The following is a 204,896-nucleotide window of genomic DNA, read 5'->3' as shown; positions in this document are numbered from 1 at the left end:
CCCCGTCGTTTACGGCGGGGATACAGCGTTCACAAGAGCTTCGCTCTTGTGTGCGAACGAGACGCGAAGCGTCTCGTCAACGCCGGCATCGTTGTGCTTACACGTGAGACTGCCGTCTCGCAGGCCCACGGAATCGATACATTGTAGTACCCACAATGTCTAGACAATGTATATGGGACGGTTCGAAATCAACGGCCACGAAGTCGTGGACGGCGATGTACGCCCAACCGGAAACGGTGCGCACGTCTACGTTCCACGGCGGTGGCTCGGCGCGGACGTGAAAATCGTTCGTGTTTCTGAACCAGCTTCTGATTCCGACGAGTAGACCATGCGCTACAACTACCGATACAGACTCAACCCGTCCGACGCTCACCGAGAGACGTTGGACTACCACCGCGACCTGTATCGGCAAGTATACAACCATTTCCTCCACCGCCTCAACCGTATCGACGGGACGACGAAATACGACGAAATCAATCAACTGCCGTCGATGAAACAGTGGTGGGACGACCTCACCGACTTGTATTCTCGCACCCTTCAGAACGTCGTTGAGCGATTGTACACCAACCTCTCACGGTTGAAGGACGCGAAGAACAACGGTCGGAAGGTCGGCCTCCTCAAGTGGAAAGCATCAACTGAATACCGGTCGTTCACGTATCGACAGTCTGGCTTCGAACTCAAGAACACGAGTGGTCAGCCTGTTCTCCGACTTTCGAAAATCGGAGAGATACCCGTTCGAATGCACCGAGACATTCCAGATGGTGCGAAACTCAAGCAAGTCACGGTGAAGAAAGAACCGACCGGTGAGTGGTTCGCCGTCTTCGGCATCGAAACACTCGACGACCCGCCCGAGAAGCCCGATACTCTCACGGACGTAGTGGGCATCGACGTTGGAATTCTCAAATACGCGCACGATACTGATGGTACGGCAGTCGAATCGCTTGACCTGTCCGATGAGCGTGACCGACTGGAACGCGCACAACGAGACCTTTCGAGGAAACAACACGGCTCGGCGAACTACCGTACACAACAGCGTGTTGTCGCGCGTCGTCACGCAGAATTGAAACAGAAACGCCGGGACTTCTTGCACAAGTTGTCGAACTACTACGCCTACGAGTACGACCTCGTAGCCGTTGAAGACTTGAACGTTGCTGGAATGATGCGGTTCGATTCAAATTCACGCAACCGAGCATCCGCAGCATGGGGAACTTTTCTGCGGATGCTCGAATACAAGTGTGAACGCGAAGGCACGCACTACGTTCCAGTGAATCCGCGAAACACGACGAAGGAATGTGCATTCTGCGGTGTGAAGACGGACAAACCGCTGTGGGTGCGCGAACATTCGTGTCCGTCGAGCGGGTTCGAAGCGGATCGAGACGCAAACGCGGCGTGGAACATCCTTGCTCGCGGTCTCGACCAGATAGGGATGGGCTGTCCCGAATCAGCGCCTGCGGAGACTGCGCTTCCTGTGGACACTGTTGTGTCTGCACAGCGCGTCGTCGAAACAGGAAGCCCCGCTCTTTAGGGCGGGGAAGAGTCACTCCATCAAGCAACTACTCACCAAGTTCCGTAAGTCGAGAGTTCCATGCATCGACTCGTTGTGGTAGTTTGTCGCCGTCGATATCAACGAAGCCAGAGTAATCGGTGGTTCGGAAAAGCGACCGCTGCATTCCGAAAGACGATTGCATTGAACTTCCTGATTCGTTTAAAACGGTCGTAAACGGACAGCGTAATTGCGAAAAATTCCTGTGTAATATCGCTAATTTTTACCAGCGGAGGCTTTAGGGAGGGCATAAGTAAGGGAGTCGGTCACGATGAGTATTGTATGTCTATTTGGAGGCGGTACTCTCTCCAGAACGCGCGTCGGGTTCTGGAAAACCCCGAGCTTCTTCGTGGAGAAACACGACGACTACGCAAGGACGCACTGAAAGCGAACGCCTACGTATCCCGGTTGCTGAACGACGACGAGCGGATGGATGTGATGGCGGAGGACTGGGACAACCTCGTTATTCTGGACGCCTGTCGGTACGATATGTTCGCCGCGCGGGCCAATCTCGGCGACCGAGTGACGAGCAAACTCTCGCCTGGAAGCGAGAGCTGGGAGTTCATGCAGGAGAGTTTCGTCGGCCGAGAGTTCCACGACACCGTGTACATCACCTCGAATCCGCATGCGTACAAACTGCCCGATGGAACCTTCCACGCCGTCATCAACCTGTTGGACGACTACTGGGACAACGAGTTCCGTACGGTCATGCCCGAAACGATGGTCGAGCAGACCATCGCGGCCTTCGAGAAATATCCCGACAAACGCATCATCACGCATTTCATGCAACCGCATTTCCCCTTCATCGGCGAGAAAGGCCGGAAATTCAACCACGCGGGTATCGAGATGCAACTCGATTCGGACGAGCACAGCGGCGAACCGCATCCGTGGAACGCCTTGCAGTTCGGGGAGACCGACAAGGAGTCGGAGATAATCGAAGCCTACGTCGAAAATCTCAACGTGACGCTTCCGGACGTCGAGCGACTGCTGGACGAACTGCCGGGCAAATCGGTCATCACCGCGGACCACGGCAACCTCATCGGCGAGCGAACGTATCCGATTCCGATGCGAACCTTCGGCCATCCCGGTGGGTTGCACAAACGCGAGCTCATCGAGGTTCCGTGGGCGGAAATCGATTCGGACGAGCGGCGCAAAATCACGGCGGAGTCGCCCGAGACGCGCGAAGAGATGACCGACGAGGTAATAGAGGATAGATTACGGAATCTGGGCTACGCGGAGTGAAAAGACGCGACGGGCGAGACGACGAGGCGGTTATGACGAGGCGAGACGGGCGATGTACACCAAACTCAACACGTGGTCGTTCGTGTCGAAGTCGTTCGGCCCGTCGGAACCGAATCGATCGATCTCCGAAAAGCCGTACAGGTACGACTGAAGCGTGTCAGATGCCGGTTCGCTCAACCAGCCGACGTCTTCGTAGTACGAGAGCGCGTTGGCGGTGTTCTCGAAGCCGGCCTTTTCGATGAGGAAGTCGAGCCATTCGAAGACGATGACCTCGGCCCCATATCTGCTCGGAAGTAGGATCAGATAGGGTTTTTCGGGAAGCACACCGGACGCGAGCAGTTGGGTCTGCAGTTTCATCAACTCCTCTCGCTGACCGAGTCGAAAGAGGTCTTCTGCCGTCCGCTCTTCGTCGCCCGCGGAGAGGTCGAGCGGTGACTCGTCCTCGTCTGCCATCCTGCGAGGTTCCCGCAGGTCGTAGTTGGCGGGTTTGATCGTCATTCTGATGTTTCGAATACACTTCACTAGACCCATTTAACTCTTGGTACGACGGGAATCGCAAAATAAATGTCAAAAATCGCCAAGTTAGCTACTCGTCCGCCGACCCGCTACGAACTTTTCGCACGAGCGCGACGACAGCGAAAATCGTTCCCAACACACCGACGACGCTGGCAGTGCTTTGACTACGATCCGACTGCGAGTCCAAATCGTCCGTTTCGAACGCTTCCGATTCGTCCGAACCGGTACCGAATTTACGAACCAGCATCGCGATACCGGCGACAATGAGGAGGCCAACCAACGGTTTGAGCAGTGTCACAACGGAGCGTCCCGACGAGTCGGATTGCATCCTCGCACTGGCGGGTGCGGTGTCTCTGTTAGGGTACACCCGTTCTTCGACGAGTGCGGGTTTTTCGATGTTGATTTCGAAGAGCGACATCACAGTCCTTTTCGTTACCAACCATCGTTATACCTTCTGGCTTGTCGTGTGTGCGCCGTATATGTGTCCGATTTCACAAGATTCCCACCATTCATAATACCGATGGGGGCAAATTTACGTCTCCCGGTGAGTATGGCTGGATATGACGCCGCCAATCCGTGTGTTACTGGTCAATGACGAACCAGATCCCGCGGATATGACATCGCTCTTCCTCCAGCGAGAACGGGAGTTGTTCGAGACACACGCGGAGACCAGACCCACAAGTGCGCTGTCCCGCCTCGACTCCGAGCGGTGCGACTGCGTCGTCAGCGACTACGATATGCCCGAAATGAACGGACTGGAACTTCGAAGGAGCGGAACGATTGCTTCTCGACGTTTCAATCCGTCCCGTTCGTGGCAAGTCGGGCGAGGTCGAGATGCTCATCGCGGAGGGCCGCAGCGTCGAGACCCTGAAAGAGCGAGTCGAATCGCTAGAGCGAGGCGAACGACCCACGAACCGCTTCTTCGAGGGTGTGTCTAACGCCCGGACTCACAACGAGGAGGATACTGACGTAGACGACGCCACCCAGTGAAACGAGAGCCGCGAGGTCTATCCACGACCGAACGGAGACGGAAGCGCGTGCCATCCACACGACGCCGAACATGGCGAAACTCGCACCGACCTGTTCGACCATCGGGCGCGAAATCGGGACGAGACCCGATACTGTTCGTCGAAGAAACAGGAGACCGCCGAGGTAGAGCATCGTTTCGGCGACGACGGTCGCAACGACGACGCCGATAGGTCCGAACTGAAGCGTGAGCACGACGCCGAAAACGAGGTTCACCGCGACTGCAACCGCGGAAAGCCGCATTGCAACGTCCGGTCTGTCGAGTCCGTGAACCGCTTGCATGAGTGGCCCACTCTGCGTGCGGATGACGCGGTAGCCCGCGAGGCCGATCAACAGAAGCGCGGCGTTCCGATAGTCGGGGCCGTATACTGTCACGACGAGCGATTCCGAAAGCGCAAGGGACCCGAAGAAGATGGGAAACGCGAGGATTGCGGCGTATGAGATGGTGTTCGACACGTCGCGCCCGACGCCATCGCCCTGCGCGCGGCGGGCGCTCACGGTTGCCATCAGCCCTCTTCCTGCCACGTCGGCGACGAACACCGCCGGGAGCGTGAGTTTCCACGCCACTTCGTAGTACCCTGCCGACGCGGAACCGAGCAAAAAACCGAGGAGAAGGACATCGAGGCGGTCATAGGTCGTTCCGAGCACCGTCGTTGGAATGCTGTACCAGGCGTAGTCGGCGAGGCTTCGGACGAACGTCCGCGATGGAATCGCTGGTCGTGTCGAGACGAACAGGGCCACTACCGGAAGCGTCACTGCCGACGCCACAGCGAGTCCGTACACCATTCCCGCCGCCGCGATTCCGGGAATTGCGACGAACCAGATTTGTAGCGGGAGAGTAAGCACCGACCGAAGCGTGTCGTTCCACGTTGCCGCGCTGATTCGACCCCTCCCTTGAACCAGGCTTTCGAGCGTTTCGTACACCGATTCGGTTGCCAGCAACAGCACGAGGAGGAACGGGGCGAGGGCGAGTCCGGTATAGTTCCGGAGCGCGTCCTCGGCGAAAAAGACGGCAACAGCGGCGAGTACGACCCAGACGACGTTGAACAACAGTTGTGCGCCGAACGCAGGCGGGCGGAGGGCGTCGGATTCGGAGAGTCGCTTTTTCGCGGCGAGCGACCACCCGTTCATCGGTCTGTCCACGATTTTCGCCAGCGCGAACAGGAGATAGACGCCGCCGAACGCGGAGGGGCCGAGCCAACGGGCGAAAATGACAGTTCCGGCGAAACCGACCGCCGCCATCGTGAACTGGGCGACCGTCCCGCCGAGCGTTTCCCGACTAAGGCTGATTCCCGCGGCCTCGCTCATGCGTAGCCCAAATCACGGAGTTGGGCCTCGACCGCCTCCGAGACGGCCACGTCGTTTTCGACGACTCTCATTTCGAGTTCGTTCACGAGGGATTCGATTCGCTCGCGTGGCTTGTCTATTTCGCCCAGTTCGTGAAAGCCGTCCAGTGCGTCCCAGCCGTAGTAGTCGGCCGCAATCAACGCGTGCATTTCCCTGTCAAGTCGGTCGGTGTCGAACCCATCCCGAGCGAGCGACAGCCGATGACGGTCGGTCAGGCCGTGATACTCCGCCAACCGCTCCCGAACCTCCGTTCGATGATGGCCGAGCAGACAACGACCCCGCGATTCGCCGTCGAGGTCGGCGATGTCGAGCGCTGTCGCATGAACGTCGAGCAGGCTGACCGTCTCCTCGCGAGCATCGTCTAACTCGTCCCCCGCACTCCAGATGGACAGCGGAACCCGCGTCACTTCGGGATACAAGCCACAGAGATGTTCCCACGCGTCGTATTCGCCGAGGGCTTCGCCGTGGTCGGAGAGCGTAATGACGTAGTCGAACTCCTCGCGGAGTTCCGCGAAGATGGCACGATACATATCCGAGAGATACCGAACGCTGTCATCGTACGCCCGTCGAATCGTCTCCGGGTCGTCCGTTGGCCCTTCGAGCGTCGCCCGCAGACCGTTCAGTTCGGGCGGTTCGACCGTTCGATACTCCTCTGGCGGTGCGTAGGGCGTGTGAGCCTCCATCAGATTGACGAACAGAAATTCGTCGTCGCCGAACTCGGTTTCACAGACGAACTGGAGCGCTTCGGTCGCGCCGTCGTCGCGGGTCGTCGTGCCCCATCCCAAATCCCTGAGTTTGAGCAGCGCGCCACGTTTGAGCGAGGAAACCGTATCACAGTCCCCGGTCAGCACCTCGTGGAGGGCGTAAAGGTAGCGTTCAGCGCCCTGTTCCCGCGTTTCGGCGATGAAGTTGTCCCAGTCGAAAACGCTCTCCGAGAGGGCCTGTAGCCGCCAACTGCCCTCGAACACATCGAATCCGCGATGGAAATCGAACGGTCGAGAGATGTTGACGTTCGCGCTGAAAGCCCGCGTGGAGTACCCCGCATCTCGGAAGGATTCCGCGAGAACCCGCTCCTCGCAGTCAAGCAGTTGCGCCCCGGCATAAACCCCCAGTTCGCTGGCGTACTTGCCAGCGAACAGCGAGGCGTGGGCCGGGACGGTCCAGTGCGAGGTGGAGTAGGCGTTCTCGAATCGCTGGCCGGGGAGCCAGTCGAAATGATCGTCGAAGGCGTCCTTGCGAAGCGTATCGAGGACGACGAGTGCGACTTTCATCGGTATCCCAACGCCGAGAGACGGTCGGCAACTGCTGTTTCCGTCCCGTGCATCCACGACTCCGGGTCGTGCGACCCGGAGTCGGTGGCGGTGGTGATGACCCACGGAACCTCCCGCAGGACGCGAATCGGCACCCTATCCGGATGGCCGTAGACGTACCACTCGCCGAACCCGTTGCCGTGGTCGGCGGTCACCACGACGCGGTGTGCATCGAGGTTGCCGAGCAGGAGGGAAACGTCCGAAAGGACGTATCGGAGGTTTTCGCGGTAGGACTCCCAGACGCGTTCTCGCGTAAGGTCTCCTCTGCGCAGGCGTTCCCAGACGCCGACCCGACTGCCGAATTCGTCTCGGCTCATCGCATCACCCGGAATCGGGTCAGGGATGGACGGAAAATGTGGTTGCATGTAGTGGACGACGAGTTTCTCCGGGTCGTGTTCACGGCCCGCGGAAATCGCACGGTCGGTGACCGCACGGGCGGGAACCGTACCGAGTTCGTCATCCCAGCCATCGCGCCATACTTCGTCAAGCAGGGCGAAGTTCGCCGAGTCGAGATGTTGCTCGGAGTTCGGATTCGCCGTGACGTGAACCGTGTCGGAACAGTCCCGTTCTGAAAAATTCGCCCGCATCCATTCGTCGGAGCGGGTACCTGCCGATTGGAACCGACCGACGCGGTCGATAAACGAAACCTCTCCGGCGACTTCCTGCATACAATCGACGCGACAGCCATCGAGGACGACGAGCGCATCCCACGGTTGGTCGTATATCGACTCGCCGTAGTCGCGTCTGCCGCCAAGTCTGCGCAGGATACCCTTGTAGAACTCGTAGGCGGATGTATCGACGCCGCGCCAGCCGTCGTTGCGGATTCGCTCGCCGGTTTCGGCGACCCAATCGCCGAGCGTCATCGTCTCCCTCCGGCGTATCGAACCCGATCGACTGCATTCCAGACCCCTCGCCGCCAGAGCCAGTCGTTGACCCGACCGACAGTCGTATCGGGAACGATTCGCTCCTGGTAGCGCGACGGATATTCGCGCCGCAGACGTGCTTCCTTCCTGTCGTCAATGATGGCTCGTGGTCGGTCGGGGTGAAACATTGCCACGTTCGGGTCGTAGCGACAGGTTCCGTAGGATTCCATGCGCCATCCGAACTCGGTGTCGTCGCGCCATCCTGCATACTCGCTTCGGAATCCACCCGCAGAAAGCGCCGTTTCGCGGTCGAACGCGAGATTACAGCCGACGTACAGACCTTCCCCGTGATAGGTTCGCCCTCCTTCGACGCTCCCCTCGACGCACACCACATCGTCCGAGAGTGCCTCGTTCACCTGTGCTATCCAATCGTGCGGTGGGCGACAGTCGTCGTCCGTGAGTGCGACCGTGTCCGCCACCGCGGCCTCGATACCTGCGTTTCGAGCCTCACAGATGTCGAGCGTCGCGTCGTCCACCACGATCACCTCGAAGTCCGTCATCGTCTGATTGCGGAGAGTGGCGACCACCTGCTCGTGGTCGTTCGTCGGCATCGTCGGAATCACGACCGAGACCCGAGGCTCAGTGGATGTGTATGGTTTTCGTATCATTGCTATCGACTGCGGAGCGCTTCGAGGCGGCTTCCGTGTGTGTTCGCTCGACCAGGTCGAGGAGGGATTCCGCAAACGTCGTTCGGTCGTACCGTTCGGCAAACCGTTGGATTTCGCTCGGTTCGAAGTCGTCCGGGTCGAACTGCTCTATCGCGGCACGCAGTGACGCCACCGTCGGTTCAAACAGGATACCGGTCGTTCCATCCACGACCTGCTGGCGAGTGTAGCCTTCGTTGACCCCGATGAGCGGTTTCCCTGCTGACAGCGCTTCCGCACCGACGAGTCCGAAGTCTTCGTCTTTCGGAGCGTACACCACCGCGGTCGCACGAGCGACCACGTCTTCGATGGTATCCACGTAACCCAACAGGTCGATGTTATCACAGCCGCGTGCTTTCCGTTCGAGTCGTTCGCGTTCCTGGCCGTCACCCACGACGACAAGGCGTTCGTCCAGTCCCGCGAACGCATCGACGACGAGGTCAACCCGTTTGTCGGGGGAGAGTCGCGACCACGTGACGAAATACCCGTCATCGCCATCGTCGTACCAATCGCCGGTAACTGGCGGATAGATGACGACGGCGTCCCTGCCGTAGTATCGCTGGATGCGGTCGCGCACCAGTTCGCTGTTGGCGACGAACCTGTCCACGTAGTCGTTTCCCTCCTTGTCAAGGGTTCGCCACCACTTCGCGTACGCTTTCAGCGCGAACCCGACGCCGGGATAGTCGAACGCGGCGAGTCGGTCACGATAGAGGTCGTAGAGCCACCGCGGTGGACTGTGCGGATAGTGAAGCACCGTCTGCTCGACGGTCGGAACGTACGACTTCGAGAGCGGTGCACTCTCCAAGAGTACGTCGTAGGTCGCTAATTCGTCGTGCGCGTCGGTCATGTCGAACGCGACCGACAGCGTCTCCAGCGGGTTCATCCCCTCGTTTTTCCACTCCAGGAACCGCCCGGAGATGCCTCGGGTGTATTTTTTCTGGTGGATCGGCACGAAGGTCACGTCGTCCGGCAACGTGAGGCCGTCCGCGACGTACATCGTGTAAATCGGTGCATCCAGCACTCGTGCCGCCTCGATGGCGAACCGCTCCCCGCCCCCCAGACCGGGAAACCGGTCGTGCAACACGGCCGTAGAAATGGTCTGTCGGTTCTTCTTCATTAGCCCACCCCGTGGGTCTGACGGTGGTACATCGTAGTCGAATATAAATTGTATGTCAAATTTGAAAATCGTGCGCCATCTTTCTCCGCCGACCTCTCTATCGGTTTACCGTCCTCTCTGCCGGTCTATCCACCTATCTGTCCGTCCATCGCGCCGAAATACCGCTCTCGAAGGATGCAGTAGCGGTGACAATCGGACGAGAGACCTCTTCCGGTGCTTCGGAACGAGGCGGGCTACGTTGACAATCACCGATTCGGTCGCCGCATCGCGACCATCTACGCCGGATCCAAAAGCGAGTGGGAGGCACGAACCGCCGAAACCAGTTCCTGTACGTCCTCGTCCGCCTCCTCGTCGGGAACTACCGGTTCCATCCCGTCGAACACTTCGTGGACGATGGCAACTCCGTCCGAAAGGGTGTCCAGTCCGTAGCCACCTTCGAGAACGAATCCGAGCGGTGCATCGACTTCGTCCCCGACCGCGCGAACACGCGCGGTCAGCATTCCGTACCCCTCCGTCGAAACGCGCATCCGGGAAATCGGATCGTGACGATGGGCGTCGAATCCCGCACTCACCAACAGCAGGTCGGGGTCGAATTCGACGATCGCGGGTGCGACCAGTTCGTCGAACGTTGTCCGGTACTCCGGGTCGCCCGACCCTGCCGGGAGTGGTACGTTGAGCGTCATCCCTTTTCCGTCCGCCTCGCCGATCTCTTCGATTTCACCAGTGCCGGGGTAGAGCCCCTCCTCATGAATCGAGGCGTAGAACACGTTTTCGTCATCGTAGAAGATGTCCTGTGTCCCGTTTCCGTGATGAACGTCCCAGTCGAAGATGGCGACGCGCTTCGCTTCGTCCCTGTAGATGACCGACTGGGCCGCGACTGCCGCATTGTTGAAGAAACAAAATCCCATGGCATCGTCGCCGACTGCGTGGTGTCCCGGCGGTCTTCCCAGTGCAAACGGTGTGTCTCGCCCATCATCACCTGCGAGTGCTCGCCGTGCAGACCAGCATGCCAGCCCGGAACTTTGGAGTGCGGCGTCCCACGTCTCGGAGACGGCAACGGTGTCGGGATCCCAGTTTCCGCCACCGTTCGCGCAGAACTCCCGAAACTCCTCGACATAGGCGGCGTCGTGGACGGCAGTTACCTCGGCTTCGGTTGCGGGGACGGGGTCGATATACTCGACACCGTGCTTGCGCGTGAGTGCCTGACGGATCGCGCGCAATCGATCCGGATTCTCTGGATGACGCTTGCCTGTGTCGTGGGCTAAACAAACCTCGCTGTAGCCGAATTTCATTCGAACAGCCTGAAGTAAGTCTCGATGTCCTCTGCCTTAACCGTTCGCCGGTCTGCGTGGTGCGCGAGAATCGACGCCGCAGACGCGACGTTGTCGGCGTAGTCTTCGAGGATGTCCGCGAGCGCCACGCGCGCATTCATCGCGACGCGATAATCGTCGGCGATTTCGAGCCGAGCGATTCGGTCGACGGGTGCGACCGGTAAGGTGAGGTCGTCCTTGTCGATGACCTGTTGGACGCCGAAATCCTCCGCCATCAGTGTCTTCCGTCCGTCCCTCGTCGCCTGTGTTGCGGCATCCACGGCCAAATCAGCCCCGTGGATTTGAATACGACGGGCGAGTTCTTCTGCCGCCCCCGCACTGACACGGAGGGAACCCGCGTTCCGTCGGATTATCGTATCGACCGGCGCAAACGGAAGCTCAACGCTCATAATCCAACAGCGGGAGTCGGTCGTCCTTAATCTTTCCCTACTGTCGTTCGCGGCAAACTGGACGGGAGGAGGATAAAAATCTGCCAGCACGAATAAGAGCGATGAGGCCAAATCTTCGGCCACGATGAGCGACGATAACCCACACGAGCGCGATCGAACGATGGCCCAGGAGAAAGAAGAGCAGGAAGAAGCGGAGGGAAAAGCCGAAGCGGAACAAGCCCGCGAGGAAGAACTCGAGAACGAAACTGAAGTCGAACACAAAGAAGCGCGCGAGGACGCCGCGGCAGACGAGCAGAACGTCGATAACCACCGCGACGAAAAACCGTTCGAGAGTTAAAACACGTCTTCCGCGTCGAGTTTCCCGTCGCGAAGTTCGCCTCGGGCCGTAACCTCTTGCCCGAGGTGAACGTCCGCGTTCGTCTCGACGCTCACCGTTTCTTCACCGTCGTCGAGCACGACGGGATTTCCGGCCTGAACGACCGTACCAGTGAATTCGACCTGCTCGCCGGCGGTACCGTCCGTTGCGTCTGTTTCAGCGTCTGCTCCCGTCTCTGCCGTCGCAGAATCGTTCGAACTGTCGGTTTGGGAATCGTCCTCGGAGTCACCACCGAACGCATCGAGTCCGGTTGCGTCGCCGTCGTCCGACTCGGTCGATTCCGTCGGCGAATCGCTGTCGAGGACAGTGATGGTAGATTGCCAACCGGCAGAGGCTTCGATGTCGTCGGCCCAGCCGTCTTTGATGTCCACATCGGCGAACTGGGCTTTGTCACCCGGCGCGAGTTCGAAGTCGGCTTTCTCGCCCCAGAGGGCGACGCGGATGTCCCCCGTTTCGTCCTGCACACGAACGTTTTTCACCTGGCCTTCCGACCCGTCGTCCCGGTCGAAGGTTCGCTTGGGGTCTGCCGAACGAATCACGCCCGCGATGTCGGCCGTATCTCCGATTTGGAGGTCGGCAATCGATGTGCTTTCGGGAACGTACTCGATGGCCGCGTCGATAGCCTCGACCGCACCACGGTTGCCAACGTGGAGTTCGAGACTGCCGTTTCGCTCGCGCACGTATCCATCGACCACTTCGACGGCGATACCGGGCGAGAGTTCCTCCGCAGTGTTCGCCTGTTCGTCCCAGAGCGTGACGCGCAAGCGACCCGTTTCGTCGCCGAGGGTCAGGTTTGCGACTCGCCCCTCCGACCCATCATCGCGGTCGAAGGTGCGGACGGCACTCGTGTCCAGAAGCTTTCCTTGCAGGTTCACGTCCGAGAGGCCGAGGGAGAGGTCGGAAATCGAGTAGGTGTCCTGCACCTGTACGTCGATTTCCGTGTCCTCGTCCTGTTCGGCCTGGTCGACGCTGACCTCCGTGCCGTTGTAACCGTCCTTCGGACGACCCTTGATTCGGAGGACTTGCCCAGGTTCGAGTTCCTCCTTTGCGGCCGCAGCCTGTTCGTCCCAGAGCGAGATACGAATCGAGCCGGTTTCGTCCGCGACATCGACGTTCAGGACGCGGCCGTCCTCGTCGTCACCGTCGCGGTCGAACGTGCGGATATCGCCGACGCTGGTGACCTTGGCGATGAACTTTACTTCGTCCATGCCGGGTTCGATGTCGGCGACCCCGTTGACTTCGTCCTCGTCCAGTTCGTGGGCAATGAGCATCGCGGCGGTTTCCTCGTCCGCGAGTCCGCCCATCTGTTCTACTTTTTCCTCGACGGCGTCCCGGAATTCGTCCAGAGAGATGTCGGCATCGAGGTCCCCATATACCTCGTCTATAACGCCCATAATCGTACTCTGGTGCAGGGTTGGCCGTCGCTTAAGCGTTGTCTTTGTGTCGGCAGTCCGACGCCGTCCGGTGGTTTTATTGCACTTTGGCACACGATGAAGGGTGGTCGCGTCTTCCAAAATAAACCTACGCCTCGTCACGGATTTCGACTGGATTCTCGGTTCACCGTTGCAATCGTTCGTTCATGCCCCTTCGTTTTCTTTCGCTCCGTCGTATTCGGCAGTCGTCACTTCCTTCGTCTCGCCTTGCGTCTCGTGGGAAATCGTCACCGACTTCGGGACGCCGGAAGCGAAGGTGAATTTCGATTCGTACTCGATCGCACCGAGGCACTGTTGACAGGCCGAGACTCCCTTTTGTTTCTTCGCGCGAATCGTGACGGACAGGGTTCCAGCCTTCCGGTCGTAGTTCACCGCCCCCAGTTTCGCGACGTAGCACGGATCGCTCGTTTGGATGGTGCCGGTCACGACGACGTTCTTTTTTGACTCGTTGAACTTCACCGACGCCTTCTGGGACGCCCCGTCCGCACAGCCAGCATCGACTATCTTCAGCGAGCGGTTCTGGAGGGCCGGTTTCGATTCCGTCGTGGTGTCGGTCGATGTGGTGGTTTCGGTAGCGGTCTCAGTCGTTCCTTCGGTCGTGGTGGTCGATGTCTCTCCCGACCCGTCGTCAGGTGCTTGCCCACCGGGTGAACCGCCTTGGCTGAGACAACCGGCGAGTGTCCCGACCGTCACTGCCGCGCCTGCCTGTTTGAGGATGTTTCGTCTTTGCATACTACCGAACACCATGTCTATAGTAAAAGAACTCCCGTAGGCGAAAACAGCGATTTGAGTTACCCTCATATCCTCGTTTGCCGACATTCGAGAGACTGCGTGGCACACCCACAGTGCCCCCAGACCGTAACCCCTATTAAGGGAACCGCGAAATGAATAAATGAGTCCTGGTAGGGTAGTGGACTATCCTCTTGGCTTGCGGAGCCAGGGACCGGAGTTCAAATCTCCGTCAGGACGTCATTCTTACGGAATCGACACGAGAGAGCCGTCGGCTCTCTCGTGTCATGGAGGAAGATAACGACTCGTGGAAATTTGAGCCAGCGAGGCGCATGCCCGCGCAACGTAGTGAGCAGGAACGTCTCGGCCAGTTCAAATATCCGTCAGGACGCTCACTTTCGTTCGCGACCTGACGTGCCTCACGCGAGCGTAGCGAGCGTGAGACTCCATCAGAACGTTTTCAGAAACGAATTCGGCGAGTGGAGCGAGTCATTTTCTCGCTCGAACCAACAGTTTCTCGTTACTGAATCCGTGAACAGCACCGTCTTTGACCGTCACGTCGTACACCTCCTTTGCTCCCGGTTGCCGAACGAGTTGCTCCAACTTTTCCCGCCGTTCCGCGCTGGTTTTCGTGCGCTCGACCCATGAGTCGTAGTCGAGTTCTTTGCGCACGGTGACCGACTCGTCGATGGTAAACCCGGCCTCGCGGAGCCAATCTTGCCATTGTGCAACGGACTGTGCTTCGCCGTGAGTCGGGTCACGAAGCCGTTCGAATCGGTTGTAAAATTCGGCTAATCCCTCGTCGTTCGGTGTGACGTTATCTTCGAACGCGAGGACGCCGCCGGGTGAGAGGATACGACTGACCTCGTCCACGAACGTCTGGGGGTTCGGGAAATGATGAGCCGCGATGCGGCAGGTGACGGCGTCGAAGGTGTGGTCGGCAAACGGGAGGCGTTCCGCGTCGGCGACGATACCGGGCAGGTCGAACGCCTCGGTTGCCGTCTCCATCATTTCAGGTGTTGCATCGGCGGCGACGACGGTGTCGATGATTTCTCCGAGTGCGCCGGCGGTATGCCCTGTACCGCACGCGACATCGAGAGCGCGACTCGCACCGTCACACCACGACGCGAGGAGTTCTAAATCCGCGCCGAACTGGTGAACGTCGCTGTCGAGGTAGGCGTCGGCGATATCGCCGAACGAGGCGGTCGTCGTCCGTTTCTGTTCGAGGTCGTCCATACCCGTCCTACAACTATCGCAGGTATGATGATTGGTGTTCGGTCAATTCTGGCCGGACGGGAAACGCGGTGGGTTTGCAAATCGTGCTATGTTCCAACAGGCCAAATATGCCTTCAACCGTGACACTTTTCAACGCGACACGAGTATTTACTCGTGTATGAGTAAAATCGAAAACTACCGACTGTTCGTACAGGACTTGAAGAGATGGGCCGTCAAGAAAGCAGCCGAGAAGTAAACGCTCAGTTTTTCTACGCGGTCGAGCCGTGTCCCTCTGTATCGATTGCTGTAATATTCGTTCGAAACTGCTATTCGTTGGTTAGCGGTCGCTCTATCCGCGCCGCGAGGAGAAGGAACAGGCCGAGGAGTTTGCCCGGTTCACGGAACCGAGCCATCTCAGTTCTCGAATCGTATTCCACGACGCCTGCATCCGCCAATTTCGGCACGTCGATATTACGTAACCGGGCGACAGTGCGTTCATACTCGTCGTCGGTTACGTCACTGACAGGTTTGTCGTGTCGCCACGCCGTGACTTGAGCCGCGATTTCATCGAGTCCAGCAGAGCCGTCCAGCTCGTGAAGGTAATAGAGCACGTACCGTCGTTGCTCGTCCGCCAACAGTCGGAATATTTTGTTCAGTGACCGCTCGTCAATAACAGTTCCCTGCAACATCGCCCCCTCACTGGTACGCTTCCCTAGCGAATAACCATTATGGCATGTTACCGTTTGACGATGCGGAAACGATTTTCCATTTCACCGACAACGACGCGGTATGGACGACTATCTCCGGGCAGGTCTCGCTATCTTCAACGTGGGCGAGTTTCACGCCGCTCACGACGCATGGGAAGACCACTGGTTGGAACTCGAGCGCGATTCCCCCGACGAGCGATTTCTTCACGGTCTCATCCAATTCACTGCCGTCGTGTACCACGCACAGGATGCGAACTGGGACGGCGTTCGCGGACTCGCGGAGAGCGCCGCGTCCTACCTCGACGGACTACCAGCGAACTACCAATCGGTCAATCTTGGCACGGTTCGAACCTACCTTCGTGCAGTTCGTGACGACCCCGAACACGTCGAACGGGTGGCACCGCCGCGGTTGACACATCGAAGCGTCGTCTTACTCCCCGATGGCCTCGATTTTGAAGCGTCCGCGGTCGCAGCCCTCGTTCTCGCCGAGGAGTTCGGCTACGACGAGTGGGTAATCGAGCGCGGTGTCGAGTTCGCGCGTGCGGATTTGGAATCCGGCGACGAGGGAAGCCAGTTCATCACCCTCGTCATGGATTTCGTTCGAGACGCCGAAAATCGAGGGCTGGTTTTCCAACGACTTCGGGGCCACGTCCAAAAGCGGGATTCGCGTGAGCGGGACGTTGACGGTCTGTTCGAATGATTTCGGAGCACCGAGTTTGAATGACTCAGCCGAAGTGCGCCAGCGCGTTTCGCGTGAGGAGTGCGAGATTTCGGAGAAGTCTCGACTGTGAGCGGCAGAGCCGCGAACTGGCGGTACGGTGGCGGTCATGTGGAGTCGGCATTACTCGCCGGTCGTTCACTTTGACTTCCCAGTCGGCGCTGTCGTAGTGAAGATACACCTGAACCAATCGGTACAATACAAACGAAAACGGAGCCACCAAACCGCTACTCGTCGAAGTGGGCGGAGTTATCCTGAGGGTCGTAGCCCAACACCTCTCGTGCCCGCTCGATGGAGTAGTATTTTCGGTCGTTGTCGGAGATGCCGTAGACGATTTCGTAGTCGTAGTCGGCCTGCAAACAGCAGTCGAAAAGATGGGCGCAGTCGCGGTAAGAGAGCCACATCGCCTGCCCGCGCTCGTAGTTTTTCGGCGGATGGCCTTTGGTGAGGTTGCCGATTCGAACGTTGGCCACGCTGAGGTCGAACTCGTCGTTGTAGTACCGCCCGAGGACTTCGCCCGTTGCCTTGCTCACGCCGTAGAGGTTACTCGGGCGGGGAAGTTCCGTGCCGTCGAGACGGAACTCGTCGTGCGGTCGGTAGAGGTCGGGCTTTCGCTGCTCGGTTTCGTAGTTTCCGACGGCGTGGTTCGATGAGGCAAAGATGAACTTCTCGACGCTTCCCGAATCGACCGCGGCTTGCAGAATGTTGTGTGTTCCGTCGATGTTGTTGCTGAGGACGCTGTTCCACGGTGCCTCCGGACGGGGGTCACCCGCGAGGTGGATGATGGCCCCTGCTCCATCGACGGCTTCGTAAACGGCGTCGTAGTCGGTGATGTCCGCAACGAAAAAGTCGTTCGACGATTCCTCTGCTGGTGGTTCTCGGTCGAGTAATCGCCAGTCGTACTTCGATTCGAGGTTGCCGAGAATCGCCGACCCGACGCGGCCTTCAGCACCCGTGAGAAGAACGGGGTCGTCCATTCAGTCGGCTAGAGGAACAACGGTGATAAGAACCATGCGGTTTCGATCACGTCAACAGTTTGCCAGAATTCACGCCAGCATGCGACGGAGAACCTTATCCCGGGCGAGCATGACACCGGCGATGAGCGCGACAGCACCCATGACGCCGAGCCAGATTGCCGTCACGCTGTCGCCCGAGGCCGCGGTCTGGAGACCGTCGTACTCCGCGAACAGGCCGAGCGCCGTCAGGAGTACCGACCCGAGGGCGTACAGCAAGAACGCGCCGATTTCGAGCAGTGGTTCGTACATGCACCTCTGTCCGAACGTCGTACTCAAGAACGTTTCGTTGCCCTCCGGCGGAACGTTTTTGACTGGCTATCACAGAACCGATACTATGGGACGATACGGAAAACTGGATTATCCGAAACTGACGAAGACGGGATTCCTCCTCGGCGTCGCACTGGTCGCAATCGGCGCGCTCGGCGAAATTGTCGGAAGCGCCCTCTTCGGGCCACTGCCGGGATGGGAAAACATGCTCTTTACCGACCTCGAAATCCTCGGTATCCTGCTCGGTCTTCTCTCTCCGTTCGTGTTCGGAATTTTCCTTCCGCTGACGGAGTAGGTACGCGAACCGGGAAAACTTCGAGACGAGAGAAGTTACGCGAAAGAAGAATTACGCGAGACGGGAGAACGCGAGATTTCCGCGCACGCTCTCGATGTAGATGGTGACGACATCTCCTTCCTGCGCGCCCGGAACGAAAATCGTGTATTTGCCGCGCTCGGCGACACCGTCGCCTTTGCGACCGGTGCCGGTGATTTTGACTTCGTAGGTTCGCCCTTCTTCGACGGCATCCTGTTGGTGGGTTCGACTCGACGTGCTACGTTTCGTGACCGGTCGGAACGCACCACAGGCGTCACAGCGAAGCATGAGGTTACGGTCTTCGCGGACGAGGCGGGTGTCCGGCAGACCACATTCGGAACAGGTGACGAACTCTTCTACGTACTCATCCAATGCAGCGTCGAAGTCGGACTCGGAGAACGACCCGCTGTAGCGGGCCTGGCCGTCCTCGAACTTACCGCTGGTACCGAGTTCGCGCTGGAGCGCGCTGTGGACGTGCTCTGAATCACGGGAGAGTGAGTCCGCAATGTCGCCGAGGTTTGTCAGTCGTGTAAACGACCCGTCTTTCTGTACTGCTGGGTTCGGGAAACTGAATCGCTCGTCACTCGTTTCGAGGTCCGGAACCGCATCCATGCCTCTGTCGAGAGCTGAATCGTAATCCATACTCGTGCCAGGTTGTGGACGCATAAAGGTTCTCCGTGTTGCATGTCATCACGAACTTTAACCCCCGAATTCCTCGCACCAATCATGGAACCATCCACACGAGATTCGGCATGTTTCGAGGCGGGTATCAAATTCGGCGCGTTGTATCACCAGTTCGCCGGAACGCCCGTCAACCCCGACAGTGCACCCAGCCTCGAAACTGCAATCGAGGAGAGCATCGAAAACCAGCCATTCTGTGAATCGGTCGAAGTCGGGATTTTGACCGATAAATTGGCCGAAGCAATCGACCACGGCTATACGGAACTGACTGGGAAGTTCATGGAAGTCGAAATCGTCATTGACCACGAGGGATGTGAAGTCGTTACCCGAATGGAAATGGAAGACGGCTATCCATTGATGAAAATCGAGTCGGTTCAGGAGGACTGACGTGATGAGTGAACCCCCGGAGCGACCACCGGGTATTGAACCGTCGAAATATTCGGATGTGTCGAAATAGATTTCCAATGAATACCGCGCCCGAGTGGGCTACCGTCACCGCGGGTGGTGCCAGTAGCCGTCAGAAGGGGCTGCGCCGGGACTGGTGGGTGGTGTGGACACCATCGCTTGGACCGTCAGCTGACAGATGATCGAATTCCTTCGTCGGAGTGGTGCCGTCAGTCCAGGCCAGGCGACCCTGCGTTTCGACATCGAGCCCATCGTACGAACCGAAACGTTTGGATGCTGATTCGATGTAGTCCGCCAGTTCTCCGCTCTCAGCCGTCTCGGCGTCGGGATAGGTGTTTGCAAGTGTGAGGTGAGTCGTTTCGGTTCCGAATCGCCACGATTTGAGCTCTCCCGTGATGATGTCCTTCCGGAACCCGCGCGATGTTGACCCGTCCATCGCCTCCGGGTAGCACCAGAGCGCGTGAGGGTCGTCAACGACCCCAAACATCGCTGCTACATGCTCGTTGCCGTCGGCGTACTGGCTCGTTTCCCCAGCCGATGAGTCGATGATCGCTTTCGTGTACTCGACCGCATCACCTTCGCGCATCGGAGACACCACCATCAAAGCGTCCTCCGAGACGGCGTAGACGTAGTCCGTGCCGTAGAGGTCGAACCCCTTGTAGCGTTCCGGTTCCGGTCGGGTGGTTCGCGCCGCTGTCGTGGAAATCTGTGTCGTTGTCGTGGAAGTCCGCGTCGTTGTTGTGGACGGCCGCATGTCACTGATGAGTTTCTCGCCGACTGCCTCCGGGTCGAACGACCCGATGGCCAACTTCATGAGATGGTCGATCTGTACTGCGGCATTGACGGCAGTTACATCGACGTACTCGCTGGGAACGGGGCGCAACATCTGGGTTTCGAGTCGGGAGTAGGCGTTCTCGTGGATGGAATCCTGGTGGGAACGGATACCTGCGATGTCGAAATACCGAACCCCATAGCCATCGCGCAGCGGAGTCGCCGTTGGATCCGGGAGCCACCGTGTGAAATCCGGCGCTGCGGGTTCCCCGGATGGGCCAGATGTGGATGATTCGTTTGGACTACTATCGGTTCCAATTGACGGGTCGCTGAGACACCCGGCAATCGACGCGAGCGTTCCAGTGCCGAGCGCGAGGCCAGTCGTCTTGAGGAGGGTTCGTCGTGAACGAGGCATGGAGTATACCTATTGGAGTAATGGAGTAAGATTTCTCATATATTTAAATTAATGAACTTTTGTAAGGTATGGCCCACCGCAAGTGAGGAGCGACAGCGACGAGCGAGCGGGCTCGGTGCAGATTGAAAGGAGCACCGAGATTCCGATTCGAGTTTTCTCAGGGAGCGCGACGTCGCCGCTCCCACAACAAAAGGTGGGTTTTCACTTTCAGTTTCGGGTTACGTTTTAAATGCAATCCCGCCGAATCGACTGTCATGAGCCAAGCTTCGTTCGATGACGAACTGTTCGGTGAAGCGGCGAATGAGATGCGCGAGGATGTCGAGGAACACCTCGCCGCCGCGCGCGAAGAACTGCCACCGGTCGAAGCGGTCTGGGAAACCGAGGCGGAAAACACGCTCGGAGCACTCAACGCGCTTCGCTCCGCGCTCGATGTCGGCGATGCGGAAGACCATCTCCGCGACGCCAAAAAATGGTACGCGATGGGCAAACGTGCAGACGCCTTCGAAGACGCGGACGATTTGGAGGCCGAAATCGAGACGCTCGACTCGGCAATCAACGACATCGACAGCGCCCGCGAACAGGTCGGCGAACTGGCGAGCACGATTCCGAGCCTGAAAGGCGCACTCGAAGACCTACACGCGAAAGACGACGAAACCGACGAAACCGACGAACCCGAAAAAGACGACGAGGCTGAAGCGGAAGCCGACGACGAAGAAGAGGAGACCGAAGAGTAGCTATCGGTGTTCGGGACGGGTCACGTCCCGCGATGCCACCGCCGAGAGCAGTTTCACAAGCGACTGCGTCGCCAGTTCGAGCAGTTCCTCGCCACGTTCTTCATCACCGTCCGCGGGGTCGCCGACGACACCGTTTTCAGTGAACTCCGCGCTGTCGTACGCGAGATTGGTGTACGACACCCACTCACCCCACCCGTCGCTGGCACCCTCGCGGGCCGATTCGACTTTGTCTTCGCGGACGAGGTCGCCGCGAGTGTGACGCAAGAACGCGGTTTCCAGTGGGCCAGCGTGACCCATATCGCTTCGATGGTCGCCGACCGCCTCGAACCACGTGAACGGAACGGCGTAGGCCTCATCGTGGCGCGTGATTTTCCCGGCGACTTCACGCAGTGCGGCGACGTTGCCACCATGTCCGTTGACGATGACGACTCGATTCCAACCGTGATGAGCGAGGCTGGCGACCGTCTCGCGAACGTACCGTCGGAACGTGTCTTCGGTAACCCAGAGCGTCCCGGTGAACTGGCGATGCTCTTCGCTCACGCCGACGGTAACCGGTGGGGCGACGACCACCTCGTCGCCGTATGCGGCCGCTGCCGCGTCCGCGACCGCTTCCGCGTTGAGCCAGTCAGTTCCGAGCGGCGCGTGCGGGCCGTGCTGTTCGGTGCTTCCTACCGGGAGAAGCGCGAAGTTCGTATCGACCTCGTCCGCCTCTGTCCACGTCGCATGAGAGAGTTGCATGTCTGATTCGTACGCGGGGACATCCTTGTACTCGCCGGAATCGTTTGTCTTCGGCGAAATCGTAGCCGAATACTACAGTCGTTCAATTCACTGACGCCCTAGCCAGAAGGATTTACTGACTCACTCGTGTGATTCCTCCATGGCCAACAGAGATCGCGAAATGGGAGTGGAGCTGGGTGAGTTGAGTGACGAACTCGACAACCACGACTATCCCGCCTCGGTGGACGACCTTGTGGCGGAGTACGGCGACTACGAAATCGAATATCCGAACGGTTCCGAGCGGTTCGAGGAAGTAATCGGGCCGCTCGACGAGACGTACGAGTCCGCAGACGACGTTCGACAGTCAATCCTCAACATGGTGGACAGCGACGCGGTCGGTCGCCAGCGATACTCGGACAGAGGCGGTACCGAACAGTCGTCGCCGGAAGACGACCCCGACCAAGAATCGTTCTGACGAGATCATCACGGAAACGAAACACACTGTTCCTCCGGTAGGCACCGATTACGCTACCAGTAGACCGCCGTTACTACCGTTCAGCAAATCGAACGAACATGAACGGACGACTGCCTTATTCCTCGCAGTCCCGCACGGATGGATACCTGATGAGAGGTGAGTACAGACATGCAGGTCACCACCGGGGCCTGCGAACGAAGCCATGACAGGTGAACGCCCGACAGCGGAAACCGTATCGTCCATCCTCGGCGACCGCGAACTGGTCGTCGCCTCGAATCGCCAACCCTACAGCCATGAGTACGAAGACGAAGAAATCGTCGTTAATCGACCCGCAGGCGGTCTCACATCGGCACTCGATCCCGTCGTGCAGTCTGCCGGGGGAACGTGGGTCGCGTGGGCAAGCGGTGACGCGGACGGCGAGGTAACCGACGACGACGGACGAGTCGGTGTACCACCGGAAAATCCCGCTTACGACCTCCGACGAGTCTCGCTCTCCGACGAACAGGTCGATGGGTACTACTACGGCTACAGCAACCAAGTGCTCTGGCCAATTTGCCACATCGACCCGTCGAAGATGAACGCGCGCGCTGATTTCTGGCAACACTACCGCGACGCGAATCGGAAATTCGCGGATGCCATCGCCGACGAAGCGAACGGAGAGTCGGTCGTCTGGTTGCAGGATTACCACCTCGCGTTGGTTCCGCGAATGGTGCGTGAAACCCGCCCGGACGTATTCTGCATGCAGTTCTGGCACATCACGTGGCCATCGCGGGACGCCTTCCAGACGTGTCCGCAGTACAGACAACTGCTCGATGGACTCCTCGCAAACGACCTCATCGGCTTCCACACCGACCAGTACTGCCAGAACTTCCTCGATTGCGCCGCCATGCTCCCCGATGCCAGAGTCGACCGGGCAACCCGAAGCGTCGTCTACGACGGACGGCGAACCTTCGTCCGATCCTTCCCGCTCGGTATCGACGCCACACAGAGACGCCAACTCGCAATATCGAGCGCCGACAACGAGTTCTGGCACGAGTTCAAGGACGAGCACGATCTCGGCGACACGCTCGCGCTGGGGATCGAACGGCTCGACTACACGAAAGGGATTCCCGAGCGATTGGCGGCGCTCGAACATCTCTGGGAGACACGTCCCGAATGGCAAGGAGAGCTCACCTACGTCCAGAAAGCGAGCGAGAGCAGGAGTCAAATTCCGGAGTATCAAGCGCTGCAAGACTTCGTCGAGTCCGAAATTCAGCGACTCAACGAACGATTCGGAACAGACAACTGGACTCCGGTCGTCTACCTAAACGAGTACCTTCCGAAAGACGGTCTCGCGACGCTATACCGCGAGGCAGACCTCGGTATCGTCAGTCCACGGCGCGACGGAATGAATCTCGTGGCGAAGGAGTTCGTCGCCTCGCAGGTGGACGACCCTGGAGTCCTCCTGCTCAGCGAACTGACCGGCGCGGCCGAAGAACTCGGCGACGAAGCGATACTCGTCCATCCCCACGATACGCCGGGATTCGCCGATGCCATCGAGTCCGCGCTCTCACTCCCCGAACCCGAGCGTTCGCGCCGGATGAACGACCTCGAACGGTTGGTTCATTCGAACGACGTGTACGCGTGGATGAACGCACAGTTCCGGACGGTGAAAGCGATTCAGCGTGGACGCGACGTTGCCGCGAAATCAGTTAAACGACAATGACGAACGAACCACCCGAACCGCTTCGAGAGAACCTCTATGCATTGGTGAACCGACTCCGTGATGCCGACGGACTGCTCGCAATGTTCGACTTCGACGGTTCACTCGCACCAATCGAAGACCATCCTGACGAAGTCGAACTCCCGCCAGCGACCCGAACTGTGCTCGAAGAGCTACAGCGAGAGATAAACGTCCAGGTCGGTGTCGTCAGCGGTCGCGGCCTTGCCGACCTTCGAGAACGAGTCGATATCGACGGCATCACCTACGCTGGCAATCACGGTCTGGAACTCCACACCGACGACGGACAGGAAACGCACCCGGTCGCCGAGGATTCGAGGGATGAAATCGCGGAGCTTTGTGACGAACTCGAATCCCGACTCGCATCCATAGACGGAGCGTTCGTGGAAAACAAGAGAGTCACTGCGTCGGTTCACTATCGCCTCGTCGATGATGAGCATGTTCCGGGGGTTCAGCGGGCAGTTCGGGACGCGGTTCGTGACGGGGACGACGTTCGTCTCACGTCCGGTAAAGCGGTTTTGGAACTGCGACCCGATGTGGAGTGGGATAAGGGACGAGCAATTCGATGGCTGTACGACCACCACGTTCCGGACGACGAGGCGTGGCTTCCGCTGTACGTCGGCGACGATCGAACTGACGAGGACGCGTTCGAAACGCTTCCGAAATCCGGTCTCGGCGTCAAAGTCGGCAATCACCCGCCGACCGTGGCGGGATATCGTGTCGCCGACCCGTCGGCAGTACGAGCCATCGTTGCGTGGTTGGCGGAGTACGGTGTCGAATTTCTCCGAATGGGGTCGCTTTCGAACGGCCCCCCGTCCACGTAACGAAATCCTCCGTTACTCGGGACGAAATCGACCGCGGAACCGACAAACGATCTGAACAGTCACGCCAGTTTATTCTCCGTTTGCGAGTAGCAGGACGGCAGAGAAACCATGGCAACTGAAGATAAAACGGAACGAACTGCGGACGACCCGAAGGACGAGCAAGAAGAACACCGAGGGGAAGAAAAAGGACGACCAGAGGAAGGAGAGCGACGAATCGAGACCGGTGAGCGGTCGCCGGAGCGACGAAAACGGTCGCCACGACAACCCATCACTCGACGACAACCTCCTACGTCCGAACGATATCAGCGAGAAAGTGCTCCCGGAACACAGCCATCGAGAGGCCCCCACGGACAACCATCCGGCACATCACGGCAGGGGGAACGGCAGGGAACGGAGCAAGCGTCCTACAGTGGTCGATACGGAAGCAGAGTACGCAAACAAGAAGCAGACGAACGAGCTCGCGAAGCCAAGCGAGAACGCGAGGAACAGCCGTCGGAACCACAACCACGTCGGAGCGAAAACCAGCGCGAGTCGGAGTCAGCCACGGTAGAAAAGTACGGCGGGCCACGCGACCCGAACTGGGAACGACGACGGCGTCGGAACGCCCAGCGTCGAGGGAACGAACAGACGATGGGTTTCGCGTTCGGCCAGCATCGCCCCGGGCGACCGAAGGGACGACGATACCAGCGTAGACAGCGATAACCGTCGCAGTCGTCGGCGAATCTCGCGGGGGGTCAGTCGTCGGCGTCCGTCCGGGCGGTTCTGCGGGCAGCGCGTTCGATGAACTCCTCCGGCAGTTCGTCGATTTCTCCGGCTTGGACACCCCAGAGGTGGGCGTAAAGGCCGTCGTTCTGGAGCAGTTCATCGTGCGGCCCACGCTCGACGATTTTCCCGCCTTCGAGGACGACGATTTTCTCCGCATCCTTGATCGTCGAAAGTCGGTGGGCGATTGCGAACGTCGTTCGGTCTTCGGTGAGTTTGTCGAGACTGCGCTGGATGAGCATCTCGGTCTCGGTGTCCACGTCGCTGGTCGCCTCGTCCAGGATGAGGATTTCCGGGTCTTTCAGGATGGCACGGGCAATCGAGATGCGTTGGCGCTGGCCACCGGAGAGTTTGACGCCGCGTTCGCCGACTTTGGTGTCGTAGCCGTCCGGTAGATTGGTGATGAACTCGTGGGCCTCGGCAGCTTTCGCGGCTTCCTCGATTTCCTCGTCGCTCGCGTCGAAGGTGCCGTACTCGATGTTTTCCTTCACTGTTCCGTAGAACAGGAAGGTGTTCTGGCTGACGTAGCCGATGTTCTGTCGAATGCTCGGGAGACTCACGTCGCGGATGTCGGTGCCGTCGATTCGAATCGCACCCTCGTTCACGTCGTACATCCGGAGGAGAAGTTTCAGAACGGTGGATTTCCCCGCGCCGGTCGGCCCAACTAGTGCGAGGGTGTCACCGCCCTCGACGGTGAACGAGATATCCTCGACGATGGTCTCGCTGTCGTCGTAGCCGAAGGTCACGTCGTCGTAGACGACCTCGCCCTCGCCGACGACGAGGTCGTTTGCATCGGGGTCCTCGCGGATTCGACTCGGTTCGTCCATCAGGCCGAAGATTCGGGCGCTGGACGCGTACGCGCGTTGATACATATTGATGATGGAGCCGAACTGGGCCATCGGCCAGATGAATCGCTGGGTGAGAAGCATGAACGTGACGAACTGTCCCGCCTCGAGCTCGCCCGAGAAGAACCACGGCCCTTCACCGTTGAACACCCAGAGCCCCCCGACGATGAACGTCAGAGCGAAGCCGAGACCCGAGAGTATCTGGAGCGACGGGAAGAACTTGATTCGGGTCACGATGGCGTCCCAGTTTGCACCGAAATAGTCGTTCGAGACATCTTCTACCCGGTTGGATTCGAACGATTCCGTGTTGCTCGTCTTAATGACCTGAATCCCGCCGAGGTTGTTTTCCAGCCGAGAGTTGACTTTGCCGACGGAAGAGCGTACGTCGGCGTATTTCGGCTGGATGATTTGAATGAACTTGTAGGTGAACAGGGCGATAAGCGGAACAGGTACCAGTGCGACGAGCGCGAGTTGCCAGTTGATGGTGAGTAGGACGGCAGCGATAGCGACCACCATTACGCCGAGACGGAACGCGGAATTCATCCCGTCGTTGAGAAAGCGTTCGAGGCGGTTCACGTCGTTCGAGAGGATGGACATCATCTCCCCGGTCTGCTTGTCCGAGAAAAACTCCATATCCAGTCGCTGCATCTTGTCGTACGTGTCGGTACGAATCGAGTGCTGGATGTTCTGGGCGAACGAGTTCCACCCCCAGTTTCGCGCCCAGTGAAAGGCCGCACCCAACCCGAACGCGACTGCGACGACCCCTACGGAGAACCAGAACTGTCCTTGAGATGACCCCGGTGTGATTCGCGTAGCGAAGCTCTGTGAGAGAAACGGGACCGATTTCGAGATTGCTTCCGTATACGGAATCTGCTCACCTTCCTGAAACAGCGCGTCGAGAGCGACTCCAAGGATAATGGGCGGCAGGAGGTTAAGCACTCGAGCGAAGAAACTCGAAATGACCCCGACGACAAAGGCGACCCGGTTTTCACCCCCGTATTCGAGGAACAGACGCCGCATCGGATTATCGGCGTTTTCCCGTTGCTCCTCGAACGGGTCGTCTTCGTCTGTGTGTATGCTCATGATACTCATAAATGGGACACTGGATTGATAAGAGTTTCCTACGAACCGAAACATCCCCTATTCGAAGGTTCAAAATTCGGTTTTCGATTGTGTGCCCGCCCGACGAATAAATGTTTGGATAGTTCAGGTGTTCTAAAACGATAGCAATCATCGATACCAGTCCGGATGACTCGAATCGCGACAAGTGGTTCGTTCGGCGGTCGCGGTCTTTTCCTCCGCTCAGAGATCGCGACCCTCGACCGTCGGGTCGATTCCCGCGGCATCCAAGTCCTGCCGAACTCGCTCGCGGAGTGGCCCCGGAACCGTCCCGCGGCCGACCGGAACCGCCACGTCACCGTCGCCTTTGACCTTCCAGTAGAGCACGCAGTGGCTAGGTTCGTAGTATTCGATGCTGTAATAGTCGTCGGCACCGCGGTAATGAACCCGAGCCGCGAACTCGTCTACCTTCCAGCCATCCTGCTCGCCGAGTGCGGAGAGCGAATCATCCATACCTGCGATTTGCTAGCGGGTCTGGTAGTCGTTGCGAAAACGAGAAAGTAACAGTTATTCCCCCGGAGCGATTTTTCCCGGGTACGGGTTCATGGTCTAGTTGGTTATGACGCGGCCTTTACAAGGCCGAGGTCGGTGGTTCGAATCCGCCTGAACCCATCGAATTTTACGAGGAACGGACGTGGCGAGTGACTTCAATCGTAGGGGGCGATTGGAATAGATGCGTTACAGGCTCGAGAAATGAACTGACGAGGGCACGGAAGCATTTCGCTATTCTAGAATGAACCAATAAAAACGTCTCGAGCTGATACGCATTCGTCCGAATTTCATCTCCGTTACGAGATGTTTATATCGACCGTTTCGAGGGAACCACAATCCGGGCACGTAAGCTTATACAGGATATGTCCGGACCGAGGGTCGGTTTCGATGCGCTTTTTTATCACACGCTTTTCATGGCGTTGACCGTCGGTATCGTCGCACTCGGCGTTCGGCGTGGTATCGAACTGAGCACGAAACTCATGGTTCCGAGTATCATCCTCATGATGATTGCACTCGTCGTTTGGGCCAGCACCCTCCCCGGTTCCGGGGCGGGATACCGGTTCTTCCTCGAACCCGATGTTTCGGTCATCGTGGCGAACGCGGAGACGATTATTCCCGCGGCCGTAGGGGAAGTGCTGTTTACGCTCTCACTCGGCATGGGTGCGATGATTACCTACGCATCGTACGTCGATTCGGACGAGAATCTGAGCACCGACGGCATCGCCATCGTCCTCGTCAACACGTTCGTCGGCTACTTGGCAGGCTTGCTCGTCTTCCCGCTGTTGTTCGCACAGGGCATCAATCCGGGTGAACCCGGTGCGGGAGTGATTTTCGTCGGCGTCGCGACGGCGTTCAGAACGCTCCCGTTCGGTGAGATTCTCGGCGTCATATTCTTCGCCGTCGTCTCGCTCGCGGCGCTGTCGAGTGCAATTAGCCTGCTCGAAGTGGTCGTTTCGTTTGCCGTCGATAACGTGCCGTACAGTCGTCCCGTCGTCGCGACCACCATCGGTGGCTTGATTTTCGTTGCCGGTATCCCCGTGGCATTCGATACGAACGTGCTCGCGCTGTATGATTCGGTGACGAGCAAGCTGTTACTGCCGTCGGGTGTGTTCCTCATCACGCTCTTCGTTGGATGGGTGTACGGCCGAGACGCAATAGACGAACTCCTGCATAGTGTAAACAGTCAGCGCGATCGGCTACTCGGTCTGCTCTGGCTCTGGCACGTCCGAATCGTGCTGCTTGCAGCGGTCGTTATGACGCTCGTGCTGAGCGTGAGCGAGTACCTCGGTATCTACCACTGGGGGTGATTTCACTGCAGGGGTCGGATAGTGGTGGAGGCTGCGAATGGAGCGGTTGAATATGATTGGTCGTCGTTTGGTGCGCGAATTTACGCTTCCCACGAGAGTTCGATGCCGGTGTCGGACCAAATCCACGCCTCTTCGTTTTCGGGGTTGTACAGTTCGACGCCGCCGTCGATTTCGCGTTCCAGACAATCTCCCCATTCTTCGGTGTTTTCTTGCACCATTGGGTATATTCGGAGTGCAGAACCGTGAAGGTATAAGCTTTCCCCCGGTCGCGGTATTCACCGCTTACCGGCAAGTTGATAGCAATCCGATGGAAGAAAGGGACGATGTTCCGCCGCCGGTTACTCAACCGGTTTTTCCCGCGCTGGCGCGGGCGGGTGAAGTTCGATTCCGACGTCCTCGGGTTTAAGCACGCTCGGGAGATCCCCGTCTCGGTCGCCCGTAATATCCCCAAGAATTTCTTTCAGGTAGGCATTGAACAGTTCGGGATGTTCGCTCATCGGGAAGTGGCCGATTTGGGCCATTTCGACGGCGACTGCACCGTCGCCGACACCTTTCGCCGTCTCCTTTCCGTCTTCCGGCGTGGTAAGGTAGTCGTACTCGCCGTTGACGATGTACAACGGACATTCGTCGGCTTTCACTTGATCAAGTTTGTCCCGGTAGTCGTGGTCGACGGAGTAGTAGTACAGGTCACCCTTGAACACGCCATTCGCTCCCTGTTCGTAGAGGTACATCGTCTCCCGACGGGTCTCTTCCGGACTCTGCGGTGCCATCAATCCCCAGCAGGAGTAGGCGTTCACCTCGGTCGTGTTGATATGTGGGTGGTCGAGCCAGTCGATGTAGAATCCCGGACTGTGTGCGCCGCACTCCAACCCGATGAGGGCCTGGAACCGGTCGGGATACCAGTCGGCCAGTTCGAGCGTGATGTTGCCGCCCATCGACGACCCCATGTAAATCGGGTCTTCGAGTTCGAGCGCATCGGCGAGCGCGACGAGCGTCTCGGTAAACTGCTTGCCCGTCATCTTGTAATCCTCCTCCCACCACGATTGGCTGGTCGGCGGAACCGACTTCCCGTGATACGGCAGGTCGTGCGCGATGACGCGATAGTCTTCGGTTATCTCCTCGTCGGTGAGGAGGTGCCGCCACTCCTGACAGTTGTTGCCCGCGGTGTGCTGACAGAGAATCGGCGTCCCGTCCTCCGGGCCGTTCTCCTCGAAGTAGATTCGGTGGTCTACGCCGCCGATTTCGACGTGGACGTATTTGCCTGTAATCGGTTCGACGGTGCCTGGTTCGGCCATGTTAGCTCCCTCCGTTGTTGTTCGCCACACGCATCAAATCGAGTGCGCGCTGGAACGGTCGCAGGTTCTGAAAGATTTTCTTGTTGTCCCCGCGCATCATGAGATGTCCGTCCTCGTTTCTGACCGCACTCCGATAGTGTGAGGCGATGATTTCGTGATTGAACGCCGGTGGCGTCTCTTGGACGAACTCCTCCCACGCTTCGCGGTCGCCTTCGACCCCGAACGACCAGCGGTTGTTCAGCGCCGGATTCGGCAGGATGTCGCGAACGGTTCCATCCTGCATCTCGATGAGAAATCTGTCGTCGCCGATTTGGACGTAGAAATTGTCGCTGAATTTGTCGTGCCCCCGGACTTGCATTTCCGGGTCGCTGTTCACCGTTTCTTTGTAGTGCTCCCACCACTCGTGGCTGGCAAACTCTGTGTCGGTCATTGTTCCCCCAGCACACGATATCAACATCGACCATGATAAAGAATAGCATAATCTATCCGTGGCGTTCACAGCGGAACAAGAACGCGTTAGGATTACCCTACCCGTCCTCGCCCAGGATCGTGCCACAGTCGGGGCACTCCTCATCGACCACCGTTACCTGTGCGTCGCACTCGGAACAGAACTCCAGATAGCAGACACGCTCACCCATGTTTGTGAATAGCACGAAGGGAGATAAATGGCTTTTGTCCGGGGGCTGTGGCGCTGTGAATGTGATTTCGGTAATCGGCTCCCCTCCGTCGCATTTCGAAATCCTTTTTTGTCCGATGCGCTTCCTTCCGAATGCGCCGCCTTAGCTCAGACTGGGAGAGCACTCGACTGAAGATCGAGCTGTCCCCGGTTCAAATCCGGGAGGCGGCACTTTTCGACCAACCAACGAAGGAGCGAAGCGACTGTGTCGGTGAGCGGAAGTATTTTCCCGACCACGGTTTGAAGTTGTTCACATTCTATACTGCACCAAATGAATCTCCATCAGTTTCGCTACTACACGAGATGACACGGTTTTGTCAACAAACGCGAATACGACGCACCGGCAGACCCGTGGAAACTACTGCCGGTAGCTCCTGACGACGTGACTTTCTACACGAGCGAAATCAGGCTCAGCTGGGGTCTTGGACGGGTAGCAGGTGGCGACTGGGATCACGACGAGAATTGCAATCGGTTGCGCGAAACGACGACCTACAGGGGACTCAAACAACGTTTCGAGGAGAGGTACGACTGGGAAGAGACAGCGCTCTACCGACGAGCGAAACGGCGATTCGAAATCGGTAGCACGGTTCGTCGGTACGACAGTATCGAAGCGTATCGGAACAGCAGGTGCGAGTATCTCGACGAGTTGTATCACAGCATCAAGCGGGACGGATATCGACCGAACAAGGTAGCAGGACACGATAATCCGCACGAAGACGCATATGCGCACAAGTTAGACCCGCTGGTGGTCATCGGGCGTTCCGGGGAAATATGCTGGACGGAAGGCTACCATCGGTTCGTCATCGCGTCTATTTTGGATATCGATGAAATTCCGGTGTACGTGCTTTGCAGACACGAAGAATGGTAACAAATCCGCGACCGAATCCAAACTACAGCAGTGTCCGAACTTCCGCCGAAGTTCGAAACGTTTCTCGGCCATCCGGATATCACCACCGTCGGCTCGTAACGCAGTCTCAGCGTTCAGCCACGCGACCTACACGGTGATGGTCTCCCCGTCGAATCGAGTGAGTTGCCACCCCTCGAAGAAGTCGGCGTGGTTCGAGAGTTCTTTGCGACTCCGCAGGACGGAGATGGCGAGTTCTTCGCCGAGTCGGAGCCCTTCGACCGCGTCGCTCCAGTAATGGAGCCCCGCCCAGATACGGCCGTTAGCGATGTTCGCGGCGAGTTTGTCAGTCTCCTTCCCGAGTGTCAGGTCGGCGTCAATCGAGTCGAGGTCGGTGCCGTCTGCCGTCGGAACGACCGGATCGGGAAACACGTACGATTCATCAAAGTACGCTTTCAGTGCGGTCGCACACGCGCCCGCCACGGTTGCGTGGCCCGACGGATAGGCAGGGTGGAGCGGTGCCCCCTCCGGGTACGCCACGGGAAGGAGGTAGGTTCCGTGCGTATCGTGAACCCGCTCCAACACGGTCGCTTCCAGAAGGTCGTCGTGAATGGGGAACTCCTTTTTGCCCGTCACATGATTGTGGACGAGTCCCCCAAACGTCTCGGGACGGAGCCGGTTGTACACGCCCCACTTGTTGTACCAGGCCGCATTAAGCGCGACATCGAGCATACTGGTGACGGCGTCTATCGCGTCGAAAAATCCGTAATTGACGAAGGGAACTTCGGGGCCGCCTGGTTCGAACGGGATGTTCGGGTCGAGCGGTGCTCCCTCGAACGGAAGCGTCGGGTTGACCGGTGCCTGTCGACCGAGCAACATCAACACGGCACTGTCGAACGACTGGTTCGGAACGTCTTCGTGGACGAACTCGGCGAGCGACCGGCCGTCGTGGACGAACCGCTCTGTATCATCGAAGGAATGTGACTGACTCGGTGGGGCACCCCGTCGGCTGGCCAGCCACTCGTCGTAGTCGGTGAGATATTCGCTGTCGGCCGACCCCGTCCGGATACGCTGTTCGACTTGAAGGGCGCCGCGGGCGTACGGCTGCAACATGAACTGTGAAATTGTCGGACCCGACAAATCAAACGGCCGAAACACCGTTTCGGTGGTTACCTCGTCGCCGTGAATCGGGTCGGGATAGTCCGACAGATTCGACAGTTCAGCGACCGCAGCAGCGACTCGGTCGCTTTCGGAGAACTCGCGGAACGGGACATCCCGACATTCGCTTCGCCAGTAGCAATCAACCATCTCCGCGGCGGCTTCCGCACTCTCAAGCGACGGGGGTTTCGGTGCGACGTTTGCGTGCGAATCCGGGCCGACGAGTTCGAAACTAAACGCCGCCTGCGGATTTTTCAGTTGTCGAGTCCCCTCCCCGAGCGGAATTCGAGTGAAATCTTTGGGGTCGCCGGACACCATCGCCGTCTTCAGTGCGTCGTACGCCTCCGGGTCGACGAGACCAAGGTCGTCGTGCGGGAGACCCTTCGTGTAACTCGCCGCGTGGTCTGAATAGCCTTCACGCTCCCACGCAGTCTTCGGGTCCGGAACCGGATCCGCCCCGTTCAGCGTTTTCCAGTTGATCAGGGCGCGGAGTTGGAGCGCATCGTACTTCCGGTCGTGTGGATCGCTACCCTGTTCCGCCGGTTCGTCACCAACACCCGCCACCCGTTCGGCTCCGCCGATAGAGAGACCGACAGCAGTCACCCCCAGTGTCTCGAGTACCGTCCGCCGCGAGGCCGAGACGAAACTCGATTGATGGTCGTTGTTTCCGGAACCCATAGCGCCCGCGTACACGGCCCACCGACTTCGTTATTAGCGAGATTCTTGACAGTAGACATCATTAGCGAAGTGTTAGTCAGTATAAACGTAGTTGATAGCTAATCTTTCTACTCTATATTACCGCTACCACGGGGAAATATCACGTTATGCTGACAATCGGGGTTCCGTTCCTGTGGACAGTAATTGGCGTGGTAGTCGAATCGAGTCGTGTTGTGGATGCCTGCCCGATACTGTTTCACCGTCACGGAAAGCCCACCGTCCTTTACCGCATCTGAAACAAACTTTACTTTCGATTCGAAATACCACAGAGTCGTGCCCCGTTTCCCGAACCCCGTCCGACTCACCATCCTCGCAATCGGTTTGGCGCTCGCGCGCGTCGGTCTCGTCGACCCGAAACGCGTCCGTCGAACGACGGATTTGGCGTGGCCGCGTATCGTCACCGGTCTGGCGCGCATGTCGAAAAATGCCGTGGACGTGGCCTTCGTCGGTCTCGCGGTCGGCCCAGCAGCGATTGCCGGGGTCGGATTCGCCACGCCGTATTGGGGGGTTGCGTTCTCACTCGGTGGAGGGTTCGCCGGCGGGACTATCGCGCTCGTTTCACAGCGCTACGGTGCGGAGGCGTTCGACGAACTCGGGCAAGCGATTCGGTCGAGTGTCGCGCTGGTGCTCGCGGTAACGCTGCCAGTTGCCTGCGTTTTCTGGCTATTCCCGACGGAGCTCATCTCGTTGATGACCGACAGCGAGAAAACGATCGAACTGGGCGCAACCTACTTGCGCATCCTTTCGATCGGCGTCCCGTTTGCGGGTCTGAACCTCATCGGTAGTCGCATCTACATCGGCATGGACGACGCGTGGACCCCGATGCTGGTTCGTTCGGGTGGTGCCATCTCGAACATCGTCCTCAGCGGTGTGTTCGTCTTTGCATTCGGGTGGAATGTCGCCGGTGCGGCACTGGGGACGGTGCTGGCGAACGTCTTCGTGACCGCGACGTTCGTCAGCGGGTTAGCCGCTGGTCGGCTTCCGATTGCGGGCGAACTTCCAGTGCAGGTGACGCCGTTCGCCCGGTACGTCGATATCGAGACGATTCGACAGTTGGTTCGAATCGGGCTTCCCGTCGTCGGACGAAATCTGGTGTGGACCGTCGCCAAATTCCCGATGCTCGCTATCGTCGCGCTGTTCGGGCCGAACGTGGTCGCCGCCTACGTCATCAGCCGTCGAATCTGGGGATTGATGAACACTCCGGGATGGGGCTTCGGGTTGGCGTCGAGCAGTCTCGTCGGGCAAGAACTCGGCGGGGGCGACGAAATCGCCGCCGAGGCGTACGCGCGAGACGTAATCGTGTTTTCCGTAGCCACGTACGCCATCGCAGCGGTCATCGTTTTCGCATTCGCCGAACCCATCGTGCTCTCGTTCGTCGGAGATTCAGCGGATCCATCGGTCCCGATCATTGCGGTATCACTCGTCCATGCCTCGTGTGTCGCCGTCATGGCACAAGGCGTCAAAGGGGCCGCCGCAGGCCCCCTCGACGCCAGTGGCGATACTCGCTGGCCGTTTTACAGTCAGATAGTCGGAATGTTCGTCTGTGTGATTCCGGTCGCGTATCTCGGTGCCACGACGACACTCGGAATTATGGGCCTCTACCTTTCGTTCCTGGCCGAAACGACGGTGCCAGCGGCGATCAACTACTACCGATTTTCGACCGGAAAATGGAAAGCGATCAGTCGGGAGTTCCGTCCAGGTGTACCGGCCGACGACTGAGGGGCGTAGAGCGTGTTTTTCGACCAACGAGGGTTGGTCAACGGTCGATAACTGTAGATGATGGAATTCCAAACTCGAAACGGTGACGAGTCCGGCGAGAGGCTATACTAGAATCAACTATTTCAAACATTTGTTTGCTATTCTGGCAAGATTATAGAACAATATCAACCGAATTCCAGATCGAGGACGACTGATTCCCAAGCCTTATCCGTTGCAAGCTTCTCCCTTCAGAAGCAATGGCAAAAGGAAACGTTGATTTCTTCAACGACACTGGCGGCTACGGTTTCATCTCGACTGAGGACGCGGACGACGACGTATTCTTCCACATGGAAGACGTTGGCGGCGAGGACCTCGAAGAAGGTCAGGAAATCGAATTCGACATCGAACAGGCACCAAAAGGACCACGCGCGACGAACGTCACGCGACTGTAAGTATTGGGACACGCGTCCGCTGACGCGGACGAGAGTGACCGATTTTACGGACATTTTACTACGACACTCGTTACGAAAGGGAACAGCGATGCATATCGGTCATCCGGAACGGTCGCCAGCCTCGGAGGCCGTCGTCCCGTCAGCAACCGCTCTCCGATTCATCGCCGCGGTGGTCGCCGCGCACGCCCTCGATTTCTATTCGAGGGGGATGGCCCGCCGCCGAGAAACTGACCGAATCCATGGTACCATCCCTCTCGGAAGTGTTATCAGTGGGGCACCAGTTTATCCAAGAGCAATGGCGAAAGGCAAAGTTGATTTCTTCAACGACACTGGCGGCTACGGTTTCATCTCGACTGAGGACGCGGACGACGACGTATTCTTCCACATGGAAGACGTTGGCGGCGAGGACCTCGAAGAAGGTCAGGAAATCGAATTCGACATCGAACAGGCACCAAAAGGACCACGCGCGACGAACGTCACGCGACTGTAAATCGGTTACTACCGCTTTACTGAATAGTTCTTTACTTTCTTGAGTAGACGACGAGTGAATAGCGACGCGTCTAATTCGGGTATCACGAATCGAATAGCATCGAGAAGGAATCGGAGCGAGCTCGCAACCACCCGCTAACAACGATACCGATTCACTGGAAGACACGACCAATCAGCTCGACGAACTACCGGTGGTACTCTATCGTCACGGTTTTTACCATACAGAACAATACTGTCAGTATGAACGTTGGGCACGAGTGCCCGAAATAGCCATGAGTGACCAGAGATCAATCGAATCCCAGGAGATGTGCGATTCCGAAATCGGTTCAGGATTGCTCGAAGAAAGCATGGGTCCGAGTTCGGCGCTAGCACATCTCTATCGTGGTGAAATTCATCGCATGAAGTTTTGGCGCGAACGGCTCGACAAAACGAGCAACTGGGCGATTACGCTGATGGCCGCCATCCTGACGTGGGCGTTTTCGAGTCGGAACAACCCTCATTACATCGTTCTCCTCGCTATCGTCACGGTCAGCATCTTTTTGCTCATCGAAGCACGTCGGTATCGCGCCTACGACATCTGGCGGTCACGAGTTCGCATGCTGCAACAGAACGTCTTCGCCTTGGGACTCGACGAATCAGCGGGTGTCGTAGATCAGGAGTGGCGACAAAAGTTGAGCGAGGATTATCGGATGCCGAAAGTGAAGGTATCACTGGAGGAGGCGCTCGCCCACCGTCTGCGCCGGGTGTACGCGCCGCTCTTTTTAGTTCTGCTCGCCGCCTGGATATTTCACTTGACTGCCTACGCGTCGACAACAGGATGGCCGAGGAGTGCGGCAGTCGCATGGGTTCCCGGTGGCGTCGTTCTGGCATCCGTCGTGGCTTTTTACGCGGGAATTCTCGTCGTCGCGTATCGTCCTCGGGAGTGGCACATCAACGGCGAAATACTGCCGAGTGACGTGACGGGTTGGGATTATTCGCAGGACTGAGCTCAACCGGTTTATTCCGCGCTTCCGGACAACCGCGTCACGAGCATTTCTATCGTCCCGGAGAGTGCATCGGTTCCGAAAAGGGCGACGAGAAGCCCCCCGGTAACGTCGAAAATGAGGTCAGTGATAGTATCGTCCAATCCGTACTGAATCAACACTGGCTCGACACCAATTACTCGGGCGAAATCGTGCACAGCGAACTCTAGCACTTCCCAGATGACGCCGAAGGCGAGCGTGAAGAGGAGAACGTAGACGAACATGAATCGCGGCGGAAACGACACCGCATCAGAGTGTTCATCGAGCGCTCGTGCAGTCGCGTAGCCGACACCTGCGACGATGGTCGCAGAGAGGAGATGTGTGAGGTGGTCCCACCACCAGACGACTTCGTAGAGACCGACCATGCCGATGGCATGGAGAAAAACGGCGGCCGTAATCCACAGCGTCAGTATGGGATTGAGGGAAATGCGAAAATCGCGTTCCAACAGAGCAGGAAGAACCGTCACGCCGAGGGCGAAAACGGCGTTCACCAACACGCCGACGTTATGGGTGACGAGACCGGCGATGACGACACTACCGATAGCGAACTGCATCACCCGAAAGAGATAACTCTCGCGCGCGTTGCTTCCGTTACCCATCCCAGATGGGCGTACGGTTCGCAGAAAGTAAACGATAGCTACTCGTGTTGTGCGTTATCATTGAACATTCCCCGATAGGTGTTTATGCGAACCTCGCCTACCGGGGGTCACAATGATGGCAACGACGCACGCTCTGGTTGGCGTGCTTCTTGGAAGTGCTTCGCTCCTCGTCGCGCCGGAGCTCGCCCCCGTCGCGGTTTTTGCGGGCCTTTTCGGTGGACTATTTCCGGATTTCGACCTCTACTCCGGCCACCGAAAGACGCTGCACTTTCCGGTGTACTACTCGATTGCTGGACTGGCGGCGCTTGCGATTGCTGCACTCGCACCAACCGTCTGGACCGTCGCAATCGCCGTTTTCCTCGTGTCTGCGGCCGTTCACTCCATCTCGGACGTCTTCGGTGGCGGTTTGGAGCTGAAACCGTGGCTCGGCGAGTCAGAACGCGCAGTGTACGACCATTTCCGCGGTCGATGGATTCGACCGCGTCGCTGGGTTCGCTACGACGGCGCACCCGAGGATTTCGCGTTGGCGGTGTTCGTCGCACTCCCGAACATCATCCTCCACGACGGAATGGTTCAGACACTCATCATCGTGGCAGTCCTTGTTTCAGGGGTTTACGCCCTGCTTCGCAAGCAACTCGTCGTTGCGGCGGAGTGGCTGGTCGGCCGGATTCCGGCGCCGATGCTGGCCTACGTCCCTGACCGGTTCGTCCGGGATTTCGTACAGTGAGCGGCGAACTCGCTTCGAAGGGTTTATTCACGGCCTGACCATCAGACTTCAGTAGTAACCATGTCCGACAAACCTGCCTCAATGTACCGGGAGATTCGAAAGCCCCCGTACACGCGACGCGAATACATCACGGGTATCCCCGGTTCGAAGATTGCACAGTACAAGATGGGCGACGTTGGAGAAGACGAGGACAACTACCCCGTCCAAATCTCCCTCGTCCTCGAAGAGGAGTGCCAGATTCGCCACGGCGCGCTGGAGGCCTCCCGCCTTTCGGCAAACCGTTTCCTGCTGAAGAACATCGGCGAGACCGGCTACAAGATGATTCTCCGCAAGTTCCCACACCACGTCCTGCGTGAAAACAAGCAGGCAACCGGTGCGGGTGCAGACCGTGTTTCCGACGGAATGCGACAGGCATTTGGGAAACCAGTCGGTACCGCGGCTCGAATCCAGAACGGTGAGCGCCTCTTCACCGCATGGTGTGAGGTTGAGGACGCCGCCGCCGTCAAAGACGCCTTCCGCCGTGCGTACAACAAGATTTCCCCGCCATGCCGCATCGTCGTCGAGCGTGGCGAGGAAAAGCTCATCAGCTAAACGCGGAAACTCGTCTTTTCACGTCGTAGTGTATATTTTCGGGTAGTGGTTTCTCTAGAGCGATTAGTAGGCGAGTGATTAGCAGGTCACTCACATTGGTTCAGAAGTATCGTTAGAGACTACCTAGCGACACATCTCCACCATTTCCTGTCTATAGCGACATCTCCACACCATCTCAGGTTGTTCACTATCGACTCCGTTCGCCACAAAATCAAACACCCAGAAATCACACCTCCAAAACAAAGCGAACGAGATACACGCAAACGAACACCTTTTGAGGCAGGGAACCCGAGTGCCACGCATGGCGACTGAACAGGCATCGGAGCGACGGGCGGCCCATCTACGAAGTATTACCGTCACGTCGCTCGCTTCACTGGCCGGAATCGCCGCCGGGTTCGCCTCTGCCATGATGGTAGGGACGGGCGGCGGAGCGGCCACAGATCAGTTAGGACTGGCTATCATGGTCGGGTTCATCGTGGTTCAGCTACCACTGCTCCGCCTCATCGGCTACGAACTCGACGGAGTCAAAGACCATCTTTACGTGGCGTTTATGACGTTCTCACTGTGGTTCATCACGTGGGGGATTCTACTCACGAATCACGTGAAGGTGTAAAATGGCGGACGACAGCATTGCCGTCGTCGATTTGGAGCGCTGTTCGCCCGACCGATGCAACTACGAGTGTAAAAACTACTGCCCGCCGAACCGAACCGGCAAAGAGTGCATCACGCTCCGCGGCGAGGACACGGAGGAGGGGCAACCCGACCAGATTCACATCAGCGAGGAAATCTGCCTCGGCGAAACGTGTGGTATCTGTGTCGAGAAATGTCCCTTCGACGCCATCGAAATCATCAACCTGCCCCAAGAGCTACAGGACGACCCGGCCCACCGCTACGGCGAGAACGCCTTCTCGCTCTACGGTCTGCCGGTTCCCCAAGAGGGCCAAGTAACGGGTATTCTGGGCCCGAACGGGAGCGGGAAAACGACCGCGGTGAAGATTTTGGCGGGCGAACTCGCGCCGAACCTCGGCCAGTTCGAAGACCCGCCGGGGTGGGACGCCGTCCTCGACCGATATCGCGGAACGGAACTCCAGAACTACCTCGAAGACGTACGGGCTGGCGACGTAACCGTCGCGCGCAAGCCACAGTACGTTGATAAGATTCCTGACCGGTTCGACGGAAGCACGGCCGACCTGCTCTCGCGAACCGACGAGCGCGGCGTTCTCGACGACCTGCTGGAACGCCTCGAAATCGAGCACGTGATGGAACAGGACATCGACAGCCTCTCCGGCGGAGAACTCCAGCGCGTGGCGCTGGTCGCCGCACTCGCCCGCGACGCCGACTTCTACTTCCTCGACGAAATCACGCCGTACCTCGACATCAGCCAGCGCGTCAAAGTGGCGCGCCTGATTCAGGAGATGGCGAACGAACAGGGTCGCTCGATGCTCGTGGTCGAACACGACCTCGCCATCCTCGATTTGGTCGCCGACAACCTGCACGTCGCGTACGGCGAACCGGGGGCGTACGGTGTCATCACGACGCCGAAATCGGTTCGCAACGGTATCAACGAGTATCTCGCGGGGTATCTCAACAACGAGAACATGCGGATTCGCCCGAACGCCATCGAGTTCGACGAACACGCGCCGCGCGAGACGAAGACTGCCGACGCACTCGTGGAGTATCCCGACCTCACGAAATCCTATGGCGAGGGCGAGTTCTCGCTTGATATCGAAGGCGGAACGATTCACGAGAACGAAGTGCTCGGCATCGTCGGCCCGAACGGTATCGGGAAATCGACGTTCGCAAAACTGCTCGCCGGACGGCTCGAACCCGACGAGGGCGATGTCGACCTCAACCTCGACATCTCCTACAAACCACAGTACATCGAAATCGACCAACCGATGCGCGTGGACGTGTTTCTCTCGTCGCTATCCGACGATTTCGGTTCCTCCTACTGGAACACCGAAATCGCTCAGCCGTTGCAACTCGACCGCATCATGGAGCAGAACCTGACCGACCTCTCCGGCGGCGAGCGCCAGCGAGTCGCCATCGCGGCCTGTCTGTCGAAGGATGCGGATCTCTACCTGCTGGACGAACCCTCGGCGTACCTCGACGTGGAACAGCGCGTCAGAGCGACGCGTGCGATTCGACGCTACGCCGAGATGCAGGACGCCACGGTGCTGGTCATCGACCACGACATCTACATGATCGACCTCCTCTCCGACCGACTGACGGTGTTCGACGGCGAACCCGCAGAGCACGGTCATGCCGGGCGTCCGAAAGGGATGCGAGACGGCATGAACGATTTCCTCGCCAACCTCGACATCACCTTCCGCCGGGACGAAAACGTTGGTCGGCCGCGTATCAACAAGCCCGGCAGTCAACTCGACCGCAAACAAAAGAGCGAAGGCGAGTACTACTACAGCTAATCCGACGACTGACTGTTTTTCGGTGTTTGGTGCGGCTTATCCCCGCTACTCGGTGTTTACTATCGTGCTGGAATCCGGACCCGTCAGCCATCTCGTGTGGGGTAGCTCAAACTATCGTCCGAAGATGGACGAGAGCGAACCGACGGCACTCTTGCACACTGTTTTCATGTGACAACAGTTCACGCAATCGAGTAGTGACTGGTAGTTTACGGGCTGGATTATTGGAGTATCGGATCACAGTTGTCGAAATTGCATCAGGATCCACATAACGAAATGAGAAACCAGCATGCATCAGAACCGGAGGCTATGACCCAAAAATTGCTGTGTGATGGCGTATCGGAACCGTTTGACGACCGCTCGTTACCGCCCGCACGGGGGATACCGACGCGAACGGCGAACGACTGTTGGGGTGGAAATTGATGAACCCCGATGGAAAAGGAACCAACGAAACCAGCACGGGAGCGACCGATTCGAGACGGCGGACGTTTCTCCGGGGAGTCGGCGGTGTGGTCGGTCTCGCCACGGTAGGAAGGCTGGCAGACCGCGCCAGCGCCTACCACCGATATGAAGACGACTACGAAACCGTCGTGGACATGGAAGCAGTCGGGGCGGACACGAACGGTGACGAACCGATAAACGACTTGTTGCGGGAGTACGCGGGCGACGATACGCTCCTCTACTTCCCATCCGGGCGATACCGGATGAACAGGCAGTTCCGCTTTACCGGATTCAGTAACTTCGGGCTCTTGGGGAGCGGTGCGACGCTCGTTCCGGATGACTACTACGATTTCGACGATGGCGATGATTTCAACTATCGGCTGTTCCGACTGGGAATCAGCTACAACCCCGGAACCGGCCTTCTGTTCGAGAACTTCACTATCGACCAGACGGCAGAAGACACCGGCATCCGGGTGATAGAGGCGAACGTCACGGATGGGTTGGTAGTGAAGGATATAGATGTTGAGGGCGTCCACGACAGCGGGACGTGGGGGCCGGGTCGATTCGTCGTCAGCGACCCAGCGGGAAGTGGACTTGTCGAGAACTTCAACGCACCCGACGGTGGTGCGTGGTCGGAAAGCACCCCAGCGGACAGACTGTGGCGTGGACCGACTGGAATCGTCTGTAACGATCACAACGAGGGCACCATGACCTTCCGGAACTGTACTCTCGGTGGGTTCCCCGACAACGGCCTCTATGCCGCAAACGGGTCAGGGCAAATCATCATCGATAGTGGCCAGTACAAGAACAGCAACACCGCGAGTCTTCGAATCGGTGGCCAGGATAGCGTCATCAAGAACGCCACAGTTATCGTGGACGACGATAGCGGACGTGGGAGCCAGCATGCACTCCGACTGGAAAGCAGCAACTACGTTCGTGTTCTGAACACCGACGTCGAAATCACTGACCCGAACGGAACGGCGGTTCAAACGCACGACGTAGACCATATCTACGTTGACGACCTCCGCGTCACGACCCGCGGTAACACGGTCGTTCACGGAATTGAAATCGGGGAGAACACGATTTCAGCGCGCATCAAAAATTCGCGATTCGACCACGGCGCGAACGGCGGGTTTTCGGTTTGGATTCACGAGGGGAACGAATCTGTGCACGTCGAAAATACTGCGTTCGTTGGCGATGGGGGTCACGAGAGTGCTCGGGCCGCGATTCGATGCGACCGGGACGACTGTACGTTCCGTGAACTCGACATCAACCAAACGGGGTCGTGGCGGCGACGAGGAATAGAGATCGGAGGAAGCGACTGTCTACTGTACAAAGGAGATTACGTTGTCCGTGAGTTCCCCATCATCAACTACGGCGACAGGACGTGGATAGAACGAATTTACGCGAACTCCACTGGCGATGACGAAGCCGTCAAACTCTACGAATCGGGCGACAACGTGTACATCAAAAAGAGTCGTATCATCGGCGGCATCCTGAACTACGGGAGTGATGGTCTGCGGACGTGGGACAACACTACGGAGTAAGCGAGTTCCCGGGCGGGGGTGCTGACGCTTGGGACGATGACGTTTGGCGAGACTGGAGTGCCGGGAGGCCAGTGAGGCAATGTTCGTCCGGACGTTGGTCTTCGGTGAGGCGGAAAACAAAATCCGACGCTGAACCGGGAACCGAACCACCTTTTTTCGGAGCCGACAAATCGTCGGATAGTGATTTCGACGTTCGCCGCGTGGCTCTCCCGCTCCAACAACCGAGCGAACCTGTTTGCCCTCCTCGCAGTCGTTCTGTTCGCCACCGCCGGTGTCGGCGCGTTCACCGCACCCGACCGGCCGCATCTCACGGCGGATGAAGAGCGTCCCGAGAACAACACGCTCATCGCGCTGCAGGGGTACGAATCCGAGGGGCGGGCCATCGAGGTGAGTCCCGAGGGAGAGGTCGTCTGGGAGTACGACCGAGCACACGACGTGTTCGACGTGGAAGCCCTCGGGCCGAATCGAGTGCAAATCGCGGTCGCTGACGAACTTCCCGACGAAGAATGCCCGGCCACGTTCCGCGATGACGGGCACGAAAACTGCGTTCGCAACGCGCTTCGTATCGTGGACACGGAGACGAACGAGACGACGTGGGAGTACGCGTGGTTCGACGCGGAACTCCACGCGCACGAACTGCACGACGCCGACCATTACACCGTCAACGGGAGCGACCGCTGGGTGCTCGTAGATATGGGCAACGACCGCGTGTTCGCGGTGAATCGGTCGAAAGACGTTCTCTGGCAGTGGAACGCGACCGACCGCTACGACCGTCCGTCCGACATGAAACCGGAAGGCGACTGGACGCACGCCAACGACGTTGACAGGGTCGAACCCGGCGTGTTCCGGGTGAGTCTCCGGAACTTCGATACGGTGGTGGATTTGCATGTGGAGAGCGACTCGAATCGAGTTGCTGGCTCGATTCGAGTCGAACCGGTCGTCGGCCCGGATTCGTTTTCGGAACGGGGCGACATCCTCCACGAACAGCACAATCCTGATACGCTCGGCGACACCCTGCTCGTGGCGGACAGCGAGAACGACCGCATGCTGGAAATCAGGAACGGAAAAATCGTCTGGGAGTACGGCGGAAGCGCGATATTCGACTGGCCACGGGACGCGGATCGCCTCTCGAACGGCCATACGCTCATCACGGATTCGTACAACGACCGCGTCGTCGAACTGGACGAAAACGGCGAAATCGTCTGGGCGATAGAAACCGGGTCGCTCCCCTACGAGGCAGACCGACTGCCAAGCGAGGGGAGCGGCGGGCCGACGGCGAGCGAGGCGGGGATTCCGTCCGAAATGCAGGATGCATCGGTCGTCCACGAACGCGGGTCGTGGGTGGTTTCGATGGCGAAGTATGTCGCCCCGGACAGTCTCGCAGAACAGTCCTTCGTCCTCGTTCTCGGCCTGCTCGCGCTCGTCGGAACGGGAATCGAACGCTGGCGCTAACGTTTCACGACAGTCATCTCGATTGGGTCGGTCGGTTCGAGCGTCGTCCCCATTCGCAAGTCGAGATCGCCGCCTGCGACGCGGTCGAACTCGATTCGGCGTGCAATCGTCGCCAGCACGATGCGAATTTCGGCGTTCGCAAACCGCATGCCGATACAATGGCGCGGGCCGCCGCCGAACGGGAAGTATGCGTAGTCGGGCAGGGAGTTCTCGAACTCGGGCGTCCACCGCTCGGGCCGGAACTCGTCGGGGTCGTCGTACCAACGGTCGTCGGTATGAATCAGGAATTGCGGGAACGTCAGCGAGGTACCGGCAGGTATCCTGTATCCACCGACGTTCACGTCCTCCTTCGTTTGCCGGAAGACGACGTAGGCGGGCGGATACAGCCGGAGGGCTTCGGTGACGACCTTGTCGGTGTACTTCAAGTCGCGAAGGTCGGCCATGGTCGGCGTGTCGCCATCCAGCACGGAATCGAGTTCGTCGTTCAGTTTTCCCCGAACCCCGGGATTGGTTGCAAGGAGATACCAGCAGTAGGTGAGGGCCAGAGCCGTCGTTTCGTGTCCCGCGAAGAGGAAGGTGGCCATCTCATCGCGGAGCGTCTTGTCCGACATTCCTTCACCCCGTTCATCCGTCGCGTGCAGGAGAATCGAGAGAAAATCGTCGCCCGGGGGGTCGCCGCGGCGTTTCTCGATGAGCGTTCCGATAACGTCGTCGAACTGGTCGGTCGCCCGTCGAAATTGGCGGTTGGTCGCCGTGGGTACCCAGTCCGGAAGAAACGCATCGACTGAACCCGCGTCGCCCTTTTCGTTGATGGCGTTTACTGCATCACGAATTGCCGACTGCTGGTTTCGAATATCGAGGTCGAACAGCGCTTTCGAGAGGATGCGAAGCGTGAGTCGTTTCATCACTTCGTCTATCCGCACCGTTTCGCCGTCGATCCACGAGTTCGCGGCGTCTGCTGCGAACTCGACCATCGGTTCCGTGTAGGACTCGATTCGTTCGCGGTAGAACGCTGGCTGAATGAGCGTTCGTTGGCGTCGCCAGAATTCGCCCTCGCTTGCGAACAGTCCGTTGCCGACGAATCGCTCGCCAGCGTCCTGAACGAAATCGCTCTTGCCGAACTTCGATTCCTCCGTGACGAGCACCTGTTCGACGTAGTCGGGGTGGAGGAGCGTACAGAACTCCTCGCCTGCGACGGAGTACGACACCACGTCCCCGTAGTCGTCAAGGGAGTCGTAAAAGGCGAAGGGGTCGCGGAGAAAGCCAAGCGTGTTGCCGACGACGGGATAGGAGTTCGGCCCCGGCGGGAGCGGGAGGTCGTCCGGTCTGTCGGTCGCCATGGATTCGGACGCGGTCATGTCTGAAGATGGGGACGGGAACCCGAAGCCAGTTCCGTCGAATCCACTAGAGCATTTATAAGCGAAGCCGTATGTTCGCATATGAAATACGTTCGGCTCACGCTTCGCCATCCGACCGAACTTCGCAATCCGATGCGGACGTTCATCATGGAACACGACGCGATGGAACGCGCTGAACTGCTGAACTGGAACCTCTCTCATGCAGACCGTGATTACGTCCTCTTTCGAATCGTCGGCGACAGGGAGGCGTACAGGGACGCAGTGGAGGAACAACCCATGATTCTCGCCTACGACCTGACGCCGCTTTCCGACACCTCGTTTTACGCCTACATCGCACACGAGAAACGCGACGTGGACGACGAGTTCAGAACCGCGTTCGCGGGGACGAGCATCCTCGTAATCCCACCGATCATCTACACCAGCGACGGCGCGATGCGGATGGAACTCGTCGGCAAGGGGGAGGACATGAACGCCGTGATGGACGGAATGGATGCCGACATCGATGTCGTCGTCGAACAAATCGGCGAGTACGACTCACCACGGATGCGACTCTGGTCGGAACTCACGGAGCGCCAGCGAGAAGCACTCGAAACTGCCGTCGAGGTGGGGTACTACGACGTGCCGCGTGAATCGGGCGTCGAAGACGTTGCGGAGAAGCTGGGCTGTGCGGCGAGTACGGCTTCGACACACCTCAGAAACGCAGAATCGAGAATCGTTCCGGAGCTCGTTTACAGCACCTGACGCTGGCAGGTGCCACAGAGGTTTTCCTCTTTTACGTCCACTTCGCGGACGGTCGGCGAGAAATTCATCACACAGCGACTGTTGTCGCAGTGTTCGAGACCCATCGTGTGTCCGATTTCGTGGACGACCTCCTTGCGGACACGGTCGGAGAACACTTCGCCTGCGGGTTTCGTCGTGATGCCGCCGTCAGAAGAGAGACCGTCGGCTGCAGGTTGCAGTCGGTACGTCGAGATGACGCTTCCTCTCCCGTCGAGGTAGGCAAGTCCGAACACGTAGTTTCGTCTGCGATAGAAGAGGTCTTGGGGCGTGATGGCGATATTTTTCTCCCCCGTTCCGACGCGACTCGCCAGTTCGATAAAATCCTCCGCGCGGTGTTGGTCGCGATTGGGGTCGTGTGACCCGGCGGGGATTTCCTGTCGCTCGTGAACCATCACGTCACAGTCGTAAATTCGCCGCAATGCCGAAGAGGCCTCCCGTTTGACCCGTCCCGTTACGTCCCCCACGGGGACGATGTCAATCAACATAGCAACCTCTATGATGGGACGCCCCATAAACATCCCGCCGTGAACCCGGATACACGCGACGAAATCGTTGCTCATCTCGCCGATTATCAGTCCGCCGTCGAAATCGGAATCGGCAATCATCCGGACGTGGCGGGCGCGCTCGCCGATGCAGGAACCGTTGTCACCGCCACTGACATTCGACCCCGCAAGGTGCCGACGAACGTTCGGTTCGTGCTGGACGACGTGACGAATCCGGATTCAACTGTGTACGAAAATTGTGATGTCGTGTACTCGCTGAATATTCCACCCGAACTGCATCGACCTGCGCTTTCCGTGGCGAAAGCGTGCGATTCCGTGTTCTGCTTTACCACGTTGGGTGGCGACCAACCTTCGGTTCCGGTACGCCGGGAGACGATTTCGGGAGAGACGCTGTTCTGGGCGCGGGAGTAATCAGCGATTCTCCTCGATCCACTCACAGAACTTCTCGAAGTCGTTTGTGCCTGCTTGTTTTGCGATAGAACGAAGCGTTCCTGTGGTTCTCGTTCCTTTCGAAATAGGCACAGTCACGTTACGAACTTCGTCAGTATTCTCGGTTGTGTGGCGAAGTTTGAGATGGCTTCCTGCTCTTCCGACTGGCGTGATTCCATAGTCAACGAGACCCTTCGCTACGTCTTCACTGGCAAAAGTCGTCCTCATCATTCGTAATTCTGCATGAACTCGGGAAGGTTCCGGTCACTTTCTTCTGCGCTAGGGTCGAGGGTGGTCGGGACACTCGCCGGACTCGTTCTCGGATAAAAATACCTGTCAGGAGTGAATGGTTGTCCTCGGTGTTTCGCTGAACGTCTGTTTCACGTTACGCTTCGTAGCCGAGTTCGTTGATAGCCTGTCGAACTCGGTCGTCGGTTCCCCCCGGATGACGACCTCGCCGGTTTGGGCGTCGGGGTTGACACTGCTGACGCCGCAAAGGGCAGTCACCGCGTCGCGAACCATACTTTCACAGCTCTTACAGCTCATGCCAGTCACGTGGAGAATGTATTCTTCCATCTGCACTCGAATGGAGGGTTACTATTCAGTTAATGCCAGAATATCGTTCAAAATTATTGACTGTATTTTTGATTCGGGACGAGACGAAGAATCGGGATGAAATCGTATTACCTACGCTTCCGGTTTCTGTGCGATTAGCGTCTCCGCCGCGTGCTGATGCGGTTCGCCGCCGGAGTCGTCGTCGAAGACGAACTCGTTTTCCTTTACGATTTCCCAGTCGTCGTAGTAGCTTCGGAGTTCACCCTGTTCGTAGAAATGCTCGTTGTCGCCCCAATCCGGTGCGGTCGGGATTTCCGGGTGGTCAACAAACGTGAACAGGACGTGAATCCCTCCGTCAGTGGTCGAGATTTTGAACTGTTCAAATTGTCCTTCGCGGTTCTCCGGGCGAAGATACTGGAGCGTACCACAGGAGTACACCACGTCCATCGCTGGGAAATCGAGGTCGTTTACATCCGCGTTGCGAGTCTGGATTTCGACGCCGCGCTCCGCCGCGAGTTGCTCGGCTTTTTCGAGTCCGTTCGGAACCGGATCCACCGCGAGAACGCCGTATCCCTCTTCGGCGAGGTACACTGCATCTCGGCCTTCGCCTGCACCGATATCGACTGCGGCAGGGGCCTCTCGCTCCGGTGCGAACTCCAGAACCGTCTCGGCCATGCCGTTTGGCTCCGTCCCCCAGTAGTATTCGTCGTGACCGTAGAGTTCCTGGAGTTCGTCGTATTTCATGAACCAACCATCACACGCGATGACCATAGTCGATTCGATAGACCCATGTCGCCGGGCACGAAGCCAAGCACATGAATGCGGACGCTGTCGTGCTGGACATCGACGGGGTGCTCGTGGACGTCGCGGACTCCTACCGGCGGGCAATCGTCGAATCTATTTCGCGAGTGTACGACGACACCATCCCGAAAGCGGACGTGCAGGCGTTCAAAGACGCGGGCGGGTTCAACAACGATTGGGAACTCACGTACGCCGCGGCGCTGTACGTCCTCGCCTCGCGTGACGGACTCGACCACTCAATCGAGGAGTTCACCGACCGAATCGCCGAGACGGACGGCGGGCTCGACGCCGCGGAGCAGGTCGTCGCCGCCGCCCTGCCCGAGGATGCCCATTCCTGCGTCCACAACGAATGGAATCCGGAAAAACTGCGCGCGGTGTTCCAGCAACTCTACCTCGGGTCGGAACTGTACGCCGACCTCGAAGATGCGGAGCCAACGCTCGACACGCGGGGCTACATCAACGACGAACCCGTGCTGATCGAACCGGAAACGATTGCCGAACTCACCGCGAACTATCCCGTCGGTATCGTCACCGGCAGACCGTCCGCGGAGGCCGACATCGCTCTCGCGCGTGCCGATTTGGACGTGGCCGACGAGCATCGATTTACCATGGACGACTGGGAAGAAGGCAAACCGCATCCACGCGCCCTGATGACGCTCGCGGAGCGATTCGACGCCGGCCGGGTCGTCTTCGTCGGCGACACGCTAGATGACATTCGAACCGCGACGAACGCGAGAGAAACCGATTCAGAGCGTGAGTATTTCGGCGTCGGCGTTCTGACTGGTGGGCTAACAGGGGAAGAAGGAACGCGAAAATATGAGGAATCCGGTGCTGAAGCGGTCATCGATTCGATTACCGATTTGCCCGTACTGCTCGCGGACAACTGATTGATTGCGGAGAGTTGGTTGATTGGTTGCGGAACGCTGATATCTTCAGTGTGAAAGTGTCGAATGTGGTCTCCGTAGAACGCGCAGTCGTCACGCTAAAATACGGGATACTTCTGGCATTCACGCTCGGTGCGATGGTCTCGCCGCCAGACCCGTTTACGCAGTTGATTTTCACTCCCGTTCTGCTCGTCGTCAGCGTTCCGCTCGTGTATCTCATTCTTGAACGTGACCCGGAACGAAACCGGAACATCGCGTTCGTCGTCGTGACGATGCTTCTGGCCATCGGTGGATTGCGAGTTGCGGAACTGCTGACCGGCGAGACGCTCGGAATCTACGTTCGTCTCGCGTGGGTCGCCACCACGCTTCCAGTAGTTGCATGGGCTGTGTACTTTCGTGAATCCGGTCGCGGACTTGAAGAAATCGGAGCCTGAACGGTCAACAGGCAGGACATAACAAAAGGATTAGACGGCCTTCTGAGAACGATGAGTAATCGTACTGCACTGACCGCCCTCCTCCTCGGCACACTCGTCGTTTCAACGTTCGGCACCGCAACCGCCCTTCCGCCACCCGGTTTGCCCGGTGACAACCTTCCGAACACGCCCGCGTCGGAACACGACACCTACGCCGTCCAACAAGGGGACACCTGTGTCGCGGTGAATCCGATTAAGGGAAGCGAGAACGTCGTATCATTCTACGATTACCGAAATCCTTACACCCAACCGAGCGACTGGTCGTACAGTTCGTTCGCACCGGGGTCGGTCACTCGGGAGAATGGAAGCACGATGTTCCTCTACGAGGCCCCGAACGGCGTGGTGAGCCTCGTCGTGCTTCACGACCACTTACGAAAGGAGCGAACCGGGGACAACCTCCCGATGAGCGCGGCGACGTTCGATTTCGACGGCCTCCCCCAATCGGGACAGTGGATTCTGATGGACGACACGTACGACGGACGCGACGACCGCTGGTCACGGAATCGTATCGACTGGACGTGGACCGGTTCGCGGGTCGATGGTGCCGTCTTCCGTGGCCTGTCCGGCGAGTACGAAATGACGGTTTCTCCCTCGTGGAACGAGGAAGCAACTCTCTACGACTCACGGTTCGAAACCGAGCCGGTCACCTCGTGGACGTTTCTCTCGGGTCGCACAGGCTCCCCGAAAGAAACGAAACTCGACATGAGCGACTCCGTGGTCATCCGCCCCGGCGGGTGCGGTTCGACGCCCGAAGCACACCTATCCACGAGCGATTCGCCTACGGCGGGCCAGTCGGTGACCTTCGACGCGAGTAAAACGAGCGACCCGGACGGTGACATCGCGGAATATCGGTGGGATTTCGACGGCGACGGAAGCGTCGATGAAACGACAACCAAGCCCAAGACGACCCATACCTACGAGAAACCCGGAAAGCGAACGCCGACGGTGACCGTGGCAGATAGCGAAAACAGCACCGACAGCGCGACTGCGACGGTACAGGTGGCGAAAGCCACGGCCGAACGTGACGAGGACACCACGTCGCTCGACGAGGGGCCGTCAAACGAGGAGACGGTAGACGGTGAAACGAAAAAACAAGAACCCATCACCGGCGATTCAAACGTCCTCCCGGGTGCTGACCTGCTATTCGACCGTCCGGAACTTGGTGCCGTCGTACTTGCACTTCTCCTTCTCATCGGTGGGGTAGTAGCGCGTCGGTGACGAGGTGCTTTTATTCGTGCCCTCCATATCGCCCGTCAATGACGGAAATCCTCGTCGTGGACAACCACGGCCAGTTCACGCACCTCGAACATCGCGCGCTGCGAGATATGGGCATCGAAACCGACCTCATCGACAACGACACACCGCCGGAGGACATCGACGCCGACGGTCTCGTCCTTTCCGGCGGCCCGTCGATGGACGACATCGGCAACTGTGCGGAGTACCTCGAACTCGACATTCCGGTGCTCGGCATCTGCCTCGGCATGCAGGTGATGGCACACGTCTTGGACGGCGAAATCGGCGGCGGTGAATACGGCGGCTACGCCGACGTAACGGTCGAAATCACGGACGACGACGACCCACTCATCGGTTCGCTCGCACCCGAAACGCGCGTGTGGGCCAGCCACGCCGACGAAGTGAAGCAGGTTCCGTCCGGGTTTGAGCGAACCGGGACGAGCGATGTCTGTGGAATCGAGGCAATGAGCGACACCGACCGCGACCTATACGGCGTCCAGTGGCATCCGGAAGTGGCGCACACCGCCGAAGGTGAGGAAGTGTTCGAAAATTTCCGTGCCATCTGTGAGTAGTATCTTTTAACTCTCCACGGCGTAGCTTTTCTGCCAATGACAGCGACCCAGAGCGACCTGGCGAGTCTGTCCCGCTACATCTTTCGCGCGCCCCGATGGTACGCAAGCGTCACGTTCGCGCTGCTCATCGCGGCTCTCGCGGGTATCGGGGCGTTCGACTCCCAGTACATCCTTCAGGACGCGTGGGAGGGTGTGTTTTTCATCGGGATTCCGACGGTCGCGGCGAGCGTGTTGACGACGCCGGTTGACCGCCGTCTCGGCGGCCAGTTGACCTACAATCGATCGTCACTGCTGGCGCTGACGTGTGAGATTATCGTCGTCGCCGTGATGACCATCGCCGGAATCATCGCCGCGTTCACGTGGATCGGCCAACAGTTCGTCTTCGATATGCTGCTCGTCAGCCTCGCGTCCGTTTTCGCGCTCCGTCTCCTCGTCGTGATGGCCGTCTCACGCACGTCGTTTCTCATCTCGTCTATTTCCGCAAGCATTCAGACCGGAACCGCCGCGCTCCTCTTTTTCATCTACAGCGAGACGATTCGCGTCCTCGAAGTCGGCGGGCCGCTCGTGCAGGACGTGCTCGCTCGCGGGAACAAGGCACCGCCGGAACTCACGGGCGTCATCGCACCGCGGGATTTCATCCTCCTCGCCCTCGTCAGCGGCGTGTACGCGCTCGGCGTGTATGCGTTTCTCGCCGTCATCGACCGTCCGTGGCGGCGCAGTCTCGGCGTCAGTGTGCTCGATTTCGTGCGAGGATTCATCGGCCACATCGCGGAAGGCACCCGTGAACTGGAGGACTTTTTCGAGCAGATGGGCGAAAAGGCAGTCGTTCCCATCACCGTCCTCTCGTTTCGCACCGACGACGGCGAGAAAGCCCGATTCGTCTTGCCGATGATTCATCCCGGCCCGATGGGTGAAATCGGCGGGGGCAACCTTCCCCGACGGGTGGCGAGTCAGGCGGAGGGACTCGCGTTTCCACCACACGCCACCGCCGGACACGACTTCAACCTCGTCACCGAGCGCGAAGTGGACACCATCCTCGAAACGGCGAATGCCGCCTACGAACGAATCGAATACAGCGACACGGCGACCCAGAGCGTCCGGACGCAGGACGGCGACGCGAAAATCATCGGGCAGGGATTCGGCGACGATGCGCTGCTCGCCGCCACCTACTCGCCGGAATATGCCGACGACGTTGAGTACGCTGTCGGTCTCGCCGCCGCAGCGGAAGCCCGGTCGAGCGGACTGGACGATGTGATGCTCGTGGACGCCCACAACTGTAATAACGGGCTCCAAGGCGACGACCTCGGCCACGTCTATCCCGGAAGCGAACGCTCGTTCCAGATGATTCAAGCCGCGAAGGCTGCCGCGACTGAACTCGGCGAGGCGAAGCGAGGAACGCCGAGACTCGGCGTCGCGTGGGACGAAACGGAGTGGACGCCCGCAGAGGGCATCGGCCCGCTTGGCGTACGGGTTTCCGTCTTCGAAGTCGCCGGACAGCGCACTGCCTACATCCTTGTGGACGGAAACAACATGGAACCCGGATTACGGGACAGAATCGTCTCCGCTGTCGAGGTCGACGAAGTCGAGGTAATGACGACCGACACGCACATCGTAAATATGGTCGAATCGTCGAATCAGGTCGGCGGAGCTATCGACCACGACGAACTCATCGCGCTCGTGCATCGACTGGTCGAGGAGGCAACCGCCGACATCGAACCAGTCGATGGCGGGATGGAAAGCAAGTACGCCGAGGTCACCGTCTTCGGCAACGACCGCACCGAAACGCTGGCGAGTCACGCCAACGCGCTCATCGCCATGGGTGGGGCGCTCGCGGGTGCGGTCATCCTCGCCGTTATGTCCATTAGCGTCCTCATCTTTTTCCTCGCCTGAACCTGTCCGCCGATTTCACTATCGCGTTTATCCACGTACCAGTGCTACATTCATCCGGTGGGGAACATGGCAACAGAGACAGTCGAATCACCAGTCGAGGCACTTGGATCCGAACTGAAAGGCGACCTCATTACGCCTGAAGACGAGGACGCCTACGACGAGGCGCGCCGGGTGTGGAACGGAATGATAAACCGCCGACCGGCGATAATCGCACGATGTGAGGGCGTCGCGGACGTGCAAACCGCGATGCAGTACGCCCGAGAACACGACCTACCCATCGCGGTTCGCGGCGGCGGCCACGGTGTCGCAGGGCGAGCGACGGTGGACGGCGGACTGGTTATCGACCTCGAACCGATGGACTGGGTACAGGTGAATCCCGATTCCCGGCGCGTCCGCGCCGGAGCGGGGGCGACGTGGGGCAATGTAGACCGCGAGACACAACTCTTTGGATTAGCCGTTCCCGGTGGGGTCGTCTCCGACACAGGCATCGCGGGATTAACGCTGGGCGGCGGGATGGGACACCTCCGCCGGAAGTACGGCCTCTCGTGTGACAACCTGGTCTCCGCGGACGTGGTGACCGCCGACGGAGAGTTCGTCACGGCGAGCGAGGACGACCACGCAGACTTGTTCTGGGCGCTTCGCGGCGGCGGTGGCAACTTCGGCATCGTCACCGCCTTCGAGTACGACTGCCACCCGGTCGGCCCGGAGGTGGCGATGTGTTTCGTCTGGTACGAGGGCGAACGGGCCGTAGAAGCCCTCGAATTCTTCAGGGAGTACACGGAAGACGCGCCGGACGAGGTGAGCCTGCTCCCGTTCTACGCGTGGGTGCCGGAACTGGAGGAGTTCCCGGAGTCGTCGTGGGGCAACCCCGCAATCGCCTTCCTCGGGTGTTACTCGGCCGACCCGGGAGAGGGAACGGACGCGCTTCGCCCGGTTCGGGAGTTCGCCGAACCAATAGTCGACTTCAGCGGAACGATGCCCTACGTCGAACTCCAGTCGATGTTGGACGAAGATTACCCGGAAGGCCGCTTTTACTACTGGAAATCGCTCTTCCTGGACGACCTGAACGACGAGATTATCGAGAACATCGTCGCCTGTTCGGAGCGCTGTCCGGTGCCCCTCTCGACCGTCGATATCTGGCAGGGCGGCGGCGAAATCGCGCGGATAGACGACGATGAAACCGCCTTCCCGTACCGGGACATTCCCTACGGACTCAACTTCGAGGCGAACTGGGACGACCCCAGAGAAACCGACGCCGCCATCTCGTGGGTGCGAGAGAGCGTCGCCGAGATGCGCGAACATCCGGAAGCACGCGGGCAGTACGTCAACTTCCCCGGCCTCGAAGAAGATCCGTCACGAGTTCCGTTCGGGGAAAACGCCGACCGACTCGCAGAAGTGAAAGCGAAATACGACCCGGACGGCGTGTTTCGTGCACACGGCAATCTGAAAGTAGGGGAATAGAGAAGGAACAATTCGAGAGAATCGCAAAAAGAGGGAACCAGAGATATACTGATTTTTACCACGTGTCGTTTCCGATGGTAGGAAACACCTCGAAAATCGTAGCCTGTTTTCCCGGAAACCGCCCCCGTCTCCCACTCCGAAAACGAAACATCCTGCAACGCCCCGGAAACCATTCTTCCCAGATGTGACGACCCGACCGCACGCAGACCTACTCCCGCTCGACTGCGACCGGTTCGCCCGAACGGAATAAACCCGGCCATCGGTTGCCCCGATGGGTTTCGGGTGGGCGGGTCAGCCCGGAGGAACGCTGTCTCACGACGCGAGAAAAGCGCGCCGATTCCGCCATTGGGGGCGGTCGTCCTCCCAGCAGGCCAGTGACTGATGACTAGTCACAGATAGAATGCAGTGACTAAAATAAATAATGCTTGCCCTTGCATAAGCAAGTGACGAACGTTACGCCGATTCTTCGGCGAACAGTTCGTCAACTGCCGCGCGGGCCGCCAGTGCCGCATCGTTCGCGACTTTTTCTTCGTCCCGATTCGCGTCCGGGGCGTTGACGTACACGTCCACGTCGAGGACACCCTCCTCGAACGTGACGGTCACGTCGAAATCTTTCACTTGTGACTGCTTGATACGTGAGAAAATTACGTCCTCGGCCGCTTCTGCGGCAGTTTGGACGACTACTTCGTCGCTGACCATCGCTTACGCGCCGCCAGCGCCGCCGGGGCCGGTCGGGCCGGACGGACCGCCTGCACCGCCACCGCCGAGCATGTTCTGGAGCTCCGTCTGGAGCGATTCGAACTGCTCTTGGACGCGACTCTCTTGCTTTTCGAGCGTCTCGACGCGGATTTCGAGGCTGTCAACTTGCTCGTCGAGGTTGGACTGCGCCTCGTCGAAATCGGTTTTGACGAACAGTTCGCCGACTTCACGGTACATCGTCGTGTCCTCGTCGATGCCTTCGAGTTCGTCGAGCGCGTTCTGTGCTTCGGTCAGCTGTGTCTCAGCCTGGTTTTTCTGCACTGCGACCTGCTGTGCCGTATCCTGAAGGTCTTGCAGTTGTTCGAGTTTCTCCTGTGCTTCCGGTGGAAGATTGCCCTGCATACAGACAACCTCGTGGTCAGGACTGAAAAAGCCACGCTTTGCGACTCGTGAGCAGGTCGTTCAGCAGGGACGATTGTCACGAGAACGAGGCAGTGAAAACCTTCGACTCCGCTTTTCGAAGGTGCTCCGCGGCAGTACTCGGCGCACATCCCAACACCGCCGCGATGTCCTCGTTGCTCGCTCGCCGTGGCACGTCGTAGTAGCCCAGTTCGACCGCGACGGTTGCGGCTTCTCGCTGGCGGTCGCTCAATTCGGCAATGACGGCGGGGTTGGGCGACCCGTCAGCGACTCGTTCGACGTGAAGTTTGACACCAGCGGGTGCGTCGGCCATCGCGTCTTGCAGGTCATCTGGTGACCCGACGACCGCAAACGTCGCTCGTCCGTCGTCGTGATATTCGACGGGCGAGATTTGCACGACGCTTTCGCGCGAGAACGCGGCGAACAGTCCGCCATCGATGGCGGTCGTTTCGTTGTAGATGTAGCAGTAAAACTCGTCGTCAGAAAGCGGGGTCACGTCGTATTCCAGCACCTGCTCGATGTCGTCGAGTAGTGTCGTGAATCGCTCCGCATCCCCCCGAAGGTGAAACAGAAGTGTGGCGATATCCTCGGAGACGTTTCCGTGGAGGCCGCGTGCTTCCTCGATACAGTCGCCCCCTGTAAGAACGTCGTAAACCGGGTGCACCGTCGTTTCGCCGGGGTCGAGCGAGAGACGAAGATACTTCATGCACGAGTGTCAGTTTCGAGAACGTATAAATCATCCAGAGGACTGCGGCAGAACATCTGTCGAGGAGACGAACAAATCACCAGTCATGAATCACCAGTCATGAACTTATTCGTCGCGGGAGCGACCGGCGTCCTCGGTCGCAGACTGGTCAGCGAACTCACGGAGCGAAACCACCACGTCGTCGGCCTCACGCGTGATGCGCGAGGCGGCGAACCGCGCCGGGGCGATATCCTCGATTACGAATCGCTCGTCGATGCGGCAGAAGGCTGTGAGGTGCTTATCCACGCCGCGACGGCCATTCCAACCGGTACGAAACCGACGGGCGAAGAGTGGGCGCTGAACGACCGAGTGCGCGTGGAGGGCGCGCGAGACCTCGTCTCCGTTGCCGACGAAATCGGTGCAGACCGGCTGTTGCAACAGAGCATCACGTGGCTCGCCCGCAGACCGGACGGGTCGCCGTTCAACGAGGACGCACCGCCGAATCCGAATCGGGTGACGCGGTCTGCGCTCGACGCGGAACGAATCGTCCGGCGCGGAGGGGGGAAATACGGCTTCGAGGTCGGCATCCTTCGCTGTGGGTGGTTTTACGCGCCAGAATCGGCACACATCCGGCAGATGGGCTCCGGACTGCTTGACGGGAGATACCCAATTCTCGGCGGTGGCCTCCTCGGGAGGCGGGACGCAACGCTCTCGATACTGCACGTCGAAGACGCGGCGAGAGCGTTCGCGACGGCGACCGAATCCGACGCGACCGGACTCTGGCACGTCACCGACGACGAACCGGTGACGCTCGCGACCATCCTTCGGACGCTTGCCGACCGACTCGACGCACCCGAACCGCGACGAATTCCGGGATGGCTCGTCCGTCCCATCGTCGGGAAAACGTCGGTTCGCCTTCTGACGAACTCGGCACCCACCTCGAACGCGCGATTCCGCAAGACGTTCGATTGGGAACCAGCGTATCCGACCTACCGGGAAGGACTCGACTCCCTGGTCGAAGCGTGGCGCGACGAAGGAACACTTGCCGTGGTCGGAGGCGAGTACGAATGGCGAGAAAACTGACGGTCGCTGGTGTCGTCCTCGGTGCGTATCTGCTGGTCAATCTGGCCCACGGCGTTCCGCACGCCATCATCCCGGTTCCGTTGACATCGTTTCAGTCGGCGTTCGTCGTGTTCGTGGTGACGCTTGGCCCAATCATCGGATTCGACCTTCTGCGGCGCGGAGCGGAGCGAACCGGAAGCGCGATTTTCGTCGGTTCGATGGTCGCATCGCTCGGATTCGGCATCTACTTTCACTTCCTCGTTCCGAACCCCGACAACGTACACGCAGTACATGGGCCATGGCGATTGCCGTTTTTCGTAACCGCCGCGTTGGTCGCGATAGCTGGCGCGGGCGGTGTCGCGGTGTCGCGGTTGGTACGTGGTTGCTGCGGGGCTCCGACGGAAAGCACACCGAAGTCACTGACCGATAGGCGATGATTCACCACGTTCCGAAACCCGCTCCGCGACCCCCACGAGCGTCTGCCATGTGTTCATCGCCGCACGAAGTGCGACGAGGTCGGCGGCGGAAACGTGAATGACGACGACGTTTCCGTCCCGCTCGACGGTCGTTTGCGAACGCTCGTCGTCGATTTCACCGATTTCTTGCTCGATGCTCCGGAAAATCAGCAGTGCACGCTCTGCGGATTGGTATTCGAAATCGAAACGCACGTCGTGAGACACGGGCGCTATCGGACGTGTACTTCCTTAACGTCCCTGCTCCGCTCTTTCAACAGGACGCGGTGGCCGCAGTACGGACAGCGAACGCCACCGTACTCGTCCAGTTCGACATCCCGCTTACAACGCGAGCATTTGTAGCTCATTCTTCGTCAGCGAGCGCGGCGCGGATGGAACGTTTGACGGTCTCTCCGGCGGGCGTCTGCGGGCGGTAGGTGCCGCCAGCGAACTTGTAGCCACAGCGACCGCAGGCCCAGATACCCGTTCCTTTCCGGTCGACGGTGTCGTTACCGCAGTCCGGGCAGGTGTGGTTCTCGTTCATGTCCGCTTCGATTTCCGAAATACGCTTGCGGGCGACGCGACCGTATCGCGCGCCGAACCGACCGGCACTGCCGGTTCGTGATTTAGAGTCTTCGGCCATAGTACCGGAGATTTACCCGAGAGGACAGATAAAGCCTTTGAGTTCAGACCGGCGGTTTGGCCAACGCATACCCGATGACCAGCACCGCTCCGAGCAGACCGATCACCGTCAGCGGAAACGCCGTAAACTGCCCTGCTACGTATCCACCGCCCGATAGCGTCGGAATCGCCGCGAGAACTGCGTCGTAGCGTGAGGCCATGTAATTACATCTAATTACGGAACCCCAAAAATGCTGGGGCGGGCATTAAGTGGGGAGTGTTGTACTCGATGCGTTCAGGTAATCGCACTTATCGAAAGCCAGTTTCCGCGAGTGCTTCGTTCAAATCGTCACGGATTCGTTCGCCGAGTTCCCTGTCCATTGCCGTGGTAACGACGCGATTTTCCTGCACACTGGAGCCGTCACGGAGCAGCAGTCGAACGTTTCCGTTTTCATCCGCGCGGGTGGCTTTGGCGCGAACGCCGGAATCCGAACTCGCCCCACCTGCGTTGATGGGGCCGGGGATGATTTTCTTGACGTGGGGGTAGCAGGCGATTTCCTGAACCACGCGCATCCCGTCCCGGTTTCCGATGAGCGTCGTGTGCGACCCGCCGAGTTTGTCGGCAGGGTCGGTGTCGACGATTTCCAGCGAGCGGTCGCCCCGGCGCGAAAGCACGTCCTCGACGGGGTTTTGCTTCCCTACCCGATAGAAATCGTAGTGAAGATTCGCGCGAACCGCCCGAATCGCGTCGCGGTCGCCCGCCGCAAACACCTCCTCGGGGCGCTTTCGCTGAATCTCGTCCGCGATTCGACCCGCGAAGTTTCGGAGTTCGACTACTTCCGCATCGCCGTCTTCGGGCGTCGTCCGAACGTCGGTTTTCCCGACGACCGTTTCCTCCAACAGCATCGTCAGTTCGGCGTGATCGCGCTCCAAGGAAAGCACCACGGCGTCGGCGTTGTGCGTCCGGCAGACGAGGCAGTAGTCGCCGGGACGTTCGAGCGAGGACGCACATTGCCGACACTCCATGAGCGTTCCTTGCGAATCGTCGCGTTTAATCTCGGCGTTTCGCGTTCGTTGCGGAAGTTTGGGGGAAGGAACATATACGATTAGAAATGGTTTGGAATATGGAACGTCCCCGCCTTCGAACGATTTCCCTTCTCGTCCTCATCTTCCTCGTGGCGAAACCTGCTATGGCCTCACCTCCCCCACAGGCCGTCTGCGAACCGTGTGGTTCCGGATTCAGCGAAGCCGCGATGTGGTACGGCGAACGGAACGGCCTCGCAAACGAGACGGAAACCGACGTCGAACACAGCACCGCGACGGTTCGCGTCTACGAAAACGAGACCGCAATCTGGACCGTCAGAAATCGATTGACGAGCGAGCAGCTCAGTTTTTCTGGGAAAACGAATACGCGCTCACCGAAATCGCTCGTGATGCGGAAGGATACAGCGAGATAACCTTCCTCTCGGCAGACGTCGTCGGGAACGATACAGTTGTTCTCCGGTATTGTGGTAACGAGCAGGTCACTCGAACCCGCGGTGGTGCCCTCCGATTCGACGGGTTCCGTGAGGAAGGAGTCAGGAGAACTTCCGAATTAGGTGCCGACGAGATGACCGTCGTGAGGCCGTCGGAAACCCACATCACGCGCGCACCGAGCGACGCGACGGTGCGCGGGAACGAGTTGGAACTCACCTCATATGAGGGTGGGAGGGGCAACGGTCCGTTTGTCACCTTCACGAAGTCCGGTGGCGTGGCCGGAGAAGCGTGGAGTTTCGTTTCGGTTTCCGAGTCGCTCGCCGACGATGTGGCTCGAAACCTGCTTGTCAACGTTCTCCTGCCCTCGGTTTCCCTGTTGATGTTCCTCGTCGGATTCATTTGGGTCAGCGGAAAAACCGTGAAGCGGGACGAGCGGACGGCAAAGTGGCTGGCGGCAATCGTCACCGCATTTGGCGTCCTCATGCTTCAATTCGGGGTTGTGCAAATGGCAAACTGGGCAAACCATGCCACCCAAATGGTCATCACTGGCGGTGCCTACACCGTATTAGCACTCCTGACCTTCGCCGACGTTCGTCCGACGCTCCCCCGCGTTGCGGGTGGGGTTCTCCTTGCGTGGGAAACAGGGATAGCGGTAATGTTCGTCAGTGCCATCGCCGTCGATAGTTACGTCGTGCCCCGACTGCTCGCAGTGAACTACTACGATGTCAACAAGTTGATATTTGCCACATTCTCCACCCTCTTTCTGCTCTCGATGGCAGTCGTGGGCTATGCGGTCAGTGACCCGCGATATCGGAGAATCGCCATCGCCCTCCCGCCGACGGTACTGGCGGTTTCGCTCGCGATGGCACGACCGGTCACGTACGTCGGAACGTCGCTCGATTTCGTCTATTCGCTCTTTTTCGTCGTCGTGATTCTGGTCGCCGTAACTCTGTTCGGCATCCCGGCGTTCCTTCTCGGCAGGATGATTCCGGCGAAAAAGTCGTAATCTATTCCGGCCGAAATCTACCCCATGTCAAGCGGGTCGGTTTTCATAAACTCCCGCAGGAAGACAGTGGCGTACGACCCCGAGGGAAGCGAAAAGTCGAACGAAAGTGGGTCGTGTACCACGGTGCAGTCGGTTCGAACCAAAATTGCCCGTCGGGTGCCGGTCGAGTGGAATTCCCCCGGCGAGTTGAAATCGGTGGGTTCGAGGTCGAGGTCGGCAAGGACTTCGCGCTCGATTTCTCCCTGTTCGCCTTCGGCGAGTTCAGTTTCCGTGCCGACGAGCGGCGCGGTGACGAACGCGCGACCGCGCTTACAGTGGCGCTCGATGGTTTTCACGCGCTTTTCGGTCACCTTCTGTTCCCGGTTCATATCCGGCATGAGCAGGCCATCGACTTCCTCTGCGAAACAGACCACGTCGCCAGCGACGGGCGTGTCGAACGGAAGGCCCCGCTCCAGTCGCTCGCTCAGAATTCGGTTGAAGATGTACGACTGGGCCGCATTCACGAGCAGTCGCTGGAGGTTCGTCGGCAGAGATTCCAACGCATCGCGGAAATTCTCCGGCTCGTTTCCGCCGTTTTCGACGAGTCGATGGGCCATCGAACGCTCGAAACCGAGTCGTCTCGGGAGGGCGTCGAGAACGGCATCCCAATCGGGAGCGACCTCCTCGACCCGCTCGCGGGCAGTCTGCGTGTCCTCAGGTTCCGTCTCGAACGGATTACCGACGTAAGCCATCACGGCGTCTTCCCATTCGCCGCGAACGATGTGAAGTCCGACTTCGTGCGTGATGGGACGCAAACTGCCGAACCGCTGCTGGCCGAAGAAGTTCGGCACGCCGACACCGTCCGCGAACCCCGCAAACTCCCGAAGTTCGTCGGCGATTTCGTCGGCGTTCTCGGGTCGTTCGGGGTCGGAGACGACGATTTCGAACTCGTTGCCCGCGAGGTCACCGAACAGGAGTGCTCGCCCTGATCGCCCCAGCGGTTCGATGTCGGCGTTTCGAATCTCCGGCAAGTCGTCGGGAATGACTTTTCGGAGGCTAAACAGTTGTGTCGTGACGGCGTACTTGTCCTTCGTCCCGGCCCACGAGACGCGCTCCCTGCTGATGGCCAGTTTGCTGGATAGTCGTTTGGCGAAATCGTTCGTGTCCCACCCTCGGAGGGTCGCCCGAACGACGAGATGTGGATACGAACCCGGGTCGGTATCGAGCGGTTCGAGGGCGAACTGCTCGATTTCCCGAACGCGAAAATCCTCGTCAGTTTCGCGGAGCTGGCCGCCCACACCCGCCGTGTCGCTGACGTAGTACTCCATACCGACCGCAGTTTCGATGGGATGTGCCTCGCGCATTCGTCCGAAGAATGAACCGGACGGGATTAAAATTCCGCGAGTTCGAGGCCGTTGGTTGCGGCCTCGATTTTCTCGCCGGGTACGATTATTCCTGTCTCAGAATCGTACGCTACGAGACCCAATTCCGCCATTTTCGGCAGGTGGACGTGATACAACAGTATTTCGACATCGTCAGCAGTTTCCGAAGTCACATCCGCATCCGTGGTACCGTCCTCCCACGCGGCAAGACGGTAGGCGAGTTCGTCGATCGGCACCGGTTTCGGTTCGCTGGAGAGATTCGACAGGACGAACCGACGATATGAACTCCCGAGGACATCGAAGAGCAGTTCGGCCGACAGGACGGACTGCTCACTCGGAGGTTGTTCTCGTGTATCTACGTTTGCCTGTCTTTCGCTCATCAGTAGTGTAGTGGAACGACGAGACGAAGAACTGTGTACCTACGTGCCTCGGTAACACGGTTGAGACGGGGAAAATTCCGGTTCAGTCCTGTGTGTCGCCAAAAAACGCCGATGCGAGTTTTCCCTCCGCTTTCCGCAGGTGTTGATGAAGCGTGGCGGGGGCGATTCCCATGGTATCGGCGACATCCTCGGCCGTACTTTCACGCGGCCAATCGTAGTATCCCGCGAGATACGCCGCGCGGAAGGCGGCCTGTTGCCGAGCTGTGAGGTTCGCGGAAAACGACTCCTGAAATCCGCTCTGACTCTTGTCGGCTCGTTCGACCTCCCGCTTTGCGACGAGTTTCACACCCGGATGCGACGAGTGAATCGAGTTCATCAGCGTGCGAATGTCGGTGTCTTGTGCGACTTCCACGACGAGGTGTTCCTCGCCGCTCTCGGCGTGGGCAGTCCGAACTTTCGCACCGATTTCGACGAACTGCTGGACGAGTGATTCGGAGATGGTCAAGACGAGGACGCCCGTATCGTCGTGCGAAGAGATGATTTGAACGTCATCTACCTTCCCAAAGGACTTTGCCACCGCTGCGACCTGCTCCGGTGGCGACCCTTTCGTTCGAAGATAGTAGAGAAACTGCCCATCGGACGCCGGAACCGACCCTTCGAGGACGAACGTACAGTCCGCTCGACGTGAAAGGGGAACCAACAGGGCATCCTCATCCGCCACGTCGAACTCCAGTTCGACTATCGACCCCGTGGTCAGGAGTTTCTTGCTTTCGGCGGCATTGATGGCAAATCCGACGAGTTCGCCGAGGGCTTCGAATCCATCCGCCTCGCGCTCGCTGAACGCGTCGGTACGACTGGCATAGACGACGAGGACGCCATAAATGGTCTGTCCGTACGAAAGTGGCACTGCGATGCCCGAGTGAATTCCGCGATCGATGCCTTCGGAACGGAGTTCGGCGGGGAGCGCAGCCTCCGTCGAGATGTCTCGCGCGATGAAATACTCCCTCGTTCGGAACGCCGTCTCGGCCGGACGCTCCCAGTCGGAGTCGGCTTCCCTGTCCACCAGTTCGTGGTACCCCCCGTCGTTGCCGGCATTCACCCGAGGAACGATTCTCTCTTCGACGATGTCGTAGTCACCAACCCACGCGAATCGATACAGTTCGGACGCTGCGAGATACTCACAGACAGTCCGTTCGATTTCCTCGCGCGTCGCCACCGAAACGAGCGCGTGGATGACCTCGCGAACGATTTCGCTGATGCGATTGAACGTCTTCAGTTCGTCACGTTGTCTGCGAAGTTCGCGCTGACGCTTTTCGCGCTCGGAAAGGTCTCGTCCCAAGCCCACGAATCCACGAACGTTACCGTCCTCGTCGGTAACCCGTCTCGCATTGAATTCGAACGGGATTTTCTCGCCATCCTTCGTCACGAGCGCTGACTGGCGCGTCTCGATGCGACCATCCGTCAGTACGGTATCGATGGCTTCGAGAATCGTGTCAACGTCCTCTTCGGGGACGAAGTCCAGTGGGGTCATCCCGTCGATTTCGTCGTCCCCGTAGCCCGTGATGTCCGTGAGACGCTTGTTCCACCCGACGAGAGATCCGTCGGTATCGTAGGCGTAGAACACGTCCGGAAGCATATCGAGAACTGCGTGAACAGTTAACTCGTCCATTACGGTTATCATGTGTCAGAAGTTAGCAAGAGACATTCCACAGCGTGAAGATGTGCAATCGGGTCGGTAAAACATTTCGGAATTGAGATTTTTATCGGACGTTAATATCAGTACAAAGAAAGGTCACCCGTAACCCGGTCGACGAGGTCGTCGTCGGCCGGACCGACCGCCAACGCCGTCACCGTTCCGGGGTCGAGTTGCGTGTGCCCAGCATCCCGAATAACGGCGTGGGGAAGCCCCTCCGCACGTGCTTTCTCCGCGAGTTGGAAGATTTCCTTCTCGCTACTGGCTTTCACGACGACTTTTTTCTGTCCTTCTCCCTTCCACCGTTTTCGTGCTTTGCGTCCCGTTTCCTCGTACGCGGAAAGGGAAGCGTGTGCGACCTGTGCCGCGAGTTTCCCTCGCCCCATACCGATGTCGGTGCGGGCGACGATGGCCTGTTTCATAATCGAGTGTCGTGGTGATGAGACAAAACGCTGGCTACTCGATTCGAGAAGACTTATGACAAGTCATGTGTATTCCAATACATGATATTCTACATACTATTTCGGCCGGATGATTTCTTTCGGGAGCGCCCGCCACGCCCAAGCCTTGCGGGTGCGTTCACTATCGTCCTCGTCCTCGTCCTCTCCCTCCTCACGACGGTCGCGATGGGCGTTGTCGGTTGGCAGATAAGCCAAGGAACGATGGGGACGGATGTCGAGAACCCCAATCGACCACCCGATTAGGTGTGTGAGGAGCACGCCGATTCGTCCATGGGATTTCCGGGTGTGACCGGTCGAAGACGGTTCCACTCGGAGAGGTGATATGGGATTCTGTCGGGGAGATGCTTCCGCTCATCTTTATCGGCCCGTTCGTTGTCTGGATAGTGTCAGCTATCGCCTTTCACGTCCTCTCCACGTTCGGAGATGGCGACGGTTCGTTTGGAAACACGCTCTCCGTCACGGGGTGGGGAATGCTTCCCTCGCTCTTACAACTGTTCGGGGGATTCGGCTTGCTCTATGTCACGCTCAGAGACGTTCAGTTTGCAAGCAATCCGGAAGCAGTCATGGGGCAAATGCAGTCACTCATGGCCAGGATATAGGGAGGAAGTCTCATTCTTTCGGTAATCGTCTCACACTGGCAGTGGTATATCTGGACGTACGGCTTGAAACACGCCCGAAACCTCTCGATCGAGGCCGCAGGAACGTCCGCCGGAACCGTCTCATTTGTCGGATTTCTGTTCAGTGCTATCTGACGACCGAACCTTCTTTACTCACTCCCACCCGTTCTACCGACATGATACTCTCCGATGCCGATATTCGCCGTCGTCTCGAATCGGGTTCGCTGGTCGTCGAACCGATAGATGAGCCGGAACTCCAGATACAACCGGCGAGCATCGACCTTCGACTCGGAAAAGAATTCCTCGAATTCCAGCGCACAAACATTCCCTGTATCCACCCCGATAGCGAGGGCGAAGTCGATAGCTACGTCGATGAAACCATCGTGGAGGATGGCGACGAGTTCATCCTCCACCCCGGTGACTTCGTGCTGGGCACGACGAAAGAGCGCGTCGAGATTCCGCCGGATTTGCTCGCCCACGTCGAAGGCAGGTCGTCGCTCGGGCGATTGGCAGTCGTCGTCCACGCGACTGCTGGCGTTGTTGACCCCGGCTATCGCGGCCAGATTACGCTCGAACTGTCGAACCTCGGCACGGCCCCCGTCGCGCTGAAGCCCGACACGCGAATCTCACAGCTCATCTTCACCGAACTCAAGAACGCGTCGGAACGACCTTACGGGTCGGAACGTGGGTCGAAATATCAAGACCAAAACGGTCCACAGGCGTCCCGAATCGGAAATGACCACGAGTTCGGCGGGGAGCAGGATTTCAGTGGAACGCGAGAATCGAGCGGCGAGTTCGGAGATGATGGAACGTGAAATTCGCCGAGGAAATCGTCGTCGAGGAGTTTCTCCCGACGTTTCGCTCGATGCTCGCCGAGGATTTACGGGAGCGAGGACTGACCCAAAGCGAGGTGGCCGACACGCTCGGCATCAGTCAGAGTGCGGTCTCGAAATACGCCCACGGCGATGTGGCGCAAAACGACAGAATACGGGAGGACGAACGCGTCGTCCGCCTCGTAGACGAAATCGGCGAGGGATTGGCAACGGGGAGTATGAGTCAGGTGCAGGCGCTCGTGGAAGTCGAAGTGCTCATCCGCCGGCTCGAAGACCACGACCTCATCGCCCAGCTCCACGAGGAATCGATGCCGGAGTTGGAGGGTCACGGCGGAGATTTCAACATTCACGACCCGGAGGACGAACTGCGAGCGACGGAGCGCGTTCTCACCTCGATGCGCCGAGCGATTCGCGTCGTGGAACAGACGAGCGGCTTTTCGTCGCTCATTCCCGCCGTCGGTTCGAACCTCTGTGAATGTCTCCCCGATGCGGACGGTATCGATGACGTGGCGGGGATTCCGGGTCGCATCTTCGACGTGAAAGGTCGTGCGACGATTCCGGCGAACCCCGAGTTCGGCGTCAGCGAACACGTCGCATCCATCCTGCTCTCGGCACGGGAAAACGGCGCCACTGCTCGTGCCGCACTCAATGTGCGGTACGACCCCGATATCGTTCGCCGTCTCGAAGAATCGGGATACGAAACCGCGGAGTTCGACGCGACGTACGACAACCTCGGCGAAACACTGGGAGCAGCACTCGACGCGAATCCCGAGGCGACGGTGCTCTATCACACCGGGAGTTATGGCATCGAACCCATCACGTACATCCTCGGTCAGACTGCCGAAAAAACGGCCGAAATTGCGCGGAAAATCGTCTGAATCGCCTACACCGGCACTCGCTGACCACGTTTCACTTCCCGGACGATATCGTCCGGAAGCATGTCGTCGCGTTCGTTACGAAGGTCATCGATTGCTTCCGCGAGCGCCACGAGCGCCGTTGCGGCCTGCTTTCGGGTATCGGCCCGACCTACCGGTCGAACCGTCGTGTATCGGTTGCTGATGCTGTCCTCCATTTCGAGTTCCCACTCGTCCGCACTCGTCGCACGAACCGCCTTCACTGCGATGTTTCCGTTTTGGTGTCGGAGTTCGATTTCATCGCCGCGGATGGGCGACTGTTCCCATACGGCGGGAATGTCACTTGCCTTCGGCAGTGGTTCCATACTGTATTGTTTCTGTATCGTTCTCATTTCGTTTAGTTCTTGCCTACTATTGCAGGCCATTTATTTGTTACGCCAAACTGGCACACACAAAGTATATACCAGTAAGGTCTCACTGTTCAGTTACCTCGGGTAGGGGTACACGAGGTTATTTTTTCGGGACAGACCGCTTAGCCGCGAGTCTGGAGTACGACTCTGTCGTCTTCTATTTTCTCGATAGGATTTTCGGAAAGAGGGTATGTATTTTCGTCGCTTCCACCCGAATCGAGTTCCGTCTTCATCTTCTCGACGACGCCCAGGTCGGTCTCGAGATGAATCGTTCCGTGGCGAACATCCGCTATGACACTGACCTCCGCCCCATCCGCCTCGATAACGCGCTTTCCTTCGTCGTTCGTGAACAAAATTGTCACCTGATGATAAAATTATATGGAGAGGTTTTGAGGGCTGTGGCCGGACAGAGCGAATCCAGTAAAAAAACCCGCCGTCTCGGCCGCCACCTCAATCACTAAACTCTTCGTGCTCGTTACTACCCGCATATGACGATTCACGTCGCGATACTCGGTGCGTACGGAAGCGCGGGCGTCGCGGTCGCCGGTGAACTCGCGGACGACCCAAACGTCCAGTTGACGCTCGTGGACGACGGTGAACCCGGCGGTGGACTGTGCATCCTCCGAGGATGCATGCCCTCGAAAGAGGTACTATCGGCGTCCGCCCACAGATTCCACGCACGACACGACCCCCGTCTCTCGGGGACGCCGGAGGTCGATTTGGAGTCGGTTGTGAACCTGAAAGACGAGCATATCTACAACTTCGCAGAACACCGCCGAGGTGCGGTTCACGACCTTGCAGAACGCGAAAACGTCGATTTCTACCACGATACCGCCCGATTCGTGGATGATCATACGATTCACGCCGGAAATCGTGAAATCGAGGCGGACTACGTCGTCGTCGCCACCGGGTCGGTCGTGAACGTCCCCGACCTCTCCGGCATCGAGGACGTGGATTTCATGACCAGTGCGGACGTGCTCGATACGACACAGTTCCCGGATTCGGGCATCGTCATGGGCTTTGGCTACGTCGGTCTCGAACTCGCTCCCTACCTCAGCGAGGCGGCGGGAATGGACATCACCGTCATCGAGCACGACGCACGACCGATGGACGAGGCCGACCCGGAGTTCGACGACGAACTGCTCGACATCTACCGTGAGGATTTCGACATCGAGATTCTGACCGAAACCCACGAACAGCGGGTCGAATCCACCGAGGACGGGGTTCGACTTCACGTCGAACGGGATGGCGACGAGCGCGCTATCGAAGCGGATCAACTCTTCTTGTTCACGGGACGGCGGCCCAACCTCGACCGACTCGGGTTGGAGAACACGAGCCTCAAACCCGATTCGGGGTGGGTCGCGGACACCATGCAGTCCCGCGACGACCCCCACACCTTCGTCGTCGGGGACGTAAACGGCAGGGAACCCATCCTCCACGTCGCCAAGGAACAGGGATTCAAAGCCGCCGAGAACATCCTCGCACACGCTCGCGGGGCCGACCTCGAACCGTACGAAAACGTCCACCATCACGTCATCTTCTCGGCGACTGGTGTGTATCCGTTTGCCCGTGTCGGCCTCTCGGAGGACGCGGCGAAAGATGAGGGCCGGAACTACATCGCAGTTTCTCGGGGGGCGAGCGACGACGGGGTGTTCAAGACGAAGCAGGCCGCAGAGGGGTTGGCAAAACTCGTGGTCGATGCCGAGGACGGCACGGTTCTCGGCTATCAGGGCCTCCACTATCACGCCGACGTGATGGCGAAGACGATGCAAGTCGTCATAGAGCGAGGAATGGACGTGCGCGACGTTCCGGATCGGGCGTATCACCCGACGACGCCCGAGATTTTGGACGGGCTGTTCCGCGATGCGAGTGCAGAAATCGAGAAACAGTAAGTCAGTTCCTCCATCTGAATTAGTTCACATACTTCGTCAGCATCTCTTTTGCCGTGTCGCCGAGTCGATGGATGTCCTCCTTCGTCAGGTGGAACTTTGGTTCCCAATCGGCGAGACCGAGATAGTCGCTGATGACGAACATCGACCCCGCTTCCACGCCGCGATGATTTGCGACGGCGAACACCGCCGACGCTTCCATCTCCACGGTGAGAACGCCCTCGTCGGCATATCGTTTGACCTCTTTTTTCGTCTCGCGATAGATGGCATCGGTCGTCCACGACGGGCCAACGTGAAACGATTCGTCGCGGTTTCGCAGTAGTTCCTTCAGGTCGGCGGTGAGCGAATCGCTGGCATGTGCGAATGTTTCGGATTCGACGTAGTGGTGCGACGTTCCTTCGTCGCGGATGGCCTTGTCGCAGACGATGAACTCGCCCATCTCGATGGAGTCGTCCAGACTGCCCGCGATTCCAATCGAGAGGAACGCCTCGACGCCGTCCGCGATGAGTTCGTCCATCAGCATCGCGGTCGTCGGTGCGCCGATTCCGAAATACCCCATGACGCCGACGGTGTATTGCGTATCGGCGAACAGAAAGAGGTCACCGTAGTAGTGGCTCACCTCTCGCCCCTCGTATTCTGCCGTGAAATAGCGCATCAACGCTTTGCTGTAGCAGAGGATGACCGCCTCGGGAGGTTTTTGCATGTCGCCCTCGGTGTTGGCTTGCCTGTACTCGGAGTGCTCTTTCGGTGTGATGAGCGGTTCGGCACCGTATTTTTCTCGGAGGTTCGGAATAGTCATATTTCTGGGATGATACAGGGAGCGGGGACAAGTGTTTTTTGTACGAACGGAAATCAGATCATAATTTTATAAACCGGAGCACCGTTTGAGAACGGAATGAGAATTTCGCCGTCCCCTCACTTTTCAACCGAAACGATTCCTCGAAATGAACGGGAGGTAAGGCTAAAACCCGGGGTGACATAGAGACGGATATGAAGGCCAAGCGGGAGTATCGACGCCGCCCGGATATCGAGGTTCGGGTGCTCGACGCCCTCGTAGACCGGAGCGAGGACGGGATGACGGTATTTGAACTCCGGACACAAGTCGATGTGGCTATCGACGATTTGGAGGACGCGTTGGGCAATCTCAAGGAAGATGGCCTTATCAATGCCGAGAAAGAGGACAGACGAACCCTGATCAAACCGGACGAGCGCGTCGTTCCCGACCCGGACGAGAGAGGTGAAGAGCCCTCCCTCGTCGACCGTATCATCGAGCGTCTTCCGCTCTAACACATCCGACGTTTTTACCCGCCCCCGACGACGAATACGACCATGCACTTAGAAGACCTGCACGCCGACCACGGGGCGACGTTCTGCTCGGTCGGCAACCGCCGGGTTCCGCGCGATTACGGGCGACCGGAACGTGCACACCGCGCAGTCAGAAACGGTGTCGGGCTCATAGAGATGCCATACGGCGTTGTGGTCGTCACTGGCGACGACCGAGTCGAGTACGTGGACAACGTCGTTTCGAACACGGTTCCGACGGAAGATGGACAGGGAACCTACGCACTTCTGCTCGACCCGCAGGGAAAAATCGAGCTGGACATGTACGTCTACAGCGCGGACGACAAACTGCTCCTTTTCACGCCACCGGGGAAGGCAACCCCGTTGGCTGAAGAGTGGCGCGAGAAGGTGTTCATTCAGGATGTCGAAATTTCGGTTGCCACCGAGCAGTTCGCCGTCTTCGGCGTTCACGGCCCCCACGCGACCGAGAAAGTCGCCAGCGTGCTGAACAACGTGAGCACGCCCGACGAACAGTTGTCGTTCGTCCGCGGAAAGATGGCCGACGTGGGTGTCACCGTCATTCGCACCGACGCCCCGACCGGTGAGGAAGGGTACGAAGTCATCTGTACGACCGGCGAGACGGAGGACGAAATCGGTCGCCCGCGTCCGAACGTCGAACTCGTCTTCGACGCGCTCATCACTCACGGGATGAACGCCGCGCCGTTCGGCAGAAAAACGTGGGAGTCGCTGACCTTGGAGGCCGGAACGCCCCTGTTCGAGTTCGAACTCGACGGGGAAATTCCGAACGTCCTCGGGGTTCGAAACGCGCTCGACTTCGATAAAGGCTGTTTCGTCGGGCAGGAAGTCGTCTCGCGAGTCGAGAATCGGGGACAACCGAGTCGCAGGCTCGCCGGACTGCGTCCGGACACGGTGCCGGAACAGAGCGCGGCGGTCTTCGACGGCGACGAAGTCGTCGGCGAAGTCACGCGCGCAATCGACAGTCCGTCCCGCGAGGAACCCGTCGCAATGGCGCTGGTGAACTACGGCGTGGAGATGGGCACCGAACTAATCGTCCGCGTCGATGGCGCGGACGTATCTGCGGAACTGGTGGCGCTCCCGTTCGTGGAAGGGAGTGATTCATCCGGGCGCGTGCCGCGATACGACTAAACGAACGCACCGACGATTCACCGCGAAGGCTGCCACCTGACGGCGGTTTGCGGATGAAGCGGGTTCGCACCGATAGCGTCGTACTCGGTGTGAGTTACCGAAACGTCCGGATGCGCTCGGAGCACGGGCAGCAGGTCAGTATCGAACCCGCGAACCTCGGCGTATCGCCGACGAAGCAGACCAAGGACGGTGTCCGAGGGATGTGGCACGGTTTGTTCGAGATGGACGCCGATGATGGGTTGTTTCTCCGCACGGGAAACCAATCGGTCGATCACCGACTGAACGCCCTCAAGCGTGGTAAGCGCACCACAAGTGAACACCACCACGTCGTCGTGGCCGTCGAAGATGCTCCAGCCGTCGTGGAAATCGAATGTTTCGACCGAGATACGGTCTTCGTCGGCGTGCAGTTCCCGCGAGATGGTGACACCTCGTTCCGCGATTTCACCGACGACGACGGTTACGTCGGGAAACGAATCGGTGATGATGCCGAGATTCCGACCCCAGCCGCAGCCGAGGGCGACGACGGTTTCACCGCCGTCGAGAACCGATCGAAGGGCTTCACGCACCGCATCTTTTTCCTTGGTGACCAGTTCTTTCGTGCTGGCGAGATACAGCGTTTCGTCGATGGAGATGACGTCCGGTTCCTCGCGACCTTTCGCACGGGTTTCGAGGGTGAACGCCTCACGGTCGAGGTCGCTTTCACGATAGTGTTCCAGTACATGACCGTAGATCGTGTCGTACACGTCGATATCGGTGTAGGCGTCTAAATCGCCCGGCGGGTCACGGTTGGGGTCGATGAGGTAGCCGGCCCATTCGGAATGCTGCGGTACTCGGTCGAGTGAAAGGAGTTCCATCGGACTTGTACCCTGAGAACGTGCGGATGATGAAATTTTAGATTGTCAGAACTGTTCGATTTCCGTTCACCGTCTTCGTCCCATCAACAGAGGGAAACGGTTTTCAATAACTCAGTAATATTACTAGGTGGTATGCACGACTTCGACGGATTTGCGGACGTTAGTGAGGCGGAAGTCACACGAGCAATCGGAACGGCGTGGAGCGATGAGTTCTCCGAGTTCTCCGAGAGCGAAGTCATTATCGTCGGCGGTGGGCCGTCCGGATTAGTCGCCGCGAAGGAACTCGCCGAACGCGGGGTTCAGACTATGGTCGTGGAGAAGAACAACTACCTCGGTGGCGGCTTCTGGCTCGGCGGCTTCCTGATGAACAAGGTCACGGTTCGTGACCCCTCCCAAGACGTACTTGACGAACTGGACGTCCCCTACGAGGAATCGGACGAAGCCGAGGGATTGTACGTCGCAAACGGACCACACGCCTGTTCTGCCCTCATCGAATCGACCTGCGCCGCTGGCGCGAAGATGCAGAACATGACCGAATTTACCGACGTGGTCGTCCGCGAAGGTCACCGCGTCGGCGGTATCGTGATGAACTGGACGCCGGTTCACGCCCTCCCGCGGGAACTCACCTGTGTCGACCCCATCGCGATCGAATCCGACCTCGTCATCGACGCGACGGGTCACGACGCGGTCGTCGTCTCCAAACTCCAAGAGCGCGGCGTGCTGGATGCTCCGGGGCTCAGCCACGCGAAAGAGTACAACACGGGCATGGACAAAACCGAGGATGGCCAATACGGCGCACCCGGTCACGATTCCCCCGGCCACGATTCGATGTGGGTTGCAAAGAGCGAGGACGAGGTGGTCGAACACGCCGGAACGGTTCACGACGGACTCATCGCGACCGGCCTCGCCACCGCGACGACCTATGGCCTCACCCGGATGGGGCCGACATTCGGTGCGATGCTCCTCTCGGGGAAGCGCGCCGCACAGGTCGCACTGGACGAACTGGGCGTCGACGGCACCGTCGAGATGTCCGTGAGTCCGTCCGCCGCAGACGACTGAGACAGCGGTCGGTTTGTATTCGAATTGCTTGCCCTGAGTGGGCGATCGACGGAAGCGTCGAGTTACATCGCTCGAAGCCCCGCCGAGGACTCCGACTCGTATGGCTACGACTGCACGCGCTGCTTCGCGGCGGATGGTTCAATTACAGGCAGATTCCGCCGCAGATTCGCCGCTCGATTTCGCACGCAATCGCGCCACTCGCCCACCGAACCAGCCGAAAGCGAGTGGATAGATGAGACAACCGAGGTACAGACCGGTATACATGTTCGGATCCGCTCGCGCGCTGTTTGCATCGACCATGAAAACGAAGCCACTCACGAAGTAGCACAGTCCGTAGCTGAGGGCGATACTCGCACCTGCGTAATCATCGCCGTGCGCACCGTAGGTTCGGCTGGTTCGGGCAACGAGGTAGCCCGCGACGAACAGCACTACTGGCGGGAGAAGATACAACGTTTGCGCCCATCCGCCGGCGAGAGCCACGAGGTTGATCTCCGTCGATTTGCCATAATTCGATAGCCGGACGATCAGATTCACACCGTGGCCAGAGTGGAGCATCCAACCAGCCATCTTCCACGGCAGAGGTGAACCTCCGATAAGTTCCAGAATCGACTTCGACCCGCTACCGTAGCCCAGTTCAATCGTTTTCGCTTGGAGGAGTGACGAGACCTGCGAACCGAACAGAACGAACACGACGGCGTACTGGATGAGAAATGCTGATATGCCCGCCGGAATCGCTCGGCGGAGAGGAACGTTCGTGAATGCCATTAGTCATGACAATTATACATGAAATAAATAATTTGCTCGGAAGGTTCCTTTCGTATGAGCGACGAAGGGATTGTACTGACTAACGGCGGGTTCTGCGGAAGAGTGATGGCAGAGAATCGAGGGCAGTCGGGTTTCGAGAAGCGAGACGTTGCCGGACGGAGAGTGACTCAGCGTGAGATGGTTTGCAGCATAATCGACTTGTCCGGTTGGATCGTGACTTCGTAGCCAGCGAATTCGAAGACGGTTTGCGGGGAGGCGCGACGATACATCATATCCAGCGCATCCGGATCGATGACATCGTACAGCGGTGGTGTCAGCCTTGTCGGTTCACAGCCTTTCTCCTCGGCCACTGCTTTGACGACGGCATCACTCGTGGATTTCATGGACGATGCCGGAACAATACTATCGTTTGTGCCATCTCTTTCGCGGTCGATGGGAGGCTGAGAACCCATTACAAACTTCCTTCTCTAGCCAATCATTAGCCACTATGGATTGATTATGTATGGGTTTTATATTCGCGTGCTGTCGCTCATCTCTCTCGCCGTCGATGAGTGAGCGTGTTTGCGATGAGATTGCGATGGCCCCGACGGAGGCGCTCCGAGAGGGCTTGTCGCGTGATTCCGAGGTTGCGTGCGATTTCGCCGAGGGTCGATTCGCGAGGTTTGTCGAAATAGCCCGCATCGAAGGCAGTGACGAGTGCCTCCTCCTGTGGTGGTGTGAGACGATACTGCGTGCCGACTTGCATTTCGGCAATCGTGTACACACGAGTGATTGTAATCGGAATTTCGTTGTCGGCACAGTAGTTCTGAAACTCCGTCATTCCCTCGTGGTCTTGCGTGCGAAATTCGAACTCCCACCGCTCCTCGGAACCGGTGGCGGAAAGCAACACCAACCGCGTTTGGGTGATTCCTTTCAAAACCCCTTCCACGTCGGTGTTCCATTCGCTTCGAAACAAGCCGCCGTCTTTGACCGTATCGACGAGTTCGATGGCTCGAATCGCGGGTTCACCCTCGAACGCATCCGCGATGGCATCCGTGTCCACCCCCCAAACCCAAAAATAGGGGACGAGCGCGTGATTCGTCGGAATGACTCGTTCGAGTTCGATATCGACCCCTGAAAACGACTCGAAGATACTTCCGAGCGGAAATTCGTCGGGTGGAACCGTGAGATTGATTATCGTCGTCATTTGTGACTATTCCTCAACGAGCACACACTAAACTGGTCGGTGTGACCGTCGCTACGGTACCTTCCCACCGGTAATCCGAACCACGCCCAGCGCGTGCTCGCTGTCGCTCGTCTCGACCGCTCGTTCCGACAGCGCCCGTCGTGCCTCGGCGACCCGGTCGTCCAGCACGTTCCACGGCGGTTCCTCGAAGTTCGTCCCTCTGCCGGGTGTCGAAGCGACGACCAACCCACGGAAGGCCTGATTCACGGGCCAAGAGTAGGGATGAGTACTCTGTCCCGCATCGAGCAGTGCGAGTCCACCACCCGGACTGATTCGGTCTAGCCAGCGACCGACGGTGGCGTACGGGTCGTCCAGCATCCCCACGACGAACGTGGCAAGCACGGCGTCTACATCCTCGCGGGGTTCGAACGCGGCGGCGTCGGCCTGCACGAGATGGACGTTTTCCCATCTCTCGCGCTCGACCCGGCCGCGGGCCTGGTGAAGCATTCCGCGAGTGAAATCCACGCCGATGATGGTTCCCGTTGGGCCGACACGCTCCTGAAGGTGTGGAAAGTTCGCTCCCGTGCCACAGCCCATCTCGATAACCGTATCGCCGGGTTCGAGGCCGAGTTCGTCGGCGACGCGGTCGCGCAACTGGGACAGTCCGGGCGTCGCCGACGCGAGCAGGTCGTAGAGCCGTGCCCACCGCCCGTAGAACTGCTGGGCGGCGGTGGTTCTGCTCTCTGACATGGATGCGGGTACGACAGCGTTCGATAAAAGAAACCGGGCTGGATATGGGGATTCGTATTATCGCTTGTGGGCGAAGCGCTATCGGGAAATTTCGCTCACGTCCGAGTCGAGCACTCGTTCGACCTCTTCCCGCGTCACCACGGCAACGTCGCCGGGAATCGTTCGCTTGAGAGCGGCAGTTGCAGACCCGTATTCGAGGGCAGTCGCCACGTCCTTTCCAGCGAGTTGGCACGCAAGGAACGCGCCAACGAATGCGTCGCCGGTGCCGATTGGGTCGACCGTCTCGGTGTCGAACGCCGACTGGTGGAACGTTTCACCGTCGTGAAATGCCAGTGAGCCCTCGGAACCACGGGTGACGACGACCGTTTCGAACGCCCACTCGCTGGCGAGTCCACGGGCGATTTCCTCGGCGTCGCCCGAACGTCCGAGCACCGCACGTGCGTCGCGCTCCGCCGTCACGAGCAGGTCGATCGCTGGAAACAGGTCGGTGAGAGTGTCGCGGGCCTCAGCAGGCGACCAGAGTTTGGAGCGATAATTCACGTCGAAGGCAGTCGTGGTTCCCGCGTCCTGTGCTTCAGCGAGCACCTCGCCGACCGTCGATTCGAGGGTCGGCGAAAGAGCAGGTGTAATGCCTGAACTGTAGAAAATACGCGCGTTCCGAATCGAATCGGTGGGGAGGTCTGCCGGTTCCGTCGTCGTAACTGCGGCGTCGGCCCGGTCGTAGATAACGTTCGTTCCGCGCGGCTCGGTTCCGTGTTCGAGGTAGTATGTTCCCTGCCTCCCCTCGTCGCTCCACGCGATGTCGGTTTCGATGCCGTACTGCCGGAGTCCGGCGACGACCCGCCGACCGAGTGGTGAGTCGGGAAGCTTCGACGCCCACATCGAGTTCGCGCCGAGTCGATTGGCGGCGATGGCGACGTTGCTCTCCGCGCCCGCCGCCCTGAGTTCGAGCGTGGACGTACTCTCGATTCGTTCACGGTCGGGTGGTGAGAGGCGCAACATCGTCTCGCCGAACGTCACGAGGTCGGTCATGTGCGCGAGATGGTCCGCGGAACCCATAGTTCACCCGGTATGTCGATACGATCAGTTGCGGTGTCATTCGATACGTCAGATTCACAGGACTCGACGGCGGTGACATGTGATAGCACCACAATACTCTTATCGAATTGCTATCTATCGTCGGTAACGAGAGATCGATGGGCAAACCGAAACACGAGGGGTCGTCAGCGCCAAGCAATGATTGGTTCGAGAGTGACCTCTGCGATACCCTCCCCTGCTTATTGTATGCCATCGACCACGATCGACGACTCCGGCGTTGGAACGAGCAGTTGGCGATGCGGACGGGGTACGGAGATGACGAAATCGGCGAGATGCATGCATACGAGTTCGTCCCGGAAGATGAGCGACCGGTGATAGAAAACGTGACCCGAACAGTGCTCGAACGCGGCGAGACGGGAACCGTCGAATCGTCCCTGCTCACGAAAGACGGTCGACGGATTCCGCACGAGTTCAGCTGGTCGCCCATCAAAGACGACGCCGGAGCTATCGTTGGGATATCAGGAATGGCCCGGAACATCTCCGAGCAAAAGCGACGCGAAAACGAACTCCAACAGTACGAAACGCTGTTTGAAACCATCAACGATGGCGTGTTCGTTTTGGACGCCGACCTTCGTTACACCGCGGTCAACGACGCGTTCGTGGAGATGACTGGCTACGACCGAGACCAACTGCTCGGCCTGCATGCGTCAGTGCACAGTACCGAGGAGGGTTTCAGACGGGGCGAGCAGTTAGCACTCGAAATCGCAAACGGCGAGCGAGATGTCGCATCGCTGGAATCCGAATTCGTGAAAAAGGACGGAACTCTGCTTCCAACTGAAACACGATTTACCTACTTACAGAAGGACGAAGCGGAAACCATCGTGGGAGTCGTTCGTGACGTGACCGAGCGACGAAACCGGGAGCAAACACTCCGCAAGCAGCGCGACGAGTTGAAAACGCTAAACCGCATCAACGTCGTCATTCGAGAACTCGTCTGGGCACTCGTGTCGGCGGCGACGCGCGAAGAAGTCGAACGAACCGTCTGTACTCACCTCGCCGACTCCGACCTCTACCATTTCGCGTGGATTGGCGAACGGGATGGAAAGACGGGCGGCGTCGACGTCAGGACGGAAGCCGGAATCGACGATGGCGCACATGAGTTGTTCAAGACGCGGGACGAGGAGGGCGAGTGGGAACGCCCGGCCAGCGAAGTGCTCCGCACCGGGGAACTGACGGTTATCAACGACATCGAAACCGATGACCGATTTCCGAAGTCGATACAACGAACGATCGCCAACAACACGATTCGATCTGGAATCGCGGTGCCGCTTTCACACGGCCCGACCATCTACGGCGTCCTCGTCGCCTATGCAGCCCGCACGAATGCGTTTAGCGAGCGCGAGGCGGACGGATTCGAAGCCCTCGGCGAACTCGTCGGATTCGTCATCGATGCCGTGGAGAGCAAACGACTGCTCTTTGCGGACCGAGTCGTCGAACTGGATTTCAGGGTGACGGACGAGACGTCATTTTTCATCACCCTGTCGAAGGAGTTCGGCGCAACCTGCACGCTCGAAGAGGTGATCCCGGGCAAGGATGGAACGCTTCTCGAATACACCCGTATCGAGGGAGTCCCGACGGAAGACGTACTCGAACGCGCGAAGAAATCGGACGCGATTCGACGGATTCGGCCGGTCGAAGAGACGCTGTTCGAGGTGTCAATAGCAAAGGCTTCGCCGGTACTCACGCTGGCCGAACAGGGCGCATCGGTGACCGAGGCAGTCGCGGAGGATGGAACAGCGCGAATCGTCACCGAAGTGCCCGCGGACACGGACATCCGAAGTCTCGTCGAGCCGTTCAAAAAGGCGTTTCCAGCGTCCGAACTGGCCGGAAAGCACGAACGCGAGCGACCCGCCAGAACGGTCGATGAACTTCGGGCCGAACTCGAAGGCGACCTCACTGAGCGCCAGCTAGCTGTCCTTCAGGCAGCGTACATGGCGGGGTACTTCGATTGGCCGCGTGCGAGCACTGCAGAAGACGTTGCCGATGCGCTCGGCGTCTCGTCGGCGACGCTCCATCAGCACCTTCGGAAAGCCGAAAAGAAGTTGCTCACCGCGTTTTTCTCGGAGTGACTACCACGGGGCGAAGTCCGGGTCGACTTCCCTGCTCTTTTGGTCGATATCATCGATTTTCGCCACGTCCTCGTCGTCAAGTTCGAGGTCGAGTGCGGCGAAGTTGTCCTCGATGTGGTCTTCGCCGGTTGCTTTCGGAATGGCGGCGACGTTCTCCTTTTGCATGAGCCACGCGAGGCTGACCTGTGCTTCGCTGACGCCGTGTTTCTCGGCGATATCGTTCAGTTCGGGAACGTCGAACACTTCGCCGCGGGCGAGCGGTGAATAGGCGACGAGTTGGATGTCGTTCTCTTTCGCGTAGGCGTGGAGTTCCTCCTGCTGAAGCAGAGGGTGCATCTCGACCTGGTTAGCGAAGACGGGGGCATCGAGGATTTCCTGTGCGATATCCAGATGTTCGGGTTCGAAGTTGCTCACGCCGACGTGTTCGATTTTGCCCTCGTCGTACAGTTGGTCGAAGGCCGCGAGGGTTTCCTCGGCGTCGTACTCGCGGGCGGGCCAGTGGACGTAGAGCAGGTCGACGTAGTCCGTGCCGAGTTTGTCGAGGCTCGCTTCGGTGGTTTCGAGCACGTCATCGTGTTCTAAATTGTCTAACCAGACCTTCGTGGCGAGGAAGAAATCCTCGCGGTCGACGGACGACACCGCAATACCCTCGCCGACGTACTCCTCGTTGCTGTAGGCTTGAGCGGTGTCGATATGTTCGTAGCCGAGGTCGAGGGCGTATTTAACGCTGTTTGCGCATTGCTCTTCATCCGTGTTCTGCCACGTTCCGAGTCCGAGTTTCGGAATGCCGTCGCTACCGTCGTATGACATCGTGTTCATAGCAACGGGTAGGGACAAGAAAGCGGTTGTGGCGGCGGAAATTCCGGCAGGGTTCGAAACCAGTAGCTTGAAGTCGGAATCGGAACGTGCTATGTTGCCAGCTGTAATCGACTGCACTCATACAGTCACCGTGGCGAGTGGTAAACAACTCAAATCGGAGACATCTTGCTTTTAGCAACTGCCGACTCCAATGAGACCGCATTCGCACCGGCACCGCCAGCACACAACCGTTCGGCTGGGTAGTCAATCTACGTGGCGCGCGATGGCGAACCAGCAAGGTTCGCCCGCGCGAGGGATGAGTATCGGAGCGAACGAAGTGAGTGAGAAACGCAGTCGGTTGGAGAGGATGTGGGCGGGTGCGGTCTCATTGGAGTCGGTATCAGCTCTTACCCCAAGACAAGGCCACTTCTTTGCGATCAGGCAATATCCCTCCATCAAGAATCTCAACGAAATACACGCCACAATTCTACCACAAGAACATCCTTTTCGCAGTACTTAACCCGATACCAACAGACACTCCGGGTATGCGAATCGCACTTTTGGGCGGGACTGGCGACATCGGACAGGGACTCGCGCTCCGCTGGGCGTTCGACACCGACCACGAGGTCGTCATCGGCTCGCGCGACCCGGAGAAAGCCCGCACGATGGCCAACGAGTACGAAACCGAACTCGACAGCATGGGCGTCTCGCGCTCCATCAACGGCTTCGCCAACGAGATGGCCGCCGAGCGTGCGGACATTGTCGTCCTCGCCGTCCCACCCTTCCACGTCCGCGATACGGTCGAATCGGTGGCCGACCGATTGGACGATGTGGACGTGCTCGTGACGCCCGCCGTGGGGATGGACCGCGACGAGAACGGAATCCACTACAAACCACCGAAAGCGGGGAGCGTGACGGAACTCGTCGCGGAAACGGCACCCGACGGAATTCCAGTGGTCGGCGCGTTCCACGGGCTGTCGGCGGGGCGACTCGCCGACCTCGAAGCCGAACTCTCACAGGACACGCTTCTCGTGGGTGACGACGAGGACGCAAAGGAGACGGTTCGACTGCTCGCAGACGGAATCGAAGGGCTTCGCGCGCTCGACGCCGGTGGGCTCGCCAACAGCGCGGAAGTCGAAAGCATGACGCCGCTGCTCATCAACCTCGCGGTCAACAACGACGGACTGCACGACGTGGGTGTCACGTTCGAGTAGTGCGGGCGCTCACGAGGATAGGGGTAACCGAATCGGTTGAAAAACGAATTTTCGTTGCCTTATGCGCCTGCTTCTTCGAGGACGCGCTCCAAGTCGTCACGCTGGGTGACGCCGACGAATCGCTCGACGACACCGTCGTCGTCTTCGATGACGATGGTCGGAATCGAGCGCACTTGGTACTCGTTGGCAACGTCCTGGTGTTCGTCCACATCCACCTTCTCGAACTCGACATCGTCTCCCCAGTCCTCTTGCAAATCGTCGAGAATGGGGTCTTGCGTCTTGCACGGGCCACACCAATCTGCGTAAAAGTCGAGTAGCTTCACGGTCATACTTTCTCTGTCCAGATTCTGCCGCCGCGTGCATAAGGGTTTCTCACTCTGCCGACTCTGCCGATTGTTTCACTAATCGTACCGACGACAGGTGCGCATCGTATCAGTTCACCCGTCCAGTATCTCCACGACACCGTGGAGATTCTGCACTTCGTACGTCGGGGAAACGGGGAGCGTTACGTCGCGACAGTGCGCTCGGCGGACGAACACCGAATCCATTCCCGCACGGTGGGCCGCGACCACGTCGCTTTCGCTGTCACCGACGTAGAGCGCCGAGTCGGCGTCGAGGTCGGTGAGGGCTCGGTCGAGATAATGGGAGTTCGGCTTCTTCAGACGCAGGCTTTCGATGGTTTTCGAACGGCCGTAGACGGTGTCGAACAACGAGTCGAGTTCGAAGAAATCCAGCACGTACTCGATGGTGCTGTGGTGGTTGTTGCTCACGAGACCACGAGCCTGTGAGAGCTTCGCGACGGCTGAAACGTCGTCGTAGCAGTCCCGAACGCCCGTTTCGAACGCGTTCAGTTGGGACTGTTCGTCGTGATGCTCACGCGCACCCCAGAACGCGGTCGCGCCGATGTCGTACGCCGTACAGATTTCGCGGAGGCCATCGACGGTCACGCCGTGGATGACAGCATCGATGTGCTGCTGGTCGGCCTCATCGACACCCACTGCCTCGAACGCCCGCCGTGTGGCTTCTGCTTGCGTTTCGTACGCGGGGGGTTCGACGAGGACGCCATCGTTGTCGAAGAGGACTGTGTCGTAGTTGGTCATCTTGTGTCAATTCACACGATATTTGATTCGTTTTTGCTCCAAATATTGTTTGTTGGTGATGTGGGACTGCATCAAGTGATTTCATCGAGCCGTCTCTCCATCTCCGTTTCCATCCAGTCCGCGAGCTCTTCGCGCGGCTCGTCGAGGAAGTCAGCCCATTTGTCGTAGACACCTAAGTGAGCGAGAAACCGAACTGCCGCATATATCGGGCGACGGGTCTGGAATCCCTGTTGGAATTCACCTGCTCTTTCACGATAGCCGTCGTAGAACGCTGAAACTATTTCTTCAGGAGCGTCAGCGCGAAGCGAGCCGAACTGGAGGTTCTGTGCCCGGTAGATGTCCCGAACAGGGTCGCCGACGTGCGCGATTTCCCAGTCGAGAAAACCGATTTTGTCTTCGGTGACGAAACAGTTCGGTTGGGCAAGGTCGCCGTGGAGGAGTGCGGCGGACGCGTCGTCCAACAGTTCTCGATTCGTTTCCACGGCAGAAACCACATCGTCGAAATAGTGGTCGAAGCGGTCGGATGACGCCAAGGTTCTCATATGGCCAATTGTGTCGATGAGCACGTCCGTCCACGGCCCCGTTTCGAGTTCGAGACTGTCGCCGTTGCCACCGACGATGTGACCGTGATTCTTGAAGCGAAGCGAATGGACGCTCGCCAATGATTTCCCGACCCACCGGGCAAGCGTAGCACGCTGGGTTATACTCGCATCCGACCACGGGTGGATGAGGTTCGACCCCGACACCGGCGCGGTGGCGAGATACGGAACCTCACCGTCGGTGTCGCTCGCGAGTACCGTCGGAACGGATACCGAACAGTTCGCGCCAACGTAGTCGATTACTGCCCGTTCGCAGGCGATTCGGGAACTATCTCCGTCGTTCGACAGCTTCAGATATATCGTCTTCCCATCAGCGAAATCGATACCGACCGTGCGATTCTGGTCATTCCACGATGGGCCGGAGGGCTTTACTTCGGCAACATCGCGTTCGGGGAACGCACGTTCGAGCACCGACGCGATTTGCTCTTCCATAGGTAGCCATCATGTCGATACGCTAAGGGAATTTCGGTGCCGTTCGAATACCACGACCGAATCACATGTATCGCGAAAACCACGCTCGTTGCGAAAGGTTTACCCTGTACGCTGTCGGATGCCCAACCATGAGCAGTGGTCAGAACTCCGGTGGACTGATGTCCAGCGCCGGACTCGTGCGCTATTTCGACGCGGAAGACCGGAACGCGATTCGTCTCGACCCCAAAACGATCGTCACGTTCGGCGTCCTCTTTGGCGTCCTCATCATGGTGCTGAACGTCGTCGCATTATAAACGAGTCCCTTTTCCCGACGTGCTTCCAACGTCCGCTATGAGTCTCAACGCTGGCGTTATCGCCGTGCAGGGCGACGTGAGCGAGCATGCCGACGCGATTCGGCAGGCCGCCACCGCCCACGGCGAGACGGCCGAAGTCACCGAAATCCGTCAGTCGGGTGTCGTGCCGGATTGCGACCTGCTCTGTATGCCCGGCGGCGAATCGACCGCCATTTCCCGCCTGCTCCAGTCGGAAGGCATCGCCCCCGAAATTCAGGCGCACGTCGATGCCGGAAAACCGGTGCTCGCTACCTGCGCAGGTCTCATCGTTGCTGCCGAGGACGCCGGCGACGACCGCGTCGAAAACCTCGGCTTGCTGGACGTAACCGTCGAACGCAACGCCTTCGGTCGCCAGAAGGACAGTTTCGAGGCACCACTCGACGTGACGGGACTAGACAACCCCTTCCCCGCCGTGTTCATTCGGGCACCACTTATCGGCGAAGTGGACGATGCCGAGGTGCTCGCGGAGTGGGACGGCAGACCCGTTGCGGTGCAGGACGGCCCCGTCGTCGGCACGTCGTTTCATCCGGAACTGACGCCGGACAATCGGATTCACGGTCTCGCGTTCTTCCGCGACTGATGGTGTCCGTTTCGGGGGGGCTGTGAGCAAGAGTTTTTGGCGCTGGACCGCTTCGGTTTGGCCATGGACGTTTCAATCGATGCGGTGCGCGTCGCCGCGACTGGCGAGGGGCCACTCCCGGTCGTCGTGCTCGCGCCGGACGATGGCGACGACGTACTCCCTATTTTCATTCGATTCGAGGAGGGTATCAGCATCGCCCGAGGGATGGAAGCGGAGGATATCGGGCGACCCCTGACCCACGACCTGTTGCTCGACGTGATGGAAGAACTCGGCGGACGCGTCGAACGCGTCGTGGTCAGCAAACTCGAAGACAACACCTACATCGCCGATCTCCACATCCAGACCCCACGAGGTCACGAGACTATCGACGCCCGTCCGAGCGACTCGTTGGCGCTCGCGTCCCGAACCAACGCACCCATCGAAGTCGCCGACGAGGTGTTCCAACACGGCCACCAAGAACGCGAACAGTTCGACGATTTGCAGGATATCCGGGAAGTCGCCCAGATCGGATCATGAGTGACGTACTGGACGACCTCTTCGCCGTTATCGAGGAACGGAAGGAGACCCTCCCCGAGGACTCCTACACCGCATCGCTGTTCACGCACGAAAAGGGCCAAAACGCCGTCCTCGAAAAACTCGGCGAGGAAACCACGGAACTCGTCCTCGCCGCGAAGGACGACGACCACGAAGAGATCGCCCACGAGAGCGCTGATATCGTCTATCATCTGTTGGTGTTGTTAGCCATGAAAGACATGGATTTGGCGGATTTACGGGCTGAGCTTTCAGAGCGGCGATAGCGATTTCGTTGCTATACTTTTCCGGAAATAAGATGAAGAAGGGCTTTAGAGTCTGTGTGATGCTGAAAAGGTGGTTTTCAGGAGGCAATACCCGACTCCAAACAAACCGCCACCGCCTCCACACCGCCTGCTCGGGGCGTTGCCGCTCGCCATCGAGGTCGATTCGCGACCTCGCATGCCACACCTTCCCCAACCGACTCCCTGCGGTCGTCCACCGTCAGAGCACGCGCTGACGAGCCATTCTTTCATCTCGTTTATGGAAGACCTCGCGCGGCTTCACCACAGGCCCTCGGCGGTGAACGCCTCGGGCCTGTGCCAGCGCGCGCCACATCGCTTGATTACGCAGTCGCAGGGTTGCGCCAGCGCGTTCGCATGAGCGACGAACACTAGTGAGGCGCGAATGCAACCCTACGCTGGCGGGGAGGAACAGGAAAACAGCGGTTGTGGTGGCGATTTTCATTGGAGTCGGCACTAACTAGCGACATTCCATCCCGACTTTGAATAGCTCAGTCGTTATTCCGTAGCGGTTTCATTACAGTCGGCAATCGCTCGCAATGCTGTATCAACTGTGGCGGAGAGTCAACCGATTCCCAATAGTTAGCACCTATTCCTCACACGTATCTTTATATCTCATCGAGTAGCCAAACCGGCCAGTGCCCGAGAACAGCCAACGAAAAACAACCCCTCCAAACCGCCTGTCGTTACGAGAAGAATTTGAGCAAATCGTCGCGCTTCTGGTCGTGCAGATGCTCCTTCACCGATTCGTTCAACGAATCAATGCTACCACGTTTGGCGGTGATGGGTGCGATGGTGTCCTGCCACTGCTTCCATGGCGGGTGCAGTCCCAGGCGGTCACAGAGGTCGTTCAGGCGGTCGTCTTTGTCATCCACCTTGTCCATCTTGTTCACGGCGACGACGACCGGAATTCCCACGTCTTGGAGGAAGTAGAACATCTCCACGTCGTGTGGGATTTCGTCCTCGCCGGAGTGGCGATCGATGATGTCGATGACGCTCTTGCCGTCCACGACGAGGACGCCGAGAAGGATTTGGTCGGCGTTGTCCTCGATGTAGTGGACGATGTCGGTCTTGATCTGCTCTCTGTACTCTTCCCCGACGCCGGACATGAACCCGAACCCCGGCAGGTCGGTGAGCATGAAATCTTCGCTAGCCCAGTCGAAGTGGTTTGGCTGGCGGGTGACCCCGGGTTTGCCGCCGGTCTCGAACTTGTGGCCCGTCAGTTCGCGCATCAGGGTGGACTTTCCGACGTTCGAGCGCCCGACGAAGACGATTTCGGCGCTCCGGTTGGGTCGGTTGTCGAACATACCGACCGTTCTCCCCGACGGGATTTAACCGACGTGTTTTCACGGCGGAGCCAGCGATTATATCAATCTGCGAACCTCATCGGGGACTATGCGACTCCTACAGGTTTCTATCCCGACGGGCGAGCGCGAGGCGGTCGTGCGGACGCTCGAAGCCGAGGGAATCGACTTCTTTCTCACCGACGAAACGAGCGGGCGCAAGTACACTGCGATCGCCACCTTTCCGCTCCCGCCAAACGCCGTGCAGCCCATCATCGACAAACTTCACGACGCGGGGTTGAGCGACGAGGCGCACACGGTTATCATCGACGCCGAAACGGACACCTCCCGGCAGTTCGAGCAGTTGGCGAAGCGATACGACGCCGAGAACGGCGGCGACCGAATCGCCCGCGACGAAATCCTCACACAGGCACGAGAAATGTCGCCACGTCTCCAAACGTTCGTCTTCATGACCGTGGTGAGTGCGGTCGTCGCAACGGCGGGACTGTTGCTCGACTCGCCCGCCGTCGTCGTCGGGTCGATGGTCATCGCCCCGCTGGTCGGCCCGGCACTCGGTGCGGGTGTCGGAACCGTCCTCAATGAGCGCGACCTGTTTCGCCGCGGGGTCAAACTCCAGCTGCTCGGTGTCGTCACTGCGATTGCCAGTTCGACCCTGTTCGCCCTGCTCGTTCGGAACCTCTTCCTCTTCCCGCCAAACACCGATATCGTCTCGATTTCACAGATTAGCGGGCGACTATCCCCTGATTTCCTCTCCCTCATCGTCGCCCTCGGTGCTGGCGCAGCGGGCATCGTTAGCCTCGCAGCGGGTGTCTCAGTCGCACTTGTCGGCGTCATGATTGCGGCGGCGCTCATCCCGCCCGCGGCCGCAGTCGGCATCGGTATCGCGTGGAGGGAACCGATGGTCGCGCTCGGCGCTGGCGTCCTCGTGTTGGTGAACGTGCTGTCCATCAACCTCTCGGCGATTGCGACGCTCCAGTATATGGGCTATCAACCGCGAAGCTGGTTCAAGCTTGAGCGGTCGCGGGAGGAGACGGTTCGTCGAGTCGGCGTTCTCGTCTTCGCTCTCGCCGTTCTATCGCTCTTTCTCGGTGGAGTGACGTACTCCACGTATCAGGGCGCGCAGTTCGAAGAGGGGGCGGATACGGCGGTGACACAGCTGTTCCGCGAACCCCAATTCGAGCAGGCAGAACAGTTGAACATGCAAGCACAGTATCAACAGTCCTTCCCGCTTGGAAGGGATTCCTACGCCAGCAATCTCCCGTTTCGGGAACCAAGTCGGGTTATCGTAACGGTCGGTCGGCCGCAGGGAGAACGTTATCCGAACCTTCCGACTCGCCTGCATAACCGAATCGAACGCAAGACCGGACGTGATGTCACGATTCAGGTTCGGTACGTGGAAATAGCCGAAACCTCCGCCTGAACTATTTGGTTTCCGCTGTCGTATCTCGTTCGCCATGCGACGCGCACTCATCGCAGTGCTGGGGGTTGCTATCCTACTCGGATCGGCTGGATGGGGAACTACCGGTGGTGCGACACAGACAGGGAACGACGCGAACACGACCAACGGGATGACGATGATTCGGGTTTCGTCGGTTGGCGAAGTCGAGGCAGAACCGAATCAGGCGATTTTGCGGGTCGCGGTCGTTCAATCGGCGGCCGACGCCGAGACGGTTCGGGAGCGACTCGCACAGAACTCCTCACGAATGCAGGGCGCACTCCGTAACGTGAGCGTCAGTGACGACCGGATTCGAACCGTTTCGTTCGACATCACACAAGACCGAGACGAGGACGGGGAACCGGCCGGATTTCGCGGGATTCACGCGTTCGAAATCACGATAAACGACACGGAGCGCGCCGGGCAAATCATCGACACGGCGGTACGAAACGGCGCGAACGAAGTCGGCGGCGTCGAATTCACCGTGTCCGACGCACGGAGCGAGGAACTCCGTGCGAACGCGCTCAGGGAGGCGATGCAATCCGCACGCGCCGATGCGGAAACGATTGCGGGTGCGGAAAATCTGTCCGTTGTCGGTGTGCAAAACGTCTCGAGCGTCGAACAGTCGTTCGTGCCAGTAGAAGCGCAGGCGACCACGGTTGCGGATGCTGGGGCAACGACGGCGGTCGAATCCGGGCCGGTGACGGTTTCGGTTCAGGTCGTGGTCACGTACGAGGCGCAGGAGGAATCCGAGTAGCTGTCGTATCTTCCAGATCAGCCGTCGAACGGCAGTTCGGGTTCGTAGCCGATGGCTTCGACAGCGGCGTCGAGCGTTTCCGTGACGTTGTCACCCTCCTCGATACTCATGTACAGGTCGGTCTCCACGTCGGTCGAGAGGTCGGACTTGTTGCAAACCGTGAGCACCGGCACGTCGCCGAACTGCGCTTCGACGGAATCGCGCAGTTCGAGTTGGGCGTCAAGCGGGTAGCCACAGTAGGCGCTCGCATCGACCACGAACAGGATGCAGTCGGCGACGTGCGTGAGCGCCGACACTGCCTGTGACTCGATGGCGTTTCGTTCGTCTTCGGGTCGGTCGAGTAGCCCTGGCGTGTCCACGATTTGATACCGGATGTGGTCGCGCTCGAAGTGGCCGACGTGCACGCCCTTCGTCGTGAAGGGATATTTTGCGATTTCGTTCCGTGCGCGAGTTACGTCGTTGACGAACGAGGATTTCCCGACGTTGGGATATCCTGCGACGACCACGGTCGGGTCGTCGGGATTGATGTCGGGCAGTTTGCGGAGGTCGTTCCGTGCTTCGCCGACGCGATGCAAGTCGTCTTCGACCTCTTCGACGATGTCCGCAAGGCGGGCGAATCCCTGTTTACGAACTTTTCGGGCGTAGTCGGTGTCGCCGCGGAGTTTGCCTTGATAGTCGCGTCCGATTTCTTTCGTCTTTCTGGAGGCCCACTGGATCTCCGACAAGCTCTTTCGAATCTCGTCTACCTCGACGACAGCGTCCGCGATTTCGTAGTAGAAGGGGTCTACATCGCGGAAGTCGGGCCATTCGGTGACGACGTTCTGCAGGTTGTCCGAAAGGACGTTCGAGGCGGTCTGGAGCATGGACTGCTGGGCTTGAATACCGCTCTTTGCCCGGCCTGCCCGTGCCGCCCGCGAGAATGCCTTGTCGATGAGTTCCTCCGACGTGGGCGTCGTCGGCAGGGTCTCGAAAATCATGGTCATCTGTATGAACTCACTCCTTAAAAGGGCGTCCATAGCGTCGTTCGACCCGATTTCGGCGGGAGGCTTTTGCTCGCTCGACGCTTATTGGATACGTCATGACTGATTGGTACGCAGTTTTCGTCGGGTTCGTGGTCTCGGTTATCGCGGGCATTGTCGCGTTCGCTGTCCCCGGAATCGGTCACATCGGGGCCGGACTCATCGGCGGATTCGCGGCGGGCTACGTCGCAGGCGGTAGCTTGGGTCGCGGGTTCTGGCATGGCCTGCTCGCGGGGTCGCTCGGAGGAATCGTCATCGCCATTTTCTTAGGTCTCGGCGGCACCATCATCGGGGGACTGGCGGGCGGTCCCGTCGGTTCGCTGTTCGGCGGCATCGGCATCTTCCTCGCCGCCCTCGTCGTCGCGTTCATCATGGCACTCGACAGCGCGATCGGCGGGGCGGTTGGCTCGCTGCTCAAAAGCTGAATCACGGGACGAAACGATTGCGCTGTCGGAACGGTCTGTTGAAAGGCGAGTTGTTTTTTGCCCGCAGACCGAAGTATCGACATGGCCGAAATCGACGCCGACACGATTCTTCCCGCTGAGCATATCCAACAAGCAGTCGCATCCGGGCGCGTCTCGCAGTTGCACCGTGGCGACCAATACGCCGACGAGGGCGACACGTTCGACATCGACGGCGAGACGTTCGAAGTGGTCGAAGTGACTGAACGCAAGTTGGGCGATTTGACTGACGAGGACGCTCAAGCCGAAGGCTCGGCGAACTTGGAGGAGTACCGACAGCGCCTGAATCACGCCCACGACCATTTCGAGTGGGACGACGATGCAACCGTCTATCGGCATCGATTCGAACAGGTGGAATAGAACAGTAGAGAGTTCGTATTGGAAGCAGTGAGGATGCTTGTGAGAACTGTTGTTTTGGGATAGTGCGGGCTATTGCCGACTCCAAACATTCCGCGCCTCATCCTCTCCCATTCCGGACGAACGAATCTCGTCCGGGTGCTCGTTCGCTCCGCGACCCCGATGGCGAGCGGCAACGCCGCGAGCAGGCGGTGCGGAGGCGGTTTTATTGGAGACGGCAATTGTCCACAGAGTACCTCCAAAAGAAATCCTTCGAACAAACACGAGTAACTGCCAGAAATACCTGTTGTAGAATCTCAAAGCAGCAAATACAGAAAACCCAATATCGCCGTCTACTGATTTGTCGAAACGATTTCGACGACGGAGCGGTGGTTTAACTCCGTACTCGAACCGATCTGGCGCTTACTGCGACAGTCGATGCCGTGCAAGAACCCGTCGCCGATGTCGCTGTGCAGGTGGTAGGCGAAGTCCTCCGCAGTTGCCCCACCGGGAAGGAGGAAGCAGTCACGGAAGACGCCCTTCTCGCTGGCGCTGCCGTTGGCCGAACCGGGGAAGATGGCCATCAGGTTCAGCTCGTCGAACAGCGCGGCTTCGATGGCTTTCTGGACGCCCGTGCCGCCGAATTCGGTGACGAACTCCCGAATCTGGGAAAGTCCTTCTTCCTGTTCCTCGCTCACGTCGCACATGATTTCGAAGTCCTCGTCGCCAGCGTCGTAGTCGATGACGCCCTGTTCCGCCGCGTTTTTCAGTGCTTTCTCGGCGTGCGCACTGGCCGGGACGATGGTGAGGTGGTCGTACTCCGAGTCGGAGGTGATGTCGTCGTAGTTTTCCTGCGCTTCGGGCGTGTCCATCTTGTTCGCCGCGATGACCATCGGCTTGGTTCGCTTTCGGATTTCGCAGGCGAGGTCTTCGCGGTCGTTTTCGTCCCACTCGTCGGGGTCTAAGTCGAGACCGAGCGAGAGGATGATTTGCTTGATTTCGTCCTTGTTCGTTTTGAACGCCGACATCTGCTCGGCGAGGTCGATTTCGATGTGTTTCTCGTCGCCGTCGTAGCCCGACCGGTAGCGCTCGATACCCTTTTCGAGGATTTCGAGATACCACATGTCGAGTTCGTTTTCGAGGAACGCGATGTCCTCGCGTGGGTCGTGGCCCTCAGTGGGTTCGCCCTCGATGTCGGTCTGGCCCGAAAAGTCCACGACGTGAACCAACACGTCGGCCTCGTTCAAGTCGGTCAAAAATTGGTTGCCGAGGCCCTTCCCTTCGTGGGCACCGGGAATCAGTCCCGCCACATCCACCAGTTTCGTCGGGACGTAACGCGTTCCTTCCTCACAGAATCCGACGCTCGGCGTACACGATTCGTCGAATTCGGGTGCGGCGCAGTCCACGCGAACGTACGCTTCGCCGACAGAGGGGTCGATTGTCGTGAAGGGATACGCACCCTCCGGTACATCGTTCATCGTCGCGGCGTTGAAAAACGTCGATTTGCCCACCGAGGGCTTCCCGACGAGTCCGATTTTATAACTCATTAGGCCGGATTGGGCAATCCGTGGGTAAAGGAGTTTTCAAACGTTGACACGTCTGTCGAATGGTACCGAGTGGCGCGGAAACAGGATGAAAATACGAATGGAGGCAATGTCAGCTACTCGGGTGTGATTCCGTGTCCCGGCCCGTCAATCGAAATCTCCGACCCTCGCGTAGTCGGAATCACGTCTTCGGCAAGCAACTGATTCCCGTCCAAATCGATGTGCGAGAACGACCCGATTCCGGCGACGAGATGCGCACTTGTATGAATTCCAATCGCGCTTTCGAGCATGCATCCGACCATCAGTTCGACGTTCGCGGCCCTTGCGATGGACGCGATGTCCTGCGCCGCCAGGGGGCCGGATTTGCCGAGTTTCACGTTGAGTACGTCCGCGGCATCCTCACGAACCACGCGAATCGCGTCCGCCGGCGTGAACACCGCTTCGTCCGCGGCCACCGGAATCGAGACCGCGTTCCGGGCACGAGCAAGGCCTTTCACGTCATCCGCCGGAACCGGTTGCTCGATGAGCGAGCAGTCGATGCCTCTCGATTGGAGTTCGTTGGCGAACTGGACGGTCTCCTTCGGCGTCCAGCCCTGGTTCGCATCGACCGCAAGTTCTGCATTCGGCGCGCCCTCATGAACGGCTTCAACGCGTGCAACGTCCTTCTCGAGGGTCGTTCCTGTTTTTACCTTCAGATGGTCGAATCCCTCTTCGACGGCGCGAGTTGCGCGGTCGTTCGCCTCCTCGGGGGACAGAATCGGAATCGTGAGGTCGGTCGTCACCGGTTCGGGCGACCCCCCGAACAGTTCGGAAAGCGGCATTTCGCGCTCCCGGCAGTAGGCGTCCAGAATCGCGGTTTCCACCGCGAACAGCGCCGAAACCATCCCCGGAAACGTCGAACGAACGTCCGAAACGAGGTTCCGGTAGTCGGCGAGATTCCGCCCTTCCAGCAGTTCGACGGCGGCACGAGCGGTCGCGAGCGCCGCCTCCTGTGTTTCCCCCGTAACTGGCGTGAGTGGCGAGCCTTCGCCGTAACCAATCGCGTTTTCGGTTTCGACCGTTACGAGCAGGTTGTTCGCGTTATGCTGTGTCCCGAGCGAGATTTCGAACGGTTCGCGGAGCGGCAAATCGAGGGACGAGACGGACATCTGCTCGACGCTCATCTCACCGCGCATCTTACAGTGCCTCCCGAACAGCGTCGAGGAGGTCGTCCGGACCGTCTTCGTCGTAGACGTTCGCGGCGGGAACGGGATAGTCGGCCTCCTCGGGGTCGGCCCACGTCGAAACGCCCGCGACCGTCGCATCCGAGAGTTCGGTGACGAGGTCGATTTCCGCCTCGACACCCGCAACGATCCACTGCTCGAAATGGGTTCGGTGCTCGCGGTCGGGGTCATCGACTAGCACCACGGCGTCCGGCCATGCGCCGTGGAGGAGCGAGAGGGTGACGCCGGAATACGCACGATGGGTGAGCGCGGCCTGTCCCTCCACGAAGACGATATCGTGGTCGTCCGCGACGGCAGCAACGAGGTCTTCGACCACTCCGGCGGTAAAGTCGGCGGGCACGCGGTCGATGACGACGCCGCGATGTGCACCGACCATGATTCCCGTTTGTCCGGTCGCGACCCACCCCGCGTTCAGTCCGGCGCGTTCTGCGGCGCGATAGAGTTCGAAGGTCGTTGTTCGTTTGCCAACCGCACAATCGGTTCCGACGGTTAGCACGACCGGTGTGTCCGCTTCGTCCACTTTTCCGTCGCCGACTCGAAGGTCATCCTCTTCCGGCGGTTTTCGTACGTCGAAGAGTCGAGCGTCGTGTTCGTCCGCAAGCGACTGCCACGAGGGCTGCTCCGAAAGAAAAACGTGGAGGCCGGAGACGACATCCAATCCGCCGCGAATGGCCTCCTCGATGTCGGCGACCCATTCGTCCGGCAGTGCGCCGCCCGCGGGTGCGACGCCGATGACGAGTACTTCGGCGTCCGGAGCGCGTTCGATGGCCTCCCCCGTGGAGGCGACGATTGGAACGTCGTCAACGTCCGACCGACCCAGAACGTCACCCGCATCCTCCCCGGCGTGGGTCGAATCGATGACCGCCCGTGCGTCGAACAGTTCGCTGTGCATGACGACCCCGTTTGCCGTCTTCCCGTCCATGGTTCCGAACGCACCCTCCGCGAGAATAATCGCAGAAGCAGGGGCGTCGAAGGTGTTCCGTAGGTTCATGTGCTACACAGGCGTACAGCCGATGAAAGTTTTGCACCCTTTCATGGAAGGGTAGGCGACGCTTGGTTGTGATTTTCTAACTGAAACGTTACTCTGAACAGCAAATACGCGTTTGCCGGGGTCGCCATTCCTTCGTTCCGGATGACCGCACCGAACGCCGAGGGACGCTCGATATTTAGCAACCCAACTCCAGACGAGGCCAGGAGATAGCACCTGATATTCTTGCAGAGGTAGTGCAGGCAGTAGCTAGCGGAAACGGAACAAACCAGTCACTTCCTGCATTGCGGTACGAAAGCGGTACGAAGGAGTCAGAAAACAAAACCGGTCAAAGATTCAATCGGCGGGTTCGATATTCTGGTTCACGTGGAAGAAGTTGTCGGGGTCGTACTTCGCCTTGACTTCCCGCAACCGCTCGTAGTTGTCGCCGTAGCTTGCTTGAATCCGGTCTTCACCTTCTTCCATCATGAAGTTGATGTACGAACCGCCGACCGTGTGCGGGTGGAGTTCGTGCCAGTAGTCGCGCGCCCATTTGGTGAGTTTTCCGTCGTTCGCAGGGTCGGGGTCGACTCCCACGATGACCATCGACCAGTTGGCGTCACGAACGTTCCACGCAGTTTCGTTCGGTGCGACTTCGTGGACGGCCCCGTTAATTGGATAGAGGTGCATCGTCGATTGTGGGGTCGGCACTTCGGCGTGGCGCTCGTGCACCTCGATGGCGTCGTCGGTCAACTCGCGCACGTAGTCCCCCTTCCAGTACCACTGGTCGCCCGGTGGGTAGAGGTCGTCGAACATGCTCTGCAGTGCCGGATACGGCATCTCTCCGACGTGTTCGAACAGCGGTTCCGCGACGTCTCGCGCCGTTTGGAGCATTTCCTCGGTTTGGTCTTTGGATCCCAGACAGCACCACATCAGTCCACAGACCTTCTCGCCGTGGATTTCCTCGGGGAAGGGTTCACCCGGCACCTCGGCGACAAGATAGAATGCGTACACGTCCCTCGGCGCTCGCGGTAGCCACTCACGATACCAGCGCATCGTGGTTTCGAGTTCGTCGAGTGGCCAGAACAGTGGCCCGGCGACCACCGTGTCCACGGGATGTAACTCGTATTCGAACGAGACGACGATGCCGAAATTGCCGCCGCCGCCGCGAAGCGCCCAGAATAAATCGGCGTTTTCGTCCTCGCTCGCATGAACAAGTCGTCCATCGGCCAGCACGACATCCGCGCTGCGCAGGTTGTCGATGGTCAAGCCATATTTCCTGGTCAAGTAGCCGTGACCGCCGCCGAGCGTCAGGCCACTGACGCCCGTTGTAGAGATGACGCCGCTAACCGTTGCTAGACCGAACGCGTGTGTGGCGTGGTCTACGTCACCCCACGTACAACCCGGTTCGACGCGCACGGTTTCCGCGTCGGGGTCAACGTGAATGCCCGTCATTTCGGTGAGGTCGATGACCAGTCCGTCGTCCACCAGCGACAGGCCGGGACCGCTGTGGCCCCCGCTTCGTATCGCGGTCTCGAAGTCGTTCTCGCGGGCGAAATTGACCGCCGCAACCACGTCGGCGACGTTTGCACACTGGACGATGAGTCCGGGGTGTTTGTCTATCATCGCGTTATAAATCGTGCGCGCGTCGTCGTACTCCGAGTCGTCGGGCCGAATCAGATCCCCCCGAAAACTCTCCCGAAATCGTTCGATGGTCGTTTCGTCAACGTCTTTTGCTGTCGTTGCCATTGTGTTCCCCCCGTCTGTCGCGCCCGCCTCTACGGCCTTCATGTTCGATTCACCGCCACAGCGAGCGCTAGTCATTCTACTATACGATCAGTGTTAGATGTTACCAAATTACAATCACTGTCGAATATACTCCCGAAATCCACAGTAATCAGCCCGAGTGCATGTCGATATGGAGATACGGTGGTGCAGTAGAACAATCATCTACCACTCGCCAGTACCGTGTAGAATGCATCGACCGTTCAGTAGATCGTCCCCTTCGTACGTCATTACGCCCTTCACGCCGCGATAGTCATTGCCCAATCGCTTCATTGGCGTTCCTCGCGTAGTGGATTGCCATGTCCACTATCGTCGAGTTCAATGTGAGTGCGGATAGATTCCCGTTGGGAACCATCTTCACTGGCTTTTCGGAAGTAACAGTCGAACTGGAACGGGTCGTCCCGAAGGCGGACGGAGTGATACCGTACTTCTGGGTTGATGGTATAGACGTCTCCGACATCGTGGCACAGTTCTCGAACCATCCGGGAGTGAAAAATATCGAGGTTGTCGATAGTTTCGAAACACAGTATCTCATGAAATGCGAGTGGGTTCAGGAACACGCAGGCATCTTGGCAGGGCTCGTCGAATCGAATATCGTACTCCTCACAGCAACCGGAACCGAAGATGGCTGGGAATTCGAAGTCCGAGGCGACGATGCGGATAGCATGTCCAGATTCAAACAGTACTGCGACGAAAACGGGATTCGAATCGAAATCGCTGCGGTTCACGCAATGGTTCAAACGGAATCAAAGCAGAAACTGACCGAGACACAACAGGAAGCGCTGCTTTTGGCATACGAGCGTGGGTACTTCGATTCACCTCGCAACGCAACACTCACTGAAATCGCCGATGAGCTTGGGATGTCTCAGCAGGCCCTCGGTTCCCGGATTCAGCGCGGTACACGCAGACTCATAGCGAATGTTTCGATCGATTCGAAGTGATCGGCGACAGTAGACAATATAAAGCATGTTGTGTGTACAAAAGACTGACTTTGGTTTGCCTGGGCGTTATTCCATATCAATGTCCTATATCGAGTCCGCGAACGCCGACACGATCTTCGACGTGTTGTCCGATATTCAACGGCGACAGCTGTTATTTTCCCTCCTTGAGCACAACCCCCAAGTAGTTTCATCACAGTCCTCCAACACCGAAGAACGGCATCGCATCCTGCAACAGCACGTTCATCTCCCCAAATTGGCTGATGCTGGATTTATCGCGTTTGAGTCGGACGAAAAAATCGAGAAGGGGCCTCGGTTCGACGAAATTCTACCGGTGTTAGAACTGTTGGACGATCACAATGACGAACTACCCGGCGACTTAGTCTGACGAACCGGTCACACGACGCGGTTCGTGATTTCCTCGTCGGCGTCGATATGTTGGACATTCTCCCGAACCAGCTCTGCGATATGGTCGTAGTAATCGCGCTCCGCAGCGGCGGCGTGGGGTGTCACGACCACGTCGTCCATCTCCCACAGCCGTGACTCTTCCGGAAGCGGTTCCTCCTCGAACACGTCCAGGGCAGCTCCGGCGATTTCGGCGTTATCGAGGGCTGAAATCAGTGCTTCCTCGTCGGCGCAGTTGCCACGGGCGACGTTGACAAAATACGCATCCTCGCGCATGGTCGCAAACTCCTCGGCACCCATCAACCCTTCCGTCGCGTCGGTGAGGGGCGTCGCCAGCGCGACGAATCGAGCGTCCGAAATCGCCTCGTGCAAGTCGTTATTCGTGTACACCTCGCGAACGTGTGGCACGGGTTTGGCAGTCCGCCGAACCCCCGTGACGTGCATTCCAATCGCGTCGGCGCGTTTCGCGATTCCCTGTCCCAGCGTGCCGAGCCCGACAACACAGAGCGGTTCGTGGTGGAGCGTGAATGGTTCGTTCCAGTCGGGACGGTTCCAGTCGCGGTCGGTTTGTTGGCGCGAAAAGGCATGCAGTCGGCGCGAAAGGGAGAGCATCATCCCGAGTGCGGTTTCTCCGACGCTGGTGCCGTGAATTCCCGTGCTGTTCGTCAAGACGATTCTCGAATCCGCGAAGGCGTCGAGCGAGAATCGGTCGTATCCGGCCGTAATCGCATGTACCCACTTCAGACCCGAACCGAGGAACGAGTCACGGTGGGCGAACGTGACCACCGCATCACAGTCCTCGATTTCCGCCGGGGTATCGCCCACAATAACGACTCGCGGGTCGATGGACGAAAGCGCCTCGCGTAACTGCTCGGGTGGGAAGACGGCACCGACCGACTCGTGAATTCCGAGATGGGAAATTTGCATGCACGGGGATAGCCGTGGCGTCAGAATGAATCTTGGGAAGCGGGCAGATGGGCACGGCGAGTCATCAACAGGGTAACTATCGTCCTGTTCGAACCAACGAACGATGCCAATACGAGACGACATCGGTGACCTGCCGTTCGGAGCGGAGGCCTACACGGTCGATCGAAGTCTCTTTCGGCAGAAATTCCGAATAGCCGACGCCGACGGCAACCGTGTTCTGAACGCCGAACGAAACGTGGCCGAAGGGAAGGTGACGTTTCCGTTTCGGAATGCGGACGACGAGATCGTTTTTCGCATCAGTTCGAAGCAGGCGTTCGACGTTGCGGGCGGTTACGTCCTCCACGAAAAACGTGCTGACGAGCCGACGCTCGTTCTCTCGAAGGAACTCAGCTTTCGCCGTCACCACTGGACTATCGAACGGCCGGAGGGTCAGGAACTCGCGACAGTGACATCCCGGCGCGGACTCGTCGGTGCGGTGAACACCGTGTCCCAGATGCTATCTCCCTTCCCACAGAAATTTTCGGTCAGCGGGCCGAACGGCGAGCGTATCGGGACGATTGCAGGCCGATTCAGTCCACGAACGGTCTACGACGTTCGCATCGAACGTCCGGGGGCGACCCCACGGTCGGCACTCGTCGCCGGCGCGGTTGCTATCGCAGTGCTCGAAAGCGTGTAGTACAGTGCCGATTTTCGAAAGGGCGGCTCGGGAAAAATCCTCGTCACAAGGGGCTCGGAGGGGGTAACTTTCGTCACCGCCGCCCGACCGGGAGTAACCACCCGACTGGTTTGACTCTTACGTGCGCTCGGTCGAAATCGCTCACGGCTCATTCCGTACCTACTCCGACTCCACACGGGGGTCGAGGCTGATGTACGCGATATCCTGAATCAGGTTACTGGCGATACCAGCGACGGCGATAGTCATCGCGATACCGATGATGAGCGGCAAGTCGCGTTGCTCTAACGCAATGAGTCCGGCAAACCCGATACCCGGGATATTGAGAACCTGTTCGAGAACGAAGACGTTCACGATGAGGACACCGATGAAATCCACAAAGAACAGCGAAATTAGCGGAATCGCGGCGTTTCGAAGGATATGTCGGGCGACGAGTCGCGTCGATGCCCCCTTCGCTCGAAGCAGTTTGACGAAATCGCGGTACACATACTCGCGCGACTCCGCTCTCGCGTGCCGCAGTTGGCCAGCCAGAAGCGACACCCCCAAGATTCCAGCAGGGAGAACGATGCTCTTCATCAGTCCGACGGGGATGAGCGGGGAAGTTGATGGTGGTCACACCCAACAGCGGGAGGGCGGTTGCGAGAACGAGCAGTGTCTGGAGACGACACGAAACCGGTCACCGATTCCGCAGTTCGAGCCGAAATTCGTCGGAAGTACGGTCTTCCCCAAGAACTCGACACGGCGAACGACGAGCGTGTGCTTTCGAACGCGCTAGAACTCGTCGCTGAAGAGCAGTTCACCGCCGCCGCCGCGGAACGCCTGTCGGACGCGTTTTCGACGGTCTGTGCGAAACGGAATCCCGAACCACGAACCGTCAATGGGCGGCCGATTGCCTGTCACCTCTACGATGACGAGACACGGATGGAGGACTCCCCACCGACCGAACCGAAGTCGGAGTAGGTCGAGCCGATTTTTACACGCGCTTCCCTACCAGTTCGCAAACAAGCGCAGTTCCGCGGCTACGTCCCGGATTTCATCGCATGCGATGGTACCGCGCTCGGTGATGTATCCGGAAACGAACTCGCCCGGAGTCACGTCGAACGTTGGATTGAGCACCGATAGGTCTCCATTACCGTCGTACACCGCCCTCGGGTCGCCCGATTCCAATTTCGGGTCGTCCGAATCACCGCCGATTCGCACCTTGTCTGTCGCGGTGACGACGAACAGCGGCACGCCTTCGTGGTCTGCCGCCAGCGCCGCCGTTCGGGTTCCGGTCTTGTTCACCACATCGCCGCTCGGGAGTACCGCGTCCGCACCGACGACGACGCTGCCCACCGATTCGGTCGCCAACACGTGCGCAATCGCGGCGTCGGTGTGAAGTGTCACGACCGTGTCTTCGGCGAGCGTTTCCGCAACGCCGACGCCTTCACACGCCGGTCGGGATTCCGCGACGAAGACGCGCTTCGCGCCGCGAAGCGCGTCGAGCACAGTTCCCGAGCGAGAGAGGGAGAGAACCGTCGAACCTGCGATTTTCTCGCGTGCGTTGTCCGTCGCTTCCGCATCGACTCGATAGGCGCGGTCGATGCCGTCGATGGCCGACCGCTCGACCGTTTCCGGGGAGCTCGATTCGGCCATCACGTGATTCACTCGATTTTCGAGGACGGTCATGCTCGGGCGGGCTGAACGGAGGTCACGCGCCAGGTCGGTCAGTTCGTCCCAGTCGCCGCCGCGAACCACGAGCAGTCCGGCCCGATTCCGGAGAACTTCGAGGGCGCGAACGGAGATGGACGCGGAACCGTGTTCCGTGTCTCCGGCAACCGATTCGACGCTCGGCGCGACACGCTCGTAGGATGTCCAGAGGTCCGGCACCGTCTCTCTGCGCAGTATTTCGGTCGGCGGAACCCACTCCGCGTCGGTGGTCTCCCAGTCAGATTCGACTGCGCGACTCGCGCAGTCGAACAGGTACGGATGGACAACCCAGCGTTTGTCGAGCGAGTCGTCTTCCACGGCGAATGTGTCGCCCGAACGAACGAACGTGCAGGCATCGAGCAGGCCAGTTTCCTCTTTGATTTCTCGACGCACGAGCGAATCGGGGTCACCTTCCGCATGTCCGGCGACTCCTCCCCACTTCCCGGGGTACGACCCGACTTCGTCGCTTCGTTGAAGGAGAAGCACGTCGCCTCGGTTTCGCAGAAAACAAGTGACAACGTGGGTTTCGTCCATACGAAACGGTCGTTCCGAAGGAACCTGAACCTGTGGGAACGCCAAGGAGATGACTCAGCGGTCGTGGGCGACGATGGTTTTGCCGTCGCCGACAATGATGACATCATCCCTGAGGATGGGTTTCATCGTCACCCGGTCAGAGAGTTCGTACTGCTGCTTTCGGCCACCACCGGTTCCGAAAATCGACAGGCGCTCTCGGGATTTCGTCTTCCCGTCGGACGTTTCGGCCCGTTCGACCGACTCGAACGCCACGGCGTCCGCCGTCACGGTAAGCGGCGTTCCGAACTTCGCTCGTTTTCGCCACCGTTCGTCGCCGGTTTTGCGGTTGTACGCCACCACGTACGTTTCCATCGCGAGTCGGGTTCTACGATGGCTCGAATAGAGGGAAAAGACGGCATACACGCTCGAATCGTTCGCTTCGGGAATCGTTCCGACCGACCCGATCCAGTCGCTTTCCGTGTGCCAGCGCACTGACCCGTTGGTCGGATTCAGTGCGCTGACACCGCCCATCGACGCGACGAAGACGGTGCCGTCGTGGTGAGTAAGTGCCGCCCGTCCGGCGGTTTTTCGCGACCACAATGGCGTACCGTCGGTTGCGTCGTACGCCCGCACCATTCCCGTAGGCGATGCAGCGAACACACGCTCGCCGTCGGTATCCGCCGACGACCGAGTGTGGCCGAACGGGTGCAACCACTCGATTCGTTCCGTTTTGAGGTCGAGCGAAAACACACCGTACTTCTCGATGTCGTCGCTGTAGCCGACGCCGTACAACCGGGAGCCAGCGATTATCGGTGAGTAGCGACCGAAGGCCAAGTAGCCCGTTCCAAGGCTGGTCGGGTTGCCGCCGGAAAGCGGAATTTTTTGGATGACACCGTCCGCTTCGACCAACGCTCGGTTCCCATCGAGAACGGGCGATGCGGTGATTCGTGGGAGTTCCGCAAGTGATTCGTGTTTTCCCGAGAAACGAACGAATCCGAGTTCGCCACTGGACTCCAGCGTGGAGGCCACCACGAATCCGTCGTCAGCCAGCTTCCTCGACCGTGCTGGCGATCCGCCTAACTCGACCGACCAGCGGGAGTTAGCTCTAAGCGTACTACATCCGCTCCCGAGGGCCAGCAAACCGGCACCTGTCGCATGAAGAAATTTGCGGCGACGGAAACCGCGGTCCATACCGAAACCACCCCAACTGAATAAAAAAGCGTTCCGATGGAAATTACGCTCAAACGTTTTTCTACCAGCACATACAAACGACGACTATGCTCCGGGTCGCCATCATCAGCGACACGCACATCCCCACCCGTGCGAATCGACTCCCCGACTGGGTTCGAACCCGAATCCAACGCGCGGATTATACGATTCACGCGGGGGATTTCGACTCGGCCGACGCACTGGCCTCCGTGCGGGAACTGACGGATGGCAACCTTACCGCTGTCGCCGGAAACACGGATCCACGCTCGCTCCGTCTGCCGGATGTTGCGACTCGCGAACTCGGCGGCGTCGCGTTCGTCGTGACACACGGAACCGGGCCAAAACGAGGGTACAGAAGACGAGTCGCAAACACCGTCCACGAGATTGGCGAAGAAATCGCTGGGAACGCCGCCGAAGAACCCGGAACCGTGCCCGTCGTCGGCGTCTCCGGGCACACCCATCGGGTGATGGACGAAGAAGTCGATGGCATTCGACTGCTTAATCCGGGAAGTGCAACCGGGGCGGCCCCCGCCCGGAGCGCGACGATGCTCGTGGCAATCGTCGAGGACGGGAATCTGACCGTCCAGATGCACGAAAGCTGACGCGATTTGCACCTTTCGGACGGGTTTTTACCCGGGCGCACCAACGCCAGAGCATGAATGTTTTCGCGGTTCCGGACATTCCGGAGGTCGAACCCGGCGATGACATCGCCAAACTCGTAGAGGAACGGGTAGACCTCGAACCCGGCGACGTACTGTTGGTCGCGAGTACCATCGTCTCGAAGGCCGAGGGACGCATCGCAAACTTCGCGGATTTCCCGGCGAGTCCGCGAGCGGAAGAACTCGCGAACCGCCTCGGCGAGATTTCGGGTGAGGAGAAAGACCCGCGATTTGCACAGGCCGTCCTCGAAGAGAGCACCGAGATAATCATGGACGCACCGTTCCTGCTCACTTCGACGCGGTTCGGCCACATCGGCGTCAATGCGGGCATCGACCGCTCGAACACCGGGAAGGCAGACCTTCTCTTGCTCCCGGAGCGGCCGAACGAGAGTGCCGACCGAATCAGGTCAGGGCTCTCGCAAGACGTGCCGGTCGTTGTCACCGACACCTGTGGCCGACCGTTCCGACACGGCCAGCGCGGCGTCGCGCTCGGCTGGGCCGGCATGCCCGCAAGCCGGGACTGGCGCGGCGAGCGCGACAGGGACGGCCACGAACTCGAAGTGACGGTCGAGTCGGTCGTGGACGAACTCGCATCGACCGCGAACCTCGTGAGCGGCGAGGGCGACGACGGCCTGCCGGTCGTTGTCGTCCGCGACTGGGAGTTCGGCAATCACGAGGGGAGCGACAACCTCTTCCGGGCGGTCGAAGGCGATTTCATCCGGCAGGCGCTCCGGGGGTGGCAGTTTGCGCGGGATTGAACTCACGCCGGAAGACCCGGTCTCCGAACTGGTCGAACTCGGCGGACAGGCCGAACAAGCGGGATTCGACACGCTGTTCGCCAGTAGCCATTACAACAACCGCGACCCCTTCACCGTCCTCTCGGGAATCGCGGCGGAAACCGACGACATCCGACTCGGGCCGGGCGTCGTCAACCCTTACGAGACTCACCCCATCACACTCGCCTCGCAGGTTGCAACCATCCACGAAGCCAGCAACGGACGAGGAATCTGTGGATTGGGTGCGGGCGACCGCTCAACCCTACAAAACCTCGGTATCGACCGCGACCGACCCCTCCGCCGTGTGCTGGAGACGATGAAGGTCTCGAAGCGACTGTGGGCCGGGGAACGGGTAACCCACGATGGAACCTTCGTCGCGGAAGACGCGGGTCTGAACTACGCCGTCGGCGAGATTCCGGTTTACATCGGGGCACAGGGGCCCCATATGCTCCGGATGAGTGCGAAACACGCAGATGGCGCACTGGTCAACGCTTCGCACCCGCGCGATTTCTCGTGGGCAGACGAGCGAATTTCGGAGGGATTATCGGAGCGACCCGACCACCGCGGCGAGTTCGATTTCGCGGCCTACGCCAGCGTGAGCGTCGCCGAGGACGGGGACGAAGCGCGAGAAGCAGCCCGGCCACCGGTCGCGTTCATCGCTGGCGGGGCGGCTAAGCCGGTGCTGGACAGACATGGAATCGACCGCGAGCGTGCCGAAGCGATCGGCAAAAAAATCGGTGCTGGGAAGTTTACCGCCGCGTTCGAGACGGTGACGCCCAAGATGATAGACGCCTTCTGCATCGCCGGAACGCCGGCGACGGTGGCCGACCGAATCGACGCGGTGCTCGACTACGCGGACAGTTTCGTCGCCGGGTCGCCGCTCGGCCCCGACAGAAGCGGGGCGATTAGCCTCGTTGCTGCGGCCCTCGACCGGACGTATCCGGAACGATAGCGGCACCGAGTCCGCCGAGCGTGAGGAGCCCGAAAACGAGCGACGAGACGCCGACGAGGAGCACACCGATGAGTAGGAGGATTGCGGAACTGGGGAGCGTCGTTGCGACGTCGGTAAACAGCCGAATCATCTCCGTGATGTCGTGGACGGGATTTACCATGTCTCATTCTCGGCACTGGGGGTACTTGGTTGCTCCGTCACGCTTACGACGGGGCGATTCGTAGACAGGAACGTGTCGCGGGATACGTCACTGACCGACTTCGGGACAAATTCGGACGAGGGGAACGACGAGTCCGAAAAATCGGAGTCGCGGGGCAAAACAAGGACCGAGTCGGAAGTCGAAACCGAATCGGAAATCGCTGAGCAGGAAGTCCGGTCCGAACCAGAGAGTGACCTCGAGTCGAAAATCGAAGCGGGTTCCGAACCGGAAGGCGAATCCCAGTCGCTGGTCGATGCTGACGTGGACATCGAACCTGCCCGTGGGACGTACGACTGGACGCCCGATGGAGTCGTCTGTGATTCGTGTGGCGAATCGGTCGAAACGCGGTGGCGGGACGGCGATGGGATGGTTTGTGAAGACTGCAAGGAATGGTAGAGTTGGGTTCGTGGATACGGCCCATCGAAGTGGCGACATGCACTTCGAAGACACGTTCGTATACTTGTCTGAATCTCTAAAATACCAATCCACAAAGTATTCAACAGTAAGTCAAACAACCCTTTGAGTAGCGACAAAAGTTACAAAGGTATGTCTCCATACTACGTGTAACGAGGAGACCATCTACGACGTCTCCAAAAGGGCTATCCGCAGCAGTCAGACCTAACCGCGGCATTCAGAGCATGAAGGAAGCTAACAAAGACCCCGAGCCAACCTCCGTGGAACGACCGACAGACGAGTTTGCAGACCCACTCTCTATCGAGGATGCGGCGGATTTGACGCAGCGAATTATCGAAAATATCGAACACGTCATCGTCGGCCAACACACGGCCGCCGAACACATTCTGACGACGATTCTCGCACGCGGGCATCTTTTGCTGGAAGACGTTCCCGGCGTCGGGAAGACAATGCTCGCGCGGTCGCTGGCACGCTCCATCGACTGTTCGTTCAAACGCGTACAGTTTACGCCGGATCTGCTCCCCTCGGACGTGACCGGCGTCAACGTGTTCAATCAAAAGAGCCGCGAGTTCGAATTCCAACCCGGCCCGATTTTCGGCAACGTCGTTCTCGCGGACGAAATCAACCGCGCACCGCCGAAAACGCAGGCCGCCCTGCTGGAAGCGATGGAAGAAGAGCAGGTCACCATCGATGGAACGACCCACGACGTGCCGAGTCCGTTCACCGTTATCGCGACGCAGAACGCCATCGAGCAAGACCGAACCTACGAGCTTCCGGTCGCGGAGATAGACCGATTCATGAAGAAGCTCTCGCTGGGGTACCCAAATCCGGAAGACGAGTCGGAAGTTCTCCGTCGAGTCGTCGGCGAGCATCCGATTCGCCGACTCGACCCGGTGGCGAGCGCCAGCGACATCCGGCGAGCGCAGGCAACCGTCTCGCAGGTGACGGTTCGGGAACCGGTTCGTGATTATGTCACCCGTCTTTCAAATTACACCCGTGACCACAGTCAACTCGGCGTGAGCCCTCGTGGGTCGATTACTGTGCTCCGCGCGGCACAAGCACGGGCCATCCTGGAAGGGCGGGAGTACGTCGTGCCCGACGACGTGAAGTTGGAGGCCGAAGTGGTGTTGGCCCACCGTGTCCGCGGTAGTTCCGGCACGATGGGCGGCGACGAAGGGCAGGAAGTCATTCAAGCTGCCCTCGACAACGTTCCGGTGGAATGAGATGTTGACGCGACGCGGACAGGGATTTCTCCTCGTCGGTATCCTCGGAATCGGGATGGCGTTTTTCTTCGGTGCGCGGTCACTGAACGCCGTCGTCGGTCCGATTCTCGTCGCGCTGGTCGTCGGCTACGTGCAGTTGAAACGAACCAGCCATCCGAACCTCGACGTTTCGGCACCGAGCGTCGGATTTCGAGGCGACGAGGCAACCGTTACGCTCGATTTTTCGGCACCGGATCCGTTCGCCGGACGTGTTTCGTTGGGCCTCGGCGATGGACTCGAATACGCGGGCGAACCGGTCGAAACCAGTATCGGCAACACGGTAGTCGAGTTCGACGTTCTCCTCGCAGGGCGCGGGGAGCAGGCTATCGGCCCGGTTCGCGTCGTCGCGGAGGACGTGTTCGGCCTGTTTCGTCGAACGTTCACCCATCAAGTGCGCGAGTCGATACTCGTCTTTCCACAAATCCACCCGGTAGACGGTGTATCAACCGTCTCGGCGCTCGAAGAGAGCCTCGGCGTGTCGGTGCGGCGCGAGTTCGACCAGCTGCGCGAATATCAACGAGGCGACCCGCTTCGTGATGTCCACTGGAAATCGAGCGCAAAGCGTCCCGCGGACGATTTGCTCATCAAGGAGTTCGAAACGGAAGAGGAACGCCAACAGATCGAAATCACGGCGGAAGCCGATGCCGGACGCGTCGATACCGTGGCGGACGCGACAGCGAGCATCGCAGCAGCGTTGCTCGATACGAATATCGCGGTTGGACTGATAACACCTGACGGGCGAGTGTCCCCGGATTACGGAGATGCACAGCAAACGAACGTCCTCACGCAACTCGCACACATGAAAAGCGGCCGTGTTCACGAACGCGAGCGAGGACGGGCAGATATCGTCATTCGTGGACTGACGGGAAGCGAGGATGCTGAGATACGGTTCGGCGGTCGAACGATGTCGTTCGACGACTTCGCTTCCAGCGGGATGCGGTCGTCACCACGGTCGGCACGGGCGGATGGTGGGACGGACGAGCGAGGAACCATGCAAAACGAGCGAGGCGAATCACGATGAGCACGATACAGGACGACCGCCTGCGGTTCGGCGGATTGACGATACCATACCATTGGCTTGCTGTCTGTTCGACGGCGGTGCTCATCTGGTCGTACTTGAGCATCCTCTATCGCATCACGAACGTCGTCAGCGCCGCGGACGATTTGTTGTTGTTGGTCGCAGGGTCACTCATCGGCGCCATGCTGTTGGCACGGAAACTACCGGCGTGGACGGCGTTCGTGTTCGGCGCGGTTCTACTCGGTATTGGCCTGTTCAGTTACTACGCGACGGTTCCCGGGGCGTATCTCACGCTATCACAGTCGGGGCGGATCATCGCGGACACCGTCGCGCTGTTAACTGGGCTATCGGTCGAGATGATGCGCGAGATAGAGACGTGGGCGCTGAGTGTCGCACCCGGAGCCGTCTTCGTTCCGTGGTACCTCGTCTTCCGGCGGCGGTACGGACTCGCCGCGGCGAGTGGCGGGGCGGTACTCGGTTTCTTCGTTCTCACGGGCGACGCCGGAGCGTTCGTAACCCTCGTCGGAATGGTCGGCGCGCTCGGTATCGTCGCCTTCGGGACGATGTCGCGGTACGGTGGCACTATCGCGCAGATGGACGTGCTGGCTGTGGCGTTGGTGGCGATGATACTCCTCTCGACGACGGTTAGCGTCGTCCCGGGTGGGAATGCGAGTCCGATTCTTCCGAGTGGCGGCAGTGGCACTGGAGGGAGCGGCGGACTCATCAGCAACCACCAGCGCGTCGCCGTGCAGGGAAGCATCGAACTCTCACCGAAGGTGCAGTACGCGGTGACGGCGAATCACGGCGGATACTGGAAAGTGGGGTCGTACGACCGCTACACCGGCAACGACTGGGTTCGAACCGGCGGCAATCAAGCCTACGAAACTCAGGCACCACCTCCGGGAAGTTCCTACGAAGTGCGCCAGACGTTCACCGTCGAAGCAAAACGCGTCGACGCGATGCCAGCGGCGTGGAAGCCGATACGGGTCATCGGAAATGCGAGAAAGAACACTCGAATCAGCAGCGCCGGCGGATTGGTACCGAAGAACGCGCTGACGGAAGATCAGACCTACAGCGTCGTCAGCCGCGTGCCGACGAAGAACCCGGATACGTTGCGTGATGCCGGGACGGAGTATCCCGTTGGTCTGAAACGACAGTACACCCAACTGCCTGGAACGACGCCGAACCGGCTGAGACAGAAGACGAACCAGATTACCGCCGATGGGGACAACCCATACGAGAAGGCGGTTCTCGTCGAACAATGGTTGGAGGAGAACAAGCGATATTCGCTCGATGTCGAGAAACCGAACGGTTCAATCGCCGACTCGTTCGTCTTCGACATGGAGAAAGGCTACTGTATGTACTACGCCACGTCGATGGTTACGATGCTTCGGACACAGGGGATTCCGACACGGCTCGTTACCGGATACACGTCGGGACAGCGCGTCTCGGAAGACCAGTGGGTCGTCCGGGGGCTCGACTCGCACGCGTGGGTCGAGGTCTACTTCCCCAACACCGGTTGGGTTCGGTTCGACCCGACCCCCAGCGGCCCACGGTCGGCCGCGGAAGAGGCGATGGTCGAGGAAGCGCGTGCGAACAACGAAACGCAAATCGATGCCGCGGGGAGCGAAAATGGAACGTGGACGCCCGAGCCAACGACGACCACCACCACCACCACAACCACCACGTCAACGACCGACGACGACAACGCCACGAGCGACGTGGAAGATGGTCTACAGCCGAACCGTGGCGATGTCCCAAATACCATCGCTGGCGGCGGGACGGGTTCGGTGACAACGACCCAGACGACGAACTCGTCCGCCGTCGGCGGGGGTGGAATTCCCATCAGCATGCCGTCGAGGGAGCAACTGCTGTACGGTGGATTGTTAGCCATCGGACTCCTGCTCACGGCCAGACGGAGTGGCGTGCTCCAACAGATGTATCGAACGCTGTGGGTACGGTGGCAACCGCGTGATGACCCCGAGACGGACGTGGAGCGAGCGTTCGACAGGTTGGAGTATTACCTCTCGCGAAAACATCGCACCCGACGACCGGGCGAGACGCCGCGCGAGTACATAGCCGCACTTTCACACGTTGGTGTGGACGACCGAGCGCAACGTGTCAGCTCGTTGTACGAGCGAGCGCGCTACGCGGGAGACGTGAGCCGAGAACATGCAGATGAAGCGGTGTCGCTCGTAAACGATATCGTTCGGGGTTCTCGCGGTCGGAAACCGAGTGGATAAATACCACAGGACATGGCAACATACCCGACAATGTTTAATAGGTTGCTTTCGTAGCCCCATGCGTAATGTCGGAAGTCTGCTCGACGTGCGGGCTGCCTCAGGAGCTTTGCGTCTGCGAAGACGTCGCCAAAGAATCCCAGCAGATCACTATCCGCATCGACGAGCGCCGTTACGGAAAAGAGGTAACGATCATCGAAGGATTCGATCCAAAAGACGTGGATCTAGATACCCTATCCTCGGACCTAAAGTCCAAGTTCGCTTGTGGTGGTACGGTCGAAGATGGGCAGATAGAACTTCAAGGGAATCACACCGGACGCGTTGAGGATTTCCTCCGCGACAAAGGGTTCAACGTCGCCTGACGAGCCGGTCCGGGTAACGGTTGATTTTTGAAGAAATAGGTCGGGAGCTACGCCTCGATTCGTTCAAGGCAGTCATCGATAACTCGGTAGAGGGATTTTCCGCTTCGTTCGCTGAACGCGACGAAAATTCCATCCGTTTCGGTGCGAGTGAAATGGATGACAAACAGGTTACCGAAGGTGTAGACGTTTGCACGGGGAGTTCCGAGTTCGGGGGCAACCATCCTCGACAGACCGATCGTATCGTGGAGGTCACGACATAGCCCGACGAGATCTTCTATCTGGTCGTCGTCGAAGTTTCCGCGAACCGTGTCCGAAAGGTAGTAGATGTCGTACTCATCCTGTCCGTATGCGACGATACCCTGTAAACCGCGTCCGGCACGACGCTTGCAGTACGTCCCAACATCACGCACGCTAACATGTATCATGATAAGTTTTGGAAAACACATTGGTAGACAGTAGCATATATTATGTATCGTTGCCGAATCGGAAACAGAATTAGAACGGCGCGTCGGACTCGACACTGCCGGCCGATTCGAGCTCGTGTTCCCACTTCTCCAACCCGCCTGCCATGCTTTCGACGCGAGTGTCCTCCGGGACACCCTCGTACGAACTGATGAGTCGGGCGGCCTGTACGCTCGATTTTCCGAGGGGACAGATAGTGACAACGCGATCGGCATCGTCCAACTCCGAGACCCGTTGTGGAAGCGTGTGGAACGGGATGTTTTCGCTTCCGGGGATATGACCGCCATCGAACTGCGATTTGGGCCGAATATCGACGATTCGCACGTCAGCGTCCGACTCTATCAGTTCGTGCACGTCGTCCGTAGAGATTTCTGCGTCCATCGGGACGACGTATGGACGCCGACGGAATAAGCGACCCGGTCGTCCGTCGAAGGAGATCGGTCAAAGGATTCCCGCCTCACGGGCGACCAGTAGCGGTGGAAGCGACCAGCCACAGACCGGGCCAGCGCGAACGGTGTCGATAGCCGCTTCGATTGGAACCGTTCGCACCTCGATGAACTCGTCCGGTTCGAGATGCTGCGCTCCCGGCGAGAGGTTTTCGGCGTAGACGATAGCTCTCCGTTTTCGCATTCCCGCCGTCGGGTAGTAGGTTTCGAGCAGTTCGACCTGTTCGGCTTCGTAACCCGTCTCTTCCCGGAGTTCGCGCTTCGCTGCCTGTTCGTACGACTCTCCGGGGTCGAGTCGGCCGGCCGGACAGGAGAGCACCTGCTCACCGAGTCGCGGACGATACTCCTCGATGAGCACGAGTTCGTCGCCGGTTCGAGCGACGATTGCCACCGAATCCGGCGGGTCGAACCAAAGGCGACGAATCTGCTTGCCATCGGGGCGTTCGAGGGAATCGTACCCCACCGCGTGGCCGAGCAACGACACGCCCCGTCTCGCTTTTCGTTTCCAGTTCATCCGTCGATGAGACCGGCCTCGCTGGCGAGGAGCAACGCCTCGATTGTCGCGTCGTTGGCAGGGCTCTCACATGCCGCGTCGAGAGCGTCTTCGACCGGAATCGCTCGCACCGAGAGGAATTCGTTGTCGTCCAAATTCCGATCCGTCGGCGTCAGTCCTTCGGCGAAGACGATTCCGCGTTCGTGGCGCAAGACGCCCGTGGCAACCCAAAACGACTCGAGGAGGGCGAGGCTGTTCGCCTCGAATCCCGTCTCCTCACGGAGTTCCCGTGCCCCCGCAGTGGTGTAGGATTCGCCGTCCTCAACGATTCCGGCGGGACATTCCAGACACGCCTCTCGAATCGCGGGACGGTACTGTTCGACGAAGACGATTTCGTCGCCCGCGAGCGCCAGCACGACAACCGCGGGCGGCAGTTCCGCCCAGTAGTACTTTTTTCTCGTCCCATCGGGTTGCTCGACGAGGTCGTAACCGCCGGTATACCAGCCGGTTTCGTACTCGGTGTTCGATTCGAGCACCGGCCAGTCGTGGTCGCGCCAGTCGTCAGTCATAGCCGTAGAGTATCGGGGAAGGGGCTTAAAAACGGGAGAATGGAGTTCAAAGCAGGCGTCAGAGTGGGGGGTCTTTTTGAATCGCGATTTCGACTCCACAACTACGACCGAATAATTCTGGCGACTCGGACGCTGAAGCCATAACGGAAGAATTACTGGTTCGAAAATACCGCCACCGCATGCGGACAGTCGCGCCGACCGTAACACGACTGTCCTCGGTGTCCCCGTATCTCCCCGGTCGTTCGCACGTCCTCGGCGAACTGCCTCGGACGAACTCACCACGTTCTGAGTGATTGACTGGCCTGCAACCGTCTAATGCAAGTGACACAGCCGCCAGAGGGCTAGCACACTCACCGCGAACGAGGAATGTAATGACGAGAGAGCGTGCCAAGCGACGACCGGTGCGAGGCGCTCCGCGCCTCGAAAAGCGAGCGGCGAAGCCGCGAGCCGAGGGAGGAGTGCCGTGCTTTTGATCCAGCTTTTACAGGAAGCCAACAAGCGACCGTCGTAAAAGCTGGTGGTCTTGAGGGATGGATTTATCACTTTGCCACCCGCTACTGATACACGATGAGTGAGGTTTCCGCGAGCGTCGGGCGCTACCTCAGCACGATTCATCTCGTGAGCGAGAGCACTGGCCGCCCGGCGAAAACCGGCGAACTGGCGACTGCCCTCGACGTGAGCGCAGCCAGCGTTACCGAGATGCTCGCGTCGCTCGAATCGCGCGACCTCGCAACCTACGAGAAATACAAGGGTGCGATGCTCACCGACGAGGGTGAAAAGACCGCTCGCGAAGTGATGTGGAAACACTGCCTCGCGGAGAACTTTCTCGAAGACGACCTCGAAATCGAGAGTCCCGAAGCCCGTGAAATGGGTCAAGCCCTCTCGGATGAGGTCGCAACGCGGCTTCGCGAGTTGATCAACCACCCCTGTGTTGGCCAGTGCAGTGCGCCCCAAACCGAGTACAGCGAATGCTGTGACGACATACGCGGCGATACCTAACTACGCGAACTGAACGATTTTCTCGAAATGGTCGAGCGGCAGTCGCTCGCCGCTCGTGATTCCGCGAGCAGGTTCGGAGTCCAAACTGCCGACGATGAACTGCCGAGCGACGAGCGACTTTCGGTCACGTCCGCTCGCGAGTTCCCGGTCTGCTTCGGCGAGTAACAAGCCAGCGGTGTACACGTCGAAGATGTACGCCGCGAGTTCCTTCGCGTGGAGTTGGGCGTAATCATCGTCGCTCGTCGCCAACGTGGCCAATGCGTCTTGCAATCCCCCGAGTTTGTCACGCGTAGTTTGCACGAGGTCGGAGAGTTCTTTGTGTTCGACGCCATCGAGTCGTTCCCGAATGCGGGTCAGTGCAGGCTCGTGAGCGTTCTCGCGCGCCATCGACCGAAGCACGTCAAGCGAGAGAACGTTCGACGTTCCCTCCCAGATGGGAAGCACCTGCGCATCCCGCAGGAGTCGGTGGGTGACGAAATCGTCCACGTAGCCGTTCCCGCCCTGAATCTCCATTGCGTCGGATACGATATCGACCGCCATACGCCCGGTTCGGGATTTCGCAATCGGGACGAGAAGACGCATCAGCGCGAACGCGTCCTCGTTGCCCTGACGGTATCGTTCGAACTCGCGCCCCGCGTCGAACGTGAACGCCGTCGCCGCTTCGTGTGCGACGGCCATTTCGACCAAATCCCTGCGCATCAGCGGATATCGGTCGATGCGCTGGCCGAACGCCTCGCGGTTCGCGGCGCGAACCTTGCTCTCCAGCAGCGCACGACCGATGAGACCACAGGATGCAAAGGCGTTGGCGATTCGTTCGAGGTTGAGCATCTCGGACATATATTTAAATCCGGATTCGGACTCGCCGACGAGATAGGCCTCTGTATCACGGAATTCGACTTCCGCCGTCGGGACGCTCACGGTTCCAAGTTTATCCTTCAATCGACGGATGTAGTAGTCGTTTTGCTCGCCGTCGCGCTTGGTTCGGGGGACGAGAAACAGGGAGAGACCAGCAGTTCCGTCGGGTGCATCGGGTCGCCGAGCGAGTGTGAGAATCGCGCCGGAGTCGACGTTCGAGCAAAACCACTTTTCTCCGGTAAGTTGCCACACGTCGTCCGCCTGCTCCGCCACAGTTTCGGTCGCTCCTACGTCGCTTCCGCCTTGGCGCTCGGTGAGAAACATCGCACCTTGCAGTAGGCCGTCGTACTCGCGGGTCGTGAGGCGGTCGAAGAAATCGGAGAGGGCGCCATCGTCGAAGCGTTCTAGCACCAGCGCGACACCCGCGGTCATGGCGACTGGACAGGTCAGACCGACATCCGCGTAAGCGAGCAAGTAATCCATCGTCAGGTGGTGGAGAATGGATTCGGGGCTCTCCCTGCCGGGAGGCGACCGAAATGAATCGGCGACGATGCCCGCACCGTATACCAGTACCTCGTTTTCCAACTGCGCAGGATGATATTCGATTTCGTTGATGAGCGTTCCGAACCTATCGTAACGATGCAGTTCCGGCCCGTGTGCATCGATCGTGTCCGAGTTATCGGCAATCGTCGTTCCGACGAGGTTGCCGAACTCCGAAAGCCGCTCTCTAGACCAGTCGCTCGCGCCGGTTCGTGACGCCTCGAAGCGGAGAACAGGGTCGAACTGCCAGTAGTTCATTCCGCGTCCGCTGTCGAACTGGTCGTACTCGATTTGTTCGGCACCTGATGTCATTATCACCGAACAAATCGGGCGCGAAGTAATTAAACGATGTCCCGGTAGACGCGGCCGAAGGCAATCCGCTGAAGCGTTGCGACCGCCGCTTCCTCCTTTTCGTTGTACGTCGCCGCAACCGCGGTTTCCGCGGCGGGTGCGACGTGCCATGCGACGTTGTCCACGTTCTCGCTTCCTTCCACGTGCACGTTGAACTCCTCTGGAACCGCGTTCTCGAACTCCTCGCGTGTTCCAGTAACGACTTCGAGAAGGGAGGCAAACAGTGCGTTTCGTGCGGTTTCGACTACATCAGCCGTCACGCGGTTGCCGTATTCCTCACGGTCGAACTCCATGGCTTTGGCCGTCTCCTTGACGACGGTCTGTGCCGACGGGCCAACGGTTTCGTACTGTTCGCGTGCTTCGGCCTCGTCCTTTGGGGCGAAAATTCCGTGTGACTCCATGGTCAGCGATTCTCGGGCCGGGAACTATTCGTTTTCGTCCTCGTCGTCCGATTCTTCCTCGCCGTCCAACATGCTCTGGGTCATCTCTCGCGCTTCGTTCAGAATCGATCGGGCTTCTGCACCCATGTTCGCATCCCGCCCGTATCCGCCTGCCTGCTGAAGTTCGGTTTCCAGTCCGTGACCGTGCTGGTCGTGGGTGTGTTCCTGCGAACCGTGATGATGGTGGTTATGGTCGTGAACCGTATCCTCGAACACCTGTGGATACTCCTCTTCGGACGCGTTCTCCGTGACACGGGATGCGAGTTCGTCCGGACTCTCCTCGTCCCATCCCGGCGCATGCTCGTCCAGCCACGTTTCATGCTCGTCGTCGCCAAGCATCGCGGCGAACGCGAGGTGGTTGGCGAGGTGTTTTCCGTCGGACTGTGGCGTCGCACAGACCGGACACGCAAATCCCATGTCGCGCTCTACGAAGCGCAGACGGAAAAACGATTCAGTTCAGTCGAGTTCGACGATCATCACGAGCGCATTCTCGCCGTCGCCGTAGTATCGAGGCACCGTCCGGAGGTAGTGAAACCCAAAGTCCTGATAGAGTGAAATCGCGGTTTCGTTGCTCTGTCGCACTTCGAGTTTGACGGAGTGGATACCTTGTGCCCGAAGTCCGTTGAGTGCGCGCCCCAACAGCTGGCGACCGATTCCCTCCCCGCGCCGAGCGGGATGCACCGCGATGTCTTTGATATGACCGAGTGCGCGCCCGTGATTTGGAACCAGATCCGCGACGACGTAACCGACGACTTTCGACTCGTCGACGGCTACGAGAAACGTCGGTTTGCCGACGTAGTGCTGGAACGCCGAAAACGGCCACGGCTGGCTAAACGAGTCGTTCTCGATACGAAAGATGGCGAGCAGATCCGCGTCTTCGGCGGGACGAATGGTCGGCGTGTTCGTCTCGCTCGCGGTTGTCGTCACGCTAGAGAGTTCGACGTGCAGGCCTAAAATACCACCTTTTACGACGGTCGAGCGACAGGGCCAGCGCGATTCGCGCTGGCCCTGTCTGTCTCCCTGTAAAAGCTGGACCAAAACACGGCGCTCCTCCCTTCGGTCATCGCTTGGCCCGCTTACTCGTCGCTATCGCTCCTCGTTCGCGGAAAGTGTGCTGGTCTCTGCGGTTGGTCAGCCTGCGTAACTACGGATTTCTGATTGTAGTCTCTCGAAGCAGTTGGGGTAATTATAAATCGTCTCTCCATTTTCGTATCTGCTATGACTGATATCGTGCTGATGAAACAGAAAATTAAGCCGGGGAAAAGGTCACGCTTGAAAGAGTGGTCGGCTGAAATCAAAGAGCGAAACGAAGAAGCGATTGAGACGCTCCAAAACGAAGGAATGCACTTCGAGTCAGCTTTCATCGAGCGAACTGACGAGGGTGATTTCTTGGTCTATCACATGAAGGCTGAGGATATCGAGGAAGTGTACGAGTCGTTCGAAAATTCGTCGCACGGGATAGACCGAGAACACGAGGAAGTCATGCGGGAAACGCTCGAAAGTGCCGAAAACGTCGGTGAGTACGAACTGCTCTATCATCTCGACAATCCAAACTTACCCTAAGCAACCGACACAACCACCACGACCAGCAACTCCCCCGGAAAATCAGAGATTTTCCGGGCCGACGAACGACCAAAGGGAGCGAGGAGTGCTTTTGGTCCAGCTTTTACAGAGAATGCGAGAGAACTTCGCTCTCTCGTTCCTTCACGGGCGTCGCCCGTGAAGAAGCCAGACGGAGAGCGACGTGGTTCGCGTCGCTCTTCGTCTCTCGGCTGTCGAAAAAGGTGGTAGCTGAAGGGTCGTTAGTCGTCAGCAGGTGCCGCGCTGTCGCCGGACTCGGCCTGCTTCTTCGTGTGCGAGAGCTTGCCACCGTCGGCGAGGATACGACGCTCACGCTCGGAGGCGTCGAGGGTTGCGGTGAGTTCCCAGTCGTCGTTCACGCGAACGGTGAACTCTTCCTGACCAGAGCGAACTGCTTCCGCAACGTCGTCAACGACTTCGATGTCGTCGCCCTGCTCGATCTTCTCGTAATCGTCCGCGTCGATTTCGAGGGGGAGCAGACCGAAGTTGAAGAGGTTCGCCTTGTGGATGCGGGCGAAGCTCTGTGCGAGCACACCTTCGACACCGAGGAACATCGGACACAGGGCCGCGTGTTCGCGGGAGCTACCCTGACCGTAGTTCTCGCCAGCGACGAGGAACCCGCCGTCGGCGTCGAGTGCGCGCTGTGCGAAGGAGTCGTCAACGCGCGAGAGGGTAAACTCGGAGAGTTTCGGAATGTTCGACCGGTACATCAGGATGTCCTGCGTCGCAGGGATGATGTGGTCGGTCGTGATGTTGTCCTGCATTTTCAGCAGGGCCGGTCCTGCGAGTTCGGATTCGAGTTCGTCCTTCAGCGGGACGTCGCCGATGTTCGGGCCTTTGATGAGGTCGTCGTCCACGGCCTCGTCGGGAGCGATGAGGTCGGGGTCGTCGGCACTGCTACCGTACTGGTCGCCCATTTCGATGCCCGGTGCGTCGAGGTCGCCGAGTTCGTCGGCGAGGTCGCGTGGGTCGATGATTTCGCCCTTGATTGCCGCAGCCGTGGCGACTTCCGGCGAACAGAGGTAGACCGAGTCGTCCTCGATACCGGAGCGACCCTCGAAGTTACGGTTGAAGGTTCGGAGCGAGACGGAGTCGGATGCCGGAACGTGACCGATACCGATACAGGCACCACAGGTCGCCTCGGAGAAGTTGACGCCGGCCGCCATCATCTCCGCGACCCAGCCCTCACGGGCGAGCATTTCGGAGGCCTGTTTGGAACCGGGTGCGACGATGAGGTCGGTTTTCCGGTCGACCGTGCGGCCTTCGAGCATCTTCGCGGCGGGGAGGATGTCCTCGTAGCCACCGTTCGTACAGGAACCGAGGATGACCTGATCGACCTTCTCGCCCGCGACTTCGCGGACGGGAACGACGTTGTCCGGCATCGACGGCTTCGCGATGAGCGGTTCGAGGTCGGAGAGGTCGATGACGATTTCGTCGTCGTACTCCGCGTCGTCGTCGGGTTGGAGGTCGACGTACTCGTCCTCGCGGCCGAGTCGGGAGAGCCAATCCTTGGTCTCCTCGTCGGTTGGGAAGATGGAGGTCGTCGCGCCGAGTTCCGTTCCCATGTTGGTGATGGTCGTTCGCTCCGGAACGGTGAGGGTTTCGACGCCCGGACCGGTGTATTCGAAGATTTTGCCGACGCCACCCTTCACAGAGAAGCGACGGAGCATCTCGAGGATAACGTCCTTGGCGGTTGCCCACTCCGGGAGCTCGCCTTCGAGTCGGACGTTGACGATTTCGGGCATCTCGATGTAGTATGGGCCGCCACCCATGGCGACTGCGACGTCGAGACCGCCGGAACCGATCGCGAGTTCGCCGAGACCGCCGGGAGTCGGCGTGTGGGAGTCCGAACCGAGCATCGTCTTGCCGGGTGCGGCGAAGTTCTCCTTGTGGACGTTGTGACAGATACCGTTGCCGGGGCGGGAGTAGTGTGCGCCGAACGTGCCTGCCGCCGAGCGAAGGAATCGGTGGTCGTCCGTGTTCTTGAAGTCGAACTGGTACGTCTGGTGGTCACAGTACTGCGCGGCGACTTCGGTCTGGACTTCATCCATGTCGAGCGCCTCGAACTGGAGCCAGACGAGGGTACCAGTCGTGTCCTGTGTGAGAACTTGGTCGATCTCGATTCCGATTTCCTCACCGGTTTCGAGCTCGCCCTCGACGAGGTGGTCGTCGAGAATCTTTTCCGTCAGTGTTTGTCCCATATCGGACGGATATCGACTCTCCGGAGTTATAAATCCCGCGCGTTTCATTTTTCATCAATCGTGGTAAATCCGCATCTGGTGTGGCAATTCTTTCGAAAACAGGAGCAAAAGTGTGCCAACAAGGAACAACCAAGCTAGTGATTCGACACGATTTTTACGGGTAGAACTGAAGGAGGTGTATGTTCCGGAGTGGAACGTTCGTGGCAGAGCACATTGCGGAAACCACAGATGAGCAGATTCAGCCCAACGGGGTCGATCTGACACTGGAAGCCGTTTACGAACAGCGTGATTCCGGCCGAATCGGACGGGAGGAAAAGGAGATCGGCGACCGTCAGCGGATCGAATCAGAACAGGTGGGCGAAAGCGTTCCGGAAACGTACTACCTTCCAAGAGGAGCCTACATCGTCCAGTACGGAGAAACCGTACGGATTCCTGACGGTCACGTCGGCTACATCTACCCACGGTCGTCGCTCATGCGCAACTCGTGCATGCTCAACACCGCAGTCTGGGATGCAGGGTACGAGGGCAAAGGCGAGGGACTGCTGCAAGTCCATCACGACATCGAACTCGAACGTGGCGCGCGAATCGCACAGCTCGTTCTCAGTGAAGCAGGTCACGAGGGGACGTACGACGGCGACTACCAGGGCGAGAATATCGAACCGGTTCCATAAATAGCATCCACCCACGCTAGAATCCGGAAATACCCGCTCGCTGAGACATGTTCCCGTAGGAACGGTCGAAAACCGTTTCTAGAATTATTTTACGAACAGTATAAGAATATTTAAGTTTCAACCATTGGCAGAAAGTGTTTAGTTTATTTGGTTCAGAATGAACAACAAGATGGTTGCTAACCAACCACGAGGGCGGCGGCGATTTTTGAAAGCAACTGGCGCGGCGGCGGTCGCGTCGGCAATACCATTCAGTGGCACTGCAAGTGCGGGTGAGGGAATCATCGACGGCGCGTTCGACCTCGCAACGAGCGCGCTACAGCAGTCCCTCGTCGTGTTCGAATCCAACGACGACGTTGACCTGTTGGATACGCTGAACCTCACGAACGGCTATCACAAGTTCGAGGTGCTTCCGATCGGCTACACCGAACTCTCGGTGGCTCAGTTGGAGACGGTCGCCAACTGGGATTCCGTTCGATACGTCCAGAAAAACGTCGAACTCGACTACTACAACGACGACACGCGGGAGGTGACGCAGGTTTCCGAAGTCCAGTCCAGCGGCTATACCGGGGACGGCGTCCACACCGCAGTTATCGACTCGGGTGTGGACGGCGACCATCCCGACCTCGATTCCAGCCTCGTCGCAAACTGGCGATGGGCGGGCAATCCGCTCGGGTCGCCGACCCTCTGGGTTCCCGCTGGCGACCTCGACACCGACGACAACGGGCACGGGACGCACTGTTCGGGGACGGTTGCGGGCGACGGAACCCAGAGCGACGGCGAGTACAGGGGAATGGCACCGGACGCCGACCTCACGGTCTACTCGGCGGGGCTGACTCTGACCATCGTCAAACCGGTCGCGGCGTTCGACCACCTCCTCGCACGCCAGCAGGCGGGAGAAACCGACATTTCCATCGTCTCGAACTCCTACGGTTCATCGAACGGCGAGGACTTCAACCCGGACGACGCGCTGAACGTCGCTACCTGGGAAGCGTGGACGCAGGGACTCCTGCCGGTGTTCGCGGCGGGGAACTCCGGGCCAAGTACGAACACGCTCAACCAGTACGCCAAGGCACCGAACGTGCTTGGCGTCGCCGCGACGAAAGACAACAAGAAGGTCACAAACTTCTCTTCGCGTGGGCGAAAGAAAAGTCAGAGCCCGAACAACTGGGACCGCAAGACGGCGCTCGATAACCTGGAGCAGTATCGCAACGGCGGGTCGCCATCCGGCCCCCTCGGCGTCTATCGACCCGGCGTCGGTGCGCCCGGTAACGCCATCGTCAGTACGATGGATCCGACCGACCCGCTCAACGTTTCAGGTGGCGATACCGACTTATGGTACGCCAGCATCAGTGGAACGAGCATGTCCTGTCCGGCAGTGGCTGGAATTGTCACGCTCGTCGTCGATGCGTACCGACAGAACAACAGCGGGTCGCCGACGCCAGCCGAACTGCTGAACACGGTCTCGGCGGAAGCCGAAGACGCGATTAGCGGCTACAAGCCGTGGACGATTGGCTCCGGGTTCGTGAACGCCCAGTCCGCCGTGACCCGTGCCGAGAACGGAAACATGGGGACGTACAGCGACGTAAGTCTCGTTGACTACTGAAATCGGTTCCCCCCTTCACCGGAACCGATACGATTATTTTCGTCGGATTGCCATAGACGGTCGAAGTGACGTGAGCTCTTCAGACGTACTCAAGGAATGTAACGACTGTGGAGAGCAGATGCTCGGCGTATATCTCGAAAACGGCCTCTGTGCGGAGTGTCGTGACGGGACGTCCCGGTAAACGGTCAACCTGCGGAACAAGTGCCGAGAAATGGTTATCTCGGTTCGCCACCACTGTCCGAATAGGAGTGGACACTATGGGTCTAGTAGTGCGAAGGGAACCATGAGTGGTCGAAGCCTCACTTCTGTCTTCGACGAGTTCGAACTCCTGGACAGTCTCGGCGAGGAACTCATCGCACTCGATGAGGAATAGCGATTCACGCATGTGAACGACCGAATCGTAGCACGGACGGGTATCGGCGCAGAGACACTTCTCGGGACGGTTATCTGGAAGTCACTCCCGAGCCTCGTCGGAACGCGGTTCGAATCCGAACTGCGGGACGCCATGGCGACGGGAGAGAGTCGGTCGTTCGAGTACTCATACAGTCCGTGACACGGCAGGAGATGTACGAAGGAGTTTGTGATGCGTTGGCAGGAACCAATTTGTACGATTTAGCAATCTATCGCCCAACTCGAGGGACAGGAAAAAGCGACTTCCGTCTCCGAGCTGTGCGACGAGTTGCTCGTCACGGAGTACGACGGGGAGGCGACCGACCGTGACCGCCAATGGATAGAAGTCGAACTGTATCACGTCCATCTGCCGATGCTGGCGGATTACGACATGGTGGAGTTCGACATCAAAGACGGCACCGTCACGCCGAAATCGACTCTCGACGTGGAACGGCTCAACTGGAGCAACGCCGAATCAGGGGTGCTCACGGGTGAGTCGGATTGAACATCCAATTATTTGGTGGACATGCCTCGACGAAAAAATCACTTTCGTATACGAGGCAACCCACCTTCGCATTCCGGAAATCGAGGTGGTAGGGTAATAGCCCCTGCACTCTCGGTTTTCCACGAGCAACACTGTTCTATCGTATTGGGTATCGATACGAAATGAGCTACCGAGATACCGAGGTACATCGTTGAGAGGTTGGAATCGGAACCTACACACGTAGGTACAGAAATGATGACGAACTACGGCCTAGCCTCATTCGACCGCTAATAATGAATGAGACCAACGACCAAAAACGCGGCCGATAGCGACCGTTCCGACACCGCGAAGCACGGTTCGACGGTGAAACCGGGTCGAGGAAGCTCGATTCATTTCGCTCACCTCAGGTGCTGGCGCCGATGACGACTAGCGTGCTGCTCGTTCCGCTCACATTCACCCACGTCGAACCCGGGTTCACCTGTACCGAACCGAAGGTGTACTCGCCCGACTCGGCCAGCGAGTCGGGTGCCTCGGCGAAGTAGGTGACCTCGGTTCGTTCGTCGGCAGTCGCGTCGCTCGTGAAGTGGACGTACTGCACGTCGCCCGCATCTTCGACGCGGGCGACATCGTCGGAGTTTTCGACCAACACGTTCCACTCGGCGGGCACCACGTCACGAACTCCCGAGTCCTCGGATGGGTTGACGGCAAGTTTCACGTGGTTCGTCTGGCCGCCGGTGAAGACGGTGGCATCGTTTTCTCGCTCGCCGGACGCGAAGAAGCCGTCCTTGGTGGTGACGTCCACGGCGAAGTGCGCCTGCACGTCGTTGCCGTTGATGGCACCGGGAACGTCGACAAGTTTGCCGACGACGTAGAGCACGCTGTCGCCGCTGTTCCGACCGAGCGAAACGGAAAGCGAGGCGTCGCCCGTGAGCCCCTGCGCTCGTCCGAGGATGTTCGGTTCGCCGTTGGTTGCCGGATTGGCGGCGTCGTAGACGAACAGGTCGATGTGCGGGTCGCCCTTTGCCATTCCCTTGTTGCCACCCGAGAGGTGGCTGAACGTCACGTTCACGTCGACCGTCCCCGGCCCGGCCTCGACGTAGCCCGCGAACGCGCGCTCGTCCTCGGGGAGGTTCAGGCCGACCGTCGCCTCCGTGAGTCCTGTAGCGTCCCGAGTGACGGCGTCGATTGCCGACCCGACGTTGGCGCGCCCGTAACCCTCGTAGGGGTCTCGGGCACCGAAGTCGTAGGTCGGCCCTTCGGTTCGGTGGTAGGGTGCCGCAGTGAATGCCGTTTCCGAGGCGGTTGCGAGAATCGCCTGCTTGAGCAGGTACACGTCCCCCAATCCGGCTTCGTCCGGCGACGGGAGCCGAATTTTGCTCGGCACGTCAGTGCTCTCCATCGCCTCCGCGACAAGGCCCGAAATCCCCGAAACGTACGGTGCGGCCATGCTCGTACCGGCCTTGCCCGTGTAGTCACGAATTGGCGGTTGCTCGCTCTCGTCGTCCGCCGCGATTCCCTTCTTCGCCGCCCGCGCGAGGTCGGTGACCGTGCCACCCGGCGCGGTCACGTCGGGTTTTCGATAGACGGTGTTCGAATCCTCGTCGTAGGCACCCAGTCCGCCGCTGGAGTACGCCGAGATACCGTCGAGCGGGCCGGTTGCAACGACCGAAATCGTCTCGTCCGCGACGTTCGGCGCGCCATTTCCGTTGGCCGGAGTGGCCGCGTTGCCCGCTGCGGCGGAGACGAGAAGACCCGCCGACGCGATGTCCTTGATAATCGATGGGTCCTCGGCCAGTAGGCCGCCCGCTGCGCCGAGCGGTGCGCCGCCGACGTATCCCCACGACATGTTGACGACGCGCATGTTGAACCGGTCGGCGAACGTCTCGGCGTGCTGTGCGAGGTCGGCGGTCGCGCCGCCGAGGCCTTGCAGACCAACGACGCTCGAATTTGGCGCGATACCGGCGTGGATGGAACGGTCACCGCTTGCGAGTCGGTCGGCGACCGACTCGTCTTCGGCGAAGAAGGCACCTGCGCTCACGGAATCGACCGTTGCAGTCGAAATCGCTTCGCCTTCTGCTGGACGAATGTAGACCGTGTACGTCGCGGTACCGGAACCGTGGACAGTGTGGGCTTCCGCGACGTTGTTGTCCCACTCGCTCGTGTCCGAGAGCACTTTCGAGGAGCCGAGTTCCTGTCCGTCCGGCCCCTCGATGATGATTTCGATGCCGTCGCCGTAGGCACCGCCGAAGATGCCGCGGTTCGGGCGCGCATCAACTTCGTACGAAAGCGTTTCGCCGAGCGTCAGGGTCGTCTGCGGTTCGTCTTCGGTGACCATATCGGGGTTCACGGCGCTGGCGATTCCGGATCCGGCCATGATGGACGTGACGTGGGTGCCGTGACCGTTTTCGTCGCGCGGTTCGGCGTAGCTTCCGTAGCGACTGCCGGAGTCGTACCAGCCGACGACTTTCGGGGTGTCGGGCGTCACGTCACCCGACGGGAAGACGCTGCCGTCGTAGGGAGTGAGTGTCCCTTCATATCGGTAGTAGTCGCCCGTAATCTCGTAGTCAGCGACGACGTTCAGGTACGTCTCGACGACGAAGGCGTACTCCTCGCCCGCGTTCACATCAACCGTGAGCGTTTCCGGATTGTCGCCCGTCGCCGAGGAGGCGACGCGCTCGCCGGCGGAATCCTCGATGTAAAATTCGAGGTCTTCCCCTTCGTCCTGAACGTCTTCCGGCGTCCACGCACAGGCCGCCTGAATCTCGTCCGCGCCATCCGGCACCACGAAGGAGTGGCGTTTCGTCGCCGGAGCGACAAACGTTCCGGGGCCAATCGAACCCGAAAACGACTCCGACTGGTCGAGTTCGACTCGGTCGACCGCCTCCGACCCGTCCTTCGTGATGACGAGTTCGCCGTCACGGGCGACTGCCCGGACGTCGTTCCATGGACCGAGGTCTGGGTGACGTGAGTCGATGCCGCTGTCGGTCAATCCGATCGTTCGGTCGGTACGGCCCCGATACCCTCGTTCCCATGCTTGAGTCGCTTCCCTCACCCGCCAGTTCGAAAACCGGTCGTCGAACGCGCTTGCTGCGCTACTGTGGCCAGTTGAAAGTAATCCCGCTCCGGCGAGGGCACCACTCGCCGCGAGGAATGAGCGCCGTGAAAGTGCGTAATCCGATTCGTCGTGAGGATGCTTTGTTCCCATACCACATGGGAGGGAAACCCATTGAAAAGAGATTGTGACAAAACCATCCAAACGTCCAAGTTCGAAAACGAATTGGAATAACGGCAGATAGTCCTAAATATCTGGAACGGAGTATGATAACTGAGGGCACACGAGGGGATGGCCGTGGACATCGACCGGCCCGGCGTCGTGCTGTTCGTCGCGTTACTCTGCTTGCCGAGCCTCGCCGTCGCCATTCCCGACGGCGGGACGACCGGCACTCCACTGGACGAAACGAACACCACGAGCGCCGAGACGACGACCATCGACACCGCCGTCGCGACGACTGACGCCGTGGTGACGACTGCGAGAAACTCCGTTTCTGGGACGAATACCGAGACGACAACGACGACAGCGACGGATTCCAGCGATGATGTCCGTGACGAGACGAGGGACACTATTTCGGATGCCACGACAACAGTGGACGATTCGGCCGAGGATGAGAGCGACGGAACCGGGGAATCAGTCACGGATACGGTGGATACGCGAGACTCGGTCGGCGACACTGTAGATTCGGCGACCGGGTCGGTCGGTGATACCACGACTGCGACGGGAGTCGATGCACCCGACACCGATGCTCAGACCGCTGCTGCTGTGGGTGAGACAGCGGGGCAGTCGTCTCCCGCAGGAGAGATGACCGAGTCGAACGACGTGGCCGAATCGGGAGATAGCCTTGCCGATGGGACGGCGACAGCGACGACAGCGAATGGGGGTGGCGACCAGTCGGCCATGGGAGATACTGCAACCGAAGTCACGAGCGCAGTCGATACCGCGACGGAACGCGTCGCAAGCACCGAAAACGCGGCAACGACCGCGAAGACGGGGAACCAAGCTTCGGAAAACGGTGTGTCTGCGAGTAATGCGAAAACGAGCGACTACGAGTCCACGACCGTCGATCAGCGTGAAACGGATGCGACTGGAGGCGGAAACGAAGCGTCGGCAACGTCGGCCGATGAGACGACTGAAGCGGGTGGCGCGCTGGCGAGCGCCGACGAGACGGAAACCAACACACGCCAGCGGCGACCATCGAGCAAACCGGTTCCGAAACCGGTCGAAACAGCGGGACTGGCCGGTGCCGTGCTCGTGTTGGGTGTCGGTAGTCATCTCCCGGACGTGACCGCGCTGACGATTAACTCGGGTGCGACAGCCGTCGCACCCGTCGCCACGGGGCGAGAGAACCATCGACTTTGGCGAGTTCTGACCATGTTCCGGTACAGTCGATACGACGATTCCGACCCGTTGGAACACGAGGTCAGGTGTGCGCTCTTCGAGCGAATCGAGCGAACCCCGGGGTTGTACCTCTCGGAGTTGGACGCCAGGATGGACGTGTCGCTCTCGACGATTCGTCACCACCTCCGAGTGCTGGAACGCGAAGAAATGATAACGGGAACGAAAGTGCGCGGCAAACGCCGATTCTATCCCGACGACGATGGAGTTGAACTGGCCGCCGCATTGGCTGACGGACCGACCGCGGCGGTGCTCGATGCGGTGGCTCGCAGGGAACCTGCTTCCGGCGGCGAACTGGCGGACGAACTGAACCGCGACCCCAGTACTGTTACGCATCACCTGAAACGATTGGAAGCTGACGGACTGGTCGAGCGGGAACGCGACGGGAGAACGATCGTAAATCGACTCTCGCCGGAAGCACAAGCCGCATTCTCCAACCGACCCGCGGCGAGCGCGGACGACTAACCAGCCACCCATTTCGAAACGAAAGGGTTTTTCGACGTTTCTTCGCAGTGAAAAGCGTGCAACGAAACCAGGCCCAGTTCTACGCGCTCTATCTCACACGGTTCGCCGCTGGGTTTGGGTTTATTACACTGTCCACGCTCCTCCCGAAGTATCTCAACATCCTCGACCCGCAATCGGGAGTCGTCGTCGGTCTGTTCGTTTCCGGTCTGACCGCGGCGCAGACGGTGGTCGTCGTCCCGATGGCGTGGGCGGGCGACCGCTACGACAAACGAAACGTCCTACTTGGGAGTCTCGCCATTTCTATCCTCTCGTACGCCGCATTCCCCTTCGTGGAGAGCAGTTGGGGCTTCATCGCGGCGCGGGCGCTTCAGGGCGTCGCTATCACCGGCACCGGCCTCATCAGCCTCTCGCTCGTCGGCGAACTTTCGACGGCAGACACGCGAGCGAACCACATCGGCAAGGCCAACGCTGCCAGATTCGCGGCGTCCATCCTCGGGTCGATTTCCGCCGCCGTACTGTACGAACAGTACGGGTTCAGCGTCGTCTTCGGCGTCATCGTCGCCCTGTTGATTCCGGCGCTCCTCGGCGTAGTTCTGTTCGTCGAACGCGACGGAACGCGAATCGAAGGCTTCCCGTTCTCCGACTTGGCGCTCAACCGCAAACTACTGACGCTGACGAGTTTCCGGGCGCAGTACTCCGTGGCGGTGACGATGGTTCGAGCGTGGGTCGTCGTCTACGCCGGACTGGAGGCATCAAAGGGTGGATTGGCCTACGCGACGCTCGCGGTCAGCGTCGTGCTCATCGCGGAGAAGTTCATGAACATGCTATTTCAGCCATACACGGGGCGGCTGTCCGACCACTACGGACGCGCCCTCTTCGTCTTCGTCGGCGGCGGCCTGTACGGACTCGTTGCGCTCTGTATTCCGTTCGCGCCTGCAATCGGCCAGTCGCTCTCCCTGCCCGCGATGTTTCCCGTGCTCGGCAAGCTCTCATCTGCCTTCCTTCCGCTGGTCGGCCTGAATGCCCTCCTCGGCGTCGCGGACAGTTTCCGCGAACCAGCCAGCATGGCGCTGTTCGCGGACGAAGGCGCAGACGGGGCGGGCGTGGCCAGTAGCTTCGGAATCCGGGAGTTGGTCTGGCGGCCCGGCAGCATCCTCGCGCCAATTCTCGCGGGACTCCTGATGACCGGCCCCGGTATTCAGTGGGTGTTTTACGTCGGTGGACTTGCGTCGATTTCAGGCGTGGTGACCTTCTTCGGCGTGCTGTCGTATTCCCACGGTGCGAAGGCGCTGACGCAGTGGTGAAAAGCGAGCAGAATTCTCTTTTCAGTTTCAGTCTCGTAGCCTTACAGACCCGTTTTGAATCTCTTGGCGACGTTATAGACGGAGTAGAGAACGCCGAATGGAAGGAAGAACGTGGTGAGACACCAGTTTCTCCATCACTCCGAAGGCTGACGACATGAGCTATAATTGTGGAATAAGGCACTAAAACGGGTGTGTTCGTTGCGTATCGTTCCGTACGAATCGAAATGCGAGGAATTGCGACTACCGACTTGGGAGCAGTTACGACACTGGTATAGATTCAAGCTCAATCAGAAACCGGAGACGAATGAACCGAGCTGCCCATTACTGCATGTAGCCGAGATCCGCCAGTCGCTCTTCGACGCCTGCCTCGTCCTCATTATCCATCGAAATGTCGTCGTCCTCGTCGTACTCGGGATAGCTCTGTGCACCGATGTCCCCGACAATCGGAATCACCGTCCCGTCCATCCGGTCGCTGTACGGGATTCCCAGTGCGGACATGATAGTCGGAGCCACGTCGAAAAGGTGTGCTTTGGTTGGCATCCTGTCTCGATCGATTCCCTTCCCTTTCACGGCGACGACACCTTCCAGTTTGTGGTTCCACGGTTCCGTCGGCGGTGCGAAGTAATCGCCGAGTAGTTGTGCGGAGAGGAACTGACCCATTTCGTTCGGTATCGTCACGATGTCCGGGGCGTTTTCCGCATTCTTCCCGTGGAAATATTTCTCCCGAGGCGCAACTTCGCCGAAGAGCGGTTCGCCATCCGGGGTTTCGACGGCACTGAGTTTTTCTATCAGTTCGTCTCGAACCTCGTCGTATTTATCGGGGGGAACGATACCCTCCGGTTCGCGTCCTTGCAAGTTGATGCGAACACCCAACTCGGTTCGGGCACGCATGTATGCGATCGATTTCGGGAAGTCCACCTGTTCGTTGCCGGTGCGTGCGACGTTTTTCGGCGCGTACTGTTTGGCGATTTCCGCGAGCCCAACCTTCTCCAGACCGGTTCTGATTCGGTGGGCGGTGAATCCGAATTCGGCCATTTTAGCGGCCATCCGTTCAAACGTGTTCGGTTCCCACGTTTTGGTGTCCTTGCCCTCGCGGAGTTCCTCTTGAATCGGGTTCCACGACGGCATTCCTTTCCCACCTTTTCTCGCCTTCACGTAGCCTTCGTCGCGGAGGAACTCGTTGACGCGGAATTCGTACTTATCGTACGGCCCCATCCCGTGGTCGCTGGCGATGAGAACCGTGTTCGGATTACACTCCTCAAGCATTTTGCCGACCTGCCGATCCGTCTCTTCGTAGACCGTTTTCACTTTGTCCCAATCGCCGTCGAACTCGTGGAAGACGGTGTCAGTTTTCTGGAACTGGACGAAGCCGAAATCGGGTTTGTGCTTGTCGGCGAGGTAGCGGAAGGCTTCACCACGCATTTGCACGAGGTTCGTATACTCATCCATCTTCTCCGCATCTGAGAGTCGCGTGTCGCCGCGGGTGTAGTTCGGATACACCCGATAATCGCCGATTTCCTCACGAATCTCTTCCAACAGTCCCTCGGGATAGCATCGTGGATTTTCCGGCCCGATGAACCCCGGAACGACAGCACCGTCGATTTCGTCCGGTGGATGGGTAACCGGCACGTTGACGACGACGCTCGACTTGCCGTGTTTGTCGAGCAGCGACCATATCGCGTGTTCTTCCACATCGTTGCCGCTGACCACGTGGAAATCGTAGCCATCGTAGGCAACGAATCCACAGACGCCGTGTTGCCCGGGGTTGACCCCAGTGTACAACGACGGCCACGCGCTCGGCGTCCACGGCGGCATCTGTGACTCTAACGGAGCCGATGTACCATCCTCACAAATAGAGCGGATGTTGGGGATGACGTCGTCTTCGTAGAGGCGTTCGAAAACTGGCAGACAGCCCGCATCGATGCCGATGAGGAGAACATCTACGTTGCTCATTGTGTCTCACCCGGGATACAGTTTCGGCCAGCGCGTTTCTTTACAGTCGTCGAACAGGTTTTAGATAGCACCCGTTTTGCGACGCTCGCCAGACTCATTGCTGACCCCTACCAGTTCTACTCATTTTATTATGCCACGCTTAATTCTCCATGGCAGTAAATTAGTCGCCTTCGCCGTCCGTAATAGCTACCTCCGAATCGTCGATAACGGTCCGTTTCCACGTCCCGCGAGTGAACCAGAGCGCGGCGGCAATCGCTCCGAAGACGTTTCCGATGGCCATTCCGATCCAGATTCCGGTTGGCCCCATGTCCCGAACGAACGCAAGATAGTACACGACGGGAACGCGACCGAGCCACAGCGTCACCATCGAGAACGCCATTGCCGTCTTCGTGTTACCGGCCCCACGATACGCGCCGAGAAGCACCTGCAGCAGTGCCATGAACGCGAACTCGACCGAGCGAATTCGAAGATATTCGCTGCCGTACTCGATTGTCATGGCGGCCTCCGGCGTTCCCGTGGCCATGAATACGCCGACTATCGGGTCGGGAAACAGTGCTGCAACGATTGCAACGGCGAGCATTACGACGGAACCGACCTTCGCCGCGAGCCAAACTGCCCGCTCCGCTCGCTCCGATTTCTTCGCGCCGAGGTTCTGGCCGACCATCGTATTCGTCGCTCGCCCCAACCCCATCGCCGGGAGAAACACGAGGGAGGCGAGACGATTACCAAGTCCGTAAGCACTGACCACGGGCGGGGCAAACTGGACGACCATCGCAGTCAGCGTAATCATCGCCATCGCACTGGTCGATTGTTCGAGCGCGCTCGGCGTCCCGATACGAACGATGTCCCAGATGTAGCTAAGGTCGGGCACGAGGTCGCCGAAATGAACGTCCGGCCCAGCGCGAGCGACGAACAGTACGTACAAGCCGAGGACGGTGGCAATCGCCCGCGCTGAGATGGTTGCGAGCGCAGCACCTTTGATACCCATGCCATTGATGGGACCCCACCCGAAGATGAGCAGGGGGTCAAGGACGACGTTGATGACGACGCTGACGAACATGATTCGCATCGGCGTTCGCGTGTTGCCGTACCCTCGCATCAACGAGGAGAAGACGAAAAAGCCGAAGAGGAACGGCAAACCGAGGAAGAACACTTCCATGTAATTGCGGGCGAGCGGAATGATGTCGTCCGTCGTCGCGGCCTGCGAGGGCATCAACGCGAGCATCGGATCCGTAAGGAAGTAGCCAATAATGCCGAGGACGACGGAGAGAATCGCCACGAACGACAGGATTTGGCCCGCGACTTTTCCCGCCGAGCCTTCGCTATCGGCACCGGTGTACTGGGCGACGAGGATGCTTCCTGCGGTCGTGAACCCGCCCGCGATGGAGATGAGGAAGAAGATGAGCGGGAACGCGATACTCATCGCGCCGACTGCGTCGGACGACAGTCGTCCCAACCAGAAGGTGTCCGCAACGTTGTACGTCACCTGGAGGAGTTGGATGACCACTATCGGCCACGCGAGTTCGAACATCGGTCGCACCAGCCCACCCTCCGTAATCGAACTGCTGGGCTGTGTGCTATTCATCGTACTTTCGAAACGAAACAATCACGTTTCAATATTTCGACTCTGAAATCATATGATAGGATCTATCACACGGTACTCGATACGAAGTTCATCGTCCGTTTCAGCACTGACTCCGTTATGGATCCGCCCGGACAAGAGACGCCCGGACAAGAGACGCAACGATTATTATAAAGTCCCTAAACCCATCTCTGGGGCGGTTAACGGGTGACAAAACGAAGGACACTGCGTTCGTATTCAAAAGCCCATCCGCGAAAACGAAGGTCAAGTATCCCTGTTTCAGTCCCGTCTCAGCGCGACCACGACACCCGCAAGCGCGAAGACGGCCGGGCCGATTCCGAATCCAGGCTGGCCATTCGTTGCGGTGGTGTCGGTCATCGTCGTGGTCGTTTGTCCGAACCCGGTCGTTTCCGCTATCGTCGTCGTTTCGAGGTTAGTCGTCTCGTATTCGACGGACGAATCGAGCTGGCCGTTGAAAATGGAGTAGTTGAAATACGACCGTTCGCCGTTGTACTGCGAATCGTTGTACTGTCCGTACACCTGAAGGCCGCTGTCGGAATCGACGGCGAACGAACGGAGTTCGTCGTCGTCGAAGGTCACCGCGAGCGTGTTCCCATCGAGCGTCGCACTTTTCGCCGGAACAGTGCCGCCACAGGCACACATGGCGTAGTAGGTTCCGTCATCAAGTGCAGTCGCGTTTTCGGGGGCGTCGAAGGTGACCGTCACGTCTCCCTCGCCGTCAAGGGTCACGGCGGACGTGCCACCGTTGGCGTCAACCCGACGGATGCGGTTGGTCTTCTCGGGCGCGACCGGACTGTGTGCTTCGATATACTCCAGGGTGACCGTTCCGTAGAGTTTCTGCGTACTGCTGACGCGCGTTGCGTTGCCGAGAACGCCGTCCCATCCGGCCATGTAGGAGTTCACCGTGACGGTGTACGTTGCGTCCTCGGAGAGCGGTTCGCCGTTGATCCACACGTCCTGAATACGTTCCTCCGGCGGGGCGGACGAATGGCCGTTCCATTCGTAGTGAACGCCGCTGGCCTGGAGTTTGGCTCCTTGCCCATACCGCTTCCCTTCCTCGCTTTCGAGCGTGACGATTTGGCTGGCGAGCAGTTCCTTCAGTTCCGCGCCGGTGAGTTCGACCGTCACCAATGAATTTCGGAAGGGAAGCGCGTTGTACACGTCGCCAGCGGTGATGTTTCCGGGGCCGTAAACGCTGTTCGAGCGAATCCCACCGGCGTTCGTCAAGGCCACGTCGGCACCGATTTCCTCGCGGAAGGCATCGGTGATGAGGTTTCCGTAGGCCGTCTCATCGTGGTAGTTCGATGCGAATCGAGCATCCAGTTCGACCTCGGATTGACCGACAACGCGCGAAAGCACGTCACCGCGGTCGTCCGTGATGATTTGCGAAAGCGTCTCGTTTTTCGGAACGTCCTCGGTCACGTCGAGCAGTCGGCCATTCCAGCCGACGACCTCTCCGTTCCGGATAGTGAGGTTCGCTTCCGCGACGTGTTCTGCACGCGCTTCCGCTTCCATGATAACCGTCCCGCCGGTCTCCGCCGGAGGATACTCGATTTCGTCGTCGCCCACTACGATGGCATCGACATTCTCGGTTTGATTTGCAAGGTCTTTCGCAACCGGAACGCCGAAATGGCCGAGAACCACGACGGCATCGACGTTTTTCTCCTTCTTGAGCATCGTCGCGTACTGCTCGCCGGTTTCGGCGTAGTCGGTCAATTTGTAGCCTTCTTCCTCGAAGTCCACCGCAGTCTTCGACTTGATCTTCTCGTCGGCGAGTCCGACGACGCCGACTTTCACGCCGTCACGTTCGATGACGGTGTAGGGCTTGGTTCCCGGAATCGGGTCGCCCGTCTCAGCGTCCTCGACGTTCGCCATGAGTCACGGGAACTCGGATTCCGCGGAGAAATTCTCGACGGCCTCAAATCCGTAGTCCAAATCGTGATTACCGATGACCTCCGCGTCGGGGTCGATGACGTTCAGACCCTTGATTGGCGTCTTCCACGTCGTCAGTGGCGAAAGCGAGTGGGGACTAACTTGGTCACCCCCACCGAGCACGACGGTCGGGTTGTCGTGGGCCACCTTTCGGCGATTGATGAGCGTCGCCATCCGTGGGAACGTTCCGTTCTCCACGGCGGCGGTTTGGACGTCGTTGTATGAAAGAATCGTGAGCGTGGTCGAAGATGACTGTGCGGTCGGTGCATTCGTCACGGTGTCGGTGCCCGGCATCGAGCGGTTGTCAGTCGTCGGTGTCGCCGACGTGGCAATCGCCGGAGCAACCGTCCCCGTTAGCAGACACAGCGTAAGCAGTATCGTGCAGAGTGTTCGCATGTACACCTACATTCAGACGATTTATGTATAATTTAATCTACTTTAGTAATGTTTGATAGTGTTTACCAACGGAGGTGAAATCGAACGGAAAATCGAACACCGAAACCGAAGTACTCATCATCGTCAGGCCCACCGTTGGAGACGGTACAAACAGACAGCAATGATACTGACTGGAACAGTCGTCGCCGACGCGACGACGATTATCGAGGATGGAGCAATCGTCGTTGTCGGCGAGACGATCGAAGCAGTTGGCGAGCGCACCGAACTGCTCGACAGCTATTTCGAACACGAGGTGGACGAGTACGACCTCCTGTTACCGGGACTCGTCGGGGGGCACATTCACTCGGTACAGAGCCTCGGGCGGGGAATCGCGGACGACGCCGAATTGCTCGATTGGCTCTTCGAGTACGTCCTCCCGATGGAAGCGAGTCTCGGGTCGGAGGAAATGTATGCCGCCGCACGGTTGGGATACCTCGAACTAATCGAAAGCGGAACGACCACCTGTATCGACCACCTCTCGGTTCGACATGCAGACTGGGCGTTCGACGCCGCAGTGGAGATGGGAATCCGTGGTCGCATCGGAAAGGTGCTGATGGACAAACGCGCTCCCGACGGACTTCACGAGGACACCGACGCGGGACTGGAAACCACGGAAGAACTCATTCAACAGTATCACGGCGCGAACGATGGACGGATTCAGTACGCCATCACGCCGCGATTTGCCGTCTCCTGCACCGAGGATTGTCTCCGGGGTGCGCGCATCCTCGCGAACGATTACGACGGCGTTCGAATCCACACTCACGCGAGCGAGAATCAGGACGAAATCGACACCGTCGAAGCCGACACCGGCCACCGAAACATCCACTGGTTGGACGAGGTCGGATTGACCGGCGAGGATGTCGTCCTCGCTCACTGCGTTTGGACCGACGAGTCCGAGCGCGAAGTGCTCGCGGAGACGGGCACGCACGTCACCTACTGCCCCTCCTCGAACATGAAACTCGCCAGCGGAATCGCCCCCGTCATCGACTATCTCGACCGCGGAATCAACGTCGCACTCGGCAACGACGGGCCGCCGTGCAACAACACGCTTGACCCCTTCACCGAGATGCGACACGCCAGCCTCCTGCAGAGAGTGAACGAACTCGACGCGCAGGCGGCCCCGACCCGCACTATCTTCGAGATGGCGACTATAAACGGCGCTCGCGCCGCCGGGTTCGATCGCGTCGGAAAATTACAGGAAGGATGGCAGGCGGACATCATCGGTTTAACGACCGACCTGACCCGTGCGACGCCGCTGTACGACCCGCTCTCTCACGCCGTCTTTGGTGCACACGGCGACGACGTAGCGTTCACCATGGTCGCCGGAGAAGTGTTGCAGCAAAACGGCGAAGTGGTCGTCGCCGATGCCGACGCGATTCGCGCGGAGGCGAACGAAATAGCAGCGGGATTGGACGTGGCTCCGGAAACAGGCGTCTTCTAAGTTTGACCCTATTTTCTGAGTGTGGCGATTGCGGCGGCGGGCGTCGAACCGTGTGCAGACCGGCCGTGTGTGTCTTCGGCGATCCACGTTCCACCCGGCGCTTGCCGAACGGTTGGGAGGTCGGCAGGGTCTCGAACGGCGTATTCGTCGTCGTGATGCTGGAGGTGCATGGATGGTAGTTTGTACCACGTTGGGTTAACTAATAGCCGGATAAGTTTGTGGTAGGGACTGCTTGAAACGCGGGTTTCGAGCGATTCGGACATTCCGAGGAGGTATTTTTTCGAGCGACGAGAACCATCGGATATGACACACTCGATACAAGGCTTCGACCACGTCGCACTTCCGGTTTCCGACCTCAATCGAGCGGTTTCGTTCTATCGGGACGTGCTCGGTTTGCGGTCAGTTGACCGCCGCGACCCGGACACCGAGGACTATCATTGGCTGAATCTCGGACAGGGGCAAACGCTCAATCTCGCCCGCGTGGACGAGGTATCACACTATGCAACCAGTCCGCGACACGTCGCGTTCAGCGCGCCGGAGGAGTATCTTGACGAGATAGCCGAACGATTGGAAAATAGAGATATCAACGTGCGGAAAATCGAGACGAGCATCTACTTTAGCGACTCGGATGGGAACGAACTGGAAGTCACCTGCTGGCGTGAAAAGCGACTATGGGAGTCGGGAGCGAACCACTGGTGATTTTACGATGGGGGGTCCTCCGGATATTCTGGCAACAATCGAACTAGCGAAGGCAATAGCCGTGATTCCGCCGTGGTTTTTCTGGATATGGGTGAATCACGACGCGCTCAAACGCGACGTGGAGAATGCGGGCTACTGGGCACTCGAAGCGACGGTTCCGGTGTTCGGATGGCTGTTTCTCGCTCTGTACTATCGGAAGAGAAACGCGGAAATCGAATAGGTCGTGGTCGTTTGCTCGACAGCAGTGCGTCGATTGGTTTGACGAAAGCAGTGGACGCGACGGCCACTCGTTCGGTCACGAGCATCGAGCGAAGGCGAGTCACCCCGTCTTTCCATCGCCACGACTTGGAATCGACCAGCCATGCTCCTTGACGAGTTTTGGTGCACAATCCTCACAGAATGTGAATTCCCGGTCTTGTTCCCCCTTACCCGGGCCGAATCGGAACAACGAATGCGGTTTGACGGTGAGGAAGTCGCCGCACTCGTCGCAAACGTATCCTTCTGGCATGATATTTTATTACATATTCGGCGATATACGTCTTTCTCAGAAAATCATTCGGCAGACGCGATGAATTTTTGCACCGTCGCGAATCCGATTCGTTTCAGTAAGGAGTCGAACATTTCGCCGACACACAGTCCGTCGTCGTACTACCAATCATCGACGCAGTTGTCCAGCGCGCTCACCGGGTCGCTAATGATGCTCGTTTCCGCGGTTCCGGGTGAATCGTACTGCACAATAGCAGTCAGGTTTTGAAATAAGATTACCACTTCAGCTGATAGAACGGGTGCAGAAAAGCGAAAACAATCGCAGCGAACGGATTACGGCGTTTCGTTCGTCTCGACGCTGATGTCGGCTTGCGGGTAGGCCGTACAGGAGAGGAAGTATCCCTTTTCCAGTTCATCGTCGCTGAGCGTGTCGTTGTTGCTGTGGACGATGTCGTCCGGTTCTCCGTCGGCGATCTTCGCACCGCAAGAGAGACACGACCCTGCGCGGCAGGAGTATGGGAGATCCCAGCCCTCTTCCTCGCCCGCTTCGAGAATTGTCTCGTTGCTGGCGACTTCGATGGTCGAACCCTCCTTGACGTATTCGACTTCGAAGTACTCGACCTCGTCCTCCGGAATCGCCTCGGGGTCGAAGCCAGTGTCTTCTTCCTCGCCTTCTTCTCCTTCGAGTTCACCTTCCGCACCGGCACCGACAGCGACCCCACCGCCACCACCGATGGAGCGGTTCATCGGTTCGGGGAAGTCAGTTTCGGGGACACTCGCTGCACGGCGGTCGAGCACTTCTTGGGAGATGTCGTCCGCAGCGCGCCATTCGGTTCCCTTGGTGAAGTGCAGAGCCACTGCGGTGAGCGCAAACAGAAGCCCGAGTCCCAGACCCAGTTCGTTTACCATATGGCGGAAGCTACGGAACGGTGGTTTAACAGCATTGTGATTGACGCGAGTGTGGGAGAGGAGTTAGGGTCAAACACAGCATCGTGTAAACCATGGTCCTCGAAACATTCCTCGACCGAACCTTCGGACGCCCAACCGGCCTACTCGGACGACTCGGCGGAAAGCTGATGGCTCAGTCGAAAGGGGAGTTCACGGCGTGGGTTATCACCGAACTCGACTTCGAACCGGACGACCACGTTCTGGAGGTTGGCTTTGGCCCCGGCATCGGTATCCAGCAACTTGCAGAAGCCGTTCCTGACGGCTTCGTCGCCGGTATCGACGCCTCACCGGAGATGGTCGAACAAGCACGAAAGCGAAACGTCGGGACGATTCACGAGGGACAAGTCGAACTCCGATACGGCGTCGCGGACGACGTGCCGTCCGAAGACGACGTCTTCGACGCCGCGATGACGATGAACTCCATGCAGGTGTGGCCCGACGCCGTGACCGGACTGCGGGAACTGCGTCGCGTCGTGAAACCCGACGGAACCGTTGCGATCGCTTTCACGCATCACTCCGGGCAGTCGAAGGACGAACTGCCGAAACTGCTCGCCGACGCGGGATTCGACGAGATTCGAATCGAAGACCGTGGAGACGATTTCTGTGCGTTTGCGGAGGTGTAGTCTCGGCGTTGTGTTCTTTGGCGGAAGTCGGTCATCTGCGTGGCCTCGTTGAAACTATGATAAGACATATGGCACACATATGGGTATATCAAGCATGAATACCACCCTCCGCTACGGTTCCGGCGTTTCTTCCTCGATAAAATGGTCGATTCTCGGAGTGTTCCGCTAACGGTTCCCGTACCGTCGTATGTTGTTGGTTCAGGCGAAAGAATGGCAGCTAAACTTCGTGCTGAAGCTGAAAAGCGACAGCCTATCGTTCAGTTCTCGTCATTCCCGCCAGTCGTTCACGAAAGCTGCGCGCTCCCGTTGCTAGTCGCGTTTGACCTCGTGCCGACCGAACCCGTATCGAAGCCGGTTGGCCAACCGCCGTGAGAACCGACCGTCGGACCGACTGCCGAATCGCTCGCCGAGCGCCTGATAGATGAGCGGAACCGGAACTTCCTGTTCGAGGGCTTCCTGCACCGTCCACGTTCCAGTCGAACCGCCCGCGACGTGGTCTGCCACGTCGCCCAAGTCGGTTCCCTCCTCGCGGAACGCCTCTTCACACAGTTCGAGGAGCCACGAGCGAATGACCGCGCCGTTGTTCCACGTTCGAGCAACTTTCTCCAAATCGAGGTCGTACCGACCCTCGTGGAGCAGTTCGAACCCTTCGCCGTAGGTCTGCATCAGCGCGTACTCGACACCGTTGTGAACCATCTTCACGTAGTGGCCCGACCCGGCCTCGCCCATTCGGTCGTGGCCATCCGGCCCGGTGGCCACCGCGTCGAAAACGGGGGTCAGTTCGTCGTAGGCCCACTGTGGTCCGCCTACCATCAGCGAGAAGCCGAGTTCGGCACCGGCCGGACCGCCGCTGGTTCCGCAGTCGAGGTAGGCCGCAGGAGTCGTCTCGGCGCGCCGAACGGAGTCCTCGAAGTAGGAATTGCCACCATCGACGACCACGTCGTCCTCGTCGAGGAAGGGTTCCAAATCCTCTAGCGCGGCGTCCACCGGTTCTCCGGCGGGCACCATCAGCCAGATTCGCTTCTCGTCGCCGAGTGTTTCGGCGAGGTCAGCGACCGAGTCGGCGGGTTCCGCACCCGCTTCCGCCGCAGATTCGACGGCTCCTTCGGCCACGTCGTACGCGACGATGTCGTGTCCCGCATCGAGCGTTCTGTCCACTACGATTCGACCCATGCGCCCCAGTCCGATGACGCCCAGTTGCATGGGAGTAGGTGCAGGTGGGGGAGAGGTAGGGGTTGCGATTCCAGTTCCGGGTGGGCTTATAGGGCATACAGATTTGGGCACGCACGAATACGGCTCCAGAACCGGTCTCAGTACACCAAGTGAGAGAGATACCACCTTCGGGACTGTTTCGAACACCGAACTACGTGAAGGCCGTTTCCAACGTGTCCGTAACTCTATCCGCGTGTTGGATCAACAGCGTTCCAAGGATGCTCATGATGAGGACATAGCCGACGGTGAACGCAGGTATCAACTCTCCGAGCGCGCCGGTTCCAACGCTCATCGCGAGGGTGGACAACACCAGCGAGAACTCTCCGCGGGGAACCATCCCGAGACCGACGCGAAATGAGCGCGTTCTGTCGAGGCCGTAGGAACGACCCGAGAACGTCCCGCTCACGAACTTGCCACACGTCGTCAGCACGACAGCAATACCCAGCAAAGCGAGTACATCTGCCAACAGGGTGATGTCCGTGGCCAAGCCGATGGAGAAGAAGAACACGGCGGCGAAGAGGTCACGGGTCGGCGACAAAACCTGCTCGATTCGGCTGACGTGGTCGGTTTGGCTGAACATCGTTCCGACGAAGAAGGCGGCGACCGCCTCGCTGATTCCCATCGCCAGGGCGGTTCCGGCGATAAGGACGGTGATGCCAGTTACACGGAGGAGAAACAGTTCGTTCGAATCGGTTCGGAACAGTCGTTCGACGTACTCCGACCCGTACCATGCGACCCCGACGAGAAGCACGAGGAAAGCGATGGACACGCCGATGGAAATCGCGGCGTCGGTCGGCGTGCCTTCGCCCAGCGCGACCGCGGACAGCAGAGCCAGATACACGGCGATGAAGATATCCTCGAAGACGAGCGTTCCGAGGATGGGTTCACTTTCCGCGTTCGCAATCCAGCCTTGGTCGATGAGCGATTTGGTTATCACCGCACTGGACGAGATGTAGACGATTCCGGCGAGGAAGAACGTTTCGAGCCACGAGAATCCGAACAGGACACCGAGTCCGAGACCGAGGAGGAAGTTGATCCCGAGGTCAACGAGACCGACTTTCACGAGTCTGTCGCGGTTCGAGACGAGTTGTTGGAGGCTGAACTCCAGACCGAGGAAGAAGAGAAGGAACACGATACCGAGTTCCGCGAGAAGATCGATGAACTCTCCAGTTTGGACGAGCCTGAGCGAGACACCGCCGATGGCCGTCGGTGGGTTGGGGCCGACGAGGATACCAACGACGATGTAGGCGGGAATGACGGACAGTCCGATTCGGGATGCAAGCGCCCCGATGAGGGCGATAGCCGTCACTGCGATTCCGAACTGGACGAGTAGTGGGTCTGCCATCGTCGCTTCAGTTGGCCTCGTCGGTCGCGGAAAGGAGGTTCGTGAGTTCAGCCTGCTCCTCGCGGGTACCGATTGCAACGAGAATGTCGCCTGACTCGATAGTCGTATCCGGTTTCGGATTCGCGATCGTTTCCTCGCCGCGCTGGATTGCGATGACCGAGACACCGGTACGTCGGCGAATCGCGGCGTCTTCGAGAGTTTGGCCGGTGAGCGAGGAGTCGTCTTTGACCTCGACCCACTCGATAATCGACTCCCCGAGCGGGACGTTCAACTCGTCCATCTCGACGGGTTGGAAATACGCCCCTTCCAGAATGGAGCCGAGCTGACGGGCTTTCTTGCCCGTCAGCGAGGCGAGTTTGACGCTATCCTCATTCGGCGACGGACGGCGATACAGTTCGCGTTTTCCGTCGTGATGGATGATGACGACGAGTCGTTCCTCGCCGTCGAGTTCGAGTTCGAATTTGTGGCCGACGCCGGGGATTTCCGATTCGTAGATAGTCATATCTGAAGGGGTGTTGGAAAGGGCATAAACATCACGCCGAAAATCTCGGCTGGCAGTCGATTACGGCACTCGGTATTCGTCCAATATCTCTCGAATTTCCCTCCCTTTCGACATCTTATGGAGGTACAGCGGCAGTCGCGGGGCGGTTCTGTATCGGAGTCTCGCCCTTGCACCGATTTCCCCATCGTAGGGTTGGAGGCTGGCTACGACGAACCCGGTGGGGGTTCGAAACTCGATGACTCCATCGCGCCGAACCACGCGGAGGTTGCCAAGACGACTCCGAACGATGTCGGTGGCTTCCTCGGGGGAGATTCGAAGGTCGAGACGCTCGAAGCTACTCATTCCAGTGCTAGTAGTTCGGAGAAGGGACGTGTAACCCTTTCGCCAAAAACAAAATCGAACTCGCTGCTGGCGATTAGCAGAAGTTCTGCGTCGCGTAGACTTTGCCGTCTTCGGTGACGTAGATGCCGACACCTTCGTTCTGCCAGGCGTCGGTGAGGATGTTTTCGCGGTGGCCCTGCGAGTTCATCCACTGGTCTACGATACCCCGAGCGAGTTCGCGTTCCGTGGTGTAACGAACCGTTCCGTCGCCGTTGTTAATCGGCGTGTCGTACCACGTCTGGGCGATGTTTTCGCCACCCGTGAGATACGAACCGTCGCTAGTCGGCGCGCGGCAGGTGTAGCCCGCTTGGTCGTAGCGATCCGCGAAATTCTCCCCCTCGGGCGAGGTGTGCGAGAAGTAGCCGCGCGTCGCCATGTCCTCACTGTGCGACCGTGCGATGTCGCGGAGTTCGGTGTCGAACGAGATGGCGTCGAGTCCGCGCGACGTTCGTTCTTCGTTGACGAACTGGTGGATGTATCGCTCGACCTCGCTTCGGTCGAAGCCGTTCGGTTCGGAGGGTGTGGTCGTCGGTTGCGTCGTGGATGTGGTCGTGGTTTCCGGCGGGGTCGTCGTAGTAGTCGTTGTCGTGGTTTCTGGAGGAGTAGTCGTCGTGGTGGTCGTTTCCGGTGTAGTTGTCGTGGTAGTCGTCGTTTCTGGCGGTTGCGTAGTGGTCTCTGGAGTTGTCGTCTGCTCCGGCGTGGTCGTTGGGGTCGAAGTCGTCGTTTTCTCCGGTGGTGAAGCCGTAGTCGTGGTTTCCAGTGGTTCCGTGGTCGGTCGTTCTGGTTCCGGTGCCGGTTGGTCGGATTCGTCCTCGACCACGGACAGCACCAACTGGAAGAAGTGCCAAAAGTCGCCGTTCAGTTCACCGTCTTCGAGAGCATCCTGTACGGCAGCGGAAATCGCGCGTTCCCAACTGTCCGTCTCGGATGAGTCAGTCGTGTTTGAAGAGTGGGTTTCATTCGCAGTCGAATCGTGGCCGCTGTACGGTGTGACCGGTTCGGCCGAGATGGCCCCGACAGCAACCGTGCTGGTCACGAGCAAGAGGGCGAGTGCCAGCGAAAGACCGACAGAAATCGATTTCCGACTCATGTCATTCTCGCTGGTCGAGTGGTCGTTTGTCGATACTCGGTACGGCAGTCGGTCGAGCGTTGTGACTGCTGGTTCTCGTGGAGGCTAGCGTGCCATGCCATCGCAAATGGGTGTCCCGTCCCAATCTACATAATTTTTCGCATAACCGACTATTGATTATAGATTTCTAATGAAATTCACACGATGAGTTATCGAACAAAATTTGTTAACCACGACGATAACAAAACCATCAATTCAGAGAGAAATAGACACAGGAGCAAGGACGACATCGTCTCGGCGGCGAAGTAGACGAAAAACGATAGTGGAATCGACCGGTGGATTAGTACGCGCGACTCGTCACCCTGCTTCCCGAGTCGGTATCGAGGAAGACAGTGTCACCGCCGTTGTTCCAGACGGCAGCACCGCGATTCCAGTACACGTCGCTGCTCGAATCGGTGCCGCTTCCGGTGTGGAGCGTAACCGTCTCGCCCGGAGCCAACGATGTTTCCGAGAAAGTGTACGTCTGGCCTGCCGCGTCCGAAACCGTCCATCCGGAGAGCGAAATCGTGCTGGAACCGGTGTTTTCGAAGACGACGTATTCGTCGTTCAAATTGTTGTTGTCGTTCCCCGAGGCGTCGGCGTGAATCGTCTCGACGTCGATATCACCTACGCCGCCAGCGTCTCGACATCGCCACAGGTCTCTGCGTTCGCTCTGGGCGCTCGATTCGGTGCTGTAGTAGCTGCTACTTTTCGAAAACGTCGAATCGTACACCCGTGCCCGACCGGAGTCGATGAGTTTGTAGTTGTAATCCTCACCGCCGTAGTATACGTAGGCGAGCAGTCGTCCGTAGTAACCACGCTTGTCCGATTCGGAATCGAACTTCAGCGTAACCTGCTTTCCTTCGAGTCGCTCGATCATAAACGACTTCGCATCCTCTCCCTCGTCGGCGAGACAAGCCTCTCCTGCGCTGTTGGTCGGAACGCCTTCGAACTCATCGGGCGTGTTTTCGCTGTAGGTTTCCGGCGTATCGACACCGAGCAGTCGGACGGTCTCGGTCGTTCCGTCGGGATACCGAACGTCCAGCGTATCACCATCGACGACATCGACGACCGTGACTTGGTCGCTGCCGGTGATGGACGCACCGACCGGCCCGACGACGACCGTCCCAACGATACCGCCGAGAACCAATGTGAGAGCAACTGTGACAACTGCACCGCGCATTTTGAATTGATTTTCCACAACGCAAAATCAACGTCTTTGCTATTGGAATTTTGTATGGATAGAATACAGAAAATATACTCACACCGATGAAACCAGGGCGGTTTCGAGCGGAATCCGAGGCGGAAAAAACGTGGAATGACGATCTCATTGATTTCCGTTTTCCCTTTCGATACAATCAAATAACTAACCGGTGTACGGTATTGGAAATGAACGACGACCGAGTCGTCCGACGGTTGAACGTCGTTATCGTTCTCCTTTCCGCCATCGTGATTCTCGTAGCGATGCCCCATTTTCTATTCGTTTTCGAGCATCTCACCAGATTGTTTCAAGCCGTCATCGCCGCCCTCGGAACCATCGGCGTCTTCGCCCTCATTCAAAGATATCGAACGGTTCGGAATTGATTCGAGTCGACAATGGACGGGAACCTTTATCAGCGACGACGCGCAGAGTCACAGGTATGAGCGTGATGGTGTCGGTAGTACGTCTATAGTGCAGGCGATGAGCCGTCCGTGTTTCTCACCGAATCACCATACTGCGACAGGACTTTGTATCCATGAGTGACGTTCCAACCGATTACGAACCCGAGCGTATAGAACGAAAATGGCGGGGAGAGTGGCAAGACTCCGACGTGTACACTCCGGATGGCGATTTGGAGTACGTCATCGACACACCGCCGCCGTATCCGACAGGAAACCTCCATATCGGACACGGACTCCAGTGGAGTTACATCGACTTCGCGGCGCGCTATCACCGACTACAGGGTGAGCAAGTGTTGTTCCCGCAGGGATGGGACTGCCACGGACTGCCGACGGAAGTGAAGGTCGAGGAGAATCACGACATTCACCGAACCGACGTCTCCCGCGACGAGTTCCGCAACCTCTGTATCGAGCACACCGAGGAGCAGATCGACTCGATGAAGGAGACGATGAACGAACTCGGCTTCTCCATCGACTGGAACGCGGAGTTCCGGACGATGGACGAGGAGTACTGGGCGAAAACTCAGCAATCGTTCATTGAGATGGAGGAGTACGTTTACCGCGACGAACACCCCGTCAACTGGTGTCCACGCTGTGAGACGGCCATCGCGGACGCGGAAGTCGAGAAGGAAGACCGAACGGGAACGCTCTACTACGTCACGTTCGACGGCGTCGATAACGACGATATCGAGATTGCGACTACCCGCCCTGAACTGCTCTCGGCCTGTGTCGGCATGGCGGTCGATCCCGACGACGAACGCTACGCCGACCGAATCGGCGAGACGTTCGAAGTGCCGTTGTTCGGGCAGGAAGTCGAACTCATCGCCGACGACGACGTCGATGGGGACTTCGGAACCGGCGCGGTGATGATTTGTACGTTCGGTGATAAGCAAGACGTTGACTGGTGGGCAGAACACGACCTCGACCTGCGCCCGGTTTTCACCGAGGACGGGCATTTGAACGAACTCGCTGGCGAGTTCGAGGGGCTAACCATCAGCGAGGCGAAAGAGGAAATCGCCGAGACGCTGGACGAGGAGGGCTACCTCAACGACTCCGAACCGACCGAACAGTCGGTCGGTGCCTGCTGGCGCTGTGATACGCCGATCGAGATTCTCTCGAAAGAACAGTGGTTCGTGAAGGTTCAGTCCGACGAGATTCTGGAGAAGGCGGAGGAAGTCGAGTGGATTCCAGAACACATGCACGCACGCCTCGAAGAGTGGGCGGAAGGCATGGACTGGGACTGGGTTATCTCCCGCCAGCGCGTGTTCGCCACGCCGATTCCGGCGTGGGAGTGTGAGGAATGTGGTCACTGGCATCTCGCCGACACCGACGAGCTCCCGGTTGACCCGACCGAAACCGGGCCAGCAATCAGCGACTGCCCGGAATGTGGCGCAGACTCGTGGACCGGCGAAACCGACGTGATGGATACGTGGATGGACTCCTCCATCACGCCCCTTCACATCAGCGGGTGGCCGGACGACCTCGAACTGGACGAGTTCGAACCCGTCTCGCTCCGACCGCAGGGCCACGACATTATTCGGACGTGGGCGTTCTACACCCTCCTCCGCGTCGGCGAACTCACCGACGAGCGACCGTGGGACACCGCGCTTATCAACGGGATGGTGTTCGGCCCGGACGGAAACAAGATGAGCAAGTCGCGTGGCAACGTCGTCACGCCAAGGGAGGCCATCGACGAGTACGGTGCCGATTCGCTCCGACAGGCGTTGGTTCTCGGCGGACAACCCGGAAGCGACGTTCAGTTCCAGCCGAAAGAAGCAACGTCCGCATCGCGTTTCCTCACGAAAATATGGAACATCTTCCAGTTCTCACTGAACCACTTTGATGAGAACACACCGGAAATCAGCGACCCGGCCTACCGGGACGCCGACCGCTGGATTCTCTCGCGGTTGTCAGAAACGGCCGACTCGGTCAGCGAGGATATGGAAGCGTACCGCTACGACAGCGCGCTCCGCACGCTCCGCGAGTTCGTTTGGAACGACCTCGCGGACGACTATCTCGAACTCGTCAAGGGTCGCCTGTACGAAGGTCGTCCGGGCGAGCGAAACGCGGCACGGCATGCGCTGTACACGACGTTCTCCGCAGTCGTCCGGATGCTCTCGCCGTTCTCGCCCTTCTTCGCCGAAGAGGTGTACAATCACCTTCCCGGAACCGAGGGAAGCATCAGCGGGTCGCGGTGGCCGGATGTCGAGATGCACGACGAGGAGGCCGAACTCGCGGGCGAAATCATCGCCGAAGTTGCCAGCGAAGTCAGAGCGTGGAAATCCGACGAAGGAATGGCGCTCAACGCCGAACTCGACCGAATCGAACTGTATAGCGATGCCGAGCGAAAACCCGACACCTACGACCTGAGCGAGGCCGTGAGCGGCCCGGTCTATCTGGAGCAAGGTAGGCCGAACGTCGAACTCGCACCGGTCGGCGTCTCGCCCGACCACTCCGCAATCGGGCCGAAGTTCCGCGACAAAGCGGGTGCCGTCGTCGGCGCGCTGGAATCGACCGACCCAGCCGAACTCAAAGCCCAGTTGGACACCCACGGCGAATTCACGTTGGACGCCGCCGGGGAGGAAGTCACCCTCGACGGAGACTGGGTCGAAATCGAAGAGGAATACCGCGCCGAAACCGGTGAGGAAGTCGAGGTGCTGGAAACCGAGCACGCGACGGTTCTCGTCTTCCCCTGAGTAGGGTAACGACACTCACCACGCTCCCCGAAACCACGGGAACTTTTCTTCCGGTCTTCGATTGACGAGCATGGACGAGCGAATCCACGAGCACGCAAAAGTGCTGGTAGACTGGAGTGCGCGGGTCGAAGCAGGCGACAACGTCGTCGTGCTTGTTGACGACGGCGCACACGAACTTGCCGTCGCAGTCGGCGAGAAATTGGGCCAACGAGGGGCGAACCCCCTCACTGTGTACGATTCAGACGAAGTCGAACGAGCCTTCCTTCGCGGACACGACGGTAACTTCGATGAGAATCCGGGGCACGAACTGGCGATGTACGAACACGCCGACGTGGTGCTTCGGCTCGCGGGCAACACGAACACGATGGCGAAAGCCGACGTGCCGGGAGAGACGGAACAAGAACACAATAAAGCGCGGATGGGTATTCGCGAAACTCGACTCGGAACCGACTGGGTTTCGACGCTTCACCCGACCCGCGCTCACGCACAGCAGGCGGGAATGGCCTACGAGAAGTACCAGGACTTCGTCTACGACGCCGTGCTCCAGGATTGGGAGTCGCTCGCCGAAGAGATGGCGAACATGAAGACGATTCTGGACGAGGGAAGCGAGGTCAGAATCGTCAAGGAGGACACCGACCTCACGATGTCCATCGAGGAGCGAACGGCGGTCAACAGTTGCGCGACGGTAGCCTACGACTCACACAACCTGCCGAGCGGCGAAGTGTTCACGGCACCCCACGCTACCGAAGGCGAGGTGTATTTCGACGTGCCGATGACTCACCGCGGCAAGCGAATCCAGAACGTCCATCTCACGTTCGAAGACGGTGACGTAGTCGATTTCAGCGCCGAAACCGGCGAGGACGTGCTGGCGGATATCCTCGACACGGACGAGGGTGCACGCAGACTGGGCGAGCTCGGCATCGGGATGAACCGCGGCATCGACCGGTTTACCGACAGCATCCTCTTCGACGAGAAGATGGGCGATACGATTCACCTCGCGGTCGGACGGGCGTACGACGCCTGCCTCCCCGAAGGCGAAACGGGCAACGACAGCGCGGTTCACATCGATATGATAACCGATATGAGCGAAGACTCACGGCTGGAAGTGGACGGCAAAGTCGTCCAGCGAAATGGAACGTTCCGCTGGGAGAACGACTTCGAAGGATAAAGAGGAAAAGGAGTAGAAAGAGGAGAGATAGTGACAGAGAAGGGATGGTAACGCGGGGGACAATTCAGCACTCTCTACGTCCACCACTTACTCCGTCGATCCCTTCGGGAGGCGTCCCGAAACGGTGACGCCAGTTCGGACTCCTCGAGGCCGAACCCGTATCCCAACCAGTATCCAGTGTACCAGCCGATGGCGTCGGTATCGACACCGGAAATCGAGATTGTTAATTTGTCGTACTCCTCCAACGCGCCGTCCTGGTCGGGGTCGGTTCCGCGAACGCCTCCACAGGAACCGGTCGCACCCGGATTACACGGGAGGTTATCGGGAAACTGCACCACGATGTCCGCGTTCGCCCGGTTCTCGGTGAACGAAAACGAGATGTTCGACGGGACGGTTCCCGCCGCGCCGCGAGCATAGTAGTCGAGGGTGTGTCGAACCTGCTCTCGAACTGCCTCCCGGTCGTCGGTTTGACCGAGATAGACGGTAAATTCGGCGTCGGGCCACGGGACATCGCGGTCGGTTGCGTTCGTCAAAGGCTGCGTCGAAAGGGCCGCTTCGGCGGCCATAATCGACTGTGGTGCGGAGCTGTGATTCAGGCCGAGGGTGTGACCGAGTTCGTGTTTGAGTATGAGAACGGTCGAGTCGCTGGAAAACGAATCGTCGATATCCACGCGCATGGGGCGGGAAATCTGGGCAGCGTTCGTGATGTAGGGTGCACAGCCGGCGGCGTGTTCGACTCGCGGACAACTTTCGACGTCATTCACGAAGTTGACGATGAGGTCTGGATTGTCGGCGTCGGGAACGAGTTCGTACTGGATGGCGTAGCCCGCGTACTGCGCACTGTTTTTCTCCCAGTAGTCGAGTGCCTGCCGAACCTCGTCAGTGTACTCGCGTGAGGGGTTCGCACTCGTATTGATACCGACAGTCACCGGCGACTCATCCCACGGGTTCGACCGGTCTGCGATAGTCCCAGTCGTTCCCCGTGTCGATTCGTCCATCGTCCCCGTCGTCACCTCTCCCTGTTTCATATCGGTCGTTACGTCGAACTGTGTGCCAGCACAACCCGAAAGGACGAGACAGAGTGCAAGCAGGAGGGCACGCCGAGTCATTATCGTACAAACGGGCCGAAGTGGTTTCAAACCTTGCGGCTCCGGAAGTTACAGTCGAAATCGAGCGTGTGGGTGTATGACTCCGATTCGACCTGAATCGTCGCGTGGTCGATACCGAACTGTTCACCGAGCTCCTGCTGGCAACGTTGGAGAACCGCGTCGGAGTCGATACCCTCGTCAACGACGACGTGTGCCGAAAGCGTGTACTGGGTCGAACTCAGTGACCAAACGTGAACGTCGTGGGCATCCACGACACCCGGCAGTTCGGTGAGAAACATTCGAACTTCGTCAACCGCGATGCCAGAGGGCGTCCCTTGGAGGAGAATATTCAGACTCTCCGCGAAGAGGTCTTTCGCGGAGTACAACACGAGAAGGGCAACGAAGACGGCGAACAGCGGGTCGAGCACGTACAGGTCGGTGAAGACGAGCGCAATCCCGACGACGATTGCCGCCACGCTCCCCGCCGCGTCGGCGAGTAGGTGGAGGAACGCACCTTCGACGTTCAGGATACCTCGGTGTTCCGAAAGCACCCACGCGCCAGCGAGGTTCGCCATCAGTCCGAGTACGCCCACGACGACCACGAGTTGGGCATCGACCGGTTGTGGGTTCTCGAATCGGCGAAGTGAGTCGAAGAGGACGTAGCCGACCGCGACGAGCAAGAGGAGTCCGTTCCCCAGCGCGCCGAGCACCTCGGCGCGCTGATACCCGTACGTTCGCTGCGGGTCGGGAGGGCGTGCGGAAACCCACGCCGCGAAGAGCGCGAGGCCGAGGCTTGCGCTGTCCGTGAGCATGTGAACCGCATCCGCCAGCAGGGTCAGCGAACCGGAGAACACTGCACCGACCAGTTCGACGACGAAGAAGACAGTGTTGATAGCCAGTGCGATGGACAAGGCGCGAAAGCTGGTGTCGCTGGAATCATCGGCGTCTCCCGTGGCGGCGTCGCTTCTGGCGTCGTGGTCGTGCGCCATCGGAAGAAGTACGGGCCGGAGGCTATCAGGCGTTGTGGGGGTCAACAGATAGCGTACGTTACGCGCAGTCCATCGTCGTCAACGATAACGTCGGTAAGTGCATGGCATTCATTGGTTTTGATAGTTGTACACCCACGAAACGGCGACTCAGTCGTTTCGGTACCAGCGATTGTCGTGGATTCAGTGGTCTTGGAACCGGGAATGTCACCACAAATCGAAACCGACTCAATCCCATTCAGGTCGACCCGTTTCAGGTTGTATATTTTGAGATCGGCTTCTGCGAAGACCTCATGAGTTTAATTGTAAAATGTTTTACCTGTATTCTCGCGGACAACCCAAACGCGGACGATTTGTTTTTTCGCACCCTCGTTTCGGAGATGAACCACATGGTCGTGGTCAGGAGTATTCACTCCGTTGGACGTACATCCAACAGTAGCGAAAACGCCAGCAAAAACAGCGAGAACAGATAGACGTGTCAGTGGTTGCATGATTCAAGAACACGAATCGTGAGTGATAAGCTTTCTAGAACGTTCGAAATTACTCGTCGTCGGGACTGACACCGACCAGTCGCATCGCGTTGCTCGTCACGCCGAGGCTCATGCCCATGTCGCCGATGATGATTGCTTGCGCGACACTGACCAGTCCGAGCGGTGCGCCGACCGCGAGGACGCCCTTCACCGCGAGACTTGTCCAGATGTTCTGTCGAATGACGCCGTTCGCCTTTCGGGCGAGTTTCCGAAGGTAGGGGAGTTTCGAGAGGTCGTCACCCATCAGGGCCACGTCGGCGGTTTCGATGGCGGTGTCGGTGCCTGCCGCACCCATGGCGATGCCGACGGTTGCGGCGGCCATGGCGGGCGCGTCGTTGATGCCGTCGCCGACCATCGCGACGCCACCGTCGGTGAGTTCTTCGACGGCGGCAACCTTGTCCTCCGGGAGGAGTTCGGCGCGATACTCGTCCACACCGACCTGGTTGGCGATTGCGCGGGCGGTTCCCTCGTTGTCACCCGTGAGCATCACGACGCGCGAGACGCCGAGGTCGTGGAGGCGTTGGACGGTCGCTTTCGCGCCGGGGCGGACTTCGTCCGCGACAGCGATGACGCCCTCCAGTTCGTCCTCGGTTCCGACGAGGACGATGGTTTTGCCTTCCTGTTCGAATCGCCGGACAACCTCCGCGAGCAGGTCGAGACAGTCGTCTCGGTGGTCACAGATGCTTTCGGGTTCGACCATTTCGCCTTGCTCTACGACTGCTCCGCCGTCCGTCGTTAGGTGCGTATGTTCGAGGTCAAATCCCAACTCGGCGAACAGGGCGGGCTTCCCGGCGTAGTGGGTCACACCGTCCAAATCCGCACGGACACCTTTTCCGGTCAGGCTCTCGAAGTTGGACACCTCGCGCTCGCCGACGCCTCGCTCGTGGGCGTGGTCGATGATAGCCTCGGCGAGCGGGTGTTCGCTCCGGTGTTCGATGCTGTGCGCACAGTGGAGCACATCGTCCGCGCTGTTTCCGTTGAGCGAGATAACGTCGGTGACGGTTAGTTCGCCTTTGGTCAGCGTGCCGGTTTTGTCGAAGGCGACTGCATCGAGTTCGCCCATCGCTTCGAGATGGTCGCCACCTTTGACGAGAACCCCGTTTCGCGCGGCACTGGTGATACCCGAAACAACGCTGACGGGCGTGCTGATGACGAACGCACAGGGGCACGCGACGACCAGGAGCGTGAGTCCGCGGACGAACCACTCCTGGAACGGTGCGCTGAGGAAGAGTGGCGGAACCGCAGCGGTGAGAATCGCAGCAACGACGACGACCGGGGTGTAGTAGCGCGCGAATCGGTCGACGAACTGTTCATGTTCGGTTCGGTTGCCCTGCGCGTCCTCAACCATCTCCACGATGTTCGAGATGGTCGAATCGCCCGCTTCCGCGGTCGCTTCGACTTCGAGGTAGCCCTCCTCGTTCACCGTTCCGGCGAACACCTCGTCGCCGACTTCCTTCTCGACCGGAACGCTTTCGCCCGTGATTGGGGCCTGATTGACCGAACTGGTGCCGTCGCACACGTCGCCATCGATCGGGATTTTCTCGCCCGGGCGGACGATGACGACATCACCGACGTGAACCGATTCGACGGGAACCGTCTCCTCGCCGCCCTCCCGCCGCACCGTCGCCATGTCGGGTGAGAGATCCATCAGTTCGCGCAGCGAGTTGCGGGCGCGATCCATCGAGAACCGTTCGAGGAGTTCAGCGACGCTGAACAGGACTGCCAACGTCGCGGCCTCGAAGTAGAGACCGACAGCGAGCGCGCCGATGATGCCCACAGACATCAGCAGGTCTATATCGAGACTCGTGTTTTTCGCGGAGTAGTAGCCGTTTCGGACAATTTCCTGTCCACCGATTGCAGTGGCGACGAGGAACCCGACGTCCGCGGCGGTGAACGACCGACCGACCGCGGCGAACAGTTCCGGATTCGAAGCAGGGATGAGGTACTCCAAAACCAATCCGAAGACGAGGAACGCTGCTCCGGCCCACGTCTTCAGTGCGCGAGTGCTCGTCCACACTGCGTGGGGAGATTCGACCGACGAACCGTCATCGCTTGCCACGTCCTCTACTTCGTAGCCCGCGCTCTCGACTGCCGTCACGAGGTCTTCGCGAGACGCGCCCGACGTGGTCGTAACGACGACTCGACCCGACGCAGGTCGTGTGTCGTACTCCACTACTCCGGGAACGTCGGATAGGCTGTTTTCGACTTTTCCGGCGCAGGAGGGACAGTCCATGCTGGGCACCGACAGCGTCTCGGTTCGGGTGTCGTCAATTTCGTAGCCAGCATCCTCGACCGCGGTTCGAATTTCGTCGATGTCGGCGTTGCTTGGGTCGAACGTAACCACGAGTCGACCCGAAGCGACCTGTGCGTCGATATCCGTGACGCCAGCGACCGACTCTACGCTTCTCGTAACCTTTCCAGCACAGGACGGGCAGTCCATGCTGGGTACCGAAAGGCGAAGCGTCTCGGTAGTGCTCATTACCTACTCGTAGTTACTGAACCGTTATTAATTGCCCTGCCATAAAACCGGGTTTGTTTGGGCCATCCTTATTAAATAATGAAGCTACATTTAACAAGAAGACGTCCGTCTGACGTTCGTTGTCCCGCGTTTCACGAACGTTTCATCGGGGGTTCAGGTGTGAAAAATACCGTTCAAAACCGTTCAATCCGTTAATACTCCATTGAAAACGGAAACGGTGCTTAACCATCGTTCTCACTTATTGGGTACGGTACCGAGTCGCTAACTGGGCAGCATGACGCACATCAAAGCAAGCGCCGCCTTGGCGATGGTTGCAATAGAACTACTCGCTGGGGTTGCAATACTGGCTCTCGCGTTCGGCATCTGAAAAGCGGCTGAGGGGAGTAAGCCCCCTTCTGTTCGACCCGGCATTCGGCTAAGCGTCCGCACCGTGTCCGGGCTACCAATATGGTGCGGACTTGCACCGGCAAGGATTCGCCGTTCCATCCATTCTTCGTGATCCGCGTGTTGACGGAGTCAACACGACGTGGCGTGACTGAATGTCACGCGCCCTTAGTGGGTTAACTCCCTCCCCTCTCGGGTCGGTTCGCACACTGCATCGGTCACACGAAGTGGTCTCGTTTCTGTTCCAGAGCCAGTGGTCTCCCACTCCGGACTTGCGCCCGGTTGCCTGCTCGGACGGTGGGGGGACTTTCCTCACGTGGGCGCAGAAAATCTGCACCGTTATCCGCGGGAACCGAGCTCCCTCTGCCGAAGTAAACTAGTCCATGCTCGTGTTTAAGCCGTTCGGTCGATCTAGTCATGGGGGCTTAAAGCCGGCCAGATTGAAGGGAAGCGTTGAAGATGCTTCTGTGCATAAGACAATTGTATGTCTGAGGCACAGGCAGTAGCCCTCACCTACGAGGATGGCACACGCGCGGTCGAACTCGCACGGGAGGCGGTGAACTCGTACGTCATTAATGGACAACGAGAGCAACCGGGTAGCATGCGCGAAGCATTTTACGCCCGAACTGGCGTCTTCGTCAGGCTGGAGTCCACCCGTGGACGCGGAAGCCTGCGCGGGTGCGCTGGTGCCTACGACACGAGCGAACAGTTGGGGCATCAAATCGTTGATTCCGCCATCGCGGCGGCCAGCGGAGATTCTTGCGGCTCGGAAATCGAACCGGCCGAGCTGTCGAATCTCAACATCTCCGTCTTCATCGTCGAAAACACCGTGTTGACCGACGACCCCGTGAACGACATGCGATTAGGTCGTCACGGCGTCGCCGTCGAAGGCAGCGGACAACACGCGTGGATGTACCCCACGCTCCCCGTCGAACACAACTGGAGCGAGTTCGAGTATCTCGACCGCGCGTGTCGAAAAGCAGGTCTTCCCCACGGCGCGTGGGAAGACGACGATGTGTTTGTCACCCTCATCGAAGGGCCAGTGTTCCGCGAGCGCGAACCCGAAGGTAGTATCGAGCGAATCTAAAAACCGACTATCGCTGAGTCGTCGCGAGCGCGACGAGCTGCCGTATCCATATCGAACTCACGAACAATTTTACCGTCACGAATCAGCGGTTGCAGTAGCGGTTCGCCGTCCGCGTCGTGACGCGCGAGCGAAACGTGATGACCACCGTCGTCTGTACGATACACCTGTTTCTTTCCGGAGAGTTTTCCACGTTTCGCCACCGGTTCCCCGTCGATTTCCACGATATCGAGCGCGAAATCCACGGGTTCCGCGTTGCTGATGTAACTGCCGACGCCGAATCCATCGGCCACGTCCCTGAGTTCGCGGAGTTCTTGGGGGCCGAGGCCACCGCTGGCGAAGATTGTCACGTCCTCGAAGCCGTGTGAATCGAGTTCCCAGCGCAGTTCGCGGAGGATGTGACGGAAGTTCCCTCGGCGCGACCCGGTCGTATCGATGCGAACGCTGTCGAGCGAGTCTCCGAGCGTGTTCGCCGCGCGAAGCACCTCATCCTTCTCATCCGAAAACGTGTCACAGAGCGCGACTCGCGGCACATCGTCGCCGACTGCCTCGTCGAACGCGTGCCACGCGTCCTCCTGCTTGCCACTGCCGAAGCAGATGAGCAGAGCGTGCGGCATGGTGCCACCCGGTTCCTTGCCGAGGATTTCTCCCGCCGCGACGTGGGAAAACCCGTCCAATCCGGCGACGAGCGCCGACCGTTCCACGACCGGCGCAATCGATGGATGGACGTGACGCGCGCCGAAGCTCAGCACGGTTGCGTCGGGCGCGGCAACTCGGGTTTCGAGCGCGTTCGTCGCTATGCCGGATGCGTGCGAAAGAAAGCCGAGGAGCGAGGTTTCGTATCGTGCGAAATCGAGGTACCGCCCTTCGATAGTAGCCACCGGGCCGCCGTCGAACAGTCGTCCTTCCTCCATCGCGTCCACGTCGATCGGTAGTCCTTCGAGAAGGTGGGCCGCGTCTTTCACGCCGGAGAGGAGTTCGAACTCCTCTCCGGTCGGGAACTGGTCGGCCGTAACCTCAGCGACGACATGCGGGTTCTTCCCTGCGGACTCCAGCGTCGTCTCGGTACGCAAAAAGTAGGCGTCCGTCGCAGTTCCGTCGCGAATAGCCTCCTCGGAAACCACGTCGAATCGGTCGCTCACGCGAACCACCTGTTGCTCATACGGGGGGGTTTCCCCGCGACAGCGAAAAAGCACCGGGTTTGGCGATAGCAGTGTTTTACGCTGAAACGGGAGAATCGAAAAATCGAACGTGAGAGGTTATGCGTTCGGCGCGGCACCGCGTCGAACGTCCGAGAGGTCGGAGACCTTCGGGGCGTTCACGATAACGACGGTGTTTCCGTTCTGCTGGATGTAGAAGGCGTCACCGAAGCCGGAACTGTCCGGCACCCGCCACGTGTTCTGGCGGCCATCGATCCGTTTTGCGTTGCGGTAGTTGAGCAGTTTTTTGTAGGCGTTTACGAACTCCGTAGCGTCCTTTTTCGAGTCCCACTTCGTCTTGAAGACGTAGCCAGTCTCGTTTCGTGGCGTGTTGTCGTTCGTGTAGACGACGATTTTGTCGCCGTCCCAGCCGTTCGTCGGCTTACTCTCGTAATTTAGCGGGTCGAACTCCCGCAGTTCACCCTCACCGTTCGTGTTGAAGAACTTCTGTGCCGGGATGATCTGCGTGCTCCCCTGACTTTCGTAGTAGGGGTACATGAGCATCGAGAAGATGCCCGCCTCGCCGACTTCGCCGAAGTTCGGACGATCCTTCGGTTTCAGGCGCTTCCAGCCGTTGCTGGTTTTGTCCTGAACGGTAATCTGTGCCGGTTTGTCGTTCGGATACTTCTCGGGATGGATGACTTGCTCGGAGCTGGCAGGTGGATTCTTGTAGAGGTCGTTGACACCCTTCCAACCCTGTTTTTCGTGAATTTGCTTTACGAACGGTGGACCGTCGCTGTACGGTTGGTATTTCAGGAGATACGGGCCGATGTTGGCAAGTTGGCCGCTCCCGCTTTCCTCGCTTTTGTCCGACATCAGGCACGTTCCTCTCCACCGGTTGTTACACCGCTGTTCGTAGAGATAATCGAGATAGTTGCCGTCACCCTCGACGACGCCGTCGATGGCGTTGTGGCGTTCGCGGGTCGACTGGTCGAACGATTTGAAGTCGAACTGCTGGTCTTGGAGCGCGTGGAACAACTCCTGGGACAGCGTAATCTCGTTCATCTTCGGCGACGTCTGGTTGTTCGAGATGATGACGATGGACTCCTTGCTCGGACTGTAGTAGCCACCGACCGACGACCCGGAGTTCCGATTCTGTACCGCAATGGAGTCGGTCGATTCGTCGATCATCATCAACGCCTCGAATTTGACGTTGTCGAACAGTCTGCGCTTCGGCGGCGTCGTCTGGTTCCCTTGCTCACTGCGGAACTGGTTGCGCGAGATGACTTTCACTGGAACCTTTTTGTCGAACTCCAATCCTCGAATCCTCTCGACGCGGGCCATCGACCGACTGACGACGGCGTTGAGTTCCGAATTGTTCAACCCGTCGTTCCGGGTGACGTTGACCGTCTCGTTGAACCAGTGGCCTTCCTCCCACCCCAGCACGTCAGCGTCGGGGTCGGGCGGATGGATCGCTTTCTTTTCGCTCGGTGGGACCGTGGTGCCGGGGTCTTGCGTCGTTTTCGTCACGTCGGGGCCACTCGTGGTCGTATCCTCGCCAGGGGCCGATGAGCACCCTGCCAGCACGAGCATGAGAGCAACCGCGACAGCGGTTATCGTTCGCATTCCTGTAGGAGACACCTGGAACCGCTTTGTAAAAAAGGTCGTGAAAGAGTGATGAAACGACACGTCGGCGACCTCCGAAACGGTTTGGTGGAGTCCAAACGTACCATTCAGTATGAACTTCGAGCCAGATTCGACCGCCGTCGTCGTTATCGATATGCAAAACGGATTCTGCCACCCGGACGGGAGCCTCTACGCGCCGGGAAGCGAGGACGTTATCGACCGGATTCGGACGCTCCTCGCACGTGCGCGCGAGGAAGGTGCTTCGGTGGTGTTCACCCGCGACGTTCATCCGCCGGAGCAGTTCGAGGGAAACCACTATTACGACGAGTTCGAGCGCTGGGGCGAACACGTCGTTGAGGGGACGTGGGAGACGGAAATCGTGGACGAACTCGACGTACGGGAAGACGACCACATCGTCACCAAACACACCTACGACGCCTTCTACCAGACCGACCTCGAGGGCTATCTCGACAACCATGGCATCAAAGACCTGCTCATCTGCGGAACCCTGGCCAATGTCTGCGTACTTCACACCGCCGGGAGCGCCGGACTGCGGGATTTCAAGCCCGTCATCGTTGAGGACGCCGTCGGCTACATCGAGGAAGGTCACAAGGAGTACGCGGTGGAACACTCCGCATGGCTTTTCGGGGAGGGTGTGAAATCGGACGACATCGAGTTTGAGTGATCTCGTTCGGAGAACCCCAATCGAGATAGCCGAACGAACCAACAGTTCGGAGGCCCAAACACCAAACCAGTGCCAAAAGACGAGTCGGAAAACGGTGACCCCAAGGACGATAAAACGAATGCGCCCGAAGACGACGTGAACTACCGCGACCACCCCAAGAAGTACGGCGAAACTTACGAAATCGGGCGAACTGAAAAAGGCGTCTTCAAAGTCGAACCGTACAAATCGGAACTGCTTCCTCACTGGTCGTATGCCGGCCCCAAATCGGCGCGGAAATCCACGGAGAAACTCTTCGAGAAATACGAGGCATACCGGGAGGAAGACGACTTCGTGGGGATGGACATGGCGCGAAAATACTGCCAGATGGGATTTACGCGGGCGATGCGCTACGCAAAGTACCCCGGCGGAAAAAAGTACGACGATGGTGACGAACGCGAACCGGAACGGTAGGCAGACCCGGAAAAGCGTGAGGCGGCGAAGATTTTTAAACAAAAATGAGACGAGATTCGTCACGATGAAAAATACCAGCGGCTGAAAGACGAGTATCGAAATCGCACGCAGTAGTACGCAGACTTCAACGGTAGCGAATGCTCATGGAAATCGAGTCCCCGACAGAAAAGTCGTGCCCCGGACAGACGAGTTTCGCGCCGAATTGCTCGCGCGCCACGAACAGCGAGATGCCGGTAATCGGCGCTCCGTTCGCGTACACTTCCACGTCGTCCCACGTCACGGTTCGGCCGTCAGCCACGCCGACGGCCGAACCGGCAAGCGAGACGGAGTCCGGCGAGCGGTCGCCATTTCGGCACAGCGCGCCGCCACCTTCGTAGTGGGGCAATCCACCATCCATCACGACGCTTTCGCCATCCACCGTGCCCGCGATGCCTGCGAATCGCTCGCCGGGTGCAGGATGAGTCGGTGAATCGAGCACGACGAAGGTGTCGCCAGTCGCCACCACGCGACCACCACCGTCCCACGCTAGGGGTTCGATTTCGACCGTGAGGTCGATTGGAAGCGACCCGGAGGCCCGAACTGGGTTCGAATCCCGAGGGCGGAATCCGAGATGAATGTGGTTCGCGACCCACGGTGCGAAAAAGCCCGACCGAACCATCTCGCCCAACGAGTCGCCGACTTCGACCCGGTCGCCGATTTCGACGCCCGGTTTTACGTGGAGCATCCGAGCCAGATAGTCGCCGGTATCGACCACGATGAGGTAGTCGTGTGCCACGGCGTAGGGTTTCTGCGGTGCTGTCACCGTTCGGGTTTCGATCACCTCGCCAGCGACGGGGCTCGGGGTGCACGTCTCGCGAGTCGCTTCACTCCCTGCTCGACTGCCGGGATACAGGTCGATAGCACAGCCCTCGTCGTGGGCGGTGTACGGCGAGTTGTAGAGCGAGAAGCGTGGATAGCGCGCGAGCACCGCCGGTGAAAGCCCGACCATAATTTCACTTTGGACCGAGAGCGTTTACATACATCGGGTTACAATGGGGTGCTATGCGCGTGCTTCGTGGCCGGGCCGAAACGCGAGACGACGACCGAGCGGTCACAGCCGCGATGCTCTCCGAGACGGCAGAGAGTGGCGAAGCCGCCGTTCGAGTGTGGGCCCCGCACCGACAAATCGCGTTCGGACGGCGGGATGCTCGCGCCGACGAGTTCGACGTGGCGAAATCCGTCGCCGAGACGTGCGAGTTCGAGCCCGTCGAGCGAAGCGTCGGGGGGCGTGCAGTCGCCTACACCGGAACGACGGTCGCGTTCGCCCACACCGTCCCGCTTTCGGATATCCGGACAGGAATGGAAGAACGGTACTCCGAAACGACCGAGGCGGTGCAACGCGCCTTCTGGCGACTCGGCGTCCCCGCCCAACGTGGTGAACCGCCGCGCTCGTTCTGTCCCGGGGATTACTCGCTCCAATGGAACGGAAAGCTCGCGGGGGTCGCACAGCGTGTTCGAACCGGGGCGGCATTGGTTTCCGGCGTCGTCGTCGTGGACGACCACGGAGAAATCGCGGGCGTGCTCGACCCGATTTACGAGGCGCTCGATGTCCCGTTCGACCCGGACTCCGTCGGAAGCATCGCCAAAGCTGGAGGAGAAGCGAACCCAGACCGCGTCATCGAGACCATCGAAGCCCTGATCGTCGGCGAGGAGGAGACGACGGTCGAACACGTCGGCGACCGAGAGACTTAGGACGATTCCCAAACCACTGGCGGGTATGCTTACGATTCGGAACGCGACGCTCGCCGACGGGAGCAAGCGCGACGTTCGCATTGACACCGACGCGGGGAGAATCTCTGCGGTCGGGTCGTCACTGACGGAGTCCAGCGAAGTCATCGACGCGACGGGAAAACTACTTCTTCCGGGTGCAATCGACGCACACGTCCACTTCCGCCAACCTGGGTTTTCACACAAGGAAACGTGGGAGACGGGAAGCAAGAGCGCCGCCGCAGGCGGAGTCACAACGGTCGTTGACCAACCGAACACGAACCCGCCGACGATAGACGGCGATTCCTTCGACGAAAAGGCCGAACTGGCGACGGCATCCTACATCGATTACGGAATCAACGGCGGTGTCACACCGGAGTGGCAGCCCGAATCCCTCTTCGACCGTCCGGTTCTCGCGCTCGGCGAAGTGTTTCTCGCTGATTCGACGGGAGAGATGGGCATCGAGGAAGAGCTGTTCCGCGAGGCAGTCGAACGCGCCACGGAGGATTATTTGGTCGTGACAGTCCACGCCGAAGATGCGGACTTGTTCAACGAAGACGCGAAATCGCGCAACGACGATGATGCCGACGCGTGGAGTGCCTACCGGACGGCAGCGGCCGAAGCCGCCGCCGTCGAGCGCGCTTGCGAAATCGGGGAGGAAATCGGAGCGCGTCTGCACATCGCACACACCAGCACGCCCAAGGGCATCGACGCTGCACACGAAATCGGTGCGACGTGCGAAGTGACACCCCATCATCTATTTCTCTCGCGCGACGACCTCGACGAACTCGGGACGTTCGGGCGAATGAACCCGCCACTTCGAAGCGAGAAGCGACGCGAGGAGGTGTTCGCCCGGGTAGCGGACGGAACGGTCGATATGATCGCAACCGACCACGCGCCACATACCCGCGAGGAGAAGAACGCGAGCATCTGGGACGCGCCGAGTGGCGTTCCCGGGGTTGAAACGATGCTCCCGCTCTTGCTCGAGGAAGCTCGCAAAGGCACCCTAAGTTACGACCGCGTGGCAGACCTCACGGCCCGCAACCCGTCGAAAGTGTTCGGCCTGCCGCGAAAGGGTCGCATCGAGGAAGGCAGAATGGCCGACCTCGTGCTTGTTGACCCCGACGAGAGTCGAGAGATTCGGGGCGACGAGCTCCATTCGAACTGCGGTTGGACGCCGTTCGAGGGCAGGATGGGCGTCTTCCCAGAACTGACGATGGTTCGCGGGAACATCGTGTTCGAGGATGATGAGTTCGGTGACCCGGTCGGTGAGAACGTACGAGAATGAGCCTCGCAGGGAGGTTTTTTCACTGTCCTGTCCGTCGAACCCGCCTTCGAATCGGAAGATACCGTCAACATCGAAGTAGATAGCACTGTCGGAAATTCATCGACACGATTTCGTTCGAGCCGTTCAAAAACGCATCAAGCCTACGAGTATCGCAATTTTGAACGCCACAAATTCAAGTGGTTACAGGATTGACACGCACTCGTGCAAGCAGTCATCCTCGCCGCCGGAAAGGGAACCCGCCTCCGACCGCTGACCGACGAGAGACCGAAGGCGTTGGTCGAAGTAGCCGGAAAACCGATTCTCACACGGTGTTTCGAGACGGTTATCGAACTCGATGCCGACGAACTGGTCGTCGTCATCGGCTACGAAGGGGAGAAAATTCGAGAGCGGTATGGCGATTCATTTGCTGGTGTGCCGATAACGTACGTCCGGCAGGACGAGCAGGTAGGAATGGCACACGCGCTGTTGCAGGCCGAGCCGCAGGTCGATGACGATTTCATGTGCATGGACGGCGACTGCGTGATTCGATCCGACCTTCGCCCCCTCATCGAACGCCAGCAGGAAGGCGGAGTGGACGCTGTGCAGGAAGTCGAGTTTGTTTCGACCGAGGCGGCGCGCGTGAAGGCCATCTGCGACGTGACCGAGGAGAACGAACTGCGTGGAATTGAAAAAGAACCCGACGATCCACCGAATCCCAGCCTCGTTGCGGCGGGATTCGCCATCTACAGTCAGGCCATGTTCGACGCCTGTGCGGACACGGAACTGTCAGTTCGAGGCGAGTACGAACTCGCGGAATCGATTCACCGGTTCGTCGACGGAAAAACGATGGTGGCGATGACGACGGATGGGTGGTCGGTGAACGTCAACACGCCCGAGGAACGGAAACTGGCGGAACGGAGACTTCAGCAAGACAGCCCCTAGAAATCCAGCCGTCACGATTACTCGGTAGCGAGCCGAATATCGACCTTCCATGCAATCGGGGGAGATAACGATTCCAGTCGATGGAGTTCAACTCGAAGGAAACCTGGAAATCCCGCAGGGAGCGACAGGTCTCGTTCTCTTTGCACACGGAAGCGGAAGCAGTCGGAAGAGTCCGCGAAACAACTTCGTGGCCGAGCGACTGCGCGATTTCGGTCTCGGTACCTTGCTGTTTGACTTGCTCACCGAGGACGAGGACAGCGTATACGAAAATCGGTTCGACATCGGCCTCCTGACCGACCGCCTCGTTTCGGTCACCGAGTGGGTCAAAACGCGGACAGAGAAAAGCGACTATCCGCTTGGCTATTTCGGGTCAAGCACGGGTGCGGCCGCCGCCCTCCGTGCGGCGGCGCGCTACCCTGCGGTCGGAGCGGTCGTTTCGCGCGGCGGGCGCGTTGACCTCGCAACGGCAGTGCTGGACGAGGTGTCCGCGCCGACACTCTTCATCGTCGGTGGACAGGACACGCAGGTGCTCGAACTGAATCGGGAAGCGCACGCGCAGTTGACCTGCGAGAAAGAACTCGAAATCGTGGATGGTGCAGGGCACCTGTTCTCCGAATCGGGCGTGCTGGAAACGGTTGCAAACCTGACAGGCGAGTGGTTCGCGTCGAAACTCTCGCTACGGAAGGAATAGCGGGACGATTGCCAGCACCAAACCGAGAAGGGTGCAAAACAGCCCGTAGGCTTGATATCGTGCAGTGCCGAACTCGCTGAGTTCACCCGCCGACGCGACAGCAACACTATGTCTGATATAAGATATTTCTCGCGGTTTTGTCGCCATCGCAACCCCAATTCCGACGAGCAGCAACCCCACGAGCGTCGATTCGAGAACGATCATATCAGTCTCAACTATGATATGAAACCAAAAATCTTACGGCTCAATATGCCGCTCGTAAGACGAGCGTCATCAGACTCGCACCGACCATCCCCCCAGCACCGAGGCTACCGACGACTGTCATCGCGCGTCGAGAATCCGCCTCCGTCCAGTTGGAGTTCGAATCGAGACGTTCGTTCATGCTTTCGACGGCTTCTCCGGCGAAGACGGAACCGGACCAACCCAGCAGTGCGAATCCGAACGCGAGCGCCGCGACGGAAAACACCTTTCGACTTGCGAACGCCACCGTTTCCCCGGTCAGGACGACGACCAAAACACCGATAGCACCGAGCGCGACCCCGCCGAGTCCGAACCGGGAGACGAGGCGAACGCGCGGGAAAAGAAAACCGGACAGATTCATCAGTCAACGGTTTCGCGCATCCGCGGGTCGAGTGCGTCCCGCATCCCGTCACCGAGCAGGTTGAATCCCAACACCGTCACCGCGAGGAAGAGGCCGGGGAAGAACGACCACCACCACGCGCTCGGGACGCTGAACAGGCCATTTTTGACACCGTTCGAGAGCATGAGTCCCCACGATGGAGTTCCGGCCTCAGCACCAAACCCGAGGAACGACAGCGCCGCGAGGTCGATGATAGCGAGGCCGAAGTTGAGCGTACTCTGCACCGTAATCGGCGCGAGACAGTTCGGCAGGACGTGACGGATCAGCACGCGAGGGTTCTTCGCCCCGAGTGCCACCGTCGCGTCGATGTACTCGTCTTCGAGCACTTTCAGTGCCGCACCGCGGACGACACGCGCGAACCGCGGCGTGTACACGAGCGTCAACGCGGCGACTGCGCGCCAGAGACCCCATTTGTCCGGGAAGATGGCGACCAGCGCCAACGACAGCAAGAGTGCCGGGAACGCGAGCAGAACGTCCATCGTCCGCATGATGACGTTGTCCGTGAGGTCGCTGTAGTACGCCGCGACGATACCGAGGCCGACGCCGAGGAACGTCGAGGCGCTAACCGTGACCGTTCCGAACAGCATCGCGTACCACGCACCGTAGAGAACGCGAGGGAAGAGGTCTTGCGCTTGCAGGTTCGTTCCGAAGAAGAACTGCCCGCTCGGAGTGGCCAGGCTCGGTTGGGTGCCGATCTGTGTCTGCTTGATGGCACCGAGGTCGATCGTCAGCCGGGCGTAGACGGCGACCACGAGCATGAACAGGATAATGGCTAATCCGGTAACTGCGAGGCGATTCGACAGGAGTTCGGAAAGGAACGGCGACGCCCGCAGACGCTCTACAAAGCCGCGGGACGTGGCCGTTTCGCTGGATTCTGTTTGTGTGCTCATTGTTCAATCCTCGGGTCGAGGTAGGAGTACGTCACGTCCACGAACAGGTTGACAACCGTGAACAGGAACGCGAAGGTCAACACGGTTCCCTGTATCACCGGAAAGTCACCGACTTCGATGGCGTCCACGAGCATGCTTCCGATGCCCGGGATTCCGAAGACGGTTTCCGTCAGCACGGCCCCGCCGAGCAGGGTTCCGAACTGGATGCCGATGACGGTGACGACCGGAATCATCGCGTTCCGGAAGCCGTGTTTCATCACGGTGATTTTCGCACCTTGTCCCTTCGCGCGGGCAGTCCGCATGTAATCCTGCCGAATGATTTCCAGCATCGACGAGCGCATCATCCGCGAGATGAGCGCCATGGAGTAGATGCCGATGACTACGGCCGGTAGGATGAGGTGGAGTGCCGCCGACTTGAACGCCGGAATGTTCCAGTACAGCAGCGTGTCCAACGTGATGAGACCGGTTACCTGGTTGATACTGTACGCAGACCCGATACGGCCACTCGGTGGCACGAGACTCAGGTACTGGGCGAACAGCAGGATGAGCAGTGGCCCGCTCCAGTAAATCGGGATGCTGATTCCGGTCAGGGCACCGATACGAGTGAGATGGTCGGTGGCGGAGTCCTGCTTGATGGCGGAAATTATCCCGAGTGGGATTCCGAAGAGGATACCGAGGAACTGGCCATAAATCGCCATCTCGATTGTCACGGGCAGTCGGTTCCGGAGAATCTCGGAGACCGCAACGCCCTTCCGAATCTGATAGGATTCACCGAGGTCAAGTTGAATCGCGTCCCAGAGGAACTGTCCATACTGCACCCAGATGGGGCGATCTAACCCGAGTTCGTGGCGAACCTGCCGGACGAACTCCTCCGACGCACGTTGGCCTGCAACCACGCGCGCAGGATCACCCGGTGCGAGCTGGAGAATGGCAAATACGAACGTCGCCACCCCGAATAACACGGGAATGAGTAGCAACAGTCGTTTGACAACGAACCGCTTGGAGATCATCAGACGAAACTGAAACGCGCGGGATCAAAAAAGCCTCGTTAGCGAATCACAACCCGTTAGTTGATTTTCACCAGACGGAGGAACGGTCCGCTGATGGGTGCGAGTTCGAACCCGCTGACATTCTTGTGAACGCCGCGAAGGTCTTTCGCGTGGTCCATGAACACCCACGGTGCCTCGTCGTGCGCGATTTTACCGGCTTTCTTGTACTTCTCTTTACGCGTCGCCTCGTCGTAGGTCGCCTGCGCGTCCTCCACGAGTTTCATGTACTCCGTGTTCGCCCACGCCGCGGCGTCGAGCGTGTTGATGTTGTCGTGTTTGCTCGGGTCAACCCAGTCCTGCCCGCTCGGCACCTTGTCGATGGAGACGCCGGGGTGGAGCAGCGCGTAGTAGAAGTTGTCCGGGTCGGCGTTGTCCGTCATCCAGCCGAGGAAACACGCGTCGTGTTTGTACGAGTCGGTGTAGCTCAGGAACGGGTCGAACGCCTGTTGCTTGATGGTTACGTCGATACCGACCTTCTTCAGGTTCGATTTGACGGTGTTCGCCGCCTGAATCGGACTCGGGTTGTAGGTACGCGGGTTCTTGAACGTCGCCAGTTCGAACGAGAAGCCGTCAGCGTAGCCCGCTTCTTTGAGCAGTTTCTTAGCTTTCTCTGGGTTGTGTTCGTACGGACTGAGGCTATCGTTGTAGCCCATCACGCTGTTCGGGATGGGTTGACTGGCCTGTTTTGCGATACCCTTGAAAATGGTGTCCACGATACCCTTCGTGTCGATGGCGTGGCTGATGGCCTTTCGTACCTTCTTCTTCCGGAAGGCTTCGACCTTGGACATGTTAAACGCCATGTAGCCGACGTTGATACCGGCGTCAGAGACGAGTTTGGTGTCGCCGGATTTCTCCACCTGCTGTGAAGACTGCGCGCCGAGTCCGTCGATAATCTGTGCATCGCCGGAGATGAGCGTCTGTGCGCGCGACGTGTTGTTGCCGACGACCGTGAACACCACTTCGTCCACGTGCGGTCCTTCGCCCCAGTAATCGCTGTTCTTTTCGAGGCGAACGCGGTTGTTGCTCTTGTCCCACTTCTTCAGCTTGAACGGACCGGTGCCAACCGGGTCGGATTTGAGATCCTTACCCTTGTCTTTGATAGCCTTCTCGGAGTGAACCGCGGAGACGAACATCGCAAGGTTCGGCAGAATAGGCGCGTACTTCTTGCTCATCGTAATCTTCAGTTTGTGGTCGCTCGGGGCTTTGACGTTGTCGATGACGCCGAGCGTGTATGGACCGTACGACGATGCGTACGATTTGCCGGGGTAGTGCTCGTAGCTCTCGTCCACGAACCGACGGTACGTGGCGACGAAGTCGGAGGCAGTGAACTTCTCACCGTTGTGGAATTTCACGTTCTTCCGGAGGTCGAGGGTGACCGTTTTCCCGTCGACGTTCCAGTTCGTCGCGAGTCCCTCGGTCAGAGAGGTCTTACCGGGCTTGAACGCGATGAGCGTATTGTAAATCTGGTTCGTGACTTTCGCAGCCTCGCCGCTCGTCGTGTTCTGGAAGTCGAGCGAGCCGGATTTGTCACCGCGAGCGTAGGTGAGCGTGCCGCCACTGTTACCGTCACCGTCGCCGTCGCCACTGCCGTCGTTTTTGTTACCGTCTCCGCCGAGACAGCCAGCGAGTGCCGCCGCGGCAGCAGCACCGCCAGCCGCTTTCAAGAAACTACGTCTATTCGTTGCGTTATCGCGTGACGCCATACAGCACTGTGGTCACATGTGCCATATAAACATACCGAACCGATAATAGATAGTGTACGTACGAAACACTGCATGAAATCAGTCGATAGTCGTGATTCGTTATCCACACATTTATTGAAAATTTGGAATTTGAGGTGGAGCAACAGTCCACTCAACGAAACCAAATTCACTTCACCACCTGTGTCTCCCTCGGAAAGGGTCGTCTCGAAACTGTCACGTCATATGTTGGCATTCATCAAATAAGCCAGCGATAATAGAAATTTTTCTGCCGGACAAGACCGTGAATCCCCACATTTAGATGAAATTCGTACCGCATCAGCGACCGTGTATCAGACTAGTAGAAATAGCGGGAAACAGAGGGAAAGCCAACTATTCCGGCTGGTCGTAGAGGTGGCAGGCCGATGGGTGCGCGGAATCCTGTAGCACCGGGCTGTCGCGCTCACAGACGCTCGTAAACCGTTCGCGGAGGAGCGACTCGGCGGATTCCCAGTCGCCGTTTTCGAGATGGTCGAACGACCGTTCGATGATGTCGCGGGGTTCACCCGTCGGTTTGGTTTCGAACAGCCGACTCCAAAGCACGGCATGGAAGGAACCGCTCGCCACCGACCCCCCGTCGGTTGCCGTCACCTCTTGAACCGGAGCAGTACCCTCCGTCGCCTGCTCACGAACCGATTCGAGGTTGATGGCGCGGTTTTCGACTCGTTCGCGGTAATCCATCACCTGCCGGAACGCTTGCTGATCGATATCCATTCCCTCCGTCGGGATGATTTTCGGACAGCGAGTTCGGAAGTGACAGCCACTCGGTGGGTCGATGGGCGACGGAACGTCACCTTCGAGGATGATTCGGTCGTCGGTGTCTGCCCGTGGGTCGGGTTCAGGAATCGCCGAAAGCAACGCTTGTGTGTAGGGATGCTTCGGGTCGGCGAACAGTTCGTCGGTGTCCGCGACTTCGACGATTTCGCCGAGATACATCACTGCCACGCGGTCGGAGATGTGGCGAACGACCGAAAGGTCGTGGGCGATGAACAGGTAGGTCAGACCGAACTCCTCCTGTAAGTCTTCGAGCAGGTTGATGATTTGGGCCTGCACGGACACGTCCAGTGCCGACACCGGTTCGTCGGCGACGATGAAGTCAGGGTCGACCGCGAGTGCGCGGGCGATGCCGACGCGCTGGCGCTGGCCGCCGGAAATTTCGTGCGGGTAGCGGTCGCGTTGGCCCGGTTCGAGACCGACGTTTTCCATCAGTTCGACGACGCGCTCGTCGCGATTGCCTTTCGCGAGACCGTGGATCTTCAGCGGTTCGGCGATGATCTGTCCGACCGTCATCCGGGGGTCGAGACTGGACAGCGGATCTTGGAAGATCATCTGCATGTCCTTTCGGGTTTCGCGGAGTCCGTCGTCGTCCAACCCGCCGAGATCGGTTCCGGCGAAGACGACGCGTCCGTCAGTCAACTCTTCGAGACGGAGAAGTGACCGTCCGGCAGTCGATTTTCCACAGCCGGACTCGCCGACGAGTCCGAGGGTTTCGCCCTCGTAGATGTCGAACGAGACGCCATCGACCGCTTTCACGCTGTCGTCGCCTTCGGAGAGCCATTTATCGAGATAGTCGTCCGCACGCGAGTAGTGTTTTTTCAACTGGTCAACCGTCACGAGTGACTCGCCGGTTTCGTGTCCTCCGGCTGAGACGCTCTCGTACTCCTCGATATACTCTTCCTTGTCGAAATCGTCGAGGACACATTTCGCACGGTGGTCAACGTCGTCGGGGCCGTGTTGCAGGTTCGGAATCTCGCCCTGCGTACACTCCGGCTTGGCCCACGGACATCGCGGTGCGAAGTGGCATCCTTCAGGCATGTTGATGAGGTCGGGAACGTTGCCGTCGATCGGCGTCAGTCGTTCTCGATCCTCGCTTGGGATGGATTCGAGCAGTGCGTAGGTGTAGGGATGGCTCGGGTTGTGGAAGATCTCGTCCACCGGGCCGACCTCGACGAGGTCACCCGCGTACATGACCGCGACGCGGTCGCAAGTTTCGGCGACGACGCCGAGGTCGTGGGTAATCATGAAGACGGACATGCCCAGTTCGTCCTGTAAGTCGTTGATGAGGTCGAGAATCTGGGCCTGAATCGTCACGTCCAGCGCCGTCGTCGGTTCGTCCGCGATGAGCAGTTTCGGTTTGCAAGCGAGCGCGATGGCAATGAGGACACGCTGGCGCATCCCGCCGGAGAACTCGTGGGGATACTCATCGACGCGGGATGCAGGTTCCGAAATCCCGACCTCCTCCAGAATGTCGATGGTATCCTGGAGGAGTTCTTCGTCCATATCGCCGCCGCCGAGTTTCGGCGCGATTTCACGAACCGCGTTCCACCAGTTGTCCTTCCGTTTACCGCCGTACTGATGGAGACGGAGACTCTCCGCGACTTGCTCGCCCACCGTGAGCGCGGGGTTGAGCGAGGTCATCGGGTCTTGGAAAATCATTCCCATCTCCCCGCCGCGGATGTCCCGCATGACGGATTCGGGTGCGGACATGATGTCGATGTAGCCCTCGTCCGGGAAGATGTACTCCCCGACACCGTTCGGGTACTTGTCGGCGAACTTTTCGGCGATTTCGTCGTGCTGGAACTCGATGTTGCCCGCCGCGATTTCGCCCGGGTCGTCGATGAGTTGCATCGCGGAAAGCGCGGTAACACTCTTTCCGGATCCCGATTCGCCGACGAGTCCGACCGTCTCACCCTCGCGGATGGTCAGTTCGAAATCGTCCACCGCCTTGACCGTTCCCCGCTCCGTATGGAACTGCGTCTTGAGATTCGAGATGGACAGTAGATCGGTCACAGTTACGCGGGTATCCTTGTCGGGTGAGCAAAAATCGTTCGGTTGGGTGTAGCATGCGACACAGCGATGAAATGATGGGTTTCGAGTTGAAACCGGCCGAAAAGAGTAGTCTGCGACCTACAACCGAAGCACCATCTCCAACTCGAAACTCTCCGCGTCCGCTGTTTCGAAGCCGACGTTTCGGTAGAGGTTCACGGCGGCGCGGTTCCATCGTTCCACCGTGAGCCACACCTTTTCGATATCCTGTTCCTTTCCGTAGCCGAGCAGGGTACGAATGAGGTGCGACCCGATACCCGCGCGCTGATACTCCTGATGGACGAAGATGGCGAGTTCGTAGGCGGAGTCACCGTCCGGAACGAGGGTTGCGTGGCCCGCGACTGCGTCGCCGTGCCACGCGACGACGTTGAGTCCGTCGCCGTCGGTCAGCGTCTCGATCCAGTCCCGAACCCGCCGTTCCGTGGCAGGGGGGATGCCCTGCGCACGGTCGGCGGGGTCGAAATCGACGTACATCTCGATGAGACCCTCCTCGTCGCCCCCCTCGAAGGGTCGGATTTCGATGTCCCGCTCCTCGCGGTCGGTGAACGAGAGCGGCGGTTCCGGAAACGGCCCTGCCGCTTCGTCCGGAAAGCGTCGGTTGTCGTTCATCGTACCAGTTTAACCGAAACGTGGGAGTTCAACAGGACGAATTCGGCGATATGTCCGAGCCGAATCTTCCCCATCGGACTGCGCTGGCCCCCGCCGAGAACGATTTGGTCGTAGCCCTCGCTTTCGGCGATATCGAGCAGTCGGCTTCCGGGGTCGCCCGACACGTCACGGACGGCAGCATCGAGGTCAGCATCCGAAAGCACCGTTTCTACCTTCTCGCCGATTTCGTCTTTCGACCGTTCGCTTTCCGGATTGTCGAGGATGGCCACCGTCAAATCGTCGCCCGCGAGCGCGGCACGCGAGACGGTTTGTTCGAGTGCGGTGAAAGAGTCGTCGCTTCCACCGGTTCCCAATAATACTTTCATACTACCCCCATACCCGCCAGGTGCCAAAACAATTGGGTGCGATACGCTTTTGCACCCTGCTTGGTAACGACGGCGTATGTCGAACGACCCCTCCCCGCCGGAATCCGAGACGGAGGATGCAACGGACGAACCGGACGAGTTTTCGACGGACGACACGGCACCAGAGAGAACTGAATCCACACCGGACGCTCCCGAATCCGCTCCGGACGCCTCCGAGGCCGCACCCGATGCGACCGCCGATTCCCCCTCCGAATCCACCGCTGATTCCACTCCCGAACTCCCGCCGGACGTACAGAAGTACGCGCGCTTCAAGAAAATGGACGGCGCGCAGTACGACCGTGTCAACGAATTCCTGCGCGACCGGACGTACATCACCGCGCGCGAGTGGGCAATTGCTCGCCTCTGTGCCGACTTCCGAACCGAAACGGGCGTCGAGATGACGAAAATCGGCGACAACCTGCCGTATCTCATTCCCTTCATGACCGACACGTACACGCCGCAGGCGGTCAACCAAGCGCGGTCGGCGTTCGAAGAGAAGGTTCGAAAAGCGGGAGCGACGTTCCTCTACGGCGCGATGTCCGGCTTTTTCACCGCCGAGGAGTTGGACGACGTGATGTACGAGGTAACCGAGGTTGCGAAGTTCCTCCTCGAAGTCGAGGGCGTTGACCTCTCCGTGGACGATGAACTCGCCGCTGAAGATCGGATTTCCAACGTCATGCGCGAGGTGCGCGAATCGAGCGAGCAGTTGCGCCACGACGAGATGGAGTGCCCGCACTGCGGACGCGAAATCGGCGAGGAAGAGTAACTATTCGTCTGCGTCGGTCGCTTTCGTATCGTCCGCCTCGGTATCGTCCGCTTCCGCATCGTCCGCGTCCTCGGGTTCCGGCGGTTGGAACACCGTCGGGTCGTCGTGGGTGAACTGAACGCGGTCTTCGCTCAGCGTTCTAAGGAAGGTGTACATCGTTCCGGCGTCCATCGCATCTGCGAGCATCTTCTCGGCACCCTGCACGTCGTAGTACGTCGGGTAGCAGACAGCGATTTCGGCGTCGTGGTCTTCCATGATGACGACGACGAAAACGATGTTGTCGCTCATCGCGCGGTACGCCTCGAACGCGTCAAACTCGATGCCCTCATCGAGCAGTGCCTCGACTTCCTCGAACTCGTTGTCCGGCACGAGCACGTCCAGTCCGAACTCGTCGTCCTCTTCGTTCCAGAGTGGCGTTACGTCGCCCGGATGGAGGAGCAGAGTCTCCCACCCGGATTCCTCGTACTCCGCCGCCGTCGCTTCCATGTCGGCGATGACGTTCTCCCAGAATGGCATCGCTCGTGAGTGTGCCGTAACGTTCGGCGTCGTCCCGTCCATACACCGATGGGCGGCTTTTTCGCGTAAAAACGTTGTGTCATCGCGGGTCGCCGAGCGGAGATGATTCCGACCGCTCTGGACACGAGCTCGTCCTCAATGTGTGGCGATTCGAGGGGACACTAAATATTCGACTGACCCTGACCCCTCGGCAAACGCGTAGCGAAGTGCGAGGGGCATATCGGTACCGAGCTGGAGGTCGATTTCAATATCCCGAGGCATCGCCCGATTGATGGCTTTCAGATAGTCGATGGAGAACAGCGAACGTGCGTCGCCGGACGTAAATTCGACGAGGTCGTTCGCGGGCAGTGTAAGCGAGATGTCGTCGATATCACCCTCTGCTTCGGCGTAGAACGTTTCCTGCTCGGCATCGATGCCGAGCACGACGTGATTCGAAACCATATCCGCGGCCCGCACTGCGCGGTCGATTTCTTCGGCGTCGGTGACGAGTCCGCCTGGAAATTCGAAAGAAAGATTCGCTTTATCGAGCAACGACGGATACGAGCCTCGAGTTCGAAACGGTGTTGAACGAAGCGATCAACATGGCCGAGGTGAAAGACGACCGAGTTGCGACCGTCCAACTCGATTTTACCTTTCACTCCCTTACCGTAGACCAGTTGCTCCACAAGTTAGAAGCGGGCGAAACGCTGTCGCTCACCGAAATCACATATCTGCACGAAAGCGACGAGGTCAGAATGGACGAGCTAGCACAGTATTTCAGGGATGCCGAGGAGACAGCCTCGGAAATCGACGACGGACGGATTCAATCGAAAGTGACCAATTTCTGAACCGCCGTTTCGATGCGGTCGAGCGGACGGGAAGCTCAGACCGAAAGAACGGGTTGGCTGGCGTACAACAGCACGTACTCAGCGGCCTTTTCCAACACTTCGCCGGGTTCGCCGGAGAGGGGTTCCCGCGGGATGACGAGGAAGTCAGCGTCGATTTCGTCGGCACAGTCGAGGACGGCGCTGCCGGGATGCTGGAGTTTCCGTCGAGTCGAGAACCCGAGCGCAATCGAATTGGATAGGCTGACGCCCGCGTCGTCCGCGACGGCGCGGGTGCTGTCGATGAATGACTCGGTTTCGACGACCACGTCGTCTTCCTCCACGGCTCCTGTCTCGACTGCACGAGTCATCTCCTCACCGAGGACGTAGAGCGCGTGGACGCTCGCGCCGTATTTCTTGGCGATGGCGACTGCGTACTCGATGGCTCGAACCGATTCATCGCTCCCGTCAACCGGAACGAGCACTGTGTTCACTTCGACTGGCGACTCGGTCATATGCGTGGGTGTGCGCAGGTGGGCAAAAAAGCTTCCTCACAGCGTCTACGAGATAACGTGGTCAGTAGAAAGTGAACGATAGTGAGCACGAGGCATTTACGACGTAGAACCAACCTATCCGCTACCAACAAACCGCAATCCGGTGAGATTGCGGTTTGGGTGCAACCTTGCCCCGTCGGGCATCTTGATAACTGTTAACATAGTATTTAGTGATTTGGATTAGCGCAATATACTACCTCAGCGTTTATGAGCGATGCAGAAAGATGGGGAAACAATGTTAGACACCGTCGTCATCGCCACTGATGGCTCCGAAAGCGTCGAGCGTGCGGTTACGGTCGCACTCGACCTCGCGCGCCGGTTCGACGCCGAGATTCACGCGCTGTACGTCGTGGACACCGGCGAGGTCGAATCGTCCCCCGAAACGCTTCGTGAGGAGTTGCACGCCGCCCTCGAATCGCAGGGTGAAACGGCACTCGAATCGGTACGCGAACACGCCGACCGAGACATCGTCACCGCGGTACGGGAAGGAGATCCCGCCGCCGAAGTCAGCGAATACGTCCGTGACAACGACGCCGATATGGTCGCGACGGGAACCAGAGGACGCCACGGCGAAAACCGATTCCTTATCGGAAGCGTCGCGGAGCGCGTCGTCCGAACCTGTCCGACGCCCGTGATGACGGTTCGACAACTCGACCCCAACGAGGCGTAACTAACGTTTACTTTCATCGACAGCCTTCCCATCGCGTGGGCCGTCATCCCAGTCGTACTCGGCTATCTGAAATTCAATTATCAAATTTCTCATAAGTTGAGAACGTACCCACCGTCACTGAAAATTCCACGGAGGATGGAAGAGTGCATAGTATTTAGAACAATATTTATTAGCACATAAGAAAGTCATAAGAGCAATAAATTAGTTGTGCCGTTGCTAGATGGTTAGAGACAACCAAACGGAAAAGTCTGACAATTCGAGAATCGAAACGAGCAGTTCGCGGCGAGGATTTCTGAAGTCGAACGGAGCACTCATGGCAGCGACGGCCGGATTCACCGGAATCGGCGCGGCGGACGAGGGGCGTTCATCGTTCACGATTCGGGAGGGAACCGAGGTGTACGTGATGAACTCCGGCGAACCCGGTCCGACGGCGGTCGTCGGCGGCGGGATGCACGGCAACGAGGAAAGCGGCTACCGCGCGGCGGACGACGTTGCGACGTGGTCGGTTGATAGGGGAACGCTCGTCGTGATTCCACGGGCGAATCCGGTTGCCATCGAAGGCGGGACGTACTCGAACGACAACGGGAACCTCAATCGAAAGTTCACCCCCGGAAAGGAACCGAGAACCGCACTCGCCCGCGCGATTTGGAGCGCCATCGACAGCCACAACCCGAAAACGGTGCTCAACCTTCACAGTTCGAAAGGACTCTATCGTGAGGCGGAAGGGCCGGACGACGACGGACAGGCCATCTACCCGACGCTCTCCGAAGGGGCGGAGGTGGACGCGACGATGACTGCGAGATACATGAACAAGTACCATCTCGATGATTCGCGTCCGGAGTATTACGAATTCAAGCGCGGCAACCTCATCGACGGCGACAGTCCGCTTCTGATCCACAAAGTTTTCGAGGACATGTACATCCCCGGCTACATCGTGGAAACGACGCGCTACGGCACTTCTCTCGATACGCGGGTCAATTGGACGCTCAACATGGTTCGCTATCTCCTCCGCCGAAACGGAATGGACAGGACGTACGAGTAGCTAACTGTCTCGTCCGCAGAACCGGGAACTCTTTGCGTCGCGCGTCTGAGAGACGGTATGAAAGATTGGGTCATCGACGACGACAACCTCTCGCTCGAACGCAAATCGCTGTTGCCGGGCGAGGGCTTTTTTATCCCAGATTCCGTCGAGGAGCACCGAGAAGAGCAAGAAGCACAGGATACCCTGTCCGGCGCTGACGTAGCCGTCGTCGCCGACCCGGACGCCGACGGACTGGCCGCGACGGCGCTCGTCCGCGAGGCGTACGGCGAAGGCGCGCTCATCGACGCGGGACCACACGACCTCGGCGACGCACTCGAACGCGTCGTCGCCTACAGTGAACCCGGCGCGACCATCTTCGTGTGTGACCTCTGTCCCGATGCCTACGAGGATATTGCCGAAGAGTTGGAAACCCTCGTCAGCGAAGCCGACGAAGTGTTCTGGTACGACCACCACCAGTGGGACGACACCGTCGCCGACGCGGTTCGCGCCGCGGGTGTCGAACTCGTCGTCGGAGAATCCGAGGAGGAATGTACCGCCGACGTGGTCGCCCGGTCGCTCGATTACGAATTCCCGGACTATTTCGTCGAACTCGCGGCGGTCACGCGCGACCACGACCTGTGGCTCCGTGAAGACCCGCGAAGTGACGACCTCGCGGACTACTCCTACTGGTCGGAACCCGAGGAGTACATGGAAGTCATCCAAGAACACGGCGCAGACCTCCCCACGGAGGTACAGGAGTTCCTCGCCGAACAGCGCGTCGAGAAAGAGGCTCTCGTAAAGCGCGCGGTCGAACGCGCCGATATGAAGGAAATCGGCGACTGGACGGTTGGCGTCACCTACGGTCGCTGTTCCCAGAACGAAGTCGCCGAGGCGATGCGCGAACAGGGTGCGGACGCCTCTGTCGTCGTCAAGCCCGCCGGAAGCGCGAGCATTCGCGGCACGGACGAATTCGAGCGATGCCACGAAGTCGCCCGACAGGTCAACGGTGGCGGCCACCCGAAAGCCGCAGGCTGTAAGCCGAGCATCTACGACGACATGCTCGATTACGCCCACCACTGGACGACACAGGGCGCAGTGGCGAAACAAGTCATTCTGGAGGCGTTTTGGAACCTGAAACACGAGGACGACGAGAAGGAAGACGAGACGGAAGAAGACGAGTCGGACGAGTAGCATCGCGGTATCGCGATTCGAAGAAAATCGAGGAGCGGTCAGGGGAGGAGCGACCGCATCAGTGCTCGCTGTTGTTCTGCGATATCGTCGTCGCCGTCGTACCAGAGGTCGAACCATGCGAGCGGCCAAAGTTGGGTGATGAAGAGGTACGCCCGGCGCATCGCCTCGAATCCCACGTCGCGCGAGAGGTCGTTCGTCTCGCGATAGCCCGCTTCGAGCGCGCTCCGGACGAGATGGCGACGGTCAGCGTCGAGCGGGAGACGTCCACAGAGGTACTGCTCGGTCTGTACGAGGTCGTACTCACCGTGTCCCGTGGAGGGGTCCCCCCAGTCGAGAACCGTGCGAACCGCGCCAGTTTCCGGTTCAACGAGCAAATTCCCGAATCGGTAGTCGGCGTGAATGAGAACCGGTTCGGGGTCGGCCGGAACCGCGTCGAGGTGGGTGTCGAGACCGGCACGGAGGTCATCGAGCATGTCGGAAAACCGGGTGTCCTCGATGCGCTCGAACCCACTTTCCGCGGAGCGTCGGAGTTCCGACGGCAAATCTTCGCCAGGGTCGGCGACCACGAGGTCGCCGACGGTCGGGTCACGGTCTGCGTCTTGGCTTGCACGAAGCCCCCCGAATCCATCAAACGACGCAGCGAAATGGAGTTCGCCGAGGTGTCGTCCCGCGTCGTGTGCAGTTCGTTCGAGAGCATCATCGGTGAGCGACCGCGGGCCGGAAATCTGCTCACCGGATGCACGTTCCATCAGGAAAAACGGCGCGGGCAGGTCGGCGTGATCATCAACGTAGCCGAGAACGTCCGGAACCGGAATCTCGGTTCGACGACTCACGAGGTCGAGGATTCGTGGTTCCACTCGAAACGAGGGCGGGTCAACGAATGAACAGGCCTTCAGAACACATTTCCGAGCGGTGTCCGGCATTTCGACAGTCACGAAAAACACATCGTCGGTACCCTCATCCGCCGGAATCACGTCTTCGACCGCCCGGTTTCCGAGAATCGTCTGAACCATCCGGGGAACGGACTCGATATCCACACTCGTACCGGTCATAGCAACTACAGTCCGCTCATTGCTACGGTTGTAGAAGTCTTATGATGTCGAATGGTCAACAGCAAACGGCAAGACTCGGGTCGTTTAATTCGGGGCGCAACGACAACCCCGTATGAGCATTTTCGACACCGACGATGCCATCATCGGCATGGTTCATCTGTCATCCCTTCCCGGTTCGCCCGGTTATGACGGCAATTTCGATACGATTCGAACCCGCGCGCTCACTGACGCTCACACGCTCGAATCCGGCGGTGTAGATGCCATCATGGTGGAGAACTTCGGTGATTCGCCGTTTTATCGCGACGACGTGCCGAAGCACATCGTCGCGTCGATGACCCGCATCGTGACCGAACTCCGGCAGGCGGTGGACTGCCCGCTCGGCGTGAACATCCTGCGAAACGACGCCGAATCAGCCCTGTCGATTGCAACCGCCGCCGGAGCGGATTTCATCCGCGTGAACGTTCACACCGGCGCGCGGCTGACTGACCAAGGTATCATCGAAGGGAACGCACACGAGACCCTGCGACTCCGCGACCAAATCGATTCGGACGTGAAAATATTCGCCGACATCGACGTGAAACACTCCGCACCCGTGGCGGAGCGGCCTCTGAGCGAACTAGTGGATGAAACCCTCGGACGTGGACGCGCGGACGGGGTGGTAGTCAGCGGCGTCGGAACCGGCCACGAGGTCGATACCGACCTGCTCGAATCGGCCGTCTCGGCTCGGGACGAAACCGGTTCGGACGCACCCGTGCTGGTCGGCAGTGGCACGACGGGGGAAAACGTGGCGGACTTATTGGAAATCGCGGACGGTGCCATTGTGGGAACCGCACTGAAAGAAGGCGGAGAGACGACGAACGAGGTTGATGAGGAGAAAGTCAGCGAACTCGTCTCGCGCGTTCACCCCGAGGCGTAACGTTGTCTTACGGTTCAGACGTAGCGTTCAGGACTGTCTTTGAATATCTCCTTCCATCCCGTTCACTCACGGAAGACGTGCGTTTCACCGTCGTACTCGGTCTACACGGGCGGGATATCGGCACCGGATTGGTGAACGGAGAGACCTCCACGGAGAGGGCACCTATCGGAATAATAGACGCTCGTCTCGTTCGAATATCGACCGGCGGGAAAATATAGCACCGTTGATGAGTTCAACCGCGTTCTCGGTTGTCGAGACAGTTCTTCACGTTCTCAGTGAAATGACCGGTTCGTTGTGTCAAGCCAGGTTATCGGGTTATGCTGCGCACTTCTCGTCTTTCTCACCGGAACTGTCCTGGTCGCTTTCGTTGCTCGCCTCCGCTTCGGCGATCTGTTTGTTTTGGTTGCGCTGATAGTTGATCTGTTCTGCCGTCGCACTGCCGTCATTCGTGGCGAACGCGACCGCACTGTGCTGTTCGTTGACGTTCAACTGCTCGACGTACTGCTTTTGGGTGATGGAAGCGACTGCTTTCTGCCGGTTGACCTGCTTACCACCGTTGTCGTAGCTAACTGCCCACGAACCGTCACCCTTGGCGTCCTCGCCACTCAGCACTGACGTCGCCTTCCAGTTCGCGTCTTCGATATTCACCGCGGCCGCCTTTGCGATCTGCGCGTTGAAGTTCGTCTGGTAGCTGTACTGCGTCGCGTACGCATCGCTCCGTTTGAGGGCGATAGAGACGGCCGCGTTCTGCATACTGCTGTTCAGCTGGTAGACGTTCTGGAACTGTTCGACGGTCGCCGACGCACCCTGTTTGTTCGACTGCTTCTTGCCGCCGTCCATTCGCTTCACGTCCGAGTCAGAGAAGTCACCCTGCATGTTGGCGGACGCTGCGGCCTCCTTCGCGGACAGTGGATCGAAGTTTATGGCCTCGGCTTTCGCAACCTGCTTGTTGTTGTTGAACTGGCAGCTCACCTGCCACGCTTTTGCGGTGCTTCCTTCCCCGACCGCGATGGCGACTGCAACGCCCTGTTCGGTGACGTTGAGCTGGTTGACATCCTGCCACTGTTTGACCGACGACTTGGCACTCTGTTTGTCACCGTCGCCGATGTTTATCGCCGCGGCTTTCGCGCTCTGTACGTTCTTGTTCTTCTGATAGCTTCGCTGGTACGAGCGGGAGTAACTACCGCCCTCAGCGACCGCAATGGCGGTGCTCTGGCTGCTGTAGTTGACCTGTTCTACTTTCTGTTTTTGTTTTATCTTCGCTTCGGCAGACTGTTCGCTCTGATAGACGTGGTCGCTGACGACCCATCCGGAGAATTCACGTGAGTCGGTATCCCCTGCAAAGATGACGTAAACGTCGTTGACACCCTCGAACGTGTGTTTTTTCTTCTTCTGTTGTGCGTTGATCGACTGTGCATCACCAGCCTGCGTGTTTTTGTTGTTCTGATACGTTCGCTGAATCGCGTCCGCCATCCCACCGTCGATGGAAATAGCGACAGCGTTCTCCTGCTGGTTGACGTTCAGCTGGTCGACGTTCTGGTACTGAACGACTCTCGAGTACGATTTCTGCGAATTCGATTGGAGGTCACCCTTGTGGTTTTTCAGCCACGATTTGAGGTCGGTCGAGGACGTGTCGGCACCAAAGACGAGGTACACGTTCTTCCCGTCCGCGTTCGTGTGCCCGTCCGATCCGGCGGTCGATGAGGTAGAAAACACGGCGCCAGCACCGATACCGGCCGCGATACCTTTTACGTAGTCTCTTCGATTGAGGTTGCTCATATTACCTTTGTTTTTTCGCATGTTGCGAGATGGAGAAAGACGGATTCACACTTCGTTATGAGCTTCCTGATAGAATAATTAGAGAGTAATCAGTACCTACAACACCGTTATGGTGAATAATCATTGCTTCTCGGGTAGCAATTATTGTTTTGGACAGTGATTTGTTGTTCGAATGCCACATAATTTAGTCTCCGAAATTGATAGTACGAGCTTTGAGTTGGGGAAGAAAAATCGAAATACACTGACAGAGCACGTTACGCTCGGTTAACGGACGATACCGGCAAGGAATCACTGTCGTATGGGTGTGTATACTGTACAAGCATCAGCCAAGAGATCAGAGATAGGGTCACCATCTCAACCACAGTTCCACATTGGAACGGCCCCATCGCTGTGAGCGGGCGAGAACAAAGCCGAAGGCTAACGGCCCACGCCCTCGGAACGTTTGCTATTCTACGGTCTGCGGAACACGTAGGTTACTCCGGCACGCTCGATTCGAATCGCGCCAGCGTTGTGGTCGAATACGAGCGCGTCGGCCCGGCCGTCGAAATCGTGCAACGGCATGCCCGCGGTGACGTGGCCATCGCGAGAGATGGTGAATCGAGCGACGCCCATTCTGGCGATGAGTTTCGCATCGTGTGTATCGACGTTCGGGGCGAATCGGTGGAGGTTGTCCGCGATTGCGTCCCAGTCGGAGATGGGTACGCGGGTTGCCATGGAGAGATAGACGACGGGAACCGTAAAATCGGTATCGCTGGGGTCGGAGAACCGTCTATTGGTTCGGCGTGTTGTGGGCGCATTCGACACCGGAAAAGACGAAGCGTGCGCCACCGTCATCGCTCTCCTCGATAGATAACCCCCATTCGTGCGAATCAGCGACTTCCTTGACGATGCTCAGGCCGAGTCCGGTGCCACCGCCGGTCGAATAGCCCGATTTGAGTACTTTCCGACGTTGCGCTTGCGGAATGCCGGGGCCATCGTCTTCGATATAGAAACCGTCCGCCGTAGCTCCGACCGAGATGGTAACGCCGTCGCCACTGTGTTCGATCGCGTTTCGAAAGAGGTTGGCGAACAGTTCGGTCAGTCGACTGTAGTCGGCGGCTATTCGAACGTCGTCGTCAAGGCGAAGTGTCGCGTCCTTACTCTGGACACCCTCCCAGATATGCTCGGCGAACGCATCGAGTTCGATGCGTTCGCGGTCGAGTTCTTTCTGGCCTTCCCGTGCGACCTCCAACAGGTCGGAGATGATGGTATCGATACGGTCGGCGGCGTCTTCGATTTGGTCGAAATGCTCCTTTTTGCCCGATTCCCGAGCAACGTCGAGATAGCCGTAGATGATACTCAACGGGCCACGAAGGTCGTGAGAGACTTTGCTAGCGAACTCGTCCAACCGTTCGTTTTCCTGAATGAGTTCTTCTTCGCGCTCTCTTCGCTCGGTCACGTCTCGGACAGCACAGACGTACTCGTTTTCCGCAACGACCGAGACCGAAAGCACTAGCGTCAGTGAACCGCCATCGTGACGACTTCCCGTCACTTCACCGACCCATTCGCCGTCCGAATCGACGTTCGGGATGATCTCAGACCGCAACCGCTCGCTCGATTCGTCGGTCATCGTCTCCTCCCAATTGCGCCCGATGAGGGTTTTTTGGTCGTATCCGAACAGTTCCGCGTAGGCTTCGTTGACGTAGTTGAAATCGAGCGTGTCCGTCAGCAAGGCGATACCCTCGTTGATCATCTCTATCGCCCGAAAACCCCGGTGAACCTCCTTTTCAGTTCGACGATACGAGACTGCGTGCTGGATTTGGGGAGCGAGCGAGAAGAAGCCGATATCGTCGCCTCCCTTTCGGAGATAGTTCGTCGCACCGGACGACATAGCTTGGCTTGCGATATCCTCGCTTCCGTTGTCGGTGAACAGGATAAACGGGAGATTCGGACAACGCTCCCGAACGATGTCGAGAAGTTCGAGACCGGAACTCCGTTCGCGGTCGTAACCGGTGACCACACAGTCGATATCCGTGTCGTTCTCGAAGAGGTACTCGATCGCCGTCTCGTTGGTTCTGACGGGGATCACTTCTTCGATATCGTCTTCGCGTTCGAGGAACAACTTGGACGCCCGCAACACCAATTCGTCATCATCGACGTGGAGAACTCGGATACCCGAGGGGAGGTTCCTGTCCGTCGAGATCCGCTCTACACCCGGCATGTGGTTCTCTGTTCGTTATTGGCCGCAAGACTTATATTTACCTCCTCCTTTCCGGATTGGCAATCGTAGACAATATCTGACAAGATATCGATTATCGGTCGCCAGCAACCCACTTTTGGGAGAACGCAGTACCACATTCACAGTAGGCGTAGGCGTGAATCACGTCACCCTCAGCGTAGAGACCACCGACCTCCTCGTTCTGTTCCTCGGCGAACGCGAAGACGAACTCCACATCGTGGTCACCTTCCGGACAGTCGCCAGTGGAAAGATCCGCTGCGATTTCCCCCTCGGTTCCCATCGCCCGTTTGGCGAAGTTCATCGCCTCCATTCCCGTCGCTTTCTGGAAGACGCTTCGACCCGTTTCGCCGGAAACGATGAGGAGCGTTCCGCCGGAGACCGACTCGCCGTAGTCGGCAATTGCGTCCCCAGAAACGAAGGAATCGGCGAGAAAGAGCGCCACATCGTCGGGGCGCTCGCCGGCTAGAAACTCCGTTCGCTTGGTCTCGCTCATTCGTCCTCCACCTGTTTGGCGATATCCGCGAGACTTTCGTTCGGTGCCTCAGTCGCTTCGTATACGGCGCGTTCGCCGGGGTGGCGAATCCCGTATTTGAACCCCTCTTCGACGACATCGACGAGGACGGATCCGCCGAACTGGCGGTTGCTATCGGTGAACCACTCAGTGAGTCGGTTCTCGCCGTCGCCCGGGTTGCGGGCGAGTCGCGGCGTGTCGTAGAGACCGCGAATCAAGCGACCGTCGCCGGTGAGTGGGAGCTCGATTCGGGCCCGATACTCGGATTCGTCCACGATGATCCGGACGATTTCGTCCGCCGGAAATGCATCTGCCTCGTCCGCCGAAATCTCGATTCGTGGGCGGTTCGTCGCACCTGCTTGTGCCATCGTCGCCCGAACAGTGTCGGTCGTCTCGCTAGAAACCCGCTGGGTCATGGTGGTCAAAAGACAGTGTAGGTGTTTGAGTACTTCGACGGATTACTCGTCGTCTTCTTTGTCGTCGCCCTCGCCGTACAGTTCATCGACGGACTGGTCGCCACGCTCGGAAATCGTGACGTTCAGTTGGGCGACTGCCTCGCTGATTTCCTTGCCACGCACGGAGATACGGCGTCGTTCACCGTCTCGCTTCGGGTTGTATCCCGTACCGCCTTCGAGGAGCACGTCCTTGAGGTTCGGTCCGTTGACGTCGCCGCGCATCGGCCGGCCTGCGTTGTCCGAGCCGCCCGTAATCTCGACCGTGTAACCGTCGAGGCCGACGGCACCGCCGTCTACGTCCTCGCCGATGGATTTACCGAGGAATCGGTTTGCGTCCTGTCCGTCGATTTCGCGCTGATAGGCCGCTCCGGAGTCGGGATCCGCAACGACGACCTGAAAGTTTGCCATACGGAAACGATATCGGCCGCTCCGTAAAAGGAATACGATTTTGACTCCCAAGTTGTGCACGGTCCAGTCGTCGGAGAGTCCGGTTTCGTCGGGTCGTGGTGGTAGTTTCGGGGCGCGGTTTCGAGTCGGGATGACGGTGCCCCGAAAGCAAATCCAGGTGGCGCTCGCCGAAACCACTTTCCAGCGGGGCGTCGTGCCAGTGATGGGGGAGTATGGCCGAGGTCTACTATTTCGTCAGCGACCTTCACGTCGGGGGCGACAAACAGCTACAGGAGTGTGAGTTCGAAGCTGAATTTATCGAATTCCTTCGAACGCTCGAATCGACGGACGAGGACGCCGAACTGATAATTCTCGGTGACGCGTTCGGGCTGTGGGAGTTCACCGAGACGGATGGACTGAAAAAGTTAGACGAACTCGTGTCCCATCATCCCGACCTGTTCGATCAGTTCCGGAAAACCGGCGAGAGCATCACCATCACGCTCATTCCCGGCAATCACGACGCCGAACTTGCAGGCTATTCGGCGTACGTCGAGCGATTGCGCGAGTACAACGTCGAAGTCGACCCGACGCTCTCGCTGACCCGAACTGTCGCCGGGCGAAAAATCTGGATAGAACACGGGATGCAACAGGATGCACACAACCGAATGCCGGATTTCGGCAATCCGCGGGCGAATCCTCTCGGCTACTTCGTAAACCGTCACATCACGAGCAAGGCCGGGCAGCTTTCGGGTCGCGGAAGATACAACTGGCTGAAGGACATTCAATCGCTGACGCCGCTCGAAGAGATTCCGGATTGGATAGCCTCGAACTACTTCTACCGCGAGATGAGTCCCTTCCTTCGCTACGCCGCACTGCCGTTTCTGCTACTGTTCAACGTGAGCCTCATCTATCTGGTCGTTCTCGTCATCGGGGATAGCGGTCTGTTCGGCGCAAATGCGGCGACGGAGATTACCGGCAGGATACTTCGGGACTTGGGGTTCGTCGGCAGCCTTATCGAGTTCGTCTTCTTGGTCAACCTCATCATCGTCAGCCTCCTGTTCGTCATCTCGATTCCGCTCTACTTTTTCGCCCGCGACGTTCGAAAAACGCTCGAACGGTTCGACCTCGTCAGATTGGAAAAACCCACCCAATCTGCCGACAAACCGTACGTCAAGGCTGCGCAAGACGTGTTCGACGAGCATCCCGACGTTGCGGCGTTCATCTACGGCCACACGCATCGCGTCTCGCTTACGAACGTCGGTGAGCGCGTCATCATCAACACCGGAACGTGGCTCAAGCGGCTACATCGAACGCCGACGTGGATTGGCCTGCTTCCACCGGTGTACTACCCTTCGTTCCGGCTGAACTACTTCCGAATCGGCGAGGAGGCCGGAAACGTCCTCGTAGAGTACCACATCATCGAAAAGGACGCACCGAACGAACTCACGCTGTTACAACGACTGCTCTCGCGAAAGCCGAAATCGGACCCGAAGATTCCGGAACGAACGGTCATCGAGGGGTCGAAACAGGAAGTCGTCGAATCGGCATCGAAGGAGTAGAAAGACCGCGATTTCGTCCGAATAAGGGTTACCGCGCCCGGACGACCACGGTGTCGGCGACGTGGTCGCCGATTCGCTGGCGGTCGTCCGAAACGAGCATGACCACGAGACCGACCGCGTAGCTCAGAATCCCGTCGATAATGCGGAGCACGTTGCGAACGAGCGACGAACCCATCGAAATTGGTTCCCCGCTTCGTTTGACGACGACGATGCCGAGGAGTCGTTTCCCGAGCGTCTGTCCGAACAGCCCTTCGAGAACGATGAAGTAGCCGGTGAATCCGAGGATGACGCCGAGCCAGATTCCTGCCCTGCCGAGGGCGGCCGCGAGCCCGATGCCGAGGACGACTGCCGCCACGAGCGAGAGGATGTGATCGATGATGAATGCGAAGACGCGACTCAGAATCACGTCTTCTTGTGTTCCCATGACTGGTTCAGGCATTATCCCGACCACTGGAGTTGGTCGGGATAAGCTTTCTGTCCTTCCTACTATATTGAAATCGATGTCGGAGGAAACCGAGATTAGAAGGGGTTACTGGTCAGGAAGCGACCGGAGGGAGCGCTCGAAGCGCGCAGTGCGGGTCGCGGGAGTCGAGAATGCGAGGGCTTTCTACACGGTCGTTACACCATCGACAGACGAGAGTCGTGAAAATCGGAAAAAGAACCGCCTTAGAACGGATACTGTCGCTGGTTACGCTGCACCGAAATCCACTTCTCCTGTGTGAGTTCCTGTACGATGGCGTTGCCGTCGTACCGACCGATGCCGGAGCCTTTCACGCCGCCGAACGGAACGTGGGGCTCCTCGTTGATGGGTTGGTCGTTGATGTGAACCATTCCGGCGTCGATGGTGTCGGCGAGGTCTTGCGCCCGGCCGAGGTCGCCCGCGTGAACCGAAGCGGCGAGGCCGTACTCGGTGTCGTTGGCGAGTTCGATGGCCTCCTCGTCGGAGGAGAACGGGATGACCGGCGCGGTTGGGCCGAACGTCTCGTTGCACGCCGCGGCCATATCGTTCGTCGCGCCCGAGAGCACGGTCGGCTTGACGAACAGGCCTTCGTGGTGGCCGCCGGTTTCGAGCGTCGCACCCTCTTCGACCGTCGATTCGATGTAGTCGAGAATCTGGTCGCGCTGGCCCTCGTCGATGATCGGACCGATAACGTTGTCGCGGTCGGTCGGGTCGCCGATTGGCAGTTCCTCGGCGCGCTCGGTCAGTTTCTCGACGTACTCGTCGTACACGTTCTCGTGGACGAGGTGGCGGTTGATGGAGATACAGACCTGACCCTGGTGGAGGAACGAACCGAAGACTGCGCTGTCAATCGCGGCATCGATGTCGGCGTCCTCGGTGACGACGTGGGGGTTGTTCCCGCCGAGTTCCATCGCCGGGAGCGCGAGGTTCTCAGCGGCGAGGCTGGCGACCCGTTTGCCGACCTCGGTCGAACCGGTGAATGCCATCACGTCGAGTTCCGGATGGGACGCCATTCGGTCGCCGATGTCCGAGCCCTTTCCGGTGACGACGTTGAGCAGCCCTTCGGGAAGTCCGGCCTCTTCGAACAGTTTTGCGATGAGCAGACCGCCAGTGACGGGGGTCGGCGAAGCGGGCTTCAGCACCACCGCGTTACCGAGCGCGAGTGCGGGGGCGACGGCGCGCATCGACAGGTTGAACGGGAAGTTCCACGGCGAGATGACGCCGACGACGCCCATCGGAATCCGTTTGACCTGGTTTTCCTTGCCGGGAATCATCGAATCCTTGAGGTCGCCACCGACGCGGAAGGGGAATTCGGCCGCCTGCTGAGTGATTCCGCGGGCAGTCTGCCACTCCGCGAACGACTTCATGTTCGCGCTTCCGGATTCGACTGCAAGCGAACCGAGGATGTCGTTTCGGTGCTCGTCCAGCAGGTCAACCGCGGATTCGATGATGCCGATTCGCTTCTGCGGCGATTGTGCGGCCCATTCGGCCTGCGCCGCCGCCGCGGCCTCGTAGGCACGGTTTACGTCCTCTTCAGTTCCCGCTGGAACCGTCGTGATTTGCTCCTGCGTTGCCGGGTTCGTCACTTCGATTTCGTCACGGTCGCCACCCGCGACCCATTCGCCGTCGATGTAGAGCGCGTTCCAGTCTCCGTCCGCGGTGAAGTCTCTGTCCGACATTCGTTTTCAACTCCGGTCTTGACCCGGATAAAGAGTGGGGAATCGGCGGTCGTGTGGTGATTTTCCAATGGCACCTCGAACCGACGAAGAAAAACCGCGTCGGTCACTACAGCCGGTAATGAACGTTCAGTTTCTCGGCGGCGCGCGCGAGGTCGGTCGGAGCGCGATTCTCGTCAATGACTCGCTCCTCCTCGATTATGGGATGCTGACGGGGAACCCGCCGCAGTTTCCGGTCGGCGACGTGAATCCGGATGCCGTCGTCGTTTCGCACGGTCATTTAGACCACGTCGGCGTGCTTCCCTCCCTGCTCTCCGGAGACGACCGGCCACCGATACACTGGACGCCGCCGACTCGCGAGTTGGCCCTCCTGCTCGCGCGGGACACGTTGAAACTCCACGGTGGGAGCTACGACTGCCCGTTTACCGAGGCCGACCTGAAACGGCTCCGGCAGGTGTCGGTTCCGCACGGCTACCGCGAGACGTTCGAAGCCGCGGGCCACGAAGTCACGTTTTTCGACGCGGGTCACATCCCCGGAAGCGCGCACGTCCTTGTGGACGACGGCGAAACGAAACTGCTCTACACCGCGGATTTCCACACCGGCAATCAGCGACTGCTTTCGGGAACGACGGCGCGACCGGACGCCGATATCGTCATCTGCGAAAGCACCTACTCCGACGTGGAACACGACGAACGAAGGGAAGTCGAGGCGCAGTTCGCAGAAAGCGTAAAAACGACGCTTTGGGAGGGCGGAACAGTCGTCGTTCCGGCCTTCGCTATCGGCCGAACACAGGAGATGCTGCTTGTCTGTGAAGCGCACGATATCGACTGTTACGTCGATGGAATGGGCAAACAGGTGACGCGGATGCTCCGACGAAATTCCGACTTCGTTCGGGACGGGGATGCGCTCAAACGCGCCATCTCCAACGCGCGATTCGTGACGGGCAAGAACGGCCAACGAAAGCGAATCGCACGGAAGAACACGGTCATCGTGACGACCTCCGGAATGCTCTCGGGCGGCCCGGCGATGACCTACATCCCCGAAATCCGCGCGAATCCCGTCAACAAAATCACGATGACCGGATATCAGGTCGAAGGCACGCCGGGTAGGGAACTGCTGGACTCGGGACGGGGCGAAATCGACGGCCGAGTGATGCCCATCAGCGCGCAGGTCGAATCCTACGACTTCTCGGCACACGCAGACCGCGACGGCCTGCTCGACTTTTTGGATTCCTATCGGGATTCAACGGTGCTCATCAACCACGGCGACAGATGCGAAGCGTTCGCCGAGGAACTGCGAGAAGAGGGTTTCGACGCGAGCGCGCCGGAACTCGGCGAGAATAGGTGAATGCTCGCTGAAGATAGAACACAAAAAACAACACTACCGACAGATTCCAGTGATGTCGAACCGTCGTTCCGACAATTGCGGCGATTTCACAGATGAAACGATACCCATCGATACCGACTCCCGACGACGCGCCCGCATCCATGTTCGACGGTGGTCACCTCTGGATTCAGGAGAAAGTAGACGGCGCGCACCTTCGCTTTCGGCTAGAGGAGTCGGGACTACTCCGATTCGGCGACCGAAATCGAATCTACGAAATCGACTCGATTCCGACGCCTTATCAGCATGCGGTTCGGCACATCCGCGAACACCTCGACCGGTCGGCACTTCGCTCGGCAGTCGATTCTGTCGAGTCGGTCGTCTTCTTCGGCGAGGCGATACACCGGCACAACATCGAATACGACTGGAATCGAACGCCGTCGTTTCTCGGATTCGACGTCTGGTCGGAAGCGAACGAACGATTCCTCCCACCCGACCGGGTCGAGGCGATTTACCGCCGTCTCGGCCTGCATCCCGTCAATACGTTCGAGAAGGAGGTTCGAGCGGTCGATTTCGACCCGAACGAGTACGAGATTCCACAGTCGAACTGGTACGACGGACCGGCAGCGGGCGTTATCCTCCGGAACAAGACGGGCAACCGCGTCAAACTGCTCGATTCCGGTTTCGAGGCGATGGAATTGCCAACAGCGCCGGACGTGCCAGCCGCCGAGGTAGCACAGAGATACGCGACCCGGTCGCGTTTCGAGCGGATAGCGAACGACCTCGAAGCGAGTCAACGGGCGGTCACCGTGGATGCACTCTTCGAGCGTACCTTCGAGGCCATCGTTCGCGAAGAATACGCCCGGTCGTTCGATGAGACGACCGATATCGACATGCAGGCGTTTCGGTCGGAACTCGCCTCGCTCACCCAGCGATTCGTGTCGAAACGGACGTGAAATCGAGAAGGTATCGGAGCCGATTTATCCGTTCTGCGGAAGGCGGACAATATCTTCGGGATTCTGGTACGCGTATATCACGATATCACCCTGTTGGCGCTGTTTGCGGAGCAGTTCCTCGCCTTCTTTGCGGTCGATATCAGTGAATATTTCGAGTGCGGTCAGGATGTCTTTTTGCGGAATTCCCCGTTCTCCTGTCGGAAACTCCTCACCCGCTGCCTCCCGACCTTTCAACATCACTCGCACGTAGTCGGCGAGGTCGAGTGACCCGTCGAGTCGCTCGTGCCACGAGAGCGGATAGATACTGATCGAATCTCCCATCCGGTAGAACACGGTATCGGAAACCCACGTCATCGAATCGGTCAACCGCTCGTCCAGCAACTCCGCCGTTCGCTCCCGCTCGTAGCCGAGTGCATCGGCGTAGGCGTGGATAACCCCCATCGAAACTCCCGGTTCGTCGTCGTGGACGTGTCGTTCGAGATACGTCACGAAATCCTCGATTCGGTAGTAACGGTCGTGTTCGGCGATATCCTCAACCAAGCGTTCGTCAACGACTGCCATACAAACCCTTCAACCGATGAGTCGATAAGGCTCTTCAAAACCGTTCTGAGAGTTATTCCGTTAGCTCTACACGTGGCGGTGGCTGCCCTATCGAACGTCGTGGAAACAATTATCAGAATTCGAATGAAAGAGGTGGTGATGGCGAACTTCCTCCAGTCGATCCGTTCGAGGGTCGAGCGAATCGACCCGATGACGCTCAGCTATCTCGGACTTCTCGGGATTCCGAGCTACTTTTTTGGCTCGCTCAGTCCGCTCCGATGGTTCATGTTTTTCTGGCTGCTCGCGCTCTGGCCGCTGGTCAAAGCGCTGCTACCGACTTCGAACGACGATTCGGCGGTCGAGTTCGATACCGACTGGCGCTGGCGGGGGCGCTTTCTGGTGAGCAATCTCCTCGTGATGGTCAACCCGTTCGTTCTCGTGCAGTCGATGGCGCAAATGGTCGGCTACGTCGTCGTCCTCGTTCGGTATCTCGGCCGCCCGCCCGCACCCGGACGGTTCGACCAGCAGACCGACCTCACACTGCCTTTTTCGGGGACGTGGACGGTCGTCAACGGCGGCGTGAAAAAGGAAGATTCCCACTCGTGGTCCATCATCGCACAGCGGTACGCCTACGATTTCGTCGTGACTGACGGGAACGGACGCACCCATGACGGCGACGGCACCGTCGCAGAGGAGTATTTCTGTTACGGCGAACCGATGCTCGCACCTGCCGACGGCCGGGTAGTCAAAACGAAGGACGGCTACCGGGATTCGCCGTACTTTCGTGGCATGCTCGATCCGCTGCAACGCGATATCAGGGGGAATTTCGTGACCATCCAGCACGCGGAAAACGAGTACAGCGTACTCGCCCATTTGCAGGAGGAAAGCATCACCGTCGAGGAGGGAGAACGGGTCGAACGCGGCCAGCAGGTCGGTCGCTGTGGACACTCCGGAAACTCGACGGAACCGCATCTACATTTTCAACTGCAAGACCGCCCAAGTTTCTACGTCTCCGCAGGACTCCCGATTACGTTCAGCGGCGTCGGAATCGCGGACGACAAATCCGGCGAAACAGAGCGGGGAAATCGTCGTTCGATTCGGGGGGGCCTGCGCGTGACGGCGGTTGATTCGTCGTGATTTCCCGACTCAGAACGTCAAATGCGACGAGGACGACGGCATGCCGTCGTCCTCGTCGTCATCGTCGGCCTCGATGCCGCCCTCGTGGAGGAACTCACAGGTTCTATCGGTTAAATAGATAACACCATTCTCGACGGTCACATCGACCGAAAGGAGGGTCGAACCTTTCGCATCCCCGTTGTCGCAGTAGCCGGAACAGGCGTCGAACATCGACCCGTGTTTCGGACAGATGATTTCGCCGTCGCGCATCGCGGCACCGAATCCCCGGTCGAGTCGCTGGTCGGTTTCGTGCTGACAGAAGTTGCGCCACGCGGAGATACAGTCTCCGCCGTTTACGAGAACGACTTCTCCTTTCGAGCCATCGTGTTCACGAATCGTGAACAGAAACGAATCGTTTTCCGGCAGTTCATCGACCGTCGTCAGCCGGGCGGCATCCGTGGCGACCATGGACAACCGTCGTCACTACGATAGTTTAACTGTACTTTTTGTCGGTGAGCATTAGTCGTCCGCGGCTTTTGACTGCGCGAAATCGTAGGTTACGCCCGTCATATCTTCGGAAATTTTCCAAAGACGGTTTGCCGCGCTTTCGTCGTACGATTGCTCGCTGGACGATTGGACTTCGGGCAGTCCCCGCATATTCATCAGTCCGCCGGGACCGATGTAGTCCCCGCCCATGACTCCGTCTGCCGTTGCGGCGTAGAGCATGGGCAGCGCGCCGCGTTCCGCGCTCTGGGCGAACATCGCGTTTGCGAGGCGCATCACCCACAGCCGAATCAGCGAGCCTTCCTGCTCCGGGCCGCGCCGCTGGAGGTTCGTACTCGCGTACCCTGGATGGCAGGCAACGCTCAACACGTCCTCGATACCGGCATCGTCGAGTCGCCGGTCGAGTTCGTAGGCGAACAGCAGGTTCGCCAGCTTGCTCTGTGCGTACGCGTCCCGCTTGTCGTATGCTTGCTCGCCGTGCAAATCGCCGAAATCGATATCGCCCCGCTCGTGGAGGCTGCTGCTCTGGGTCACGACGCGCGTCTCGCCCGGCGTTTCGAGGAGCGAATCGAACAGGAGGCCCGTTAGTGCGAAGTGCCCGAGATGGTTGACGCCGAACTGCATCTCAAAATTGTCGTCGGTTTCCCGTCGCGGAATCGCCATCACACCCGCGTTGTTACAGAGGACGTGCAGGTCGTCGTACGTCGCCTCGAAATCGTCGGCGAACGCGCGAATCGAGTTTCGGTCGGCGAGGTCGAGTTCGCGAACATCGAGGGTTGCGTCGGGGAGTTCCGTGAGAATCCGCCCCTTGACCGTCATCGCGTGGTTCGTCCGTCGACACGCCATAATAACGGTTGCACCGGTTCGAGCGAGCGCACGAGTTACCTCGTAGCCGAGGCCGCTGTTCGCACCCGTGACGACCACGGTTTTCTCGGTCATGTCCGGCATTCGTTCCGCAGTCCAGCCTTCCCGGTTCGTCATGCAACCGCCTACGGTCGGATGGTACAGAAAGCCACTGCCCAACCGACTCGACGCGTCGAATCGTCTCCGTCTTACACGCCAGCGCCCGTCGGTGCGTCGGGGAGTTCGACTGGGTCAACCGGAATGCCGAGTTCCTCCAGTGCGGCTTCGAGATGTTCCGCCTTGGCGTAGTCCGAGCCATCTTCCTCGCGCAATCTCTGTGCAGTGGCGAGCACCTCGGCGCGTCTGTCGTCCGGAATGTCGAACTTGTCCGTCGTCAGCTCGATGGTGAGGCCGTTGTGGTCGCTGGTGTATAGCGAGTAGAAGATGCTCCGGTCGAACACGTTGTACCGGTGGCCGTTCGCTTCGAGTCCCTCCTTGATTTCTTCCAAGCGCTCCGGTTCGAAGCGGAACGCGAGGTGGTGCACCGCACCGATGCCGGTTCGCTGCGGGGCGGGATTCGATTGTCGCCCTTCCTCGACGAAAAACGTGATAACGCGTCCGTCGCCGGTATCGAAAAAGAGGTGGGTGACGTTCGGCGCGTCGAGATTCGGTTGCCGGAGGATGAGCGGCATGCCGAGGATGTCGCGATAGAACGCGACCGTGTCCGCTTCGTTACTGCCGATGAGGGTGATGTGGTCGGTTCCGGAGAGGTGGAACGCGCTGTCGGGGCGGTCGGCCGTGATGGGAATATCTGGGGTATCGGACATGGTTTCGTCGTAGTCGAAGGTTCGTACCCGACGGCAATATACTCTCGCGGACAGCGACGACACCACGTGACACCGATGTCAGTGGCCGTCACAATCGCGTTACCACTTTTCAACCAGCGAGCGAATCTCAGGGTCGAGTTCTTCGAACGCCCGTCTGCGACCATCCCCATCCGCACCGGATTTCTTGACGTAGGTTCGGTCTTCGTGGTCGAAGACGGCGGATTCGTCCAGTCCGCGCTCTTCGGCGAACTGCTTGAGCTTCGTGGTGTCGAAACTCATTGCCTCACGAGGGTCGATTCCGGAACGCTCCAGTTCGGCCCGAATCACCGCTTCGTCCTTCTGATTCCGGCGGCGAGTGGTGTATCGCCTTACCGACCCGAAGTCGGAGGACACTCGTCTGTCGTCCTGCAAGACATCAAGGAGCACATCCCGAACCTGTTTCCGGGCGTCGTCGGCACCCCGACCCACGTCGGACAACAACGTGTAGAGGTTCACCAGTCGGAACGTGTCCAGTTCACCCAGTGAGTCGGCGTCGTACTGGCGAACGAGGTCGAGCAGGACGAGGGCATCCCGCGCGAAACCGAGGTCGAGTTCGGGGAGTTCGTCGTCCGAGACGGTCGATGCAACCGTCTCGGTGGCGGGCGACGCCGTCGAACCACCGGACGTATTCGAACCATCCCCGGAGCGGTTCCGTCCCGCGGAACCGCCGGAACCGGTCGTTTCGTCGTGTTGTCTGCGTTTTTCGCGCATCACGAAGTCGCGAGCGCTCTCGAAAACGAGGTTCTCCCACGCGTGGCGGTCGTCGTCAGTTCCGCTGATGTGCGCGGCGACCGAGCGGATGGAATCCTCGTACTCGCAGCCTGCCGCCGGGCACGTCGTCGGGTCGTAATCTTCGTTTCGCATGTGTCAGTTCGTGGTGTCTCGGTTCGTCGTTCTCAGTTCGGAAATCGGGCGTCGATGAGCATCGCAAGTCGAGGGAACGCGAGCGCACATCCCAGCGAAAGCACCACCGCAACCCCGGCGGTTACGGCAGGCGAATGAACGGCAAGGTCAGCCATCGCCCCGGCGTACGAAACCGTGAGGATGACCACGTTGTAGTAGGCCAGTCGAAGGGCGACCAACATTGGCGACATCCGCGGCCAGTCGATGCCATGCCAGTTTCCTCGCAGTGTTCCAGTGGCGAGGGTCAGCGTCGCCCACACGAATATCGCAGCGAACTTCAGCGGGCCGTTCGGTTCGGCTAGCATCAACGCCGCAAAGGCGGGGATGCCAAAAAACGTCACCTCGCCGACGGCGAAAAAGACGTGTTCTACCCACCCTTCAAGGCCGCCTTTTTCATCGCGAGGGCGAAGCTGACGCTCGTCGTTCGTCTGGTCGGTGCTATGGCCCGTCACTGCGGAAATTTTCGGCGGCTTCGCATATAAAATTGCGGCTGGGGGGTCATTCCGGCGAGAATGGCTTTATGAGGCGGGAAGAGTACCGACTCGCGATGCCACAACAACGCCGTAACGAGTGATCTACTTCTAGCAGTTCCTTTTTGCCCCGTCAGGACAATCATCGTACAATGACTGACGGCCTCGGTGAGGAACCGCCAGCAGACCGCGAATCACCCGTCGGTGAACCCGTCATCCGTGGTGACGAGTCGATTACCGGCGACTACGCAGACCAGGCGAAAGCGTTCGACCCGGACGACCCCGAAAGCGTCGCGGAGGCAGCCAAGACCGTTCAGGCGTTCGCCGAAGGGAGCGGCGGTGCCGAGGATAGCGTCTACATGCTCCGCGGGGCCGCGGCCTGCGCCGCGCTAGTCCGCGGTATCGGGTCGTACAAAGGTGCTGCGGAGGAGGCCGGTGGCGAGACGACGGTGGCCTTCATCCGCAAATGGGCGCGGGTTCACGACCTGCCGCGGTCGATTCGCCGCCACGTCGCGCTGGGCCAAATCGCACCGACCGCGGCGAAACACGTCGCGCGAGTAGGCGGGGACGCCCGCTACCAACTCGCGTGGGCCATCCTCGATAATTCGCTGACCGTCCGCGACGTTCGCTCCATCGTCAGCGAAATCAACGACGGAACGTCGGCGGAGCGCGCGCTGCACAATCACGGCGTAACGCCCGGAGAGATGACGCTCTCGCTGCCACCGGGAGTGTACCGGGAACTCCGTCGAGAGGCCGCGCTGGCGGACGAGGAACCGGAAATCGTCATTGCTCGCGCACTGGAACGCGAATTGGAGTAAAACCTCGCTCAGCCGAGGAACTCGCGGGCCGTTTCGACTATCACTACACCCGCCGTCTCCACGTCCGGCCAGTGAATCGTCTCGTTGGGGAAGTGGGCTTGTTCGATGGTTCCCGGACCGAACACGACGGTCGGAATCCCCGCGTTGACGTAGTGGCGCGAGTCCGCTCCGTAGGTCTCCCCGCGCAGGGTCGTGTCAAGGTCGGCGTCCGCCATCGCCGACTGGAGCGCACCGACGATCGGCTCGTCCGCGTCGGTCTCCGCTGCCTCGAACTGAATGGAGAATCGCTCGAAGCGTGGTGGATGGTCGGACAGCCACTCGCTTTCTTCGACTACCTCGGCCAACCGTGCTTCGTAGGCCGCTTCGACTTCCTCGACGGTCTCGCCCGGCGCGACCCCGAGGCGCATTTCGGCGGTTAAGTTGGCTGGAACGCTCGACGACCACGTTCCCGCTTCGACGGTGCCGATGACGATTGGCCACGGGACAGGGAATTCCTCGTACAACGGATGGGTCACCGATTCGCCCCGTTCCGCTTCGAGTTCGTAAAACGCCTCGCGAATGCGCTCGAAATGCGGTAGGACGCTTTCGCCGCGCCAACGCGTTGCCGCGTGTGCCGAGCGCCCGGTGAGATGGAGACGCTTCATGACGGTTCCCTCGGTTGCGACGACCGGCGTAAGATCGGTCGGTTCCGCGACGATAGCCGCGTCGCGTTCGAACGGGTACGGGTTGGAGAGCGCTGCCGCCGCCGCGCCGATTCCACCCTCCTCCTCGCCGACGACGCTTTCGACGACGATTCTGCCGTTGAGGTCTTCATCATGGGTTTCCGCGAGATGCTTCGCCGCGAAGATGCAGGCTGCGACGCCCGATTTCATGTCCACCGAACCGCGGGCGGTGAGCCGTTCGCCGGAGTCGTCCCACGTCGGTTGGAAGGGGTTCGTGTCCCACGATTCGCGCGCGACCGGAACCACGTCCATGTGACCGTTCAGGACGAGCGTCGGCCCGTCGTCGGGATTCCCGAACTCCAGCACGCCCCCGACGCTCGGGCGCTCCGCGAGACTCGGCCCGCCAGCACTGGCTTCGGTGTGTTCGATGTCCGCCGGGTTGTCGGGGAACGATGGATGTTCGGCCAACCGTTCGGCGTCGGCAGTCCACTCGTAGGTTTCGAAGCCCAACTCGGCAAGTTCGTCGGCGAGCCATTTCTGTGCGGGGCCTTCCCGCCCACCGGTCGTGTCGAACGAACAGAGTCGTTCGGTAAATGTCCGCAGTTCGTCATTCTGCGCATCGGTAAACCCGGTCATGATTCGACAGTCGTGGGCCGGATGGTAAACGTTGCCGACACCACTGGCCGGACAGAATGGTAAACGTTTAACCGTCGCGTCTCTCACAAATGGATGAGGGCTGGTAGCTCAGTTAGGCAGAGCGTCTGGCTTTTAACCAGACGGCCAGGGGTTCAAATCCCTTCCAGCCCGTACTTCTCGTAGCGAACTTCTTCGTGAGCCGTGAGAATAGTCGCTGGAGGGATTTGAATGAGACCGTGGTTCTGCGCCTGCGCGGTGAAATAGAGAAGGGCAAAAACCGCTCAGGGAAACGTCCATCACTAGTCAATATTATTACTATTTCGCCCGTCATCACGGCGAAAGCGGACGACAGAGAGCCCCAGAGCGTGCTATCACAACCATGGCAAATGCTATCCCTCGTATCCCATCACTTAACCATGTCCGGCACCATTAATGCATGTGAGTGAAGAAACAGAGCGCCGAAACCTCCGCATGCCTAACAGCGACGAGGTATTCGGCGTCGTAACACAACACAACGGCGGGAACCACGTTCGTGTCCGTTGTGAGGACGGTAAGGAACGAATGGGGCGAATCCCAGGGCGAATGAAGTACCGAACCTGGATCGAGGAGGGCGACGTCGTCCTCGTCGAGCCGTGGGATTGGCAGGATGAAAAAGCCAACATCGAATGGCGCTACACGAGCCAGGACGCCGACCAGCTCCGTCGCGAAGGCCACATTCAGTAACACCCGCGTTTTCTACGCCAGCGCTGACGAACGGCAGTTATCCTTCCCGAAAATATCGACACTTGCTTCAATCCACAATCGGGATGCAGTAGAACGTCTCGATATCATCGTGCATGACGTTGATGAACTTGGTTCCATCCGGAAACCGAAGCACGTTGACCGCGTTGTGAACGTCACGAGTCGCACCAGCAGTGTTCACCAGCAACACGACTCGCGCACAGTGGTCGAAAAACGCCGGAACCGATGGGATGGGGTCGAGAACGACGATCGTCAAAAGCGCGAGTGCGTCGATGAGGATTAGTGGCGCGAGAAACGTCACAAAGCTTTCAAACCGACTGAGGTGATGACGAAGTGAGACGATGTAGGGCATGGGTTCCGGAATGCCGAAAAACGACCCCCACCGGAAGCCGAACTGCGGTTCCTTGTCGAATCGCGCGCAGGCACCGTAGTGGATGACCTCGTGTAGCGCTATCGTAAGCAGGGCGACTCCGACTTCGGGCGCAAGCGTGAAAAATTGCAGTAGCGCCGTCTTCATCGGAACCGACGACAAGGATAGCGCCGAATTCCAGAGCCCCGGAAACAGCGTTTCGGCCAGCACGAACCCGACCAGCGCGTGGACGACGAAACTGATCCACTCCCGAAACGTGTACCGCTGATAGTTTGCGTATCCGGGCGGCGATTCTCCGAGTGCATCCATCGAATTTCGCCTATGTATCGATTTCTCATAAATAATCCGTGCCTGATATCCACGTTTTTTTATCGGGGTGCGAAGCTCGAACGACATTGTTCAGTAGGTGTTATACGTTAGCCAAACACAGAACACGGACATGAACCGATTCGTTTCAGATCCGCTCGAACCGCTCGGCATCGCCATGGGAGTACTGCTCGTCCTCATCGGAATCGCGACCCTCATCGGAACTCCATGGGCAGATAAATCCGGGAGCGCACTCGTCATGCTCGGCCAGATACTCGGCGCGCTCTCGGCAGTCGGTATCGGCGCAGCTCTGGCGTGGGTGTCCCGGACGTAAAAAATCGAATTTCTTCGTTATCCTTTGAACGGCATGTAGGCCAGCATGGCCAACAGGAGTGCCGCGAGGAAGCTCAGGATGGACACACCCCAGAGACCCGCGATGCGCTCGTGGAAGTGATTGATTTCCGCATTTTGCTCGTTGTAGCCCTTGACATCGGACGAGAGTAGCACTTTTCCACCTTGAGCGTGTGCCACGAACGTCTTGTTGTTCGGACCGAGGTCAGCTGTACCGCCGCTGGAAAGCGAGGTCGTCGTCGTCTTCGGTGCCTTCCACTGGAGCATCACGGATTCCTTGGTGATGTTCGAGACGGTCGTGGAGTTGTTCTGGTACTGGAAGTTGTTACCCTTCCGGAGCGTCCGGGTCTCCGGTTCGCCGAACTGCTGACGCTTGTACTCGTCAACCGGGACGAGCGACTTGTTGGCGCTGGAGCCGTTGTCGCTGCCATTGACGACGACGTACGTCTGGTTACTCTGCGTGACCGTCTGCGTGTCGTTGGTCAGGTTCTGCACCTCGCGGAGGGTGGCCTGGTTCGGCTTCGACTGGTTCGGGATGAGGAGCCGGAACGTCGTGTTGTCCTGCTCTATGGTGGAGTTATTCGTCAACTCCGCCGAGTAGGTGGCCGATTGCTGTGTCCACGCGACCTCCGCGGAACCGCCGCTGAGAGACGTGACGTTGTACTGTCGCCCGTCGACGTTGAACTTCTGCCCTTGGTTCGAGAGGGTTCGGTCGGGGTTCTCGACCGATACCGTCGGCTCCTGAGCGACTCCGATGAGTGAGTACGCCCCGGCAGCGATAACGAGAAAGACGGCGATGTAAACGCCCGCTGCTCTTCGTTGCATATCCTAGCCCCGGTCCGCGTTGGGTATAATGGTTACTTTTTATCGACACGGTTCGGCACTCATTTCCAATCTTTCCGACATCATAGCTCACGTGCTTTCTTTACACCTGAAACCGTACCAAGAGTATGAAATTCGGCGTTATCAGCACCGCAAACATCGGGACGAACGTCGTGATTCCCGCGATTCGGGACGCAGGCCACGAAGTCGTCGGAATCGCATCCCGTGATAGTCAGCGCGCTGCGGAGACCGCAGAACGACTCGACATTTCCCACTCTTTCGGGTCGTACGAACAACTCCTCGAATCGAATATCGACGCAGTGTACAATCCACTTCCGAACGCACTCCACGCAGAGTGGACAAAACGCGCCGCAGACCACGGACTCCACGTACTCTGTGAAAAACCGCTGGCAGCGGACGCCGAACAAGCCCGCGAGATGGGTGACTACTGCGATGAACAGGGTGTCACGCTCATGGAGGCGTTCATGTATCGCTATCACCCACGAACCGAGCGAGCAGTCGAAATCGCGGACGATTTGGACGTGCGCTCGGTAAAATCGACCTTCCAGTTCCCACTGCGTAATCCGAACGACGTTCGGCTCAACCCCGACCTCGCAGGTGGAAGCTTGATGGACGTGGGCTGTTACGCCGTCAACGCCGTGCGCCTGTTCCTCGGGCAGCCAAACCGAGTGTATGCAACGACCAGCGATACGATGAACTCAGGTGTAGACACAGAACTGACGGCGATACTCATCTACGATGACGGTGTAACGGGGGAGGTTTCCTCCGGCTTTACTACGACGGACACGCAGTCCTATCGCGTAGAGGCACGAAACGGGTGGCTCGACGTACCGGAGGCGTTCGTCCCACGAGGAGACGACGGTACCGAACTCGAATACGCAATCGATGACCGACACGTTACTGAGCGATTCGACCCCACGAATCAGTACGCACTCGAGGTCGAGCATTTCGTCGATTGCGTGAAAACCGGGGACCGACCCGAAACGGACACGGACGAAGCAGTACGAACCATGACCGTTATCGATGCGCTGTACAAAAGTGCGCGCAAGAGACAACCAGTCCCAGTATAGCCTCAGTCCGATTTGCGCCAGCTCGGACGTTGACGTATTACTCCAGCACGTTATAGATGCACTCAGTACCGCGTTTGCCGTGGTGATCGCGGCGTACCTCCAGCAACGACGTGCGTAACCGACAACCACCTCGTTTTCGGAGCCCACACTTCAGCGATTATATAGCGGTTCAATATGCTCAAAAATACGCCATCGTCCCCGAAGCCGCTGTCAAAATGCTGTTAGAACACGCCGGAGCTAGTGTCCGGCTCCAAACAGCTATATGAGTTTTTGGTATGATCTGAAGTAATACCGATGACGTCAAAGCAGTCAGTTTGGAGTCATACAAAGAGCGGACGTACTGTCAACTCCACACCCATTCGGCCACCACGAAACCGTCTCTCAGTAGTGAATAATCTAAACGACGACCGATGGATGACTTCCCGACGACTGCTGTTGCTCTGCGTCGAACAACGAAATGAGAAAGCCAAGGGCCGGATTTGAACCGGCGATGGGCGGCTCTGCAGGCCGCTGCGTTCGGCCGGACTCTGCCACCTTGGCGCAGTCTCCCCTTTGTATTCTGCTGGTTTAAGTATAGCGGTCTCTGTCGAACTGATATAAATAGCGAAACCCCACCGAGAGCGTACGCTCTCGGTGAGGTGAGTGAAGTATGAATGGAGGCGGCGAATCGGATTTCCCAGAGGCTCGCGCACTCCAGTACTGACCGAAACGCAGACAGGCTTAACTTCCGTGTT

General features: G+C 59.0%; 228 protein-coding genes, 5 tRNA genes, 1 rRNA gene and 1 other RNA gene. 108 read left to right on the top strand and 127 right to left on the bottom strand.

Going from position 1 to position 204,896, the window contains the following annotated elements:
• Positions 1-172: 172 nt before the first annotated feature.
• From ACN2TU_RS26095 to ACN2TU_RS26085, 3 genes are all read left to right on the top strand, one after another.
• A complete protein-coding gene (locus tag ACN2TU_RS26095; RefSeq protein WP_435156202.1) occupies positions 173-325 on the top strand; it encodes a DUF2080 family transposase-associated protein in 153 nt (50 codons plus the stop codon).
• A 3-nt stretch (positions 326-328) separates the two neighbouring features.
• A complete protein-coding gene (locus ACN2TU_RS26090; RefSeq protein ID WP_435159682.1) occupies positions 329-1,525 on the top strand; it encodes an RNA-guided endonuclease InsQ/TnpB family protein in 1,197 nt (398 codons plus the stop codon).
• Positions 1,526-1,825: 300 nt separating this feature from the next.
• Positions 1,826-2,785 (top strand): hypothetical protein, encoded by a 960-nt coding sequence (locus ACN2TU_RS26085; protein ID WP_435159680.1) that lies wholly within the window; start codon positions 1,826-1,828, stop codon positions 2,783-2,785.
• A gap of 30 nt (positions 2,786-2,815) precedes the next feature.
• Here the strand turns inward: ACN2TU_RS26085 and ACN2TU_RS26080 are convergent, their stop codons facing one another.
• A complete protein-coding gene (locus tag ACN2TU_RS26080) occupies positions 2,816-3,283 on the bottom strand; it encodes a FlaD/FlaE family flagellar protein (protein ID WP_435159678.1) in 468 nt (155 codons plus the stop codon).
• An 88-nt stretch (positions 3,284-3,371) separates the two neighbouring features.
• Entirely contained in the window at positions 3,372-3,719 is a 348-nt protein-coding gene (locus ACN2TU_RS26075) for a hypothetical protein (RefSeq protein ID WP_435159676.1), read from the bottom strand.
• A 142-nt stretch (positions 3,720-3,861) separates the two neighbouring features.
• On the opposite strand from ACN2TU_RS26075, the gene ACN2TU_RS26070 reads away from it, so the two are divergent.
• On the top strand, positions 3,862-4,239 hold the full coding sequence (locus ACN2TU_RS26070; protein ID WP_435159674.1) for a response regulator: 378 nt from the start codon (positions 3,862-3,864) through the stop codon (positions 4,237-4,239).
• Here the strand turns inward: ACN2TU_RS26070 and ACN2TU_RS26065 are convergent.
• The 7 genes from ACN2TU_RS26065 to ACN2TU_RS26035 all read right to left on the bottom strand — a co-directional run bounded on the left by ACN2TU_RS26065 (position 4,190) and on the right by ACN2TU_RS26035 (position 11,388).
• Positions 4,190-5,635 (bottom strand): oligosaccharide flippase family protein, encoded by a 1,446-nt coding sequence (locus ACN2TU_RS26065; protein WP_435159672.1) that lies wholly within the window; start codon positions 5,633-5,635, stop codon positions 4,190-4,192. The two genes, ACN2TU_RS26070 and ACN2TU_RS26065, sit on opposite strands and share 50 nt — an antisense overlap.
• Positions 5,632-6,945 (bottom strand): sulfatase-like hydrolase/transferase, encoded by a 1,314-nt coding sequence (locus ACN2TU_RS26060; RefSeq protein WP_435159671.1) that lies wholly within the window; start codon positions 6,943-6,945, stop codon positions 5,632-5,634. The genes ACN2TU_RS26065 and ACN2TU_RS26060 overlap by 4 nt, the downstream gene beginning before the upstream one ends.
• Entirely contained in the window at positions 6,942-7,847 is a 906-nt protein-coding gene (locus tag ACN2TU_RS26055; protein WP_435159669.1) for an alkaline phosphatase family protein, read from the bottom strand. The genes ACN2TU_RS26060 and ACN2TU_RS26055 overlap by 4 nt, the downstream gene beginning before the upstream one ends.
• Complete coding sequence (locus ACN2TU_RS26050; protein ID WP_435159667.1) at positions 7,844-8,458, bottom strand: glycosyltransferase family 2 protein; 615 nt, start codon at positions 8,456-8,458, stop codon at positions 7,844-7,846. The genes ACN2TU_RS26055 and ACN2TU_RS26050 overlap by 4 nt, the downstream gene beginning before the upstream one ends.
• A 28-nt stretch (positions 8,459-8,486) precedes the next feature.
• Positions 8,487-9,668: a glycosyltransferase gene (locus ACN2TU_RS26045; protein WP_435159665.1), complete on the bottom strand. Its 1,182-nt coding sequence runs from the start codon at positions 9,666-9,668 to the stop codon at positions 8,487-8,489.
• Between the two features lie 275 nt (positions 9,669-9,943).
• Positions 9,944-10,960, bottom strand: coding sequence for a histone deacetylase family protein (locus ACN2TU_RS26040; protein ID WP_435159663.1), 1,017 nt, complete (start codon positions 10,958-10,960; stop codon positions 9,944-9,946).
• Positions 10,957-11,388 (bottom strand): histone, encoded by a 432-nt coding sequence (locus tag ACN2TU_RS26035; protein ID WP_435159661.1) that lies wholly within the window; start codon positions 11,386-11,388, stop codon positions 10,957-10,959. Before ACN2TU_RS26035 ends, ACN2TU_RS26040 begins: the two co-directional genes overlap by 4 nt.
• A 124-nt stretch (positions 11,389-11,512) precedes the next feature.
• Between ACN2TU_RS26035 and ACN2TU_RS26030 the strand changes: the two genes are divergently transcribed.
• Entirely contained in the window at positions 11,513-11,725 is a 213-nt protein-coding gene (locus ACN2TU_RS26030) for a hypothetical protein (protein ID WP_435159659.1), read from the top strand.
• Here the strand turns inward: ACN2TU_RS26030 and ACN2TU_RS26025 are convergent.
• Together ACN2TU_RS26025 and ACN2TU_RS26020 are read right to left on the bottom strand one after the other, a co-directional pair.
• Positions 11,722-13,158, bottom strand: coding sequence for a single-stranded DNA binding protein (locus tag ACN2TU_RS26025; protein ID WP_435159657.1), 1,437 nt, complete (start codon positions 13,156-13,158; stop codon positions 11,722-11,724). The two genes, ACN2TU_RS26030 and ACN2TU_RS26025, sit on opposite strands and share 4 nt — an antisense overlap.
• A gap of 183 nt (positions 13,159-13,341) precedes the next feature.
• Positions 13,342-13,929: a hypothetical protein gene (locus ACN2TU_RS26020; protein WP_435159655.1), complete on the bottom strand. Its 588-nt coding sequence runs from the start codon at positions 13,927-13,929 to the stop codon at positions 13,342-13,344.
• A 164-nt stretch (positions 13,930-14,093) separates the two neighbouring features.
• On the opposite strand from ACN2TU_RS26020, the gene ACN2TU_RS26015 reads away from it, so the two are divergent.
• A tRNA-Arg gene (locus ACN2TU_RS26015) sits at positions 14,094-14,166 on the top strand.
• Between the two features lie 249 nt (positions 14,167-14,415).
• On the opposite strand, the gene ACN2TU_RS26010 is transcribed toward ACN2TU_RS26015, so the two are convergent.
• Positions 14,416-15,162: a class I SAM-dependent methyltransferase gene (locus tag ACN2TU_RS26010; RefSeq protein WP_435159653.1), complete on the bottom strand. Its 747-nt coding sequence runs from the start codon at positions 15,160-15,162 to the stop codon at positions 14,416-14,418.
• 305 nt (positions 15,163-15,467) lie between these two features.
• On the bottom strand, positions 15,468-15,830 hold the full coding sequence (locus ACN2TU_RS26005; RefSeq protein ID WP_435159651.1) for a DUF7344 domain-containing protein: 363 nt from the start codon (positions 15,828-15,830) through the stop codon (positions 15,468-15,470).
• Positions 15,831-15,930: 100 nt separating this feature from the next.
• Here ACN2TU_RS26005 and ACN2TU_RS26000 point away from each other — a divergent pair, with 100 nt between their 5' ends.
• The gene (locus ACN2TU_RS26000) at positions 15,931-16,548 is read left to right on the top strand and encodes a DUF309 domain-containing protein (RefSeq protein ID WP_435159649.1); all 618 of its coding nucleotides are present in this window, start codon (positions 15,931-15,933) and stop codon (positions 16,546-16,548) included.
• A 245-nt stretch (positions 16,549-16,793) separates the two neighbouring features.
• On the opposite strand, the gene azf is transcribed toward ACN2TU_RS26000, so the two are convergent.
• Positions 16,794-17,543, bottom strand: a complete 750-nt coding sequence (azf, locus tag ACN2TU_RS25995) for an NAD-dependent glucose-6-phosphate dehydrogenase Azf (RefSeq protein WP_435159648.1) — start codon at positions 17,541-17,543, stop codon at positions 16,794-16,796.
• A gap of 69 nt (positions 17,544-17,612) precedes the next feature.
• Positions 17,613-17,831, bottom strand: coding sequence for a DUF8151 family protein (locus tag ACN2TU_RS25990; RefSeq protein WP_435159646.1), 219 nt, complete (start codon positions 17,829-17,831; stop codon positions 17,613-17,615).
• Between the two features lie 85 nt (positions 17,832-17,916).
• Between ACN2TU_RS25990 and ACN2TU_RS25985 the strand changes: the two genes are divergently transcribed.
• Positions 17,917-18,144 (top strand): DUF7860 family protein, encoded by a 228-nt coding sequence (locus tag ACN2TU_RS25985; RefSeq protein ID WP_435159644.1) that lies wholly within the window; start codon positions 17,917-17,919, stop codon positions 18,142-18,144.
• 51 nt (positions 18,145-18,195) lie between these two features.
• Here ACN2TU_RS25985 and ACN2TU_RS25980 read toward each other — a convergent pair whose 3' ends face one another.
• Entirely contained in the window at positions 18,196-18,804 is a 609-nt protein-coding gene (locus ACN2TU_RS25980) for a translation initiation factor IF-2 subunit beta (RefSeq protein WP_435159642.1), read from the bottom strand.
• An 84-nt stretch (positions 18,805-18,888) separates the two neighbouring features.
• Here ACN2TU_RS25980 and ACN2TU_RS25975 point away from each other — a divergent pair, with 84 nt between their 5' ends.
• A complete protein-coding gene (locus ACN2TU_RS25975; protein WP_435159640.1) occupies positions 18,889-19,230 on the top strand; it encodes a dihydroneopterin aldolase family protein in 342 nt (113 codons plus the stop codon).
• A 130-nt stretch (positions 19,231-19,360) separates the two neighbouring features.
• Here ACN2TU_RS25975 and ACN2TU_RS25970 read toward each other — a convergent pair whose 3' ends face one another.
• Positions 19,361-20,434: a hypothetical protein gene (locus ACN2TU_RS25970; RefSeq protein WP_435159639.1), complete on the bottom strand. Its 1,074-nt coding sequence runs from the start codon at positions 20,432-20,434 to the stop codon at positions 19,361-19,363.
• Between the two features lie 254 nt (positions 20,435-20,688).
• Here ACN2TU_RS25970 and ACN2TU_RS25965 point away from each other — a divergent pair, with 254 nt between their 5' ends.
• Positions 20,689-21,168 carry a DUF5790 family protein gene (locus ACN2TU_RS25965; protein ID WP_435159638.1) on the top strand — a complete coding sequence of 160 codons (480 nt, stop codon included), beginning with the start codon at positions 20,689-20,691 and terminating at the stop codon, positions 21,166-21,168.
• On the opposite strand, the gene ACN2TU_RS25960 is transcribed toward ACN2TU_RS25965, so the two are convergent.
• On the bottom strand, positions 21,169-21,906 hold the full coding sequence (locus ACN2TU_RS25960; RefSeq protein WP_435159636.1) for a creatininase family protein: 738 nt from the start codon (positions 21,904-21,906) through the stop codon (positions 21,169-21,171). It lies immediately after the preceding gene.
• Between the two features lie 139 nt (positions 21,907-22,045).
• Between ACN2TU_RS25960 and ACN2TU_RS25955 the strand changes: the two genes are divergently transcribed.
• The 4 genes from ACN2TU_RS25955 (at position 22,046) to ACN2TU_RS25940 (ending at position 25,606) form a co-directional block, all read left to right on the top strand.
• Positions 22,046-22,360 (top strand): DUF5789 family protein, encoded by a 315-nt coding sequence (locus ACN2TU_RS25955; protein WP_435159634.1) that lies wholly within the window; start codon positions 22,046-22,048, stop codon positions 22,358-22,360.
• Between the two features lie 202 nt (positions 22,361-22,562).
• Entirely contained in the window at positions 22,563-24,065 is a 1,503-nt protein-coding gene (locus ACN2TU_RS25950) for an alpha,alpha-trehalose-phosphate synthase (UDP-forming) (protein WP_435159632.1), read from the top strand.
• A complete protein-coding gene (gene otsB / locus ACN2TU_RS25945; protein WP_435159630.1) occupies positions 24,062-24,904 on the top strand; it encodes a trehalose-phosphatase in 843 nt (280 codons plus the stop codon). Before ACN2TU_RS25950 ends, otsB begins: the two co-directional genes overlap by 4 nt.
• 108 nt (positions 24,905-25,012) lie before the next feature.
• The gene (locus ACN2TU_RS25940; RefSeq protein ID WP_435159629.1) at positions 25,013-25,606 is read left to right on the top strand and encodes a hypothetical protein; all 594 of its coding nucleotides are present in this window, start codon (positions 25,013-25,015) and stop codon (positions 25,604-25,606) included.
• Positions 25,607-25,638: 32 nt separating this feature from the next.
• Here ACN2TU_RS25940 and ACN2TU_RS25935 read toward each other — a convergent pair whose 3' ends face one another.
• Together ACN2TU_RS25935 and ACN2TU_RS25930 are read right to left on the bottom strand one after the other, a co-directional pair.
• The gene (locus ACN2TU_RS25935) at positions 25,639-27,594 is read right to left on the bottom strand and encodes an ABC transporter ATP-binding protein (protein WP_435159627.1); all 1,956 of its coding nucleotides are present in this window, start codon (positions 27,592-27,594) and stop codon (positions 25,639-25,641) included.
• 219 nt (positions 27,595-27,813) lie between these two features.
• The gene (locus ACN2TU_RS25930) at positions 27,814-28,083 is read right to left on the bottom strand and encodes a DUF7538 family protein (RefSeq protein WP_435159625.1); all 270 of its coding nucleotides are present in this window, start codon (positions 28,081-28,083) and stop codon (positions 27,814-27,816) included.
• Between the two features lie 85 nt (positions 28,084-28,168).
• On the opposite strand from ACN2TU_RS25930, the gene ACN2TU_RS25925 reads away from it, so the two are divergent.
• Positions 28,169-28,242, top strand: a tRNA-Val gene (locus ACN2TU_RS25925).
• A 242-nt stretch (positions 28,243-28,484) separates the two neighbouring features.
• Complete coding sequence (locus ACN2TU_RS25920; protein ID WP_435159623.1) at positions 28,485-29,429, top strand: sodium-dependent transporter; 945 nt, start codon at positions 28,485-28,487, stop codon at positions 29,427-29,429.
• 80 nt (positions 29,430-29,509) lie between these two features.
• On the opposite strand, the gene ACN2TU_RS25915 is transcribed toward ACN2TU_RS25920, so the two are convergent.
• The 3 genes from ACN2TU_RS25915 to ACN2TU_RS25905 all read right to left on the bottom strand — a co-directional run bounded on the left by ACN2TU_RS25915 (position 29,510) and on the right by ACN2TU_RS25905 (position 31,154).
• Positions 29,510-29,647 carry a hypothetical protein gene (locus ACN2TU_RS25915; protein WP_435159621.1) on the bottom strand — a complete coding sequence of 46 codons (138 nt, stop codon included), beginning with the start codon at positions 29,645-29,647 and terminating at the stop codon, positions 29,510-29,512.
• 120 nt (positions 29,648-29,767) lie between these two features.
• On the bottom strand, positions 29,768-30,724 hold the full coding sequence (locus ACN2TU_RS25910; protein WP_435159619.1) for an alpha/beta fold hydrolase: 957 nt from the start codon (positions 30,722-30,724) through the stop codon (positions 29,768-29,770).
• Position 30,725: 1 nt separating this feature from the next.
• Entirely contained in the window at positions 30,726-31,154 is a 429-nt protein-coding gene (locus ACN2TU_RS25905; RefSeq protein ID WP_435159617.1) for a hypothetical protein, read from the bottom strand.
• 343 nt (positions 31,155-31,497) lie between these two features.
• Here ACN2TU_RS25905 and ACN2TU_RS25900 point away from each other — a divergent pair.
• Both ACN2TU_RS25900 and ACN2TU_RS25895 read left to right on the top strand, forming a co-directional pair.
• A tRNA-Phe gene (locus ACN2TU_RS25900) sits at positions 31,498-31,571 on the top strand.
• Positions 31,572-31,782: 211 nt separating this feature from the next.
• Positions 31,783-32,268, top strand: coding sequence for a hypothetical protein (locus tag ACN2TU_RS25895; RefSeq protein WP_435159616.1), 486 nt, complete (start codon positions 31,783-31,785; stop codon positions 32,266-32,268).
• Between the two features lie 126 nt (positions 32,269-32,394).
• Here the strand turns inward: ACN2TU_RS25895 and ACN2TU_RS25890 are convergent, their stop codons facing one another.
• The gene (locus tag ACN2TU_RS25890; RefSeq protein WP_435159615.1) at positions 32,395-34,080 is read right to left on the bottom strand and encodes a vanadium-dependent haloperoxidase; all 1,686 of its coding nucleotides are present in this window, start codon (positions 34,078-34,080) and stop codon (positions 32,395-32,397) included.
• Between the two features lie 312 nt (positions 34,081-34,392).
• Between ACN2TU_RS25890 and ACN2TU_RS25885 the strand changes: the two genes are divergently transcribed.
• The 4 genes from ACN2TU_RS25885 (at position 34,393) to ACN2TU_RS25870 (ending at position 37,744) form a co-directional block, all read left to right on the top strand.
• A complete protein-coding gene (locus ACN2TU_RS25885) occupies positions 34,393-35,838 on the top strand; it encodes an MATE family efflux transporter (protein WP_435159614.1) in 1,446 nt (481 codons plus the stop codon).
• Between the two features lie 236 nt (positions 35,839-36,074).
• On the top strand, positions 36,075-36,269 hold the full coding sequence (locus ACN2TU_RS25880) for a cold-shock protein (protein WP_435159613.1): 195 nt from the start codon (positions 36,075-36,077) through the stop codon (positions 36,267-36,269).
• A gap of 295 nt (positions 36,270-36,564) precedes the next feature.
• Entirely contained in the window at positions 36,565-36,759 is a 195-nt protein-coding gene (locus tag ACN2TU_RS25875; protein ID WP_435159697.1) for a cold-shock protein, read from the top strand.
• A gap of 271 nt (positions 36,760-37,030) precedes the next feature.
• Positions 37,031-37,744 carry a DUF2270 domain-containing protein gene (locus tag ACN2TU_RS25870; RefSeq protein WP_435159612.1) on the top strand — a complete coding sequence of 238 codons (714 nt, stop codon included), beginning with the start codon at positions 37,031-37,033 and terminating at the stop codon, positions 37,742-37,744.
• Positions 37,745-37,755: 11 nt separating this feature from the next.
• Here the strand turns inward: ACN2TU_RS25870 and ACN2TU_RS25865 are convergent, their stop codons facing one another.
• Positions 37,756-38,379, bottom strand: a complete 624-nt coding sequence (locus tag ACN2TU_RS25865; protein ID WP_435159610.1) for a DUF2238 domain-containing protein — start codon at positions 38,377-38,379, stop codon at positions 37,756-37,758.
• A 112-nt stretch (positions 38,380-38,491) separates the two neighbouring features.
• Here ACN2TU_RS25865 and ACN2TU_RS25860 point away from each other — a divergent pair, with 112 nt between their 5' ends.
• From ACN2TU_RS25860 to ACN2TU_RS25835, 6 genes are all read left to right on the top strand, one after another.
• Entirely contained in the window at positions 38,492-39,106 is a 615-nt protein-coding gene (locus ACN2TU_RS25860) for a metal-dependent hydrolase (protein WP_435159608.1), read from the top strand.
• A 60-nt stretch (positions 39,107-39,166) separates the two neighbouring features.
• The gene (locus tag ACN2TU_RS25855) at positions 39,167-39,697 is read left to right on the top strand and encodes a 50S ribosomal protein L16 (protein WP_435159606.1); all 531 of its coding nucleotides are present in this window, start codon (positions 39,167-39,169) and stop codon (positions 39,695-39,697) included.
• Positions 39,698-39,998: 301 nt separating this feature from the next.
• Positions 39,999-40,310, top strand: a complete 312-nt coding sequence (locus ACN2TU_RS25850) for an EMC6-like membrane protein (RefSeq protein ID WP_435159605.1) — start codon at positions 39,999-40,001, stop codon at positions 40,308-40,310.
• Between the two features lies 1 nt (position 40,311).
• Positions 40,312-42,123, top strand: coding sequence for a ribosome biogenesis/translation initiation ATPase RLI (locus ACN2TU_RS25845; protein ID WP_435159604.1), 1,812 nt, complete (start codon positions 40,312-40,314; stop codon positions 42,121-42,123).
• 419 nt (positions 42,124-42,542) lie between these two features.
• The gene (locus ACN2TU_RS25840) at positions 42,543-44,108 is read left to right on the top strand and encodes a right-handed parallel beta-helix repeat-containing protein (protein ID WP_435159603.1); all 1,566 of its coding nucleotides are present in this window, start codon (positions 42,543-42,545) and stop codon (positions 44,106-44,108) included.
• A gap of 180 nt (positions 44,109-44,288) precedes the next feature.
• Positions 44,289-45,560 (top strand): NHL repeat-containing protein, encoded by a 1,272-nt coding sequence (locus tag ACN2TU_RS25835; protein WP_435159602.1) that lies wholly within the window; start codon positions 44,289-44,291, stop codon positions 45,558-45,560.
• Here ACN2TU_RS25835 and ACN2TU_RS25830 read toward each other — a convergent pair.
• Entirely contained in the window at positions 45,557-46,918 is a 1,362-nt protein-coding gene (locus ACN2TU_RS25830; RefSeq protein WP_435159601.1) for a cytochrome P450, read from the bottom strand. The genes ACN2TU_RS25835 and ACN2TU_RS25830 overlap by 4 nt on opposite strands.
• Positions 46,919-46,999: 81 nt before the next feature.
• Between ACN2TU_RS25830 and ACN2TU_RS25825 the strand changes: the two genes are divergently transcribed.
• A complete protein-coding gene (locus ACN2TU_RS25825) occupies positions 47,000-47,659 on the top strand; it encodes a helix-turn-helix domain-containing protein (RefSeq protein ID WP_435159600.1) in 660 nt (219 codons plus the stop codon).
• On the opposite strand, the gene ACN2TU_RS25820 is transcribed toward ACN2TU_RS25825, so the two are convergent.
• Positions 47,647-48,183: an archaemetzincin family Zn-dependent metalloprotease gene (locus ACN2TU_RS25820; RefSeq protein WP_435159599.1), complete on the bottom strand. Its 537-nt coding sequence runs from the start codon at positions 48,181-48,183 to the stop codon at positions 47,647-47,649. The two genes, ACN2TU_RS25825 and ACN2TU_RS25820, sit on opposite strands and share 13 nt — an antisense overlap.
• Positions 48,184-48,222: 39 nt before the next feature.
• On the opposite strand from ACN2TU_RS25820, the gene ACN2TU_RS25815 reads away from it, so the two are divergent.
• Positions 48,223-48,612 carry a UPF0146 family protein gene (locus ACN2TU_RS25815; protein WP_435159598.1) on the top strand — a complete coding sequence of 130 codons (390 nt, stop codon included), beginning with the start codon at positions 48,223-48,225 and terminating at the stop codon, positions 48,610-48,612.
• Here the strand turns inward: ACN2TU_RS25815 and ACN2TU_RS25810 are convergent, their stop codons facing one another.
• From ACN2TU_RS25810 to ACN2TU_RS25800, 3 genes are all read right to left on the bottom strand, one after another.
• On the bottom strand, positions 48,613-48,861 hold the full coding sequence (locus ACN2TU_RS25810) for a type II toxin-antitoxin system HicA family toxin (protein WP_435159596.1): 249 nt from the start codon (positions 48,859-48,861) through the stop codon (positions 48,613-48,615).
• 105 nt (positions 48,862-48,966) lie between these two features.
• On the bottom strand, positions 48,967-49,206 hold the full coding sequence (locus ACN2TU_RS25805) for a heavy-metal-associated domain-containing protein (RefSeq protein ID WP_435159595.1): 240 nt from the start codon (positions 49,204-49,206) through the stop codon (positions 48,967-48,969).
• A gap of 111 nt (positions 49,207-49,317) precedes the next feature.
• Positions 49,318-49,929 (bottom strand): methyltransferase domain-containing protein, encoded by a 612-nt coding sequence (locus ACN2TU_RS25800; RefSeq protein ID WP_435159594.1) that lies wholly within the window; start codon positions 49,927-49,929, stop codon positions 49,318-49,320.
• Between the two features lie 71 nt (positions 49,930-50,000).
• Here ACN2TU_RS25800 and ACN2TU_RS25795 point away from each other — a divergent pair, with 71 nt between their 5' ends.
• The 6 genes from ACN2TU_RS25795 (at position 50,001) to ACN2TU_RS25770 (ending at position 56,499) form a co-directional block, all read left to right on the top strand.
• The gene (locus tag ACN2TU_RS25795; RefSeq protein ID WP_435159592.1) at positions 50,001-50,873 is read left to right on the top strand and encodes a TIGR01548 family HAD-type hydrolase; all 873 of its coding nucleotides are present in this window, start codon (positions 50,001-50,003) and stop codon (positions 50,871-50,873) included.
• A gap of 65 nt (positions 50,874-50,938) precedes the next feature.
• Positions 50,939-51,304 (top strand): DUF7534 family protein, encoded by a 366-nt coding sequence (locus ACN2TU_RS25790; RefSeq protein ID WP_435159591.1) that lies wholly within the window; start codon positions 50,939-50,941, stop codon positions 51,302-51,304.
• 51 nt (positions 51,305-51,355) lie between these two features.
• Entirely contained in the window at positions 51,356-52,561 is a 1,206-nt protein-coding gene (locus ACN2TU_RS25785) for a PKD domain-containing protein (protein WP_435159590.1), read from the top strand.
• Positions 52,562-52,599: 38 nt separating this feature from the next.
• Positions 52,600-53,148: a GMP synthase subunit A gene (locus ACN2TU_RS25780; RefSeq protein WP_435159589.1), complete on the top strand. Its 549-nt coding sequence runs from the start codon at positions 52,600-52,602 to the stop codon at positions 53,146-53,148.
• 36 nt (positions 53,149-53,184) lie between these two features.
• A complete protein-coding gene (locus ACN2TU_RS25775) occupies positions 53,185-55,038 on the top strand; it encodes a DUF2070 family protein (RefSeq protein ID WP_435159587.1) in 1,854 nt (617 codons plus the stop codon).
• Between the two features lie 66 nt (positions 55,039-55,104).
• On the top strand, positions 55,105-56,499 hold the full coding sequence (locus tag ACN2TU_RS25770) for an FAD-binding oxidoreductase (RefSeq protein ID WP_435159586.1): 1,395 nt from the start codon (positions 55,105-55,107) through the stop codon (positions 56,497-56,499).
• A 453-nt stretch (positions 56,500-56,952) separates the two neighbouring features.
• On the opposite strand, the gene ACN2TU_RS25765 is transcribed toward ACN2TU_RS25770, so the two are convergent.
• The 3 genes from ACN2TU_RS25765 to ACN2TU_RS25755 form a co-directional block, all read right to left on the bottom strand.
• Positions 56,953-57,198 carry a DUF3194 domain-containing protein gene (locus ACN2TU_RS25765; RefSeq protein ID WP_435159584.1) on the bottom strand — a complete coding sequence of 82 codons (246 nt, stop codon included), beginning with the start codon at positions 57,196-57,198 and terminating at the stop codon, positions 56,953-56,955.
• Positions 57,199-57,201: 3 nt separating this feature from the next.
• A complete protein-coding gene (locus tag ACN2TU_RS25760; protein ID WP_435159582.1) occupies positions 57,202-57,600 on the bottom strand; it encodes a prefoldin subunit beta in 399 nt (132 codons plus the stop codon).
• 76 nt (positions 57,601-57,676) lie between these two features.
• Positions 57,677-58,324 carry a helix-turn-helix domain-containing protein gene (locus ACN2TU_RS25755; RefSeq protein ID WP_435159580.1) on the bottom strand — a complete coding sequence of 216 codons (648 nt, stop codon included), beginning with the start codon at positions 58,322-58,324 and terminating at the stop codon, positions 57,677-57,679.
• A 99-nt stretch (positions 58,325-58,423) separates the two neighbouring features.
• Between ACN2TU_RS25755 and ACN2TU_RS25750 the strand changes: the two genes are divergently transcribed.
• Together ACN2TU_RS25750 and ACN2TU_RS25745 are read left to right on the top strand one after the other, a co-directional pair.
• Entirely contained in the window at positions 58,424-59,386 is a 963-nt protein-coding gene (locus ACN2TU_RS25750; protein ID WP_435159578.1) for an NAD-dependent epimerase/dehydratase family protein, read from the top strand.
• Positions 59,371-59,802 (top strand): hypothetical protein, encoded by a 432-nt coding sequence (locus ACN2TU_RS25745; protein ID WP_435159576.1) that lies wholly within the window; start codon positions 59,371-59,373, stop codon positions 59,800-59,802. The genes ACN2TU_RS25750 and ACN2TU_RS25745 overlap by 16 nt, the downstream gene beginning before the upstream one ends.
• Here the strand turns inward: ACN2TU_RS25745 and ACN2TU_RS25740 are convergent.
• From ACN2TU_RS25740 to ACN2TU_RS25720, 5 genes are all read right to left on the bottom strand, one after another.
• Positions 59,782-60,045: a KEOPS complex subunit Pcc1 gene (locus ACN2TU_RS25740; RefSeq protein ID WP_435159574.1), complete on the bottom strand. Its 264-nt coding sequence runs from the start codon at positions 60,043-60,045 to the stop codon at positions 59,782-59,784. The genes ACN2TU_RS25745 and ACN2TU_RS25740 overlap by 21 nt on opposite strands.
• Positions 60,046-60,050: 5 nt before the next feature.
• A complete protein-coding gene (locus ACN2TU_RS25735; RefSeq protein ID WP_066144577.1) occupies positions 60,051-60,185 on the bottom strand; it encodes a DNA-directed RNA polymerase subunit P in 135 nt (44 codons plus the stop codon).
• Entirely contained in the window at positions 60,182-60,460 is a 279-nt protein-coding gene (locus tag ACN2TU_RS25730; protein WP_435159573.1) for a 50S ribosomal protein L37ae, read from the bottom strand. The genes ACN2TU_RS25735 and ACN2TU_RS25730 overlap by 4 nt, the downstream gene beginning before the upstream one ends.
• A 43-nt stretch (positions 60,461-60,503) precedes the next feature.
• Complete coding sequence (locus ACN2TU_RS25725; protein WP_435159571.1) at positions 60,504-60,659, bottom strand: DUF8015 family protein; 156 nt, start codon at positions 60,657-60,659, stop codon at positions 60,504-60,506.
• 88 nt (positions 60,660-60,747) lie between these two features.
• The gene (locus ACN2TU_RS25720; RefSeq protein WP_435159569.1) at positions 60,748-61,464 is read right to left on the bottom strand and encodes a DUF2103 domain-containing protein; all 717 of its coding nucleotides are present in this window, start codon (positions 61,462-61,464) and stop codon (positions 60,748-60,750) included.
• Positions 61,465-61,562: 98 nt separating this feature from the next.
• Between ACN2TU_RS25720 and ACN2TU_RS25715 the strand changes: the two genes are divergently transcribed.
• Both ACN2TU_RS25715 and ACN2TU_RS25710 read left to right on the top strand, forming a co-directional pair.
• Positions 61,563-61,895 (top strand): hypothetical protein, encoded by a 333-nt coding sequence (locus ACN2TU_RS25715; RefSeq protein WP_435159566.1) that lies wholly within the window; start codon positions 61,563-61,565, stop codon positions 61,893-61,895.
• A 152-nt stretch (positions 61,896-62,047) separates the two neighbouring features.
• Positions 62,048-62,920 carry a hypothetical protein gene (locus tag ACN2TU_RS25710; protein ID WP_435159564.1) on the top strand — a complete coding sequence of 291 codons (873 nt, stop codon included), beginning with the start codon at positions 62,048-62,050 and terminating at the stop codon, positions 62,918-62,920.
• 17 nt (positions 62,921-62,937) lie between these two features.
• Here ACN2TU_RS25710 and truD read toward each other — a convergent pair whose 3' ends face one another.
• The 4 genes from truD to pth2 form a co-directional block, all read right to left on the bottom strand.
• Positions 62,938-64,263: a tRNA pseudouridine(13) synthase TruD gene (gene truD, locus ACN2TU_RS25705; protein WP_435159563.1), complete on the bottom strand. Its 1,326-nt coding sequence runs from the start codon at positions 64,261-64,263 to the stop codon at positions 62,938-62,940.
• A gap of 26 nt (positions 64,264-64,289) precedes the next feature.
• Complete coding sequence (locus tag ACN2TU_RS25700; protein WP_435159562.1) at positions 64,290-64,661, bottom strand: DUF7344 domain-containing protein; 372 nt, start codon at positions 64,659-64,661, stop codon at positions 64,290-64,292.
• Positions 64,662-64,743: 82 nt separating this feature from the next.
• Complete coding sequence (locus ACN2TU_RS25695; RefSeq protein WP_435159560.1) at positions 64,744-66,330, bottom strand: bacterio-opsin activator domain-containing protein; 1,587 nt, start codon at positions 66,328-66,330, stop codon at positions 64,744-64,746.
• 107 nt (positions 66,331-66,437) lie between these two features.
• A complete protein-coding gene (pth2, locus tag ACN2TU_RS25690) occupies positions 66,438-66,776 on the bottom strand; it encodes a peptidyl-tRNA hydrolase Pth2 (protein WP_435159559.1) in 339 nt (112 codons plus the stop codon).
• 81 nt (positions 66,777-66,857) lie between these two features.
• Between pth2 and ACN2TU_RS25685 the strand changes: the two genes are divergently transcribed.
• The 4 genes from ACN2TU_RS25685 to ACN2TU_RS25670 all read left to right on the top strand — a co-directional run bounded on the left by ACN2TU_RS25685 (position 66,858) and on the right by ACN2TU_RS25670 (position 69,143).
• Complete coding sequence (locus tag ACN2TU_RS25685) at positions 66,858-67,058, top strand: hypothetical protein (protein WP_435159558.1); 201 nt, start codon at positions 66,858-66,860, stop codon at positions 67,056-67,058.
• Between the two features lie 74 nt (positions 67,059-67,132).
• Positions 67,133-67,414 carry a YIP1 family protein gene (locus ACN2TU_RS25680; protein ID WP_435159555.1) on the top strand — a complete coding sequence of 94 codons (282 nt, stop codon included), beginning with the start codon at positions 67,133-67,135 and terminating at the stop codon, positions 67,412-67,414.
• A 194-nt stretch (positions 67,415-67,608) separates the two neighbouring features.
• Positions 67,609-68,247, top strand: coding sequence for a dCTP deaminase (gene dcd, locus ACN2TU_RS25675; RefSeq protein ID WP_435159553.1), 639 nt, complete (start codon positions 67,609-67,611; stop codon positions 68,245-68,247).
• On the top strand, positions 68,244-69,143 hold the full coding sequence (locus tag ACN2TU_RS25670) for a thiamine-phosphate synthase family protein (protein WP_435159551.1): 900 nt from the start codon (positions 68,244-68,246) through the stop codon (positions 69,141-69,143). The genes dcd and ACN2TU_RS25670 overlap by 4 nt, the downstream gene beginning before the upstream one ends.
• Before the next feature lie 5 nt (positions 69,144-69,148).
• Here the strand turns inward: ACN2TU_RS25670 and ACN2TU_RS25665 are convergent, their stop codons facing one another.
• Both ACN2TU_RS25665 and ACN2TU_RS25660 read right to left on the bottom strand, forming a co-directional pair.
• Positions 69,149-69,484 (bottom strand): hypothetical protein, encoded by a 336-nt coding sequence (locus ACN2TU_RS25665; RefSeq protein WP_435159550.1) that lies wholly within the window; start codon positions 69,482-69,484, stop codon positions 69,149-69,151.
• Positions 69,485-69,651: 167 nt separating this feature from the next.
• The gene (locus tag ACN2TU_RS25660) at positions 69,652-69,891 is read right to left on the bottom strand and encodes a PRC-barrel domain containing protein (RefSeq protein WP_435159548.1); all 240 of its coding nucleotides are present in this window, start codon (positions 69,889-69,891) and stop codon (positions 69,652-69,654) included.
• Between the two features lie 126 nt (positions 69,892-70,017).
• Between ACN2TU_RS25660 and ACN2TU_RS25655 the strand changes: the two genes are divergently transcribed.
• Positions 70,018-71,421 (top strand): dihydrolipoyl dehydrogenase family protein, encoded by a 1,404-nt coding sequence (locus ACN2TU_RS25655; RefSeq protein WP_435159546.1) that lies wholly within the window; start codon positions 70,018-70,020, stop codon positions 71,419-71,421.
• Between the two features lie 19 nt (positions 71,422-71,440).
• On the opposite strand, the gene ACN2TU_RS25650 is transcribed toward ACN2TU_RS25655, so the two are convergent.
• Positions 71,441-72,217 (bottom strand): nucleoside phosphorylase, encoded by a 777-nt coding sequence (locus tag ACN2TU_RS25650; protein ID WP_435159544.1) that lies wholly within the window; start codon positions 72,215-72,217, stop codon positions 71,441-71,443.
• A 191-nt stretch (positions 72,218-72,408) separates the two neighbouring features.
• Between ACN2TU_RS25650 and ACN2TU_RS25645 the strand changes: the two genes are divergently transcribed.
• Together ACN2TU_RS25645 and ygfZ are read left to right on the top strand one after the other, a co-directional pair.
• A complete protein-coding gene (locus tag ACN2TU_RS25645; protein ID WP_435159542.1) occupies positions 72,409-72,705 on the top strand; it encodes a DUF6432 family protein in 297 nt (98 codons plus the stop codon).
• A gap of 42 nt (positions 72,706-72,747) precedes the next feature.
• Complete coding sequence (gene ygfZ, locus ACN2TU_RS25640) at positions 72,748-73,866, top strand: CAF17-like 4Fe-4S cluster assembly/insertion protein YgfZ (RefSeq protein WP_435159539.1); 1,119 nt, start codon at positions 72,748-72,750, stop codon at positions 73,864-73,866.
• Positions 73,867-73,883: 17 nt separating this feature from the next.
• On the opposite strand, the gene ACN2TU_RS25635 is transcribed toward ygfZ, so the two are convergent.
• Positions 73,884-74,720 carry a methyltransferase domain-containing protein gene (locus tag ACN2TU_RS25635; RefSeq protein ID WP_435159537.1) on the bottom strand — a complete coding sequence of 279 codons (837 nt, stop codon included), beginning with the start codon at positions 74,718-74,720 and terminating at the stop codon, positions 73,884-73,886.
• A gap of 132 nt (positions 74,721-74,852) precedes the next feature.
• Here ACN2TU_RS25635 and ACN2TU_RS25630 point away from each other — a divergent pair, with 132 nt between their 5' ends.
• Positions 74,853-75,779 (top strand): sulfide-dependent adenosine diphosphate thiazole synthase, encoded by a 927-nt coding sequence (locus ACN2TU_RS25630; protein WP_435159536.1) that lies wholly within the window; start codon positions 74,853-74,855, stop codon positions 75,777-75,779.
• A 138-nt stretch (positions 75,780-75,917) separates the two neighbouring features.
• Here the strand turns inward: ACN2TU_RS25630 and ACN2TU_RS25625 are convergent, their stop codons facing one another.
• From ACN2TU_RS25625 to kdgK1, 5 genes are all read right to left on the bottom strand, one after another.
• Entirely contained in the window at positions 75,918-76,544 is a 627-nt protein-coding gene (locus ACN2TU_RS25625) for a DUF7978 family protein (protein WP_435159533.1), read from the bottom strand.
• Positions 76,545-76,711: 167 nt separating this feature from the next.
• Complete coding sequence (locus ACN2TU_RS25620; RefSeq protein ID WP_435159530.1) at positions 76,712-76,927, bottom strand: HalOD1 output domain-containing protein; 216 nt, start codon at positions 76,925-76,927, stop codon at positions 76,712-76,714.
• 146 nt (positions 76,928-77,073) lie between these two features.
• Entirely contained in the window at positions 77,074-77,730 is a 657-nt protein-coding gene (locus ACN2TU_RS25615) for a helix-turn-helix domain-containing protein (protein WP_435159528.1), read from the bottom strand.
• Positions 77,731-77,781: 51 nt separating this feature from the next.
• Positions 77,782-78,459 (bottom strand): class I SAM-dependent methyltransferase, encoded by a 678-nt coding sequence (locus ACN2TU_RS25610; protein WP_435159525.1) that lies wholly within the window; start codon positions 78,457-78,459, stop codon positions 77,782-77,784.
• Between the two features lie 78 nt (positions 78,460-78,537).
• Positions 78,538-79,491: a bifunctional 2-dehydro-3-deoxygluconokinase/2-dehydro-3-deoxygalactonokinase gene (gene kdgK1, locus ACN2TU_RS25605; protein ID WP_435159696.1), complete on the bottom strand. Its 954-nt coding sequence runs from the start codon at positions 79,489-79,491 to the stop codon at positions 78,538-78,540.
• A gap of 164 nt (positions 79,492-79,655) precedes the next feature.
• Between kdgK1 and ACN2TU_RS25600 the strand changes: the two genes are divergently transcribed.
• Entirely contained in the window at positions 79,656-81,626 is a 1,971-nt protein-coding gene (locus tag ACN2TU_RS25600; RefSeq protein ID WP_435159523.1) for a bacterio-opsin activator domain-containing protein, read from the top strand.
• Here the strand turns inward: ACN2TU_RS25600 and ACN2TU_RS25595 are convergent, their stop codons facing one another.
• Positions 81,627-82,436 (bottom strand): aldo/keto reductase, encoded by an 810-nt coding sequence (locus ACN2TU_RS25595; protein WP_435159521.1) that lies wholly within the window; start codon positions 82,434-82,436, stop codon positions 81,627-81,629.
• Between the two features lie 533 nt (positions 82,437-82,969).
• On the opposite strand from ACN2TU_RS25595, the gene npdG reads away from it, so the two are divergent.
• The gene (gene npdG / locus ACN2TU_RS25590; protein WP_435159519.1) at positions 82,970-83,638 is read left to right on the top strand and encodes an NADPH-dependent F420 reductase; all 669 of its coding nucleotides are present in this window, start codon (positions 82,970-82,972) and stop codon (positions 83,636-83,638) included.
• A 59-nt stretch (positions 83,639-83,697) separates the two neighbouring features.
• Here npdG and trxA read toward each other — a convergent pair whose 3' ends face one another.
• From trxA to ACN2TU_RS25575, 3 genes are all read right to left on the bottom strand, one after another.
• Positions 83,698-83,982, bottom strand: a complete 285-nt coding sequence (gene trxA / locus ACN2TU_RS25585; protein ID WP_266079712.1) for a thioredoxin — start codon at positions 83,980-83,982, stop codon at positions 83,698-83,700.
• Positions 83,983-84,075: 93 nt separating this feature from the next.
• Positions 84,076-84,738 carry an HAD family hydrolase gene (locus tag ACN2TU_RS25580; protein WP_435159517.1) on the bottom strand — a complete coding sequence of 221 codons (663 nt, stop codon included), beginning with the start codon at positions 84,736-84,738 and terminating at the stop codon, positions 84,076-84,078.
• A gap of 71 nt (positions 84,739-84,809) precedes the next feature.
• Positions 84,810-85,769, bottom strand: coding sequence for a phosphotransferase family protein (locus ACN2TU_RS25575; protein ID WP_435159514.1), 960 nt, complete (start codon positions 85,767-85,769; stop codon positions 84,810-84,812).
• Between the two features lie 128 nt (positions 85,770-85,897).
• Here ACN2TU_RS25575 and ACN2TU_RS25570 point away from each other — a divergent pair, with 128 nt between their 5' ends.
• The 4 genes from ACN2TU_RS25570 (at position 85,898) to hisE (ending at position 87,478) form a co-directional block, all read left to right on the top strand.
• Positions 85,898-86,062 carry a preprotein translocase subunit Sec61beta gene (locus ACN2TU_RS25570; protein WP_435159513.1) on the top strand — a complete coding sequence of 55 codons (165 nt, stop codon included), beginning with the start codon at positions 85,898-85,900 and terminating at the stop codon, positions 86,060-86,062.
• 37 nt (positions 86,063-86,099) lie between these two features.
• Complete coding sequence (pdxT, locus tag ACN2TU_RS25565; protein WP_435159512.1) at positions 86,100-86,681, top strand: pyridoxal 5'-phosphate synthase glutaminase subunit PdxT; 582 nt, start codon at positions 86,100-86,102, stop codon at positions 86,679-86,681.
• A gap of 63 nt (positions 86,682-86,744) precedes the next feature.
• The gene (locus ACN2TU_RS25560; protein ID WP_435159510.1) at positions 86,745-87,197 is read left to right on the top strand and encodes a bifunctional nuclease family protein; all 453 of its coding nucleotides are present in this window, start codon (positions 86,745-86,747) and stop codon (positions 87,195-87,197) included.
• Positions 87,194-87,478: a phosphoribosyl-ATP diphosphatase gene (gene hisE / locus ACN2TU_RS25555; protein ID WP_435159508.1), complete on the top strand. Its 285-nt coding sequence runs from the start codon at positions 87,194-87,196 to the stop codon at positions 87,476-87,478. The genes ACN2TU_RS25560 and hisE overlap by 4 nt, the downstream gene beginning before the upstream one ends.
• A 701-nt stretch (positions 87,479-88,179) precedes the next feature.
• Here hisE and engB read toward each other — a convergent pair.
• Positions 88,180-88,800 (bottom strand): GTP-binding protein EngB, encoded by a 621-nt coding sequence (gene engB, locus ACN2TU_RS25550; RefSeq protein ID WP_435159507.1) that lies wholly within the window; start codon positions 88,798-88,800, stop codon positions 88,180-88,182.
• 88 nt (positions 88,801-88,888) lie between these two features.
• Between engB and ACN2TU_RS25545 the strand changes: the two genes are divergently transcribed.
• On the top strand, positions 88,889-90,217 hold the full coding sequence (locus ACN2TU_RS25545) for a TIGR00341 family protein (protein WP_435159506.1): 1,329 nt from the start codon (positions 88,889-88,891) through the stop codon (positions 90,215-90,217).
• Between the two features lie 34 nt (positions 90,218-90,251).
• Positions 90,252-90,989 (top strand): SIMPL domain-containing protein, encoded by a 738-nt coding sequence (locus tag ACN2TU_RS25540; RefSeq protein ID WP_435159504.1) that lies wholly within the window; start codon positions 90,252-90,254, stop codon positions 90,987-90,989.
• A 17-nt stretch (positions 90,990-91,006) separates the two neighbouring features.
• Here ACN2TU_RS25540 and ACN2TU_RS25535 read toward each other — a convergent pair whose 3' ends face one another.
• The gene (locus ACN2TU_RS25535; protein WP_435159502.1) at positions 91,007-91,966 is read right to left on the bottom strand and encodes an NOG1 family protein; all 960 of its coding nucleotides are present in this window, start codon (positions 91,964-91,966) and stop codon (positions 91,007-91,009) included.
• A 101-nt stretch (positions 91,967-92,067) separates the two neighbouring features.
• Here ACN2TU_RS25535 and ACN2TU_RS25530 point away from each other — a divergent pair, with 101 nt between their 5' ends.
• Positions 92,068-92,433: a DUF5518 domain-containing protein gene (locus ACN2TU_RS25530; protein WP_435159500.1), complete on the top strand. Its 366-nt coding sequence runs from the start codon at positions 92,068-92,070 to the stop codon at positions 92,431-92,433.
• A gap of 81 nt (positions 92,434-92,514) precedes the next feature.
• On the top strand, positions 92,515-92,829 hold the full coding sequence (locus ACN2TU_RS25525; protein WP_435159498.1) for an ASCH domain-containing protein: 315 nt from the start codon (positions 92,515-92,517) through the stop codon (positions 92,827-92,829).
• A 329-nt stretch (positions 92,830-93,158) separates the two neighbouring features.
• Here ACN2TU_RS25525 and ACN2TU_RS25520 read toward each other — a convergent pair whose 3' ends face one another.
• The 4 genes from ACN2TU_RS25520 to ACN2TU_RS25505 all read right to left on the bottom strand — a co-directional run bounded on the left by ACN2TU_RS25520 (position 93,159) and on the right by ACN2TU_RS25505 (position 98,288).
• Positions 93,159-94,352: a redox-regulated ATPase YchF gene (locus ACN2TU_RS25520; RefSeq protein ID WP_435159496.1), complete on the bottom strand. Its 1,194-nt coding sequence runs from the start codon at positions 94,350-94,352 to the stop codon at positions 93,159-93,161.
• Between the two features lie 113 nt (positions 94,353-94,465).
• Positions 94,466-95,512, bottom strand: coding sequence for a dipeptide epimerase (locus ACN2TU_RS25515; RefSeq protein WP_435159694.1), 1,047 nt, complete (start codon positions 95,510-95,512; stop codon positions 94,466-94,468).
• 13 nt (positions 95,513-95,525) lie between these two features.
• Positions 95,526-96,563, bottom strand: a complete 1,038-nt coding sequence (locus tag ACN2TU_RS25510; protein WP_435159494.1) for an N-acetyltransferase DgcN family protein — start codon at positions 96,561-96,563, stop codon at positions 95,526-95,528.
• A gap of 333 nt (positions 96,564-96,896) precedes the next feature.
• Complete coding sequence (locus ACN2TU_RS25505; protein WP_435159692.1) at positions 96,897-98,288, bottom strand: FAD-binding oxidoreductase; 1,392 nt, start codon at positions 98,286-98,288, stop codon at positions 96,897-96,899.
• A 335-nt stretch (positions 98,289-98,623) separates the two neighbouring features.
• Between ACN2TU_RS25505 and ACN2TU_RS25500 the strand changes: the two genes are divergently transcribed.
• Together ACN2TU_RS25500 and ACN2TU_RS25495 are read left to right on the top strand one after the other, a co-directional pair.
• Positions 98,624-99,265 carry a helix-turn-helix domain-containing protein gene (locus ACN2TU_RS25500; RefSeq protein WP_435159492.1) on the top strand — a complete coding sequence of 214 codons (642 nt, stop codon included), beginning with the start codon at positions 98,624-98,626 and terminating at the stop codon, positions 99,263-99,265.
• A gap of 79 nt (positions 99,266-99,344) precedes the next feature.
• Positions 99,345-99,650: a DUF7344 domain-containing protein gene (locus tag ACN2TU_RS25495; protein WP_435159490.1), complete on the top strand. Its 306-nt coding sequence runs from the start codon at positions 99,345-99,347 to the stop codon at positions 99,648-99,650.
• An 8-nt stretch (positions 99,651-99,658) separates the two neighbouring features.
• Here the strand turns inward: ACN2TU_RS25495 and ddh are convergent, their stop codons facing one another.
• Positions 99,659-100,594, bottom strand: a complete 936-nt coding sequence (ddh, locus tag ACN2TU_RS25490; protein WP_435159488.1) for a D-2-hydroxyacid dehydrogenase — start codon at positions 100,592-100,594, stop codon at positions 99,659-99,661.
• Between the two features lie 103 nt (positions 100,595-100,697).
• On the opposite strand from ddh, the gene ACN2TU_RS25485 reads away from it, so the two are divergent.
• Positions 100,698-101,270: an LURP-one-related/scramblase family protein gene (locus ACN2TU_RS25485; RefSeq protein ID WP_435159486.1), complete on the top strand. Its 573-nt coding sequence runs from the start codon at positions 100,698-100,700 to the stop codon at positions 101,268-101,270.
• 159 nt (positions 101,271-101,429) lie between these two features.
• Here the strand turns inward: ACN2TU_RS25485 and ACN2TU_RS25480 are convergent, their stop codons facing one another.
• On the bottom strand, positions 101,430-101,843 hold the full coding sequence (locus ACN2TU_RS25480; protein WP_435159484.1) for an ABC transporter permease subunit: 414 nt from the start codon (positions 101,841-101,843) through the stop codon (positions 101,430-101,432).
• A 75-nt stretch (positions 101,844-101,918) separates the two neighbouring features.
• On the opposite strand from ACN2TU_RS25480, the gene ACN2TU_RS25475 reads away from it, so the two are divergent.
• Positions 101,919-102,227: a hypothetical protein gene (locus ACN2TU_RS25475; RefSeq protein WP_435159482.1), complete on the top strand. Its 309-nt coding sequence runs from the start codon at positions 101,919-101,921 to the stop codon at positions 102,225-102,227.
• Between the two features lie 27 nt (positions 102,228-102,254).
• Here the strand turns inward: ACN2TU_RS25475 and ACN2TU_RS25470 are convergent, their stop codons facing one another.
• Together ACN2TU_RS25470 and ACN2TU_RS25465 are read right to left on the bottom strand one after the other, a co-directional pair.
• Positions 102,255-103,490: an eIF2B alpha/beta/delta subunit family protein gene (locus ACN2TU_RS25470; protein ID WP_435159480.1), complete on the bottom strand. Its 1,236-nt coding sequence runs from the start codon at positions 103,488-103,490 to the stop codon at positions 102,255-102,257.
• 54 nt (positions 103,491-103,544) lie between these two features.
• A complete protein-coding gene (locus ACN2TU_RS25465; protein WP_435159478.1) occupies positions 103,545-104,660 on the bottom strand; it encodes an outer membrane protein assembly factor BamB family protein in 1,116 nt (371 codons plus the stop codon).
• A gap of 86 nt (positions 104,661-104,746) precedes the next feature.
• On the opposite strand from ACN2TU_RS25465, the gene ACN2TU_RS25460 reads away from it, so the two are divergent.
• From ACN2TU_RS25460 to ACN2TU_RS25450, 3 genes are read left to right on the top strand one after another with little or no spacing between them, the layout of a single operon-like run.
• Entirely contained in the window at positions 104,747-105,280 is a 534-nt protein-coding gene (locus ACN2TU_RS25460) for a metallophosphoesterase family protein (protein ID WP_435159476.1), read from the top strand.
• Between the two features lie 53 nt (positions 105,281-105,333).
• Entirely contained in the window at positions 105,334-106,095 is a 762-nt protein-coding gene (locus ACN2TU_RS25455; RefSeq protein ID WP_435159475.1) for a coenzyme F420-0:L-glutamate ligase, read from the top strand.
• Positions 106,082-107,065: a 5,10-methylenetetrahydromethanopterin reductase gene (locus tag ACN2TU_RS25450; RefSeq protein WP_435159474.1), complete on the top strand. Its 984-nt coding sequence runs from the start codon at positions 106,082-106,084 to the stop codon at positions 107,063-107,065. Before ACN2TU_RS25455 ends, ACN2TU_RS25450 begins: the two co-directional genes overlap by 14 nt.
• Here the strand turns inward: ACN2TU_RS25450 and ACN2TU_RS25445 are convergent.
• Complete coding sequence (locus ACN2TU_RS25445; RefSeq protein WP_435159472.1) at positions 107,019-107,225, bottom strand: DUF8024 family protein; 207 nt, start codon at positions 107,223-107,225, stop codon at positions 107,019-107,021. The genes ACN2TU_RS25450 and ACN2TU_RS25445 overlap by 47 nt on opposite strands.
• Positions 107,226-107,297: 72 nt before the next feature.
• On the opposite strand from ACN2TU_RS25445, the gene ACN2TU_RS25440 reads away from it, so the two are divergent.
• The 5 genes from ACN2TU_RS25440 to yciH all read left to right on the top strand — a co-directional run bounded on the left by ACN2TU_RS25440 (position 107,298) and on the right by yciH (position 112,560).
• Positions 107,298-107,660 (top strand): DUF7573 domain-containing protein, encoded by a 363-nt coding sequence (locus ACN2TU_RS25440; RefSeq protein WP_435159470.1) that lies wholly within the window; start codon positions 107,298-107,300, stop codon positions 107,658-107,660.
• Between the two features lie 242 nt (positions 107,661-107,902).
• Positions 107,903-108,901 carry an AAA family ATPase gene (locus ACN2TU_RS25435; RefSeq protein WP_435159469.1) on the top strand — a complete coding sequence of 333 codons (999 nt, stop codon included), beginning with the start codon at positions 107,903-107,905 and terminating at the stop codon, positions 108,899-108,901.
• Between the two features lies 1 nt (position 108,902).
• A complete protein-coding gene (locus ACN2TU_RS25430) occupies positions 108,903-109,961 on the top strand; it encodes a DUF58 domain-containing protein (RefSeq protein WP_435159468.1) in 1,059 nt (352 codons plus the stop codon).
• A complete protein-coding gene (locus ACN2TU_RS25425; protein WP_435159466.1) occupies positions 109,958-112,201 on the top strand; it encodes a transglutaminase TgpA family protein in 2,244 nt (747 codons plus the stop codon). The genes ACN2TU_RS25430 and ACN2TU_RS25425 overlap by 4 nt, the downstream gene beginning before the upstream one ends.
• 65 nt (positions 112,202-112,266) lie before the next feature.
• Entirely contained in the window at positions 112,267-112,560 is a 294-nt protein-coding gene (gene yciH, locus ACN2TU_RS25420) for a stress response translation initiation inhibitor YciH (RefSeq protein WP_435159464.1), read from the top strand.
• Positions 112,561-112,607: 47 nt separating this feature from the next.
• On the opposite strand, the gene ACN2TU_RS25415 is transcribed toward yciH, so the two are convergent.
• From ACN2TU_RS25415 to ACN2TU_RS25400, 4 genes are all read right to left on the bottom strand, one after another.
• On the bottom strand, positions 112,608-112,985 hold the full coding sequence (locus ACN2TU_RS25415) for a DUF7522 family protein (protein ID WP_435159463.1): 378 nt from the start codon (positions 112,983-112,985) through the stop codon (positions 112,608-112,610).
• A gap of 70 nt (positions 112,986-113,055) precedes the next feature.
• Positions 113,056-113,403, bottom strand: coding sequence for a rhodanese-like domain-containing protein (locus ACN2TU_RS25410; protein WP_435159461.1), 348 nt, complete (start codon positions 113,401-113,403; stop codon positions 113,056-113,058).
• A gap of 60 nt (positions 113,404-113,463) precedes the next feature.
• On the bottom strand, positions 113,464-113,982 hold the full coding sequence (locus ACN2TU_RS25405; RefSeq protein WP_435159459.1) for an NUDIX hydrolase: 519 nt from the start codon (positions 113,980-113,982) through the stop codon (positions 113,464-113,466).
• Positions 113,979-114,530 carry an NUDIX hydrolase gene (locus ACN2TU_RS25400; protein WP_435159458.1) on the bottom strand — a complete coding sequence of 184 codons (552 nt, stop codon included), beginning with the start codon at positions 114,528-114,530 and terminating at the stop codon, positions 113,979-113,981. Before ACN2TU_RS25400 ends, ACN2TU_RS25405 begins: the two co-directional genes overlap by 4 nt.
• A gap of 567 nt (positions 114,531-115,097) precedes the next feature.
• Here ACN2TU_RS25400 and ACN2TU_RS25395 point away from each other — a divergent pair.
• Complete coding sequence (locus ACN2TU_RS25395; RefSeq protein WP_435159456.1) at positions 115,098-115,529, top strand: metal-dependent transcriptional regulator; 432 nt, start codon at positions 115,098-115,100, stop codon at positions 115,527-115,529.
• On the opposite strand, the gene ACN2TU_RS25390 is transcribed toward ACN2TU_RS25395, so the two are convergent.
• From ACN2TU_RS25390 to rimI, 4 genes are read right to left on the bottom strand one after another with little or no spacing between them, the layout of a single operon-like run.
• Complete coding sequence (locus tag ACN2TU_RS25390) at positions 115,530-117,236, bottom strand: acyl-CoA dehydrogenase family protein (RefSeq protein ID WP_435159455.1); 1,707 nt, start codon at positions 117,234-117,236, stop codon at positions 115,530-115,532. It lies immediately after the preceding gene.
• Between the two features lie 29 nt (positions 117,237-117,265).
• On the bottom strand, positions 117,266-117,676 hold the full coding sequence (locus ACN2TU_RS25385) for a DUF5809 family protein (protein WP_435159454.1): 411 nt from the start codon (positions 117,674-117,676) through the stop codon (positions 117,266-117,268).
• Positions 117,677-117,700: 24 nt separating this feature from the next.
• On the bottom strand, positions 117,701-118,132 hold the full coding sequence (locus tag ACN2TU_RS25380; protein WP_435159452.1) for a DUF5810 domain-containing protein: 432 nt from the start codon (positions 118,130-118,132) through the stop codon (positions 117,701-117,703).
• A 39-nt stretch (positions 118,133-118,171) separates the two neighbouring features.
• Entirely contained in the window at positions 118,172-118,642 is a 471-nt protein-coding gene (gene rimI / locus ACN2TU_RS25375) for a ribosomal protein S18-alanine N-acetyltransferase (protein WP_435159690.1), read from the bottom strand.
• 291 nt (positions 118,643-118,933) lie between these two features.
• On the opposite strand from rimI, the gene ACN2TU_RS25370 reads away from it, so the two are divergent.
• Entirely contained in the window at positions 118,934-119,278 is a 345-nt protein-coding gene (locus ACN2TU_RS25370; RefSeq protein ID WP_435159451.1) for a DUF6176 family protein, read from the top strand.
• A 239-nt stretch (positions 119,279-119,517) separates the two neighbouring features.
• Here the strand turns inward: ACN2TU_RS25370 and ACN2TU_RS25365 are convergent, their stop codons facing one another.
• Positions 119,518-121,497 carry an aconitate hydratase gene (locus ACN2TU_RS25365; RefSeq protein ID WP_435159450.1) on the bottom strand — a complete coding sequence of 660 codons (1,980 nt, stop codon included), beginning with the start codon at positions 121,495-121,497 and terminating at the stop codon, positions 119,518-119,520.
• Positions 121,498-121,676: 179 nt separating this feature from the next.
• On the opposite strand from ACN2TU_RS25365, the gene ACN2TU_RS25360 reads away from it, so the two are divergent.
• From ACN2TU_RS25360 to ACN2TU_RS25345, 4 genes are all read left to right on the top strand, one after another.
• Entirely contained in the window at positions 121,677-122,168 is a 492-nt protein-coding gene (locus tag ACN2TU_RS25360) for a deoxyuridine 5'-triphosphate nucleotidohydrolase (RefSeq protein ID WP_435159448.1), read from the top strand.
• Positions 122,169-122,337: 169 nt separating this feature from the next.
• A complete protein-coding gene (locus ACN2TU_RS25355; protein WP_435159446.1) occupies positions 122,338-123,771 on the top strand; it encodes a S8 family serine peptidase in 1,434 nt (477 codons plus the stop codon).
• A gap of 385 nt (positions 123,772-124,156) precedes the next feature.
• Positions 124,157-124,324, top strand: a complete 168-nt coding sequence (locus tag ACN2TU_RS25350; protein ID WP_435159445.1) for a hypothetical protein — start codon at positions 124,157-124,159, stop codon at positions 124,322-124,324.
• A 69-nt stretch (positions 124,325-124,393) separates the two neighbouring features.
• Complete coding sequence (locus ACN2TU_RS25345) at positions 124,394-124,666, top strand: DUF7344 domain-containing protein (protein WP_435159688.1); 273 nt, start codon at positions 124,394-124,396, stop codon at positions 124,664-124,666.
• A gap of 382 nt (positions 124,667-125,048) precedes the next feature.
• Here ACN2TU_RS25345 and ACN2TU_RS25340 read toward each other — a convergent pair whose 3' ends face one another.
• On the bottom strand, positions 125,049-127,850 hold the full coding sequence (locus tag ACN2TU_RS25340; RefSeq protein WP_435159443.1) for a S8 family serine peptidase: 2,802 nt from the start codon (positions 127,848-127,850) through the stop codon (positions 125,049-125,051).
• A 144-nt stretch (positions 127,851-127,994) separates the two neighbouring features.
• Between ACN2TU_RS25340 and ACN2TU_RS25335 the strand changes: the two genes are divergently transcribed.
• Entirely contained in the window at positions 127,995-129,560 is a 1,566-nt protein-coding gene (locus tag ACN2TU_RS25335) for a winged helix-turn-helix transcriptional regulator (RefSeq protein ID WP_435159441.1), read from the top strand.
• 56 nt (positions 129,561-129,616) lie between these two features.
• The gene (locus ACN2TU_RS25330; protein ID WP_435159439.1) at positions 129,617-130,864 is read left to right on the top strand and encodes an MFS transporter; all 1,248 of its coding nucleotides are present in this window, start codon (positions 129,617-129,619) and stop codon (positions 130,862-130,864) included.
• A gap of 321 nt (positions 130,865-131,185) precedes the next feature.
• On the opposite strand, the gene ACN2TU_RS25325 is transcribed toward ACN2TU_RS25330, so the two are convergent.
• The 4 genes from ACN2TU_RS25325 to ACN2TU_RS25310 all read right to left on the bottom strand — a co-directional run bounded on the left by ACN2TU_RS25325 (position 131,186) and on the right by ACN2TU_RS25310 (position 136,748).
• Positions 131,186-132,817 (bottom strand): alkaline phosphatase family protein, encoded by a 1,632-nt coding sequence (locus ACN2TU_RS25325; protein WP_435159437.1) that lies wholly within the window; start codon positions 132,815-132,817, stop codon positions 131,186-131,188.
• Positions 132,818-132,977: 160 nt separating this feature from the next.
• Positions 132,978-134,402, bottom strand: coding sequence for an MATE family efflux transporter (locus ACN2TU_RS25320; RefSeq protein WP_435159435.1), 1,425 nt, complete (start codon positions 134,400-134,402; stop codon positions 132,978-132,980).
• Between the two features lie 276 nt (positions 134,403-134,678).
• A complete protein-coding gene (locus ACN2TU_RS25315; protein ID WP_435159433.1) occupies positions 134,679-136,295 on the bottom strand; it encodes a bifunctional metallophosphatase/5'-nucleotidase in 1,617 nt (538 codons plus the stop codon).
• A gap of 3 nt (positions 136,296-136,298) precedes the next feature.
• Positions 136,299-136,748, bottom strand: a complete 450-nt coding sequence (locus ACN2TU_RS25310) for a bifunctional UDP-sugar hydrolase/5'-nucleotidase (RefSeq protein ID WP_435159431.1) — start codon at positions 136,746-136,748, stop codon at positions 136,299-136,301.
• 160 nt (positions 136,749-136,908) lie between these two features.
• Between ACN2TU_RS25310 and ACN2TU_RS25305 the strand changes: the two genes are divergently transcribed.
• Positions 136,909-138,228 (top strand): 5'-deoxyadenosine deaminase, encoded by a 1,320-nt coding sequence (locus tag ACN2TU_RS25305; protein ID WP_435159686.1) that lies wholly within the window; start codon positions 136,909-136,911, stop codon positions 138,226-138,228.
• Between the two features lie 8 nt (positions 138,229-138,236).
• Here the strand turns inward: ACN2TU_RS25305 and ACN2TU_RS25300 are convergent, their stop codons facing one another.
• Positions 138,237-138,398 (bottom strand): hypothetical protein, encoded by a 162-nt coding sequence (locus ACN2TU_RS25300; RefSeq protein ID WP_435159430.1) that lies wholly within the window; start codon positions 138,396-138,398, stop codon positions 138,237-138,239.
• A gap of 133 nt (positions 138,399-138,531) precedes the next feature.
• Between ACN2TU_RS25300 and ACN2TU_RS25295 the strand changes: the two genes are divergently transcribed.
• Positions 138,532-138,927 carry a VOC family protein gene (locus ACN2TU_RS25295; protein WP_435159428.1) on the top strand — a complete coding sequence of 132 codons (396 nt, stop codon included), beginning with the start codon at positions 138,532-138,534 and terminating at the stop codon, positions 138,925-138,927.
• A 7-nt stretch (positions 138,928-138,934) separates the two neighbouring features.
• On the top strand, positions 138,935-139,147 hold the full coding sequence (locus ACN2TU_RS25290) for a hypothetical protein (protein WP_435159426.1): 213 nt from the start codon (positions 138,935-138,937) through the stop codon (positions 139,145-139,147).
• Between the two features lie 99 nt (positions 139,148-139,246).
• Here ACN2TU_RS25290 and ACN2TU_RS25285 read toward each other — a convergent pair whose 3' ends face one another.
• Positions 139,247-139,435 carry a hypothetical protein gene (locus ACN2TU_RS25285; protein WP_435159424.1) on the bottom strand — a complete coding sequence of 63 codons (189 nt, stop codon included), beginning with the start codon at positions 139,433-139,435 and terminating at the stop codon, positions 139,247-139,249.
• Between the two features lie 60 nt (positions 139,436-139,495).
• Between ACN2TU_RS25285 and ACN2TU_RS25280 the strand changes: the two genes are divergently transcribed.
• Positions 139,496-139,681, top strand: coding sequence for a hypothetical protein (locus ACN2TU_RS25280; RefSeq protein WP_435159422.1), 186 nt, complete (start codon positions 139,496-139,498; stop codon positions 139,679-139,681).
• A 65-nt stretch (positions 139,682-139,746) separates the two neighbouring features.
• On the opposite strand, the gene ACN2TU_RS25275 is transcribed toward ACN2TU_RS25280, so the two are convergent.
• Positions 139,747-140,322: a 2Fe-2S iron-sulfur cluster-binding protein gene (locus tag ACN2TU_RS25275; protein WP_435159420.1), complete on the bottom strand. Its 576-nt coding sequence runs from the start codon at positions 140,320-140,322 to the stop codon at positions 139,747-139,749.
• Positions 140,323-140,414: 92 nt separating this feature from the next.
• On the opposite strand from ACN2TU_RS25275, the gene ACN2TU_RS25270 reads away from it, so the two are divergent.
• Complete coding sequence (locus ACN2TU_RS25270) at positions 140,415-140,984, top strand: class I SAM-dependent methyltransferase (protein ID WP_435159418.1); 570 nt, start codon at positions 140,415-140,417, stop codon at positions 140,982-140,984.
• Between the two features lie 309 nt (positions 140,985-141,293).
• Here ACN2TU_RS25270 and gnd read toward each other — a convergent pair whose 3' ends face one another.
• The 6 genes from gnd to ACN2TU_RS25240 form a co-directional block, all read right to left on the bottom strand.
• Entirely contained in the window at positions 141,294-142,187 is an 894-nt protein-coding gene (gene gnd, locus ACN2TU_RS25265) for a phosphogluconate dehydrogenase (NAD(+)-dependent, decarboxylating) (protein ID WP_435159416.1), read from the bottom strand.
• A 160-nt stretch (positions 142,188-142,347) separates the two neighbouring features.
• On the bottom strand, positions 142,348-143,541 hold the full coding sequence (locus ACN2TU_RS25260; RefSeq protein ID WP_435159414.1) for a cation:proton antiporter: 1,194 nt from the start codon (positions 143,539-143,541) through the stop codon (positions 142,348-142,350).
• Positions 143,542-143,548: 7 nt separating this feature from the next.
• Positions 143,549-144,043 (bottom strand): cation:proton antiporter regulatory subunit, encoded by a 495-nt coding sequence (locus ACN2TU_RS25255; RefSeq protein WP_435159412.1) that lies wholly within the window; start codon positions 144,041-144,043, stop codon positions 143,549-143,551.
• Positions 144,044-144,103: 60 nt separating this feature from the next.
• Entirely contained in the window at positions 144,104-144,385 is a 282-nt protein-coding gene (locus ACN2TU_RS25250) for a hypothetical protein (protein ID WP_435159410.1), read from the bottom strand.
• A 73-nt stretch (positions 144,386-144,458) separates the two neighbouring features.
• Positions 144,459-145,514, bottom strand: coding sequence for a CAP domain-containing protein (locus tag ACN2TU_RS25245; RefSeq protein WP_435159408.1), 1,056 nt, complete (start codon positions 145,512-145,514; stop codon positions 144,459-144,461).
• A 319-nt stretch (positions 145,515-145,833) separates the two neighbouring features.
• Positions 145,834-146,715, bottom strand: a complete 882-nt coding sequence (locus ACN2TU_RS25240; protein ID WP_435159407.1) for a lamin tail domain-containing protein — start codon at positions 146,713-146,715, stop codon at positions 145,834-145,836.
• 206 nt (positions 146,716-146,921) lie between these two features.
• Between ACN2TU_RS25240 and ACN2TU_RS25235 the strand changes: the two genes are divergently transcribed.
• From ACN2TU_RS25235 to ACN2TU_RS25225, 3 genes are all read left to right on the top strand, one after another.
• Entirely contained in the window at positions 146,922-147,116 is a 195-nt protein-coding gene (locus ACN2TU_RS25235) for a hypothetical protein (RefSeq protein ID WP_435159406.1), read from the top strand.
• Positions 147,117-147,268: 152 nt separating this feature from the next.
• Positions 147,269-149,887 carry a valine--tRNA ligase gene (locus ACN2TU_RS25230; protein ID WP_435159404.1) on the top strand — a complete coding sequence of 873 codons (2,619 nt, stop codon included), beginning with the start codon at positions 147,269-147,271 and terminating at the stop codon, positions 149,885-149,887.
• Between the two features lie 70 nt (positions 149,888-149,957).
• A complete protein-coding gene (locus tag ACN2TU_RS25225; protein ID WP_435159402.1) occupies positions 149,958-151,055 on the top strand; it encodes an aminopeptidase in 1,098 nt (365 codons plus the stop codon).
• 74 nt (positions 151,056-151,129) lie between these two features.
• Here ACN2TU_RS25225 and ACN2TU_RS25220 read toward each other — a convergent pair whose 3' ends face one another.
• The 4 genes from ACN2TU_RS25220 to rnpB form a co-directional block, all read right to left on the bottom strand.
• Positions 151,130-152,164: a matrixin family metalloprotease gene (locus ACN2TU_RS25220; RefSeq protein WP_435159400.1), complete on the bottom strand. Its 1,035-nt coding sequence runs from the start codon at positions 152,162-152,164 to the stop codon at positions 151,130-151,132.
• 26 nt (positions 152,165-152,190) lie between these two features.
• On the bottom strand, positions 152,191-153,132 hold the full coding sequence (locus tag ACN2TU_RS25215) for a cation diffusion facilitator family transporter (RefSeq protein ID WP_435159398.1): 942 nt from the start codon (positions 153,130-153,132) through the stop codon (positions 152,191-152,193).
• Between the two features lie 537 nt (positions 153,133-153,669).
• Entirely contained in the window at positions 153,670-156,138 is a 2,469-nt protein-coding gene (locus ACN2TU_RS25210; RefSeq protein WP_435159396.1) for a heavy metal translocating P-type ATPase, read from the bottom strand.
• Between the two features lie 372 nt (positions 156,139-156,510).
• Positions 156,511-156,890, bottom strand: an RNA gene (gene rnpB / locus ACN2TU_RS25205) — RNase P RNA component.
• Positions 156,891-157,006: 116 nt separating this feature from the next.
• Between rnpB and ACN2TU_RS25200 the strand changes: the two genes are divergently transcribed.
• On the top strand, positions 157,007-157,609 hold the full coding sequence (locus ACN2TU_RS25200; protein WP_435159394.1) for a TIGR00296 family protein: 603 nt from the start codon (positions 157,007-157,009) through the stop codon (positions 157,607-157,609).
• On the opposite strand, the gene ACN2TU_RS25195 is transcribed toward ACN2TU_RS25200, so the two are convergent.
• Both ACN2TU_RS25195 and ACN2TU_RS25190 read right to left on the bottom strand, forming a co-directional pair.
• A complete protein-coding gene (locus ACN2TU_RS25195; protein WP_435159392.1) occupies positions 157,606-158,748 on the bottom strand; it encodes a nicotinate phosphoribosyltransferase in 1,143 nt (380 codons plus the stop codon). The genes ACN2TU_RS25200 and ACN2TU_RS25195 overlap by 4 nt on opposite strands.
• Before the next feature lie 117 nt (positions 158,749-158,865).
• Positions 158,866-160,371 (bottom strand): Hvo_1808 family surface protein, encoded by a 1,506-nt coding sequence (locus ACN2TU_RS25190; RefSeq protein WP_435159390.1) that lies wholly within the window; start codon positions 160,369-160,371, stop codon positions 158,866-158,868.
• A gap of 112 nt (positions 160,372-160,483) precedes the next feature.
• Between ACN2TU_RS25190 and ACN2TU_RS25185 the strand changes: the two genes are divergently transcribed.
• Both ACN2TU_RS25185 and ACN2TU_RS25180 read left to right on the top strand, forming a co-directional pair.
• The gene (locus tag ACN2TU_RS25185) at positions 160,484-161,056 is read left to right on the top strand and encodes a cysteine hydrolase family protein (RefSeq protein WP_435159388.1); all 573 of its coding nucleotides are present in this window, start codon (positions 160,484-160,486) and stop codon (positions 161,054-161,056) included.
• A gap of 69 nt (positions 161,057-161,125) precedes the next feature.
• A complete protein-coding gene (locus ACN2TU_RS25180; protein WP_435159386.1) occupies positions 161,126-161,506 on the top strand; it encodes a DUF4385 family protein in 381 nt (126 codons plus the stop codon).
• 124 nt (positions 161,507-161,630) lie between these two features.
• On the opposite strand, the gene ACN2TU_RS25175 is transcribed toward ACN2TU_RS25180, so the two are convergent.
• A complete protein-coding gene (locus ACN2TU_RS25175; protein ID WP_435159384.1) occupies positions 161,631-162,494 on the bottom strand; it encodes a DUF8155 domain-containing protein in 864 nt (287 codons plus the stop codon).
• Positions 162,495-162,547: 53 nt separating this feature from the next.
• On the opposite strand from ACN2TU_RS25175, the gene ACN2TU_RS25170 reads away from it, so the two are divergent.
• The 4 genes from ACN2TU_RS25170 to ACN2TU_RS25155 all read left to right on the top strand — a co-directional run bounded on the left by ACN2TU_RS25170 (position 162,548) and on the right by ACN2TU_RS25155 (position 166,152).
• Complete coding sequence (locus tag ACN2TU_RS25170; protein ID WP_435159382.1) at positions 162,548-163,237, top strand: lipoate--protein ligase family protein; 690 nt, start codon at positions 162,548-162,550, stop codon at positions 163,235-163,237.
• Between the two features lie 25 nt (positions 163,238-163,262).
• Positions 163,263-164,540 carry a dihydroorotase gene (locus ACN2TU_RS25165; protein ID WP_435159380.1) on the top strand — a complete coding sequence of 426 codons (1,278 nt, stop codon included), beginning with the start codon at positions 163,263-163,265 and terminating at the stop codon, positions 164,538-164,540.
• Between the two features lie 201 nt (positions 164,541-164,741).
• Entirely contained in the window at positions 164,742-165,461 is a 720-nt protein-coding gene (locus ACN2TU_RS25160) for a sugar phosphate nucleotidyltransferase (RefSeq protein ID WP_435159378.1), read from the top strand.
• Between the two features lie 49 nt (positions 165,462-165,510).
• Entirely contained in the window at positions 165,511-166,152 is a 642-nt protein-coding gene (locus ACN2TU_RS25155; RefSeq protein ID WP_435159377.1) for a dienelactone hydrolase family protein, read from the top strand.
• On the opposite strand, the gene ACN2TU_RS25150 is transcribed toward ACN2TU_RS25155, so the two are convergent.
• The 8 genes from ACN2TU_RS25150 to ACN2TU_RS25115 all read right to left on the bottom strand — a co-directional run bounded on the left by ACN2TU_RS25150 (position 166,138) and on the right by ACN2TU_RS25115 (position 174,270).
• Positions 166,138-166,356 (bottom strand): DUF6199 family natural product biosynthesis protein, encoded by a 219-nt coding sequence (locus tag ACN2TU_RS25150; protein WP_435159376.1) that lies wholly within the window; start codon positions 166,354-166,356, stop codon positions 166,138-166,140. The genes ACN2TU_RS25155 and ACN2TU_RS25150 overlap by 15 nt on opposite strands.
• A gap of 40 nt (positions 166,357-166,396) precedes the next feature.
• Entirely contained in the window at positions 166,397-166,753 is a 357-nt protein-coding gene (locus ACN2TU_RS25145; protein WP_435159375.1) for a DUF7268 family protein, read from the bottom strand.
• Positions 166,753-167,682 carry an ABC transporter permease gene (locus ACN2TU_RS25140; protein ID WP_435159373.1) on the bottom strand — a complete coding sequence of 310 codons (930 nt, stop codon included), beginning with the start codon at positions 167,680-167,682 and terminating at the stop codon, positions 166,753-166,755. The genes ACN2TU_RS25145 and ACN2TU_RS25140 overlap by 1 nt, the downstream gene beginning before the upstream one ends.
• Positions 167,679-168,692, bottom strand: coding sequence for an ABC transporter permease (locus tag ACN2TU_RS25135; protein WP_435159371.1), 1,014 nt, complete (start codon positions 168,690-168,692; stop codon positions 167,679-167,681). The genes ACN2TU_RS25140 and ACN2TU_RS25135 overlap by 4 nt, the downstream gene beginning before the upstream one ends.
• Before the next feature lie 56 nt (positions 168,693-168,748).
• The gene (locus ACN2TU_RS25130; protein WP_435159369.1) at positions 168,749-170,434 is read right to left on the bottom strand and encodes an ABC transporter substrate-binding protein; all 1,686 of its coding nucleotides are present in this window, start codon (positions 170,432-170,434) and stop codon (positions 168,749-168,751) included.
• A gap of 369 nt (positions 170,435-170,803) precedes the next feature.
• Positions 170,804-173,260 (bottom strand): ABC transporter ATP-binding protein, encoded by a 2,457-nt coding sequence (locus ACN2TU_RS25125; protein ID WP_435159367.1) that lies wholly within the window; start codon positions 173,258-173,260, stop codon positions 170,804-170,806.
• Between the two features lie 117 nt (positions 173,261-173,377).
• Positions 173,378-173,905: a GNAT family N-acetyltransferase gene (locus tag ACN2TU_RS25120; protein ID WP_435159365.1), complete on the bottom strand. Its 528-nt coding sequence runs from the start codon at positions 173,903-173,905 to the stop codon at positions 173,378-173,380.
• Positions 173,902-174,270: a universal stress protein gene (locus ACN2TU_RS25115; protein WP_435159363.1), complete on the bottom strand. Its 369-nt coding sequence runs from the start codon at positions 174,268-174,270 to the stop codon at positions 173,902-173,904. Before ACN2TU_RS25115 ends, ACN2TU_RS25120 begins: the two co-directional genes overlap by 4 nt.
• Before the next feature lie 76 nt (positions 174,271-174,346).
• Between ACN2TU_RS25115 and ACN2TU_RS25110 the strand changes: the two genes are divergently transcribed.
• Complete coding sequence (locus tag ACN2TU_RS25110) at positions 174,347-175,075, top strand: DUF5806 family protein (RefSeq protein ID WP_435159361.1); 729 nt, start codon at positions 174,347-174,349, stop codon at positions 175,073-175,075.
• On the opposite strand, the gene ACN2TU_RS25105 is transcribed toward ACN2TU_RS25110, so the two are convergent.
• Both ACN2TU_RS25105 and ACN2TU_RS25100 read right to left on the bottom strand, forming a co-directional pair.
• Positions 175,076-175,633, bottom strand: a complete 558-nt coding sequence (locus ACN2TU_RS25105; RefSeq protein ID WP_435159359.1) for a DUF7529 family protein — start codon at positions 175,631-175,633, stop codon at positions 175,076-175,078. It abuts the gene before it with no gap.
• A 93-nt stretch (positions 175,634-175,726) separates the two neighbouring features.
• Positions 175,727-176,122, bottom strand: coding sequence for a hypothetical protein (locus ACN2TU_RS25100; RefSeq protein WP_435159357.1), 396 nt, complete (start codon positions 176,120-176,122; stop codon positions 175,727-175,729).
• Positions 176,123-176,151: 29 nt separating this feature from the next.
• On the opposite strand from ACN2TU_RS25100, the gene ACN2TU_RS25095 reads away from it, so the two are divergent.
• A complete protein-coding gene (locus ACN2TU_RS25095; protein WP_435159355.1) occupies positions 176,152-176,418 on the top strand; it encodes a DUF8102 family protein in 267 nt (88 codons plus the stop codon).
• 35 nt (positions 176,419-176,453) lie between these two features.
• Here the strand turns inward: ACN2TU_RS25095 and ACN2TU_RS25090 are convergent, their stop codons facing one another.
• On the bottom strand, positions 176,454-176,909 hold the full coding sequence (locus tag ACN2TU_RS25090; RefSeq protein ID WP_435159353.1) for a universal stress protein: 456 nt from the start codon (positions 176,907-176,909) through the stop codon (positions 176,454-176,456).
• A gap of 274 nt (positions 176,910-177,183) precedes the next feature.
• Between ACN2TU_RS25090 and ACN2TU_RS25085 the strand changes: the two genes are divergently transcribed.
• The 3 genes from ACN2TU_RS25085 to ACN2TU_RS25075 all read left to right on the top strand — a co-directional run bounded on the left by ACN2TU_RS25085 (position 177,184) and on the right by ACN2TU_RS25075 (position 179,830).
• Positions 177,184-177,618 (top strand): universal stress protein, encoded by a 435-nt coding sequence (locus ACN2TU_RS25085; protein ID WP_435159351.1) that lies wholly within the window; start codon positions 177,184-177,186, stop codon positions 177,616-177,618.
• A gap of 313 nt (positions 177,619-177,931) precedes the next feature.
• Positions 177,932-178,660 carry a M14 family metallopeptidase gene (locus ACN2TU_RS25080; protein ID WP_435159349.1) on the top strand — a complete coding sequence of 243 codons (729 nt, stop codon included), beginning with the start codon at positions 177,932-177,934 and terminating at the stop codon, positions 178,658-178,660.
• Positions 178,661-178,717: 57 nt separating this feature from the next.
• A complete protein-coding gene (locus ACN2TU_RS25075) occupies positions 178,718-179,830 on the top strand; it encodes a DHH family phosphoesterase (RefSeq protein WP_435159347.1) in 1,113 nt (370 codons plus the stop codon).
• 38 nt (positions 179,831-179,868) lie between these two features.
• Here the strand turns inward: ACN2TU_RS25075 and ACN2TU_RS25070 are convergent, their stop codons facing one another.
• Positions 179,869-180,882 carry a phosphotransferase family protein gene (locus tag ACN2TU_RS25070; protein WP_435159345.1) on the bottom strand — a complete coding sequence of 338 codons (1,014 nt, stop codon included), beginning with the start codon at positions 180,880-180,882 and terminating at the stop codon, positions 179,869-179,871.
• 112 nt (positions 180,883-180,994) lie between these two features.
• On the opposite strand from ACN2TU_RS25070, the gene ACN2TU_RS25065 reads away from it, so the two are divergent.
• A complete protein-coding gene (locus ACN2TU_RS25065) occupies positions 180,995-181,798 on the top strand; it encodes a BtpA/SgcQ family protein (protein ID WP_435159343.1) in 804 nt (267 codons plus the stop codon).
• A gap of 315 nt (positions 181,799-182,113) precedes the next feature.
• On the opposite strand, the gene ACN2TU_RS25060 is transcribed toward ACN2TU_RS25065, so the two are convergent.
• From ACN2TU_RS25060 to ACN2TU_RS25035, 6 genes are all read right to left on the bottom strand, one after another.
• Positions 182,114-183,577 carry a hypothetical protein gene (locus ACN2TU_RS25060; RefSeq protein WP_435159341.1) on the bottom strand — a complete coding sequence of 488 codons (1,464 nt, stop codon included), beginning with the start codon at positions 183,575-183,577 and terminating at the stop codon, positions 182,114-182,116.
• 450 nt (positions 183,578-184,027) lie between these two features.
• Positions 184,028-184,291 (bottom strand): hypothetical protein, encoded by a 264-nt coding sequence (locus ACN2TU_RS25055; RefSeq protein WP_435159339.1) that lies wholly within the window; start codon positions 184,289-184,291, stop codon positions 184,028-184,030.
• A gap of 55 nt (positions 184,292-184,346) precedes the next feature.
• Complete coding sequence (locus tag ACN2TU_RS25050; RefSeq protein WP_435159337.1) at positions 184,347-185,777, bottom strand: sensor histidine kinase; 1,431 nt, start codon at positions 185,775-185,777, stop codon at positions 184,347-184,349.
• A gap of 91 nt (positions 185,778-185,868) precedes the next feature.
• Complete coding sequence (locus ACN2TU_RS25045) at positions 185,869-186,288, bottom strand: DUF5807 family protein (protein ID WP_435159336.1); 420 nt, start codon at positions 186,286-186,288, stop codon at positions 185,869-185,871.
• Positions 186,285-186,722, bottom strand: coding sequence for a DUF7112 family protein (locus ACN2TU_RS25040; RefSeq protein WP_435159335.1), 438 nt, complete (start codon positions 186,720-186,722; stop codon positions 186,285-186,287). The genes ACN2TU_RS25045 and ACN2TU_RS25040 overlap by 4 nt, the downstream gene beginning before the upstream one ends.
• 42 nt (positions 186,723-186,764) lie before the next feature.
• On the bottom strand, positions 186,765-187,169 hold the full coding sequence (locus ACN2TU_RS25035) for a 30S ribosomal protein S6e (protein ID WP_435159333.1): 405 nt from the start codon (positions 187,167-187,169) through the stop codon (positions 186,765-186,767).
• 212 nt (positions 187,170-187,381) lie between these two features.
• Here ACN2TU_RS25035 and ACN2TU_RS25030 point away from each other — a divergent pair, with 212 nt between their 5' ends.
• Positions 187,382-188,707 carry a metallophosphoesterase gene (locus ACN2TU_RS25030; RefSeq protein ID WP_435159332.1) on the top strand — a complete coding sequence of 442 codons (1,326 nt, stop codon included), beginning with the start codon at positions 187,382-187,384 and terminating at the stop codon, positions 188,705-188,707.
• Positions 188,708-188,735: 28 nt separating this feature from the next.
• Here ACN2TU_RS25030 and ACN2TU_RS25025 read toward each other — a convergent pair whose 3' ends face one another.
• Entirely contained in the window at positions 188,736-189,146 is a 411-nt protein-coding gene (locus ACN2TU_RS25025; RefSeq protein ID WP_435159330.1) for an RDD family protein, read from the bottom strand.
• Between the two features lie 227 nt (positions 189,147-189,373).
• Positions 189,374-190,846 carry an aldehyde dehydrogenase family protein gene (locus ACN2TU_RS25020; protein WP_435159329.1) on the bottom strand — a complete coding sequence of 491 codons (1,473 nt, stop codon included), beginning with the start codon at positions 190,844-190,846 and terminating at the stop codon, positions 189,374-189,376.
• Between the two features lie 118 nt (positions 190,847-190,964).
• On the opposite strand from ACN2TU_RS25020, the gene ACN2TU_RS25015 reads away from it, so the two are divergent.
• The gene (locus tag ACN2TU_RS25015; RefSeq protein WP_435159684.1) at positions 190,965-192,191 is read left to right on the top strand and encodes an MBL fold metallo-hydrolase; all 1,227 of its coding nucleotides are present in this window, start codon (positions 190,965-190,967) and stop codon (positions 192,189-192,191) included.
• 92 nt (positions 192,192-192,283) lie between these two features.
• Positions 192,284-193,123 carry an RNA ligase family protein gene (locus tag ACN2TU_RS25010; RefSeq protein ID WP_435159328.1) on the top strand — a complete coding sequence of 280 codons (840 nt, stop codon included), beginning with the start codon at positions 192,284-192,286 and terminating at the stop codon, positions 193,121-193,123.
• 24 nt (positions 193,124-193,147) lie between these two features.
• On the opposite strand, the gene ACN2TU_RS25005 is transcribed toward ACN2TU_RS25010, so the two are convergent.
• Positions 193,148-193,684 carry a hypothetical protein gene (locus tag ACN2TU_RS25005; protein WP_435159327.1) on the bottom strand — a complete coding sequence of 179 codons (537 nt, stop codon included), beginning with the start codon at positions 193,682-193,684 and terminating at the stop codon, positions 193,148-193,150.
• Between the two features lie 138 nt (positions 193,685-193,822).
• On the opposite strand from ACN2TU_RS25005, the gene ACN2TU_RS25000 reads away from it, so the two are divergent.
• Complete coding sequence (locus tag ACN2TU_RS25000; protein ID WP_435159325.1) at positions 193,823-194,800, top strand: M23 family metallopeptidase; 978 nt, start codon at positions 193,823-193,825, stop codon at positions 194,798-194,800.
• Between the two features lie 9 nt (positions 194,801-194,809).
• On the opposite strand, the gene ACN2TU_RS24995 is transcribed toward ACN2TU_RS25000, so the two are convergent.
• The 5 genes from ACN2TU_RS24995 to ACN2TU_RS24975 form a co-directional block, all read right to left on the bottom strand.
• Positions 194,810-195,247, bottom strand: coding sequence for a Rieske (2Fe-2S) protein (locus tag ACN2TU_RS24995; RefSeq protein ID WP_435159323.1), 438 nt, complete (start codon positions 195,245-195,247; stop codon positions 194,810-194,812).
• A 51-nt stretch (positions 195,248-195,298) separates the two neighbouring features.
• Entirely contained in the window at positions 195,299-196,264 is a 966-nt protein-coding gene (locus tag ACN2TU_RS24990) for an oxidoreductase (protein WP_435159321.1), read from the bottom strand.
• 71 nt (positions 196,265-196,335) lie between these two features.
• Complete coding sequence (locus ACN2TU_RS24985; RefSeq protein ID WP_435159319.1) at positions 196,336-196,953, bottom strand: VOC family protein; 618 nt, start codon at positions 196,951-196,953, stop codon at positions 196,336-196,338.
• Positions 196,954-197,052: 99 nt separating this feature from the next.
• Positions 197,053-197,856, bottom strand: coding sequence for a DUF7983 family protein (locus tag ACN2TU_RS24980; protein ID WP_435159318.1), 804 nt, complete (start codon positions 197,854-197,856; stop codon positions 197,053-197,055).
• Positions 197,857-197,888: 32 nt separating this feature from the next.
• Positions 197,889-198,347, bottom strand: coding sequence for a DUF8215 family protein (locus tag ACN2TU_RS24975; protein WP_435159316.1), 459 nt, complete (start codon positions 198,345-198,347; stop codon positions 197,889-197,891).
• A 170-nt stretch (positions 198,348-198,517) separates the two neighbouring features.
• Here ACN2TU_RS24975 and ACN2TU_RS24970 point away from each other — a divergent pair, with 170 nt between their 5' ends.
• Entirely contained in the window at positions 198,518-199,183 is a 666-nt protein-coding gene (locus tag ACN2TU_RS24970; RefSeq protein WP_435159314.1) for a DUF7119 family protein, read from the top strand.
• Positions 199,184-199,191: 8 nt separating this feature from the next.
• Here the strand turns inward: ACN2TU_RS24970 and ACN2TU_RS24965 are convergent, their stop codons facing one another.
• Positions 199,192-200,481: a M20/M25/M40 family metallo-hydrolase gene (locus ACN2TU_RS24965; protein ID WP_435159312.1), complete on the bottom strand. Its 1,290-nt coding sequence runs from the start codon at positions 200,479-200,481 to the stop codon at positions 199,192-199,194.
• A gap of 97 nt (positions 200,482-200,578) precedes the next feature.
• On the opposite strand from ACN2TU_RS24965, the gene ACN2TU_RS24960 reads away from it, so the two are divergent.
• Together ACN2TU_RS24960 and eif1A are read left to right on the top strand one after the other, a co-directional pair.
• Positions 200,579-200,652, top strand: a tRNA-Lys gene (locus ACN2TU_RS24960).
• A gap of 267 nt (positions 200,653-200,919) precedes the next feature.
• Positions 200,920-201,204, top strand: a complete 285-nt coding sequence (gene eif1A, locus ACN2TU_RS24955) for a translation initiation factor eIF-1A (protein ID WP_435159310.1) — start codon at positions 200,920-200,922, stop codon at positions 201,202-201,204.
• Positions 201,205-201,271: 67 nt separating this feature from the next.
• Here eif1A and ACN2TU_RS24950 read toward each other — a convergent pair whose 3' ends face one another.
• The gene (locus tag ACN2TU_RS24950) at positions 201,272-201,901 is read right to left on the bottom strand and encodes a DUF3267 domain-containing protein (protein WP_435159308.1); all 630 of its coding nucleotides are present in this window, start codon (positions 201,899-201,901) and stop codon (positions 201,272-201,274) included.
• 130 nt (positions 201,902-202,031) lie between these two features.
• On the opposite strand from ACN2TU_RS24950, the gene ACN2TU_RS24945 reads away from it, so the two are divergent.
• Positions 202,032-202,232: a DUF8123 family protein gene (locus ACN2TU_RS24945; RefSeq protein ID WP_435159306.1), complete on the top strand. Its 201-nt coding sequence runs from the start codon at positions 202,032-202,034 to the stop codon at positions 202,230-202,232.
• 17 nt (positions 202,233-202,249) lie between these two features.
• Here ACN2TU_RS24945 and ACN2TU_RS24940 read toward each other — a convergent pair whose 3' ends face one another.
• Positions 202,250-203,074, bottom strand: a complete 825-nt coding sequence (locus tag ACN2TU_RS24940; protein ID WP_435159304.1) for a hypothetical protein — start codon at positions 203,072-203,074, stop codon at positions 202,250-202,252.
• Positions 203,075-203,199: 125 nt separating this feature from the next.
• Between ACN2TU_RS24940 and ACN2TU_RS24935 the strand changes: the two genes are divergently transcribed.
• Positions 203,200-204,162 carry a Gfo/Idh/MocA family protein gene (locus ACN2TU_RS24935; protein WP_435159302.1) on the top strand — a complete coding sequence of 321 codons (963 nt, stop codon included), beginning with the start codon at positions 203,200-203,202 and terminating at the stop codon, positions 204,160-204,162.
• Between the two features lie 464 nt (positions 204,163-204,626).
• On the opposite strand, the gene ACN2TU_RS24930 is transcribed toward ACN2TU_RS24935, so the two are convergent.
• Both ACN2TU_RS24930 and rrf read right to left on the bottom strand, forming a co-directional pair.
• Positions 204,627-204,702 (bottom strand) — tRNA-Cys (locus tag ACN2TU_RS24930).
• 114 nt (positions 204,703-204,816) lie between these two features.
• Positions 204,817-204,896, bottom strand: a 5S ribosomal RNA gene (gene rrf, locus ACN2TU_RS24925); the annotation flags it as partial.

The sequence above is a fragment of the Haladaptatus marinus genome (assembly GCF_051194195.1).
This window is presented reverse-complemented; position numbering and strand designations above follow the sequence as displayed.

Coding starts and splice junctions, on each gene's coding strand:
- ACN2TU_RS26095 (WP_435156202.1), top strand. CDS start 173: ATGGGACGGTTCGAAATCAACGGCCACGAAGTCGTGGACGGCGATGTA.
- ACN2TU_RS26090 (WP_435159682.1), top strand. CDS start 329: ATGCGCTACAACTACCGATACAGACTCAACCCGTCCGACGCTCACCGA.
- ACN2TU_RS26085 (WP_435159680.1), top strand. CDS start 1,826: ATGTCTATTTGGAGGCGGTACTCTCTCCAGAACGCGCGTCGGGTTCTG.
- ACN2TU_RS26080 (WP_435159678.1), bottom strand. CDS start 3,283: ATGACGATCAAACCCGCCAACTACGACCTGCGGGAACCTCGCAGGATG.
- ACN2TU_RS26075 (WP_435159676.1), bottom strand. CDS start 3,719: ATGTCGCTCTTCGAAATCAACATCGAAAAACCCGCACTCGTCGAAGAA.
- ACN2TU_RS26070 (WP_435159674.1), top strand. CDS start 3,862: ATGACGCCGCCAATCCGTGTGTTACTGGTCAATGACGAACCAGATCCC.
- ACN2TU_RS26065 (WP_435159672.1), bottom strand. CDS start 5,635: ATGAGCGAGGCCGCGGGAATCAGCCTTAGTCGGGAAACGCTCGGCGGG.
- ACN2TU_RS26060 (WP_435159671.1), bottom strand. CDS start 6,945: ATGAAAGTCGCACTCGTCGTCCTCGATACGCTTCGCAAGGACGCCTTC.
- ACN2TU_RS26055 (WP_435159669.1), bottom strand. CDS start 7,847: ATGACGCTCGGCGATTGGGTCGCCGAAACCGGCGAGCGAATCCGCAAC.
- ACN2TU_RS26050 (WP_435159667.1), bottom strand. CDS start 8,458: ATGCCGACGAACGACCACGAGCAGGTGGTCGCCACTCTCCGCAATCAG.
- ACN2TU_RS26045 (WP_435159665.1), bottom strand. CDS start 9,668: ATGAAGAAGAACCGACAGACCATTTCTACGGCCGTGTTGCACGACCGG.
- ACN2TU_RS26040 (WP_435159663.1), bottom strand. CDS start 10,960: ATGAAATTCGGCTACAGCGAGGTTTGTTTAGCCCACGACACAGGCAAG.
- ACN2TU_RS26035 (WP_435159661.1), bottom strand. CDS start 11,388: ATGAGCGTTGAGCTTCCGTTTGCGCCGGTCGATACGATAATCCGACGG.
- ACN2TU_RS26030 (WP_435159659.1), top strand. CDS start 11,513: ATGAGCGACGATAACCCACACGAGCGCGATCGAACGATGGCCCAGGAG.
- ACN2TU_RS26025 (WP_435159657.1), bottom strand. CDS start 13,158: ATGGGCGTTATAGACGAGGTATATGGGGACCTCGATGCCGACATCTCT.
- ACN2TU_RS26020 (WP_435159655.1), bottom strand. CDS start 13,929: ATGCAAAGACGAAACATCCTCAAACAGGCAGGCGCGGCAGTGACGGTC.
- ACN2TU_RS26010 (WP_435159653.1), bottom strand. CDS start 15,162: ATGGACGACCTCGAACAGAAACGGACGACGACCGCCTCGTTCGGCGAT.
- ACN2TU_RS26005 (WP_435159651.1), bottom strand. CDS start 15,830: ATGTTGCAGGGAACTGTTATTGACGAGCGGTCACTGAACAAAATATTC.
- ACN2TU_RS26000 (WP_435159649.1), top strand. CDS start 15,931: ATGGACGACTATCTCCGGGCAGGTCTCGCTATCTTCAACGTGGGCGAG.
- azf (WP_435159648.1), bottom strand. CDS start 17,543: ATGGACGACCCCGTTCTTCTCACGGGTGCTGAAGGCCGCGTCGGGTCG.
- ACN2TU_RS25990 (WP_435159646.1), bottom strand. CDS start 17,831: ATGTACGAACCACTGCTCGAAATCGGCGCGTTCTTGCTGTACGCCCTC.
- ACN2TU_RS25985 (WP_435159644.1), top strand. CDS start 17,917: ATGGGACGATACGGAAAACTGGATTATCCGAAACTGACGAAGACGGGA.
- ACN2TU_RS25980 (WP_435159642.1), bottom strand. CDS start 18,804: ATGGATTACGATTCAGCTCTCGACAGAGGCATGGATGCGGTTCCGGAC.
- ACN2TU_RS25975 (WP_435159640.1), top strand. CDS start 18,889: ATGGAACCATCCACACGAGATTCGGCATGTTTCGAGGCGGGTATCAAA.
- ACN2TU_RS25970 (WP_435159639.1), bottom strand. CDS start 20,434: ATGCCTCGTTCACGACGAACCCTCCTCAAGACGACTGGCCTCGCGCTC.
- ACN2TU_RS25965 (WP_435159638.1), top strand. CDS start 20,689: ATGAGCCAAGCTTCGTTCGATGACGAACTGTTCGGTGAAGCGGCGAAT.
- ACN2TU_RS25960 (WP_435159636.1), bottom strand. CDS start 21,906: ATGCAACTCTCTCATGCGACGTGGACAGAGGCGGACGAGGTCGATACG.
- ACN2TU_RS25955 (WP_435159634.1), top strand. CDS start 22,046: ATGGCCAACAGAGATCGCGAAATGGGAGTGGAGCTGGGTGAGTTGAGT.
- ACN2TU_RS25950 (WP_435159632.1), top strand. CDS start 22,563: ATGACAGGTGAACGCCCGACAGCGGAAACCGTATCGTCCATCCTCGGC.
- otsB (WP_435159630.1), top strand. CDS start 24,062: ATGACGAACGAACCACCCGAACCGCTTCGAGAGAACCTCTATGCATTG.
- ACN2TU_RS25940 (WP_435159629.1), top strand. CDS start 25,013: ATGGCAACTGAAGATAAAACGGAACGAACTGCGGACGACCCGAAGGAC.
- ACN2TU_RS25935 (WP_435159627.1), bottom strand. CDS start 27,594: ATGAGCATACACACAGACGAAGACGACCCGTTCGAGGAGCAACGGGAA.
- ACN2TU_RS25930 (WP_435159625.1), bottom strand. CDS start 28,083: ATGGATGATTCGCTCTCCGCACTCGGCGAGCAGGATGGCTGGAAGGTA.
- ACN2TU_RS25920 (WP_435159623.1), top strand. CDS start 28,485: ATGTCCGGACCGAGGGTCGGTTTCGATGCGCTTTTTTATCACACGCTT.
- ACN2TU_RS25915 (WP_435159621.1), bottom strand. CDS start 29,647: ATGGTGCAAGAAAACACCGAAGAATGGGGAGATTGTCTGGAACGCGAA.
- ACN2TU_RS25910 (WP_435159619.1), bottom strand. CDS start 30,724: ATGGCCGAACCAGGCACCGTCGAACCGATTACAGGCAAATACGTCCAC.
- ACN2TU_RS25905 (WP_435159617.1), bottom strand. CDS start 31,154: ATGACCGACACAGAGTTTGCCAGCCACGAGTGGTGGGAGCACTACAAA.
- ACN2TU_RS25890 (WP_435159615.1), bottom strand. CDS start 34,080: ATGGGTTCCGGAAACAACGACCATCAATCGAGTTTCGTCTCGGCCTCG.
- ACN2TU_RS25880 (WP_435159613.1), top strand. CDS start 36,075: ATGGCAAAAGGAAACGTTGATTTCTTCAACGACACTGGCGGCTACGGT.
- ACN2TU_RS25875 (WP_435159697.1), top strand. CDS start 36,565: ATGGCGAAAGGCAAAGTTGATTTCTTCAACGACACTGGCGGCTACGGT.
- ACN2TU_RS25870 (WP_435159612.1), top strand. CDS start 37,031: ATGAGTGACCAGAGATCAATCGAATCCCAGGAGATGTGCGATTCCGAA.
- ACN2TU_RS25865 (WP_435159610.1), bottom strand. CDS start 38,379: ATGGGTAACGGAAGCAACGCGCGCGAGAGTTATCTCTTTCGGGTGATG.
- ACN2TU_RS25860 (WP_435159608.1), top strand. CDS start 38,492: ATGATGGCAACGACGCACGCTCTGGTTGGCGTGCTTCTTGGAAGTGCT.
- ACN2TU_RS25855 (WP_435159606.1), top strand. CDS start 39,167: ATGTCCGACAAACCTGCCTCAATGTACCGGGAGATTCGAAAGCCCCCG.
- ACN2TU_RS25850 (WP_435159605.1), top strand. CDS start 39,999: ATGGCGACTGAACAGGCATCGGAGCGACGGGCGGCCCATCTACGAAGT.
- ACN2TU_RS25845 (WP_435159604.1), top strand. CDS start 40,312: ATGGCGGACGACAGCATTGCCGTCGTCGATTTGGAGCGCTGTTCGCCC.
- ACN2TU_RS25840 (WP_435159603.1), top strand. CDS start 42,543: ATGAACCCCGATGGAAAAGGAACCAACGAAACCAGCACGGGAGCGACC.
- ACN2TU_RS25830 (WP_435159601.1), bottom strand. CDS start 46,918: ATGACCGCGTCCGAATCCATGGCGACCGACAGACCGGACGACCTCCCG.
- ACN2TU_RS25825 (WP_435159600.1), top strand. CDS start 47,000: ATGAAATACGTTCGGCTCACGCTTCGCCATCCGACCGAACTTCGCAAT.
- ACN2TU_RS25820 (WP_435159599.1), bottom strand. CDS start 48,183: ATGTTGATTGACATCGTCCCCGTGGGGGACGTAACGGGACGGGTCAAA.
- ACN2TU_RS25810 (WP_435159596.1), bottom strand. CDS start 48,861: ATGATGAGGACGACTTTTGCCAGTGAAGACGTAGCGAAGGGTCTCGTT.
- ACN2TU_RS25805 (WP_435159595.1), bottom strand. CDS start 49,206: ATGGAAGAATACATTCTCCACGTGACTGGCATGAGCTGTAAGAGCTGT.
- ACN2TU_RS25800 (WP_435159594.1), bottom strand. CDS start 49,929: ATGAAATACGACGAACTCCAGGAACTCTACGGTCACGACGAATACTAC.
- ACN2TU_RS25795 (WP_435159592.1), top strand. CDS start 50,001: ATGAATGCGGACGCTGTCGTGCTGGACATCGACGGGGTGCTCGTGGAC.
- ACN2TU_RS25785 (WP_435159590.1), top strand. CDS start 51,356: ATGAGTAATCGTACTGCACTGACCGCCCTCCTCCTCGGCACACTCGTC.
- ACN2TU_RS25780 (WP_435159589.1), top strand. CDS start 52,600: ATGACGGAAATCCTCGTCGTGGACAACCACGGCCAGTTCACGCACCTC.
- ACN2TU_RS25775 (WP_435159587.1), top strand. CDS start 53,185: ATGACAGCGACCCAGAGCGACCTGGCGAGTCTGTCCCGCTACATCTTT.
- ACN2TU_RS25770 (WP_435159586.1), top strand. CDS start 55,105: ATGGCAACAGAGACAGTCGAATCACCAGTCGAGGCACTTGGATCCGAA.
- ACN2TU_RS25765 (WP_435159584.1), bottom strand. CDS start 57,198: ATGGTCAGCGACGAAGTAGTCGTCCAAACTGCCGCAGAAGCGGCCGAG.
- ACN2TU_RS25760 (WP_435159582.1), bottom strand. CDS start 57,600: ATGCAGGGCAATCTTCCACCGGAAGCACAGGAGAAACTCGAACAACTG.
- ACN2TU_RS25755 (WP_435159580.1), bottom strand. CDS start 58,324: ATGAAGTATCTTCGTCTCTCGCTCGACCCCGGCGAAACGACGGTGCAC.
- ACN2TU_RS25750 (WP_435159578.1), top strand. CDS start 58,424: ATGAACTTATTCGTCGCGGGAGCGACCGGCGTCCTCGGTCGCAGACTG.
- ACN2TU_RS25745 (WP_435159576.1), top strand. CDS start 59,371: ATGGCGAGAAAACTGACGGTCGCTGGTGTCGTCCTCGGTGCGTATCTG.
- ACN2TU_RS25735 (WP_066144577.1), bottom strand. CDS start 60,185: ATGAGCTACAAATGCTCGCGTTGTAAGCGGGATGTCGAACTGGACGAG.
- ACN2TU_RS25730 (WP_435159573.1), bottom strand. CDS start 60,460: ATGGCCGAAGACTCTAAATCACGAACCGGCAGTGCCGGTCGGTTCGGC.
- ACN2TU_RS25725 (WP_435159571.1), bottom strand. CDS start 60,659: ATGGCCTCACGCTACGACGCAGTTCTCGCGGCGATTCCGACGCTATCG.
- ACN2TU_RS25720 (WP_435159569.1), bottom strand. CDS start 61,464: ATGGAGTGTCGGCAATGTGCGTCCTCGCTCGAACGTCCCGGCGACTAC.
- ACN2TU_RS25715 (WP_435159566.1), top strand. CDS start 61,563: ATGGAACGTCCCCGCCTTCGAACGATTTCCCTTCTCGTCCTCATCTTC.
- ACN2TU_RS25710 (WP_435159564.1), top strand. CDS start 62,048: ATGACCGTCGTGAGGCCGTCGGAAACCCACATCACGCGCGCACCGAGC.
- truD (WP_435159563.1), bottom strand. CDS start 64,263: ATGCGCGAGGCACATCCCATCGAAACTGCGGTCGGTATGGAGTACTAC.
- ACN2TU_RS25700 (WP_435159562.1), bottom strand. CDS start 64,661: ATGAGCGAAAGACAGGCAAACGTAGATACACGAGAACAACCTCCGAGT.
- ACN2TU_RS25695 (WP_435159560.1), bottom strand. CDS start 66,330: ATGGACGAGTTAACTGTTCACGCAGTTCTCGATATGCTTCCGGACGTG.
- pth2 (WP_435159559.1), bottom strand. CDS start 66,776: ATGAAACAGGCCATCGTCGCCCGCACCGACATCGGTATGGGGCGAGGG.
- ACN2TU_RS25685 (WP_435159558.1), top strand. CDS start 66,858: ATGATATTCTACATACTATTTCGGCCGGATGATTTCTTTCGGGAGCGC.
- dcd (WP_435159553.1), top strand. CDS start 67,609: ATGATACTCTCCGATGCCGATATTCGCCGTCGTCTCGAATCGGGTTCG.
- ACN2TU_RS25665 (WP_435159550.1), bottom strand. CDS start 69,484: ATGGAACCACTGCCGAAGGCAAGTGACATTCCCGCCGTATGGGAACAG.
- ACN2TU_RS25655 (WP_435159546.1), top strand. CDS start 70,018: ATGACGATTCACGTCGCGATACTCGGTGCGTACGGAAGCGCGGGCGTC.
- ACN2TU_RS25650 (WP_435159544.1), bottom strand. CDS start 72,217: ATGACTATTCCGAACCTCCGAGAAAAATACGGTGCCGAACCGCTCATC.
- ACN2TU_RS25645 (WP_435159542.1), top strand. CDS start 72,409: ATGAAGGCCAAGCGGGAGTATCGACGCCGCCCGGATATCGAGGTTCGG.
- ygfZ (WP_435159539.1), top strand. CDS start 72,748: ATGCACTTAGAAGACCTGCACGCCGACCACGGGGCGACGTTCTGCTCG.
- ACN2TU_RS25635 (WP_435159537.1), bottom strand. CDS start 74,720: ATGGAACTCCTTTCACTCGACCGAGTACCGCAGCATTCCGAATGGGCC.
- ACN2TU_RS25630 (WP_435159536.1), top strand. CDS start 74,853: ATGCACGACTTCGACGGATTTGCGGACGTTAGTGAGGCGGAAGTCACA.
- ACN2TU_RS25625 (WP_435159533.1), bottom strand. CDS start 76,544: ATGGCATTCACGAACGTTCCTCTCCGCCGAGCGATTCCGGCGGGCATA.
- ACN2TU_RS25620 (WP_435159530.1), bottom strand. CDS start 76,927: ATGAAATCCACGAGTGATGCCGTCGTCAAAGCAGTGGCCGAGGAGAAA.
- ACN2TU_RS25615 (WP_435159528.1), bottom strand. CDS start 77,730: ATGACGACGATAATCAATCTCACGGTTCCACCCGACGAATTTCCGCTC.
- ACN2TU_RS25610 (WP_435159525.1), bottom strand. CDS start 78,459: ATGTCAGAGAGCAGAACCACCGCCGCCCAGCAGTTCTACGGGCGGTGG.
- kdgK1 (WP_435159696.1), bottom strand. CDS start 79,491: ATGACCGACCTCGTGACGTTCGGCGAGACGATGTTGCGCCTCTCACCA.
- ACN2TU_RS25600 (WP_435159523.1), top strand. CDS start 79,656: ATGGGCAAACCGAAACACGAGGGGTCGTCAGCGCCAAGCAATGATTGG.
- ACN2TU_RS25595 (WP_435159521.1), bottom strand. CDS start 82,436: ATGTCATACGACGGTAGCGACGGCATTCCGAAACTCGGACTCGGAACG.
- npdG (WP_435159519.1), top strand. CDS start 82,970: ATGCGAATCGCACTTTTGGGCGGGACTGGCGACATCGGACAGGGACTC.
- ACN2TU_RS25580 (WP_435159517.1), bottom strand. CDS start 84,738: ATGACCAACTACGACACAGTCCTCTTCGACAACGATGGCGTCCTCGTC.
- ACN2TU_RS25575 (WP_435159514.1), bottom strand. CDS start 85,769: ATGGAAGAGCAAATCGCGTCGGTGCTCGAACGTGCGTTCCCCGAACGC.
- ACN2TU_RS25570 (WP_435159513.1), top strand. CDS start 85,898: ATGAGCAGTGGTCAGAACTCCGGTGGACTGATGTCCAGCGCCGGACTC.
- pdxT (WP_435159512.1), top strand. CDS start 86,100: ATGAGTCTCAACGCTGGCGTTATCGCCGTGCAGGGCGACGTGAGCGAG.
- ACN2TU_RS25560 (WP_435159510.1), top strand. CDS start 86,745: ATGGACGTTTCAATCGATGCGGTGCGCGTCGCCGCGACTGGCGAGGGG.
- hisE (WP_435159508.1), top strand. CDS start 87,194: ATGAGTGACGTACTGGACGACCTCTTCGCCGTTATCGAGGAACGGAAG.
- engB (WP_435159507.1), bottom strand. CDS start 88,800: ATGTTCGACAACCGACCCAACCGGAGCGCCGAAATCGTCTTCGTCGGG.
- ACN2TU_RS25545 (WP_435159506.1), top strand. CDS start 88,889: ATGCGACTCCTACAGGTTTCTATCCCGACGGGCGAGCGCGAGGCGGTC.
- ACN2TU_RS25540 (WP_435159504.1), top strand. CDS start 90,252: ATGCGACGCGCACTCATCGCAGTGCTGGGGGTTGCTATCCTACTCGGA.
- ACN2TU_RS25535 (WP_435159502.1), bottom strand. CDS start 91,966: ATGATTTTCGAGACCCTGCCGACGACGCCCACGTCGGAGGAACTCATC.
- ACN2TU_RS25530 (WP_435159500.1), top strand. CDS start 92,068: ATGACTGATTGGTACGCAGTTTTCGTCGGGTTCGTGGTCTCGGTTATC.
- ACN2TU_RS25525 (WP_435159498.1), top strand. CDS start 92,515: ATGGCCGAAATCGACGCCGACACGATTCTTCCCGCTGAGCATATCCAA.
- ACN2TU_RS25520 (WP_435159496.1), bottom strand. CDS start 94,352: ATGAGTTATAAAATCGGACTCGTCGGGAAGCCCTCGGTGGGCAAATCG.
- ACN2TU_RS25515 (WP_435159694.1), bottom strand. CDS start 95,512: ATGAGCGTCGAGCAGATGTCCGTCTCGTCCCTCGATTTGCCGCTCCGC.
- ACN2TU_RS25510 (WP_435159494.1), bottom strand. CDS start 96,563: ATGAACCTACGGAACACCTTCGACGCCCCTGCTTCTGCGATTATTCTC.
- ACN2TU_RS25505 (WP_435159692.1), bottom strand. CDS start 98,288: ATGGCAACGACAGCAAAAGACGTTGACGAAACGACCATCGAACGATTT.
- ACN2TU_RS25500 (WP_435159492.1), top strand. CDS start 98,624: ATGTCCACTATCGTCGAGTTCAATGTGAGTGCGGATAGATTCCCGTTG.
- ACN2TU_RS25495 (WP_435159490.1), top strand. CDS start 99,345: ATGTCCTATATCGAGTCCGCGAACGCCGACACGATCTTCGACGTGTTG.
- ddh (WP_435159488.1), bottom strand. CDS start 100,594: ATGCAAATTTCCCATCTCGGAATTCACGAGTCGGTCGGTGCCGTCTTC.
- ACN2TU_RS25485 (WP_435159486.1), top strand. CDS start 100,698: ATGCCAATACGAGACGACATCGGTGACCTGCCGTTCGGAGCGGAGGCC.
- ACN2TU_RS25480 (WP_435159484.1), bottom strand. CDS start 101,843: ATGAAGAGCATCGTTCTCCCTGCTGGAATCTTGGGGGTGTCGCTTCTG.
- ACN2TU_RS25470 (WP_435159480.1), bottom strand. CDS start 103,490: ATGGACGAAACCCACGTTGTCACTTGTTTTCTGCGAAACCGAGGCGAC.
- ACN2TU_RS25465 (WP_435159478.1), bottom strand. CDS start 104,660: ATGGACCGCGGTTTCCGTCGCCGCAAATTTCTTCATGCGACAGGTGCC.
- ACN2TU_RS25460 (WP_435159476.1), top strand. CDS start 104,747: ATGCTCCGGGTCGCCATCATCAGCGACACGCACATCCCCACCCGTGCG.
- ACN2TU_RS25455 (WP_435159475.1), top strand. CDS start 105,334: ATGAATGTTTTCGCGGTTCCGGACATTCCGGAGGTCGAACCCGGCGAT.
- ACN2TU_RS25445 (WP_435159472.1), bottom strand. CDS start 107,225: ATGGTAAATCCCGTCCACGACATCACGGAGATGATTCGGCTGTTTACC.
- ACN2TU_RS25435 (WP_435159469.1), top strand. CDS start 107,903: ATGAAGGAAGCTAACAAAGACCCCGAGCCAACCTCCGTGGAACGACCG.
- ACN2TU_RS25430 (WP_435159468.1), top strand. CDS start 108,903: ATGTTGACGCGACGCGGACAGGGATTTCTCCTCGTCGGTATCCTCGGA.
- ACN2TU_RS25425 (WP_435159466.1), top strand. CDS start 109,958: ATGAGCACGATACAGGACGACCGCCTGCGGTTCGGCGGATTGACGATA.
- yciH (WP_435159464.1), top strand. CDS start 112,267: ATGTCGGAAGTCTGCTCGACGTGCGGGCTGCCTCAGGAGCTTTGCGTC.
- ACN2TU_RS25415 (WP_435159463.1), bottom strand. CDS start 112,985: ATGATACATGTTAGCGTGCGTGATGTTGGGACGTACTGCAAGCGTCGT.
- ACN2TU_RS25410 (WP_435159461.1), bottom strand. CDS start 113,403: ATGGACGCAGAAATCTCTACGGACGACGTGCACGAACTGATAGAGTCG.
- ACN2TU_RS25405 (WP_435159459.1), bottom strand. CDS start 113,982: ATGAACTGGAAACGAAAAGCGAGACGGGGCGTGTCGTTGCTCGGCCAC.
- ACN2TU_RS25400 (WP_435159458.1), bottom strand. CDS start 114,530: ATGACTGACGACTGGCGCGACCACGACTGGCCGGTGCTCGAATCGAAC.
- ACN2TU_RS25395 (WP_435159456.1), top strand. CDS start 115,098: ATGAGTGAGGTTTCCGCGAGCGTCGGGCGCTACCTCAGCACGATTCAT.
- ACN2TU_RS25390 (WP_435159455.1), bottom strand. CDS start 117,236: ATGACATCAGGTGCCGAACAAATCGAGTACGACCAGTTCGACAGCGGA.
- ACN2TU_RS25385 (WP_435159454.1), bottom strand. CDS start 117,676: ATGGAGTCACACGGAATTTTCGCCCCAAAGGACGAGGCCGAAGCACGC.
- ACN2TU_RS25380 (WP_435159452.1), bottom strand. CDS start 118,132: ATGGGATTTGCGTGTCCGGTCTGTGCGACGCCACAGTCCGACGGAAAA.
- ACN2TU_RS25370 (WP_435159451.1), top strand. CDS start 118,934: ATGACTGATATCGTGCTGATGAAACAGAAAATTAAGCCGGGGAAAAGG.
- ACN2TU_RS25365 (WP_435159450.1), bottom strand. CDS start 121,497: ATGGGACAAACACTGACGGAAAAGATTCTCGACGACCACCTCGTCGAG.
- ACN2TU_RS25360 (WP_435159448.1), top strand. CDS start 121,677: ATGTTCCGGAGTGGAACGTTCGTGGCAGAGCACATTGCGGAAACCACA.
- ACN2TU_RS25355 (WP_435159446.1), top strand. CDS start 122,338: ATGGTTGCTAACCAACCACGAGGGCGGCGGCGATTTTTGAAAGCAACT.
- ACN2TU_RS25340 (WP_435159443.1), bottom strand. CDS start 127,850: ATGGGAACAAAGCATCCTCACGACGAATCGGATTACGCACTTTCACGG.
- ACN2TU_RS25325 (WP_435159437.1), bottom strand. CDS start 132,817: ATGAGCAACGTAGATGTTCTCCTCATCGGCATCGATGCGGGCTGTCTG.
- ACN2TU_RS25320 (WP_435159435.1), bottom strand. CDS start 134,402: ATGAATAGCACACAGCCCAGCAGTTCGATTACGGAGGGTGGGCTGGTG.
- ACN2TU_RS25315 (WP_435159433.1), bottom strand. CDS start 136,295: ATGGCGAACGTCGAGGACGCTGAGACGGGCGACCCGATTCCGGGAACC.
- ACN2TU_RS25310 (WP_435159431.1), bottom strand. CDS start 136,748: ATGCGAACACTCTGCACGATACTGCTTACGCTGTGTCTGCTAACGGGG.
- ACN2TU_RS25305 (WP_435159686.1), top strand. CDS start 136,909: ATGATACTGACTGGAACAGTCGTCGCCGACGCGACGACGATTATCGAG.
- ACN2TU_RS25300 (WP_435159430.1), bottom strand. CDS start 138,398: ATGCACCTCCAGCATCACGACGACGAATACGCCGTTCGAGACCCTGCC.
- ACN2TU_RS25295 (WP_435159428.1), top strand. CDS start 138,532: ATGACACACTCGATACAAGGCTTCGACCACGTCGCACTTCCGGTTTCC.
- ACN2TU_RS25290 (WP_435159426.1), top strand. CDS start 138,935: ATGGGGGGTCCTCCGGATATTCTGGCAACAATCGAACTAGCGAAGGCA.
- ACN2TU_RS25285 (WP_435159424.1), bottom strand. CDS start 139,435: ATGCCAGAAGGATACGTTTGCGACGAGTGCGGCGACTTCCTCACCGTC.
- ACN2TU_RS25280 (WP_435159422.1), top strand. CDS start 139,496: ATGAATTTTTGCACCGTCGCGAATCCGATTCGTTTCAGTAAGGAGTCG.
- ACN2TU_RS25275 (WP_435159420.1), bottom strand. CDS start 140,322: ATGGTAAACGAACTGGGTCTGGGACTCGGGCTTCTGTTTGCGCTCACC.
- ACN2TU_RS25270 (WP_435159418.1), top strand. CDS start 140,415: ATGGTCCTCGAAACATTCCTCGACCGAACCTTCGGACGCCCAACCGGC.
- gnd (WP_435159416.1), bottom strand. CDS start 142,187: ATGCAACTGGGCGTCATCGGACTGGGGCGCATGGGTCGAATCGTAGTG.
- ACN2TU_RS25260 (WP_435159414.1), bottom strand. CDS start 143,541: ATGGCAGACCCACTACTCGTCCAGTTCGGAATCGCAGTGACGGCTATC.
- ACN2TU_RS25255 (WP_435159412.1), bottom strand. CDS start 144,043: ATGACTATCTACGAATCGGAAATCCCCGGCGTCGGCCACAAATTCGAA.
- ACN2TU_RS25250 (WP_435159410.1), bottom strand. CDS start 144,385: ATGAGTAGCTTCGAGCGTCTCGACCTTCGAATCTCCCCCGAGGAAGCC.
- ACN2TU_RS25245 (WP_435159408.1), bottom strand. CDS start 145,514: ATGAGTCGGAAATCGATTTCTGTCGGTCTTTCGCTGGCACTCGCCCTC.
- ACN2TU_RS25240 (WP_435159407.1), bottom strand. CDS start 146,715: ATGCGCGGTGCAGTTGTCACAGTTGCTCTCACATTGGTTCTCGGCGGT.
- ACN2TU_RS25235 (WP_435159406.1), top strand. CDS start 146,922: ATGAACGACGACCGAGTCGTCCGACGGTTGAACGTCGTTATCGTTCTC.
- ACN2TU_RS25230 (WP_435159404.1), top strand. CDS start 147,269: ATGAGTGACGTTCCAACCGATTACGAACCCGAGCGTATAGAACGAAAA.
- ACN2TU_RS25225 (WP_435159402.1), top strand. CDS start 149,958: ATGGACGAGCGAATCCACGAGCACGCAAAAGTGCTGGTAGACTGGAGT.
- ACN2TU_RS25220 (WP_435159400.1), bottom strand. CDS start 152,164: ATGACTCGGCGTGCCCTCCTGCTTGCACTCTGTCTCGTCCTTTCGGGT.
- ACN2TU_RS25215 (WP_435159398.1), bottom strand. CDS start 153,132: ATGGCGCACGACCACGACGCCAGAAGCGACGCCGCCACGGGAGACGCC.
- ACN2TU_RS25210 (WP_435159396.1), bottom strand. CDS start 156,138: ATGAGCACTACCGAGACGCTTCGCCTTTCGGTACCCAGCATGGACTGC.
- ACN2TU_RS25200 (WP_435159394.1), top strand. CDS start 157,007: ATGTCTGAGGCACAGGCAGTAGCCCTCACCTACGAGGATGGCACACGC.
- ACN2TU_RS25190 (WP_435159390.1), bottom strand. CDS start 160,371: ATGCGAACGATAACCGCTGTCGCGGTTGCTCTCATGCTCGTGCTGGCA.
- ACN2TU_RS25185 (WP_435159388.1), top strand. CDS start 160,484: ATGAACTTCGAGCCAGATTCGACCGCCGTCGTCGTTATCGATATGCAA.
- ACN2TU_RS25175 (WP_435159384.1), bottom strand. CDS start 162,494: ATGGTCGGGCTTTCACCGGCGGTGCTCGCGCGCTATCCACGCTTCTCG.
- ACN2TU_RS25170 (WP_435159382.1), top strand. CDS start 162,548: ATGCGCGTGCTTCGTGGCCGGGCCGAAACGCGAGACGACGACCGAGCG.
- ACN2TU_RS25165 (WP_435159380.1), top strand. CDS start 163,263: ATGCTTACGATTCGGAACGCGACGCTCGCCGACGGGAGCAAGCGCGAC.
- ACN2TU_RS25155 (WP_435159377.1), top strand. CDS start 165,511: ATGCAATCGGGGGAGATAACGATTCCAGTCGATGGAGTTCAACTCGAA.
- ACN2TU_RS25150 (WP_435159376.1), bottom strand. CDS start 166,356: ATGATCGTTCTCGAATCGACGCTCGTGGGGTTGCTGCTCGTCGGAATT.
- ACN2TU_RS25145 (WP_435159375.1), bottom strand. CDS start 166,753: ATGAATCTGTCCGGTTTTCTTTTCCCGCGCGTTCGCCTCGTCTCCCGG.
- ACN2TU_RS25140 (WP_435159373.1), bottom strand. CDS start 167,682: ATGAGCACACAAACAGAATCCAGCGAAACGGCCACGTCCCGCGGCTTT.
- ACN2TU_RS25135 (WP_435159371.1), bottom strand. CDS start 168,692: ATGATCTCCAAGCGGTTCGTTGTCAAACGACTGTTGCTACTCATTCCC.
- ACN2TU_RS25130 (WP_435159369.1), bottom strand. CDS start 170,434: ATGGCGTCACGCGATAACGCAACGAATAGACGTAGTTTCTTGAAAGCG.
- ACN2TU_RS25120 (WP_435159365.1), bottom strand. CDS start 173,905: ATGAACGACAACCGACGCTTTCCGGACGAAGCGGCAGGGCCGTTTCCG.
- ACN2TU_RS25115 (WP_435159363.1), bottom strand. CDS start 174,270: ATGAAAGTATTATTGGGAACCGGTGGAAGCGACGACTCTTTCACCGCA.
- ACN2TU_RS25110 (WP_435159361.1), top strand. CDS start 174,347: ATGTCGAACGACCCCTCCCCGCCGGAATCCGAGACGGAGGATGCAACG.
- ACN2TU_RS25105 (WP_435159359.1), bottom strand. CDS start 175,633: ATGGACGGGACGACGCCGAACGTTACGGCACACTCACGAGCGATGCCA.
- ACN2TU_RS25090 (WP_435159353.1), bottom strand. CDS start 176,909: ATGACCGAGTCGCCAGTCGAAGTGAACACAGTGCTCGTTCCGGTTGAC.
- ACN2TU_RS25085 (WP_435159351.1), top strand. CDS start 177,184: ATGTTAGACACCGTCGTCATCGCCACTGATGGCTCCGAAAGCGTCGAG.
- ACN2TU_RS25080 (WP_435159349.1), top strand. CDS start 177,932: ATGGCAGCGACGGCCGGATTCACCGGAATCGGCGCGGCGGACGAGGGG.
- ACN2TU_RS25075 (WP_435159347.1), top strand. CDS start 178,718: ATGAAAGATTGGGTCATCGACGACGACAACCTCTCGCTCGAACGCAAA.
- ACN2TU_RS25070 (WP_435159345.1), bottom strand. CDS start 180,882: ATGACCGGTACGAGTGTGGATATCGAGTCCGTTCCCCGGATGGTTCAG.
- ACN2TU_RS25065 (WP_435159343.1), top strand. CDS start 180,995: ATGAGCATTTTCGACACCGACGATGCCATCATCGGCATGGTTCATCTG.
- ACN2TU_RS25060 (WP_435159341.1), bottom strand. CDS start 183,577: ATGAGCAACCTCAATCGAAGAGACTACGTAAAAGGTATCGCGGCCGGT.
- ACN2TU_RS25055 (WP_435159339.1), bottom strand. CDS start 184,291: ATGGCAACCCGCGTACCCATCTCCGACTGGGACGCAATCGCGGACAAC.
- ACN2TU_RS25050 (WP_435159337.1), bottom strand. CDS start 185,777: ATGCCGGGTGTAGAGCGGATCTCGACGGACAGGAACCTCCCCTCGGGT.
- ACN2TU_RS25045 (WP_435159336.1), bottom strand. CDS start 186,288: ATGAGCGAGACCAAGCGAACGGAGTTTCTAGCCGGCGAGCGCCCCGAC.
- ACN2TU_RS25040 (WP_435159335.1), bottom strand. CDS start 186,722: ATGACCCAGCGGGTTTCTAGCGAGACGACCGACACTGTTCGGGCGACG.
- ACN2TU_RS25035 (WP_435159333.1), bottom strand. CDS start 187,169: ATGGCAAACTTTCAGGTCGTCGTTGCGGATCCCGACTCCGGAGCGGCC.
- ACN2TU_RS25030 (WP_435159332.1), top strand. CDS start 187,382: ATGGCCGAGGTCTACTATTTCGTCAGCGACCTTCACGTCGGGGGCGAC.
- ACN2TU_RS25025 (WP_435159330.1), bottom strand. CDS start 189,146: ATGCCTGAACCAGTCATGGGAACACAAGAAGACGTGATTCTGAGTCGC.
- ACN2TU_RS25020 (WP_435159329.1), bottom strand. CDS start 190,846: ATGTCGGACAGAGACTTCACCGCGGACGGAGACTGGAACGCGCTCTAC.
- ACN2TU_RS25015 (WP_435159684.1), top strand. CDS start 190,965: ATGAACGTTCAGTTTCTCGGCGGCGCGCGCGAGGTCGGTCGGAGCGCG.
- ACN2TU_RS25010 (WP_435159328.1), top strand. CDS start 192,284: ATGAAACGATACCCATCGATACCGACTCCCGACGACGCGCCCGCATCC.
- ACN2TU_RS25005 (WP_435159327.1), bottom strand. CDS start 193,684: ATGGCAGTCGTTGACGAACGCTTGGTTGAGGATATCGCCGAACACGAC.
- ACN2TU_RS25000 (WP_435159325.1), top strand. CDS start 193,823: ATGGCGAACTTCCTCCAGTCGATCCGTTCGAGGGTCGAGCGAATCGAC.
- ACN2TU_RS24995 (WP_435159323.1), bottom strand. CDS start 195,247: ATGGTCGCCACGGATGCCGCCCGGCTGACGACGGTCGATGAACTGCCG.
- ACN2TU_RS24990 (WP_435159321.1), bottom strand. CDS start 196,264: ATGACGAACCGGGAAGGCTGGACTGCGGAACGAATGCCGGACATGACC.
- ACN2TU_RS24985 (WP_435159319.1), bottom strand. CDS start 196,953: ATGTCCGATACCCCAGATATTCCCATCACGGCCGACCGCCCCGACAGC.
- ACN2TU_RS24980 (WP_435159318.1), bottom strand. CDS start 197,856: ATGCGAAACGAAGATTACGACCCGACGACGTGCCCGGCGGCAGGCTGC.
- ACN2TU_RS24970 (WP_435159314.1), top strand. CDS start 198,518: ATGACTGACGGCCTCGGTGAGGAACCGCCAGCAGACCGCGAATCACCC.
- ACN2TU_RS24965 (WP_435159312.1), bottom strand. CDS start 200,481: ATGACCGGGTTTACCGATGCGCAGAATGACGAACTGCGGACATTTACC.
- ACN2TU_RS24950 (WP_435159308.1), bottom strand. CDS start 201,901: ATGGATGCACTCGGAGAATCGCCGCCCGGATACGCAAACTATCAGCGG.
- ACN2TU_RS24945 (WP_435159306.1), top strand. CDS start 202,032: ATGAACCGATTCGTTTCAGATCCGCTCGAACCGCTCGGCATCGCCATG.
- ACN2TU_RS24940 (WP_435159304.1), bottom strand. CDS start 203,074: ATGCAACGAAGAGCAGCGGGCGTTTACATCGCCGTCTTTCTCGTTATC.
- ACN2TU_RS24935 (WP_435159302.1), top strand. CDS start 203,200: ATGAAATTCGGCGTTATCAGCACCGCAAACATCGGGACGAACGTCGTG.